The 230686-nt window shown below is 41.8% G+C and carries 191 protein-coding genes, 1 tRNA gene, 1 other RNA gene and 1 riboswitch (1 of these 194 cut by a window edge); of the genes, 96 read left to right on the top strand and 97 right to left on the bottom strand.

Annotated features, from left to right (window positions below):
- From ACFFGT_RS27260 to ACFFGT_RS27225, 8 genes are all read left to right on the top strand, one after another.
- Positions 1-370, top strand: the 3' portion of a protein-coding gene (locus tag ACFFGT_RS27260; protein WP_377025673.1) for a hypothetical protein. It extends 29 nt beyond the left edge of the window; 370 of the gene's 399 nt are visible here — the last part of the coding sequence; the start codon falls outside the window, past its left edge; it ends in the stop codon at positions 368-370.
- 161 nt (positions 371-531) lie between these two features.
- On the top strand, positions 532-3123 hold the full coding sequence (gene gyrA, locus ACFFGT_RS27255) for a DNA gyrase subunit A (RefSeq protein ID WP_377025672.1): 2592 nt from the start codon (positions 532-534) through the stop codon (positions 3121-3123).
- 5 nt (positions 3124-3128) lie between these two features.
- The gene (locus ACFFGT_RS27250) at positions 3129-4247 is read left to right on the top strand and encodes a tetratricopeptide repeat protein (protein ID WP_377025671.1); all 1119 of its coding nucleotides are present in this window, start codon (positions 3129-3131) and stop codon (positions 4245-4247) included.
- A gap of 5 nt (positions 4248-4252) precedes the next feature.
- Positions 4253-5515 carry a tetratricopeptide repeat protein gene (locus tag ACFFGT_RS27245; RefSeq protein ID WP_377025670.1) on the top strand — a complete coding sequence of 421 codons (1263 nt, stop codon included), beginning with the start codon at positions 4253-4255 and terminating at the stop codon, positions 5513-5515.
- A 513-nt stretch (positions 5516-6028) separates the two neighbouring features.
- Entirely contained in the window at positions 6029-6889 is an 861-nt protein-coding gene (locus ACFFGT_RS27240; protein WP_377025669.1) for a glycosyltransferase family 2 protein, read from the top strand.
- Between the two features lie 179 nt (positions 6890-7068).
- On the top strand, positions 7069-8157 hold the full coding sequence (locus ACFFGT_RS27235; protein WP_377025668.1) for a GNAT family N-acetyltransferase: 1089 nt from the start codon (positions 7069-7071) through the stop codon (positions 8155-8157).
- 7 nt (positions 8158-8164) lie between these two features.
- On the top strand, positions 8165-8968 hold the full coding sequence (locus ACFFGT_RS27230; RefSeq protein WP_377025667.1) for a phytanoyl-CoA dioxygenase family protein: 804 nt from the start codon (positions 8165-8167) through the stop codon (positions 8966-8968).
- A 109-nt stretch (positions 8969-9077) separates the two neighbouring features.
- Positions 9078-9872, top strand: coding sequence for an SDR family NAD(P)-dependent oxidoreductase (locus tag ACFFGT_RS27225; RefSeq protein WP_377025666.1), 795 nt, complete (start codon positions 9078-9080; stop codon positions 9870-9872).
- A gap of 75 nt (positions 9873-9947) precedes the next feature.
- On the opposite strand, the gene ACFFGT_RS27220 is transcribed toward ACFFGT_RS27225, so the two are convergent.
- A complete protein-coding gene (locus ACFFGT_RS27220; RefSeq protein WP_377025665.1) occupies positions 9948-10148 on the bottom strand; it encodes a hypothetical protein in 201 nt (66 codons plus the stop codon).
- Positions 10149-10323: 175 nt separating this feature from the next.
- Between ACFFGT_RS27220 and ACFFGT_RS27215 the strand changes: the two genes are divergently transcribed.
- Genes ACFFGT_RS27215 through ACFFGT_RS27200 form a run of 4 tightly spaced genes read left to right on the top strand, consistent with a single transcriptional unit; the run spans position 10324 to position 13350 of the window.
- Entirely contained in the window at positions 10324-10800 is a 477-nt protein-coding gene (locus ACFFGT_RS27215) for a DUF4442 domain-containing protein (protein ID WP_377025664.1), read from the top strand.
- A 9-nt stretch (positions 10801-10809) separates the two neighbouring features.
- The gene (locus ACFFGT_RS27210; RefSeq protein ID WP_377025663.1) at positions 10810-11268 is read left to right on the top strand and encodes a GNAT family N-acetyltransferase; all 459 of its coding nucleotides are present in this window, start codon (positions 10810-10812) and stop codon (positions 11266-11268) included.
- Between the two features lie 14 nt (positions 11269-11282).
- The gene (locus ACFFGT_RS27205) at positions 11283-11915 is read left to right on the top strand and encodes an AlbA family DNA-binding domain-containing protein (RefSeq protein WP_377025662.1); all 633 of its coding nucleotides are present in this window, start codon (positions 11283-11285) and stop codon (positions 11913-11915) included.
- A gap of 52 nt (positions 11916-11967) precedes the next feature.
- Positions 11968-13350: an MATE family efflux transporter gene (locus tag ACFFGT_RS27200; RefSeq protein ID WP_377025661.1), complete on the top strand. Its 1383-nt coding sequence runs from the start codon at positions 11968-11970 to the stop codon at positions 13348-13350.
- On the opposite strand, the gene ACFFGT_RS27195 is transcribed toward ACFFGT_RS27200, so the two are convergent.
- From ACFFGT_RS27195 to msrC, 6 genes are read right to left on the bottom strand one after another with little or no spacing between them, the layout of a single operon-like run.
- A complete protein-coding gene (locus ACFFGT_RS27195; protein WP_377025660.1) occupies positions 13347-14249 on the bottom strand; it encodes a histone deacetylase family protein in 903 nt (300 codons plus the stop codon). The genes ACFFGT_RS27200 and ACFFGT_RS27195 overlap by 4 nt on opposite strands.
- 4 nt (positions 14250-14253) lie before the next feature.
- Positions 14254-15108, bottom strand: coding sequence for a bestrophin family protein (locus tag ACFFGT_RS27190; RefSeq protein WP_377025659.1), 855 nt, complete (start codon positions 15106-15108; stop codon positions 14254-14256).
- A gap of 12 nt (positions 15109-15120) precedes the next feature.
- Positions 15121-16404 carry a kynureninase gene (gene kynU, locus ACFFGT_RS27185; protein WP_377025658.1) on the bottom strand — a complete coding sequence of 428 codons (1284 nt, stop codon included), beginning with the start codon at positions 16402-16404 and terminating at the stop codon, positions 15121-15123.
- A gap of 25 nt (positions 16405-16429) precedes the next feature.
- Positions 16430-17032 carry a DNA-3-methyladenine glycosylase gene (locus tag ACFFGT_RS27180; RefSeq protein WP_377025657.1) on the bottom strand — a complete coding sequence of 201 codons (603 nt, stop codon included), beginning with the start codon at positions 17030-17032 and terminating at the stop codon, positions 16430-16432.
- Positions 17029-17676 carry an alpha/beta hydrolase gene (locus ACFFGT_RS27175; protein WP_377025656.1) on the bottom strand — a complete coding sequence of 216 codons (648 nt, stop codon included), beginning with the start codon at positions 17674-17676 and terminating at the stop codon, positions 17029-17031. The genes ACFFGT_RS27180 and ACFFGT_RS27175 overlap by 4 nt, the downstream gene beginning before the upstream one ends.
- Entirely contained in the window at positions 17676-18152 is a 477-nt protein-coding gene (gene msrC / locus ACFFGT_RS27170; protein WP_377025655.1) for a free L-methionine (R)-S-oxide reductase MsrC, read from the bottom strand. Before msrC ends, ACFFGT_RS27175 begins: the two co-directional genes overlap by 1 nt.
- 74 nt (positions 18153-18226) lie before the next feature.
- On the opposite strand from msrC, the gene ACFFGT_RS27165 reads away from it, so the two are divergent.
- Together ACFFGT_RS27165 and ACFFGT_RS27160 are read left to right on the top strand one after the other, a co-directional pair.
- Positions 18227-18928, top strand: a complete 702-nt coding sequence (locus ACFFGT_RS27165) for a DUF3291 domain-containing protein (RefSeq protein WP_377025654.1) — start codon at positions 18227-18229, stop codon at positions 18926-18928.
- A 9-nt stretch (positions 18929-18937) separates the two neighbouring features.
- The gene (locus ACFFGT_RS27160; protein ID WP_377025653.1) at positions 18938-19186 is read left to right on the top strand and encodes a hypothetical protein; all 249 of its coding nucleotides are present in this window, start codon (positions 18938-18940) and stop codon (positions 19184-19186) included.
- Positions 19187-19412: 226 nt separating this feature from the next.
- On the opposite strand, the gene ACFFGT_RS27155 is transcribed toward ACFFGT_RS27160, so the two are convergent.
- From ACFFGT_RS27155 to ACFFGT_RS27135, 5 genes are all read right to left on the bottom strand, one after another.
- A complete protein-coding gene (locus ACFFGT_RS27155) occupies positions 19413-20126 on the bottom strand; it encodes a Dph6-related ATP pyrophosphatase (protein ID WP_377025652.1) in 714 nt (237 codons plus the stop codon).
- A gap of 39 nt (positions 20127-20165) precedes the next feature.
- Positions 20166-20852: an SIR2 family NAD-dependent protein deacylase gene (locus ACFFGT_RS27150; RefSeq protein ID WP_377025651.1), complete on the bottom strand. Its 687-nt coding sequence runs from the start codon at positions 20850-20852 to the stop codon at positions 20166-20168.
- Positions 20853-20939: 87 nt separating this feature from the next.
- Positions 20940-21512 carry a DUF6580 family putative transport protein gene (locus ACFFGT_RS27145; protein WP_377025650.1) on the bottom strand — a complete coding sequence of 191 codons (573 nt, stop codon included), beginning with the start codon at positions 21510-21512 and terminating at the stop codon, positions 20940-20942.
- A 54-nt stretch (positions 21513-21566) separates the two neighbouring features.
- Positions 21567-22634 (bottom strand): YncE family protein, encoded by a 1068-nt coding sequence (locus tag ACFFGT_RS27140; RefSeq protein WP_377025649.1) that lies wholly within the window; start codon positions 22632-22634, stop codon positions 21567-21569.
- 10 nt (positions 22635-22644) lie between these two features.
- On the bottom strand, positions 22645-24678 hold the full coding sequence (locus tag ACFFGT_RS27135) for a TonB-dependent receptor plug domain-containing protein (protein WP_377025648.1): 2034 nt from the start codon (positions 24676-24678) through the stop codon (positions 22645-22647).
- Positions 24679-24772: 94 nt separating this feature from the next.
- Positions 24773-24970, bottom strand: a riboswitch (cobalamin riboswitch).
- Between the two features lie 45 nt (positions 24971-25015).
- Here ACFFGT_RS27135 and ACFFGT_RS27130 point away from each other — a divergent pair.
- The 3 genes from ACFFGT_RS27130 (at position 25016) to ACFFGT_RS27120 (ending at position 29165) form a co-directional block, all read left to right on the top strand.
- Entirely contained in the window at positions 25016-26272 is a 1257-nt protein-coding gene (locus tag ACFFGT_RS27130; protein ID WP_377025647.1) for a serine hydrolase, read from the top strand.
- A gap of 65 nt (positions 26273-26337) precedes the next feature.
- On the top strand, positions 26338-27072 hold the full coding sequence (locus tag ACFFGT_RS27125) for an SRPBCC family protein (protein WP_377025646.1): 735 nt from the start codon (positions 26338-26340) through the stop codon (positions 27070-27072).
- 398 nt (positions 27073-27470) lie between these two features.
- Positions 27471-29165, top strand: a complete 1695-nt coding sequence (locus tag ACFFGT_RS27120; RefSeq protein WP_377025645.1) for a sensor histidine kinase — start codon at positions 27471-27473, stop codon at positions 29163-29165.
- A 23-nt stretch (positions 29166-29188) separates the two neighbouring features.
- On the opposite strand, the gene ACFFGT_RS27115 is transcribed toward ACFFGT_RS27120, so the two are convergent.
- The 3 genes from ACFFGT_RS27115 to ACFFGT_RS27105 all read right to left on the bottom strand — a co-directional run bounded on the left by ACFFGT_RS27115 (position 29189) and on the right by ACFFGT_RS27105 (position 33492).
- Positions 29189-30382 carry an MFS transporter gene (locus ACFFGT_RS27115; protein ID WP_377025644.1) on the bottom strand — a complete coding sequence of 398 codons (1194 nt, stop codon included), beginning with the start codon at positions 30380-30382 and terminating at the stop codon, positions 29189-29191.
- 104 nt (positions 30383-30486) lie between these two features.
- On the bottom strand, positions 30487-31233 hold the full coding sequence (locus ACFFGT_RS27110) for an HAD-IIB family hydrolase (RefSeq protein ID WP_377025643.1): 747 nt from the start codon (positions 31231-31233) through the stop codon (positions 30487-30489).
- Between the two features lie 63 nt (positions 31234-31296).
- Complete coding sequence (locus ACFFGT_RS27105) at positions 31297-33492, bottom strand: carbohydrate binding family 9 domain-containing protein (RefSeq protein ID WP_377025642.1); 2196 nt, start codon at positions 33490-33492, stop codon at positions 31297-31299.
- Between the two features lie 515 nt (positions 33493-34007).
- Between ACFFGT_RS27105 and ACFFGT_RS27100 the strand changes: the two genes are divergently transcribed.
- The 6 genes from ACFFGT_RS27100 (at position 34008) to ACFFGT_RS27075 (ending at position 43277) form a co-directional block, all read left to right on the top strand.
- The gene (locus ACFFGT_RS27100; protein ID WP_377025641.1) at positions 34008-37148 is read left to right on the top strand and encodes a SusC/RagA family TonB-linked outer membrane protein; all 3141 of its coding nucleotides are present in this window, start codon (positions 34008-34010) and stop codon (positions 37146-37148) included.
- A 12-nt stretch (positions 37149-37160) separates the two neighbouring features.
- Positions 37161-38978, top strand: a complete 1818-nt coding sequence (locus tag ACFFGT_RS27095; RefSeq protein ID WP_377025640.1) for a RagB/SusD family nutrient uptake outer membrane protein — start codon at positions 37161-37163, stop codon at positions 38976-38978.
- 19 nt (positions 38979-38997) lie between these two features.
- A complete protein-coding gene (locus ACFFGT_RS27090; protein WP_377025639.1) occupies positions 38998-39705 on the top strand; it encodes a DUF3823 domain-containing protein in 708 nt (235 codons plus the stop codon).
- A gap of 18 nt (positions 39706-39723) precedes the next feature.
- Positions 39724-40869: a hypothetical protein gene (locus ACFFGT_RS27085; protein WP_377025638.1), complete on the top strand. Its 1146-nt coding sequence runs from the start codon at positions 39724-39726 to the stop codon at positions 40867-40869.
- A gap of 78 nt (positions 40870-40947) precedes the next feature.
- On the top strand, positions 40948-41955 hold the full coding sequence (locus ACFFGT_RS27080; RefSeq protein WP_377025637.1) for a family 43 glycosylhydrolase: 1008 nt from the start codon (positions 40948-40950) through the stop codon (positions 41953-41955).
- A 35-nt stretch (positions 41956-41990) separates the two neighbouring features.
- Complete coding sequence (locus ACFFGT_RS27075) at positions 41991-43277, top strand: glycoside hydrolase family 99 protein (protein WP_377025636.1); 1287 nt, start codon at positions 41991-41993, stop codon at positions 43275-43277.
- 440 nt (positions 43278-43717) lie between these two features.
- Here the strand turns inward: ACFFGT_RS27075 and ACFFGT_RS27070 are convergent, their stop codons facing one another.
- Entirely contained in the window at positions 43718-44782 is a 1065-nt protein-coding gene (locus ACFFGT_RS27070; RefSeq protein WP_377025635.1) for a M20 family metallo-hydrolase, read from the bottom strand.
- 175 nt (positions 44783-44957) lie between these two features.
- Positions 44958-46262, bottom strand: coding sequence for an MFS transporter (locus ACFFGT_RS27065; protein WP_377025634.1), 1305 nt, complete (start codon positions 46260-46262; stop codon positions 44958-44960).
- Between the two features lie 139 nt (positions 46263-46401).
- Here ACFFGT_RS27065 and ACFFGT_RS27060 point away from each other — a divergent pair, with 139 nt between their 5' ends.
- Both ACFFGT_RS27060 and ACFFGT_RS27055 read left to right on the top strand, forming a co-directional pair.
- Entirely contained in the window at positions 46402-47688 is a 1287-nt protein-coding gene (locus ACFFGT_RS27060) for a DUF2851 family protein (protein WP_377025633.1), read from the top strand.
- Positions 47689-47692: 4 nt separating this feature from the next.
- Positions 47693-47914 (top strand): PspC domain-containing protein, encoded by a 222-nt coding sequence (locus ACFFGT_RS27055; RefSeq protein ID WP_091206176.1) that lies wholly within the window; start codon positions 47693-47695, stop codon positions 47912-47914.
- Between the two features lie 121 nt (positions 47915-48035).
- On the opposite strand, the gene ACFFGT_RS27050 is transcribed toward ACFFGT_RS27055, so the two are convergent.
- On the bottom strand, positions 48036-48395 hold the full coding sequence (locus ACFFGT_RS27050) for a DUF1493 family protein (protein WP_377025632.1): 360 nt from the start codon (positions 48393-48395) through the stop codon (positions 48036-48038).
- Positions 48396-48600: 205 nt separating this feature from the next.
- Between ACFFGT_RS27050 and ACFFGT_RS27045 the strand changes: the two genes are divergently transcribed.
- Positions 48601-49335: an HAD family hydrolase gene (locus ACFFGT_RS27045; RefSeq protein ID WP_377025631.1), complete on the top strand. Its 735-nt coding sequence runs from the start codon at positions 48601-48603 to the stop codon at positions 49333-49335.
- A gap of 75 nt (positions 49336-49410) precedes the next feature.
- Here the strand turns inward: ACFFGT_RS27045 and ACFFGT_RS27040 are convergent, their stop codons facing one another.
- The 3 genes from ACFFGT_RS27040 to ACFFGT_RS27030 all read right to left on the bottom strand — a co-directional run bounded on the left by ACFFGT_RS27040 (position 49411) and on the right by ACFFGT_RS27030 (position 51944).
- Positions 49411-49923 carry a GNAT family N-acetyltransferase gene (locus tag ACFFGT_RS27040; RefSeq protein WP_377025630.1) on the bottom strand — a complete coding sequence of 171 codons (513 nt, stop codon included), beginning with the start codon at positions 49921-49923 and terminating at the stop codon, positions 49411-49413.
- 58 nt (positions 49924-49981) lie between these two features.
- Positions 49982-51163 (bottom strand): GAF domain-containing sensor histidine kinase, encoded by a 1182-nt coding sequence (locus ACFFGT_RS27035; protein ID WP_377025629.1) that lies wholly within the window; start codon positions 51161-51163, stop codon positions 49982-49984.
- 169 nt (positions 51164-51332) lie between these two features.
- Positions 51333-51944 (bottom strand): hypothetical protein, encoded by a 612-nt coding sequence (locus ACFFGT_RS27030; RefSeq protein WP_377025628.1) that lies wholly within the window; start codon positions 51942-51944, stop codon positions 51333-51335.
- A gap of 144 nt (positions 51945-52088) precedes the next feature.
- On the opposite strand from ACFFGT_RS27030, the gene ACFFGT_RS27025 reads away from it, so the two are divergent.
- Together ACFFGT_RS27025 and ACFFGT_RS27020 are read left to right on the top strand one after the other, a co-directional pair.
- A complete protein-coding gene (locus tag ACFFGT_RS27025; protein WP_377025627.1) occupies positions 52089-53015 on the top strand; it encodes a DnaJ C-terminal domain-containing protein in 927 nt (308 codons plus the stop codon).
- A gap of 11 nt (positions 53016-53026) precedes the next feature.
- Positions 53027-53314 carry a chaperone modulator CbpM gene (locus tag ACFFGT_RS27020; RefSeq protein ID WP_377025626.1) on the top strand — a complete coding sequence of 96 codons (288 nt, stop codon included), beginning with the start codon at positions 53027-53029 and terminating at the stop codon, positions 53312-53314.
- 249 nt (positions 53315-53563) lie between these two features.
- On the opposite strand, the gene ACFFGT_RS27015 is transcribed toward ACFFGT_RS27020, so the two are convergent.
- Positions 53564-55147: a MutS-related protein gene (locus ACFFGT_RS27015; RefSeq protein WP_377025625.1), complete on the bottom strand. Its 1584-nt coding sequence runs from the start codon at positions 55145-55147 to the stop codon at positions 53564-53566.
- Positions 55148-55341: 194 nt separating this feature from the next.
- Here ACFFGT_RS27015 and ACFFGT_RS27010 point away from each other — a divergent pair, with 194 nt between their 5' ends.
- A complete protein-coding gene (locus ACFFGT_RS27010) occupies positions 55342-55602 on the top strand; it encodes a hypothetical protein (protein WP_377025624.1) in 261 nt (86 codons plus the stop codon).
- Between the two features lie 49 nt (positions 55603-55651).
- On the opposite strand, the gene ACFFGT_RS27005 is transcribed toward ACFFGT_RS27010, so the two are convergent.
- The 6 genes from ACFFGT_RS27005 to kaiC all read right to left on the bottom strand — a co-directional run bounded on the left by ACFFGT_RS27005 (position 55652) and on the right by kaiC (position 62688).
- Positions 55652-57619, bottom strand: coding sequence for a PAS domain S-box protein (locus ACFFGT_RS27005; RefSeq protein WP_377025623.1), 1968 nt, complete (start codon positions 57617-57619; stop codon positions 55652-55654).
- Between the two features lie 164 nt (positions 57620-57783).
- Positions 57784-58560: an enoyl-CoA hydratase/isomerase family protein gene (locus ACFFGT_RS27000; protein WP_377025622.1), complete on the bottom strand. Its 777-nt coding sequence runs from the start codon at positions 58558-58560 to the stop codon at positions 57784-57786.
- Positions 58561-58632: 72 nt separating this feature from the next.
- A complete protein-coding gene (locus tag ACFFGT_RS26995) occupies positions 58633-60300 on the bottom strand; it encodes a PAS domain-containing sensor histidine kinase (protein WP_377025621.1) in 1668 nt (555 codons plus the stop codon).
- A 2-nt stretch (positions 60301-60302) separates the two neighbouring features.
- Positions 60303-60638, bottom strand: a complete 336-nt coding sequence (locus ACFFGT_RS26990; RefSeq protein WP_377025620.1) for a circadian clock KaiB family protein — start codon at positions 60636-60638, stop codon at positions 60303-60305.
- A complete protein-coding gene (locus ACFFGT_RS26985) occupies positions 60638-60940 on the bottom strand; it encodes a circadian clock KaiB family protein (RefSeq protein WP_377025619.1) in 303 nt (100 codons plus the stop codon). Before ACFFGT_RS26985 ends, ACFFGT_RS26990 begins: the two co-directional genes overlap by 1 nt.
- Positions 60940-62688, bottom strand: a complete 1749-nt coding sequence (kaiC, locus tag ACFFGT_RS26980; RefSeq protein ID WP_377025618.1) for a circadian clock protein KaiC — start codon at positions 62686-62688, stop codon at positions 60940-60942. Before kaiC ends, ACFFGT_RS26985 begins: the two co-directional genes overlap by 1 nt.
- Before the next feature lie 426 nt (positions 62689-63114).
- On the opposite strand from kaiC, the gene ACFFGT_RS26975 reads away from it, so the two are divergent.
- From ACFFGT_RS26975 to ACFFGT_RS26960, 4 genes are all read left to right on the top strand, one after another.
- Positions 63115-66117: a PAS domain-containing sensor histidine kinase gene (locus ACFFGT_RS26975; protein WP_377025617.1), complete on the top strand. Its 3003-nt coding sequence runs from the start codon at positions 63115-63117 to the stop codon at positions 66115-66117.
- An 80-nt stretch (positions 66118-66197) separates the two neighbouring features.
- Complete coding sequence (locus ACFFGT_RS26970) at positions 66198-66578, top strand: response regulator (RefSeq protein WP_377025616.1); 381 nt, start codon at positions 66198-66200, stop codon at positions 66576-66578.
- A gap of 230 nt (positions 66579-66808) precedes the next feature.
- Positions 66809-67279, top strand: a complete 471-nt coding sequence (locus ACFFGT_RS26965; RefSeq protein WP_377025615.1) for a ferritin-like domain-containing protein — start codon at positions 66809-66811, stop codon at positions 67277-67279.
- A 22-nt stretch (positions 67280-67301) separates the two neighbouring features.
- Positions 67302-67580 (top strand): hypothetical protein, encoded by a 279-nt coding sequence (locus ACFFGT_RS26960; RefSeq protein WP_377025614.1) that lies wholly within the window; start codon positions 67302-67304, stop codon positions 67578-67580.
- Between the two features lie 25 nt (positions 67581-67605).
- Here ACFFGT_RS26960 and ACFFGT_RS26955 read toward each other — a convergent pair whose 3' ends face one another.
- Positions 67606-67995, bottom strand: a complete 390-nt coding sequence (locus ACFFGT_RS26955; protein ID WP_377025613.1) for a hypothetical protein — start codon at positions 67993-67995, stop codon at positions 67606-67608.
- 183 nt (positions 67996-68178) lie between these two features.
- Between ACFFGT_RS26955 and ACFFGT_RS26950 the strand changes: the two genes are divergently transcribed.
- Complete coding sequence (locus ACFFGT_RS26950) at positions 68179-69666, top strand: ATP-binding protein (RefSeq protein WP_377025612.1); 1488 nt, start codon at positions 68179-68181, stop codon at positions 69664-69666.
- Here the strand turns inward: ACFFGT_RS26950 and ACFFGT_RS26945 are convergent.
- From ACFFGT_RS26945 to ACFFGT_RS26915, 7 genes are all read right to left on the bottom strand, one after another.
- Complete coding sequence (locus tag ACFFGT_RS26945; RefSeq protein WP_377025611.1) at positions 69638-70432, bottom strand: DUF6438 domain-containing protein; 795 nt, start codon at positions 70430-70432, stop codon at positions 69638-69640. The two genes, ACFFGT_RS26950 and ACFFGT_RS26945, sit on opposite strands and share 29 nt — an antisense overlap.
- Before the next feature lie 11 nt (positions 70433-70443).
- Positions 70444-71076 (bottom strand): HAD family hydrolase, encoded by a 633-nt coding sequence (locus tag ACFFGT_RS26940; protein WP_377025610.1) that lies wholly within the window; start codon positions 71074-71076, stop codon positions 70444-70446.
- A 262-nt stretch (positions 71077-71338) separates the two neighbouring features.
- Entirely contained in the window at positions 71339-71998 is a 660-nt protein-coding gene (locus tag ACFFGT_RS26935) for an MBL fold metallo-hydrolase (protein WP_377025609.1), read from the bottom strand.
- A gap of 400 nt (positions 71999-72398) precedes the next feature.
- Entirely contained in the window at positions 72399-73742 is a 1344-nt protein-coding gene (locus tag ACFFGT_RS26930; RefSeq protein WP_377025608.1) for a PhoH family protein, read from the bottom strand.
- Between the two features lie 652 nt (positions 73743-74394).
- Positions 74395-75153: a TIGR03915 family putative DNA repair protein gene (locus ACFFGT_RS26925; RefSeq protein ID WP_377025607.1), complete on the bottom strand. Its 759-nt coding sequence runs from the start codon at positions 75151-75153 to the stop codon at positions 74395-74397.
- A 2-nt stretch (positions 75154-75155) separates the two neighbouring features.
- A complete protein-coding gene (locus tag ACFFGT_RS26920) occupies positions 75156-76412 on the bottom strand; it encodes a putative DNA modification/repair radical SAM protein (RefSeq protein ID WP_377025606.1) in 1257 nt (418 codons plus the stop codon).
- A 152-nt stretch (positions 76413-76564) separates the two neighbouring features.
- The gene (locus ACFFGT_RS26915) at positions 76565-77005 is read right to left on the bottom strand and encodes an Hsp20/alpha crystallin family protein (protein ID WP_377025605.1); all 441 of its coding nucleotides are present in this window, start codon (positions 77003-77005) and stop codon (positions 76565-76567) included.
- Positions 77006-77141: 136 nt separating this feature from the next.
- Between ACFFGT_RS26915 and ACFFGT_RS26910 the strand changes: the two genes are divergently transcribed.
- Entirely contained in the window at positions 77142-77588 is a 447-nt protein-coding gene (locus tag ACFFGT_RS26910; RefSeq protein WP_377025604.1) for an acyl-CoA thioesterase, read from the top strand.
- Positions 77589-77743: 155 nt separating this feature from the next.
- On the opposite strand, the gene ACFFGT_RS26905 is transcribed toward ACFFGT_RS26910, so the two are convergent.
- Both ACFFGT_RS26905 and folB read right to left on the bottom strand, forming a co-directional pair.
- Positions 77744-79141: an FAD-binding oxidoreductase gene (locus tag ACFFGT_RS26905; protein ID WP_377025603.1), complete on the bottom strand. Its 1398-nt coding sequence runs from the start codon at positions 79139-79141 to the stop codon at positions 77744-77746.
- A gap of 2 nt (positions 79142-79143) precedes the next feature.
- Entirely contained in the window at positions 79144-79503 is a 360-nt protein-coding gene (gene folB, locus ACFFGT_RS26900; protein WP_377025602.1) for a dihydroneopterin aldolase, read from the bottom strand.
- A 234-nt stretch (positions 79504-79737) separates the two neighbouring features.
- On the opposite strand from folB, the gene ACFFGT_RS26895 reads away from it, so the two are divergent.
- From ACFFGT_RS26895 to ACFFGT_RS26885, 3 genes are all read left to right on the top strand, one after another.
- The gene (locus ACFFGT_RS26895) at positions 79738-80919 is read left to right on the top strand and encodes an acyl-CoA dehydrogenase family protein (protein WP_377025601.1); all 1182 of its coding nucleotides are present in this window, start codon (positions 79738-79740) and stop codon (positions 80917-80919) included.
- Between the two features lie 167 nt (positions 80920-81086).
- Positions 81087-83120, top strand: a complete 2034-nt coding sequence (locus ACFFGT_RS26890) for an ATP-binding protein (protein WP_377025600.1) — start codon at positions 81087-81089, stop codon at positions 83118-83120.
- Positions 83121-83282: 162 nt separating this feature from the next.
- Entirely contained in the window at positions 83283-85364 is a 2082-nt protein-coding gene (locus tag ACFFGT_RS26885) for an ATP-binding protein (protein WP_377025599.1), read from the top strand.
- Positions 85365-85368: 4 nt separating this feature from the next.
- Here the strand turns inward: ACFFGT_RS26885 and ACFFGT_RS26880 are convergent, their stop codons facing one another.
- Complete coding sequence (locus tag ACFFGT_RS26880) at positions 85369-86727, bottom strand: GH1 family beta-glucosidase (protein ID WP_377025598.1); 1359 nt, start codon at positions 86725-86727, stop codon at positions 85369-85371.
- 292 nt (positions 86728-87019) lie between these two features.
- On the opposite strand from ACFFGT_RS26880, the gene ACFFGT_RS26875 reads away from it, so the two are divergent.
- From ACFFGT_RS26875 to ACFFGT_RS26840, 8 genes are all read left to right on the top strand, one after another.
- Positions 87020-87490, top strand: a complete 471-nt coding sequence (locus ACFFGT_RS26875) for a DinB family protein (protein ID WP_377025597.1) — start codon at positions 87020-87022, stop codon at positions 87488-87490.
- A gap of 43 nt (positions 87491-87533) precedes the next feature.
- Positions 87534-87944, top strand: a complete 411-nt coding sequence (locus ACFFGT_RS26870; protein WP_377025596.1) for a hypothetical protein — start codon at positions 87534-87536, stop codon at positions 87942-87944.
- The gene (locus ACFFGT_RS26865) at positions 87944-88591 is read left to right on the top strand and encodes an SCO family protein (protein ID WP_377025595.1); all 648 of its coding nucleotides are present in this window, start codon (positions 87944-87946) and stop codon (positions 88589-88591) included. The genes ACFFGT_RS26870 and ACFFGT_RS26865 overlap by 1 nt, the downstream gene beginning before the upstream one ends.
- Positions 88588-89004: a c-type cytochrome gene (locus tag ACFFGT_RS26860; RefSeq protein WP_377025594.1), complete on the top strand. Its 417-nt coding sequence runs from the start codon at positions 88588-88590 to the stop codon at positions 89002-89004. Before ACFFGT_RS26865 ends, ACFFGT_RS26860 begins: the two co-directional genes overlap by 4 nt.
- Positions 89005-89135: 131 nt before the next feature.
- Positions 89136-89523, top strand: an RNA gene (gene rnpB, locus ACFFGT_RS26855) — RNase P RNA component class A.
- 179 nt (positions 89524-89702) lie between these two features.
- Positions 89703-91085, top strand: coding sequence for a sigma-54-dependent transcriptional regulator (locus ACFFGT_RS26850; protein ID WP_377025593.1), 1383 nt, complete (start codon positions 89703-89705; stop codon positions 91083-91085).
- A gap of 97 nt (positions 91086-91182) precedes the next feature.
- Positions 91183-91650, top strand: coding sequence for a DUF4488 domain-containing protein (locus ACFFGT_RS26845; protein WP_377025592.1), 468 nt, complete (start codon positions 91183-91185; stop codon positions 91648-91650).
- Between the two features lie 348 nt (positions 91651-91998).
- Positions 91999-93459, top strand: coding sequence for a hypothetical protein (locus ACFFGT_RS26840; RefSeq protein WP_377025591.1), 1461 nt, complete (start codon positions 91999-92001; stop codon positions 93457-93459).
- Here the strand turns inward: ACFFGT_RS26840 and ACFFGT_RS26835 are convergent.
- Positions 93456-94331 carry a fructosamine kinase family protein gene (locus ACFFGT_RS26835; RefSeq protein WP_377025590.1) on the bottom strand — a complete coding sequence of 292 codons (876 nt, stop codon included), beginning with the start codon at positions 94329-94331 and terminating at the stop codon, positions 93456-93458. The two genes, ACFFGT_RS26840 and ACFFGT_RS26835, sit on opposite strands and share 4 nt — an antisense overlap.
- Before the next feature lie 114 nt (positions 94332-94445).
- Between ACFFGT_RS26835 and ACFFGT_RS26830 the strand changes: the two genes are divergently transcribed.
- From ACFFGT_RS26830 to ACFFGT_RS26815, 4 genes are all read left to right on the top strand, one after another.
- Complete coding sequence (locus tag ACFFGT_RS26830; RefSeq protein ID WP_377025589.1) at positions 94446-94988, top strand: zinc ribbon domain-containing protein; 543 nt, start codon at positions 94446-94448, stop codon at positions 94986-94988.
- Positions 94989-94993: 5 nt separating this feature from the next.
- A complete protein-coding gene (locus ACFFGT_RS26825) occupies positions 94994-95752 on the top strand; it encodes a CPBP family intramembrane glutamic endopeptidase (RefSeq protein ID WP_377025588.1) in 759 nt (252 codons plus the stop codon).
- Positions 95753-95826: 74 nt separating this feature from the next.
- The gene (lepA, locus tag ACFFGT_RS26820; protein WP_377025587.1) at positions 95827-97614 is read left to right on the top strand and encodes a translation elongation factor 4; all 1788 of its coding nucleotides are present in this window, start codon (positions 95827-95829) and stop codon (positions 97612-97614) included.
- A 383-nt stretch (positions 97615-97997) separates the two neighbouring features.
- Positions 97998-98879, top strand: a complete 882-nt coding sequence (locus ACFFGT_RS26815) for a bifunctional 5,10-methylenetetrahydrofolate dehydrogenase/5,10-methenyltetrahydrofolate cyclohydrolase (RefSeq protein ID WP_377025586.1) — start codon at positions 97998-98000, stop codon at positions 98877-98879.
- A 75-nt stretch (positions 98880-98954) separates the two neighbouring features.
- Here the strand turns inward: ACFFGT_RS26815 and ACFFGT_RS26810 are convergent, their stop codons facing one another.
- The 3 genes from ACFFGT_RS26810 to ACFFGT_RS26800 all read right to left on the bottom strand — a co-directional run bounded on the left by ACFFGT_RS26810 (position 98955) and on the right by ACFFGT_RS26800 (position 100853).
- Positions 98955-99287, bottom strand: coding sequence for a Rieske (2Fe-2S) protein (locus tag ACFFGT_RS26810; protein WP_377025585.1), 333 nt, complete (start codon positions 99285-99287; stop codon positions 98955-98957).
- Positions 99284-100009, bottom strand: coding sequence for a hypothetical protein (locus ACFFGT_RS26805; protein WP_377025584.1), 726 nt, complete (start codon positions 100007-100009; stop codon positions 99284-99286). The genes ACFFGT_RS26810 and ACFFGT_RS26805 overlap by 4 nt, the downstream gene beginning before the upstream one ends.
- A 79-nt stretch (positions 100010-100088) precedes the next feature.
- The gene (locus ACFFGT_RS26800) at positions 100089-100853 is read right to left on the bottom strand and encodes a hypothetical protein (protein WP_377025583.1); all 765 of its coding nucleotides are present in this window, start codon (positions 100851-100853) and stop codon (positions 100089-100091) included.
- Positions 100854-101139: 286 nt separating this feature from the next.
- Between ACFFGT_RS26800 and ACFFGT_RS26795 the strand changes: the two genes are divergently transcribed.
- From ACFFGT_RS26795 to ACFFGT_RS26785, 3 genes are all read left to right on the top strand, one after another.
- The gene (locus ACFFGT_RS26795; RefSeq protein ID WP_121225734.1) at positions 101140-101763 is read left to right on the top strand and encodes a 7-carboxy-7-deazaguanine synthase QueE; all 624 of its coding nucleotides are present in this window, start codon (positions 101140-101142) and stop codon (positions 101761-101763) included.
- Positions 101764-101802: 39 nt separating this feature from the next.
- The gene (locus ACFFGT_RS26790; protein WP_377025582.1) at positions 101803-103707 is read left to right on the top strand and encodes an OmpA family protein; all 1905 of its coding nucleotides are present in this window, start codon (positions 101803-101805) and stop codon (positions 103705-103707) included.
- Between the two features lie 65 nt (positions 103708-103772).
- Entirely contained in the window at positions 103773-104426 is a 654-nt protein-coding gene (locus tag ACFFGT_RS26785; RefSeq protein ID WP_377025581.1) for a carbohydrate-binding protein, read from the top strand.
- A gap of 54 nt (positions 104427-104480) precedes the next feature.
- Here the strand turns inward: ACFFGT_RS26785 and recQ are convergent, their stop codons facing one another.
- A complete protein-coding gene (recQ, locus tag ACFFGT_RS26780) occupies positions 104481-106673 on the bottom strand; it encodes a DNA helicase RecQ (RefSeq protein ID WP_377025681.1) in 2193 nt (730 codons plus the stop codon).
- A gap of 260 nt (positions 106674-106933) precedes the next feature.
- Between recQ and ACFFGT_RS26775 the strand changes: the two genes are divergently transcribed.
- Complete coding sequence (locus tag ACFFGT_RS26775; protein WP_377025580.1) at positions 106934-108019, top strand: mannose-1-phosphate guanylyltransferase; 1086 nt, start codon at positions 106934-106936, stop codon at positions 108017-108019.
- Positions 108020-108153: 134 nt separating this feature from the next.
- Here the strand turns inward: ACFFGT_RS26775 and rlmB are convergent, their stop codons facing one another.
- Positions 108154-108924: a 23S rRNA (guanosine(2251)-2'-O)-methyltransferase RlmB gene (gene rlmB, locus ACFFGT_RS26770; RefSeq protein ID WP_377025579.1), complete on the bottom strand. Its 771-nt coding sequence runs from the start codon at positions 108922-108924 to the stop codon at positions 108154-108156.
- A gap of 305 nt (positions 108925-109229) precedes the next feature.
- On the opposite strand from rlmB, the gene dnaB reads away from it, so the two are divergent.
- Positions 109230-110798: a replicative DNA helicase gene (gene dnaB, locus ACFFGT_RS26765; protein ID WP_377025578.1), complete on the top strand. Its 1569-nt coding sequence runs from the start codon at positions 109230-109232 to the stop codon at positions 110796-110798.
- 133 nt (positions 110799-110931) lie between these two features.
- Here dnaB and chrA read toward each other — a convergent pair whose 3' ends face one another.
- Both chrA and ACFFGT_RS26755 read right to left on the bottom strand, forming a co-directional pair.
- Positions 110932-112131: a chromate efflux transporter gene (chrA, locus tag ACFFGT_RS26760; RefSeq protein WP_377025577.1), complete on the bottom strand. Its 1200-nt coding sequence runs from the start codon at positions 112129-112131 to the stop codon at positions 110932-110934.
- A gap of 121 nt (positions 112132-112252) precedes the next feature.
- Entirely contained in the window at positions 112253-112597 is a 345-nt protein-coding gene (locus ACFFGT_RS26755; protein ID WP_377025576.1) for a tetratricopeptide repeat protein, read from the bottom strand.
- 45 nt (positions 112598-112642) lie between these two features.
- Here ACFFGT_RS26755 and ACFFGT_RS26750 point away from each other — a divergent pair, with 45 nt between their 5' ends.
- From ACFFGT_RS26750 to ACFFGT_RS26735, 4 genes are all read left to right on the top strand, one after another.
- Positions 112643-113380 (top strand): electron transfer flavoprotein subunit beta/FixA family protein, encoded by a 738-nt coding sequence (locus ACFFGT_RS26750; protein WP_377025575.1) that lies wholly within the window; start codon positions 112643-112645, stop codon positions 113378-113380.
- Positions 113381-113409: 29 nt separating this feature from the next.
- Positions 113410-114387 carry an electron transfer flavoprotein subunit alpha/FixB family protein gene (locus ACFFGT_RS26745; protein WP_377025574.1) on the top strand — a complete coding sequence of 326 codons (978 nt, stop codon included), beginning with the start codon at positions 113410-113412 and terminating at the stop codon, positions 114385-114387.
- Positions 114388-114410: 23 nt separating this feature from the next.
- Positions 114411-115010 carry a bifunctional nuclease family protein gene (locus ACFFGT_RS26740; RefSeq protein WP_377025573.1) on the top strand — a complete coding sequence of 200 codons (600 nt, stop codon included), beginning with the start codon at positions 114411-114413 and terminating at the stop codon, positions 115008-115010.
- 213 nt (positions 115011-115223) lie between these two features.
- Positions 115224-116483, top strand: coding sequence for a nucleoside permease (locus tag ACFFGT_RS26735; RefSeq protein ID WP_377025572.1), 1260 nt, complete (start codon positions 115224-115226; stop codon positions 116481-116483).
- Positions 116484-116793: 310 nt separating this feature from the next.
- Here the strand turns inward: ACFFGT_RS26735 and rplT are convergent, their stop codons facing one another.
- The 5 genes from rplT to ACFFGT_RS26710 all read right to left on the bottom strand — a co-directional run bounded on the left by rplT (position 116794) and on the right by ACFFGT_RS26710 (position 122831).
- Entirely contained in the window at positions 116794-117138 is a 345-nt protein-coding gene (gene rplT, locus ACFFGT_RS26730) for a 50S ribosomal protein L20 (protein WP_022829871.1), read from the bottom strand.
- Between the two features lie 81 nt (positions 117139-117219).
- Complete coding sequence (gene rpmI, locus ACFFGT_RS26725; RefSeq protein WP_090525627.1) at positions 117220-117420, bottom strand: 50S ribosomal protein L35; 201 nt, start codon at positions 117418-117420, stop codon at positions 117220-117222.
- A gap of 93 nt (positions 117421-117513) precedes the next feature.
- Positions 117514-118080: a translation initiation factor IF-3 gene (gene infC / locus ACFFGT_RS26720; protein WP_090525629.1), complete on the bottom strand. Its 567-nt coding sequence runs from the start codon at positions 118078-118080 to the stop codon at positions 117514-117516.
- A 1-nt stretch (position 118081) separates the two neighbouring features.
- Positions 118082-120007, bottom strand: coding sequence for a threonine--tRNA ligase (gene thrS / locus ACFFGT_RS26715; RefSeq protein WP_377025571.1), 1926 nt, complete (start codon positions 120005-120007; stop codon positions 118082-118084).
- 220 nt (positions 120008-120227) lie between these two features.
- Positions 120228-122831: a M1 family metallopeptidase gene (locus tag ACFFGT_RS26710; protein WP_377025570.1), complete on the bottom strand. Its 2604-nt coding sequence runs from the start codon at positions 122829-122831 to the stop codon at positions 120228-120230.
- 218 nt (positions 122832-123049) lie between these two features.
- On the opposite strand from ACFFGT_RS26710, the gene ACFFGT_RS26705 reads away from it, so the two are divergent.
- The 6 genes from ACFFGT_RS26705 to rseP all read left to right on the top strand — a co-directional run bounded on the left by ACFFGT_RS26705 (position 123050) and on the right by rseP (position 129916).
- Complete coding sequence (locus ACFFGT_RS26705) at positions 123050-124000, top strand: glycosyltransferase family 2 protein (protein ID WP_377025569.1); 951 nt, start codon at positions 123050-123052, stop codon at positions 123998-124000.
- Positions 124001-124116: 116 nt separating this feature from the next.
- On the top strand, positions 124117-125085 hold the full coding sequence (locus tag ACFFGT_RS26700; protein WP_377025568.1) for a glycosyltransferase family 2 protein: 969 nt from the start codon (positions 124117-124119) through the stop codon (positions 125083-125085).
- Between the two features lie 5 nt (positions 125086-125090).
- Positions 125091-125867, top strand: coding sequence for a glycerophosphoryl diester phosphodiesterase membrane domain-containing protein (locus ACFFGT_RS26695; protein ID WP_377025567.1), 777 nt, complete (start codon positions 125091-125093; stop codon positions 125865-125867).
- Between the two features lies 1 nt (position 125868).
- Positions 125869-127368, top strand: coding sequence for a GH3 auxin-responsive promoter family protein (locus ACFFGT_RS26690; protein ID WP_377025566.1), 1500 nt, complete (start codon positions 125869-125871; stop codon positions 127366-127368).
- 6 nt (positions 127369-127374) lie between these two features.
- Positions 127375-128562 (top strand): 1-deoxy-D-xylulose-5-phosphate reductoisomerase, encoded by a 1188-nt coding sequence (locus ACFFGT_RS26685; protein ID WP_377025565.1) that lies wholly within the window; start codon positions 127375-127377, stop codon positions 128560-128562.
- Positions 128563-128581: 19 nt separating this feature from the next.
- Complete coding sequence (gene rseP / locus ACFFGT_RS26680; RefSeq protein ID WP_377025564.1) at positions 128582-129916, top strand: RIP metalloprotease RseP; 1335 nt, start codon at positions 128582-128584, stop codon at positions 129914-129916.
- Between the two features lie 123 nt (positions 129917-130039).
- Here rseP and ACFFGT_RS26675 read toward each other — a convergent pair whose 3' ends face one another.
- The 5 genes from ACFFGT_RS26675 to ACFFGT_RS26655 all read right to left on the bottom strand — a co-directional run bounded on the left by ACFFGT_RS26675 (position 130040) and on the right by ACFFGT_RS26655 (position 135373).
- Positions 130040-130594 (bottom strand): DUF4199 domain-containing protein, encoded by a 555-nt coding sequence (locus ACFFGT_RS26675; protein WP_377025563.1) that lies wholly within the window; start codon positions 130592-130594, stop codon positions 130040-130042.
- A 152-nt stretch (positions 130595-130746) separates the two neighbouring features.
- Entirely contained in the window at positions 130747-131328 is a 582-nt protein-coding gene (locus ACFFGT_RS26670) for a DUF4199 domain-containing protein (RefSeq protein ID WP_377025562.1), read from the bottom strand.
- A 37-nt stretch (positions 131329-131365) separates the two neighbouring features.
- Positions 131366-132034 (bottom strand): hypothetical protein, encoded by a 669-nt coding sequence (locus ACFFGT_RS26665; protein ID WP_377025561.1) that lies wholly within the window; start codon positions 132032-132034, stop codon positions 131366-131368.
- Positions 132035-132041: 7 nt separating this feature from the next.
- Entirely contained in the window at positions 132042-133292 is a 1251-nt protein-coding gene (locus ACFFGT_RS26660; protein ID WP_377025560.1) for a dihydroorotase, read from the bottom strand.
- Between the two features lie 32 nt (positions 133293-133324).
- The gene (locus ACFFGT_RS26655; protein ID WP_377025559.1) at positions 133325-135373 is read right to left on the bottom strand and encodes a BatA domain-containing protein; all 2049 of its coding nucleotides are present in this window, start codon (positions 135371-135373) and stop codon (positions 133325-133327) included.
- A 168-nt stretch (positions 135374-135541) separates the two neighbouring features.
- Between ACFFGT_RS26655 and ACFFGT_RS26650 the strand changes: the two genes are divergently transcribed.
- The 6 genes from ACFFGT_RS26650 to ACFFGT_RS26625 all read left to right on the top strand — a co-directional run bounded on the left by ACFFGT_RS26650 (position 135542) and on the right by ACFFGT_RS26625 (position 142670).
- Complete coding sequence (locus ACFFGT_RS26650; protein ID WP_377025558.1) at positions 135542-136537, top strand: aldo/keto reductase; 996 nt, start codon at positions 135542-135544, stop codon at positions 136535-136537.
- Between the two features lie 59 nt (positions 136538-136596).
- A complete protein-coding gene (locus tag ACFFGT_RS26645; protein ID WP_377025557.1) occupies positions 136597-137052 on the top strand; it encodes a DUF3592 domain-containing protein in 456 nt (151 codons plus the stop codon).
- 74 nt (positions 137053-137126) lie between these two features.
- Positions 137127-138302: a dipeptidase gene (locus ACFFGT_RS26640; protein WP_377025556.1), complete on the top strand. Its 1176-nt coding sequence runs from the start codon at positions 137127-137129 to the stop codon at positions 138300-138302.
- 73 nt (positions 138303-138375) lie between these two features.
- Entirely contained in the window at positions 138376-139332 is a 957-nt protein-coding gene (gene trxB, locus ACFFGT_RS26635; RefSeq protein ID WP_377025555.1) for a thioredoxin-disulfide reductase, read from the top strand.
- Positions 139333-139600: 268 nt separating this feature from the next.
- A complete protein-coding gene (locus tag ACFFGT_RS26630; RefSeq protein ID WP_377025554.1) occupies positions 139601-141904 on the top strand; it encodes a family 20 glycosylhydrolase in 2304 nt (767 codons plus the stop codon).
- 19 nt (positions 141905-141923) lie between these two features.
- Positions 141924-142670 carry a hypothetical protein gene (locus tag ACFFGT_RS26625; protein WP_377025553.1) on the top strand — a complete coding sequence of 249 codons (747 nt, stop codon included), beginning with the start codon at positions 141924-141926 and terminating at the stop codon, positions 142668-142670.
- 244 nt (positions 142671-142914) lie between these two features.
- Here the strand turns inward: ACFFGT_RS26625 and ACFFGT_RS26620 are convergent, their stop codons facing one another.
- The 3 genes from ACFFGT_RS26620 to ACFFGT_RS26610 form a co-directional block, all read right to left on the bottom strand.
- A complete protein-coding gene (locus tag ACFFGT_RS26620; RefSeq protein WP_377025552.1) occupies positions 142915-144543 on the bottom strand; it encodes an acyl-CoA carboxylase subunit beta in 1629 nt (542 codons plus the stop codon).
- A 112-nt stretch (positions 144544-144655) separates the two neighbouring features.
- A complete protein-coding gene (locus ACFFGT_RS26615; protein ID WP_377025551.1) occupies positions 144656-145600 on the bottom strand; it encodes a hypothetical protein in 945 nt (314 codons plus the stop codon).
- Positions 145601-145695: 95 nt separating this feature from the next.
- The gene (locus ACFFGT_RS26610) at positions 145696-146280 is read right to left on the bottom strand and encodes an LOG family protein (RefSeq protein WP_377025550.1); all 585 of its coding nucleotides are present in this window, start codon (positions 146278-146280) and stop codon (positions 145696-145698) included.
- Between the two features lie 106 nt (positions 146281-146386).
- On the opposite strand from ACFFGT_RS26610, the gene ACFFGT_RS26605 reads away from it, so the two are divergent.
- Complete coding sequence (locus tag ACFFGT_RS26605; protein WP_377025549.1) at positions 146387-147148, top strand: hypothetical protein; 762 nt, start codon at positions 146387-146389, stop codon at positions 147146-147148.
- Between the two features lie 88 nt (positions 147149-147236).
- Here the strand turns inward: ACFFGT_RS26605 and guaB are convergent, their stop codons facing one another.
- The 3 genes from guaB to ACFFGT_RS26590 all read right to left on the bottom strand — a co-directional run bounded on the left by guaB (position 147237) and on the right by ACFFGT_RS26590 (position 151518).
- Positions 147237-148709, bottom strand: a complete 1473-nt coding sequence (gene guaB / locus ACFFGT_RS26600) for an IMP dehydrogenase (RefSeq protein WP_377025548.1) — start codon at positions 148707-148709, stop codon at positions 147237-147239.
- Positions 148710-148899: 190 nt separating this feature from the next.
- Complete coding sequence (locus ACFFGT_RS26595; RefSeq protein ID WP_377025547.1) at positions 148900-150177, bottom strand: M16 family metallopeptidase; 1278 nt, start codon at positions 150175-150177, stop codon at positions 148900-148902.
- 102 nt (positions 150178-150279) lie between these two features.
- On the bottom strand, positions 150280-151518 hold the full coding sequence (locus ACFFGT_RS26590; RefSeq protein ID WP_377025546.1) for a M16 family metallopeptidase: 1239 nt from the start codon (positions 151516-151518) through the stop codon (positions 150280-150282).
- 123 nt (positions 151519-151641) lie between these two features.
- Between ACFFGT_RS26590 and ACFFGT_RS26585 the strand changes: the two genes are divergently transcribed.
- Positions 151642-152223, top strand: coding sequence for a HEAT-like fold family protein (locus ACFFGT_RS26585; RefSeq protein ID WP_377025545.1), 582 nt, complete (start codon positions 151642-151644; stop codon positions 152221-152223).
- Positions 152224-152324: 101 nt separating this feature from the next.
- On the opposite strand, the gene ACFFGT_RS26580 is transcribed toward ACFFGT_RS26585, so the two are convergent.
- From ACFFGT_RS26580 to clpB, 3 genes are all read right to left on the bottom strand, one after another.
- A complete protein-coding gene (locus tag ACFFGT_RS26580; RefSeq protein WP_377025544.1) occupies positions 152325-152708 on the bottom strand; it encodes a phosphoribosylpyrophosphate synthetase in 384 nt (127 codons plus the stop codon).
- Between the two features lie 138 nt (positions 152709-152846).
- Positions 152847-154457: a hypothetical protein gene (locus ACFFGT_RS26575; protein WP_377025543.1), complete on the bottom strand. Its 1611-nt coding sequence runs from the start codon at positions 154455-154457 to the stop codon at positions 152847-152849.
- A 216-nt stretch (positions 154458-154673) separates the two neighbouring features.
- Positions 154674-157289: an ATP-dependent chaperone ClpB gene (gene clpB, locus ACFFGT_RS26570; protein ID WP_377025542.1), complete on the bottom strand. Its 2616-nt coding sequence runs from the start codon at positions 157287-157289 to the stop codon at positions 154674-154676.
- A gap of 150 nt (positions 157290-157439) precedes the next feature.
- Between clpB and ACFFGT_RS26565 the strand changes: the two genes are divergently transcribed.
- Positions 157440-158780, top strand: a complete 1341-nt coding sequence (locus tag ACFFGT_RS26565) for a sensor histidine kinase (protein WP_377025541.1) — start codon at positions 157440-157442, stop codon at positions 158778-158780.
- A 202-nt stretch (positions 158781-158982) separates the two neighbouring features.
- Here ACFFGT_RS26565 and ACFFGT_RS26560 read toward each other — a convergent pair whose 3' ends face one another.
- Positions 158983-159447, bottom strand: a complete 465-nt coding sequence (locus ACFFGT_RS26560) for a DUF5675 family protein (RefSeq protein ID WP_377025540.1) — start codon at positions 159445-159447, stop codon at positions 158983-158985.
- Between the two features lie 86 nt (positions 159448-159533).
- Entirely contained in the window at positions 159534-160955 is a 1422-nt protein-coding gene (locus tag ACFFGT_RS26555; protein WP_377025539.1) for an ATP-dependent DNA helicase, read from the bottom strand.
- Between the two features lie 57 nt (positions 160956-161012).
- Here ACFFGT_RS26555 and ACFFGT_RS26550 point away from each other — a divergent pair, with 57 nt between their 5' ends.
- On the top strand, positions 161013-161486 hold the full coding sequence (locus tag ACFFGT_RS26550; protein WP_377025538.1) for a hypothetical protein: 474 nt from the start codon (positions 161013-161015) through the stop codon (positions 161484-161486).
- 50 nt (positions 161487-161536) lie between these two features.
- On the opposite strand, the gene ACFFGT_RS26545 is transcribed toward ACFFGT_RS26550, so the two are convergent.
- Positions 161537-162445, bottom strand: a complete 909-nt coding sequence (locus ACFFGT_RS26545; protein WP_377025537.1) for a hypothetical protein — start codon at positions 162443-162445, stop codon at positions 161537-161539.
- A gap of 173 nt (positions 162446-162618) precedes the next feature.
- Here ACFFGT_RS26545 and ACFFGT_RS26540 point away from each other — a divergent pair, with 173 nt between their 5' ends.
- On the top strand, positions 162619-163431 hold the full coding sequence (locus tag ACFFGT_RS26540) for a DUF3822 family protein (RefSeq protein WP_377025536.1): 813 nt from the start codon (positions 162619-162621) through the stop codon (positions 163429-163431).
- Positions 163407-163943, top strand: coding sequence for a 16S rRNA (guanine(966)-N(2))-methyltransferase RsmD (rsmD, locus tag ACFFGT_RS26535; protein ID WP_377025535.1), 537 nt, complete (start codon positions 163407-163409; stop codon positions 163941-163943). The genes ACFFGT_RS26540 and rsmD overlap by 25 nt, the downstream gene beginning before the upstream one ends.
- Here the strand turns inward: rsmD and ACFFGT_RS26530 are convergent.
- Positions 163940-164692 (bottom strand): DeoR/GlpR family DNA-binding transcription regulator, encoded by a 753-nt coding sequence (locus ACFFGT_RS26530; RefSeq protein WP_377025534.1) that lies wholly within the window; start codon positions 164690-164692, stop codon positions 163940-163942. The two genes, rsmD and ACFFGT_RS26530, sit on opposite strands and share 4 nt — an antisense overlap.
- A 59-nt stretch (positions 164693-164751) precedes the next feature.
- Between ACFFGT_RS26530 and nudK the strand changes: the two genes are divergently transcribed.
- Together nudK and coaD are read left to right on the top strand one after the other, a co-directional pair.
- Positions 164752-165327 (top strand): GDP-mannose pyrophosphatase NudK, encoded by a 576-nt coding sequence (gene nudK, locus ACFFGT_RS26525; protein ID WP_377025533.1) that lies wholly within the window; start codon positions 164752-164754, stop codon positions 165325-165327.
- Between the two features lie 133 nt (positions 165328-165460).
- Positions 165461-165922, top strand: a complete 462-nt coding sequence (coaD, locus tag ACFFGT_RS26520; RefSeq protein WP_377025532.1) for a pantetheine-phosphate adenylyltransferase — start codon at positions 165461-165463, stop codon at positions 165920-165922.
- Here coaD and ACFFGT_RS26515 read toward each other — a convergent pair.
- Positions 165891-166529 carry an NUDIX hydrolase gene (locus ACFFGT_RS26515; RefSeq protein WP_377025531.1) on the bottom strand — a complete coding sequence of 213 codons (639 nt, stop codon included), beginning with the start codon at positions 166527-166529 and terminating at the stop codon, positions 165891-165893. The genes coaD and ACFFGT_RS26515 overlap by 32 nt on opposite strands.
- Here ACFFGT_RS26515 and pyrE point away from each other — a divergent pair.
- The 3 genes from pyrE to ACFFGT_RS26500 all read left to right on the top strand — a co-directional run bounded on the left by pyrE (position 166528) and on the right by ACFFGT_RS26500 (position 169683).
- Positions 166528-167187 carry an orotate phosphoribosyltransferase gene (pyrE, locus tag ACFFGT_RS26510; protein WP_377025530.1) on the top strand — a complete coding sequence of 220 codons (660 nt, stop codon included), beginning with the start codon at positions 166528-166530 and terminating at the stop codon, positions 167185-167187. The two genes, ACFFGT_RS26515 and pyrE, sit on opposite strands and share 2 nt — an antisense overlap.
- A 94-nt stretch (positions 167188-167281) precedes the next feature.
- Positions 167282-167677 (top strand): SRPBCC family protein, encoded by a 396-nt coding sequence (locus ACFFGT_RS26505; protein WP_377025529.1) that lies wholly within the window; start codon positions 167282-167284, stop codon positions 167675-167677.
- Positions 167678-168054: 377 nt separating this feature from the next.
- Positions 168055-169683: an ABC-F family ATP-binding cassette domain-containing protein gene (locus ACFFGT_RS26500; RefSeq protein ID WP_377025528.1), complete on the top strand. Its 1629-nt coding sequence runs from the start codon at positions 168055-168057 to the stop codon at positions 169681-169683.
- A 67-nt stretch (positions 169684-169750) separates the two neighbouring features.
- Here ACFFGT_RS26500 and ACFFGT_RS26495 read toward each other — a convergent pair whose 3' ends face one another.
- Positions 169751-169930 (bottom strand): hypothetical protein, encoded by a 180-nt coding sequence (locus ACFFGT_RS26495; RefSeq protein ID WP_377025527.1) that lies wholly within the window; start codon positions 169928-169930, stop codon positions 169751-169753.
- Positions 169931-170196: 266 nt separating this feature from the next.
- Between ACFFGT_RS26495 and ACFFGT_RS26490 the strand changes: the two genes are divergently transcribed.
- Positions 170197-170269, top strand: a tRNA-Lys gene (locus tag ACFFGT_RS26490).
- Positions 170270-170658: 389 nt separating this feature from the next.
- Here the strand turns inward: ACFFGT_RS26490 and ACFFGT_RS26485 are convergent.
- Positions 170659-171558, bottom strand: a complete 900-nt coding sequence (locus ACFFGT_RS26485) for a helix-turn-helix domain-containing protein (RefSeq protein ID WP_377025526.1) — start codon at positions 171556-171558, stop codon at positions 170659-170661.
- 319 nt (positions 171559-171877) lie between these two features.
- On the opposite strand from ACFFGT_RS26485, the gene ACFFGT_RS26480 reads away from it, so the two are divergent.
- The 3 genes from ACFFGT_RS26480 to ACFFGT_RS26470 all read left to right on the top strand — a co-directional run bounded on the left by ACFFGT_RS26480 (position 171878) and on the right by ACFFGT_RS26470 (position 174561).
- Positions 171878-172456 carry a Crp/Fnr family transcriptional regulator gene (locus ACFFGT_RS26480; protein WP_377025525.1) on the top strand — a complete coding sequence of 193 codons (579 nt, stop codon included), beginning with the start codon at positions 171878-171880 and terminating at the stop codon, positions 172454-172456.
- 170 nt (positions 172457-172626) lie between these two features.
- Positions 172627-173562 carry an NAD(P)-dependent alcohol dehydrogenase gene (locus ACFFGT_RS26475; RefSeq protein WP_377025524.1) on the top strand — a complete coding sequence of 312 codons (936 nt, stop codon included), beginning with the start codon at positions 172627-172629 and terminating at the stop codon, positions 173560-173562.
- 276 nt (positions 173563-173838) lie between these two features.
- Positions 173839-174561 carry an SDR family oxidoreductase gene (locus ACFFGT_RS26470; RefSeq protein WP_377025523.1) on the top strand — a complete coding sequence of 241 codons (723 nt, stop codon included), beginning with the start codon at positions 173839-173841 and terminating at the stop codon, positions 174559-174561.
- Between the two features lie 335 nt (positions 174562-174896).
- Here ACFFGT_RS26470 and ACFFGT_RS26465 read toward each other — a convergent pair whose 3' ends face one another.
- Positions 174897-175865 carry a hypothetical protein gene (locus ACFFGT_RS26465; protein ID WP_377025522.1) on the bottom strand — a complete coding sequence of 323 codons (969 nt, stop codon included), beginning with the start codon at positions 175863-175865 and terminating at the stop codon, positions 174897-174899.
- 234 nt (positions 175866-176099) lie between these two features.
- On the opposite strand from ACFFGT_RS26465, the gene ACFFGT_RS26460 reads away from it, so the two are divergent.
- Positions 176100-176828, top strand: coding sequence for a transporter substrate-binding domain-containing protein (locus ACFFGT_RS26460; RefSeq protein ID WP_377025521.1), 729 nt, complete (start codon positions 176100-176102; stop codon positions 176826-176828).
- A 129-nt stretch (positions 176829-176957) separates the two neighbouring features.
- Complete coding sequence (locus ACFFGT_RS26455; RefSeq protein WP_377025520.1) at positions 176958-177359, top strand: DUF5655 domain-containing protein; 402 nt, start codon at positions 176958-176960, stop codon at positions 177357-177359.
- On the opposite strand, the gene ACFFGT_RS26450 is transcribed toward ACFFGT_RS26455, so the two are convergent.
- Together ACFFGT_RS26450 and ACFFGT_RS26445 are read right to left on the bottom strand one after the other, a co-directional pair.
- Entirely contained in the window at positions 177351-177533 is a 183-nt protein-coding gene (locus ACFFGT_RS26450; RefSeq protein ID WP_377025519.1) for a hypothetical protein, read from the bottom strand. The genes ACFFGT_RS26455 and ACFFGT_RS26450 overlap by 9 nt on opposite strands.
- 218 nt (positions 177534-177751) lie before the next feature.
- Positions 177752-178615, bottom strand: a complete 864-nt coding sequence (locus tag ACFFGT_RS26445; RefSeq protein WP_377025518.1) for a LysR family transcriptional regulator — start codon at positions 178613-178615, stop codon at positions 177752-177754.
- Positions 178616-178687: 72 nt separating this feature from the next.
- Between ACFFGT_RS26445 and ACFFGT_RS26440 the strand changes: the two genes are divergently transcribed.
- From ACFFGT_RS26440 to ACFFGT_RS26425, 4 genes are all read left to right on the top strand, one after another.
- A complete protein-coding gene (locus ACFFGT_RS26440; RefSeq protein ID WP_377025517.1) occupies positions 178688-179212 on the top strand; it encodes a GNAT family N-acetyltransferase in 525 nt (174 codons plus the stop codon).
- 7 nt (positions 179213-179219) lie between these two features.
- Positions 179220-180104, top strand: coding sequence for a DMT family transporter (locus ACFFGT_RS26435; protein ID WP_377025516.1), 885 nt, complete (start codon positions 179220-179222; stop codon positions 180102-180104).
- 252 nt (positions 180105-180356) lie between these two features.
- Entirely contained in the window at positions 180357-183872 is a 3516-nt protein-coding gene (locus ACFFGT_RS26430) for an ABC transporter permease (protein WP_377025515.1), read from the top strand.
- A 246-nt stretch (positions 183873-184118) separates the two neighbouring features.
- The gene (locus tag ACFFGT_RS26425; RefSeq protein ID WP_377025514.1) at positions 184119-184895 is read left to right on the top strand and encodes an SDR family oxidoreductase; all 777 of its coding nucleotides are present in this window, start codon (positions 184119-184121) and stop codon (positions 184893-184895) included.
- Positions 184896-185143: 248 nt separating this feature from the next.
- Here the strand turns inward: ACFFGT_RS26425 and ACFFGT_RS26420 are convergent, their stop codons facing one another.
- From ACFFGT_RS26420 to ACFFGT_RS26395, 6 genes are all read right to left on the bottom strand, one after another.
- On the bottom strand, positions 185144-187591 hold the full coding sequence (locus ACFFGT_RS26420; RefSeq protein WP_377025513.1) for a bifunctional YncE family protein/alkaline phosphatase family protein: 2448 nt from the start codon (positions 187589-187591) through the stop codon (positions 185144-185146).
- Between the two features lie 269 nt (positions 187592-187860).
- Entirely contained in the window at positions 187861-188205 is a 345-nt protein-coding gene (locus ACFFGT_RS26415; protein WP_377025512.1) for a HopJ type III effector protein, read from the bottom strand.
- A 183-nt stretch (positions 188206-188388) separates the two neighbouring features.
- Positions 188389-191721 carry a FlgD immunoglobulin-like domain containing protein gene (locus ACFFGT_RS26410; protein WP_377025511.1) on the bottom strand — a complete coding sequence of 1111 codons (3333 nt, stop codon included), beginning with the start codon at positions 191719-191721 and terminating at the stop codon, positions 188389-188391.
- A 178-nt stretch (positions 191722-191899) separates the two neighbouring features.
- Entirely contained in the window at positions 191900-192985 is a 1086-nt protein-coding gene (locus ACFFGT_RS26405; RefSeq protein WP_377025510.1) for a hypothetical protein, read from the bottom strand.
- A 93-nt stretch (positions 192986-193078) separates the two neighbouring features.
- Complete coding sequence (locus ACFFGT_RS26400) at positions 193079-194095, bottom strand: hypothetical protein (protein WP_377025509.1); 1017 nt, start codon at positions 194093-194095, stop codon at positions 193079-193081.
- A gap of 100 nt (positions 194096-194195) precedes the next feature.
- On the bottom strand, positions 194196-194675 hold the full coding sequence (locus ACFFGT_RS26395; RefSeq protein ID WP_377025508.1) for a hypothetical protein: 480 nt from the start codon (positions 194673-194675) through the stop codon (positions 194196-194198).
- 537 nt (positions 194676-195212) lie between these two features.
- On the opposite strand from ACFFGT_RS26395, the gene ACFFGT_RS26390 reads away from it, so the two are divergent.
- The 3 genes from ACFFGT_RS26390 (at position 195213) to ACFFGT_RS26380 (ending at position 198547) form a co-directional block, all read left to right on the top strand.
- Positions 195213-195722, top strand: coding sequence for a peptide-methionine (S)-S-oxide reductase (locus ACFFGT_RS26390; protein ID WP_377025507.1), 510 nt, complete (start codon positions 195213-195215; stop codon positions 195720-195722).
- A 61-nt stretch (positions 195723-195783) separates the two neighbouring features.
- Complete coding sequence (locus ACFFGT_RS26385; protein WP_377025506.1) at positions 195784-197280, top strand: lipase maturation factor family protein; 1497 nt, start codon at positions 195784-195786, stop codon at positions 197278-197280.
- A gap of 211 nt (positions 197281-197491) precedes the next feature.
- Entirely contained in the window at positions 197492-198547 is a 1056-nt protein-coding gene (locus ACFFGT_RS26380) for an alpha/beta fold hydrolase (RefSeq protein WP_377025505.1), read from the top strand.
- Positions 198548-198616: 69 nt separating this feature from the next.
- On the opposite strand, the gene ACFFGT_RS26375 is transcribed toward ACFFGT_RS26380, so the two are convergent.
- Positions 198617-201115, bottom strand: coding sequence for a TonB-dependent receptor (locus ACFFGT_RS26375; RefSeq protein ID WP_377025504.1), 2499 nt, complete (start codon positions 201113-201115; stop codon positions 198617-198619).
- Between the two features lie 180 nt (positions 201116-201295).
- Here ACFFGT_RS26375 and ACFFGT_RS26370 point away from each other — a divergent pair, with 180 nt between their 5' ends.
- The gene (locus tag ACFFGT_RS26370; RefSeq protein ID WP_377025503.1) at positions 201296-202273 is read left to right on the top strand and encodes a 3-keto-disaccharide hydrolase; all 978 of its coding nucleotides are present in this window, start codon (positions 201296-201298) and stop codon (positions 202271-202273) included.
- 107 nt (positions 202274-202380) lie between these two features.
- Here ACFFGT_RS26370 and ACFFGT_RS26365 read toward each other — a convergent pair whose 3' ends face one another.
- The 14 genes from ACFFGT_RS26365 to ACFFGT_RS26300 all read right to left on the bottom strand — a co-directional run bounded on the left by ACFFGT_RS26365 (position 202381) and on the right by ACFFGT_RS26300 (position 230417).
- Positions 202381-203220 carry an SMP-30/gluconolactonase/LRE family protein gene (locus tag ACFFGT_RS26365; RefSeq protein WP_377025502.1) on the bottom strand — a complete coding sequence of 280 codons (840 nt, stop codon included), beginning with the start codon at positions 203218-203220 and terminating at the stop codon, positions 202381-202383.
- A 200-nt stretch (positions 203221-203420) separates the two neighbouring features.
- The gene (locus tag ACFFGT_RS26360; RefSeq protein ID WP_377025501.1) at positions 203421-203660 is read right to left on the bottom strand and encodes a hypothetical protein; all 240 of its coding nucleotides are present in this window, start codon (positions 203658-203660) and stop codon (positions 203421-203423) included.
- Positions 203661-203664: 4 nt separating this feature from the next.
- On the bottom strand, positions 203665-207114 hold the full coding sequence (locus ACFFGT_RS26355) for a T9SS type A sorting domain-containing protein (RefSeq protein WP_377025500.1): 3450 nt from the start codon (positions 207112-207114) through the stop codon (positions 203665-203667).
- 268 nt (positions 207115-207382) lie between these two features.
- Positions 207383-207970 (bottom strand): porin family protein, encoded by a 588-nt coding sequence (locus tag ACFFGT_RS26350; RefSeq protein ID WP_377025499.1) that lies wholly within the window; start codon positions 207968-207970, stop codon positions 207383-207385.
- 178 nt (positions 207971-208148) lie between these two features.
- Positions 208149-209474, bottom strand: coding sequence for a TolC family protein (locus tag ACFFGT_RS26345; RefSeq protein ID WP_377025498.1), 1326 nt, complete (start codon positions 209472-209474; stop codon positions 208149-208151).
- 13 nt (positions 209475-209487) lie between these two features.
- The gene (locus tag ACFFGT_RS26340) at positions 209488-210165 is read right to left on the bottom strand and encodes an ABC transporter ATP-binding protein (protein WP_112569202.1); all 678 of its coding nucleotides are present in this window, start codon (positions 210163-210165) and stop codon (positions 209488-209490) included.
- A 363-nt stretch (positions 210166-210528) separates the two neighbouring features.
- Positions 210529-212931 (bottom strand): ABC transporter permease, encoded by a 2403-nt coding sequence (locus tag ACFFGT_RS26335; RefSeq protein WP_377025497.1) that lies wholly within the window; start codon positions 212929-212931, stop codon positions 210529-210531.
- A gap of 116 nt (positions 212932-213047) precedes the next feature.
- Positions 213048-215444 (bottom strand): ABC transporter permease, encoded by a 2397-nt coding sequence (locus tag ACFFGT_RS26330; protein ID WP_377025496.1) that lies wholly within the window; start codon positions 215442-215444, stop codon positions 213048-213050.
- A gap of 127 nt (positions 215445-215571) precedes the next feature.
- Positions 215572-217953 (bottom strand): ABC transporter permease, encoded by a 2382-nt coding sequence (locus ACFFGT_RS26325; RefSeq protein ID WP_377025495.1) that lies wholly within the window; start codon positions 217951-217953, stop codon positions 215572-215574.
- A gap of 82 nt (positions 217954-218035) precedes the next feature.
- Positions 218036-220405 (bottom strand): ABC transporter permease, encoded by a 2370-nt coding sequence (locus tag ACFFGT_RS26320; protein ID WP_377025494.1) that lies wholly within the window; start codon positions 220403-220405, stop codon positions 218036-218038.
- Positions 220406-220495: 90 nt separating this feature from the next.
- Positions 220496-222874, bottom strand: a complete 2379-nt coding sequence (locus ACFFGT_RS26315; protein WP_377025493.1) for an ABC transporter permease — start codon at positions 222872-222874, stop codon at positions 220496-220498.
- 123 nt (positions 222875-222997) lie between these two features.
- On the bottom strand, positions 222998-225388 hold the full coding sequence (locus ACFFGT_RS26310) for an ABC transporter permease (RefSeq protein WP_377025492.1): 2391 nt from the start codon (positions 225386-225388) through the stop codon (positions 222998-223000).
- Positions 225389-225511: 123 nt separating this feature from the next.
- Positions 225512-227872 (bottom strand): ABC transporter permease, encoded by a 2361-nt coding sequence (locus ACFFGT_RS26305; protein WP_377025491.1) that lies wholly within the window; start codon positions 227870-227872, stop codon positions 225512-225514.
- A 127-nt stretch (positions 227873-227999) separates the two neighbouring features.
- Positions 228000-230417, bottom strand: coding sequence for an ABC transporter permease (locus ACFFGT_RS26300; protein WP_377025490.1), 2418 nt, complete (start codon positions 230415-230417; stop codon positions 228000-228002).
- Positions 230418-230686 lie beyond the last annotated feature (269 nt).

Here is a 230686-nt window from a genome sequence, read left to right as displayed (position 1 = left end):
CACATTATTGCTATGCGCTTTCCGCTTTGCCGATAGCCCGCTGAAAGGCAACTGGGAATATCGCGGCGGCATAATTAACGGAAAGCTTGATGCAGCCCCTACAGCCTATAAACTACAACGCATTTACGATGATGAGCATTATAAAGCTAAAGTAATAGAGGATGGGGAAAAAACCGTAATATATGAAAAAGGCGATTACCAGCTAAAAGACGATACCTGCTTTGAAACCCAGACCTATTGTATGCAGGAGTCAAAACTGCTTAATAAAACCATAAAATACAACTACACAATCAGTAACGATACGCTTAAACTGCTTTCGGTTTTGCCTAACGGCAACAAGGTTGAAGATTACTGGGTAAAAGTTAAATAAACCCTGATTAAAGTAACAAAATTGTTGTGTCCATGGCAATATGTGCCGCGCTTTCTTGTTACTAAGTTGGCGCAATACCAAGTATTTTTTTAACTTCGCAGGTCGTTGAAAAATCAATTTTAACACGCAATTATAAGAGAAGGTTCTACAAATAATTTAAAATGGCTGAAGGAACAGAAAACGATAATTCACACGCAGAAGACAGGATAATTTCGATAAATATTGATGAGGAAATGCGATCGGCGTACATTGACTATTCAATGTCGGTGATTGTTTCCAGGGCGCTGCCCGATGTCCGCGATGGACTGAAACCGGTACACAGGCGTGTGCTTTACGGTATGCTTGACCTGGGTTTAACAAATAACAAGCCCTATAAAAAATCTGCCCGTATTGTGGGTGAGGTAATGGGTAAGTATCACCCTCACGGTGATAAATCGGTATATGATACTATGGTACGTATGGCCCAGGAGTGGAGCTTACGCTACCTGCTGGTTGAGGGCCAGGGTAACTACGGTTCTGTTGATGGTGACGAGCCGGCGGCAATGCGTTATACAGAAGCACGCTTGCAAAAGCTTGCCGAGGAGATGCTTGCCGATATCAACAAAGACACCATTGATTTTCAATTAAACTTTGACGACTCGCTGCAGGAACCAACCGTACTGCCATCCAAATTCCCTAACCTGCTGGTTAACGGGGCTTCGGGTATTGCGGTAGGTATGGCTACCAATATGGCGCCGCACAATCTTTCGGAAGTGATTGACGCTACTATGGCATTAATTGATAACCGTCAGATAGAGGTTGGCGAGTTAATGAAATATGTAAAAGGCCCCGATTTCCCTACCGGCGGTATCATTTACGGTTATGATGGCCCGCGCGAAGCACTGGAAACAGGTCGCGGCAGGGTGGTGATCCGCGCCCGTGCCGAAATTGAAACATACAACGGCGAACGTGAACGCATCATTGTAAGTGAAATACCTTACCAGGTAAACAAAGCTTTGATGATTGAGCGTACTGCCGAACTGGTTAACGAAAAGAAACTGGAAGGTATCTCGGCCATTCGCGACGAATCGAGCCGTGAAGGGATCCGCGTAGTGTACGAAATCAAACGTGATGCTAATGCAGCTATCGTATTAAACAACCTGTTTAAATATACAGCACTTCAAACCTCATTTAGTGTAAACAACATCGCGCTGGTTAATGGCCGTCCAATGCTGCTTAACCTGAGGGATTTGATTCATCACTTTGTTGAGCACCGCCACGAAGTTGTTGTACGCCGTACCAAATTTGAGCTTAACGAAGCTGAAAAACGTGCGCACATTCTTGAGGGCTTATTGATAGCTTTGGATCATCTTGATGAGGTTATCCGCCTGATCCGTGCTTCACAAACCCCGGATGAAGCAAGAGAAGGCTTGATGACCAGCTTTGGTTTAACAGATATCCAGGCGCGTGCTATTCTTGACATGACCTTAAGGAGGTTAACAGGACTTGAACGTGATAAGATTAAAGACGAATATGCCGCTTTAATGCAACTCATTGAACATTTAAAAAGCATCCTGAGCGACGAAGGCTTAAGAATGCAGATCATCAAAGATGAGTTACTTGAAGTTAAGGAAAAATATGGTGATGAGCGCCGCACAGAAATGGTTCACTCATCTGCCGAAATGCAAACTGAGGACTTTATTGAGGACGAGGACGTAGTAATTACAATTTCACGCGAAGGCTATATCAAACGTACCCCGCTTACCGAATACCGCAGGCAGAGCAGGGGAGGTAAAGGTGCCATCGGCAGCAACAGCCGTGATGAGGATTTCATTGAGCACCTGCTTATTGCCTCAAATCACAACTACATGTTGTTCTTTACCGAATCGGGACAATGTTTCTGGCTCAGGGTATTTGAAATACCGGAAGGTACCCGTACCTCAAAAGGGCGTGCCATCCAGAATATCATTAATATCCCTAAAGAAGAAAACATCAAGGCTTATATTAAACTGATCTCGCTTAAAGATCAAAACTACCTTGAGAATAATTTTATCATTATGTGTACCAAAAAAGGTACCATCAAGAAAACCTCATTGGAGGCTTATTCACGTCCGCGTTCAAACGGTATCAATGCCATCAACATTAACGAAGGCGATTCATTACTTGAAGCAAGCTTAACCAGCGGCAGCAGCGAGATTGTGATGGCCCTTAAATCAGGTCGCGCTATCCGTTTCAATGAGTCAACAGTTAGGCCGATGGGACGTACCGCTACCGGTGTTCGTGGTATCACCCTCGACGATGAAAATGATGAGGTAGTTGGCATGATAGCTATTGATGATGCTGAAACAACCGTATTGGTAGTATCAGAAAAAGGATACGGTAAACGTACCGATATTGAAGACTATCGTGTCACAAACCGTGGTGGTAAAGGTGTAAAAACACTAAATATTACTGAAAAAACCGGAAACCTTGTTGCCATAAAAGGTGTTACAGATAAAGAAGACTTGATGATCATTAATAAATCAGGTATCATAATCCGTATTGCAATAAGTGAATTAAGGGTAATGGGCCGTGCTACACAAGGTGTAAGGCTTATCACACTTAAAAATAACGACGAAATTGCATCAGTAGCCAAAATTGAGCATGATGAGGATGCAGAAGTAAAAGAAGGAGATGAAAATGCCGAAGGCACTGAAACTACCACCGAAAATACAGGTGACAGTGATACAGCTGAAAATGGCGCAGAACCATCAACTGACGATACAACAGAATAATAAATATGCACTACCGCAAGATCATTTTATCGGTTTTAATTACAAGCTTTACTACAACCTTTGCCTTCGCACAAAAAGAAGCGCTTAAGGTTGTAGTAAATAACCTGGCTTTTTATAAACAGAAAAACGACCTGAAGTATTTGGCAGCAGCCAAAAAATCTGCAGATAGTTTAATTATTACAAAGTCGGATACGGCTGATATTGAAAAGAACCTATACAGGGCTATTGTAAACTCAAGTATCCTGTATATCGACTCTTTGAACAAACTTGGCATGCCTGCAGATATGCTCGACAAAACAACCAAACTGGTTGACAGGCTATCGGGCATGAGCAAAATTTTCAAATACCAGTCCGAATTGGATTATACCAAGCGCTGCCTGGCAAATGTGTATATCCGTAAGGGTTTTGAATCAGTAAATAATTCGGATTTCGCCAATGCCAAAACTTTTTTTGAAAGTGCGAAGAAGTATGCACCGGAGATGGGCCAGATCAATACTTATATTGCTTTCGCAAATAACAAAGCCGGTAACTTGCAGGATGCTGCCAGATATTACAGTACCATGCTCCAGGTTGACAGTGCCCGTACTGAATATATTGAAACAGCGTCAAATATCTACAAATCATTAGGGGATACTACCAGGGCTTTGCAGATCCTTCAAAAGGGGAGGAAGATTTTGCCTAATGACAGGTTTTTACTGCTTGATGAAGCCAATATCTACAACAACAAGAAAAATTATAAGGCCTTAGAGCCCTTAATTGGCCCCTTGCTTGATATTAATGCAAATAACGCCGATATTGCATTTGTTGCAGCTAATTGTTACGATCATTTAGATAAATTTGACCAGGCAGAATCTCTTTACTTACATGCCATTGAACTAAGCGGAACATATTTTGATCCGGTATTTAATTTAGGGCTATTATATTTAAAACAAAGTACAGCTGCAAAAGGGGAGAAGAGCACCCAGGACCTTGGAAGGGCTATACAATGGCTTGAAAAGGCCAATGAAATTTCACCAAACAATGTGAATAGCTTGCAGGCTTTACAGCTGGCATACGCAAAAACCAATAACCAGGATCAGTTAGACAGAATAAACAATAAACTAAAACAGTTAACCAATCAATAATAATCATGAAAATCAAACTTTTGATGGCGGGCCTGTTAGGCTTGGTTTCAGCAACAGCTTTTGCACAAAAAGGGGAGTTAAATACAGCAAAAGAAGAATATGAAAAATATTCAGGCTTAAGGGGACAGCCGGCAATGGCATCAATGGCGGGCAAAAGTCTTACTACTGCAAAAGAGTCGATAGACAAAGCTGCGGCCAATGAAAAAACTGCCGCTTTACCGCTTACCTACGCTGTAAAAGGTTCAATTTATTCAGCGTTAGCTGTTCAGGACACTGTACCTGCAACTTCGTTGCCATTGTTTACCACTGCCGATGAAGCTTTGAGAAAAGCTAAAGAAGTTGATACCAAAGGCGAAAACAAAAAAATGATTGATGAGGCATACTTAAACTTAGCCCAATATCAGTTAACTAAAGGCGTAAAAGAATATTCTGCCGGTAAATATGACCTGGCTTACAAATCATTTGATTTTTACCGCACCGTATTGCCTGAAGATACCAACGCTATTTATTACACAGGCCTTGCAGCTGCAAACGGAAAAAACTATCCGGCTGCAATATCTAACTACAGCAAACTGGTAACTACAAAATATTCAAAAAATGCTGGTGTTTACCTTGATCTTTCATCATTGTATCTTGCAAGCAAGGATACAGCAGGCGCGCTTAAAACCGTTTCTGAAGGTGTAACCAAATATCCTGCAAACAGTGAGTTACGCAAACGTGAAATAGAAATCAGCTTACAAACCGGAAAAGAAAAAGAAGTTAGCGATAAGATCCAGGCGGCCTTAGCCAATGATCCTAAAAACAAAACTTTATATTACTACGCTGGCTTAACTTATTCACAAACAGCAGATAATTACGCAAAAGAAGCTGGCGCTACTAAAGATGCCGCTGCAAAAGCAAAGTTACAGGCATCAAAAGCGGAAGCTTACGTGAAAGCCGGAGAAATGTATAAAAAAGCTTTAGAAATTGACCCTAACTATTTTGAAGCTAATTTAAATTACGGCTATGTAATTTTAAACCCAGCCATTGATGCTTACAATGCTGCTAATAAACTACCGGCCAACAAACAAAAAGAATATGATGCTGCTATAGCCAAAGCTAAGGCACAGTTTGAACAAGCTAAACCATACTTACTGAAAGCGGCAGAACTTCAACCAAAATCAATTGATGCGCTGCAAAACTTGAGGACTTACTATTTAGGTGTTAAAGATGATGCAAACGCTGCAAAATTAAAAGCTCAGATTGATGCTTTACCAGCAAACCAATAATCAATCAGATAAAAAATAAAAAAGAGGGGCCTTGAAAAAAGGCCTTTCTTTTAAATCCGTTATTTAACATAATGTTAATTATGAGAATTGTTTTGAGAAATAAATTTACGCTGTTGTTATTCAATTTTTAATTAAAATCCATAACTGATTGCACGGGTATACACCAAATATTTACAGGCATTCACATGTGTGTAAAGTATTTGAAAAGTACTTTACAATTTCAGAGCCAATAAAGTGGCGCTGGCTGCTATTGGATGCGAATTAAATATATTTGACATAGCAAAAATGCTGTATTATAGCCGACTCGTAATTATTGATTTTTTGATCGAAACCCAGTTGCATTAAAAGCTATTTGACACAATAGACTTTTCGATTAAATAGATAAAATGTGAGTCATATGGCGAAGCATTGTGCCGTATTCAATGTATTCCTGTAAGTATCCATATCACATTTGAATACAATCTGCATCAAGAAACCAATTTATAATAAGCCACAATAATTTTTAATTTTTTTATGATAACAGACCAGGATTTGATGGTTAGTGTTTGCTGCACTACTTACAACCATAAAGAATTTATCGGCCAGGCCATTGAGAGTTTTTTGATGCAGGAAACCAGTTTTCGATATGAAATTGTTATTGGTGATGATTGCTCAACCGATGGCACTACTGAAATATTGAGGTCATACAAAGAAAAATACCCTGATAAAATAAAATTGATTTTACCCGAAAAAAATCGTGGCGCCCACCTTAATACCATTAACACTTTAAACGCATGCGAAGGAAAATATATTGCCCTTTGCGATGGAGACGACTATTGGACAAATCCACAAAAGCTGCAGAAACAAGTCGATTTTTTGGAAAATAACCCGGAGTATATTATTTGCTGCCATTATACACGGGTAATTGACATCCATAACAATACCTTGAATATGGAGGCTAATCCGGTGCCTCTGGAGTATACCTACCATGACCTGTTAGTAGGCCGACAGGTAGAAACTAAAACAGCTACTCTTGTTTATCATAATATCCCTGAAGTGCATGAGCTGTTTCAAAAGTCTTGGTATCCAAACTGTTATGCAGCTGATAAGTTTTTTAAGCTTTTTGCTACATTCAACACCGGCCGAAAAATATACGTGATGCCTGAAGTGATGAGCTGTTATCGTAATCACGCAGGAGGTATTTGGAGCATGATAAGGAATGAAGCACGTATGGAAATGGTTATCAGCGATTTTAACCTGATCATCAGGCGGTTTACTTATCGCGGAATGCAAAAAAAAATGCTTTTGCTGTTATACATTAAAAGATATATCCTATTTGAATTGCGCAGGTCTCGGCTACGCAAAGCTTTTGATACTGTAAAATACCTGCTTTAATCAATTCATAGTTTAACTTTTCCGGTAAACAATCAATTTGCGCCCGATCTCAGCGCCGGAATAAACTTTTTCTTTTTTTAGCCCTAAACTGTCAGACACCCCTGGCTGCTTTGAACAAACCTGCCCTCCCCCAGGGTACTATAATTAATAACAATCACACACAATTAAAAATCTACCCCATGGACTACCAAAATCTCACCATTCGTAATAGAGAAGACTGGGACGAATATATAAGCCTGTCATATGCACACGAAGGATTTCACACCTGGTATTATCACTCCTTAAATACTGAAGGCGAACCGCTCCTGTTTGTTTATAAAGAAAAAGAAATCTTCGTAGCACTACCGGTGATCAAAAGAAAGATCGAAGGCTCAGAATATTTCGATATGACCTGTGTGTATGGTTATTCCGGGCCTGTATCCAATGTTAAACTCACCGATCTGCCAAACACAACAATCGCTCAATTTAAAGCTGCATTCAAAGCTTTCATGAAAGAAGAATCGTCCATTTGCATCTTTTCAAGATTGCATCCGTTTCTTGATCAGTATCATTTACTGGAAAACATTGGCGGTATTAAAGATAACGGAACAACATTGTATGTCGACCTCTCGATACCTGTAGATGATCAACGGAACAGGTATGATAAAAGACTTGGCCGCCAGATAAGAAGCCTGCGAAAAATGGGGTATGTTATCAAGGAGGCAGATTGCATTCAGGAAATTGAAGATTTCGCGGAAATGTATTATAAAAACATGGATCGGTTGAATGCTTCGCCCAACTATTATTTTGATGTTCAGCATTTCATCAATCTTCTTAATGAAGAGTACATGAAAAACAAACTCGTTTTAATTTACGACGGCCCTAAGCTTATGTGCGGAGCGCTCATTTTACTATCTGATGATATCGTCAGAAATCATCTTTCGGCTACATCGCCCGATTATCTGAATATCTCCCCAAGTAAATTATTAACAGACGAAATAAGCATAATTGGCAGAAGGTTAGGAAAAAAGATATTTCACCTTGGAGGGGGCGTTGGCGGAAAGGAAGATTCTCTTTTTAATTTCAAAAAACTCTTCTCAAACCTACAGGTAAAAGACAGGATCTGGTGTTATGTAAATGATGAACCCGCTTATAATGATCTTGTTTTAAGATCGGGCATAAAAACCGATGCGGAAGTTAAATTCTTTCCATTATACCGTCAGCCTCAAAAAAAAACGCAACCAACTACCTCTGAAACCGAAACCCCTGCAATCGCGAACCTTAATTAATTATAAAATGGAAAATAAATTTAACTATTCAGATGCTGACCTTGTACATTTTGACCAGGTAATGGACAAATATGGATGGATTATATATGAAGATGCCCTGGATGACGCCTTCATCGATGAAATAACAGATTCATTGGTACCTGCATACGATGTCAGGCGTAAAATCCAAATTGCCAATGGTATAGGCGACAACATGAACGGAACCTTACACCATCTTGTTGAGCGGGAATGGTTTTCATTAAAATTCCTTGAACGGAAATATTGCGCAGACCAGATAACGCATTTTTTAAAAGGGAATTACATTATAAATTCATTAGGGGCGGTCATTAATTTAAGAGACGAAAAACCTTATGTTCAGAATATACACAGGGATATAAGAAGCTTTACCGGTGATTTTAAAATAATGATCCAGATGATGATCGTATTAGATGATTTTACTGCCGAAAATGGATCAACTTATTTCTTGTCCGGATCGCATAAAGGCGATGAAAAACCCGAAAGCGATTTCTTTTACAAAAATGCAGATCGTGCCAATGCAAAAAGAGGCAGCATTATTTTGTTCGATTCCAATTTATGGCATGCAGCCGGTAAAAATTATACCGACGGAAAAAGACGAACATTAACCATGGCTTTTACCCGGCCTTTCTTCAAACAGCAACTTGATTATCCGAGATTTTTAGGTTACGAATTTGGCGAAGGATTAAGCGATGACCTAAGGCAGATTCTGGGATATAAATCCCGTGTACCTGAAAATTTAAATGAATATTATCAACCGGTTGAAAAAAGAATGTATCAGCCAGGTCAGGGTTAAATTCAAATCTCAGCATCAATTGTCAAGGTTGTTTAATCTTTTGATTTTAATATCTGCTAAAAGCTAACATCGGTGTTACACTTGTGTTATTAAAGCAAAAAATAAAATCATGGATCTTAAACTTAACGATAAAACAGCACTGGTAAGCGGATCAACAGCCGGTATTGGTTATGCAATTGCAAAATCATTAGCTAATGAAGGTGCTACAGTATATGTAAATGGCCGTAACCAAACCAAGGTTGACGAAGTTGTAAAAAAACTGATTGCAGAAACCGGTAATAATAAAATCAAAGGTATTGCTGCAGATTTTTCAGATATACAACAGATTGACGCATTGATTAACCAATTACCCGAAGTTGATATCCTGGTAAACAATGTTGGTATTTTTGAGCCCAAACCATTTGCTGCAATTACTGATGCCGACTGGATGAAATTTTTTGAAGTTAACGTTTTAAGCGGAGTGCGCTTATCGCGGGCTTATTTCGACAGGATGATCAGTAAAAACTGGGGCCGCATTATTTTTATTTCCAGCGAATCGGCTTATCAGATCCCTGAAGAAATGATCCATTACGGAACAACCAAAACTGCCCAAATCGCAGTTGCACGTGGTTTAGCTGAGCTTACTAAAAACACAGGCGTTACTGTTAATACCGTTTTACCAGGCCCAACTTTATCTGAAGGTGTTGGCGATTTTATAGAGGCTTTGGCAAAAGACCAGGGCTTAAGTAACGCTGAAATAGAAAAGGAATTTTTTACCAATATGCGTGGTACTTCATTAATAAAACGCTTTATTACAACAGATGAAATTGCCAATTTGGTTACCTATGTTGCAAGCCCATTATCGGCAGCAACAAATGGCGCCACTTTGCGGGCCGACGGCGGCGTTATAAAAACAGCGTTTTAAAACTTTAAAGAGAAATAAGCATAAAAAAACCCGACCGGTGAAATACCTGGCCGGGTTTTTTTATGCCTTACCAAATTACATTTTCTTGGTTGTGTCTTTTTTGGTAGTGTCGGTTTTAGTCGTGTCAGTAGCAGCAGGTGCCGGAGCACTTTGACTTGTTGAGTCCATTTTTGTACTGTCAGATCCGCCGCCGGCCTTTTTTTCCGAGCTGCAGCTTGTTGCAATTGCGCCGATCATTGCCGCGACAAGCGCGAAACTTAAAAATTGCTTTTTCATAGTTATTTGCTTTAGATTAAATTATCAATTTGTCTTGAACCATACTATAAACCCAGCTTTAAGCTTATTGTTTACAGCTTGCCTGGGGTTTTTCTATCTTTTTATTTTTAAACATAGGTTCATTTGATCCACATTTACTGCTCAGTATTTAATTTTTTTCTGATATTTAAGCGTTATGGTAGTATCCGAAGGATTATTAAAGTGGGTAATGCGCTTCTACCCTCCTCTCCTTTTCCAGCGTATCTGGGTAGTTAAGTTTAGCAAAGGCTATCGTGGTGTTGAAGTGAGGATCAGGAAAAGCTTCCTTAATAAAAACTATAATAACACAATTTTTGGCGGTACAATTTTTTCGGCTGCCGATCCTTTTTATCCCTTACTGTTTCATCAAATATTTAGTCACAAGGGCTATAAACTAATGGTGTGGTCAAAATCGGCAACTATACGATACACAAAACCGGCTGCAGTAAATTTATCATTTAGCATTGAGCTGACTGACAGCGATATAGCACAGGCGGAACATATTTTAAATACGGAAGGTAAATTTATTCGCTCCTTCCCTATTGACATTTACAATAAAGATGGCGAAATATGCGTATCCCTCATGAATGAGGTTTATGTACGAAACTTAAACTTTATTGAAACTACTATATAACTTATACTGATGACTGTAATTATGAATGACGAGGTTTTTGAGAAAAAAGGCTTCATGATCTCAAACGATAAAAACCTGCTTAATGTTGATGTTATTTATGATTATCTTAATAACGAATCGTACTGGGCAAAAGGTATTCCGCGGCAAAAACTGGCTAAGGCCATTGAAAATTCCATGTGTTTTGGTATTTATTTTAATAATGAACAGGCGGGCTTTGCGCGTGTGGTTACCGATAGTGCTACGTTTGCCTATATCTGCGATGTATTTGTTTTGCCTGCTTATCGCGGCAAAAGCCTTTCCAAATGGCTGGTACAAACTATCCTGAAACATCCCGATCTGAAAGGTTTAAGAAGATGGTCATTAGCTACAAAAGATGCCCATAACTTGTACAGTCAATTCGGTTTTTCACCAATCGCCCGCCCGGAAACATGGATGGAGATCTTTACACCATATATTAAGCCCCAATAATTAATAAAAAGGCTATGAATAAAACAAATGTTAAGAAGCTGATTTTTGAAGGAGAAAGTGTAACGGTCGATTTTAAAAAAACGATAACCAGCTGCGAAAAAATAGCCCGTACAATGGTATCATTTGCCAACAACAAAGGTGGTAAATTACTTATTGGCGTAACTGACGACGGCACGATAAAAGGTGTAAAATCTGAAGACGAGGAACGGTACATGATTACCAAAGCGGCTCATCTTTTTTCGCGCCCAGCCCTTGAGCCTACATTTGAGGAGATTTATTTTGATGATAAATTAGTGCTGGTTGTTGATACCCCGGCAAGCGAACTGAAGCCACACTATGCACTTGCTGAGGATGGAAAATGGTGGGCTTATGTACGCGTGAAAGATAAGAGCGTACTGGCCAGTAAAATTGTACTGGAGGTTTTAAAGCGCTCATCAAATAGTGAGGGCGTACTGATTGAGTACTCTGACAGCGAAAAAACATTGCTTGGCCATCTTGAAACTGCTGGGCGAATCACCATAAAAGAGTGCAGCGAACTGCTTAAAGTTGGGCGCCGCCGTGCTCAGAATGTACTTGTAGATTTGATTTTGTCAGGCCTGATCAAGATCAACACAACCGAAAAGGAAGAATATTATACAGCCTGCTGACTTTTGTGTGTACCCAAATGGTTACTTTTGCGCTCCTGCAGCCTAAGTAACTATGAGAGCCGTTTACCAAAAATACAAACCTTATTATCTTGAAAGCCTTAAACTGGCTATCCCGGTAATTATATCAAACGTTGGGCATACGGCTGTTCAAATGTCTGATACCATTATTGTGGGGCACTTTGCCGGTACTGTTTCTTTGGCTGCTGTATCAACAGTAAACAGTCTTTTTATGGTTCCGCTGGTTATTGGCATGGGCATCTCCTATGGTTTAACACCACTTATCGCTCAAAACAATGGCCGTAAAAATCACAAAGAATGCGGGCTGTTATTATCCAATAGTTTATTCCTGAATATGCTGAGCGGGATTATCCTGTTTTGCGGAATTTACTTTGGCACCATGTTACTTATCGGCCATCTTGACCAATCGCCCGAGGTTGTTAAGGAAGCCAAACCTTATTTATTCCTGCTTAGCTTATCTCTTATCCCGCTGTTAATTTTCAATACGTTCAAGCAATTTGCGGAAGGCCTGGGCTTTACCAAACAAGCCATGATGATATCCATATGGGGTAATATTATCAACATTTGCCTGGGGATCATTTTTGTTAAAGGGTTGTTTGGTGTTCATCCCATGGGCATAAAAGGTGTAGGCTACAGCACACTTATCGACCGCTGTTTGATGGCCACGGTAATGGGAATATATGTTTTCAAGTCGAAAAATTTCAAAACGTATTTAACTGATTTTGCCATTAAAAATATCGACAGGATCCGCGGTATTCAGATCATGAAAATTGGGGCACCGGTGGCAATGCAATACACTTTTGAGATCAGTGCTTTTGGCGGTGCTGCTTTGTTAGTTGGCACTATTGGTGTGGTAGCCCAGGCCGCACACCAGGTAACTATAACCATGGCATCTATGACCTATATGATGGCCAGTGGCATTGGTGCGGCTGCAGCTATTAAATCGGGAAACTATTTTGGTGTGAGCGATCATCGTAATTTAAGGCTTGCAGCTATTTCCAACTACCACATTGTATTGCTGTTCATGAGCTTTACCGCAGTAGTATTTGCTTTAGGCAGGCACCTTTTACCATGGATAATTACTTCGGATAAAGATGTAATAGTGATTGCATCACAGCTACTTATCATAGCAGCATTCTTTCAGTTGTTTGATGGAGCGCAGGTTGTCGGGCTTGGCATACTAAGGGGCATGGGCGATGTAAACATTCCAACCGTAATTACTTTTTTAGCTTACTGGGTAATTGGATTGCCTATTGGCTATCTGCTTGGCATTAAATTTAACCTGGGTGTTTATGGTGTTTGGTACGGCCTTGTACTTGGTTTGGCAACCGCATCGGTACTTTTATTTGTACGTTTTAACCTTCTCAGCAAAAGCCACAAGATAAAGCCTGCAATACCGATAATAGCAAAAGATTAAAAGTAGACGTCGATAGCTGCTTTGAAGGTATTGCAATGCGCCTCAACAATATCTTTTATTTGCGGCGAATAGCCTCCTCCCATGCTCACCTGTACAGGGATATGATGTTTAAAGCATTGCTCAAAAATAAACAGGTCGCGGGTTTTGCATGCTTCTTTGCTTAAGGCCAGTTTACCTAATTTATCAGTAGCCAAAACGTCCACGCCCGAAAGGTAAAAGATAAACCCTGGTTTATGCTGTTCAATCAATCCCGGCAGTGTTGATTGAAGGATTTCAAGAAACTCGTCATCGCTTACGCCATCCTGTAAGGGGATATCCAAATCAGATCGTTCCTTTCTGTAGGGGAAATTATTAGCCCCATGCATGGAAAATGTAAATACCCTCGGTTCGTTTTCAAAGATCTCGGCAGTGCCGTTGCCCTGGTGTACATCTAAATCAACTATTAAGATAGCTTTAGTTAATTCACTATCTAATAAATAATTAGCTGCAATTGCCTGATCATTTAATAAACAAAAACCTTCGCCCCAATTACTGCCAGCGTGATGGGTGCCGCCAGCAACATTGAACGCAACCCCGCTCTCAAAAGCATACCGGCAGCCATCAATTGTACCTTTTGCAATTCGAATTTCCCGCTCTACCAATCGTGCGGATAAAGGGAAGCCTGTTCGCCGTTGTTCTTTTGGTGATAATGTCAGGTCGCGCAGCTGATGCCAGTAATTTTTATCGTGGGTACGGAGGATAATATCTTCGTCTAACAAGCCAGGCGAAAACAGGTTATCCTTACCTATCACACCTTCATGCAGTAGCTGGGCAGGGATCAACTCATATTTTAGCATCGGAAAGCGGTGGCCTTCGGGCAGCGGATGGGCATATATCGGATCGTAAGCTATCTTGAGCATGCTTCTATCCTATCAACTCCCCTACGTGTTTTTGGATATTTTCGCAGATACTATCCAAGGGCAAATCATTAGCGTCGCGACCAAAGGGATCCTCAATTTCCTCGGCTAATAACTCAATACTTGCAAAAACAAAAAGCACAAAAGCAATCACCGGGATGATAAAATACTTCAGATCAAAAGCCCAGGTAAACGGCAGGGTCATAATGTAAGTGAAGATGAACTTCTTGATAAATACATTGTATGAAAACGGGATCGGCGTTTTCTTTATGCGTTCACAAGCACCGCAAATATCTGTAAAAGAAGTAATTTCGGCAGTTATGCTAAACAATTGCTCCGGGTTAATAACCCCCTCTTTATTGAGCCTGTAAATGTTTTTGATCATTTCAGATGCCACCTGGTTGGGTACATGTTTTTGGGAATCAATGCTGATAAAAGACTGATCTTCGGGAACATATTCATCACGCAAGTGGTCTCTAAGCGTCCTTGCATAGCGGGGAATGGCATAATTGAAAAAAGCCAGCTCATCCTCACCAATCAGGTGCTTTAATTTAATGGCGAGGTTACGGCTGTTATTAACCAGGCTTCCCCAGATCTTACGCCCTTCCCACCAGCGGTCATAAGCCGAATTAATACGGAATGCCAGCAGCAACGAAAACACAAAACCTATGGTTTGATGAATGAAGATCACCTTTTTGAGGATGCTTGTATCAGGCAGGTGCCAAAAGTCGATCAGGAAATAAGTTACCACACCGGCATATGCGCCAACCGCAATCATAAGCGGAAAAAGCTCACGAAGGGTTTCGGCCTTGTTTATTTTAAAGATAAATGAAAACCACTCTTTAGGATTGTAATAAACCATATCACTGAAAATTTAAACGGCTTTTAATGCATCAGCCATTAGTTTGGCTGTTTTGTAAACATCCTCAAACGTATTATAAAGCGGTACAGGGCTCAGGCGGATCACATCCGGTTCGCGCCAATCACCTATAACTCCATTCTGTGCCAGGTAATTAAAAATGGCACGTGCATTTTGTTTACAAACCACCGAAAGCTGGCAGCCGCGGGCATTCGGATCGGCGGGTGTTATGATCTTGTAAGCCTCTTCGCCCAGCTCCTGATTGATCGCCTGAATTAAAAACTCCAAATAGCCCGTTAAACGAATGCTTTTTTGCCGGAGGGTATCTAACCCGCCCGCATCATCAAAAATAGCCATAGAGGCTTTAAATAAAGCGAGGAGCGGGATTGGACTTGTGCTTACCTGCCAGCCGGCAGCACCCATTTCAGGATCGAAGCCCGGGGCCATCAGGAATTGCTTATCCCGCCGGTATCCCCACCAACCGGCAAACCTGTTCAGTTCTTTATCGGTAAAATGCTTTTCATGTACAAAAATGCCGCTTATACCACCAGGTCCCGAGTTCATGTATTTGTACGAGCACCAGCAGGCAAAATCAGCGCCCCAATTATGCAATTGCAGGGGTACGTTTCCGGCAGCATGGGCCAGGTCAAAACCTGCATATGCCCCTGCTTCATGGGCAGCATTAGCTATTGCTTTCAGATCGAAGAATTGCCCGGTGTAATAATTTATCCCTCCAAACAGCACTAAAGCAAGTTCATTTTTATTTTTATCGATGGCATCGATGATATCTCCGGTGCGTAAAGTAGCCTCTCCCTCCCGCGGGAAAATCTCAATGATTGTCTCTTTCGGGTCAAGGTCATGGAACCTTACCTGGCTTTCCATCGCATACTGATCTGAAGGGAAAGCCCCTCCTTCCATGATTATTTTAAATCGCTTACTGCTTGGTTTATAGAAGCTTACCATCAGTAAATGAAGATTTACTGTAAGTGAGTTCATTACAGCCACCTCATTTTCCTGTGCCCCTACAATGCGGGCAATTGAGCTCTGAATTTGTTTATGATAATCAAGCCAGGGATCATCGCCCTGGAACCAGCCTTCAACCGCAAGGTTTTGCCAGGTGTTTAATTGATCGGCCAGGTATTGCTGCGCTGAAACAGGTTGCAACCCGAGTGAGTTCCCACAAAGGTAAACCGCATCTTCACCCTTATGCCGGGGGATTAAAAAACGGCTCCGGAAATTTTTTAACGGGTCCTGCTCATCCTGCTGCCGGGCAAATGTCAGATCATTTTGATAGTTCATTCGCCAATAATACAAAATTGACGGCTTATTTATTTGGCTTGCTTACGTAAATGTTCCCTTTTACGTAGAAGCGGTAAGGCAGCAAGGCATCTTCGGCTGCATAGGCCACACCTATCCGCGGACCGGCTTTTATCTCGTCATCTGAAAAGCGCAACCCTCGATCTTCAAGCCAGATACTATCACTTTGCAGGCTGAAAGCATTGATATTACGCGAAATTCCCAAAGCTTTAGCTACCGACCCAGGCCCTGAGGTAATATTGGGCTTAAGCACAGGCATATTGCGCCGCACTTGCATAGCCTCAATACCTTCGGTAGGTTGAATTGCCCTGATTAGGATAGCCTGCGGATGCCCTTCAACTGAAGTAACGATATTGAACATTTCATGAATGCCATAGCACAGGTAAACATAAGCAATACCGCCCTGCATAAACATGGTTTTAGTACGGGGCGTAATGCGGTTACCGAAAGCATGTGAAGCTTTATCTATAACGCCATTATAAGCCTCTGTTTCAACAATATAACCACCTGTAGTTATACCATCAATGCAGGTAAATAAATACTTGCCTAACAGGTCTTTACTGATACTTACAACGTCATTGCCCAGGTAATAGCTTTCAGGTAATTTCATTTTTTCAGGATCCCCTTCAATAATTTGTTGATTTCTTTTGCCTTGTCAAAGATCATAATATGTGTGCCGCCTTCAACAATGGTAGCACCTTTTATTCTTTTGTAATCAAACACAAGGTCTTTATCGCCGGTGATGTGGTAAAGGTTCGGCGGGATGATTTCGTTCTTCCAATGCAGGATGGCATACATAGCCCATTTCATAAATACAGGGGATGATTTTTTGAGCATATCACCAAATAACCATGCATCCTCCTGGCTCATGTGGCCAAACAGAGGCTTGACCATCGATCCCATCGAATTAAACACTTTACCGGGGATAAGTTTGTAAACAGGCAGCGCGCGGAAGAATTTAAAATATCCCGGTGCCTCATCGCTGGTTTTGATACTGGAGATCAGGATAACTTTTTCAACCGGGATAAACTTTGCCATTTCAACTGCAATGATCCCGCCTAAAGAATTACCAATAAGTACCGAATTTTGTTTGATATTGTATTGATCAATAAGCCTTTGTGCATAAGTAACTAAAGTGTCATTTGAATTGGGTTCAATCCAGTCGACAGTAATTACTTCATGTTCATTAAGGCTAATATTATTGTATACGCGGGTGTCGGCGCCAAGGCCGGCAATCAGATAAATCCTGCTCATTAAAAATTAATAAGCTTTACAATTTGCTCCAGATATTGTGCATCTGTTTCATTGAACTGATCAAGCAATTCGCTATCTACATCAAGTACGGCTACCACTTTGTCATCTTTAAACACAGGCACTACTATCTCCGACCGCGAAAGTGAGCTACAGGCAATATGGCCGGGAAATGCATCAACATCGGGTACAACTAATGTTTTAGCCTGTTGCCACGCGGCCCCGCAAACGCCTTTACCCAAGCCGATACGGGTACAGGCTACAGGGCCTTGAAATGGCCCTAAAACCAGTTCGTTTTCCTTCACGAGGTAAAACCCTACCCAAAACCATTTAAACTGCTCTTTTAAAGCCGCTGCTACATTGGCCATGTTGGCCACCAGGTCGGGTTCGCCGTAAAGTAAAGCTTCAATTTGGGGAATAAGCGTGGTATACTGTTCGGTTTTATCGGTTGATGCGGTAATTGTTAAATCCTCTGCCATGGTACAAAAGTAACAATGTGGTGTTGAAAGTAAATAAGACAAATATCATATTTAATCTTTTATTTAGCATTTGCATGATTGTTAGTCTCACTATAATCCGTTATCGAAAGCTGTTTATTCCTTTTGCTCTGCTGGCTATGGCCATCCATCGTCTGCCCCTGCTTGTGCAAAAAGGATGCAGCTTTTACAAGCTTCTCGGTTCGGGCAAAAACGGAACTTTTGATCTTGAACCCGACTGGCAGCAGTGGGGACTGCTTGCCTGCTGGGATACCCATGATGATTTTAACGCATTTTACAATCGGTCATTTGTATCCTCCTGGTGGAAGATCTTAGGTACTGAAAACTGGACTATACTTTGCCAGCCTCTGCAAAGCCACGGAAGCTGGGATGGCAAGGAGCCTTTCGGTAAGCCGGACGCAAGCGATATTAACGGCCCGGTTGTTGTACTTACCCGTGCCACTATCCGGTTTAGCAGGTTAAAGAATTTTTGGGCTAATGTTGATACCGTTGCGCATCTGATGGCATCCGCCCCAGGGTATATAAATTCCTTTGGCATTGGCGAAGCGCCGGTTTACAGGCAGGCAACGTTTTCTGTTTGGGAAAGCCTCGGCCATGTGAAAGACTTTGCATATAAAAGCCCCGAACATGCCGAAGTAATAAAAAAGACAAGAAGTGAGGGTTGGTATAGTGAAGAGCTCTTTGCCCGGTTTAAACCGGTTGCCAGCTTTGGTACAATCAATGGAAAAGACCCGTTAGATGGTTTATTGAATAAATAAAAAAAAGACATGAGAATTGTTGCAGAACTCCCGCACCCGGATTTTAAAATCTCTATCCTGAATATGAATAATAAATTCATTGTAAAGATGGAGCAGGGCTCCCTTGAGCAAAGTTTCAAGATCCCTGAAATGGATTTAACAGATGGCGTTAACAGTGTTTTTGAATTGCTTGATGAAGAATTTTTAAAGAAAGCAGCAGCCCGGTTTAATGACATGCGCACAGATTATAAAGACGCATATTTTAGATATAATTATTAAGGCAAGTGTTGTAAATGTATTGAAAATAAGGTAGTTGTATTTAAATAAAATCTTAAACAGAATTTAATTTGGTTATTAATTGATTGAAAGTACAATTCACGCCTTCTTTTTTAATATATCTAAATTTAAAGTTGAACTAATTTGATTTAATTTATTGATAATTAGTGTATTTATATTTTATAACAAAATTTAATTCTGCGCTTGATTTGGCAAAATAAATGGGCACTTAAGCCAATACAAGGTCGCAATACCAAAAACCGGAGGGTTTTAAGTCGGCAGCAGAAACGCAGGAATCATCGGCATTTTTTGGCGCGGCATATTCTTTATAAATCTTAACGCCGGTTTTATATTTTATTGGATGGGTAAATATTGGCCCCTTAAAAGTGAAGGTATGAAACTCCCCGTTTTCGCCGCATACATCAACATCATCGGGCAAAGCGTCAATCAGTTCCCGGCTGATTTCCTTACCCACTATCCGCTCTAATCGTTGCTGTGTACAGGCTATTACTGTCCCGAAACCGAGGTTTAAAAACTCATTGATCAGTTCGGTTGTGTCCCTTTTCCATAAAGGGTAAATACCTTTAAGTCCTACTTCGCTTAACCGCATGTCGCGGTAATCTTTAAGGTCCTGTAAAAATATATCGCCAAAAATTGAATGGGTTATGCCTTCATTTTTGAATTTGGTTAGGTGATAGCTCATCACATCATCATATTCTTTCATGCCAGGCATTTCGGGCAGGCGGATCTGGTACAAAGGAATGCCGATAGCTTCTGCCTGTTTGATCAGGAGCTCCGTTCTTACACCGTGCATCGAAATTCTGTCGGCCGCATCATTAATGGTGGTTACAAGATAAACGATCTCCAAATCCGGATTTTGCAGACAATGATATAGGGCGAGAGCACTATCTTTACCACCGCTCCAGTTGAAAATGCATTTCATAGTTAATTATTGAATTAGAGAATTAATGAATTATTGATTTCAATCTTTCAATAATTCATTTACCAAAGCAGGTACACCAACGGTAGCTTTTTCCTGGATTTTAATTACGGTTCCTTTTACATTCACTGAAGGAATGTTGGGATCTATAATATACTTCGGCACTTCGCGGTCAACATAGCCGATCAACCCGGCTGCCGGGTAAACTGCCAGTGACGAACCAATGAGTATAAACATATCGGCTCCTGCACAGATCATCGCTGCCGTTTCTATCATCGGCACAGCTTCGCCAAACCAAACCACATGGGCACGCAATTGTGAGCCTAATTCGCATTTCTCACCCATCTTAATTTCCCAGCCATCAATAGGATAAGTAAGCTCCGGTTTGATACTTGATTGCGACCGGGTGATGATCCCGTGCAAATGCACTACATTGGTTGAACCTGCCCTTTCATGCAGGTCATCGATGTTTTGGGTGATGATGGTCACTTTATATCTTTCTTCGAGCGCAGCGAGCGCATAATGGGCTGCATTGGGTTTAGCTTCCAATACAGATTTACGGCGCTCGTTATAAAATTGCTGCACCATAACCGGGTTATGTTCCCAGGCTTCGGGTGTGGCTACATCCTCAATATTATAGCCCTCCCACAAGCCGTCGCTGTCCCTGAATGTTTTCAAGCCGCTTTCGGCGCTGATACCTGCCCCGGTTAGTATTACTATATTCTTCATATTGGTTTAAGTAGATGATGATTAGTCAGGTCACAAAAAAAGCGGATTGCCTTTCAACAATCCGCTTTAAATTTAAATGCTTTTATATTATAAAGCCAATTGCTTTTTATCCCGCAGAAAAGTGTACTTGTTTTTAGCCAATTCAAAGCCGCCAAAAAGTATCGCACTAAACACCAAAGTCCCTATTGCCATATTGCGCTCAAAAGGGATAGCTTTAACTAACGATTCGCCATAACCCGCCAGTGTATGCGGATAAAGCGTACCATACAACCATGGCAAATCGGTAATTAACCAGTGGATTAAAACGGCTGCAATTGATGCTAAAAGCACATTAACAACATTTACCTTTTCAAGTAAATTACCCACCAGCACCATTAAAGCAAAGCATAAATATACCCATTCGGCACCGCTGTACCATAAAGTTAGCTTTGAGGTATATAAATAATTAATTACGATATCAGTAGTAAACAGTGTAAGCAATACCGTTAAGTAGCCTTTCCACTTTGATGTAAAATAAGCACCGCCAAATAATGCAATAGCACCTACAGGGTTGAAATTACTCAATTCTTTATACTTAAATGCTAAAAGCCTGAATGCGGCAGCAACCACGATCATCAGGATCAGGAACAGGTTGCGGTTGGTATTATCTTTTGCGGTCATGATTTTATATGTGGGGTAAAATTACTGATAATCTGTAAATAAAAACAGGCAATATTACTTGTTTACGAAAACAACGCTGCCAGGGTTAATACCGGTAGTAAGGCTGTATTCCTTTTTTCCGTTCTTATCAAAAGCATATATTAATCCGTTCGAATTAAAATCCTTTGCGTCAGTAACAAAAACTTCGCCGGTTAATATATCAGCTACTACGGCATAAGCATTGGTAAAGGTTGTCCCGTCGGTAATAAAATTTGCCCCGGAAGCTTTCAGGTTCTTAACATCGTAAGTTTTAATTGTACCGTCTGATGCTATATAATAAGCAACGTCGCCATTAATTGTAAACGGCCCGCCGGCAAAGTCGGTCTTAGATTTAACCACATCGGTTTTACTATCGATAATAGTCAGCTCCGGATTGGCAGGGTATAAATTGTAAGAGTGTACAAAAACATCGCCATAGCGATCAACACTTACGGCATATGGATTAACGCCCACTTGCAGGGTTTTGGTAACTGTTAAAGTTGTCAAATCGATGATCGATACAGTTTTATCAACGTCTGGGTAGCTTAAGCCACCACCGTTAACTACGTACAATTTACCGTTGCTAACAGCCAGCTGCTCCGGGTTGCGACCAACCGGGATGTATTTGCTTACGGTAAGGGTTGCTGTATCTAAAACCGCTACATTATTATCATATAACGTAACATAAGCATTGCCTTTGTAAAAAGCTATTGAACGCGGCTCGCGCGACGATTTATCTGCATTTTGGAAAAGTACCTGCTTAATTGATTTTGCCGTTTTAGGATTAACTACTTCAACAGTACCCGATTTATCAACTACGATATACATTTTCGCCCCGTAAACCTTAAGGTCATTAGCAGTATTTCCCAAACCTTTACCATTGGCCGAGAGAAAGATATCGGCAGTTAAGTTTTTTGAGGTGTAATCATAATAAGTTAAGGCGCTGTTAGGCGAACCAAGATTACCCTGATCTAAAACATATAAACCAGCCCTTTCTGCAGTAGGTTTATCATCAGGCACTATCTTTTTATCCTTATGACATGATGCTAAGGTAACAGCAACAGTGCATGCTATAAATAAATGTTGGAGTTTCAGTGTTTTCATATATTTTATACTAAATGGTTATTTGAAATGTAAGCCGGTATGACCTGCCGGGCATAGGATAGCTGCTTATTACAGCATAGTTTTTATTAAACAGGTTGTTTACCTCAAACGATGCAGCTACAGGCTTTGCCCCTGCCAGGAAATTATACACAAATGAAGCGTCACTTACCGAATACGCGGGTAGATAATATTCGGGAACGTTATTGCTGTTTTGGTATCTTGATGACGAAAAGATCTCATTGTAATAAACACCAAACTGTTTATGTGTGAAACCTGCATTTAATGCCAGCGTATGTTTGGGCGTATATGGAATTTGCTCAAGATAATACAGGTCAGTTGGATTGGTCACATCCAGTGCCTGCTGATAGGTGTAGCTAACGCTTAATAAACCCTTCCAATTATAAAATGGTTTAAAGCCGCTTTTTAAAACAACGTCAAGCCCTTTTATATCAACTTTTCCTAAATTAATTACGGAAGGCGTTTCGGGCGAACGGGTTGGGATATAAGAGATCTTGTCTTTTACATGGTTATAATAAGCATCGGCGCTGATATTGATATAATCAAAAATACCGGCAAAGCTTTTGGTGTATGCGGCCCCAATGTTATACTGGTCAGCATATTCAGGTTTTAAAGGCCGGGGCACAATGGCGTAATAATACTGTTCTGCAAAAGTAGTATTGCGGAATGTGCTTTTGTAATAAGCCCGAAGAAGCAGGTTTTGACTGGCGAAAGGCTTAAATGTAGCAATTACCGCAGGTGTAAATGCTGATCTTGAAGCTGCTGCCGGACCGCTTTTAACCTCATCATGTATATAAGTGTTTAATAAATTGGCTTGCAGGCGCCATTGACCTATACTGAAATCGGTGGCTATAACATTGAACAAGCTTGTACGCGTTGGGAATGCATATTTATAAACGTCAGATTGCAAATTGCTGATATCAGCATCCGAAGCATATGATATTTTCCAATTAGGCGTGAACTTGTATGCCAATGCTCCTGATATATAGAAGTCGTTTTGCCGGTAATGTTCATCAATTACCCCGTTGCTGTTGTAAACACCTGTATCAAGGTATCGAACATAACTATGTGCATACTTGGCATTAATTAATAATTGAAGCCCATTAACCGCTTTATGCTGATAGCCGGATTGAACAAAAAAGTCCCTGTTTTGCAGCCTTTGATTAGTAGGTGCGGCATAGTAAACAACAGGCCCGGGCAATCCCCTTTTTGAGTTGTAAAAATTAAACTGGAGATTGAATTTATCACTATCCGATTTTGTCCAGTATAGCCCGCCATCTGCCTGTTGAACATGAACATCCCCATTTTTACGCACTGCGAGGGTATCGGAGCCGTCTTTGGCTTCATGATATTTATATCTTCCATTTGCCTCCTGAACGGAGCTATTGATCACAAACGACCAATATTTACTGACCTTTTGCTGCCATTGTAAATAAGGGTTTACTAACCCAAACGAGCCGCCCTTAATTCCAACAATGATATTGTAAGGCTTCCGGGAATCTAATACCGGGTGAATTGTTTTAATGGCAAGTACATTAGCCGAAGCATATGCCCTGGCTGTTTGTAAAATATCAGTTGGTTGGGCGTTGTACAAAACAATTTCCTCAACATTGTTCAAGTTAAATTTACTAAGATCAATTTGCCCGTTCTGTGCATCATTAAGCTGCACGCCGTTGTACAAAACAGCAGTATTATCTGCACCCAGGCTCCGTACTGATACCGTTTTTAAACCACCAATGCCGCCATAATCTTTAATATTAACCCCTGCAAAATTCCTGATAGCATCAGCTACGTTAAACGATGCAGTTCGTTTAAAATCAGTTGCAGATGTTGATTGTACCGGCGCCGGGTTTTGAATTTGAGGTATAGCCGAAGAAGAAACTTTAACCTCATTGATTTTTTTGGTAGTATCTGATTGTGCCGAGGCCTTAGTGCCTAATGCTACCTGCGCCATAAACAGCAATAAGCTATAGCCTTTTATTGGCGATAATTGCCTGCAAAAAATTATAGGTAAGCGTTTCTTCATATCCGCAACAAAACTCAATTTTGGAAGATTTTGAAATGAAAACACACCAATAGAAGAGCATTCACATTCAAGCTTCAATCCCCGAAAGCTATGAATAATATATAGTGCCTTGGCAGGTCTTCTGACTTACTCCCCTTTTGCCTGGTCTTCCCTCCTGTTTACCGGAAGTGACTTTATAGATTTGGCAATGGTTACGGAGCTTACAGCTGCGGGACAGTTACGGACTTACACCGTATTCCCTTTTAATTCATTAAATAATAATTTAATGAAACCTAAAGCGCTGTAAAAGTACAATAAGTATCTGTCAACCTCAAACTACATAGTTATATTTAGCGGGATGAAACATTTCTGTATTTTATTACTGATGATGACGGCATTTGGCAGCTTTGCCCAACAGCCTGATACCGTTTTTCTGAAAGGCATATTACATGGGCATCCGGAATTATTTTCAGGCATTTTGAACCATCCCACTCAAAACGAAGTACAAATCCTATACACCAGGATAGACAGGGATAAAAACAATATTCCCCACTTTAGTTCATATAGTTACCGCCTAAATGCGCGGCATTATTTTTACCCGGCAAGCACAGTAAAATTACCAACAGCAATATTTGCGCTTGAAAAATTGAACGAGTTAAAAGTAAAAGGTTTCAGCCGAAAATCGGTTATGATCATCGATAGTTCATTTGCCGGCCAGACTAAAGTCAGTGCAGATACATCATCTGCAACAGGCCTGCCCAGTATAGAAAACTATATCAAAAAGATTTTACTGGTAAGCGATAACGATGCTTTTAACCGGTTATACGAATTTGTAGGCCGTGCGGAGATCAACCAAAAGCTTAAGAAATACCATCTTGACAATACCCGTATTGTAGGCAGGTTAGCTATCGGCGATGCTGGTGAAAGCACAAGGCATACCAATCCCATGAATTTTTACAATGATAATAAGCTAATTTATCATAAACCGGGGCTATATGATGAATCAAATTATCCTATGCATCTGGAAAATATGCTGCAGGGCAAAGCTTATTTAGACAGCAGCGACCGGCTGGTTAATAAACCTCTTGATTTTTCGGAAAAGAATGTCTATTCTCTTGCCGACCAGCAAATGGTGCTTAAACGATTGCTGTTTCCTGAAACTTTCCCGAAAGCACAGCGCTTTAACTTATCAGCGGATGATTATCAGCTCATTTATCGCTACATGAGTACCTTCCCAACGGAAAACACAAAACCTACTTATAACCGGCCTGAATATTTCCCGGCCTATTGCAAGTTTTTGTTTTACGGAGGAGATAGCACAGCTTTAATTAATCCTGATATCAGGATTTTTAATAAAGTTGGTGATAGTTATGGCTACGATATTGACAATGCCTATATCGTTGATTTTAAAAATAAGGTGGAGTTTATGCTCAGCGCTGTTGTGCAATCAAATGAAGATGGCATACTGAACGATAATAAATACGAATACGCAACCGTGTGCCTCCCTTTCCTGAAAAATCTTGGCCAGGTGATTTATCAGTATGAATTAAAGTGCCCTAAAAAGCATCTGCCCGATTTAACTAAATTTAAATTTACTTATAGCAAAAGGAAATAAAATTCACTTTAAGCAAACTTAGTAGTACCAATGGTGTTTTAAAAACGACAACTATTTAAAAACCTATGACAACTACAATAGTAAAATATACTGACAACTACCCTGTACTTTACGGCGACGATCGTATAAACCTAAACTGGCCGGAGCGTTTTACCTCCATTGCAGGTGGCATGAAGCTCGGTTTCTCGGGCTTTAAAAACATTTTTAAAAACCCGATTGCAAGTATTGTGAAAATAGGTGCCGGTGGCTACCTGTTAAACCGTGGTATTACCGGCCATTGTGAAATTTATAAACGTATTGGCAAGCTCTCAACTAATCCCATAAATGTAAATATCCGTTCGTCATTTATAGTAAACAAGCCACGGCAAAAGGTTTATGAATTTTGGCGCAAGCTGGATAACCTTCCCCTGTTTATGAAGCACCTGGAAAGTGTGGAAGTCATCGACTCAAAATATTCACATTGGGTGCTCAAACTGCCTAAAAATGTAGCCACCGTTAGCTGGCATGCCGAAATTGTGCATGACGAACCTAACGAAATGATCGGCTGGAGCTCGTTATCCGATTCCATGATCAATAATGCCGGTAAGGTACGTTTCCAGGATACCATTGACGGTCAGGGCACCATTGTAGATGTGGTGATCAGCTACCAGCCTCCCGCAGGCGGTGTGGGTGCAGGGATAGCCAAAATATTGAATCCGGTATTCAAAAATATGGTTGATAAGGATATTCAGAATTTTAAGCAGTATATGGATATCAATAACGACCCTGACGAATTTGTGAATGTTATCGTTATCGAATAACTTATTACTGATTTACGTCCCCTACTTTTTTTCTCCCACTAAACAACCTGCCGATAACTTTTTAACAGATTCAAAGGCCGGGACAAAGAAAGTTAAAAGCTAATTTAAAAAAAAGGCCTGGTGAATTGAAATTCATCGGACTTTTCTGTTTTATAACCGATGGTTAAAATAGATGGTTTCTTTTTATTATAATATCTATAGTATTTAACATATACGAAAATCAGCAAATAAATTATTGGTTAAATATTTGGTCAGCCAGTGAAAGGTACTGATGTTCAATCGTAATAATCACTGATTGATTCTATTATTTTTATCATTATCATTGTTCCTCAAAACCATTAGCAAATGACAATACCAATTTAAAATTGATACTGTCCGGCACTGATGAAAATAACTATATGAACGTTTTATCAAGGAAGATACTGCTTGCTTTTTTAGCCTTTACCATAATTTTAGTTATTGTTGCCCTTTTTGTAAGGGATAAGATCACCGAAAGACTGGCTCATACAGCCCAGGTTTCGCACCTTATGGACCTTAACAATTCCCGGCCACAGCAAGCCCTGTTATTGCTTCACCAGGCCGAAGATTTGTTTCAATCGTCGCTTGTTGACGCCGATGCCGCTAAAGCCCGTGGCTACCAGGCTAAGCTATCATTGGCTTTTGCCGAAATTGATACGCTCCTTAATATGCGGCATGATACTACCAAACTGAATGCAGAGCAGCGTACACAACTCCATGAATGGCACAATCAAAAGATAAAACTCTCTGCCGACCTTTTCTCTGCCCGGCGCGACTTTGATTCCCTGCTCACAACTTATGCTGATCTTAACATTGCTGCGACTCAGAATAAACTGGCTGTTAAAAGCAGCCGTACTGTCCAAAACAGCAGCGACACCTTAAACCAGCCAGGCAAGCTTAAAAGAAAGGGCTTTTTTGCAAGGATTAAGGAGGCGATAAAAAATAAAAATGCTTATGCTACCGGCGGCGCAGGCGGCGTAGTCATTAATCACCGCACACGTGTTTATATTGATTCGGTTACACAAAAGCTCAGGACTAAGGATAAATCTACCTATCTTAATAAGCTGAAACAACTACAACAAAGTAACTTAAAATTACAGGAAACGCAGCGGCAGCTCATAGCCCTAAACATGCGGATTACCCATAAAATGGAGGAATTAATTGCAGCCATTAAAGACATCAACTATAACATGACCGATGCTTTTAAGGGTATGGCTTTTAACAGCTACCTGGAAACAACAAGCTTACTGAACAGACTTTACCTGAGTGCCCTTTTACTACTTTTAGCTTTTGCAGTATTATTGATTGTGTTTGTTATTAAACTGGGGCAATCCGAAGAACTTTTACTTAAGGAAAATGAGCGTGCCGTAATGATAGCGCGGCAAAAAATGGATCTCTTGCTGCATATGAGCCATGAAATCCGCAACCCGCTTACCTCAATAAATGGGTTCCTCTACATTTTCAGCAGAACAACACTTACACCAAAACAATCAGAAATGTTGGGTACGGTAAGGGCATCATCCGATTTGCTTTTGCAAACTCTCAATGATACCCTTGATGCTGCAAAAATGGAAAGCAGCGAACTGAAGATCCATCATGATCCTTTTTGCCCGGATAAAACTTTGAAAGAGGTAATTGACAGTATGACATTCAGCGCTGATAAAAAGCAACTGGAATTAAGTTATCATTTTGAAGGCGACCAGGAAGCTGAAGTTTTGGGCGACAGCTTCAGGCTCAAGCAGATCATCGTAAACCTTGTTAGCAATGCTATTAAATATACTGATACCGGTAATGTAAAAATCAAAGCGACGCTGAAATTAGCCGATGCTAAAGGGGGATTGAGTGTTGATATAACGGATACGGGAGCTGGTATCAGCCAGGAACAGCAGGTTAGTCTGTTCTCCAAATATTACCAAACCAATTCGGCAAAAGGTAATACCGGTACCGGCCTTGGTTTGTATATCTGCAAGCAATTGATCGAGCTGCAAAAAGGAAGTATCAGCGTAAAAAGCGATGCGGGCAAAGGAAGCACGTTTAGCTTTGAGATCCCTTACGAAAAATATGAATTGGATTAACTACCGGGACGTACTTCAAAAGCTTAGAAACTTTTTATCCTCCAGCCAATTGCCAGGCATAAAATAAAGCCTAAAAGCACCATGCCCATACTAAATGGAAAGAGATATAACATTCCAAAATGGCTTGCCACACCGCCAATCAAAGGCCCGGTAAGCCCGAGTGAAATATCCATAAACAAGCCGTAAGCTCCCAACGCAGCCCCCTTATTTGATCCGGGCACCAGCTTAACTGCTTCCACCCCAAGCGCAGGGAATACAAGTGAAAATCCAAGCCCGGTTATTCCGGCACCAATAAGCGCTATTTCGGGCATATGGGCAAACCAAAGGATCATCAACCCTACCGATTCCACAGCCAGGCACGTGATACCGGTTTTAAGCCCTCCGTAATTGTCAATAGCCCCGGCAAATATAAGCCGGCCTAAAATAAAAAACACGCTAAAAACCGACAGGCATAATACGGCATTTGTCCAGTTTAAGTAAGCATAATATAATGTGATGAAGGTTGAGATAGCGCCAAAACCTAATCCTCCAAGCATGAGACCAATTCCATATGGCGCTACAGTTTTTAGGACAGATAAAAAAGACTTTCCGGGCTCAGTGCTTTCATTTCGCAGCCCCTCTTTTCTTTTGGCATATAAGTATCCGATAAGCCCGATTATAAATACTACAACCCCCATACCGGCAAGTCCGTAACTGTTATCAAGCAATATCCCAATTGGTGCACCAACAGCAAGTGCACCGTAACTTGCTACGCCATTATACGATATGGCTTTTGCCGTATTTTCCTCACCAACCGCATTAATGGCCCAATTAATCGGGCTTGCACCAATCAGTCCCTCGCCAAAGCCGGTGATAAGGCGCGTTAATGCCAGTAGCAGCAAACAAATTTCCCGGTGTTCTTTAAGTAAAAAGGCGGCACATAAAAACAATCCGCTAAGGGTAAAGCCTATCATACCGGTGATCACGGCTGGTTTTGGCCCTTTTTTATCGATGATATTTCCGGCATATCCGCGGAATAAGAAAGTGCTCAAATACTGCAGGCTGATCACAACACCGGCAACCATAGCGCTGTACCCTAACTGGTTATGAATAAAAACCGGAAGTACCCCAAGGCTTAAACCAATAGTAAAATAACCCATAAAGGTAAATTTCACAAACCCGGCTATGGTCAACACTACACTTGAAGAAGTGCTTTTTATACTTGAACCTGCTTCCATGCCGCAAAGATAGGCAGTTTCAACATTCGCTTAAGTGTAAATTATACACTTTACTTTTAATTAACATTTCAGGGCAATGCAAGCGAACTAATGCAGGAGCATTCCTATTTCAGACAAAGGATTATTCCCTCAACAACCCGTTTGGTTTCTTCAGGGTCGCGCACCTGGATACAATCGGCGCCGGTTGTGCGGGCCGGGTGGTCGTTGCCGCCTTCAAACAGGGCATCACCAATGAATATCATCTGTTTGATCCGGATCTCTAAAGTATGCTGCAGTTTATGGATGCCATAAGCCTTATCAATACCCAACTTAGTGATATCAATGGAAGTGACCCCACCTATTTGTGCCGAAAAACCGGTAAGTGATTTATCAAGCAAAGCTTTAATCTTTTTTCGTTTAGTGTATTTAGGGTCCCACTTCTTCTTTTCATCAAGGGGGGCATGCTGACCCAGAGCTGAAAAGGTGATCTGGCTGCCGCGGTCTTCTATTTGATCGCCCCAGGTTTTCTTAGCTTTAACACCGGATGCTTCGACAGCCTCATTCAGCTTACTAACGATCTCCTGCCTTTCGACATCAGTAAAATCTTCGGAATACAGCTTTTTCCAGCCCGATTTTTTATACTGATAATATTTAGTGCCACAGGTGGGCAGTATAGATAAGTTTTTAAGCGATTGTTTGTCGAGCAGGTTTGACAATACCTGTTTTTCAAACTGTGGCCAATCTCCACCGGATATGATGGCCACTTTCGCAACTTTCATCAAATCGGTTAAAAGCGCAGCCATTTCCTTATCAAGGGCAGCCTTGCTTTCGGCAAGGGTGCCATCCAAATCAAATATGATCAGTTTTTTCATTACGGGGAGATATCAAACTAATACTCCAACAGTAATCAACTGCACTTGTTTTATAACAGGCCGCTATAAGTTACACCAGTAAGTCCACTTTAAAGTAAGCTGCCTGTTTTTTACCGTATAAGGTGATGGTGTGGTATTATCACCGTAAACAATAAACAAATCGGATGCCGGTTTGTAACGCCATTGCAGGCGGGTGTTAATATTGATATTATCTATTTGCTGGTTGTATTGTACATAAGTTGTAAAGTACAGGGTATTGGTGAAGGTAACATCAATTTTAGGCCCTACCAGCCAGAAAGTATTATGCCCAAAAGGCTGTGGCAGCCTCAGATCATTGAACGAAGTATTGATGGCGATGTTTACATAAGGCTGAAAACGGTAGCCTATCAAACTTGTAATACTGTTACGTACACCATTATCATAATAACCCCCGTGAGATGCCTCCAGTAAATAGGTGAACACATTTTGCGGCTTGGATACAAACTGAACATCAATAGTATTCCAGTTATGTTCTGACCCGGTTGGTAATAAACCTTTACCGATATTGGTGGGGTCATAAGGCTTCAACAACCGAACATAATCATTAATACCGGATACTGATAATGTTGCACGGTTGCGGAAAGTAATCAGGTATGACAGGATACTTTCATTATCGGTGCGGCGAAACGACTCATCAAAAAAGTAATTGGATGTAAGCTGAACGCCATGGCTCAGGATATTACCCTCTTTAGGGAAAAAATTGCGGAGCAACAGCGGACTTAGCTTTACATAACCAACGCGGGGCACATACCCTACCTCGGCATTATAGTTTTTGCCTACATATTCTTCCTGCATATACAGCGTCCAATACTTGCTCAGGTATTGAAAATGATCAGACACTACATAATCATGCCCGCTTACACCTGGTGTAAATGATTTAAGGGCAAGCACCTTGCCTGTCCAGATATTGCTGCGCGATGCAAGGTTAAACTCGGCCCCTATATTTCGGTTATAAGCAGTAGAGCCTGTATTGGTACCAGGGATATTAGCGGTTGCATCCTTATTTATAAACAGGAATGCAATGTTTGAACGATCAAGTACCCGCCGTTGCAGGGTAATGATGCCATAATTTTCCGGAGCCTGTGGTACGCTGCCCGAACCACCTGTTTGAATATCCATAGCGCCGATGCGCCAGTCCTTATCCAGCTTACCGGTAAGTCTTGCTCCAAAATCAATGGGAACATTCAATCCTATTCGTCTCGAAAAAAATGGCCGGATATCCGAATAACCAAAATTGGCAAACAAATCGCCGTTCTCTAAAAAGAACTGCCGCTTTTCGGGGAAGAACAGTTCATAACGATTAAGGTTGATCACCTGCTGGTCAACATCCACCTGCGAAAAATCCGGGTTGACAGTTAAGTCGAGGTTTAGGGAAGGTGTTACGGAGATTTTAGCATCACCGCCAATTTCGTGTTTATATTCGGTTTTGGTATTGTGCTGATAATCTTTGGATAAACCGGTAAGGGCATATGGGATAATGGATACGTTGCTGCTGGCCGTTGGTGGGGCTTCGTCCCAAACCAGGGTACCGGTATACGCCAGTGAAGCTGTAGGGAACTGCCGCGGGATAGGTGTCCAGCTCGATTTTTCGGCAGTTTTAAGGTCGTTACGACTAAAGTTGATCCCCCACTCCTTAATTCCTTTTTTATAACGGATACTTTTAAATGGAATGGATGCTTCCCAAACCCATTTATCGGGATAGTTTTTTACAGCCGAATACCAGCGGTTATCCCAGCTCAGGTCAACCTTGCCGCCTTCATACATACTCCCATCCCATTGCCCTCCGGCTGCGTTAGCCCCAAAGCTAAAGCCATCGGTACGGGCATCAAAAGGATCCATGAAAATCAGAAAGTTATCATTTTTTACAAAATTGAAATCCCGTTTCAGCGACTCAACCATGTACGGCCCGGGCACCGAGTTATAATTGATGGCTATGATGTACAGGTTTTTATCGTCATATGTCATCCGCACTTCAGTTTTAACGGTGGCCTTGCTGGTATCCATCGGCAGCACCATAAAAAAATCGCCCGCCGAATCAGCCTGCATCCAGGCCTGCTCATTCATCACCCCATCAACAGTAATGGCCGATGTAGCCCTGCGGATATGGTACTTATACCCCGCGTTCTTTTTTTGTGCCGATGCATAAAAGCAGGTTACAGAGCATAAGATAATAAGCAACAACGTTTTTGCAGGAAGCTGGCAGGAGCGTTTAAGGGGCATTAAGATAAGGGTATATGAGTTTATTGGTTCACGAATTTTAAAACTACATTTTTTATGCAAAAAACAGTGTCTCGTATCATATAATTTACGGTTTCACTTCGTTTCTTCGTGCCAATAATTATATACCTGCTAATCTGTATCACCTTTTGTTAAAAATGCATCAACCTATCACCCACTTCATTAAAAATCAAATTATTTCCCGGCAGATCACTTTTTTTCGCAATCGATTGCAAAAAAGTTCATAAAACCGCGTTTTTGGGCATTAATACGGACTTTATTAATGTATTATTTATTTTTTATTAATGCCTGCCTGTTGTTTTGTACTTGAAATTATAAACCAGCTACAGTGTTTTTTATCGCTTAACAGCAACAAAGCACTGCTTTAACCAACTCTTTTAAACCATGTATTACTACGACCCCAACCCGCCGTAAGGCTTGCTGCCGCATGCGCTATTTAGTACCCTAACCAGGGTAACGATCAATTTAACCTTAAACAATCAACAAAGAGAGACGATATGAAAAAATATAAATACTTACTTATACTTTTCTTCCTTTTCCCGCTTAGTTTGTTAGCCCAGCAAACTACCATTAACGGGAAAGTAATAGACTTAACCGATGGGTCGACACTTCCGGGGGTAAGTGTAAAAATCAAGGGCACAAATACAGGTGCCATTACAGATGTAGCCGGAAAGTTCCAGCTACCGGTGCCCGGCCCAAACGCCATCCTGCAGGTATCATACATAGGTTATGTAACCCAGGAAATAGTCGTTAAGGATATCAAGGACGGTACCATCGCCTTAAAAACAACCAATAAAAGCCTTGAAGAGGTTGTAGTTGTAGGTTACGGTGTGCAAAAAAGGGCAACCATTACGGGTTCAATCTCTACACTGCAAAGCAAGGAGATTACCACAACCAAAAACGAGAGTGTTATCAATATGCTTACCGGTAAAATACCCGGTGTGCGGATTGTTCAGACCACGGCCGAGCCTGGTTCATACGCCAATAATCTGAACATCAGGGGGTACCAAAGCGCCCCGCTTATTGTTATCGACGGTATTATCGGCGGTGACCAGTCAACCGTAGGCCGTATGGACCCGAATGAAATTGAAAGCATTTCGGTACTGAAAGATGCAGCGGCTTCTATTTACGGTATGCGTGCAGCGGGTGGTGCTATAATAATCACTACCAAAAAAGGTGGTAAAAACGGCAAGATCAACATCAACTATTCGGTTAACAACGCCATCCAAACATTTTTGGGCATGCCTGAAGGTGTTGGCGCTGTTGATTATATGTTGCTTACCAACGAAAAAGTTAAGCGTGATTTCGCTAACAACTTTGTACATAATGTTACCCCGCAGTTTTCATATGCCGATATTAAGCCCTGGCTTGATGGTACTTACAAATCGGCCGACTGGATTGACCTGGTTTTCAAAAAAACAGCCAACCAAATTCAGCACAATTTGAATATTGATGGCGGTAATGAAAAGATCAGCTACTTCTTCAACTTTGGTTATCAAAAGCAGGACGGTGTTTTCAAAACCGGGAGCCTGAATTATAATAAATACAATTTCCGTTCAAACGTTACGGCATCTATTACCAAAGGCCTAAAGGCACAGATATTAACATCGGCCTGGATGGACGAAAAAAACCTGCCTTATACTGACGAATGGACCATTTATAAATACACCTGGAACCAGATCCCTACCCACCAGATCTACGCTAATGACAATCCTCTTTATCCGGCAGTAATAGATGATAACATGAACCCATCTATCATTACCGATGCAAATAAAGTAGGCTCAAAACGTTACAGAAATAAGAATATCACCAGCCAGTTAAACTTAACTTATGATATCCCGGGTGTAACCGGCTTAACTGCCAAAGCTTTGTTCAATATCGATTATGGTACTGCCGATAACAATACCATCAAAAGATCATTTTCATTATATACCTACAAGGCTGATGATGACAGCTACATACCAAGCTTAGTAAACTCGCCTGCCGGTATTACCCGGTCTTATTATACACACTTTAACACCTTAAGCCAGTTAACGTTAAATTACGCGCATACATTCTTCAAAGATCATAACGTAACCGCCATGGCTACTTATGAGCAGAGCCATGAAACTGCTGATAACTTCAATGCTTACCGCGATATCGAGATCCCGGTTGATTACTTGTTTGGTGGTTTGCAAAACTCCAACATGTCGGGCGGTATGGATGCAGGTGCTTTACAAGACCGTGCGCATAGAAGTATAATCGGTCGTTTTAATTACGATTATAAAGGCAAATACCTTGCGGAGTTCAGCTTTCGCCGGGATGGTAATAACCTTTACAAACCAGGATCAGATCAATGGGGCTTTTTCCCGGGCGGATCAATTGGCTGGGTTTTAACCAGGGAAAATTTTTTCCGCAGCCTGGTATCTGACAACATTCTTACCAACTTAAAGATCAGGGCTTCATACGGTCAAACCGGTGACGAAGCAAACGCCCCTGCATTTAACTATGTAAACGGTTACACCTACCCGGTAAACAGCTACATCTTCGGTTCAAGCGCGGTAAATGGTTCAGCGCCAAAACTGGGTAATGCAGGCTTAACCTGGTCTGTAAACACTATCAAGAACATCGCGGTTGATTTTGGCCTGTTTGGCGGCAAGATTGATGGCACCATTGAGGTTTTCAGAAACGACAGGACAGGTTTGCCAGCCCAGCCTTCGGTAGCATTGCCTGGAACGGTTGGTGCAGCTGTGCCGCAGATCAACTATAACAGCGACAGGGTTCAGGGTTTGGATTTTAACATGTCATATCGTAATACCTTTGGCCAGGTTGGTTTAAACGTTACCGGTAACATTGGTACCACCCGCTTAAAAGCATTAAAAGTATTACGCGGCCAATCGGGTAATGAATACCAAAACTGGAAAGAGAATCAAACCAACAGGTACCAAAACGTTTGGTGGGGCCCTGAATATGCAGGTCAGTTTACTAATTATAACCAGATCTATAACTATGGTGTAAATACAGGCGGCGGTAATAATAATACCATTCCTGGTGATTATTACTACAAAGACTGGAACAATGACGGTGTTATCGACGATAAAGACAGTCACCCTATTGCTACTACCGATATCCCGCTGTATAACTACGGGCTTACCATTGGTGTAAGCTACAAGGGCTTTGATATGAATATGCTTTTACAAGGCGCTGCAGGTGTTTACGTACAATATGGTGAGCAATTTGCATCACCGCTAATGTACAACAGAAGTGCCTTAACCCGCTTCCTTGATAGCTGGCACACAGCAGATCCTTCAGCAAACGTATTCGATCCGAACACCCAATGGGTACCGGGCTTTTATCCTGCCATGGGTTCGCCAGATGCACAAGGTACAAAGGCTATCCAAAACGCCAGTTATCTGCGTGTAAAAACGCTTGAGTTTGGTTACACCCTTTCCCCGGCAGTATTGAAGGCTATTGGGGTTAGGAAATTCAGAGTTTATGTAAACAGTTATAACCTGTTAACATTTACCGGCCTGAAAAACTACGATCCTGAACATCAAGGCCCTAATCCAAGAGACAATAATGATTTCAGCAAAGCCCTTGGAGGATACACCTATCCAATGAACAGAACCTTTAACCTGGGTGCTAACGTTTCATTTTAAATCATTTAACACATGAAAAAAATACATAAACTCATTATAGCAATTTCTGTCAGCGTAGGTGCCTCGGTAACCTCCTGCCAAAAATTAGATATCCCACCTACTAATATTTTTACGCCTAACATTATTTATGATAGCGAGGCAGGTGTTAAATCATTTTTAGCAACCATATATCAAAACCTCCCTATTGAGGATTTTAAATACAGGCCCGACCAGGGATTTAAAACCGGCAGTAACGATTGGGAAAATTTTTATAATTCAGCATCAGTTACCGGCGAAGAAGTTGGCCCGTATGGTGGTGTAGACATTGCCGGCGGCTTTGGTTACTGGCCTTATGGCGATATCAGGAATGTAAACACCCTGATAGACGAACTTCCAAAGCATACAGCGTCCTTAACTCAAAACACTGTAAACGCGTTATTGGGCGAAGCTCACTTCTTAAGAGCGTACTATTATTTTGGCCTGGCAAAACGTTACGGCGGTGTGCCGATCATTAAAGTTGCACAGAATCCGGCTGCTCCCCTGTCTGAGTTGCAGGTACACCGTGATAAAGAAGAAGCTACCTGGGATTTTATTGGTGCAGAACTTGACCTCGGTTACCAAATGATGCCAGAAACCAGCGATGCAGGCAGGGCAAACAAATACGCTGCTGCTGCTTTAAAATCAAGGGCAATGTTATACGCGGCATGTGTAGCTAAATATGGTTCAACCAATTTTGTTGACGGCCCCGCCCGCGCTCAGGGTTTGGTAGGTATCCCGGGAAGCAAGGCTAATACCTATTTCCAGGCCGCTTATGATGCTGCCAAATTATTGGAAGGTCATTATTCGCTTTATAGCGCCAATTCGGATAAGGTACAAAACTATGTTGATCTGTTCCTGAAAAGTGGCAGCCCTGAGAATATTTTCATTAAGCAATATTCCATCGCCAATCATACAGCACATAGCTGGGATGATACCATGTCTCCGCGTTACTTTACTGCCAACGCGCTTTCACGCTCATACCCTACGCTTGACCTGGTACAACTTTGGGGCAACCTGAGCGTAACAAATGATGACGGCACTCCTAAACGTTTTAATAGCCGTGCCGAGTTGATGCAAGGCCTTGAGCCAAGATTGCTGGCTACCATATACTTCCCGGGCGCTACGTTAAGAGGTTTAATGTTTGATATGCAGCGCGGTATCTATCCATCGTTCAGCGGTACTGCTGCTGCCGAAGTGGCCAAGCAACCAAACTCACGCTCATACATACTTGCCGGCGATACCAAAACTCTTTACCAGGGCAAGCAGGTTATCGGCTTTACCGGCCCGTGGACAGGCGGTGATGAGCTTACCCGTACAGGTTTCTATGTGCGTAAATATGTTGACTACAATAAGCCACAGGCTTCAGTCGATTTGAACAGAAGTGAGCAACCCTGGATTGACCTGCGCTACGGCGAAGTATTACTGAACCGTGCCGAGGCAGCTGTTGAATTAGGTAACAATGGGGATGCATTAACTTCCATCAACCTGCTCAGAAGCCGCGCCGGTGCAACGCCTTATGGTTCTATTGATTTGGACAAAGTACGCAAAGAGCGCCGTATGGAGCTTGCCTTTGAAAACCAATACTACTGGGACCTGAAAAGGTGGCGTACAGCTGATGTGGTACTTGACCGTGCACATTTTAAAGGGCTGATGCCATATTATGTATTGAATGAAAATAAATACATTTTCCTGGCCGAGCCGGAGCTGTTTAACCGCGAGTACACCTTCCAGAAACAATTTTATTACGAAGGCATTCCGGGCGGTGAAATTGGCAAAAACCCTAACCTGCTTCCTAACAACCCTAATTATTAAGAATTTAAAAGTTAAAGATATGAAAAATCTGATTGGTAGAATTTTGGTGGGCATAGCTATACTGACAAGTTCTGCATGTACAAAAACAGATAACTATGATGGTCCCAACGCTTCATTGCAAGGCAATATATTATCATCCGAAGGCGGCAACCTCCTTACATCTGGCGGCAGCACAACCATCAAACTGCAGCAAATAGGCTGGACAACCCCGCAAACTATCCCAAGTAAATTTGATGGTACTTATGAGGATTCAAAGTTGTTTAAAGGCGGGTACAAAATTGTACCTACCGGCGGCGCTTTCTGGCCCGTTACTGATACGGTAACGGTTAATATTCAAAGTGGCACCAAGCATGACTTTACCGTTACACCGTATATCGTGATCAAAAACTTCACACATACGTTAACCGGTACCACACTTACGCTCACATTTGATATCGATGCGCCTGTTATTGCCGGCTTGCCAACCATTAAAGATGTGCAGCCATATGTAAATACAACCAAATTGGTAGGTACCGGCGCTTCAATCCGTGATTTTTCGGATGTGAACGCCAAAACTATCAACAAGGCATTTATTGATATGAGCGCTGCCGAAAAATCGATGACGCTTACTGTACCCAATCTTATTCCGGGCCGTACCTTTTTTGTGCGTGTAGGCGTTCGCCTGAGCGATAGCTTTAACAGCTCAAATTTTTCGGAGATAGTACAAATAGATATTCCTAAAAGTTAACCTAAAACCAAAAAGGAAATGAAATTCATTAAAACAATGATGGCTTGTTCCATCCTCATGATAGGCCTGATAGTTGCAGGCTGCAAAAAAGAAAAATACATTTCACGCGATACCTCATACCTGAAACCGCCACCGCCGGATACCACGGCGCCACCGGCAGTAGACCCTACATTGATCTCGTTTGACAATGCGGATAAGGCTGATGGCTGGCAAACTGTTGGTACGCCTTCAATAGCTACAACCGGCCAAAAGGAAGGTGCCGGCTATTTGAAAAATACCATTGCTAACGGCAGCGACTTTATGCAGTTTATTAAAGATCTGGCTACCCCGCTTGATACCAAATTAACCGGCAATAACGGCCAGTTTAAATTCTGGTGGTATGTATCGGATGTATCCTTGCTGAAAGCTGATGGTTCTATTGAGATCACCAGCTCAGGTAAATCCGACGATCATGAATCAGCCTGGGATGTGGCGCCTTTGATCCCTACGCTTAAAAATGGCTGGAACGAGATCGCCCTTAATTTTAGCAAGGCAATTAAAACCGGTGATGGTGGTGCTGATTATTCGGCCATCAACCACTTCAGGATCTTCTTTTTTACAACAAGTAAAGATCATGGCGATTTGGTAACCGGGGTTGATGACCTTGTATTCAGGGCCGCACCTGCACCGCCGCCGGTAGTATTTGACAGTGCTGATAAAGCTGATGGCTGGCAAACTGTAGGCACACCGGCCATAGCAACAACCGGGCAAAAAGAAGGCACAGGCTATTTAAAGAATACCATTGCCAACGGCAGCGATTTCATGCAGTTCATCAAGGATGTTGATCCGCCCATTAATACTTCCTTCGGCTCTGCCGATGGTAGGTTCACCTTCTGGTGGTATGTTTCGGATGTGTCATTGCTGAAAGCCGATGGTTCTATTGAGATCACCAGTTCGGGCAAATCAGATGATCATGAATCGGCCTGGGATGTGGCGCCGCTAATACCAACGCTTAAAAACGGATGGAACCAGATAACGCTGGATTTTGACAAGTCCATCAAAACCGGCGATGGTGGTGCCGATTATACGGCTATTAACCACTTCAGGATCTTCTTCTTCACCCAAACCAAAGATCATGGCGATCTGGTTACCGGTGTTGATGACCTGAAGTTTATCTCAAAATAATTATTCCCAATAATAATTAATACTAAATCCGGCCGCAGGGTTAACCCGTGGCCGGATTTAACAACACGTAATATCGTAATGAATTTAACCACTTTATTAAAACCCCTGGCAATAAAAGCTTTGCCTGCTGCACTGGCTATGACTTTTGTGTTTGCAGGAAGCAGTTGTACCAAGGCACAGGAAAAGCCAAAACAACAGGAAAAAATCACTGCCGATACAACTGCCGGTAACCCTTTTATCAGGAGTATGTATACCGCCGACCCATCGGCTCACGTTTGGAAAGATGGCCGCCTTTACGTTTATGCTTCGCACGATATTTTCCCGGCGAGGGGCTGTGACCTGATGGATCAGTACCATGTTTTCTCGACAGATGATATGGTTCATTGGAAAGATCACGGAGAGATTCTCCGGGCATCACAGGTATCATGGGGCCGCAAGGAAGGCGGTTTTATGTGGGCGCCTGATTGCGCTTATAAAAACGGCACCTACTATTTTTATTTCCCCCACCCAAGCGATACCAAATGGAACGACAGTTGGAAAATTGGCGTGGCAACCAGCAAAAGCCCTGCAAGCGGTTTTACTTCACAAGGTTATATCAAAGGGCTGGAATCGATGATTGATCCCTGTGTTTTTGTTGACGACGATGGACAGGTTTATTTTTATTACGGCGGTGGCGGTACTTGCAAAGGCGGTAAGTTAAAAGATAATATGATGGAAATTGACGGTGAAATGAAACCGATGGAAGGCCTTAAAGATTTTCACGAGGCAAGCTGGGTACATAAGCGTAATGGTATTTACTACCTGTCGTACTCTGATAACCATGACGTTAATGGCAAACACAACCGCATGAACTACGCTACAAGTAAAAGCCCGCTTGGCCCGTGGACCTATGGCGGCATTTATATGGAACCTACCGATAGCTACACCAATCACGGTTCTATAGTGGAGTTCAAAGGTCAATGGTATTCCTTTTATCATACCAGCGCATTATCACATGATGACTGGTTAAGGTCCATCTGTGTAGATAAGCTTTATTACAATGCCGATGGCTCTATCAAAATGGTTGAGCCTACATCTTCAAAGTAGTTAATTGCATACATAATCCTATTAATCAATGAACTATGGAAAATATTAAAAGTAAATATCCAACAGCCATATGCTTTGTTGCAATGGTGGCGTTGGCTTTTAGCTGCTCAAAGAAAGGCGGCGGCGGCGGTGGCGATGTTACACCGGTAGTGAAGCCAAAAGATACAATAGACCTTACCCCCTCGCCCATTGGCGATGTTGTAGGCAAAGTGGTTGTCGGTTACCAGGGCTGGTTTGCAGCGATTGGCGACGGATCGCCGATTGACAGGTACTGGCATTGGGCACAAACGTGGGAACAGCAACCCTCACCAACCAATACGGCCATTAAGTCATGGCCCGATGTACGCGATTACACCAAAACCTTCCCAACCAAATATGCTAACCTGAACAATGGACAACCAGCTAATGTATTTTCGTCCTTTTCAGACCAAACTATCGATATCCAGTTTAAGTGGATGAAGCAGTATGGTATTGACGGGGCAGCCCTGCAACGCTTCAACCCAAGCGGACTGGAAGGGCCGGTACGCGATGCAATGGCAGCAAAAACCAAAATAGCAGCCGAAGCAAACGGCGTTAAGTTTTACATCATGTATGATGTAAGCGGCTGGAAAGACATGCAATCGGAATTAAAGACCGATTGGACCAACAAAATGTCTGTTTATACCTCATCCCCGGCCTATGCCAAGCAAAATGGCAAACCTGTAGTATGTATCTGGGGTTTTGGCTTTAGCGATGACAACCATCCCTTTACCGCCGCCCAGTGCCTGGATGTGATCAAATGGTTTAAAAGCAAAGGGTGCTACGTTATTGGCGGTGTGCCTACCCACTGGCGCACAGAAGACAGTGATTCCCGCCCGGCATTTCTTTCGGCTTACAGCGCTCTGGATATGATATCGCCATGGATGGTTGGCAGGATAGGTAATAAAAGCGAGTCGGATAGTTTTTACGGCTCCGTTAACCGCCCGGATGTTGCTTATTGCAAATCCCATGGTATCGATTACCAGCCATGTATCCTCCCCGGCGACTTGCAGGGCCATCAGCGTGCCCACGGCGATTTTATGTGGCGTCAGTTCTTCAACATGCAAAGCGTTGGTGCCAATGGCCTTTATATTTCCATGTTTGATGAATATAATGAAGGCAACCAGATAGCCAAAACAGCCGAAAGCCAGGATTTTGTACCGGCAGGCTCATCATTTGTAACCCTTGATGAGGATGGTACAGCTTGTTCGGCCGACTATTACCTGAGGCTTACTGGCGATGGGGCTAAGATGTTTAAGGGCTTGATTCCGCTTACTCCTACAAGGCCTACGCCTGTTAAATAGGCTTAATCTACTTTCCCCTTATTAATATAAAACCCCTTTAGCCGATTGGTTAAAGGGGTTATTGTTTTATCAAATAAACTTCTTTGTCATCCTGAGGAACGAAGGATCTTCTTCGATATGCAAGGCCCACCGCTGTCCGAAGCCTCTGACTTCGGATTTACTATGCCTGTAGTTTCCAACTACAGGATTGTTTAAGCTAAAACTTATGTTTGAGCGAGCCTGGAGTTACAAACTCCAGACATATTAGTTCGAAGTCAGAGGCTTCGAACAGCGGAAGCTTTTCAAAGCCAGAGTCTTTGAAAAGCAAGAGAATCTCATCTCTACCACGTCATTGCGGAGTACGAAGCAATCCCAAACTGTACAGAGCAAATTGCAAAGTGTCTCTGCCTGTCGGGGATTGCTTCGTGCCTCGCAATGACGCTTTTGGTATAATATTCAGTTTAATTAATACTCTCCAGCATCTTAATATACAGTTCGATACCCTCCCTGATCTCATCTACATAAACAAACTCATCGGCAGTATGTGAACGTGCAGAATCGCCAGGGCCAACTTTTATTGATGGGATATCCAGCAATGACTGGTCGGATGTTGTTGGTGAGCCATAGGTGATACGGCCAAGCGCTATCCCGGCCTGAACTATAGGGTGTTCTTTGGGGATAGATGAAGGTTTTAACCTGATGGAACGTGGTTTCACATCGCTTACTACATGTTCACGGATAATCTCCAATACTTCCTCGTTACGGTAAGCATCGGTAACACGCACATCAACAGTATAAACACAGCTGGCTGGCACTACGTTATGTTGTGAGCCTGCATTGATAATAGTAACCGACATTTTTATCGGCCCGAAAACTTCCGATTCTTTAGGGAATTTAAATGAGCGGAACCACTCGATATCTGTTAAAGCTTTATAAATTGCGTTCTCCCCTTCTTCGCGGGCAGCATGGCCGGCACGGCCATGTGCGGTGCAATCCAATACCATTAAACCACGTTCGGCAATTGCCAGCTGCATTAACGTTGGCTCGCCTACAATACCAAAAGATAGCTGGCCCAGTTCTGGAATGATGAGCTCCAGGCCATTTACGCCGGAAATTTCTTCTTCGGCGGTGGTAGCTAAGCAAAAATTATATTTCAGGTTTTCCTTATCATGAAAGTACAGGAATACCGCTATAAGCGAAACAAGACAGCCTCCGGCATCATTACTGCCAAGACCATATAATTTGCCATCCTCAATTTTTGCATCATAAGGATCACGCGTATAGCCCGAATTGGGTTTAACAGTGTCATGATGCGAATTAAGCAGGATAGTTTCTTTATTGGGATCGAAATGTTTGTTCCAGGCCCAGATGTTATTGAGCTTACGATGAGTGGTTACCCCGTGCGATTGCAACAATTCGTTGATCAGATCGGCAGTGCGGTCTTCCTCTTTACTAAACGATGGAATGGATATCAGTTGTTGCAGTAATGTTACTGCCAGTTGAAATAAATTACTTGTTTCAGTCATAAATTTAAGGGTTATCCCCTGCGATGAACGGGCAAAATTAATACTTTTTATTCATGTGGATGAAATACATTTCCTGAACATTAAGCCTCTTTAATGGATTTACCATTAAATTAACACCCAAATAACACAGGCGTTACATGCCATTTGCACATCTGTAATTTGCACATTTTAAAATCTATTCCTCTTCCATTTTTGAATGCTTACGCGTATCGTTCATGGTGATGTACAAGATCAATGACAGCGCGATACAAACAGTTACATACCAGTAAAACCATTGGGCATGATGTTCATTTTTAAACCATAAGGCAATATATTCGGCAGTGCCCCCAAACAGGGATACTGCTATAGCATAAGGAAAGCCTACGCCCAGCGCACGCACATTGGCCGGAAACAGTTCGGCCTTTACAACGGCATTTATGGAAGTGTAACCACTTACAATGATCAGTGCGCAAAGGATCAGCGCGAATGCAACCCATACGTCTTTGGTATGACTTAGCAGCGTCATAATAGGGATTGTGCAAAGCGTGCCCAGTACGCCAAAACCAATAAGCAAGGGTTTACGGCCAATTTTATCTGATAGTAAACCGAATAAGGGTTGGATCACCATAAATACTGCCAATGTTAAAGTTGAGATCAGTGTGGCGGCGCTTTTACTAAAGCCGGATGTATTCACCAAAAACTTTTGCATATAGGTAGTGAATGTATAAAACGCCAGCGTGCCGCCAATGGTTAAACCAATCACCGTAAAAACCGCTTTGGGATGTTGTGTTAAAGCTTTTATGGTACCATTCAGGGCATTGGGTTTGGCTCCCTCCTTTTCAAACGATGCCGATTCCTGTAAGCTCCTCCTTAAATACATCGTGGTAACGGCCAGTATTGCCCCTATACCAAAGGGGATGCGCCAACCCCAGTCGTGCAGCTGATGCTCGGTTAAAAACACTCTTTGCAGCAAAACCAAAACACCCAAAGCAAGCAATTGGCCCATAATAAGCGTTACATATTGAAAGCTTGAATAAAAACCACGGTGCTTTTTAGTAGCCATCTCGCTCAGGTAAGTGGCGCTGGTTCCGTATTCGCCGCCTACACTCAGCCCCTGGATAATACGGGCTAAAACAAGTAATACCGGTGCAGCTACTCCAATGGATTTATAGCCTGGTGTGATGGCAATGATGAGCGAACCAACACTCATCAACAATACAGAAAAGGTAAGTGCTGTTTTACGTCCTCGTTTATCGGCAAAAGTTCCCATCACCCAGCCGCCTATAGGGCGCATTAAAAAACCGATGGCAAATATCCCTGCAGTGTTTAAAAGCTGTACTGTTTGATTATCCGATGGAAAAAAAGCATCTGAAAAATAAAGAGAAAAGGCGGTATAAGCATACCAGTCATACCATTCAACCAAATTACCCAGCGATCCCCCAATGATGGATTTGATGCGCCCACCCGTGGTTTGAGGTAATGGTGATTTTATTTCATTCATAGGCTTGGCAGATATTGTTGGTTTCCGTAATATTAGGGATTTTAAAATAGAGGTACAATACCAATATAATAACCGGCATATTTAACTTTAATAAAAAACTTAATCAACCCAATCTAACCTTATCAACCACTCACCGAACATGTTATTCACCGAAGATTTTTTGCATTACATCTGGAAATTCAGGCTTTTTGAACGCGAGAACCTGCAAACTGTGGACAGTGAAGAGTTGGAGATATTTTCGGCCGGGTTGCATAATTCAGATTCGGGCCCTGATTTTCATAATGCAAGGATCCGCATTGGCGAAACGGTTTGGGCCGGGAATGTAGAAGTGCACCTTTCTGCCTCCGACTGGCAAAAGCATGGCCACACCCATGATGGCGCTTATGATAATGTGATCCTGCACGTGGTTTACCGCGATGATGTGCCGCTGTTTTTACCAAACGGGCGCAAAGTCCCGACACTTGAGTTGCAAAACCGCATTAGTGAAGAGTTGTATAACAAATACCATAAACTGGTTTTCGGTAATCAAACTTTTATACCCTGCGAAGCTGGTATTGCAACTGTTGATGGCATCACCATGCAAAACTGGCTTACCCGTGTACTGGTTGAGCGAATGGAAAAACGATCGGCCAATGTGGCGACAGCTCTTGCACTTAACAAAGGCGATTGGGAGGAAACTTTTTACCAGTTCCTGGCGGCAAACTTTGGCTTTAAAGTAAACGCATTGCCGTTTGAGCTGATGGCTAAATCGCTGCCTCAGCTTACCCTTGCCAAAAATAAAAATAACCCTATGCAGATAGAGGCGCTGATATTTGGGCAGGCCGGCTTTTTGGAAGGTGAGTTTAAAGATGAGTACCCTTTGAAACTTCAAAAAGAATACGATTATCTCCGCAAAAAATACAATCTTAAACCGATAGAGAGCCACTTGTGGAAGTTTATGCGGTTAAGGCCCCAAAACTTTCCAACCATCAGGCTGGCCCAATTTGCGGCTCTTATTGTACAATCAAACCACCTGCTATCCAAAATACTGGAGATTAAAGAAATGAAAGCCCTACGCGCTTTATTTACCGAGATTAAAGTAAACGATTACTGGGAAGATCATTACCGGTTTGATGTTCAATCCAAACCGTCATCAAAAAATATGGGTGATGGATCTGTTGATATTTTGCTGCTCAATACGGTGGCCTTGTTCCTGTTCAGTTATGGTAAGCAACACCAGCAGCAATATTATATTAGCCGTAGTCTTAAATTATTAGAAAATTTACCAGCCGAAAAGAACAATATTATCGCCGATTTTGTTAACTTAGGACTGAAAATAGATACTGCGTTTGAATCACAGGCATTACTTGAGTTAAAAAATAATTACTGCAACTATAAGAAATGCCTGCAATGCGGCGTTGGTAATAAGATACTAAAACTGGCCTGACACCATGCTACAGCGAATACTTACTTTTTTTGAACGGTACTCTTTTGGTGTATGCACCTATCTCGGCGAACGTTTTAACATTTCGATCTCCAAAATCCGGCTATTCTTTATTTACTCCTCGTTCCTGGCGGTAGGCTTTCCGTTAATATTTTACTTTTTTGCAGGTATTGTGCTTGATATCAGGAATTTTATCAAACGTAAGCATACAGGGGTAGCTGATCTTTAACTGCTGATCTTTAACTGCTGATTTTTTTGATTGCGTTGATTTCGCTGATTTTTATTGGGGGGATTTCACCGGTTATCTTTTGATTTCACCGATTCTGGATTAGTGAAACCTATATCATTCATTAAACCAGTTTACCTGTTTTAACGGCATCCTGCAGATTACGTACCTTAAATTTGGGTGTGTAGCAATACTGAGCTAATTGCTTAACCCATGTAGTATTGTAACCAAACATTAGCTTAATAACTTTTACCCGGGTTGAGCCTTTGGGGTAACCGTATTTGTACCAACTGAATTTAGACGGATCGACATTGAATTGTTCGGCAAAATCGGCAAGGAAAAGGTCTATCTCAATATCAAAAATATCCAGATCAAGGTCGATACTGGTATCAAGGCTAAGGCTGTGCGGATCAATCTTATGAATCTTATACCTGTTGCAATAATCAACAATAAATTCTTTTAAGGGTGGCAGTATCTCTTCCATTTAAACGAATATTAGTTTGACCATTTAAGTTATGAGACGTAGCTTTTGAAATAAGGTTGCATACAAATTTACTTTATTTTTAAATGGCTTAAATTGAGCTCAATAGTTAATAAATGTTAAATTTTTATTGCTGCGTAACGGCTCTTTATGCTACTAAAATCAACCTGATGTATTATTATTGCACCAGGTAAACCAGATACTTCAAATGAACCTAAAAGTAATTGCCTTTGATGCCGATGATACCCTTTGGGTAAATGAACCTTACTTTCAGAGTACCGAAGAAAGATTTTGCAGTCTGCTCGAAAATTTTTCGCCTCAGCATACCATTTCCAAAGAGCTTTTTAAGGTTGAGGTTGATAACCTGCCGCTTTACGGTTATGGAATAAAAGGATATATCCTCAGCATGATAGAGGCTGCGCTAAACATATCAGAAAAAAGCATCAGCGTTGATGTAGTGGAAACCATACTACAGTATGGAAAAGATATGCTTAACCAACCGATAGAGATCCTGAACGACGTAGAGCATGTGCTATCTTCGTTAAAAGATCATTACAGGCTGGTGGTTGCCACCAAAGGCGACCTGCTTGACCAGGAACGCAAACTCAAAAAATCGGGATTGGCGCATTACTTTCACCATATTGAGATCATGAGCGATAAAAAGGAAGATGACTATATTAAACTCATCAAGCACCTTGATATCAACCCCGAAGAATTTATGATGATAGGCAATTCCCTGAAATCAGATGTAATGCCGGTAATTAATATTGGCGGGCATGCAGTGCATGTACCATTTCACACTACCTGGGCCCATGAGCATGTAGAGACTGTTTTAACCCACGAAAACTTTAAGCAGGCAGATAAGATCAGCGAGGTGTTGGGATTTGTTTTGGAGGCTGGGAAGCCGTCAGGAAGTCCGCAAGTCGGGAAGTCCGGAAGTTAGCTTTGCAGACTTATACAATTAATCTTCCTGACTTTCCCCTAACTTTATATCTTTCGGACATCCGACTTTTCCGACTTAAATACTCTTTTCCATCACAATCAGCTCGATATGTTGCTTAGCCTCTCCAAAACGACCATGGGCATGAAAGGGCTGAATCTCACCTGTTGGCTTGTAGCCACGGCGCTCATACCAGCTTATCAGCTCAAAGCGGGTGCTGATCACTGTCATGGTTAAGGTATCGCAATTGTATTTGCGTGCATAAACTTCAGCTTCTTCAATCAGGGCGCGGCCTACACCTTTATTTTGCAGTAATGGCGATACACTGAACATACCAACGTATAATTTAGGGTGCCTTACCTCAAGGTATACCGTACCTGTTATATAACCATCTTCGTCCGTATGCTTCAGGATGATCACATTTTCGTCGTGCATGTAACCGGTCAGTATTTCTTCATCCACGCGGGGGCCTCCTACCATATCGGCTTCGGATGTCCAGCCTTGTTTGGAAGTTTCGCCACGGTAGGCACTGTTTATTAAAACATTAAGTTCGGGCACATCAGTAAGGGAAGCTTGGGTAATAGCAGGCATAAAATTGAAAAATTTAAGGATGGCAAATGTAGTATTTGCTAATTTTAAATTAAAGGCTTTAAATCATAATTTTAAAGCTTGTACCAACTCCGATCTCACTTCTTACCGTTATAGTGCCGTTCAGCCTGTCAATAAATTCCCTTACCAGCAATAATCCTAATCCGCTGCCTTTTTCGTTATTGGTACCAGGAGTTGATTTATGATCTGCCTTTGCAGCACTCAGGAGCCTTTCGGCCCTTTCGGGTAGCATGCCCACACCTGTATCGGTTACTTCAATCATCATATGTTTATCAACATAGGTCATGTTCACTGTTATAAAACCATTTTGAGTATATTTATTGGCGTTACTCACCAGGTTTCGTAACACAAACTCAACCGCCTGCATATCTGAATTTACCAGCGTTTCAATAAATACATTATTTACCAAAGTGTTACTTTTTGCATGTGCGTTTAACAACTCAGATGTAAAAACACTTTCTACAAGCTCGTGAAGGTTAAAATCGGTATAACTAAAACGTGCAAACTTCATTTGCAATTCGCCCCAGCGTACCACGTTATCAACCATACTAATAGTGTTATCAAGCTGGTCTGATACCATCTCAATCATTTCGGCTGCATCATCGGCGTCAAGAATATCAGTCTGCTTAAACTCAATTATTGATTTAATTGATGCCAGCGGATTGCGAACGTCATGTGCTAAAATAGAAATAACCGTTTTTTGTGTTTCGGATAAATAATGCAGGCGTTTATTTTTAATCCGGAGCTCGGCTATTTTAATAATGTTATCGGCCAGTACCTTAAGGCCAAACTTCTGCTCATCTGTTAATATACGTGGTGTGTTGTCAATTACGCAAAGGGTGCCCAGCCTGCTGCCATTTCCGGTAACCAATGGCATCCCCGCGTAAAACCTTATAGCCGGAAAATCGGTAACCAGCGGATTATCATGAAAACGATGATCTTGTGAAGCGTCAGGGATCTCAAAAAGCTGATCCTGCAATATGGCGTGACTGCAAAAGGAAATTTCCCGGTCTGTTTGCGGCGCTTCCAAACCAACCCTTGCTTTAAACCATTGCCGGTTTGAATCAACAAGGCTGATAAGGGAGATAGGCATATTACATAAGGAAGAGGCAAATTTAACGATATCATTAAACTCATCTTCCTGGGGCGAATCAAGTAATCCGGTACGGTACAGGTCCTGCAACCTGGCCTCCTCATTTTCGGGGAACCGCGCTTCTAACATTAATTAATGGCATTATATCAACTAATAAATTAACAGGCGGATGCTTGGTAAAGATGCAAAAAAAATCAAGTATTCAAATAAAATCTACCCACTTTCGGGTAGATTTATTACAGCTAATTACTTTATTTTAAAAGCTTTAAATAATAGTTAAGCGTTGTGCCTGGAAAGATTAATCCTTCTTGATTTTTGCATTAATAACCTCCTTGGTTTTAATAAAACGTATACCAATGATGAGCAAAGGAATAAGTAATAAAACATCAGCGAGGTGGGCGATCAGGGCGATTCGGGGAATCCGGCTTGCAGGAAAGGCTATGGCTGCCAGACAAATCAACGCACCAAGCCAAACCGGCACTGCTTTTTTACGGATGAGATTGACAGAAAGCACCAATAAACTTAATGGAAAAAGAGGGCCTGACCAAAAAAGCAACAAACCCGAAGTTATTGGATACTGCTGCAGGATTACAAGGTAGCTATGATGTGAAATTTTAAATATAGCAGATAGATACCCCAACATACCAAATCCCATCCCTCCCATACAGCATCCATAAATTGCTATTAGCAAACCTATTGCTGCATAATATGGCATGCTATATTTGAGCAAACCAAACAACGCATAAAAAGCAGGGATCCAAAATACTATTGACAGGCAGATGAGTGTAGCGGCTGTTATCCCGTATTGACCGTCTATCCAGAAAAACGTAGATATTAAAAACAACAGCGGAGCAATAATGAGGCAAAAGCCCTGTAATTTTAGATGCAGGAGGTCTGTTTCGGTTTTCATAATTTAATTGGTTTACCCGGATATGACGGCAACGAACTGCCCCAGGTTACACCGTCATCAAATGACAATAAAAAAAGCCATTCGTTTAAAACCAAGCTGTATATTTAATAGTTAATAACACATCTGTTTATATTAAACCCCGCCATGGCTTTTATAGATTATTACAAAGTATTAGAGCTTGATAAAAATGCATCCGAAAAGGATATTAAAAATGCTTACCGCAAACTGGCCCGCAAATATCACCCCGATCTTAATCCTAATGATGAAGAGGCTAACAAAAAGTTTCAACAGCTAAACGAGGCTAATGAAGTATTAAGTGACCCTGAAAAGCGAAAGAAATACGATAAATACGGTGAGAACTGGCAGCATGGTGAAGCCTACGAGCAACAGGCGCGTCAGCAGGCCAATAGTCAGGGCGGTGGCTTTGGCGGCTATGGCGATTTTGGCGGAGCAGAGGGATTTGGCAGCACTGAAGGTTTTGGAAGTGAAGATTTTTCAGATTTCTTTCAGTCGATGTTTGGAGGTACCGGAGGCGCACGTGGCGGCAGGCAGGCAAAATACCGGGGGCAGGATTATAATGCATCGTTAAGCTTAAATCTTCGTGATGTGCTTGAAACCCACAAGCAAACACTTACTGTTAACGGTAAAAATATCCGTATAACAATACCGGCAGGTGTAGAGAACGGGCAAACCATTAAAATAGCAGGACATGGCGCCCCGGGTGTAAACGGCGGTCCTGCCGGCGACCTATATATTCAGTTTAACGTTGCCCCTGATCCGGGCTTTAAACGCGATGGCAATAACTTATATACTACATTGAAACTCGATCTGTATACAGCCGTTTTAGGTGGAGAGGTAACAGCAGATACCTTAAACGGTAAAGTAAAAGTTAAAGTAAAGCCCGAAACCCCGAATGGCACCAAAGTAAAACTCAAGGGCAAAGGCATGCCTGTTTACAAAAAGGAAAATGAATTTGGCGACCTGTACCTGACCTACGAGATCCAAACCCCTACCAACCTTACCGAAAAACAAAAGCAATTGTTTGAAGAACTTGCAAAATCCTCAACCTAAATTAAAACATTATGAAAACAGCAGAATTAATAGCAGCAAACGATTTTTGTGTATATCATAATGTTGAGTATACGTTTATAACTTCGTTGCATGAAGCGGGCCTGGTTGAGGTTACTATCATTAATGAAACCACCTTCATCCCCCAAACCGAGCTTCAAAAGCTGGAAAAACTGATAAGCCTGCATGAGCTGGATATCAATATAGCAGGCATAGAAGCTATCTCCCACCTGCTTAAACGAGTTGAAAAACTACAGGAAGATATGCGGTATTTGAAAAACAGGTTGAGTTTGTATGAATAAGTATTCTGCTCTTTAGGAGAGATTTAGAGAGGCTTACACCATAAGTGTTCGAAAGATGATTATCTCTTAAAAAAAGTATGTCATTGCGTAGCGCGGCAATCTTGTAGTCACTGCATGTCCGATCTGTGTAGCTACGAGATTGCTTCGTTCCCGAAATAAATTCGGGACAGGCAGTGCCTCCTCGCAATGACTTACTTTTTAAACCAACATTTTTCAATTGATCTGCATCTTCCGAACACCAGTGGGGGCTTACACCAAATACTTATTCATCATCCGCTCGCTTATAATATTGGCTTCATCAATAACCGGTTCGGGATATCCCATTGATTTGAGTATGGCTATGCCGTTGGTGCTTTTTAGCAGTCCTTGTTTCAGGAGATAGTCGAACACAAGTACCCGCCCATCTTTTGATTCGGAAAAGGAGTATACAACAAAGTCCTCGTCCAGCAGTTCGGCCAGTTCGAGATCATGGGTTGATACAAATACAAAATTCTGTTTAGCGGTGATGTATGAAAGTACCGATTTTGCTGCCGCGATACGTTCAATGGTATTAGTGCCCCTGAAAATTTCATCAATGATCACCAGGCTTTTTATTTCTTCCGTTTGAGAACTGTTATCGATGATATTTAAAATTGCCGAGGCCTGGGCCTGGAAATAACTCTTATGTTCGTCAATATTGTCGCTTGTTTTAATACTGGTTTGTATTTTCAGTAAGGGAGCTTTATAAGTTTTTGAACAACTTGTAAATATAGTTTGCGACAATAACGTATTTAAAGCCAGCGCTTTAATAAATGTAGTTTTACCCGACATGTTTGATCCTGTGATCAAGGCTCCCCTATCGGCATCAGTTGTGTAAAGTGAGTTGGCAACGCAATTAGCTACAAGCGGGTGAAAAAGCTCAGTAACCTCTATTTTACCATCGGCACCAGTAAATTCCGGCTTCGAGTTGACAGGCATGCCGTCACGGATCGATTGGATAGCTATCAGCGTATCGGCCAGGCCAATAAATTTATACACCTCTTTAATATCATCGCGGTATTTAGCAATCTGTTTCAATGATGAAGTGTATGTATTAGGCTCAATTACAAAAAGCAATTTAAACAGCTGAAAAGCTGCATAACTAATATCTGTGGTACTGTTCACGAAACTGCTTTCGATATTTACAAACTTAAGCGCTCGTTTTAACCCGGTTAGATTTGTCAGGTGTTGCTTTATTTCAGTCGCCACGCCAAATTTCCCGCTTTTTACCAACGCCACTGCAACCTTATACATAACCAGCACTTGAGGTAAGGATTTGGTATAGGCTGAGATGGCTTTACGGCTGGTGAAGTGAATAACAATATTGTAAGCAAACAATAAAGCTAAAAAGATAAAGCTAAAGATATTAGGAACAACGACGAGTGATACTAAAGCAGCGAGGATCAGAAACGGCGAAACCCTTATGTAAAAGTTCATTACCGGCGCAAATACAGGTTCGGATGTTTTAAGAAATAGATCGGCTATAAAATAAGCATCAGAACTATTCAGCTTTGATAGTTCAACCTCCAGTAGTTCCCGGCCGGGTATATCCATGTTAAGGTCCTCAACACTGTTGTCAAGATCATGTAAAGCATCGATATCCGTTGTGGGATGGTGCAATAGATTGAAGAGGTATTGTTTACCTGGTTTGCTGTTTGTTCTGTCGAGATAATTGAAAACGCTGATCAGATCCAGATCATCAGCTGTTTGGGCCGAAAGCTTATTTTTGCCATCTGTCGAATCTAAATAGATCCTGATCAGATCAAAGTTGCGGCGGGCATTAACAGGTTTGCCCCATTTACCCTTAATTTTCACCAGTCTCTTTTTTGCCCAGCGTAATTTATCATAATACGACTTAATATAAAGCCCCCCGACTATGATAAGGACAACTATCGCAAAAAAGACAATATAATACATGCCTAAAAATATAAAATTTTAATTAAACCAACCCATCCATTGGTAGTCATATTTATGTATTACAATTTAGGTATCAAATAAAATTTACAACCATGAAATTGATCCGATTTTCAATAATAGCTTTGGTAATGGTGTTTTCATTCCAATTTGCAAAAGCTCAAACTATCAGTGTAAATGCACATTTTGGCCGTCCTTATCATAGGGTGGTTTACACAAGAGGATATTATGGAAGGCCTGTTTACTATGGCCGCGAGGCTTATTATGGCCATCCTCATTATTACGCATCAGGATACTATGCACCTGCTTATTATCACAGGTACTACCGGGTTCATCCTTACTACAGGCACTGGTAAAATCAAATACTTACAATAAAAAAGCCTCCGCCAGCCGGGGGCTTTTTATTTAATCATGACTGGCAGCATCGCTCGCCATTTCAACAATTACGGTATCAAGACGTTCCAATTCAGCCATCATGTAATCAAGCGTTTCGGCATCCGTGGGGTTATCCTTTAATAATTCTGCAAGGCCTTTCAAATTGGCTACCGGGCTGCGTATATAGTGCGATTGTTTCCAGGCCATATTTTTTATCCGGTTGATGTGATTGTGGATCCGCTCATAAGCAACTTTCAGGTTGTTTTCAGTATTCTTCCTTTCGGTTACATCATAAAGTGCCATCATCAACCCTAATATGTTTTCCTGGTTATCCTTTATCGGGAACAGGCGAACATAAAACCAGGATTTTGAACCATCAGCCTGTAGGTAATCCACCTCATAACTTACATTTTGACCATTTAAAACCTGTTCGGTAAATTCAACAAATTGTGAAAACCTTTCACTTGAAAGTAATTCGGCAAGCTTATCTCCTTTTTGTGGGTCATGATCAAACTGGTGCCTTACAAACTCCTCCGTTTTATGATTGAATGCCAAAACATTAAGTTCTTTATCAAACAGGGCATAAGAAGTATCAGTTGTGTTTAAAATGGATTGCAGGTTAGCTTCTGATTTTTGAAGCAACTCTTCCGACCGGAGTTTTTCGGTAATATCAATGGCTATTGAAAGCCGCACTAAACGGCCCCCATATATGATATCCTGTCCAAAAATCTGTACGTTGATTATCGAGCCATCTTTTTTGCGGTGGCGAGTGGTTATAGTATTGCCCCACACAGGTGCTTGCTCGGCGTAACTCTTATACATTTCATCCCATTCTTCAGGCGGCCTTATATCTTTGATGGTTAAGCTCAGGAATTCTTCGGCAGTATAGCCATAGTGTTTGGTAGCTGCATGGTTTACGGCAATGATTGACAGGTCGCTTTTGGCTATCATCCACATGGGTAATGGATTGCTGTCAAACAGAAGCTTATATTTTTGTTCAGATAACCGAAGCTCTTCTTCAATCTTTTTTCGCTCGGTTATATCTATCATTGAACCGATGATAGTTGGCTCATCATCAATCTGTGTTCTTGTACCGTAAAACTCGACCCAATTATTTGAACCGTCCTTACGGACACCCATAACCTCATAATTTACACTTTCTATCTCACCGGAAAGTCTTGCCCTAACATGTTCAAGAGTGATGGCTTTAAACTGTTCACTAATAATTACATCAACCGATGAAACACCGATCAGTTCATTGGGCTCATAACCAAAAACCTGCGCAAACCTCGGGTTAACATATATAAACGTTCCCTTTTGAACAATATAAACCCCTACCATTGATTTTTCGGCCAGCGTGCGGAATTTAAGCTCCGCTTCCCTAAGCCCGGCCTGCATAACTTTACGATTGGTAATATCCCGTGCTATAACCAGCACACTATCTTTAGTAAATCTTTTTACATTGATCTCCACATCAAATACCTGCCCGTTTTTCTTTATAAAACGACGTTCTTTCATTACCGCCGTATGCAAATCATCCGGACCAAGCAGTACCGGTTCGGCTTTTAAATTTTCGGGATCAATAACTTGTTCAATCTTAAGCTGCAGCAATTCTTCACGGTTGTAACCGGTCATCCTGCACATGCTGGCATTCACTTCGGTGAAACATCCTTCAAAATCAATTACATATATGGCATCAGAGGCATGTTCAATCAATGAACGATATTTTTCTTCGCTAACTTCAAGCTTAACAACAGTATTGATAAGCTCAGAAGCATGATGATGCATCCTTTCGGTAAGGGCATTATTAAGATCAATAATCTTATTTTCACTTTTAACCCTCTTTTTTTCAATGTAGTTAAGCAGCATCAGGGCTATACCGGCTATCACTATATATGCTATTGTGTTTAGCAGCCAGCCTGTTAATAGCCAACTAAAAACAAGCATGATAAGCAGGCTTATAATAACAACAATCTTGTTTTTCTGCGGATAGTTCATTTAAATAATTAATAAGCAATAATGCTGTGCAAAACGACTATCTAATTGGTTAACAAAACCGATTTAGGTATGCAATGTTAAATTACAACTAATCTATTTAAAATGGGAAACATCAGTGAAATTATATGAAAAACCGGTCAACATTACTCACCATGCTACTATTGTTACCTGGCTTTATCCTTAAAAAAAGAATGTAAAGCCTGCTGTGTAAATGCCGATAACACCAACTCACCGCTTATGGCAGCCCGTTGCTTGAGCAAATCATCCCAATCAGCAGTACCTTCCCAAAGTATGTGTTTTAAAGAGCTAAGCGCTTCCGGATTATAGGAAGCCAGCCTTTGGGCAAGTTCGGATACAGCTGCATCAAGAGATGGAAGATCTTCATAAACCTCGTTATACAAACCATTTTGTTTTGTCCATTGTGCAGTTTGAAAATCAGTAGCCTTGATGGTAAGTTGAGAAAATGCAGATAATCCCATTTTACGGATCACCGCCGGTGCTATCACAAATGGGCCAATACCTATGGTGAGCTCACTTAATTTTATTGATGCCGCTTCGCTGGCCAAACAATAATCAGCAGCTGCAGCAAGGCCAACACCACCACCAACTGCTTTACCCTGCACCCTTGCAATAACTATTTTAGGGCATTTTCGGCAGGCACTGATCACATTTGAAAAACCTTCAAAAAATAACGCACCGGCTTCCTTATCCTTAATTTTTAATAGCTCATCAAAGCTTGCGCCTGCACAAAAAGTACGGTCTCCCCCGCTTTTTAAAACAACTACATTTGTTTGAAGATCATTACCTGCATTAAGAATAGCATCGGCAAGTTGTTTTAAAAGACCTGAGGGCAATGAATTTTGTGCCGGATGATAAAAGCTGATAGTTGTTACTCCACCAGGCTCATTTACTATGGATATATTTCCGTTTTCGGCAGACATATATTAGGTTTTTGCAGGCAATATCAGAAGTATTTATGTTAACTGCAATTTTGAGCCGAAATAAACCGGCTCTTACTTTTCAAGCAGGGGCAGCTCAAAATAAAAGGTGGCACCCTTATCAAGCTCACTTTCAACTCCGATATTCCCTTTATGGTTGCTAATGATTTCGGCCGAGATGTAAAGTCCCATACCAAGGCCGCTGGCCATGAATTTTTTATCCTCAACCCGGTAAAACCGTTCAAAAATATGATCGATTTGCCCGGCAGATAACCCTATACCAAAGTCTGTTACCGATACACGCGCTTTTCCGTCTCTTCTCTCGGTTTTAATAATGATCCTTTTATCATCGGTAGAATATTTTACGGAGTTGTTAATGAAATTTACAAGTACCTGTTCCAGGCGCCCGGCATTTCCCTCTATAAAAAACTCATTTTCTGATTTATTGATAAAATCAAATTCAGGGTAAAGGTGAACAGCACTTTCTAAGGTCTGGCTTATCAATTCACGAAGGTTTACTTCGGCCATGGAGTATTCAAGTCTGCCTGCATGGATCTTGCTCACATCAAGCAAATCGTTAACCAAACGCTGAAGCTTATTTAAAGCAATGCCGGCCTTTTCAATATATTGTTTTACGGTCGGGGGCACTTCTTCACGTTTATAAACAGAAATAAGCTGCAGGTAGCCCTTCAGGCTGGTTAAAGGCGTTTTAAGCTCATGACTGGCAACACCAATAAATTCATCCTTTAAATCCAATTGTTTTTTCTGTTCCTCAATATCGGTAGCAGTACCTACCCAAAAAAGGATCTCTCCTGTATCATCTCTTAACGGCACGGCACGGTTAAGGTGCCAGTGGTAGGTATTATCCCAACGGCGGTACCTGTTTTCCAGTTCAAAAACGGTCCCGCTTTCCAGAGATGCGAGGTAAGCGTCCATTGTTTTTTGCAGGTCATCCGGGTGCACAATTTGTTGCCATCCCCAGCCTGCTGTTTCACCATAGCGCCTGCCTGTATAATCAAACCAGCGCTGGTTATAAAAATTAACTTCGCCCCCGGGCAGGTTTGTCCATGTCATTTGAGGGATGTTGTTGGCCAGCAATTTAAAATGCTCCCGGCTAATCAGCAGGTCGCTGGTGCGCTCCCTTACGGTATCCTCAAGATCGTTATTCAGCCGTTCGGCAATATTCTGGGCTTCTTCCAGCTGGTCATTTTTAATTTTTAGTTCCCATTCGGTTTCTTTTTGAGCAGTCAGGTCGGTTAAGATCAAACTTAATGCCGTCCCCTCATCAAGGTCGAGCGTAGTGCATGATAATAAACAGGGGGCTAACATACCCTCCTGGCCCGATAATAAAATCTCACCTTTACAGTCATTGTTCCAGCCATCCCTTATTATTTCCCTATATTTTGCTACCGAAACTTCCGCGATAAAAGCATCAAAATAAATACCGATCACTTTTTCGAGCGGCTCATTAACCATTGCCGCGAAGCGCGAATTACTATACAGGATAATGCCTTCCCGGTTCAGGGTGACCGCACCTTCGTTCATTTTTTCAATAAATACACGATAGGTTTGGTCGGCCGTTTTCAGGGTATAAAGCTGGTGCCCTTCATCGCCCTTAACAACAAGTGCATCAACCTGGCCGCTGCGAATAGCATCAATGGTATCATTGGCCTCTTCCAACCTAAAACGAAGTTCATCGTTTTCGGCCTGCAACTGCTCATATGTATATTTAAATGACTCCATAATTAACTTTCTGAATATATACCAAGCCCTTTCAAAACTTTGGCTGTATTTGACATATCTCCTATCAGTTTTCGTTCAATACCCGGAGACTTTTTGATAAGCAGCGGTAATGCTACAATCTGTTCAGCTTCGGCTATAAGTGGTTGCTGGTAAACATCAATTATCTCCAGCTCGTAATTATGTTCAATATATTGGTCGCAAATAGTTTTTAAGTTAGTTATGGCCCTGATGGAATTAGGCGATGCCCCAATCACAAATAAACGCAATCGAAAAACCTGGCTTTCCCCCTCACTTAAATTATCATCGGCATTTAAAGGCAATTGGTTTTGCTCCGTCATTATATATTTTTTACAGGCCTGATATTTAATCCAACTAAAACTTTTTCCTCGTTACTTAAATCGCCTATTATTTTGCGAATAGGTTCAGGTACTTTCCTTACCAGCGTGGGAACAGCAAAGATCTGATCACCCTCAGCCAGTTGCGGCTGCTGCAGTAAGTCAATCACTTCTATAACATACTGACCTTTTAAATGTTCTTCACAATATCTTTTAAGGTTTGAAAGTGCGGCAACAGATTTTGCTGTTTTGCCAGCTACATATAACCTTAACTCATATTTTATAGCTTCTTCTTCCAGTTCCATTACTTTTTATTTTTTGATTTACTTTTAAGATCATCTATATCTCCCCGGCGGATCTTAGTTATCTCCTGCCGGTTGTTTTCAATGATCTCCTGTTTTAACTCATCCTCAAGGTACATCTTATTGAGTTCCTCCTCTGCCGATTCAAATTCGGCCTGCAAGCTTGCAATCTTCGATTCAAGCATCATGCGCCTGCGCAAAATTTCCTTGTCCTTACGGGATACTGCAAAGTCCCTGAGTGCAACACCAGTTTTTTCCTTTAATTTTTGTGCTTCACGTGCCGAGCCGGTAAGTACCCCTTCAGGGCCCAGGTAAACATCAACTAAGTTCAAACCCCGGTCGGTTATGGTAAACTCCCGCACCTGGTTTGAGTGGCTCATCCCCCTCGATTTCATAATATACAAGCCACGGTTGCGTTCCCCGTTCGATTCAATATCCCTTACAAGCAGCCAGGCATCAACTAATGAAGACACGCCTTCATCGGTTTGTTCGCTAACAATCGTATTTAAACTAAGCGCGGTGAACATAACTGTAATTTGCTCCTCCTGTAAAAAATCAATCAGCCTGATCAGCATTGATTTTACTTCACTCACTGAGCCCACAGTAATAAGGTTGGTTATAGGGTCAAGAATTACAGCTGAAGGTTGAAATCTTTTAATAATCTTATAAATAGCCACAAGGTGCATTTCAAGCCCGTAAAGCGTAGGGCGTGAAGCATGAAATTCAAGCAAGCCACTATCAACATGCTTTTGCAGATCGATATTAATTGATCTCATGTTACGCAGGATCTGTTTTGGTGACTCTTCGAAAGCGAAATAAAGGCACTTTTTTTTATTACGGCAAATTTCATTGGCAAAGCTGGCCGCAATGCTTGTTTTACCTGTACCGGCGGTTCCTGAAACCAGGATGCTGCTACCCTGGAAAAAGCCTTTTCCGCCAAACATACTATCAAGCGATGGGATACCCGATGAAATTCGTTTTGAGGATACTTCCTTTTCAAGCTTTAAAGAAGTAACCGGCAATACAGAAATACCATCTTCGTCAATTAAAAAAGGATACTCATTGGTACCGTGCTGTGAGCCTCGGTATTTTACCACGCGCAAACGACGGGTTGAAATCTGGTTGATAACCCTGTGGTCAAGCAATATTACACAATCCGAAACATACTCTTCAAGGCCCTGCCGCGTTAATGAAGGGCCTTCTCCCTTCTCACCGGTTATAACGGCAGTTACTCCCTTATCTTTTAAGAAACTAAAAAGCCTCCGTAATTCGGCACGCAGTATAACCTGGTTTGATAAGCCGGAAAAAAGATTTTCCAGTGTATCCAAAACCACCCTTTTAGCCCCTATACTATCAATGGCATAGCCTAAACGGATAAACAAGCCCTCTAAATCATACTCCCCCGTTTCCTCAATCTCGCTCCGGTCAATATGCACATGGTCGAGCCTCAATTTTTTATCATCCTGAAGTTTACGTAAATCGAAGCCAAGCGATGCAACGTTCGCGGCCAGTTCATCTGCTTTTTCTTCGAAAGCCATGAATACACCAGGCTCATTAAACTCGGTGGCACCCCTCACTATAAATTCAAGCGACATTAAAGTTTTACCGCAGCCGGCTTCGCCGCATATTAATGACGGCCTTCCCTTAGGTAAGCCACCACCTGTTATTTCATCTAAACCGGTAATGCCCGTAGGGGTTTTGGGCAATTGTTCAAATGCTGTAAGCTGTTGTTTTTTATGCAATTTGGTCATATAAAATCCAATCTGTTTTAAGCTGCCTGCACACTATAAATATCAAGCATACAGGATTTAGTTTTTATTGGTATGGTAATAGTAATACGGGCTAAATTGTTTTGGGTATTTGATTTTCTGACAGTAAAAAGTTGAAAATAATACTGAACTCCCGAAGCTAATAATACGAATAAATAAATCCTGATTTAGTACAGGTCATTAAAAAAACATACAACTAATATCTATAAAAACAGGCTTAAACATTTATGCAGGTCCCCTGTTATCCTAAAAGGCATTTATAACCCGGTATCCTGTGTTGGTACTTAATTGAAGCCCCCATATAACTGTATTGTTTATGGTGATTTAACTCAAAAATGCTGCGTGTCACTGTTTGCACTTTCGCCTTTTAATTATTATGGACTATATTTATACGTTTTATCTGTGCAAATGAATAACCCCGGCTACCTTCATCAACAATTAAACGAAGATATTTTTCGCATTCTGATAAAGGAGTCCCCTTCTCCGGTAGCGTTGTACATGGGCGAAGCAATGGAGATCATGATAGCCAATAAAGCTATTATTGATATTTGGGGCAAGGGCGATGATGTTGTTGGCCGAACCTATTTTAACCTGCTGCCCGAACTTGAAGAGCAGGGTTTTCACGAAACATTATTAACCGTTTATAAAAGTGGTATAGCCTACGAGGGAAAAGAGCAAAAAGTTAATCTTGTGGTTAACAACAAACTCGAGGAGTTTTACTTCAACTTTACTTTTAAACCCTTATGTAACGATCAGGGACAGGTTTGGGGGGTATTGAATACCGCGGCCGACGTTACTGAACTGGTTACAACACGCCAGAAATTAACCGAAAGCGAAGAGCGGACGCAGTTTGCCTTACAAGCTGCTGAACTTGGTACATGGGATTTGAACCCCAAATTACAAACTGTGATATGGGACGACAGGTGCAAGGAACTTTGCGGGTTTCAAAAAACTGATGAGATAAGATATGCCGATCTCCTGAAATTTTTACATCCGGAAGATGCAGACCGATTGCGAACAGCAGTAACCCAGGCATATAACCCTGTTGGCGGCGGTAATTATGATGTGATTGTACGTACTGTTGACGGTGCAGGGCATTTAAAATACTGGATCCATCTAAAAGGAAAGGCTTACTTTAACGATAACAATGAGCCTGTTCGTTTTGCCGGTACTGTACAGGATATAACCCGTGAGATATTGGACAAGCAGGAACAACAAAAGCTGCTTGCGCTGATTGATAATACAGCAGATATGGTTGCAGTAGGCAGCATGGATGGCGCTGTAACTTATATTAATAAAACAACCTATGCCACGTTGGGTATTGAGAGTACCAAAGAGGCTTTAAAACCTGGTGTTGAATATTTTGAATACAGCGAAGCAGATAAAGTAAATAACGAGATAACCCCTGCCGTACAACAACAGGGCAAATGGGAAGGTGAAATGCATTACCGGCATTTTAAAACGGGAGAAAATATTCCGGTTTACGTTAGCTGTTTCAGAATTGATGATCCATTAAATGGCCTGCCAATTGGTATGGCCTCTGTAACCCGTGACCTGCGCCCGGAAAAAGCAGCAAGGAACGAGCAGTATAAATTATTATCACTCATAAACCATAGTTCCGATTTTGTAAGCCTCTCAGATCTGGACGGTAATGTTACCTATGTAAATACTGCAGGCCGCAAAATGCTTGGTATCACAGGCATTGATGAGCACCGCAGGCATAACAGCGAGTATATTATGCCCGATGAGCTTATTAAGCTGAAAGATAAGGTAAACGCAATTTTAATGAAGCATGGCAAATGGAGCGGTGAGATACTTTACCGTCATTTTCAAACTGGCGAAGCCATACCTGTATATGGTACTACTATGCTGGTATATGATTCTGTAACAGGTGAGTCGCAGGGTCGCGCTTCGATAGCCCGGGACATGCGTCGTGAAATTGCTGCAAAAAAAGCCCTTACTGATAGCGAACAATTACTTAAAAATATTACCAATGCTTCGCCAACGGCATTGTGGATGGCCGATAACGCGTCGAACATAATTTATGTAAATCAAACCTGGATTGATTGGACAGGCATTAGTTATGAGGATAATATGGGTGACGGGTGGACAAATGCTATTTTAGAGGAAGACCGCGCCCGCGCAACCAAAACGTTTTTATCCGATTTAAGCGCACATCGCTTTTATGAGGTCGACTTCAGGATATTGCGCGCAGACGGTGAAATAAGGTGGTGTATAGCTACAGGAAACCCACAATATAATGCACAGGGAGAATTTGCCGGTTACGTGGGTGCCTGCATGGATGTTACCGATAAAACCCTTGCCGAACGTGAAGTAAAATTACGCAACAGGGAGCTAAATGACCAGATCAGGCAATTTGAGTTTGTTACCGATTTTATGCCGGTACAGCTTTGGACTGCACGCACCGACGGTGAGTTAGACTATGTAAACCAACGTGCAGTAGATTATTTTGGCATTCCAGCAAATGAAATAGCCGGGCCCAACTGGCTCAATGGCATTCATCCCGATGACAGGGATGGCTGTATTGAAGCATGGAATAATGCATTAAGCACCGGAAACGTTTACCAATATGAATTCAGATTAAAAGATAAAGACGAAAATTATAAATGGCACCTGGCCAGGGCTTTACCTTTTATCATTGACGGGCAGATCATTAAATGGTTTGGCACCAATACAGATATTGACGAGCAGAAACAACTTCAGCGCCAAAAAGATGATTTTTTAGGTATTGCCAGTCACGAGTTAAAAACCCCGGTTACCAGTATAAAAGCATATGCCCAGGTACTTGGCGCTATGCTTACCAAAGAAGGCGAACATAAAAAGGCAGAAATGGTACTTAGGATGGATGCCCAGGTTAACCGCCTTACTAATCTTATTGGCGATTTGCTTGATGTAACCAAAATCAACTCAGGCAGGTTACAGTTCAATAAAACCTGGTTCGATTTTAACGAAGCAGTGCAGGAAACTACAGAAGACCTGCAGCATACCACTCAAAAACACAAACTCATCCAAAATTTTTCCCAAACAGGCAGGATTTATTCTGATAAAGACCGGATAAGCCAGGTTATTACCAACCTCATTACCAATGCTATCAAGTATTCGCCACATACCGATACCATCATCATCAATACCCGCCGCGAAAACAATGAAGCAATTGTTTGTGTGCAGGATTTTGGTATCGGCATACCCGAAGACAAGAAGGACCGGGTGTTTGAGCAATTTTACCGGGTAAGTGGGAATAAGCAGCATACTTTCCCCGGTTTGGGGTTGGGATTGTACATCTCTTCAGAAATTATTAAGCGCGAAGGCGGCAGAATGTGGGTAAACAGCGTTGAAGGCAAAGGGTCTACTTTTTGCTTTGCTTTACCTGTAGATGATACTGACAGTTAATTTTTTGTCAAATCATTTACATGTTAGGTTAGTTTATCATAAATAATTTCAGAGGGTTTAACCAAGCCCTTACGCCTACGATGGACACAAAGAACAAAAAAATCATGATTGCAGATGATGATCCCGGTATTGTTGACGCCGTGGAAATGCTGCTTGAATTTGAAGGCTACGAGGTAATATCAACCGTTGACGGCACTACCGTGCTTGAAATGAAAGAAGATCTCCCCGACCTGCTGCTGCTGGATATCTGGATGAGCGGCGAAGATGGGCGCGATATCTGCAGAAAACTGAAAGAAGATGAATTAACCAGGGACATTCCTGTTATCATGATATCGGCAAGCCGCGACGTACGCGACTCTGCCATTGCAGCTGGTGCCGACGATTTTTTGGCTAAGCCTTTTGAAATGGATGAACTATTGAAAAAAATAGTACGGTTTACCCAAAAACAGGGGGTTGCATAATAACAAGCTCAACACATCAACTAAATAAATTTTACCCCTCTTCGGGTTGAGCCCTGACGGCGGCCGTCTCACCCGGCCGCCGACTCTTCCCGTTGTCTGGAGATATTTTTAGAATTGATCTGATCATCCAAATAGTTATGATCCATTATCTCATAAATGTACATCTAATTAAAATGTAAAAACATTAACCCATAAGCTATGTTATTTATTATAACAAAACAACAACAGCCATGGGAGTTTTACAGCACGTTCAGCACCAGATCTCAGCATTGAATGATCTGATTAAAATAAATAACGACAGGATAGCCGGTTATCAGAAAGCCAGCGAAGCTACCGACGAAAATGGTTTGAAATTACTTTTTAATGAGTATATAGATCAAAGCAAAAGTTACGTTAGTGAAATACGCGAATACATTCACGTATTAGGTGGCGATCCTGCAGATGGCACTACCCTTTCGGGCAAGTTTTACCATACCTGGATGGATGTAAAGGCGGTTTTTATGAATAAAGACAGGCACGGAATACTTGCAGATTGCGAATACGGCGAGGATATAGCCAAAAAAGCTTACCGTGCCGCGCTTGATGACAAGGAATTAATATGGGAAGATGAGCAGGTAGTATCCTTGCTTAATAACCATTTGGAAAGTTTAAAGAAAGCGCATGACACCGTTAAATCCTTAAGGGATACGGTTAATGCCTGATTAATTTTGCAGTATAAAACAAATGAACAACTCAAATCAATCATTTTTTTCGGCATGCCGTGTACCTGATCAATACGCTGAAGTAGCGTGTACACAGGATAAAGTAATTTACACGCTTTCGCAATTGAAGCAGGCAACAGTGGCCGATATTGCCCTGAAATTGAGGGAATACGAACCATCGGTAAATACATTTACCCACGAAAAAAATACGGCCGAAGTACTTGAATACCTGTTTGCCCGCGGCATGGTAAAAATTACCAAACTAAACGGCGAATTAAACTACAACCTGGTTAACGCTTAAGCAGGTTGTAGTTTAATATATTCTGTTACATCCCCGGCGCAAGCGGTTTGGCCGAAACCACGCTATCAACCACAAATACGCTTACCCCTCTCCATGGCAACGCGTGCAGATATTCTTTATAATGAAGTTCTAAAAACGAACCGGCATTACTGCTCAGTTGCTTAGCCACCTTTTCATCTGTTACTGAAAACATAAATTCATTTGAGCTAATTGTGCCTCCGGTTACCTGGCTGCGGATACCGCTTTGAATTAACCGGCCCTCGTAAGTTTTAAAAACATAGCCCTTCTTCACAAAATAATTCATGGTGCCGGCCTTGGTCCCCTCGCCAAAAACAAAATAATAGCGGTAGTAAAAAAAGCCAACTATAATTAGCAGTAGTATAAGGGTGATAATAAGCTTTGTTTTTGTTTTCATCAGAGATTTTATTTGCAAACTAAGCTACAAAAACTTAACAGCTAAGCAAATATTTTGTGAGGTGCAAAAGTGTTGTTATAAGAGCGAGGCTTTCGTTTCAATTAAAAAATATCAAAACTTTTAATAAAAAGGAATAGTATTTTAAACTAAATTTACTTACCGGCTAACATCACAATACTGCTAATGACACGGGAACAACAGCATGCATTACCCGATGAAATTTTCAAGATCATATTTGAAAAATCACCTGGCTCGTTATTGGTTGGGGCTGATGCCCCCAGGTTTACCATTATGGCCGCAAGTGACGACTATCTTAAAATCACTTCATCCATTCGTGAAGATATTTTAGGTAAAGGTTTCTTCGAGGTTTTTCCGGATGATGCCAGTGATCCGGATGATTTAACAACGGCCCGTCATGTGTTTACTAAAGTTGCCGAAACTGGCCTTAAGGTTGATGTTCCCTGCTACCAGTGTGATGTTTATAATGCCGATACCAAAGCTTACGAAGTTCATTTTTGGTCATGCAGTAATATTCCGTTTTCATGTGGCAATAAGGTAGCCTATATCCTGAACACAGTGGTTGATATCACAGCTGAAGTAAAAGCCCGGCAGGCTGCTACCGAAAGCGAAAACCGCCTGCGCCTTGCTGCCGAAGCTACCGGCTTTGCCACTTTTGACTGGGACCTGAAAGATGAAAAAAACTATTGCTCCCCGCAGCTTGTTGAACTGTTCGGGTACCCGGCAGATGCTGTTTTAACCTCTACCGATGTATTTAATATGGTGCATCCGGACGATAAAGAAATAGTGATAAATGCCTTTAACGAAGCATACAAAACCGGTGTTTACCATTACGAAGTGCGGATTATATGGCCCGACGGATCTTTACACTGGATAAGCACCAGGGGCAAGCAAATATCAGACGAAGAAAAAACCAACACACGCATTTTGGGAACTGTACTTGATATTACAGAAAGTAAAAGCGATGAGATCAGGAAGAATGATTTTATAGCCATGGCCAGCCATGAGCTTAAAACTCCGCTTACATCAATCAAATCTTATATCCAGATCTTAGCCAAAAAGCTGGTTAACACTGAGGATAATTTTGTAATAAATGCACTAAGTAAAGCCAATTTTCAGGTTAATAAAATGACCGATCTGATCCACAGCTTTCTCGACCTGTCTAAACTGGAATCGGGCAAGCTGCAACTTAAACGGGACCAATTTGATATTAATGAGTTAATAAGCGATACGATAACAGAATTCATTCAGGCATCAAACACTCATAATATAGAGTTTGAACCTCATGGCATATTAGAGGTTGATGCCGACAGGGATAAGATAGGACAGGTAATAAGCAATTTTTTAAGCAACGCTATTAAATATTCCCCGCGCGGCAGTACGATTACTATAACAAGCAAAACAACTGATTGCGGCCCCACTGTTTCGGTAACTGATTTGGGAGTGGGTATTAAGCCTAAAGATCAGAAGCGGTTGTTCCAGCGCTTTTACAGGGTAGATAGTGATAAAACAATGACCGTATCAGGCTTTGGTATTGGTCTTTACCTGGCCGGCGAGATCATTCAATGCCATAAAGGCAAAATAGGCGTTGAAAGTGCAGAAGGCGAAGGTTCTACGTTTTATTTTAGTTTGCCTGTTTTTCCCCCTCTTTAATTTTTGTAAGGTTTACTTTTTTGAATGATTCCACTAAAAAATTCACTAAACCGGTTAGGTTGAAAGGCGGATCATTGCTGGTTAGTGTAAGTTTATCTTTATTATTTTCAAAATCAATATCCAGGTAGTAATTAGGTGCATCTGTAACCTGGCTCGCCTGTTTCCAATCGTACATTTTTTTCAATTCGCTACGTTTCAGCCAATAGTTCAGGCTGTCAAGCTGCTGCCTGGTAAGCTTCCCTGCATAATCTCCTTTATAAGGATCTGCATATTCGCCCCCTTTTAACCGATAGGTGCCATCGGCCCAAATGTTGATGAGTAATTGCGGACAGCCACTATAACAGGTTGAGGACAGGAAACGGAGCTTTGAAAATTTAATACCGTTATCAAAACTGGCTTTATAATTTTTAAACTGCAAAGGAGGCCGCCCTGCTAATTTTATAGCATTTTCATTAATAGCCTTGATAGTTAACTTTTTGCCGTCGAAATAATTGATGATAAATTTAGAAACATCAATATGCTGCTGTTTGAAATTATCGGCGCTGGTAGTGTAAGCATCGATTATTTTAAGCGTATCATGCTCTATTTTGTATTTGTTTTCGTGTTTCTTATACCCATCGAAATTAAAATAAGCTTTACCGCCATTAAAATAAAGGTAGCCAAGATCTTCAGTGAGCCACTGTTCCGACTCGACGGTAGCATGCTGGCCAAATGCCGGGCCACAAAGGATGGTAATAAATAAAAGAAGCAGTGATACGCTTTTCATGTAAACTAAACTTACAAACTCAAATAATATTGGGTAAGCGATTCAAAATCGTCAAACTTATTATCGTAATCATCAGTATTTCCAAAACCGTAGCTAACAAACACAAAGGGAATTCCGGCAAGGCGTGTTTGTTCTGCATCGCCGTTGGTATCACCTACGTAAACAGGGCTTTGCAAATTGTGTTTATTCATGAGCAAATGCATATTATGGTTTTTAGGCATCTGGTTAGTACCGTAAGCCATACTATCGGTAATAACTTCATTGATACCTGCCCACGTTAAAAATAATGGAATAATACCCACAGCACAATTACTTAATACAAACAGCTTGTATTTAGCAGCCAATTGTTTCAACCCTTCTGTAACACCTTTGTACATAATACCGCCACTTGTGGGTAATATTTCCCGCCTTACCTGGTTTACGGCATTATAGATTTCCATTCCTTTTTCTTCATCAAATTCTGGCAGCAAAACACGGGTAAGTTTTTTGCCATCCATACCTATCACGTGCAGTAGCTCGTCCCGTTTAATAGTTCGTTGGATATCAAGCTTTTGAAATATCAGGTTCCATGATTCGGCATAAGTGTCAACGGCATCCCAAAGGGTGCCATCCATATCAAAAATTAGGCTGTCGGGTTTCTGCATCAGGTAAAATTATGAATTGCGCTAAGATGAAAAATTAACAGCAATTAATGTTCATGTTTTCTTCATTATTAATCCTCACCTTAGCAGTGTGATAAGGTTAACGCGGGTCGGCTTAGCAGGAGGCTGAGCCCGCAAAGAACCCCCGCCTCTCGGCGGGGGTTTCTTTTTTTACAGGGGATAATTTCACTGTAGAGACGCATCAAATGCCTCTCCCTTTGGCTTTACAACTTGATAGACGCATGTGATGCGTCTCTACAAAAATTTAAATACTAATCCCGTCCCCTACTTTATAAATTTCATGAAACTTGATGCCTTGTTTATCGAAATGCTTTGTGTAAGCGGCATAGCGCTGAGCGATAAAAAAATCCTTAGCGTAACCATCATGTACCGGGAAGATCTGTTTAGGGCGCAGTTCATCAGCAAAGGCCGAAATTGTTGGCTCATTTGCAAATGGCGCCATGGTAACCATGAGCAGTAATTCGATCCCTTTAAAATTCAATAGTTTATCTTCCATCGAATCAACAGGGTGAAGCACTTTATTATTGATCAGGAAGCCGGTCATCTGCGGCAGCGGGTTATCCATGATCAGTTCATGTTTAACCGGGAAGGCCTGCAGTTTAAACGGCCCTGCGCGGTGGGTACCCTCTTCAAGAAGTATATATTTAAAATTGATCTTATCCAACTCCTTCCCCACCTGCGAATTTGTAATAACCGCCGCTCCGCTTAACTCAACAATGCTTTTTAAAATATCGATATCGAAATGATCGGGGTGGATATGTGTAATTACAATACTTTTTACATCGCTAAACATATGCGGTGTAACCAAACCCTCGGCAAAAGAAAACTTCCCCGGATCAAATAATAATTGATAACCATCCAATTCAAAAAGCAGGCACGAATGCAGGTATTTTGATATTTTCATAAGCACATAGGAGTTTATTTCCTAAAGATACACAGGAAAGGCTTAGGAAGTTTTAAAAAGTTAACCGTCAGCGGAAAGAAAAACGGATGTTATACTGAGCTTTATAATCCGACGGACTATGAAGGTACAATGACATCAATGCTATAAGACTTTGTTATCCCGAGCGATAGCGAAAGATCTTCTTCGATAGGCAAAGCCGCTATACAGAGCGAAGAAGATGCTTCGTGCCTCAGCATGACAAAAGTGCGGTTGAAGACTTACGAAGTTTTTAAAACTTCGTAAGTCTGGATTCTACAACTTATCATGGGTAGATAAGAAGTAAACTATCTGCCAATCGGGGATTGCTTTCCCGAAACAAGTTCGGGACAGGCTGTACCAGCAATGACGTGGTTAATAAGCCTTACAACAACTCCGTAGCCAAATTAGCCAGCTCGCTCCTCTCCCCTTTTTGCAGGGTGATGTGTGCGTAAAGCGGGTGCCCTTTGGCTTTATCTATCAAGTATGACAGTCCGTTACTTTCAGCATCGAGGTATGGGGTATCTATCTGGTAAATATCACCGGTAAACACAAACTTGCTGTTTTCACCTGCACGGGATATAATAGTTTTCACTTCGTGCGGGGTAAGGTTTTGCGCTTCATCAACAATAAAAAAGATTTTGCTGAGCGTACGCCCGCGGATAAAGGCCAGCGGCGCTATCGAGATTTTATCGTTATTAACCAGTTCATCAATTTTGGCCTGCATTTTTTCGTCATCGCCAAACTGATCTTTAATAAATTTTAGGTTATCCCATATCGGGGCCATGTATGGATCAATCTTTGATTTGATATCTCCGGGTAAAAAGCCAATGTCTTTGTTACTTAAAGGCACTATGGGGCGGGTAACAAAAATCTGCCGGTAGTATTTACGCTGTTCAAGGGCGCTGGCAAGGGCTAATAATGTTTTACCCGTACCTGCATTGCCCTGTATAGTTACCAGCTTAATATCGGGGTGCAATAAGGCATGAATAGCAAATGACTGTTCTATATTACGGGGAAAGATATTAAGCACAGGTTGTTCGGTAACTTTTTCAAGCTGTTTACTTTGCGAATTGTAAAAACCTACTGTATCGCTCTTTTTACCCTTTAGTACATAAAAGTGATTGTTGGTATATGAGGCGATCTTTAAGTTTTCGGCCGGTACGTTTTCGTTTTTATTAAGTGTGGTAATGAGCTTTTCTGTAACCTTATCTACATCCGTTTTACCGGTATAAAGCTCGTCCAGGTTTTTGATCTTACCTGTTTCATAATCCTCGGCGTGCAGGTTAAGAGCTTTGGCTTTGAGGCGAAGGCAGATATCTTTTGATACCAGGACGACTTTTTTGCCGGGGTTTTCTTCCTGTAAACCAAGGGCCGCGTTCAGAATGCGGTGGTCTGTTTTATCTGATCCAAAAACCTGTTCGGCATCCAGGCCTGTAGTTTTTGCATCCATGGCAACTTTAAAGCTCCCCTTGGTTTTACCATTAAGCGGGATCCATTCGTTGATCAGCCCATTGTGCGATAATTCATCCATGAGCCTGATAAAGCTCCGGGCCTCAAAGTTGCGGGTATCATTACCATTCTTTTTATTATCAAGCTCCTCCAATACCTGGATAGGTATGGCTACATCATGCTCCTGGAAATTTTGAAATGCATTATGATCGTACAGGATCACGGAGGTATCTAAAACAAATATTTTTTTCTTCTGGTTTCGCTGACCGTCCTTCATATCCGCCTAAAATAACGATTTTAAGGTTTGAAGAAAAATTTCCTCTCAAACAAAAAACCTGTAAAAGCGAAAACGGGAGTCATCTCTTTCGATTTGAACTCCCGTTTCCAAACTGCCTCTTAACCGTAGTTGCCTGACAGCATCAAGTTTTGTGTATCTCTGACCGACATGATCGTTGTCTGTTGCCCTCACGAGCGGTCGACTATTTTCAATGCCACCGGTTTCTGTTGTTTCCCTCCGTGGAGTTCTTCTTCTTAATTCCGGCACCTCCTTTAACCACGATCTTTTTTCCAAAGACTTTCGTATTTTTCATTTTTTCACATGGCTCAGGGACTTCCTTTGATCTTTAGTTCCCCCGAAGGTTCACCCGATTCAATTTCTGTATTCCTGAAAGGCTGTCAAAGTACGTCGTTCTTGATGATTTCAATATCGGGACATTATGATGATTTGGCAAATTTTTTTGATTGTTTTTATTAACAGGTTATTAACAGCAATTCGACACTTATTAACAGCGGAATTTAAACCAGTTCAAGTATAAATAACACTAATTCACTGAATTACAATCCGCTTTATTAACATTATACTTTATCCACAAGCAGTATAAAAACCAACTCTTATTTGCTGGTAAAAAATGCGCAAAATCACAAAAACATTAAATTTTCTCTGTTAAATGCCGCCAGTATCGCTTGGGAATATGACGTACATGGAGCCTGGTATTTTTACGCGAAGCGATGTTTACGCTGGTAAAATAGTTTTTCCAGAGATTTTGATAAATGTCTTCATCTTCGCTGTATGCGGCAATCACATTAACCGGATTATTTAATTCGGTAAAATCCATTTCAATGAATTGCGTATCATGGAGATCATAATACAAACCATATCCTCTTTTAATATCATAGATCATCCATTTCTGATCGGCGTACCGGCTCTTAAAATGTTTGATCAATAAGGGTAACACGTTAAAATCAGGCTCAATAGCTGCATAAAAAGTGCCGTCGTTCAATTTTTGAAAACGAACAAAGGCCTCCATCCTGTGCTTTTCGCGCCGCACCATTTTTAAAATCTCCGACAGGCGCATCACATATTTATTGCCGTAATCTTCCTCAATGTTTTGGTCGCTTTCAAAAACATGGCGAATGAAACCAAGTACATTGCAATCTTCGCCTGCTATTTCGGCCATATGGCTAATGTAAAGACGCTGCACCCCGGCTGCTGATAGCTTTTTACGCAATCCCCTTAGCACCCGGTTGGCCCGTGCTTCGTCGGTAACAATGGGAATTACCTCTTCAAACAAGGCGCTGTTACGCCACTCCCCTTTTAATAACTTTACAGGGTACAATTTACGCTCGTAAATCTCAAACACAGCAGTAAGCAGCCCTTCAAACGTTCCATCGTAAACCAGTGTATTCATTGTCAAAACAGGTTAAGTTGGGTTTGTGTATTTTTAATGTATTTGCTTTGCGATTGGGCCATAATAAATTGCTTGATGTTTTGCCCTGTTAAATCGCGTCGTTCAAATTCATTGCTTTTGCAGGTAATAAAGTACCGCGCCCGGCTAACAGCTACTCCTATTTTTTTAAGCTGCTCCCAGCCCAGCTTGGCGAATTTGCGTGCGGCCACTATTTTTTGTGCCGATAATAAACCGATACCCGGCACACGGAGAATCAATTGCAAGTCGGCTTTATTAATATCGATCGGAAATGCCTGCATGTTCCTGATAGCCCAGCTTAGTTTTGGATCAATGTCAAGATCAAGCAGCGGGTTTTGGTTATTGACAATCTCGTTTACATGAAAACCGTAAAACCGCATGAGCCAGTCGGCCTGGTAAAGGCGGTTCTCTCGCACCAGCGGCACCGCGGTATTCAAGGCAGGCAGACGCTGATCGGCCAGCACAGGCACATAACCCGAATAGTATACCCGCTTTAAATTGAAATTTTTATAAAAATAATTAGCCGATTGCAGTACCTGCTGATCACTCTCGGGTGTGGCGCCAACAATTACCTGTGTACTTTGCCCGGCAGGTGCAAATATGGGCGCGTTTTTAAAAAGCTTTTTCTCTTCTATATTTTGGATGATCTCTTTATTTAGAAAATGCATTGGGTCGATCATGTCCTGCCGGTTTTTATCCGGCGCCAGCAGCTTTAGCCCGGCTTCGGTGGGCATTTCTAAATTCACACTTAGCCTGTCTGCATACAAACCAGCTTTCCGCATCAGATCTTCACTTGCCCCTGGAATAGACTTCAGGTGAATGTAGCCGTTAAAATTATGTTCAGTACGCAGCTTTTTAGCTACGCGCACCAGGCGCTCCATAGTATAGTCGGCGTTCTTAAAAATACCGGAGCTCAAAAACAAACCCTCGATATAATTGCGGCGATAAAAGTTAATGGTAAGATCAACCACTTCCTGCACCGTAAAGGCTGCCCGCTTAATGTCATTATTTTTGCGCGATACACAATAGGCGCAATCAAAAATGCAATGATTGGTAAGCAGGATCTTCAACAGCGAAACACATCGCCCATCTTCCGTATAGCTATGGCAGATACCATTACTGGCATTCCCCAAACCTTTGTTCTTATTTTTTCTATCGCTGCCGCTCGATGCGCATGATACATCGTATTTAGCCGCATCGGCCAAAATATTGAGCTTTTCTGTTATCCTGTCCACATTCATATCAAATCAAAAATACTAATATTTTTAGTATTAATTAAAATGCAAACAGATTTATTTTACAACCATAGCTTGGTTAAATGCATAAAAAAAGACCGCCCTATAACAGGGCGGCCTTCAAACCAAACTAACTACTTTATGAAAACAGTCTTTAATTATTTTACAGCTATTTCTCTTGATTGAAATTTAGCTTCTTCTTTTTTTGCTATAGTAAGTTTCAAAATACCATCAGCATAATCGGCATCAATTTTTGATTGATCGGCACTTTCAGGTAATGTGAATGACCTTACAAATGAGTTGTAACTATATTCACGTTTGCTGAATTTTTTACCTTCCTCAACATTTTCGGCTTTCTTCTCGGCAGATACGCTTAGTACGTTTTTGTCAAGATTGATCTTGAAATCTTCTTTCTTTAAACCTGGTACGGCCAGTTCAACATGAAATTCATTTTCGGTTTCTGCAATATTAACCGCAGGAACACGGGCAATTAATTTATCGCTTAAAAAAGAATCATTGATCAATGAATCAAACACATCGCTAAAGAATGGGTTAGCTGAAGTATTTTTAAGGCCGTTGTTAAATTTTACTAATGTCATTTTTATATCCTCCTAAAGTTTTGTTTTTTGTTAACTTCGTAACCTATTGATCAACTGCTGTACCAACGGCAAAAAAGCCCGAAACGCAAGACAAAAAGTCATTAATAAATGTTTTAGGCCGACAAAATGACCGAAAATGACTGAAAAACTTACCGATTACAAATATAAAACCGCTATTCCTATCCGTTTTTCGGATATCGATTCATTCGGACACGTAAACAACGCTGTATATCTTACTTATTTTGAAATAGCCCGGATTGGCTACTGGAAAGAAATCATTAACTGGGATTGGAGCAACACAGGCATTATCCTGGGCCGCTCAGAGATCAATTACCTGAAACCCATAACCGTTCAGGACAATATTGCCTGCTATGTACGTACCATCCGCATTGGCAACAGCAGTTTTGATATGATGCATGTATTGGTGAGGATAACCCCACATGGCGAAGAAGTTGTAACAACAGGTAAAACGGTTTGCATCAGCTATGATTATTCGGCAAATAAATCCGTACCTATCCCATCGCCCGAAAGGCATAGGATGATTAATTATGATGAGCCAAGGCTGATTTTGAATACGAATTGATTTTGTAGATGTGCAGATGAATAATAGATGTGCAGATGTGCAAATTTCAGATGTGCAGATGAATTGACGATATTATAAATGAAAATAATCTAAGTATTCAAAATTATAACCTTCAATTTGCACATTTGAAATCTGCACATTCGCACATCGAAAATCTAAAATATCTTCCCCGGATTCAAAATCCCTTTAGGATCAAACACCTGTTTTATGCCTTTCCACAATGCAAAATGCACATCTGAAAATTTTATCGGCATAAATTCTTTTTGCACCAGGCCGATGCCATGCTCGCCTGATAAAGTGCCCCCAAGAGATACGGTTAATTCAAATATTTCCTGGATGCCGAATTTTAGTTTGTCATTCCAATCATCGTCGCTCATATTGGCTTTAATGATATTTACATGCAGGTTTCCATCACCGGCATGGCCATAACACACTGATTCAAAGCCATATTTAGCGCCGGTTTCTTTAATTCCTTTAATTAGCTGAGGCAAAGCAGCGCGTGGTACAACGGTATCTTCCTCTTTATATACCGAGTTTGATTTTACCGATACCGCCATGGTGCGCCTTAAACGCCAAAGCTCTTCTTTTTGGGCTGCCGAATCGGCAAACAGCACGTCGCGGCAATCAAATTCTTCAAGTACGGCATTTATCTTTTCGCAATCGGTAAAAATCACATCCTGATTTGTACCGTCTACCTCTATCAGCAGAAAAGCTTCAATACCATCCCGCAGGTCAAAGGCAATATCGTCATGTTCTTTTACCCACTCTACCCCTCTCCGCTCCATAAACTCCAGTGCAGACGGAATGATCCCGGCCCTGAATATGGCCGAAACCGCCCCGCAAGCGGCCTCATTGGTTGGAAACGATGCCAGCAGCAAGGCATCCAGTGTAGGCGCAGGAATAAGCTTCACTACTATTTTGGTAACAATACCCAGCGTCCCTTCCGAGCCTATCATTAACTGGGTCAGGTTATAGCCCGATGCATATTTCAATGTATTGGCCCCTGTCCAGATGATCTCGCCCGAAGTTAAAACCACCTGCAGGTTCAGCACATACTCCCGGATGGTGCCATATTTAACAACCCGAGGACCGCCCGAACCGTGCGATACATTGCCGCCAATAAAGCAGCTACCTTTACTGGCCGGATCAACGGGGTATAGCAAGCCTTTTGCTGTAACCTCGTTCATAAACTCTTCTGTTACAACGCCGGGCTCCACAGTGGCCTGCAGGTTTTGCTCATCTATTTCAAGTATTTTATTGAAGCGCTCCATGGCTATCAGCAAGCCCCCCTTAACAGGTAAGGCGCCACCACTTAAACCTGTACCGGCGCCCCGCGGCGTTACAGGGATCAGGTTTTCATTGCAAATCTTTAATAATGCCGAAACCTCTTCAGGCGTTCGGGGGCGCGCTACAACTTCGGGGTAATAAACCAGGTCCTCGGTTTCGTCATGGCTGTATTTTTCAAGGCTTTCATGGCTGGTTAAAACATTATCTGCACCAACAGCCGCAATAATTGCTTCTAATATTTGAGCCGATATTTTATTGAATTCCATGATCAGGATTTCTTATAATTTATAATAACAGCCGAATGGGCTACTTTACCGCTCAATGGCGGCGTAAGTTTTTTAATAGTAACCTCAATGCTTTCCACAAAGGGATACTTCTTTTTGATACGATCAATAATTGACTGACCAACGGTTTCTATCAGTTTGCGCGGATGCTTCATCTCTTCACATGCTATAATATACACACGTTCATAATCAACTGTTTTACTGAGGTTGTCTTCCAGCAAATCGCCGGGAGGCACAAAACCTACATTTACATCAACTAAAAAGCGGCAACCTATTTTTTGTTCTTCGGGATAAAATCCGTGGTACGCGAAAAACTCCGCACCTTGCAAGGCTATATTGATCATGTTCAAAAGTAACAAAAGCCATATCTAAATCTCATCCCGAAGGAAAAGACTTTTCAAAATATTTTTCATGATCCAGATTTTCAGTCCATAAAATATTTTTTTTCTTAAAAACATGCTTTAAACCGTTTAAACCTGCTTTTTGCAATAAAGCGGCCTCACATATCAAAAAACAGCGTTTTTGGCTTGCTTTTACCGGTAATAAATGCTTTATATTTGCCCACCAACTATAATGTTATGGCCAAAACAGATCTGTACGAAGCCCCTGATTATTACCTGTTAGATGAGTTACTAACCGACGAACATAAACTGATCCGCGCATCGGTACGTGACTGGGTAAAAAAGGAATTAAGTCCCATTATTGAGGATTACGCCCAACAAGCCGAGTTCCCTTCGCAGCTGCTGAAAGGCCTTGCCGAAATTGGCGCATTTGGCCCCACCATACCGGCTGAATATGGGGGCGCAGGTTTGGATTATACCTCGTACGGCATCATCATGCAGGAGCTGGAGCGCGGCGATTCGGGCATCCGTTCTACTGCATCAGTGCAGGGCTCATTGGTGATGTATCCCATTTATGCTTATGGCAGTGAAGAACAGCGTAAGAAATACCTTCCTAAACTGGCCAGCGGTGAGCTAATGGGTTGCTTTGGCCTCACCGAGCCTGATCATGGATCAAACCCCGGCGGCATGACCACCAATATTAAAGATGCCGGCGATCATTATATCCTCAACGGTGCTAAAATGTGGATCTCCAATTCGCCTTTTGCTGATATTGCAGTTGTTTGGGCAAAGGATGAGGAAGGTAAAATTCGCGGGCTGATAGTTGAACGCGGCATGGAAGGTTTCACTACACCAACTACCCATAACAAATGGTCGTTAAGGGCATCGGCCACCGGCGAACTTGTTTTTGATAATGTTAAGATCCCTAAAGAAAACCTGTTGCCTAACGTAGCCGGTATAAAAGGGCCGCTGGGTTGTTTAAACCAGGCCCGTTACGGTATTGCCTGGGGGGCCTTGGGCGCTGCTATGGACTGTTACGATACGGCCCTCCGCTACACCAAAGAGCGGGAGCAGTTTGGCCGGCCGATAGCAGGTTTTCAGCTTCAGCAAAAAAAACTGGCCGAAATGATCACCGAAATTACCAAAGGACAGCTGTTAGTTTGGCGCTTAGGCACACTTAAAGACGAAAACAGGGCCACTCCTGCTCAAATATCAATGGCCAAGCGAAATAGTGTTGAAACAGCTATTACTATAGCGCGCGAAGCAAGGCAAATGCTTGGAGGAATGGGAATTACGGGCGAATACCCTATTATGAGACATATGATGAACCTGGAATCGGTGATAACCTACGAGGGCACACATGACATTCACCTGCTTATTACCGGCATGGACATTACCGGGCTCGATGCATTTAAATAGCAGATAATCAATACGCTTTAACTTTAAGTAACATGAGTGTTATTCGAACGCAAAAATATTGTTCGTTATAATTATGAACATTATATTTGTTGCGTAAACACCTAATGTTGGCGTCCCCTGATAGTCCTGTTAGTTTAAACAAACTGCTGTTCAACCATTCAATTTGGTTGGCTATCATATTCTTATTGTCTTTTAATTCCTGCATAAATAACATTAATGATACCGGAGATTATTCTAAGCAGTTTAAACCGGTTTTTGATACTGTAAGCCTGTATAACGGTGAAAGGTCTCAACCTCAAAGAGGTCTCGAATATCTTGATTCGGCTTATAAAACTATAAAAAGCCCCTTTGTAAGCGATAGGTTTCGTTTTTACGCCTTGCATTTTCTTTACAACTTAAAAGCATTGCATGACGCGAAAAGGGCTATGCCTTATGCTGATACCATGCAGGCTGTAGCAGCCGAAAGCGTTACTCCCGGCCAGCGCATTGCATTAACAGCCGAAGCAGATTTCGCTACCGGAGATGCCTATTCAGACATGGTAAAGTATGATCAGGCTTACCGGTATTTTTACAAGGGCTATTCCATCGGCAAAAATGCTATTGATGATGCCATACTGGCCGAATACACTTACCGCATGGGCATGATCATGTTTAAGCAGGGGCATTTTAGAGAAGCTGCCAATTATTTTAAGATCAGTCACCGGCAAAGCTACGCCTACCCTGATGGTTTTCGTGCTTTTTACCAACGGCAGGAGCTTTTGGATAATATTGGCGAGAGTTATAAAAACAGCGGCGATATTGACAGTTCAACGCTTTATTTAAACAAAGCGCTTGCTTACATTAATGAGAATAGTACAAGATTTGCCGAACGGGCAAACCTGCTTGAAGTTGCCAGGGGTGTTGTGTACGGCAATCAGGGCGATTTGGCTTTGCTCACCCATGACTATACCCAGGCAGGCGAATTGCTGAAGAAAAGCATTGCTATTAATTCAAAGCCGGGTAATGACAACCGCGACGCCGAATTAACCGAAATAAAACTTGCCCGGTTATATTTAAATACCAACAGGCCAAATGATCTTTTTGAATTACTGAAAAACCTGCGTGCCCAGCTTGATATCATCAAAAATGATGATGCTGAAGCCAACTGGAATAATTTAATGAGCATTTATTATCTGCAAAATAAAGATTACCAAAACAGCCTGCTTTATTTAAAAAACTATTCGGCTTTAAAAGACTCGGCTTTAAAAAGGACATCCTCGTTAAAACGCACAGATGTTAACCAGCAACAGGCTAATTTTGACAAGGAAAATCAGATAGAAAATCTTAAAGGCCATAATAAACTGCAATTTATCTACATCTGTCTTGCCGTACTTTTTTCGGTGATGGCAGTGATCATTATCTTCCTTGTTTTTCGTAACCTGAAAAGATCAAAACGGGATATAGTAGCAATAAAAAAGCTGAACGACCAGATTAAATTGCAAAAAGCCGAATTAGAAAATACCCTTGAGGGAGTAAACCGGAGTAGCCGTGAAAAAGACCGGATCCTGCGGGCTGTTGCACATGACCTCCGTAATCCGCTTGGCGGCATAGCGTCATTATCAGCAGCAATGGTTGATGATGCTATGGATGAGGAGCAAACAGATCTGATCAATCTCATTAAGGAAACCTCATACCATTCGCTCGAACTTATTAATGAAATTTTGGAGGCGGCAAACACTGCAAATGTAACCTTCAATAAAGAATGGGCTGAAATTAACAGCCTGATTAATAACAGTGTTGACCTGCTGCGTTTTAAGGCGGCAGAAAAAGACCAGGATATTATGCTTAGTTTATTGGATACCCCTACTGAGCTATTGATAAACAGGGAGAAGATATGGAGGGTTATCAGCAACCTGATCAGTAATGCTATTAAATTCAGTCCTAAAGGCGCTGTTATTTATGTAATTGTGAACCAAAAACACCAGGGGGTTGAAATATGTGTTAAAGATTATGGCATTGGCATTCCTGATAAATTACAGCAGCAGGTGTTTAATATGTTCACCGAAGCCAAACGACCCGGTACCGACGGTGAAAAATCATTTGGTCTCGGGCTTTCCATCTGCAGGCAAATAGTTGAAAAACATAGCGGCAGGATCTGGTTAAAGAGCGATCCGGATAATGGATCAAGCTTTTACGTTTATCTTCCGGCCGAAGTGGCATAACTTATAATTGATCAAATAAGCGCATCTCTACCTGTAATTTAATTAAATAATTTTCATTTTAAGTAACTGGTTAGCAATAATCATAAAATAGCATAGTTATTTTTAGAAAATTTCATAGTTTAAACCCTGTTTTACAATCAACGCTAAACCTGGCATAATTTGATGTTTATATATAAAGGCTTTAGGCAAATATGGCTATCCGGTAATATACGGGAGTGTTTGTTTTTTGCTTATTTTTTGCTGCTGATCAGTTCCTGCCAGCAACAACCAAAGGGTTTTCTTTCATCCTCGGCATACAATAAAGCGGTTGATACAGCAACCACGATGTATGATAATGGTCATCATAAAGCAGCAGCAGATTATCTCGATTCGGCCTTTCACCATTCAAACAACCTTGGCTTTAAACAGGTATACAATTATTATTTTTTTATTTACACCTACGCTTCTCATATAAAAAACGATCGTAAAATGGCTTTGCTATATGCCGATAGCATGCTCAATATTTTCGATACGCCCGAAAAGAAACTGAAATTTACCAGCGAATATGGCCAGGCGCATTTTTCTAAAGGAGATGTATTGTTTGATGAACGGCGCTACAATGAGGCTTACGGCTATTTTTATGAGGGGAAAGTAATTGCCAACAACAACCTTGACGATTGTACAATGGGCGATTATAGCTACCGCATGGGTATGATCCTTTACAAACAGGAACATTATGGCAGGGCGGCCACGTTTTTCAAAAAAAGCTTTGAAGAAACAAGGTCATGCGAAGGGAACTTCAATTATTTTTATCGCCGGCAGGAATTGTTGAATAATATTGGCTTGAGCTACAGCAAGATGATGATGAATGATAGCGCCATGTATTTTTACAATAAAGCCCTCGATTATATTAATACTAATGCGGCAAGGTTTAAAGACCGCCCCCAAATGGGTGAAGTATCAAAAGGTGTTGTGTATGGTAATATGGCTGATATCAGTATCAGGCAAAAGGATTACGATAAAGCCATTAACCTGCTCAAAAAAAGCATAACAATTAATCTGCGTAAGGGAAACGATAATAATGATGCCCAATACTCCGAACTAAAGCTGGCATCGGTGTATGACAGGCAAAACGCTAATGATTCGTTATTAAATCTCCTCAATGTTATCAGGCTCCAGTTTGATAGTGTTAAAAGCCCCGAAGCGATACAGGACTGGCATTTATTGATGTCAAACTATTTTGAGAAGCAAAACGACCATCAGCAGGCTATGAGGCATTATAAGCAATATGATGAGCTTAAGGATACTATCGCCGATGAAAACAAAAAGCTGAAAGAAGCTGATGTGGCTGAACAGGTAAAAAGCCTTGAAAAAGATAATGAGTTTGACAACCTTAAGAAAAACAACGAATTGCAGCACGTTTATCTTAGGGTAACCATTGTTTTTGCCCTGATGCTCATCATTATCATTTCCCTTGTATTTTTAAACTGGCAAAAATCAAAAAAGAACATTAAAACACTGGGAAGCCTTAACAACCAGATAAACCATCAAAATCACCATCTTGAAAACGCCCTCAGTGATTTAAAGCTTAATAACCAGGAAAAAGACCGCATTTTACGTACTGTAGCACATGACCTGCGTAACCCTATAGGCGGAATAGCTTCCCTTACCAGCATAATGACTGAGGAAAATTACAGCGACGAACAGAAAGAGCTTTTAAACATTATCAGGGAAACTTCATTTAACTCCATTGAACTGATTAATGAAATATTGGAAGCCACTGAATCCGCTTCGGCTGTATTGAATAAGGAAGCAGTTGAAGTTAACTCCTTATTAAGCAACAGCGTTGAGCTGATGCGCTTTAAGGCAGCCGAAAAACAACAGGTTATCAACCTTGCCCTGTTAAGTTCGCCACTTGAGCTCTGTATCAGTCGTGAAAAAATATGGCGCGTAATCAGTAACCTCATTAGCAATGCCATTAAATTCAGCCCGGAAGGATCAGGTATTTTGGTTATGGCTGTTGAACTGGAGAAAGAGGTTCAAATTTCAGTTAAGGATAATGGCATCGGCATCCCCGATAAGCTTAAAAGCCAGGTATTCAATATGTTTACCGATGCCAAACGCCCTGGAACCTCGGGCGAAAAATCATTCGGCCTTGGCCTTTCCATCTGCAGGCAAATTATTGAGGACCATAACGGCCGCATCTGGTTTGAAAGCGATACCGAAAATGGCACATCATTCAATTTTACCCTGCCTAAAAATTAACAGCTTATTTTAAAAACTCAGCATACCATCTGCCTGAGGCTTTAACCGTTCGTTGCTGGGTTGTATGATCAACATGGATCAATCCAAAACGCGGGTGATACCCCTCGGCCCATTCAAAATTATCTGTGAGGGTCCAAACAAAATAGCCGTTAATTTTACAACCTTCATTTTTTGCCTTCAACACCTGGGCAATATGATCCTGAAGATATTTCAATCTTTTTGGGTCATTTACTTCACCATCAATAACCTCGTCAGGAAAAGCCGATCCGTTTTCTGTAACAATGATCTTTCTTACATTAGGATAGGCATCATATTTTTTGATCATATGATAAATAGAAGGCGGATAAACTTCCCAGCGCATGGCCGTAAGATCAACGCCCCTGTTTTCGGCCTTAACCATACTTGCATTGATATAAGGCGTAAAAAAAGAATATTTTACAATTTCGCGGGTATAGTTTTGAATGCCGATAAAATCAAAGTCAAAACTTAGCTTATCCTCATCACCGGGATAAAAATACTTTTTGAGATCTTTAAGCGCGGGGAGGTCTTTTATCGGGTATCCCATCCCCAGCAAAGGTTCAATATATAAACGGTTGATCAGCGCATCAGCACGAATGGCGGCAGCTACATCTCTTGGTTTATTACTAAAAGGCTCAATTTGCGAGCATGAAAATGTTGTACCTATCTTCGCCGTCGGCGGCAGCAGTTTTCGCAGGATCCTGCCACCTTCGGCAATGCTCATGGTAACATGATGTATAGCTGGTGTAAAGTTTTTCATACCGCTGCGGCCCGGCGCATGAATGCCGAAAAAATAACCCGCACCTGTAAAAACTACAGGTTCGTTCATCACCATCCAATGCTTCACCCTATCGCCAAAGTTTTGGGCGCAAATAGTAATAAACTCACTAAACCAGTATATTGATTCGCGATTTGTCCAGCCACCTTTAACCTCAAGCACATGGGGCAGGTCCCAATGGTAAACGGTTAACCAGGGTTCAACACCTTGTTTAAGGCAATAGTTAATTACCCGGTTGTAATAATCAATGCCAGCCTGGTTTATTTTCCCGGTGCCTTCGGGCAATATGCGGGTCCACGAAATAGAAAAGCGGAAATTTGGGATATTAAGCTCTTTGATGAGGTCGATATCGCGCTCATACAAATTATAAAAATCACATGCAGTTTGTGCATGATCGCCATTCAGGATCTTTCCTTTTTTAGTGGTAAAGGTATCCCACACCGATAATCCTTTTCCATCAGCGTCATGAGCACCTTCTATTTGAAAAGCAGCTGTCGAAACGCCCCATTCAAAGTCGTTGCCAAAAAGATCTTTGCTTAAATGTATTTCCCGGTCAGTAAGTTTCATTAATTTGAGCTACAAAAGCCCAAAAGTGCGATTATATTTATAAATGAAAAATTATAAGTGATAACTTAATGTATGAACGATGAGCGCATACTTTTAAGCATCATCCACTGACGGAAATTAATGAGCAGTTTTGAGATATTGATAATAAATTTCATAACCCTTATGTTTTAGCTATAGAATAAAGGTAACAAGCAGATGTTTGCTGAATATGACAACTATGTTATTTAATTGTTAACCAGCATCTTTTACTAAGATACCAAATTGCATTAATACTTTGTTATTATTTTTACGCATGATGAAAACTTACTTTATAAAAATGTTTGGTTATAACCGTTTTGCTAATCAGCATCTGATACAGGCTATGGAAACAGGCGGTTTGCCGGCTATAACCCTGAAGCTGATGGGGCACCTGCTTGCAGTTGAGCAGGTCTGGCTTGAAAGATGCAGGCTTGCCCCTTCTTCCATGCCAAACTCATGGCCCGAAAATGTTACAATTGAGCAATGCAAACAACAGGTATCTGAACGTTATGAAACATGGGTAATGTTTTTAAACGGAATAAATGACGAGGATATAGATAAGATAATCCCCTATCATAGCTTTACCGGCGACTATTTTGAAAACCAGCTTGGCGATATTGTGACACAGGTGCTTAACCATGGTACACATACCCGGGCGCAAATTGGGCAGCAATTGAAGTTTGCCGGCACAAAAACTTTACCCATTACAGACTATAGTTACTATTTAAGAGTGTTAAACAGCTAAACATTTAGCATATTTGCCAAGGTTTATTACGCTATCAAAAACCATGAAAAAACACCTATTCGCAGCCATTGGCACAGCTTTATTATTAGGTTGTACCGACACCAAAAAACAGGAAAAAGATCTTTTAAATCAGGTAATTGCCGTACATGATAAAGTAATGGCAAGCGACGAGCAATTGATGAAAAACAAGATGCTGCTTGATAGCCTGGTAAAACATAGTGCTCCCAACATCAATAAGGACACAGCACAGGCATATTTAAAACTGGTTGACGATGCTGATAACGCCATGAGCGACTGGATGCATAAGTTTGATGCCGAAACTAAAGGCAAATCACATCAGGAGATCATGGATTACTTTGAAGCCCAGAAAAAGCTTATCAGTAAAATAGATACGCAAATTAATGTAGCTGTTACAGGCTCAACTAAGTACATAACCCAAATACCGGCAAAATAATGAGGAAACTATGGATAGGCATTATCATATTAACGCTTTTTAATGCCTGCAAATCAAATACTAACACCGCCCTGCCTATATTGGGGTATAAAACACCGGTAACTAAAACTGTTAATGGTAAAACAGTAACAGATACTGAATATGCTACTATTCCCCCTTTTAAGTTTGTAAACCAGTACGCTGATACAATTACACAGAAAAACCTGGAGGGCAAAATTTATGTGGCCGACTTTTTTTTCACTACCTGCCCTTCCATTTGCCCGGTGATGCACCGGAACATGCTTAATGTTTACAAGGAGTTTAAAGACGATGATAATTTCAGGATCATATCGCACACCATCGATCCTAAATATGATACCGTACCGGTATTAAAACGCTATGCCGATAAATTAGGCATTGCAGGTAATACCTGGTGGTTGCTGCATGGTGAAAAGGGCGATACTTATAAAATTGCTAAAAGCTACCTGCAAAGCGTATCCGAAAAAAATCCTAAAGGCGAATACATTCACGATGGTTTTTTTATCCTGATAGATAAACAAAAACGCCTTCGGGGCACTTACGAAGGAACAGATCCGGCAGAAGTAACCAAATTGATAGCCGATATTAAAACGCTAAAAGCCGAACCGGATCAAATTGCTGCTAAATGAAGATAAAAGTGATAGGCGCTATAGCTATTCTGTTAGTTGTAATTGGTGCATCATGCCAAAGCGACGAGCAGATTGAGTTTAACCGTTATTACTCGGGCGGGAGCCTTGTTTATCAACAGCACTGTCAAAACTGCCATGGCGATAAAGGACAGGGACTGCAATCACTCGTCCCCCCGTTAACCGATTCAACTTATCTGAAAAACAACAAAGCGACATTGGCCTGCTTTATTAAAAACGGGCTTAAGGGCAAAATAATGGTAGCCGGCCGCACATTTGATGATGAAATGCAGGCTGACGAAATTGCTCCGCTTGAGATTGCCAAAGTACTTACCTATGTTACCAATTCCTTCGGTAATAAAATGGGCACAGTTACATTGCAACAGGTTCAGGAGGATTTGAGAAATTGTAAATAGACTTTGGTTCGTAGATCATAGTTGATGGTTCATAGCAAAAAATAGTGCTCGGCTGTCGTTTCATCATGATCTGTTTTACTATGATCTATGAACCATCAACCACGAACTAAACTAATTTCCCTATCTTTACAAACGCAAAACGTTCTATCGCTGCCAACTTGTTTGGCGGAGGAAAGTCCGGGCAACACAGAGCATCCTGCTTCCTAACGGGAAGGCGCCGGCAGCCGGCGACAGCAAAGTGCCACAGAAAAAATACCGCCCGCTTAGGCGGGTAAGGGTGAAAACGTGAGGTAAGAGCTCACGGCATAACCGGGCGACCGGCTATGACGGTAAACCTCAGGAGTTGAAAAACCAAATAGGTCCTGAAAGCGGAGTTGCTCGCTCCCGTATCTGCCGCAAGGCGGATCGTTAGGATGGGTAGGTTGTTTAAACCTGTTAGTGATAACAGGGCCAGATAAATGATAGAAGTTGCCCTTTAACAAGGCAAAACAGAACCCGGCTTATAGGTTTGCTGCTGTATAACCCCTTACTGTAAAGTGAGGGGTTTTTTATTAGCATCAATTATTTCCAATAAATTTCATAATGTTGCAAACATTTAACTTTCTTAAACCTTTATATGCACATTAAAAGTGTTTGTTTTTCTATACAAACACATATATTAGCAAATAACAATTACTACGGGTACATAACTATAAAACATGGCTAAAATTTTAATAATTGATGATGAGCGCTCGATACGTAATACGCTTCGCGAGATTTTGGAGTATGAAGATTATGAGGTTGAAGATGTAGACAATGGGGTTGACGGCCTTCAGTTAATTGAAAAAAAAGACTATGACCTGGTACTGTGCGATATTAAAATGAACCGCATGGATGGTATGGAGGTACTTACCGAAGGCCTCGCCATTAAACCCGATCTTCCGTTTATCATGATATCAGGCCATGGCACGGTTGAAACTGCTGTGGAAGCCAGCAAAAAAGGGGCGTTTGATTTTATTTCAAAACCGCCAGATCTGAACCGCCTGCTCATCACTGTTCGTAACGCACTTGACAGAGGAAGCCTTGTTGTGGAAGCCAAGGTGCTTAAACGTAAAGTATCAAAGGTGCGCGCCATTTTAGGCGAATCGCAGGCCATTATCAAGATCAAAGAAACTATCGACCGTGTTGCCCCTACCGATGCCCGTGTATTGGTTACCGGTGCCAACGGCAGTGGTAAAGAACTGGTTGCACGCTGGCTGCACGAAAAATCAAACCGCTCAAATGCACCTATCATTGAGGTTAACTGTGCTGCTATCCCTTCAGAATTGATTGAAAGTGAATTATTTGGTCACGAAAAGGGCTCATTTACTTCGGCCATAAAACAACGTATTGGCAAATTTGAATCGGCAAACGGCGGAACATTGTTTCTGGATGAGATTGGCGATATGAGCCAATCGGCCCAGGCCAAGGTTTTGCGTGCTTTACAGGAAAATAAAATAACCCGCGTGGGCGGCGAAAAGGAAATTGATGTTGATGTGCGCGTTGTAGCGGCAACCAACAAAGATCTGCTTAAAGAAATTGAAGCCGGTAATTTTCGTATGGACTTGTACCACCGCTTAAGTGTAATATTGATCCATGTACCGCCGCTTATTGAACGTAAGGACGATATTGCACTGTTAACCCAAAGCTTTTTGGATGAGATCTGCAACGAATACGGCATGCCGGTTAAAAAGATCTCCGATGCGGCACTTGAGGCACTTAAGGCCCTCCCATGGACAGGTAATATCCGCGAGCTCCGTAACATGGTTGAGCGTTTGATCATCCTGAGCGATAAAGTTATTACCGATAACGATGTACGGGCATTTGCAAACCCTTCGGCCCCAGCTACCGTTACAGCAGGAGCTGCCGCCCCTGCCCCGCAGACTGATTTTGATCAGTTCAATAATTTCCAGGAATATAAAGACTTTGCCGAGCGTGAGTATATCAAATTCAAGCTGGAAAAAAATAACTGGAACGTTTCAAAAACAGCAGATGATATCGATATTCAACGCAGCCACTTATACAGCAAGATTGAAAAATTTGGCCTGAAACGCGGCGAGTAGCATAAACTTTTGAAATTATTTTAAAAAGCATCGGCAAATATGACAGCCGATGCTTTTTTTATGCTATTATTGTATATCAATAACCTTTATTAACACCATGAAAACCTATTACTTAGCATCTTTTTTATTGCTTGCCCTATCCTCATGCAGCAATCCACCAAAAGAAAATACCGAAACAACTCAACCTGCCAATAAACTTGACGGAACCTGGCACCTGGTATCAAGCAAAAGCATTGCAAAGGGAGATACTACAGTAACCACTCCTCCTAAAGACCAGGAAATGTTTAAGATGTTTAACGGCACCAACTTTGCTTTTTTTACACACGATCTTGTGCATGGCAAAACCGCCAAGCCTGTATTTGATTCAGGTGCCGGTACTTATACCCTATCTGGCGATGATTACACCGAACATCTTGCTTACTGCAACTATCGCGATTGGGAAAACAGGGATTTTAAATTTAAGCTCACTATCAAAAATGATACTCTTGTTCAAAAGGGAATTGAGAAGATAGACAGCCTTAAAGTTGATCATGAGATCATTGAAACTTATGTAAAGGTGAAATAACAGTTATATCAACTTATCATATCCAAAAGCCCGGCAATACCGGGCTTTTGGAGCTTTTGCCTCATCGGCTATGTCGGAATCAGCATCTGTACTTTCGGTTCTTGCAGCTCCTCCGTATGGATGGAATAGTTTTTTATAAATGTTAATTATGTTGTAGCTTATGAGTTCAAATCAAAAGGTGGCATGAATATTTTATCGCATTATAAAATACTGATAACCTTATCATTATTTACATTATCATTTAATCGTTGCCACTCTGATAAAACAAACAACTTCAAAAAAAGCTCCGAAACAGTAACAAAAAGCAACTCCAATACCCTCCCACAGTCAAATATCCCACTCAAAAACATGTTCGGGATAAATGCTTATGAATGGAATTTTTTACAGGATCCTGCCAATCCCAACTTTAAAAGCATCATTTATGAGAAAAACATGAACCTTATCAGGTCATTCAGCGCAGTAAGGCATTATTTAGGATGGGCCAGAATGGAAAGCACTAAAGGCCGTTATACCTTTAACCCCACTCATGAAGGCAGTTGGAACTATGATCTCATTTACACGCGTTGTAAACAGGATGGCATATTGGTATTGGCAGATATAAAGAATTGTCCCCCATGGTTAGTTGATACCTATCCTGAAAATATAAAGGACATTGAAAACGCGCCCCTTCTTTACGGCTTAAGCAAAGCAGATCCGGCAAGTTATATTGACCAGGCGCATATGGGCTTTCAGTTTGCAGCGCGCTATGGTTATAATGCCAGGATCGACAGAATATTGGTAAAGGTTGACTCAAGCACACGATGGACTAACGATCCGCCAAATAAGGTGAAGATAGGTATGGGGCTTATTACTTACATAGAATGTGATAATGAGCGCGATAAATGGTGGAAGGGGCTTGCAGCACAGCAAACAGCCGAAGAATACGCAGCTAACATGTCGGCCTTTTATGATGGTAACAAAGGGAAATTGGGTAAAAATGCAGGTGTAAAAAACGCAGACCCCAACATGAAAGTTGTAATGGGCGGATTAGCTACAGCCGATGTGAATTTTGTAAAGAAAATGGTAGCGTGGTGCCGTACCAACCGCGGTTATCGGGCCGATGGTAGCATTGATCTATGCTTTGATATTATCAACTATCATTATTATAACAATAATGGCAATATTTTAACACACCAATCAGCCACCTCCGGTCTTCCTCCTGAGCTTTCTATGGCAGGTCAAATTGCCGATTCATTTGTTCAATATTCAAATTCTCTGGCTAAACCTATACCTGTTTGGGTAACAGAGTCGGGCTATGATATTAACCAGGGGAGTTATCAAAAAGCGCAGTATGTTGGCGATAAATTACCGATGGATACCCAGGGCGACTGGATTTTAAGAACATCATTGCTTTACATTAGGCATGGCATTCAGCGTGTGTTTTATTATCAGTTATTTGATGACACTCCAAATGCCGGTGTCCAATACGCCACATCCGGATTAGCAGAGAACGGCAAACGCAGGCCTGCTGCTGACTATATTCTGCAAGCCAGTAAAATAATGGGCAATTATAATTATGTATCGACAATAAACGCCGACCCTTTGGTTGATAAATATATTTCTGGAACGAAACTCATGTATGTATTGACCATTCCCGATCAGCAAGGCCGCACAGGGACTTATACTTTAAACCTGGGCACACCCAAAGCCAGTATCTACACTTTAAAAAAAGGCACAGATGATGCCGCAACAACCCAGGTTAATACCGTGAATGGTAAGCTAACTGTAAATGTATCTGAAACGCCAACTTTTGTACAAGGCACAAACTAAACAAATACCGAAAGATTTTCCCTCACCTGTTTGGTATACATACTGCCAAACAGGTTTACATGAACCAGCAGTGGGTACAGGTTCCAGAGTTTGAGCCGTTGTTGCCAGCCGGGTAACAACGGGGACTCTGTATTATATGCTTCGTAAAAAGCCCGGTCAAAACCACCGAAAAGCGTGGTCATTGCGATATCAAATTCGCGGTTACCATAGCTAACTGCCGGATCGATCAGGTATGGTTTGCCTTCGGTATTAACCAGGTAGTTACCGGCCCAAAGATCGCCGTGTATTAATGCAGAAGGTTCTTCGGTAAACAAATCAGGGAGCTTTTTATAGAGCTCATCAAACCGGTAAATGTCGGTTTGGTTAAGCTCTTTTTTATCTACAGCCATTTTAACCATGGGCTGTAACCGCTGTTCAATAAAAAAATCGCTCCATGTGTTATACCAGTTATTACTTTGAATTAAGGAACCCATGTAATTATTGGTATAAAAGCCAAACTGTGCGTTGCTGCTTTTGTGCATCCGGGCAAGTTGCACACCTAATTCAGAGGATGAAGCAGTATTGATGGAGCCGACATTAATCCATTGCATTATTAAATAACTATCGCTATCATACTCATCCTGTAAAACAACATCCGGAACGGCTATGGTATTGGTTTTCCTGATAGCAGATAGTCCCTCCTTCTCCATTGCCAACATGCCGGGGTAATTATGCCTGTCATTTACCTTTAAAAGGTAGCTATTATCCTCGCATTGCAAATGATATACATCGTTTATATCGCCGCCGCTTACTGTGCTGATATTGGTAATAATTGCATTAAGCCTGCTTTGAATATGATTTAGCAGGCCATTGGAAATATGATTTTGGAACATACTGGACTAATAAAAATCGGCTGATCCCACTAAACTAAATTATATGTTTTATCCCGCAATTAAATTTCAATAATTATATTCGTGTAATATTTAAGTCCTTATCACAAAAATTAAATGGAAAATCAAATTCCTGTAGCCGTTCAATTAACGGAAAAATGCGCACACTGCAATACCGATGTTAAACCCGAGGATACCTTTTGCACCCAATGCGGGTACCCGGTAAAGGGAACCGAAGCAGAACAAAACAAATTTATTTCAGAACGCCAGGTTGAAGAAATAGATATGTTTACCTATAATAAAACACTTAAACAGGCAGGCACATCATTATATTACCTGGCAGGCGTTTTCATAATCAGCGGCCTGATATACTTTTTCATGCACAAGGATGAGGCCGAGGTTGTGGCTGTAGTTATAACCAATTTAATAATGGCGGCTATATTTTTGGTTTTGGGCGCCTATAGCAAAAAGAAACCATTGGCCTGTATCATATCGGGCTTATCCCTGTACGTGATTGTGCAGGTATTAAACGCCATAATTGACCCCATATCTATTGCTCAGGGTATCATTATAAAAATAGTGATCATTGGTTATATGATCCGGGGTATCAAATCGGCCATGGAAATAGAAAAAATCAAGAAAGAAAATCATATCGCTTAATCCTTTTGCTTTCCGACGAACATGAAACAACCGAAATAAGGTACTGCATACAATGCGGTGCTGCTAATGCTGTGAACGTAAAGTTTTGCAGCAGCTGCGGTCACCGCCAAACCGGGGCAGCTACAAGTCAAACCGCCTATAACTGGCAATTGCTTCAACAAGCTGCGTTGTTTTACGGCATTTATATCCTGGTATGTGCGTTATCATCGTTTATTGATTATTTTAAAACGATTGGCTGGTTCCTGATCATTGAAATTATCATAGCCGGAACAGCCGTGTTGTTTTTTGCATATAACTGGAACGATTGTAAAAAGCTGCTTCGCTGGCCTTCGTTTTCATTGCAAAAATTAGCCGCCTACGGTGCAATAGCGATGACCGGAGGCTTACTGATCCATTACATTGGCAATTGGATCAACATAACCATTTTCTCTCGCGATTATTACTATTATTCCATTTTTTCCGGTTCTCCGGGGGCTGTTTATCTTATCATATTTTTTACGGCAATAACCCCGGCCCTATTTGAAGAACTTGGTTTCCGGGGATATTTGTTACAATCACTACTAAACATTGCCGATACTGGTCAGGCGGTTTTCATTTCAGCTTTTCTCTTCGCTATCATTCATCTCAGCTTCATTTCCCTTTTCTGGTTAATCCCATTCGCCTTGTTTTTGGGTTATGTCCGGGTCAAAGAAAACACCATCTGGTATGGCGTATTCTTTCATTTTTGCTTTAATTTAACCGCTTGTTTATTTGAATTGCCGTAGTGTTAACGAAATAAAAAGCCAATTAAAAAACTCAATACCAAATTATCATCCTAAAAAGCTATTTTTGCGGTTCAATGGAGCACATTCGTAATTTTTGTATCATAGCACATATCGACCACGGCAAAAGCACACTTGCCGATAGGTTATTAGAATATACCAACACTATAACCCAGCGCGAATCGCAGGCACAATTGCTTGACGATATGGATTTAGAACGCGAGCGCGGTATTACCATTAAAAGCCACGCCATACAAATGGACTATGAGCTTGATGGCCAGAAATACGTGCTCAACCTGATCGACACTCCAGGCCACGTGGATTTTTCGTACGAAGTGTCCCGTTCTATTGCAGCCTGTGAAGGCGCTTTGCTTATAGTTGATGCGGCGCAGGGCATCCAGGCGCAGACCATATCAAACCTGTACCTTGCTTTAGAGAACGACCTGGAGATCATCCCTATCCTGAATAAAATGGACCTTCCAGGCGCTATGCCCGAGGAAGTAAAAGACCAGATTGTTGACCTTATTGGCTGTAAACGTGAAGAGATCCTTGCTGCATCAGGCAAAACAGGCATGGGGGTGCATGATATTCTTCGTGCTATTGTTGAGCGTGTACCTGCCCCGGTAGGTGATCCTAAAGCTCCGCTACAGGCGCTGATCTTCGATTCGGTTTTTAACTCGTTCCGCGGTATCATCGCTTACTTTAAGGTTGTTAACGGCGAGATCCGCAAAGGCGAAAAGGTAAAATTCGTAGCTACCGAAAAACAATATCTTGCTGATGAGGTTGGCACGCTTAAACTGCGTCCAACTGCTAAGGATGTGATCAAAACCGGCGACGTAGGTTATATTATATCAGGTATAAAAGAAGCAAAAGAGGTTAAAGTTGGTGATACTATTACCCACGTTGATCGTCCTTGCGAAGTTGGGATCCAGGGCTTTGAAGAGGTAAAACCAATGGTATTTGCCGGCATTTACCCTGTTGATACCGAGGATTACGAAGAACTGCGTGAGTCGATGGCCAAACTGCAGTTAAATGATGCGTCACTGGTATTTGAGCCGGAATCATCAGCAGCTTTGGGCTTTGGTTTCCGTTGCGGTTTCCTGGGCATGCTTCACATGGAGATTATCCAGGAGCGTTTGGAGCGTGAGTTTAACATGACGGTGATCACCACTGTACCCAACGTATCATACGTGGCACACACTACCAAAGGCGATGAGTTTATTGTAAACAACCCGTCCGACCTGCCCGATCCATCAAAAATTGATTTTGTGGAAGAGCCATATATTAAAGCTACCATCATTACCAAATCTGAATTTGTGGGTCCGGTAATGTCGCTTTGTATTCAAAAACGCGGTACTATTACCAACCAATCATACCTTACATCCGAGCGTGTTGAATTGATATTTGAAATGCCGATGGGTGAGATTGTGTTTGATTTTTACGATAAACTGAAAACCATTTCAAAAGGTTATGCTTCGTTTGATTATCACCAGATAGGTTACCGCCAATCAGATTTGGTAAAACTGGATATCCGTTTAAATGCTGAACCTGTTGATGCCCTCTCATCACTGATCTTCCGTGGTAACTCATACGATTTTGGCAAAAAGATCTGTGAAAAATTAAAAGAACTTTTGCCACGCCAGCAGTTTGAGATCATTATTCAGGCTTCTATCGGTGCCAAGATCATTGCCCGCGAAACGGTGAAAGCTTTACGTAAAGACGTTACCGCCAAATGTTACGGTGGTGATATTTCCCGTAAACGTAAACTGTTGGAAAAACAGAAACAAGGTAAAAAACGCATGCGCCAGGTAGGTAACGTTGAGATACCACAATCGGCGTTTATGGCTGTTTTGAAATTGGATTAAGCCGGCCTCTAAGAGCGAAGCCAGGGCTATATAAAATTATATATTCTGTATAGGTTAGTTACATATTTTACAATAACGGGGCTTGTTAAATACATTCATTTAGGAGACTTTGTTTACGGCAAATGGGTTGTATATGACAACAACGAACCGAAATATTACGTTGATGCTTTCAACAAAGATGCTACCTCAAATAGCATTATCTTCGAGTTACTTTTGAATAACAAAAAGGAAACTATTGAAAGTATTATAAGCAAGATAAATAATAATCACAAACTAAAATTATCCCTGAATAACAGGCCTTTTATAAAAATACGATTGAAATCAAAACCGGTAAATTTAAATTTACCTCCGTTACCTGATTACCTCGTTAAAAATATTTAAGAATGCAGCTTTTAGACGGAAAATACGTATCAGAAAAACTCAAGGTTGAAATAGCTGAAGAAGCAGCTAAAATATTAGAGAAGACAGGCCGCAAGCCGCATTTGGTTGCGGTATTGGTTGGTCATGATGGCGGCAGCGAAACTTACGTTGCCAGCAAAATGAAAAACTGTGAAAAGGTTGGCTTTAAATCATCGTTAGTACGTTATGAAGATGATGTTACTGAAGAAGAACTGCTGAAAAAAGTTGAAGAGTTAAATGCTGATCCTGATATTGACGGCATTATTGTACAACTTCCGTTACCAAAACACATCGATCCTGAAAAAGTAACCGAGCGTATTGACCACCGTAAAGATGTTGACGGCTTTCACCCGGTTAATTTGGGCCGGATGCAGCGCAACCTGCCATCATTTATCCCGGCTACGCCTTACGGCATTACTTTAATGCTTAAAGAATACGGTATTGAAACAGCCGGCAAGCATTGCGTGGTTGTAGGCCGCAGCAATATTGTTGGTTCGCCAATGAGCATCCTGATGGCACGCAACACCACTCCGGGCAACTGTACGGTAACCATTTGCCACAGCCGCACACCAGATATCAAAAAATTTACACTTGATGCAGACATCCTTATTGTAGCCATTGGTAAAAAGAATTTCATTACTGCCGATATGGTAAAGGATGGCGTTGTAGTAGTTGACGTAGGTATGAACCGTGAAACATCAACCACAACAAAATCAGGCTTTAAACTTTATGGCGATGTTGATTTTGAAAACGTAGCACCAAAATCATCATGGATCACCCCGGTACCGGGTGGCGTTGGTTTGATGACTATTGTTGGTTTGCTTAAAAATACTTTGGCTTCGGCTAATAAAGAGGTTTATAAATAGTGAGTGGTTTATTAGGTTGATTAAGTGAATGGTTTTTATTTTCAATAACCATTCACTTAATCAACCGCTCACTACTTACCTCCCTATCAACTTATCCCAAACAGAGTTTACACCAATGTAAACGCCGTCTTCCCTCGTTTCAACCGGGTAAGTTTCAATAAAATCATGCTGCCCCTCGCCCCCCTTACCTGTTTCCAGATCATAGGTATACCGGTGGTATGGACAAACAATCAGTTTTCTGACGCACAAGCCTTCACTCAAATCAGCACCGGCATGCGGGCATTTGGCCGATACGGCGTAAAGCTTACCCTCAAAACCTACCAGGCAAATAGTTTTGCGGCCAGCCTTAACCTTTTTTATAAATGGTTTTTCAATGTTGATTATGCCCGAAGCTTTATACCATTTCATTTATAAAATATATCAACAGAGGAAGTCAGATCGTGATGGCCCAGGCCAAAGTTGAATTTTTCATAAGCAATGCGTGATAATAAAACCTTTACCGGGAGGGCTTCTTTAAACCCCCTCATATCATAACGAAAAATTAATTGCTTTCCGTCCGTATCCCAGCTAAAACCAAGCTTTTCTAATGGATGAAGATGCACTTCGTCGTCATCGTCATCATCAATGTCTCTAATGTATTCATAACTGTCAAACATAGGATCTGGCCGATAGGATATTTTTAGAAAATCATTACTCATTTCAAAATCAAGATAAAACCCATCTTCTTTGCTTAAGCATAACCTAAATCTGCTTATTCTTCCTTCATATAAATCGAACAGAGCTTCGTCAATTACCTGGCTGTCATTAAAATATTTATAAACCTGATCTTTGTTTAGTTTTTCAAGTTCTTGTTTTTTCTCCGCTATATCATCTTTATATAAAGATTCAAGATCATTATTTTCAAGACGGCTCATCCATCTGATCCACCTTTCAATGTCTTGCTTTTTATTAAAAAGGGGATCTTTGAAATATTTTAACGTATCAAGATGGTTATTTAAACGCCAAAGGCCCTCCTGCTGATAATGAGCATATAAGTAATCATATTCGGCCAGGTTCCTTTTAATCGATAATTCAAGTGATTGTTTTTCACTTTCAAGATATTCAATAATTTGATCAAGGTCAGATTTCATAAGTACAAGATATGTACCGCAAATTTTATAATCCAATATTACTTCAACATTTCTATATCTTAATGTGAGTTAATAGATTTTAAAAATCTATCTTCAAATTCATCACATTCGGGTTTTTGATTACCTCGTCCATACTGGTAACCAGGGTAACTTCCCTCCTGTCGGCCGAGAGCATGGCCTTTGAATTATTGATCTTTTTTACCGGGTGGGCAAACCTCAGGATTACTTTATAGGGCATATCAATAAGCATGGCCTTGGCCATCATAAAGGTGGCCTGGGTTTTCTTTAAAAAAGCGTTGAATTTAACTTTATCAATTATCCGGCAAAATCTGTGAGGGGTAATATCGTACGAGTAATAGTCCTGCCCTGCAACCATTTGCCGGGCGTCAAATGGTTTATTTGCCTTGTCGTTAGTTGTTATAGCGCTGATCTGGCTGTTCAAAGCAATCTTTGATACGTTTTGCAGATAGTATTGTAAATCCGCTGCGTTTTTAGCAGTGTGGTTAAGTGTTACTTTCATAACACTTTTTTTAAGGTTCATGTTAACAGTTAGTTCACTGCTCTTGGCCATTTCAATTTCTTCGGCTTTTAGCTTTCGTTGAGCACTGTCTGGTAACGCGGTGTAAAAATTAAGTGTAGTATCCTTAACCAAACTAAATTGCGGAGTTTGTTTAACTGAATCAGACATGAGGTTAACCAGCACCGATACCGCCCTGCCCATATCAAAGGCATAAGCAACCTTGCAGGTTCCGTCACTCCTGAAATCGTAATGCTCTTCAATATCCACACATGAACTAAAACAAAGCACTACCATTAAAATTAAAGGAAAGTAAAGTTTTTTCATCTCCGGATATAAATTAAGCGTTACCGATACAGTTATAACATTTTACGAAATTGAGGTTAATTGGTTATCTTAAAATTAAAAGTAATAATAACAATTATTAATGAAAACAAGAAAGGTAAAAGGATAAAGGTGAAAGGCAAAAGGTATTTGAACGCGCTGCTTATATATAATTGATGGTAATGATAAAACCTTTCGTCTACAAGTTACTTCCATATTAGTGTAACCTTTTACCTTTCGCCTTTCAGCTTTCGCCTATCTTTAAGTACCTTTGCACCCTTAAATAACTATGGCACATCAAATACCAGACGACGGCACGCTGCTTCCTTTAATGGAAGAGTTTTATACGATACAGGGCGAAGGATACAATACAGGTAAAGCCGCGTATTTCATTCGCCTTGGCGGCTGTGATGTAGGTTGCCATTGGTGCGATGTTAAGGAAAGCTGGGATGCCGAGCTGCACCCGCTCACTGCAGCCGATACTATTGTAAGCAACGCGGCCCTTCATCCGGCAAAAGCTGTTGTGGTAACAGGCGGCGAGCCACTGATCTACAACCTTGATTATTTAACCCATCACCTGCATGAAAAGGGAATAAAAACTTTTATTGAAACTTCCGGTGCATATCCGCTTTCGGGCGATTGGGACTGGATCTGTCTTTCACCCAAAAAATTCAAGGCACCTACACCAAATGTGGCCGAAAGCGCCCATGAACTAAAGGTGATCGTGTTCAATAAATCTGATTTTGAATGGGCCGAATATCATGCCAAAATGGTATCGCCAGATTGTAAGCTTTACCTGCAGCCCGAATGGTCAAAGTCAAAAGAAATGACCCCGCTTATTGTTGATTATGTAAAGGAAAACCCGCAATGGGAAATTTCACTGCAAACACATAAATATCTGAATATTCCATAATCTTTGTATCTTACGATATTAATTATCGTATTGAAACAAATGAAAATTGCAGTGTTATTGGTGCTTGCATTGTGTTTACCTGCTTTGCTTTGTGCCCAGCAGCAATCACAATACTCAACCTCCAATAAGGAAGCAATACAGCTCTTTCTTGATGCTAATCAAAACCTCGATGAACATCTGTATGATGAAGCCATTGAAAACTGTCTGAAAGCTATCAGTGACGACTCGAAATTCACAGAGGCCCATGCGTTACTTGCCGACTTATACCGGATGAAACGCCTTTACAAACAGGCAATTGAACAATACGTTAAAGTTATTTCACTCAGTCCTGAATTTAACAGGAGCATATATCTGAAAACAGCTGAAATGGAAATTCATGATGCACGCTATGCCCAGGCCCAGCAGCATCTTGAAAAATACCTTACCTACCCTAACATCAGTCCCGAAAACAATACTTATGCAAAAAAACTGCTTGCTGATGCTAAATTCAGTATCCAGGCTATAGCGCATCCGGTGCCCTTTAAACCGATAAATATCGGAGCGGAAATAAACACCGCTAACGACGAATACCTGCCCGTTGCTACAGCCGACGAAAGCACATTGATATTTACCCGAAAGATCAATAACAACGAAGATTTTTATAAAAGCGATATGGTAAACGGCAAATGGAATACCGCCACTTATCTAAGTAACCAGATCAATACGGAAAAATATAACGAAGGTGCACAGTCTATTTCCCAGGATGGTAAATACCTGTTTTTCACCGGATGCAACCGCCCTGATGGCTTAGGCCGCTGTGACATTTACATAGCTCAAAAAAAAGGCAATGACTGGGGAAAACCTGTTGACTTGAACCCACCGGTAAATACATCGGGCTGGGAATCACAGCCCTCAATAAATGCCGACGGCCGCACACTTTACTTTGTAAGTAACCGTAAAGGGGGCTATGGGGGTTACGATATCTGGAAAAGTACACTGGGCGAACAAGGCTGGGGCGAACCTGAAAATCTTGGCCCAAACGTTAACACGCCCTATAACGAGCAATCGCCTTTTATTCACCCTGATGATAGTACGCTTTACTTTAGCAGCGATGGCTGGCCTGGTTTAGGCAGCAAGGATCTGTTTGTTAGTCGCTTAGGTAAAGATGGTAAGTGGCAAAAACCTGAAAATCTGGGATATCCCATTAACACTAATGGCGATGAAGGCGGCTTGTCGTTAACCGCAAACGGGGATTATGCTTTTTTTTCATCAAATAATTTAAACGGATTTGGTGGCTATGATATTTATAAGTTTGAGCTTCCTGTAAGCGTGCGGCCACGTTTGGTGACCTACGTTAAAGGCTTTGTAAAGGATGTTAAGACTAAACAGCCACTTGAAGCCGCAGTGGAGATCATTGATCTGGAAAGCAACTTACCCGTTTACCAGGATTTCAGCGACGAAGACCTGGGCGATTTTTTAGCCACGCTAACATCGGGCAAAAACTATGGACTTAATATTTCAAAAAGCGGATACCTGTTTTACTCCGAAAATTTTTCGCTGAAAAATTATAAAGCAAAAAATCCGTTTAATATCGTGGCTTTATTATCCCCTATTGAAATTGGTAATAAGGTGATATTGAAAAATATCTTTTTCGATACCAATAAATTCGACCTTGAAAGCGAATCAAAAGCCGAGCTCCTTAAACTTATAGAGTTTTTAGGTGTAAATCCAACAGTACGCATTGAGATCTCGGGTCATACTGATAACGTTGGTAATCACCAAACAAACCAGGTATTATCAGAAAACAGGGCGAAATCCGTTTTTCAATATCTTGTATCGCACGGCGTTGCCCCTGCCCGGCTTGTTTACAAAGGATACGCTGAAACACAACCTTTAGCACCCAATACTACTGAAGAAGACAGGGCTAAGAACAGGCGCACGGAGTTTATGATCATAACTAAATAAGTTTTTGTGTCATTTATACATCGTATTTTTCTTTATCTTGGTTTAACTCCAACTGTAAGCCTTAAATGAGAAAAATCCTGTTAACCATAACCGCTGCTGCGTTAATTTCATATGCTTTTATTTATACAAACACGGGAAAACCATGGCAAGGTAAAATGCAGCAGATCCCGGGAAGATTGGAATGTGAGTATTATGATGAAGGCGGCGAAGGGGTAGCTTATCACGATACCGATAGCATAAACAATGGCAGCGGAAAACTTAATCCGGCTAACGGCACATTTTTAAATGAATTCAGGATGAAGGAAGGTGTTGACATTTCCTATACCAAAACAGGCAATATCGATAACAACCCGTACAACAAAGTTCCGCGCGATCTTAATAAATTTTATGTTGGCTGGACACAGCCCGGCGAATGGATCAATTACACTGTTAAGGTAAATAAAGCAGGCACCTACCCTATTGGCGTATTATATACTGCCAATGGCGATGGAACAATTTCACTTGATATTGATGGTAAAGATGCTACAGGTCCTTTAAAGATAACTTCAACCCATGATGACCGCGATACTGTACAATGGCGGCAATGGCATCACTGGAATGCATCCGGCTCTGTAGGTTCAATAGCTTTGAAAAAAGGAATTCATGTACTTACCCTGCACATCGTAACTAATGGCAACATGAACCTTGATTATCTCAATTTTGGAAAGACTGAAAAATAAAAAAGCCTTCAGAGTTTAATCTAAAGGCTATCTATGTTATAAAGTTTTGAAAAGTTAGTTTCCTAACTCCGACATGAACTTAATGCGCATTAATTGTACTTCTTCACGCGTGTAATCATCGCTACCCAGCTCAGCTAAAGCTTCATCAATTGAGTCGGCTTCGGCGGTACGGAAATAATCAAATACTTCTTCCTGCTTGTCCTCGTCAATTACTTCATCAATATAGTAGTTAAGGTTAAGCTTAGTCCCTGAGTTAACAATGGTTTCAACCTCTTTCAGGATCTCCTCATAAGTAAGGCCTTTTGAAGCCGCAATATCATCAAGGTTTAAATGCCTGTCGATATTTTGAATAATGAACACCTTAAGTGCCGATTTATTAGCAGCACTCTTGATCACCATATCAATTGGCCGGTCAATATCGTTATCCTCTACATATTTCTGGATCAAATCGGTAAATGGTTTTCCAAACTTTAATGCCTTACCTGCACCAACACCCGAAATTTGTTTAAGCTCCTCAGTATTGATCGGATAATGGGTACACATCTCTTCTAACGACGGATCCTGGAATATCACAAACGGTGGCAGGCCTTTTTGCTTGGCCAGCTTTTTACGCAGTTCTTTAAGCATCTGCAGCAACTGGGTGTCAAGTGCACCGCCGTTTTGTTTTGGCCCGTCATCATCACTATCATCATCAGTAGCTTCCATAGGCTTGTTTAAAACAAAACGGATGCTATGCGGATTTTCAATAAAGCCATTACCGCTTTTAGTAAGCCTTAAAAGCCCGTATTGATCAATGTCTTTTGAAATATAGTTATTGAGCAAAGCTTGCCTTAAAAGCGAATTCCAAAGGTTTTTACCCTGTTCTTTACCCGCGCCGTAATAATCAAGCTGGTCATGCTCATAATTTTTGATCTGTGCATTTTCCTCGCCCATTAAAATGCTGATGATGTGATGGTCATCAAACTTCTCGCCGATATGCTTAATGAGGCTTAGTGCCCTGTGCAGGTGCTCCTCTGCATCAAAATGTTCCTTATGGGTGCAGCAGTTATCGCACATGTTGTTACAGCCTGCCTCATTAAAGTTTTCGCCAAAATAATGCAGCAACTGTTTGCGACGGCAAACCGACGATTCGCAGTAATCAATAACTTCCTTAAGTATCTGGGTGCCTATTTCGCGTTCTGAAACAGGCTTATCCTTCATGAATTTTTGAAGCTTGTCAATATCCTTTTCCGAATAAAAAGCAACGCAAACACCTTCCCCGCCGTCACGTCCGGCCCTTCCTGTTTCCTGGTAATACCCTTCCATGCTTTTTGGCACATCATGGTGTATTACATAGCGTACATCGGGTTTATCGATCCCCATGCCGAATGCAATAGTGGCAACAATAACGTCAACATCTTCCATCAGGAATTTGTCCTGCGTATCGGCACGCACTTTAGGATCAAGCCCGGCATGATACGGCAATGCCTTTACCCCGTTAAGGGTAAGCACCTCAGCTACCTCCTCCACTTTTTTACGGCTAAGACAGTATACAATCCCTGATTTGCCCTGGTTTTGCTTTACAAATTTTACAATCTCCTTTATAACATTACGCTTGGCCCTTACTTCGTAAAAAAGGTTACCGCGGTTAAATGACGATTTAAATACGATTGCATTATTCATTTGCAGGTTTTTTTGAATATCCTGCTGAACTTTAGGGGTAGCTGTAGCTGTTAAAGCAATGATAGGTATGTTTTCGCCAATGTTACTGATCACCTGGCGTATTTTGCGGTATTCGGGCCTGAAATCATGCCCCCATTCCGAAATACAGTGTGCTTCATCAACGGCAACAAATGATACGTGGTTTAAGCGTAAAAAATCAATATTTTCCTGCTTGGTTAACGATTCAGGTGCTACATACAGCAACTTGGTTTTTCCTGCTAACACATCTTCCTTAACCTTGCCTATCTCTGATTTTGTAAGTGATGAGTTTAAAAAGTGGGCTATACTATCTGATCCTCCAAACGCCCTGAGCTGATCGACCTGGTTTTTCATCAGGGCTATCAGTGGTGAAATTACGATTGCCGTGCCATCGCTCATCAAAGCTGGTAACTGATAACACATCGATTTGCCGCCACCGGTAGGCATAATAACAAATGTATCATTGCCGGCCAGGATGTTGGTTATTATCGCTTCCTGCTCTCCCTTAAAATTATCAAACCCGAAAAAATTCTGGAGATTGTCAAATAGCGATTTCTTTGTTTCTATCATTATTTTAACAAATTCTTAAATTGTATTTAAAAGTTTAAAGTAACAAAATTTTCTAAATAAACGATGGATTTACTTTTAAATTTTATGTAAAAATGATGATCAGATGAAAAACAATTTCTTTAATTGGCTATTTAAATAACCAGATAAATTTGCTCTTACGGGTGCTGTTAAATTATTTAGCTACACTTAATGGATAATTAACAAATTAATACACATTTTTACGGTCGATATACCAAATTAAAATTCTTTACTTTCTCATGAATAAAAACTATTATGCGATAATTATGGCTGGAGGGATTGGAAGCCGCTTTTGGCCGATAAGCCGTACATCGCACCCCAAACAGTTTATCGATATACTTGGTACCGGTAAAACTTTAATACAAAACACCTACGAACGATTCCTGAAAGTATGCCCCAAAGAAAATATTTACGTTGTTACTAACGAAAATTACACCAAGCTTGTAAAACAACAACTCCCCGATATGGAGGATCAACAGATCCTTACCGAGCCCGTTATGCGTAATACAGCGCCCTGCGTTGCTTACGGCTGTTTTAAAATTGAAAGCCTTAACCCTGATGCTGCAATTGTTGTGGCGCCTTCCGATCAGCAGATCCTGGATGAAGATGCCTTTGTTACTGCTATTGAAAAATCACTGCAAACCGCTGCTTCAAATGATTACCTGATAACCCTTGGCATAAAGCCATCAAGGCCTGATACCGGCTACGGCTATATCCAATACACTGATAACGTTATCAACGACGAGTTTCATAAAGTAAAAACCTTTACTGAAAAGCCTACATTGGAGATAGCTAAAACCTTTATCCAAAGCGGCGACTTTTTATGGAACGCAGGCATTTTTGTTTGGTCGGCCAGGACCATTGTTAAAGCCTTTGGTCAGTACCTGCCCGAAATGCATGAAATATTTGCCGATGCAAGGCCGGTTTATAATTCGGACGATGAAAAGCCTTATGTTCATAAGGCATACCAGCAATGCATTAACATCTCTATAGATTACGGCATTATGGAAAAAGCCGATAACGTATATGTATTGCCATCAGATTTTGGATGGAGCGATCTTGGAACCTGGGCATCGATATATGACCTGGCCGAAAAGGATTATGTAGGCAATGCCGTTATCCCTGCCGAAAAAGTGATCATGTATGATTCATCAAACTGTATGGTAAACGTACCGGGCGAAAAGCTGGTGATATTACAGGGCCTGCATGATTTTATTGTGGTAGAATCAAACAACTCCCTGCTTATTTGCCCCCGCGACCAGGAACAAAACATTAAACAGGTTGTAGCCGACGTGAAGAGTAAGTTTGGGGCGAAATATATTTAGATAATGGTGAATGGTTGATTAGGTGAGTTGAGAGTAGTTGCTTTTCATTCATCTAATCAACAACATGCCAATCACAAATCAGATGGCATTGAAATAATTATTTAGCATTGCAACCACTCACCTAATCAACCTTATCAACTGTTAACCGCGAAGCGTTGCCTCACCGCCTCGTACAAAATCACCCCGGTTGAAACCGATACATTTAACGATTCAATTTCCCCAAACATAGGGATCTTGGCCAGGTGGTCGGAGATCCGGATAATTTCATTACGGATGCCATCCTCTTCCGATCCCATAACGATAGCTGTAGGTACGGTATAATCTGGCGTATAAATATTGTCTTGTGTTTTTTCGGTACAGCAAACCAGCTGCAGACCCGATTCCTGAAGGAAGCGTACAGTTTGCATAAAATTATCATGCCTGCAAACAGGTATTTTGTACAGTGCACCTGCCGATGTCTTAATAGCATCGGGATTGATCTGCGCCGAACCTTTGGCCGGGATCACAATTGCGTGTACACCGGCACATTCGGCTGTACGGGCAATAGCGCCCATGTTCCGCACGTCAGTAATACTGTCTAAAACCAAAATTAACGGTGTTTCCCCTTTCTCAAACACTTCGGGGATAATGTTCTCTATTTTTTGATAAACAATAGGCGATATTACAGCAATAACTCCCTGGTGATTTTTCTGTGTTATGCGGTTTAGTTTTTCAACGGGAACCTGTTGGGCGGTTAGCTGGTACTCGTTCATGAGCTCTTTAAGCTCCAGTATCAAGCCGCCGCTTATGCCCCTTTGTATAAATAATGCCTCGATCTCTTTACCCGAACGAATAGCTTCCACTACCGCCCTGATACCAAAAACCATCTGATTGCTTTCGCGCTGAGGCCTCGAATTAAATGCCATTTTATGATTTGAATTTTGGCAAAAGTAGCTATATTAATTGATTAAGCCGTTATTGAACTGATAACCCTTTTCGGTTTAGCTCAATTTGCACCCTTATGCTATCAACAGTGCAAAACTTTATTAACATTGGTTCAAATACTTGAAAATCAACCTTTCCAAATTTCATTAAAAAGTTATCAACACCCGGGTGTGGATTAAAAAGCTTTAAATTATCACCCTGTGTATGATTATTTTAAAATGCCGATACACTATGTTAGGTGTTTCCTTTGCCGTTCGAACCATTTTTTGTATATTTTTGTACCCTTATGAGTTTTGATAATAACAACCAGTATAACAAGCCGAACACTTTTGAACGCCGAAGCCGGATTACCAATCCTACTCCTTTCATTGCAGGTGGCAAATTGCAGCCGCAGGCCACGGATTTGGAAGAAGCCGTTTTAGGTGCCCTTATGCTGGAGAAGGATGCTCTTTCGTCAGTTATTGATGTTTTAAAACCCGAAGTTTTTTACCAAACCAATCACCAGAAGATCTTTTCGGCTATAAAATTGTTGTTTGAAAAAACACAGCCTGTAGATATCCTTACAGTAACTGCAGAATTACGCAGGTTAGGCGACCTTGAAATGGTTGGCGGTGCTTATTACATCACTGAACTTACCAGCCGCGTTGCATCGGCCGCTAATATTGAGTTCCACTCACGTATCATCATTCAGAAATTTATTCAGCGGGAGCTGATCCGTATCTCTACCGAAGTGATCAACAGCGCTTATGAAGATACCAGTGACGTATTCGACCTGCTGGATATGGCCGAAAAAAACCTGTTTGAGATAGCACAAAGCAATTTACGCCGGGATGCCCGTAACATGGACGATCTTGTTCACGAGGCCCTGCGGGATATTGAAGCCCTGAAGGATAAAAAAGACGGCTTAACAGGTGTGGCCTCGGGCTTCACCAATCTTGACCGGATGACCTCGGGCTGGCAAAAATCAGATTTGGTAATTATCGCCGCACGTCCGGCGATGGGTAAAACAGCTTTCGTGTTAACCTGTGCCCGTAACGCCGCGGTTGATTTTGACAAGCCTGTTGTGGTGTTTTCACTGGAGATGTCGTCTGTACAGTTAGTTAACCGTTTAATAGCCGGCGAAGCAGAAATTGAGCAGGAAAAAATACGTAAGGGCACGCTTGAAGAATGGGAATGGCAACAGGTACACTCCAAAATTGGCAGGCTTGAAAAAGCCACATTCATTATTGATGATACCCCTGCCTTAAATATCTTTGAGTTCAGGGCAAAATGCCGCCGCCTTAAATCGCAATATGATATCCAGTTAATCATCATTGACTACCTGCAGCTGATGCATGGTAAATCCGACGCTAAAGGCGGTGGCGGTGGTAACCGCGAGCAGGAGATCAGTAGTATTTCACGTGCTTTAAAATCAGTTGCAAAAGAACTCAGCGTACCGGTTATTGCGCTTTCGCAGTTAAGCCGCGCGGTTGAGAGCAGGCCGGGTAACTCAAAAAGGCCAATGCTTTCGGATTTACGTGAATCGGGCGCTATTGAGCAGGATGCCGACATGGTACTGTTCCTATACCGTCCTGAATATTATGGTTTAACTGAAGATGAGGACGGCAACCCGACACAGGGCGTAGGCGAGGTAATTATAGCTAAACACCGTAACGGTGAAACAGGTACCGTACGACTGAAATTTGTGGGTAAATACGTTAAATTCACCAATCTTGAAGAAGATATGAATGGCTTCCCTCCTGCTGCAGGCAACGCTTTTGCAGGCCTTGCACCTTCACAGGATTTTGAAAAACAAAGCAACTTCATCATCCGTCCTTCAAGAATGGACGATATGGATGACGAGGCACCATTTTAGCCCCCCGGCCCCCTAAAGGGGGAGTTTCAGATATGATATTAAAAGAAGAAAAGGTTTGCCATGGCAAACCTTTTCTTCTTTTGCAGCGAACGAGCCGCCGTAAGTAAGCTCCCCCTTTAGGGGGCTGGGGGGCTTAAAATACCATTCCCAAAACCACACCAATAATAATCACTATCGGTGTTTTTATTTTGGTAAAATGCAGCACCAGGAAGGTACTGATCATTAATAAGTAAGCTATCCAGTTTAAACCGAATGGTCTAACCAGCAGGATCAACGCTGTTGCCATAAAGCCTACGGCTACTGCGTTGATACCGCTCAGAGAGTTTTTTATCCGGGTGATTTTTTTTAAGTCTTCCCAGAAGGGTACTATAAACAATATCAATATCAAACCGGGGGTATTAATACCTATAACCGCAACGATACTGCCAATCACCTGTCCCCAAATGCTGTAACCTTTATTGCCAAGCGTTATTCCACCCAAAAATGATGTAAAGGAAAAAGTAGGGCCTGGCAAGGCCTGCTGCAAAGCATAGCCCGACAAAAATTCCGACCTGCCTAAATAATGTTTTACCTCAACAAATTCGGTGTACATCAACGGTACAAGTACCTGGCCCCCACCAAAAATAAGGATGCCGTTACGATAAAAATTCTCGAAAAGGCGGATGGGCAAACTAAAAGGCGACGTTTGATTGATAATAGCACCCAAGGCAGCAAAAAACAATAATATGCCAATAAAATAGGCTACCTTATTGGGATTCACATTTGCGTAAAGCTTAACCCTCAGTTCATTTTCCTGCTGTTGGGTTTCCATTGCCGATGAAATGATGCCGCCAAGCAATATCAATATCGGGAAGGCATAGGCGTTTTGCAGTATCAGTGTAACAATCAATGAGCCTATTGCAAGCATGGTACTTATTTTTGTTTTCAAAAACTTGCTGGCAAACGTGTAAGTGGCATAAGCAACTATCCCCACCGCTATAGGCTGTACATAACTGATAACGTGGCTAAATTTGGCCTTATTAGCAAACATATTATAACTGATAGCAGCCATACACATGATAGCCGCTGATGGCAAAATCCAGATCAGGAAAGTAATGATGGCTAACCGCAACCCTCCAACCTTCCAGGCTACTCCTACCAATGTTTGGGTTGACGAAGGGCCCGGTAAAACCTGCGATAAGGCATTGAGCTCCATTAGCTCATCTTCGGTAACATATCTACGCTTTTCAACAAACTCGCGCAGCAAAACCGCTATGTGGGCCTGAGGGCCACCAAAAGCGGTAAAAGTATAGATCAGCACATCCCGGAGGAATAAAAGTTGCCGTTTTCTCATTTAGGTGATGTAGGAATGTTCAAGGCCAATAGTTCATTGATCATAGTCGAAATGTAATTTTTAGCTCAATATCCAACAAAAAACACTATGAACTATGAACCATTATCTATGAACTATAAAACTAATAATCGTCGTCATCGTCCTCTTCAAAGCCCATCGCCTGCCTGTAAACGGCTTGCAGTTCTGAAAAAGCATGATTATCGCGCTTTTCTTTGGTCACTTTCATGCCGTTTTCATAAGTTTTAATAGCATCATCCTTACGGTTCAGTGCTTCGTAAAGCTTACCTAAATGATAATAGGTACCCACATAACCGGGGTGGTTATTCACCAGATCTTCGTAATATGAAAGTGCCTTATCTGTCTCATTCAGACGCAGATATTCTGTTGCCAGGGCATATTTCAGAAACTCATCCTCCGGTTCATTTTTTATAAATTCCAACAGCTTATTCAATCTGCTCAACTCCATTTTAAACTCTATCTTTTTTAACTAAATTTGCAAAAACCTATTGATATGAAGATTCTGGTATGTGTAAGTAATGTTCCTGATACCACCACAAAAATAACTTTTACTGATAACAACACGCAATTTAATACAAACGGGGTTCAGTTTATACTTAACCCTTACGATGAAATAGCACTTGCACGCGCCATTGAACTAACCGATGGCGGCAAAGGTACAGTAACTGTAATTAATGTTGGTGAGGCAAATACAGAAGCCACCATTCGCAAAGCTTTGGCAATTGGCGCTACCGATGCGGTACGCATAAACGCTAAACCGCACGATGCCTGGTATGTAGCGTATCAGATTGCGCAATATGTAAAGGCAAATCCCTTTGATCTGATCCTGACCGGTCGAGAATCAATTGATTATAACGGATCGAAAGTTGCCGGTATGCTTGGCGAATTGCTTGATATGCCATCCGTATCTATCATCAAAAAATTAGATGGCGCTGACACTGAAGCAACCGTTGAACGTGAAATTGAGGGAGGTAAGGAAGTATTAACTATTCCCTATCCTTTTGTAGCCGGTACTGCCGAAGGTGTGGCTGAACCCAAAATACCTAATATGCGCGGCATCATGTCGGCCCGTACCAAACCGCTTGCTGTTATTGAGCCCGTTGAAGTTAAAACCTTTTCGGAAATTATTAGTTATGAAACACCTGCCCCACGCGGCCAGGTAAAACTCGTACCTGCCGATGACACCGCCAAATTGGTTGAACTGCTGCATGCCGAAGCGCGTGTTATATAAATTATGATCTAAATCACTAACAGATAACTATGTCAGTTTTAATATATGCGGAAAATGCCGGGGGCAAATTCAAAAAATCAATTTTTGAAGCCGTTTCTTATGCCCGCGCCATTGCCGATCAAAATAACACTACCCTCACTGCTGTTTCAATAGGCAACGTTGATGCCACCGAATTGGCTTTATTAGGTAAATATGGAGCCGATAAGGTGCTTAATGTATCTGGCGATAAATTGAAGGATTTTGTAAACCAGGCGTACGCCTCTGTTATAGCCGAAGCAGCTAAAAAAGAAGGTTCGGGCATTGTTGTATTATCCAACACCTTTTCGGGCCGTGGCTTAGCGCCAAGGATTGGCGTAAAACTGGAAGCCGGGGTGGCCGATGGGGCCGTTGCAATGCCGGTTCAGGATGGCGGTTCGTTTAAGGTTAAAAAGACAGCCTTCTCAGGTAAAGCTTTTGCAATTGTCGAGCTTACTTCGGCCATTAAAGTTATTGCGCTTGTGCCCAACTCTTATAAAGTTGTTGAAACAGGCGGCACCGCCCAGGTTGAGGATTTTAGCGTTGAAACCAAATCATCCGACTTTAAGGCCATGATCAAAGAGATAGTTCGTTCAAGCGATAAGGTTTCCCTTCCGGATGCTGAGATCGTTGTTTCGGGTGGCCGTGGCTTAAAAGGCCCTGAAAACTGGGGCATGATAGAAGAGCTCGCAGCACTTTTAGGCGCTGCCACCGCGTGCTCAAAACCAGTATCGGATGCGGGCTGGAGACCCCATAGCGAACACGTTGGACAAACCGGTATAGCTGTCAGTCCAAATTTGTATATTGCAGTCGGAATTTCAGGTGCTATTCAGCATCTGGCCGGGGTAAGTTCATCAAAAGTTATTGTAGTAATAAACAAAGATCCTGAAGCGCCGTTTTTTAAGGTAGCCGATTACGGGATCGTTGGCGATGCATTTGAAGTACTCCCTAAATTAATAGCAGCCGTTAAAGAATATAAAGCTTCAGCATAAATACAGGTGTGATGGGGAATAACATGAAAAAAATAAAGCTTGATATTGTCGGCTTATCATACAGTCAAACCCAATCGGGCGCATATGCTCTTGTTTTGGGCGAAGTAAGCGGTCGCCGCCGTTTGCCTATTATCATCGGAAGCTTTGAAGCCCAGGCTATAGCTATCGAAATAGAAAAGATGACCCCAAGCCGCCCGCTCACGCACGACTTGTTCAAAAGCTTTGCCCAGGCCTACCAGATTGAAGTTCAGGAAGTGATCATCTACAATTTGGTTGATGGTATATTTTATGCTAAACTGATTTGTAATGATGGGAAACGTTCTGTTGAGATAGATGCCCGCACCTCTGACGCAATCGCCGTAGCAGTGCGCTTTGACTGTCCTATCTTCACTTATGAATTCATATTGTCAACCGCCGGTATTGTCATAGAGGGCAACGATTTTGTTTACCTGGAAAATATCAACGAAACGCCTGAAGAAAAATCGGTTAGCACATCGGTGAGTGGCTATGCCTCCATCAGTACAGAGGAGCTCAAGACCAAATTACAGGAGGCCCTTGCCGAAGAATCATACGAAAAAGCCGCCAAGATCCGGGATGAGCTTAATAAGCGAAAAGCCTCCTGATTTCGGATTTGAGAATTTCGATTTCGGATTTATCTGGGTGCAGTTTTTAAAACATAATATTATCTCATCAATAACATATAACAGAAACTCAATCCCGGGTTTCTGTTTAACAAGCGTAATTTCTGTAATAGTAGCTTCCTGATTTACATTTATTTCACTACTTTCCGCTTTTAATTTAAATACTGATCAAAATTTTTTAAACCTGGTACCCATATGAATATTAAGTTGCGCTTAATACTGATGAATTTTATGCAGTTTTTTATCTGGGGGGCGTGGTTGCTTACTGTAGGCGCCTACTGGTTTCAAAATAAAGGATGGTCGGGTGCACAATTCGGCGCAATTTTTTCAACCATGGGTATTTCGTCCATATTTATGCCTGCAATTGCAGGTATAATATCCGACAAATGGATAAATGCCGAAAAGCTATATGCTACGTTCCATATTTTGGGGGCAATAGTACTCTTTTGTGTGCCAATGGTAACAAATCCAACCGTATTTTTTTGGGTTATATTGCTAAACATGTTGTTTTATATGCCAACGTTATCTTTATCTATAAAAGTTGCCTATTCGGCTTTAAAGAATGAAGGTAAAGACGTGGTTAAGGTTTATCCTCCCATACGCGTGTGGGGAACAGTTGGTTTTATTGCCGCTTTATTAGTAGTAGATGCAACAAAAAGCGAAACCAGCGCCAATCAATTTTACATTGCTTCTGCGGTGGCTTTAGCGCTGGGTCTATTTTCATTCACACTGCCTAAATGCCCTCCGTTGCTGGGCAAAACCGGTACAAAAACACTGCGGGATGCTCTTGGTTTAAATGCGTTCGAGTTATTTAAAACTCCTAAATTTGCTATTTTCTTCGCCTTTTCATTACTTTTAGGTGCAGCCCTGCAGCTAACCAATGCATATGGCACTACCTATATTTTAGACTTTGCAAAAGTGCCTGCCTATAAAGGCCTGTTTGCAGTAAAACATTCGGGCGCAATCATTTCTATTTCTCAGGTATCCGAAACACTTTTCATTTTAGCTATCCCTTTCTTTTTGCGCAAATTTGGCATTAAGAACGTGATGCTGTTTAGTATGCTTGCCTGGGTATTAAGGTTCGGTCTTTTCGCCTTCGGCGATCCGGCTGGTGGATTATGGATGATCGTTCTATCATGCATTGTTTATGGTATGGCGTTTGATTTCTTTAACATATCAGGCTCGCTATTTGTAGAAACTCAAACAACTCCCGAAATACGAGGCAGCGCACAAGGTTTATTTATGATGATGGTAAATGGCTTTGGTGCTTTTTTTGGAAGTATTGCAAGCGGTTTTATTATTGATAAGTTTTTTATTCATGCCGATGGAAGTAAAGATTGGCATGGTATCTGGCTTACCTTTGCCTGCTATGCTTTGGTAATAGCTATTGCGTTTCCGTTTATCTTTAAGTATAAACACAACAAAGCGCTTGTCGAAGCAATAAAACATGCATAGGTTATAAGAAAATCCAACTCTTGGAAACTGTTTAAAAATGCAAAATATTCATTGCCGTTGGTTTTAACCAACGGTAAAAAAGTTAAAAGTCCTGGCTTTAGCCTAATTATGCAAGCGGATTTGGGCTGAAGCACTCTCATTGCTGCTTATTATTCCGTTGGTTTTAACCAACGGCAATGAAGTCTTATCTACCTGTAAACTATATCCATCAATTTCAAACAGCTTGTTAGAGAGTCTTCTAAATTTGAAAAGTATACAAAACAAAAAAGGCCGCAATTTGCGGCCTTTTTCATGCATTTATAATGCGATATTATTTTACTGCATCAACAACTGCTTTGAAAGCGTCTGGGTTGTTCATCGCTAAATCAGCTAATACCTTACGGTTTAAGCCAATTTCTTTAGCGGCTAATTTACCCATTAACTGAGAGTAAGAAATTCCGTGCTGACGGGCACCAGCGTTAATACGTTGGATCCATAAAGCTCTGAACTCTCTCTTTTTGGTTTTACGGTCGCGGTAAGCGTACTGTAAACCTTTTTCAACTGTGTTTTTTGCAATGGTGTAAACCTTGCTACGTGAACCCCAATAACCTTTGGCGAGGTTCATGATCCTTTTCCTGCGTCTTCTCGACGCTACTGCGTTAACTGAACGTGGCATCTTGTTTGATTTTTGGTAGTGAGTGCCTGCAACTCGTGTGCCGGACTTAAAACTCTAATACCTGGTTTTAAAATTTGTGAATTACTTTCCGATACAAAGCATACGTTTTACGTTACCCATGTCGGCATCAGATACTAAGCTGGTTTGACCAAGGGCACGCTTACGTTTTGTCGACATCTTGGTTAAGATGTGGCTTTTGTATGCGTTTTTTCTTGCGATTTTACCGGTTCCAGTAAGCTTAAAGCGCTTTTTAGCACTGGAATTGGTTTTCATTTTTGGCATAACTCTATTTATTTGTGTTAGATATTAACGTTTCTCAACGTTTTATTTTTAAGCATCTGCACATCTATAATTTGCACATCTGCACATCTATGATTATTTTTTAGCGGCTTTCGGTGCAAGGGTTAAAAACATCCTTTTTCCTTCAAGCTTAGGCAATTGCTCTACTTTACCAACTTCTTCTAATGCCTGGGCAAAGCGAAGCAGTAAAATCTCGCCTTGTTCTTTGTAAACAATGGCGCGGCCTTTAAAGTGAACATAAGCTCTTACCTTTTCGCCAGCTTCTAAAAACTTAATAGCATGCTTCAATTTAAATTCAAAGTCATGATCATCAGTATTCGGTCCGAAACGAATTTCCTTAATAACCGTTTGCTTGGCATTGCTTTTTATCTCTTTAAGCTTTTTCTTTTGCTCGTAAATGAACTTGTTATAGTCAGTTACTTTACAAACCGGTGGTACGGCGTTCGGAGATATTTCAACCAGATCCAATTCCTGCTCCTGCGCTATTGCAAGGGCATCTCTTAACGAGTAAACTCCCTGCTCAACGTTATCACCTACAAGGCGAACTTCCTGAGCCCTAATGAATTGGTTTATGTTATGTTCGGCTTCTTTTTTCTTAAAAGGAAGCCTTGGTCCTCTATTGAAAGGTTTGTTTAATGCCAAGTTATACTGTTATTTCTTTAGTTATTTGTTCTTTAAAATCTTCAATGCTCATACTTCCCAAATCACCTGTACCGTGTTTACGTACAGAAACCAACCCTTCGGCAGCTTCTTTTTCGCCCACAACCAACATGTAAGGGATTTTTTTGACTTCAGCGTCACGGATCTTCCGCCCAATCTTTTCGTCTCTGAAATCAATCAGCCCGCAAATATCGGAATCTTTTAATATATCAGAAACTTTTTTTGCATATTCTTCATATTTTTCTGATATAGGAAGTATAATGAACTGTTCGGGCGATAACCACAGCGGAAAATTACCTGCACAATGCTCAATTAATACCGCTATAAAGCGCTCCATCGAACCAAACGGCGCCCTGTGGATCATTACCGGGCGATGTTTTTGATTGTCGCTGCCTGTATATTCCAATTCAAAACGCTCAGGAAGGTTATAATCAACCTGGATGGTACCCAATTGCCATTTACGGCCAAGAGCATCCTTCACCATAAAATCAAGCTTAGGTCCGTAAAACGCAGCCTCGCCTAATTCTACAACAGTAGTCAATCCTTTTTCGGCAGCAGCCTCAATGATTGCATTTTCGGCTAAAGCCCAGTTTTCATCTGTACCGATGTATTTAGCCCTGTTTTCAGGGTCACGTAATGATATCTGTGCAGTATAGTTTTCAAACCCTAAAGCCTTAAATACATATAGTACAAGGTCAATTACTTTCTTAAACTCATCCTTCACCTGGTCTGGGCGGCAAAATAAGTGGGCGTCATCCTGTGTAAAGCCACGCACACGAGTTAAACCATGCAACTCGCCGCTTTGCTCATAACGGTACACTGTACCAAACTCGGCAAAACGAACCGGCAAATCTTTATATGAACGTGGTTTAGTTTTATAGATTTCGCAATGGTGAGGGCAGTTCATTGGTTTCAGGAAAAACTCCTCTCCTTCCTGCGGTGTTTTTATCGGCTGGAACGAATCAGCACCATATTTTTCATAGTGGCCTGAAGTTACATACAGGTTTTTATGACCGATATGCGGTGTGATCACCTGCTCGTAACCTGCTTTTACCTGTGCTTTTTGTAAAAAATTCACCAAACGCTCGCGCAAGGCAGTTCCTTTAGGCAACCACAAAGGCAGGCCCATGCCTACTTTTTCAGAAAAAGCAAACAGTTCGAGTTCCTTACCTAATTTGCGGTGATCGCGCTTTTTAGCTTCTTCGATCATGTGCAGGTACTCAGTAAGTTCGCTGGCTTTAGGGAAAGTAACACCGTATATGCGGGTTAGCTGCTTGCGTGTTTCATCACCGCGCCAGTAGGCACCTGCAAGGCTCATAAGCTTAACCGCTTTTATAAAGCCTGTGTTAGGGATGTGAGGCCCGCGGCACAAGTCAGTAAAGTTACCTTGCGAATAAAAAGTAATAGCGCCATCGGGCAGATCCTTAATCAGGTCAAGCTTATACTCATCTCCTTTTTCGGTAAAGTACTCAATAGCATCAGCTTTGCTAACCGGTTTACGGATATACTCTTCTTTGGTTTTAGCAAGCTCAATCATCTTATCCTCTATCTGCTTAAACTCGTCAGAAGATAAAACTTTGTCACCAAAATCAACATCGTAATAAAAACCGGTTTCAATTGCCGGCCCGATACCAAATTTAGTTCCCGGGTAAAGCGCTTCTAAAGCCTCGGCCATTAAGTGGGCCGATGAATGCCAAAAAGTTGATTTGCCATCGGCATCGTTCCAGGTTAATAATTTAACGTGGGCATCCTGCTCAATGGGGCGGCTTGCGTCCCAAACCTGGCCGTCAACTTCGGCTGCTAATACGTTACGGGCTAATCCTTCAGAAATCGACTGTGCGATTTGCATGGAAGAGATCCCTTTGTCATACTGACGAACGGATCCATCAGGAAGTGTAATGTTAATCATCTACAACTATGATTTAAAGTTTAATAAAATTACGTTTAAACGGTCACCTACAAAGTGACCCTCATTTTGTGGGTACAAAAATAGAATTTTAAATAGCATTTAGCATCAAAGCAGTTTCATAATTTTAATTGGGATTGATTTAATGAAAATAAAACAGGCATCTTTATTTCTAAGCAAATAGAAAATAAAGATGCCTGTCGCTGCTTTATCGTAAATAGACTTATTTAAAAGCCTCGTTTGAAGGATTTGAGTTAACAGATGTTTCCTTAACCTTAAATTCAATTGGCTGCCCAACCATGATAGTTTTTATGGAGAACGGAATTTTAATGCCTCCATTAATGCCCTCATAATTACCAAACTCCACCGACAGGTCATTCGCCCCCTCAATAGTTTGCTTAAGCTTTAATCCCGTTTTCTGGCTGTAATAATTATGGACATGAATTTCGGTACCTATGTTGATATCAACCTCGTAGGCAAGTTCGCCATTTACAACCCGTAATATAGGCTGCAGGCTGATGTTTTGATTTATCCGTTCATAATCAAGCTCAGGAAACGGGCGGCTTTTAAGTTTAATCATTTTTTTAGCCACATCATCAAGCTGCAGGTCCCTGTTAACCTGTTTTGCTTTTATACTATCACCATTGAGTGTTACATGTGATACAACGAGATTATTATAGGAAGGTACCATTGCTTCCTGAAAATACTTATCAGGCATTTTGTAACGGGTCACCAATTGCACTTCGGCACCTTGAATACTACCGGTTGCAGATGTTTGCAGGTCACGAACATTCTTTAGCTTATCAGCACCACCAATAGCATCTAAATACGCCTTGATAACACTGCCCGCAGTTGTACCCTGTGGTATTGGCAGCCCGCTGTATGAGTTATTTTCGGGGTTAATATCAGGCAGGGTATGATCAGGATCGATAGTTGCATATGCGATTTTTGAAGTCGACTTATACGGGAACGTCCAGGTATCGCCCCGCTGCCAGATCTCGGCCGGAAGTTTTACAGTTCCAGTCTTTCCGTTTTCTTCCTTTATAGATATGGTAACCGGCAGGGCCATTTCTTCCAGGTTTTCAATAGTGATCATGGCGCCTTTTGAAGCATCGTTATCAGGGTAGGTAATATCTTTTATCCCTTGATCCAATTTCCAGGTGGTGAAAAACCATTCGTTCCAAAACCAGCTCAGGTCTTCACCCGCAGCATTATCCATGGTATGGAAAAAGTCCCAGGGTGTTGGGTGTTTAAAAGCCCAGCGCTTGATATAGGTTTTAAATGCGTAATCAAAACGCTCCTCGCCTAATACTTGTTCGCGTAAAATAGTCAAAGCTAATGCAGGTTTTTCGTAGGCGGCAACTGCCAAAAAATCTTCCTGTATCACATCGGGCACATTCATAATGGCTTCAGCTCCAGGGCTGAATAAATAGCCTGCACTTTTTTGCTGGTCGGGCTTTTCATAATATTCGCCTTTGTTAAATACTTTAGTATCAACATTATTAATAAAGGTATTAAAGCCTTCATCCATCCAGGCATATTTGCGCTCATTTGAGCCAACAATCATCGGGAACCAGTTGTGGCCAAACTCATGGTTGGTAACTTCCCATAAGCCTCCGTTTTGATTATTAGAACCGCAAAATACAATACCCGGGTATTCCATGCCTCCTACTAAACCGGCCACATTGGTTGCAACGGGATATGTATATTCAAACCATTTATCGCTGTATAGTTCAATGGCAGCTTTCACATATTCGGTTGAGCGACCGTATGAATCATTGCCTTTAGCTTCAACCGGGTAAACAGATTGTGCAAGCGCTTTTTTACCGCTTGGCAAATTAATCCGTGCAGCATCCCAAATAAATGCTTTTGAAGCTGCCCAGGCTACATCACGCGCATTTTTACATAGAAAATGCCAGGTAAGCGTAGGCTTTTTCGGGTAATCGTTATTATGCAAAATATCTGTGGAATCTTTAATCGTAACTGTTTGATCGCTTTTACGAGCCTCGGCCAGGCGATTAATTGAGGTTGGCGATAATACTTCGGCAGGGTTAAGCAATTCGCCTGATCCCGCTACAACCAAACTTGCAGGTGCGGTAATGGTATAATCAAAATTACCGTACTCAAGGTAAAACTCGCTTGCGCCAAGATAAGGTATGGTGTTCCATCCGGTTACATCATCATAAACCTCCACCCGAGGGTACCACTGGGCAATTTCATAGATCCAGCCATTTTTGGTGTGCTGACGGCCCATCCTGTCGGTGCCATATTCAGGCACATCAAAGCCATATTCAATCTTGATCTGCAGTTTGCTTCCGGCTGCACGTAATGAGTCCTTCAGCTTTATCTGCATGCGGGTATCAGTAATCAGGTAATCGGCTTTCAGCGTTTTTCCTTTATTGATGATATAAACCGATTTTATTTCGGCACCCTTTGTGTATGATTTATTTGCAAACCTGCCGCCTGATACATTGCTTGTTGCTTCGGCACGTGAATCTTCCTTGTATATATTCTGATCAACCTGGAGCCATAAAAAACCAAGTGCATCCGGACTATTATTGGTATAAGTAATTAATGTACTGCCTTCTATGCGGTGTTTAGCAGTGTCAAGCGTAACATCAAGCTTGTAATCGGCCCGGTTTTGCCAGTATTTTGAGCCGGGCGCACCACTGGCCGACCTGAACTCACCTCCCCTTTCGGGATAAAACATAGGGTTAAATACTTTATGCTGATCATACTTAGGGGCTGGCTGATCTGCATTTTGCGCTTTTACTTCACAGGCATAAAAGCCTAAAACCAATAACAACGCGGCTTTGTAGAATTTCATTAATTGTGTTTTAATTGTGAGGGAAAGATATTAAAATATATTTGAGTTGAAACGTAATTGCTTGGTTACGTAGTATCAGCCGCGTTTTTTATAGTAAAAATGAATAAACTATTTGGCTAAAAACACCGTTGATACATTGTTGCAAATCAATCCCTATTTTTTATATTTTTGCGGATGATTTACGGCATATATACAGCCCGTTGATCGCAGCCCTATAAATGGATATATCAGTTGTAGTACCTCTTTACGATGAAGTAGAATCGTTACCCGAATTAACCTCATGGATTAGCCGGGTAATGGACGAAAACCGTTTTACTTACGAGATAATTTTGGTTGACGATGGCAGCAAAGATGGATCATGGGAAATGATCAGGAAGCTTCAGCTGGGCAATCCTTTTATCAAAGGCATTAAATTCAGGCGTAATTATGGCAAATCTGCAGCCCTGAATACAGGCTTTATTGCGGCCAAAGGCAATGTGGTAATTACCATGGATGCCGACCTGCAGGATAGCCCGGATGAGATCCCTGAGCTTTACCGTCGTATAACTGAAGAAAAATATGACCTTGTATCCGGATGGAAGGCGAAAAGGCACGATCCGCTGAGCAAAACAATCCCAACCAAACTATTCAATGCTGCTACCCGCAAAATGAGCGGAATAAACAACCTGCATGATTTTAATTGCGGTTTAAAGGCCTATCGCGGTGTAGTGGTTAAAAACATAGAGATTTATGGTGAAATGCACCGTTATATTCCGGTGTTGGCCAAGTGGGCCGGTTTTACCAAAATTGGCGAACAGGTTGTTGAACACCGCCCCCGTAAATACGGTAAAACCAAGTTTGGTTTAAGCAGGTTTATCAACGGCTTTCTGGATCTGCTTTCGATATTCTTTGTAGGTAAATTTGGCAAGCGACCTATGCACTTTTTTGGCCTGCTGGGCACATTGAGCTTTTTTGCAGGCTTTTTTATAACCATTTGGATCATCGGCGAAAAACTGTACAATCTGGCACATGGCCTAACTGTACGGCAACCAACTGATAACCCATTGTTTTACATAGCATTGGTAGCTATTATATTAGGTTCTCAGTTGTTTTTAACCGGCTTTGTTGCCGAACTTGTATCGCGCAGCGCAAGCGAACGCAACCATTACCAAATTGAGGAAACAATTTAATTGAATGTGCAGGTATGCAGATTTCAGATGTGCAGATGAAATAATAAAAATCATCTGGCTCAACTAAAACAATCTGCACATTTGCACATTTGAAATTTGCACATCTATCTAAAAACATGTTTTTTTCCATCATCATTCCTTTGTATAACCGCCCGCAGGAGATTAAAGAACTGCTGGAAACCCTCACCTTGCAAACCTATAGCAATTTTGAGGTTTTGGTTATTGAAGATGGATCTGTAAATGATGCTGAAGCCATAGTAAATACATTTACAGATAAGCTCAATCTGCGTTATTTTAAAAAGCAGAACGAAGGCCAGGGCTTTACACGCAATTTTGGTTTTGAGCGTGCCAAAGGTGATTATTTTGTGATTTTTGATTCGGATTGTTTGATCCCTCCTGCTTACCTGCAAATTGTTAATGAGTCATTGACTGCAAATTACCTTGATGCTTACGGAGGTCCTGATGGCGCGCATGATTCTTTTACACCTACGCAAAAAGCCATTAGTTATTCCATGACCTCCCCTTTTACTACCGGCGGTATCCGTGGCAATAAAAAGGGCATAGGCCAGTTTCATCCGCGCAGCTTTAATATGGGGGTTTCAAGGCAGGCCTGGGAAAAAGCAGGCGGCTTTATTATTACCCGCCTTGGCGAGGACATTGAATACAGCATCCGCATTCATTCACTGGGTTTTAAAATCGGGCTCATCCCCGATGCAATTGTGTACCATAAACGGCGTACCAACTTTTACCAGTTTTATAAGCAGCTGCACTTTTTTGGAAGGGCGCGTATCAACATCTCCACGTTTTTTCCGCAGGAGCTTAAGCTGGTTCATTTTTTCCCGGCGGCTTTTACATTGGGCGTTATGCTAACTATTATTTTAAACATATTTAGCTCTGTATTAGCACCTATAGGTAATTTTATACTGTTGATTTTCACTTTGTTAATATTTTTCCATGCCTGGTGGAAAAATAAATCGTTAAAAATCGCATTTTTGAGCATTGTAGCTGCCTTCACACAACTTATTGCCTACGGGTTAGGATTTATACAGGATTTTTGGAAGCGGAAAGTTTTAAGTAGATCATAAGCAATATGTACCACCCCTTTTCTGTAGCGGAGACTATTAAAACCGCATGGAATATTTTAAAGAAGAATTTTGTGCCGCTGGTGGTTTATTCAGTAATCTCATTATTTATAAATGAGTTTGTTGAGTTTTTGAAAGCGTTTATTGTGCTTGATGACAGCATGGTCACTCAAATGGTGTTTATCTTCATCCAGCTCATCGTTCAGTGCTTCATTGGGCTCAGCTTTTATAAACTGATCCTAACCCTTATGGATAAGGCGTATTACGAGTTTGAGTTTAAAGATATATTACCGTCATTTAAGATGACATTTAACTTTGTTGTTATTGGTATTTTAACAGGCATATTCGTTGCAATCCTCGTGTTCTTTTACGTACTCGGTAAACGGAATTTGGGATATGACCGGCTTTTTGAAATTATTGAACTGATACTGGTTCTTTATATCAGTCTCCGTAGTATTTTTTGCATATGTTTTATTGTAGATGATGATTCATCTCCTATCGAATCTCTGCGACAAAGTTTTGAGATAACTAAGGATAATTTCTTTAAAACGTTAGGAGTATTTGCTATCATAATTTTGATACTTGTTATGGTTCTGATCCCGGTAATAGCAATTATAGGTTTGCTGGGTTTTGACGAGGATAACGGCGGCTTTGTTTTCCGTTTAGCATTTTATTGCTGGTTTATTTTAACCTTTCCTTTTATACAGGTGATAATCATGGTTACTTATCGGAAACTGGTTTACAGCCATCAGGATGTGGATGATGACTTATCAGAAACCAATTAAAATGGGACTTAAATCTGCATTAAGCAAGCTATTTGCCGCCCTGATTAACCGGGAGCTAAATAAAGTACGTAAAAACGCTGTTTCGCTCCAGCAAAAAACATTTACAGATCTGGTAGATGCGGCAAAAAACACCGGTTTCGGTAAAGACCATCAGTTTGAGCAGATCAACAACTACGAGGATTTTAAACGGCTGGTGCCTGTACATGACTATGAAGATCTTCGTCCTTATATTGACCGTGTAGTTAACGGCGAGGAAAATGTACTTTGGCCAGGCAAGCCAGCTTACCTGGCTAAAACATCGGGTACAACATCCGGGGTAAAATATATTCCTATCTCCAAAGAAAGCATGCCGGAGCATATCAAAGCTGCCCGTAACGCATTGCTTAGCTATATTCATGAAACCGGCAAGGCTGATTTTGTTGATGGCAAAATGATCTTCCTGCAGGGCAGCCCGATCTTGGCCGAAAAGCATGGCGTATCAACCGGCAGACTTTCAGGTATAGTCGCCCACCACGTTCCAGCCTATCTGCAAAAAAATCGCTTGCCAAGCTACCAAACCAATTGCATAGAAGATTGGGAGCAAAAGGTTGATGCCATTGTAGAGGAAACTTTTAATGAAGATATGCGCCTCATCAGTGGGATCCCACCATGGTGTCAGATGTATTTCGACAGGCTTTCGGCCAAAGCCGGCGGCAAAAAGGTGAAAGACATTTTCCCGAACTTTAAGCTGTATGTTTATGGCGGGGTTAATTATGAGCCCTACCGTGCCCGTATGGAAGAAAGTATCGGTTTTAAGATCGATTCGATCGAGACTTACCCGGCATCCGAAGGCTTTATTGCCTTCCAGGATTCTCAAACAGAGAAAGGGCTTTTGTTACTGGTGGATTCGGGGATTTTTTACGAGTTTATCCCATCCGAAGAGTATTTTAACGAGAACCCAATCCGCATCAACATTAAAGATGTGGAGCTGGATAAAAACTATGCCCTTATCATGAATACAAGCGCGGGTTTATGGGGATATAGTTTGGGCGATACCATTAAATTTGTTTCCAAAAATCCGTACCGCATCATTGTTACAGGTCGCATCAAGCATTATATCTCAGCTTTTGGCGAGCACGTAATAGGCGAAGAAGTGGAGCATGCATTGATGAGCGTAGCCAAAGAAGAAGGGGTTGATGTGATTGAATTTACGGTTGCCCCGCAGGTTAACCCGGAAGCTGGTCAATTGCCTTACCACGAATGGTTTATTGAGTTTGGTTCGGCCCCGGCCGATCTTCAGGCTTTTGCCATAAAAGTGGATAAGGCGCTTCAGAATAAAAATATTTACTATTTTGACCTGATTGAAGGTAACATTTTGCAACCTTTGGTGATCCAAAGCCTGCAAAAAGATGCATTTATCAATTACATGAGATCGGAAGGCAAACTTGGCGGTCAAAACAAAGTACCGAGGCTATCAAACGACAGGAAGATAGCCGATGGATTAAAGGGTTTTATAAAATAAAGATAATTGAGTAACCAGGTAAAAAACATTGCCATTCTTGGCTCAACAGGCAGCATCGGTACACAAACACTTGATGTAATAAGGTGGAACAGCAATTTATTCAGGGCATTTTTGCTCACCGCACATTCCAATGCCGATTTGCTCATTAGCCAGGCTATTGAGTTTGTGCCGGAGTATGCCATTATCTGTGATCAAAGCAAATACCAGGAAGTTAAACAGGCTTTAGCACATTTGCCAATACAGGTGCTGGCTGGTCACCAGGCTATTATTGATACAGTAACGCACCCGGAAATTACAGTTGTATTGACGGCCATGGTTGGCTTTGCCGGCTTGGAGCCTACCATTGCGGCTATTAAAGCCGGTAAAGATATTGCCCTGGCCAATAAAGAAACACTTGTTGTTGCCGGAGATATAGTAACGGCATTAGCTAAACAGCATGAAGTTAAAATATCACCCGTTGATTCGGAGCATTCGGCTATTTTCCAGTGCCTGGTTGGGGAGGATAATAACCCGATAGAAAAACTAATTATTACTGCTTCTGGCGGACCGTTTCGCGGCCGTAGTCTCGATTTTTTAGCCAACGTTACCCGCGAAGATGCCCTTAAACACCCCAACTGGGTAATGGGTGCCAAAATCACCATCGACTCGGCATCATTGATGAACAAAGGGCTTGAGGTTATTGAAGCTAAATGGCTGTTTGATGTTGAGGCCGATCAAATTGAGGTGATAGTTCATCCGCAATCTATTGTTCATTCGTTGTTGCAGTTCAGAGATGGATCAATCAAAGCGCAGTTAGGCCTGCCCGATATGAAGCTGCCGATCCAGTATGCCCTCACCTACCCCGAACGGATCCCAACCAATTTTAAACGATTCAGCTTTACCGACTATCCTAATCTCACATTTGAAAAACCGGACCTGGAAACTTTCCGTAATCTAAGCTTAGCGTATACTGCTTTAAAACAGGGAGGTAATATGCCCTGCATCATTAATGCGGCAAATGAAATAGCCGTTGCAGGATTTCTTGATCGTAAAATTGGCTTTTTAACTATGAGCAGCATCATTGAAGAGTGTATGCAGAAAATAAATTTCATTGCAAACCCTACCTTAACCGACTATTTGAATACTGATAAAGAAACACGCATCTTTGCGCAAAATTATATACAGCAATTGCCCTCAAAAGCATTACAATTTTAATATTACATAAATATAGATAATGAGTATAGTGATCATGGTGGGCCAGCTTATACTGGGCCTTTCAATTTTAATAATCCTGCATGAACTGGGGCATTTCCTGGCGGCACGGGCCTTTGGCATTAAGGTAGAAAAATTCTACCTGTTTTTTGATGCCTGGAACGTGAGCCTGTTTAAATTTACATATAAAGGTGTTGAGTACGGTATTGGCTGGCTGCCGCTGGGTGGCTATGTTAAAATAGCCGGTATGATTGATGAGTCGATGGATACTGAGCAAATGGCAGGCCCGCCGCAGCCCTGGGAGTTCCGCTCAAAACCAGCCTGGCAGCGCCTGATTGTAATGCTTGGCGGTGTTACGGTAAACGTTATATTGGGTATTTTAATATTCTGGGTGTTAACCATGCGTTTTGGCGATAGCTATATCCCTAATTCGGCTGCTAAATATGGCATTGTACCTGGCGAGGTTGGTAAAAAGATAGGTCTTCAAATTGGTGATAAAGTGGTTGCTATTAATGGTAAGCCGTTTGAACGCTTTGATGACCTTACAAGTCCGCAGGTGTTACTGGATAATACCGTGTTTACCATACAACGCGGTACGCAAATTTTACAGATCAACATTCCGCGCACGATTTTAAACGATCTGAATGATCATGACATAGAAGGCTTTATGAGCCGTCTGCCCCGTGCCAAATTTATTGTAGATTCTTTAGAGCCGGGCAGCAATGCTGTGAAAGCAGGTTTAAAAAAGGGTGATAGCATTGTAATGGCTAATAATCATCCAATTGTGTTTTATGATGAATTACAAGCTCAGCTGGTTGCCAATAAAGGCAAACAGGTTGAATTGGGCATAAAACGTAATCATGAACTGGTTACCCTGAAGGCACAAGTTACACCTGAAGGTAAACTGGGCTTTTACCGTGCAAAAACCGATTTTCCCGAAATCAAAACAATAAAATATGGCTTTTTTGAAGCCTTCCCTAAAGGAGCGGAAAAGGCATGGGAAACATTCAGGGATAATGCCAAAGGTATTGGTAAAATTTTCAGGGGTGATGTTAACCCGGGTAAAGCTGTAAGCGGGCCGGTAGCAATAGCAAGCCTGTTTGGCGGCACTGTAGACTGGGTTCACTTTTGGACATTGGTAGGCTTCCTTTCGATGGTATTGGCGCTCATGAACCTCTTGCCTATCCCGGCACTTGACGGAGGGCACGCGGTGTTCCTGATCATTGAAATGATCAAAGGCAAGCCATTGAGCGATAAGTTCCTTGAACGTGCACAAATTGTAGGCTTTGTGATATTGGTGACCCTGATGGTATTTGTTTTTGGTAACGATATTGTGAAGCTGATAATGAAGAAGTAGATTGTCGGAGATTATTGGTTGGCGGTTAGAGATTAGTTGCCTTCCAAAATCAAAAAATACAGAAATAAAACAGGCCTGTTAGTTGACAGGCCTGCTTTATTTAAAATTACTTTATTATCGTTTTTATACCGCCGGATCAAGAGGTTCAGGATTATTCGAAATATCAAATGGTGAACGCTCGTTCTTAAACACAGCCGCGGAAATCAGGCTTACAATGGCTCCGAAAATTGCATACATTACAACAACACCTACCACAGCAAATACAGCAAAAAATTTACGGGTCATATTTAAAGCTGTATCAATTTGATCCTGGCTTAGTTTACCATCTTCGGTCATCTTTTTCTGCGATGCCTCAATAATCTTATCAACCATTTCGGGACTCAAAATTGTGTAGTAAACGTATGTAAATATGGCTATGAACACCCCGGTGAAAATAGCATATAAAAAGCCTGACAAGAAGCCTTCTCCATAAGTGAGGTAACCTCCAAGCTGATCTTTGTATTCCTTTTGAGCAAGAAACAGGAGCGCCAGGAAAGGAAGAAAACTCAGGTATTTAAGGGATGAATTTGGATCGACATTCAGGAACTGAAACGCATAAGTTATAACTATTGAAGTTATCAGGTTAATTAATGCCCACTTCAGGGCTGGTTGTGATGGACTCGCTTTTTTTACTTCCATGATATAGGTGTTTAGTGTTTGGTTAAAATTAACCAATTATTTATTAATTATATCACGTGCATTTTTATTTTCAAATCGGATGACCTTATATAACAAAGCCGGCCTTTCAAGTTTGAAAGGCCGGCTTTGATCATATGGTTTAGCTTTTATTATCAGGAAACGACTCCAGCTGGCTCCCTCTTAAAAAAGGATGCAAAAATTATTGATAAAACAAACAAAAGTATAATGCTTATACCGAAGGACTGAATTTGCTGCCCGATGGTAACTGATCTTTCAGCATTAATGGCTTTTTTCATTTCCAATATTTTAGCATCAGCTTCTTTTTTCTCCTCCGGTTTTGTGGTTTCATCCTTCAGTTTGTTAAGTGCATTAACCATGGCCGTTTCGGTTTTCTGAACCATATTGGGTTCAATTACTTTTGCAAAAACCTGGTCTTTAATAATAAAAGCCATTAAGTACGAAATAAAAAACATGATAAATATTCCGGTAGCGGCCTGCCGCATTGTCCATATCCCTCCTATTTTGGCCCGCAGGTTCAGTGAAAATAACACTGCAACACCTAAAGGCAGCAGGTATGAAAACACCATTGAACCTAAACTAATAGCAAGCGCCGATTTAGCAACCTCAACCATAAAGTAAAAGTAAATAATGCTTATGGCTGATATTACCAACCCTAAGAATACTCCTTTGATCAATCCCTGTTTCTTTATCTTTTTATCTGTTTCTTCACTCATATAGTGACTTATATTTACTTAATAAACGCTGTATGTATTATTGAAAACTAACCAGAATTTCTAAAACGGCCATATCAAATTCTTTATTGACGGCATTATCAGCAATCTCCTTTTTCTCTTCATCTGATGGATCGATATTTTGGAAAAAGCACATCATCGGGTAAAATAATTCCGCAAGTTCTGAATCTTCAGGAAGTGTTGAAGCTACTTTACTGATCTCTGATACGGGGCTTTCAATAAGGATCTGATTTGCGATAACGGGCTCATAAATCCTGTATTCATCCTGGAATTCGTCCTCATCAACCAATAAAAACTCTTTCAGGTAATCTTCAAGTTCCGGCTCAATTTCCTCGTCTTCGCACTCGTTAAGGTATAGCAGCATGTTAAGCAATTCGGTACCACGGTCAAGCGTTTCTTCTTCAATGCTTTCCCATTCCGGAGTATCAAGATAATCTTCTTCCAGTTTTTTAACGTCGGCGCTAAAAAAGTTGATCATCAACAGGTCGAAGAAGATCTCGCGAAGACCTTCCACTTCCGGGTTTTCATCAAAAACTGCGTCCAGTTCATCTACTTTAGATAAAAAATCTTCGTCGGATGCAAATACGTCGGCAAACTCATCTGTCAGCTGAGTTGCATCAAAGCTGTTGTATTTTGAGAAGGCCTCAAGCGCTGCTACAAAGGCGATTTCTATTTTTGGATCGATCATAGGTATATTATTTAAAGATTTGTTGATTGTTGTAAGTTAACAATACTTTACCTTTTAAACCCTGCCCGATATAAGGCGAGTTTGCAGATTTAGATTTGTTATTGGCCACGGTATATTCCCATTCGGCATCAGCATCAAAAACTACAAGGTTAGCCTTTTCATCTTCGGCGATAACAGGCAATTCAACACCAAGTATTTCGCGTGGATTGACAGATAGCTTTTCGACGATCAATTCAACCGGCAACCCGGCTTTTAGAGCCAGGGGAAGTGCGGTTTGCAAACCAACCATGCCGTATTCGGCAACCTCGAACTCCACATCTTTAAATTCAATTTCATGTGGGGTATGCTGTGATACAATGGCATCAATAGTACCGTCTTTCAGGCCTTTTATCAATGCAGCAACATCATCGGCGGTACGTAGCGGCGGTTTAACTTTATATAAACTGTCGAAGCCTAAAAGGGCTTCATCGGTTAGTACCAGGTGGTGTGCGGCAACATCGCAGGTAACTTCAATGCCTTTACGTTTAGCCTCACGGATCAAATCAACCGAACGGGCAGTTGATATCGTAGTAAAGTGAATGCGCGATACGGTATATTCGGCAAGATAGAGGTCACGGGCAACCATCAGTTCTTCGGCCAGTGAGGGGATGCCCTTCATACCCAGCAGCGTACTGATCTCACCTTCATTAACCTTCGCTTTTCCTGCTATCGCGGTATCTTCAGGATATGAAAAAACCAATGCATCAAAGCCTTGCGCATATAACAAAGCCCTTTCCATTAAACCGGCATCCTGTACCGGGCGGTTTCCATCTGTAAAGGCTTTAGCGCCGCTTTGGTACATATCATACATTTCGGCAAGATCTTTTCCTTCACGTTTTTGAGATATGGTACCCAATGGATAAACATCAACCAAATTACCTTTTGAACGGTTAAGCAGATACTCTACCTCTGATTTGGAATGTACCGGCGGCTGGCTGTTTGGCATCAGTGCTACGCCTGTAAAACCACCGGCGGCGGCGGCGGCGGTACCGGAACGCAGGTCTTCTTTGGTTTCCAGGCCTAACTCGCCTATATTACAGTTAAGATCGAAAAAGCCGGGCGAAACATACTTCCCTTCGGCGTCAAACAGTTCGGCATCGGCATCAATATCGTCGGCTATGCGGGTGATAACACCATTTTCAATTAAAATATCGGCAACTTGTTGATGAAAGGATGATCCGGGATCAAGAATAGTGGCTGATTTGATAAGCAAATTCATTAGCACTGCTTTATGTGTGGATTTGTATCGAACTATCCCGCTTGAATAACACCCTGTTGATGAGGTTTATAAAACCTGATCAACAATATTTCTGCAAGCAGGAAGATCAACGCCAAAATTATACAAAGTTTCCATAATTGCGTGCCAAAATTTGATTCGGCAATAACGCTTTTTAATGAGCCGTTTCCTGCTGTTAATAAGGGTTTTGCATTTGGGAGTAATTTTTCAAGATCGGTTGGTGTAAAATAACTCATGTCCGATTCGGCCCTGTTGTCATTAAAAGCAAGCGTAGCCAGCGTGCTGTCTTGCTTCCGGAGCGAATAAATTCCTGGCTCACGCAACTGATCCGAAACATATAACAAGGTGCTGCCCTCCTGCTGTTTTACATCGGGAATAATACTTTGATCGCCCTTAGTAAGTTTGAGTAATTGTTTTTCGGTGATTTGCACAGGCGGAACCTCAAAATTATCATCAGTACCAAGGGTATAAAATAAAGGCTGGTCATGCCCGCTTAACAGCGCCATCCTGAAAAGCACTGGTACAAACAATGCATGCCTTGGCAAATTGCTAAAGTCTTCGTTAAGCGGTACGGTACATATATATACATTACCTCTTCCGCTACTATAGCCCTCCCAAAAAGGCTCGCCGGTAGCAAGGTTCATCAGGCTTTCCTGTTTAGTACTGCTTTTACTTAGCTGATAGTACTTTTTAACCAATGGCAGGTCGGGGCTTTGAGGGAAACTTTCAAACACATTTTTAAATACCTGGCTCTGCCTGTTGATGGAAGCTACTTTTACATCCTGGGTTACCAGCTTTTCAGGGTATCCTGTATTTAAGGCTAATAAAAAGGCCTTATAATTTGCAAGATCGGCCTCACCCGATGGAAATACAACCAGCGTCCCTCCTTTTGTAACATACGTTCTTAGCTGCTGTGCCAGGCCGGTAGCAATAGTTTTAATATCACTGATAATAATTATCGGATAAGTATTCAGTGCCGCATAATCAACATTACCATCAGCAACCCTTGTTGCGGCAAAGAAAGCATCAGATGCGAAAACTGCTTTTAAATAAGGATTTGGTGTACCTCCGTCTATCAGTAAAACGGGCATTTGCTGCTTTACATTAAAGCTGAAATAAAACTCGTTATCAAATGTAACCGGGTTGTCCTGCAACTGGATCTCGCCGCGTTGCCATCCGGCTTTTAAACCCGAAAACGACAAGGTATCGTTTTGAACTTCCCGGGCGTTGATGCTGAAACTGCCAAGCGCTTTCTGCTGGCCATTGATCAATATTTTGAGCGGGATTTTTTCTGCCTTTTCTGCAGCATAATTATGCAGGCGCACAACCAGCTTCTCACTTTCGCCAGGGCGATGTACGGCGCTAAGCAACCAAACCGAATCAACCGCTACATTAGGCAGGCTGCCCGCTTTGAGCTGAACAAGGTTAATGCTTATACTACTATCAGCTTTTACAGGTTTATCATTTTTGTTTTTCTGGAAATCGGAAATAATGAATATCGATTTTACGGCCTCCGGCTGGCTTTCCAATAAGTTTTCCTGCCTGCTGATGACTTGCTGCAGGTTCCGGCTTTGCGGACTGGCCATAACCGCATCAACAGCATCGTTAAACTCATCGCGGCTAAGCAACCGTTGATGCTTACCCTCAAAATCCTGTGTGAGTAATTGAAAACGGTCATTGATGTTATATGCGGAAGCAATCTCTTTGGCACGGCGTTTAGCTTCATCAAGCAATGAACCTTCGCGGTTAAGGGTTTGCATGGAGTAGGAATTATCTACAAAAACACTGATCACCTGTTGTTTACCTGCGTTGGCATTTTGAGCACCGGGGATATACGGACGGGCAAATGCCAGTACCAAAAACAGCAAAGCAAGTAAGCGCGAAGCCAGGATCAGCCGTTCCTTTAAATTGCGGCGTGAGGCCTGTTGCTCCTGTACTTCTTTCAAAAACTGTACGTTGCTGAAATAAACCTTTTTGTATTTACGAAAATTGAAGAGATGGATCACAACCGGAATGGCCAGGCTCAGCAACGCGAATAAAAAAGCGGGATATAAAAAATACATATTTTATATAGGTGGTTGTGCTATTTACAAATGTGCTAATTAAATTTATAAATATGCAGATGTGCAAATTTCAAATGTGCAGATGCTATTGGTATTGCCAGTTAGATGATAGCCCTTTCAAATAATGTTTAATTAAATATATTTGACGCATACATCAATCTACTTAAAATGGAATACAGAAAATTAGGCGAAAGTAAACTAAGCGTATCGGCAATAACTTTTGGGGCATGGGCGGCTGGCGGCTGGATGTGGGGCGGCAACGATGATCAGGAAGCTATTGACGCTATGCGCGCGGCTTATGATCTCGGGATAACATCAATTGACACAGCTCCGGTTTACGGTCAGGGTAAAAGCGAAGAGCTGGTTGGCCTGGCCATAAAAGAGTTGCCCCGCGATAAAGTGCAGATCCTGACCAAATATGGCCTGCGCTGGGATTTGGCAAAAGGCGAGTTCTTTTTTAAAAGTAAGGACAACAGCGGAAAAGACATTGACGTTTACCGCTATGCCGGTAGGGAAAGTATCATTGCTGAGTGTGAAAGCAGCCTTAAACGCCTTGGTACAGATTATATCGACCTGTACCAGATCCACTGGTCGGACAAAACCACACCTATTGACGAAACCATGGAGGCTATTTTGCGCTTGCAGGAACAAGGCAAGATCCGTGAAGCCGGTGTTTGCAATTATGATGTAAACCAGATGCAAATAGCTGCCAAAACAATTAAACTGGCGGCAAACCAGGTTCCGTTTAGCATGGTTAACCGTGCTATTGAGGATGAACTGATCCCCTATTGTATTGAGAACAGGAAAGCAATATTGGCCTACAGCCCGCTTGAACGCGGTTTGCTGACCGGTAAAATGAAACCCGGCCAAAACTTTGGCGAAGGTGACCACCGCGCCGGCGTTAAATACTTTACCGATCAAAATATCGAACGTACAAACGCCTTCCTTGCCAAAATAAAACCTTTGGCCGATGAAAAGGGCGCTACCCTGGGGCAATTGGTTATCCGCTGGACGATCAATCACCCCGGTATAACCATTGCATTGGTCGGTGCCCGTAATGCAGAGCAGTCTATCCAAAACGCAAAGGCCATCAACATTCATATCAACGGAGAAGAAATGGAATTTATCAATAACCAGTTGAATGATCTGGTTATTGTTGGGTAAAAAACTATTATCTTGCGAAGAGCTGTCAGGCTCTTCGCACAACCAGATAAACCTGAATCATGATTATTGATATTTTACTTTATAGTAACCATTCTACTTCAAGTAGCAACCCCACAATAACTGCTTTAGTATTGGGCGTCATAGGAGCAGTCCTTACCCTGGTAGGTGCAATAATGTATGATCGCCGCAAGAAACTCATGAAAACGGGCATACAAGTTGAAGGCATTGTATTTAGTATTGAACATGAAGTTAGCAGCAATGATTCAATGGGCCTGTATTATCCTGTTATCCGTTATTTAACATTACAAAACGAGTGGATAACAAAAAAATACGATATCGGTATCAGTGGCAGCTCTGCATACAAAGAGGGGGATTCGGTAGTAGTAATATATGACCCCAATGAAAATTCTGTATTTACCCTGAATGACACCACTTCCAAAATAATACCTCTCGTCTTTCTTTTAATTGGTGGAGCGATGCTTGTCGGAGCGATTGTTGTCTATGCAGTAAAATAAGACAGCGTAAGCAAAAATCAGCGAAATCAAAAAAAATCATTCCAATCAGCGGTCAATTTGCTTATCTTCCAATTATGAAAAAATCGCTGTTACTATTTTCTTTATTATTCGCGCTGAAATTATCTGCTCAAAACGCACAGCAGATCCACCAAAAGGCTATTTTAATTGATACGCATAACGATGTTATTTCAAGTGAACTGATAACCAAAGCTGATTTGGGTAAGCGGCAAAGCGAGGGGAATTTCGACCTTGTTCGTGCTAAGGAAGGCGGACTTGATGCCCAGATCTTTTCCATCTGGTGCGGCGAAAGTTATGGTAAGGGGACTGCCTTTGCTTTCGCGAACCGGGAAATTGATTCTTTATATGCACTTATCAAGCGCAATCCTGATAAAATTACCTTAGTACATAATAGTAAAGAACTAAAAAAAGCTGTTGCCGATAAAAAGCTGGCAGCGCTGATAGGTGTTGAAGGTGGGCATATGGTTGAGGACAGGATAGATTACATTGATAGCCTGGCTAAACGAGGCATGCGTTATCTTACCTTAACATGGAATAACAGCACTTCGTGGGCAACATCGGCACGTGACGAGGTGACAAAAAAAGACAGCCTGAAACATTTGGGCCTTACCGATTATGGTAAGCAGATCGTGAAGCACCTCAATGAGCTGGGCGTTATGGTTGATGTATCGCACGTAGGCGAACGCACCTTCTACGATGTGCTGGCTACAACCACTAAACCGGTTATTGCATCACATAGCTGTGCTTACAGTATTGACCCCAACCGCCGTAATTTAAAGGACGAACAATTAAAGGCACTTGCCAAAAATGGCGGCGTAGTGTGCCTTAACTTTTACAGTGGCTTTGTTGATAGCACATACACACCAAAAGTTATTCAGTTTCTGCACCTGCACAAGGCCGAACTCGATTCACTGATCGGAGTTTATCATGATGTTGACCTGGCCAATATCAGGGTAAATGCCATGTATAAAACCGAATCGGATAAAATAAGGCCGCCACTTGAGCTGCTGATCAAACATCTCGACTATATTGTTAAATTGATAGGTGTTGATTATGTAGGTATCGGTTCGGATTTTGATGGCGCCGAATCGTATCCGCTTGGTATGGATAGCGTGATTGATTATCCTAAGATAACTGAAGAATTGTTGAAACTTGGCTATGGTCAAAAGGACATAGATAAAATATTAGGGGGGAATGTGATGCGGGTATTGGCGGCCAATACAGGCAAATGATGTCACTTTGTTGACGATATGCCCTTTGCCTTATGCGCTTAAAATCGTAAATTCGCAACTCATTTATAATAAAATGTCTCAAGAAACTGAACACGTAAAATGCCTGATCATTGGATCAGGGCCTGCAGGTTACACTGCTGCTATATATGCTTCCCGTGCTGATCTTAAGCCTGTTATGTACACTGGTTTACTGGCAGGTGGTCAGCTTACACAAACTACCGAGGTTGAAAACTTCCCGGGCTATCCGCAGGGTATTATGGGACCCGAACTGATGGAAGATTTCCGCAAACAAGCTGAACGTTTGGGTACTGAAATTCGCTTTGGATATGTAAGCTCTGTTGATTTTTCAAGTTTGCCACATAAAGTTGTGGTTGATGAGGTAAAAACTATCACTGCCGATACCGTAATTATTTCAACCGGTGCTTCGGCTAAATGGCTTGGCCTCGAGTCGGAACAAAAATACAGTGGCTTTGGTGTTTCTGCCTGTGCTGTTTGCGATGGCTTCTTTTTCAAAGGCCAGGATGTAGCTATTGTTGGTGCAGGTGACACTGCCGCCGAAGAAGCTACCTACTTAGCCAAACTGGCACGCAAGGTTTACATGATCGTTCGCAGGGACGAGTTCCGTGCTTCAAAAGCAATGGTTCACCGCGTACTGAACACCCCCAACATCGAAATTTTATACAATACCGAAACCAAAGAAATTTTAGGCGACGGCCAAAGTGTTACCGGTGTTAAGGTGATTAACAACCAAACCAACGCAGAAACTGACCTTGACGTTACCGGATTTTTCGTAGCGATAGGTCACCATCCTAATACCGATATTTTTAAAGGCTGGTTACATATGGATGAAACCGGTTATATCATAACCCGCCCAGGCTCAACCGAAACTAATGTTGAAGGCGTATTTTGCGCAGGCGATGCCCAGGATCACATTTATCGCCAGGCCGTAACAGCAGCCGGTACCGGCTGTATGGCCGCTATAGACGCTGAGCGCTACCTTGCTGCCCAAGAGCATATAGTAACAGCTTAAGGTTAGTGATTAGAGATTGGAGGTTAGAGATTAGTTATCTTAGCCTCAAAAAAGCGACAATTAATACCTGTCGCTTTTTTTATTTGGAATAAATTACTAAAATTATTCCAATGTTCGCATTATAAGGGGCGACTAATTCGGCTTCAGACAAGTACCAATGAACTACTGAACCAGTGAACAAATACACTAACATTTTACATACTAAAACTTTTTATATTTTTTTAAAAAGTTTTATATTACGGGCTCATACTAACCTGATTAATAAATTATGTACAAAAATGCTTTTTTGATACTGCTTGCCGCGCTTGCAGTGTGTACCACCACCGTGAACGCGCAGGATACCAACCCAAACCTGGGCATTATCCCCGCTCCTGTTTCGTTGAAAAAAAATCCCGGTCAATTTATTTTGAGCCAGGCAACCACCATTCAGGCGGATACACCTTCGAATAAAGCTGTAGTATTTTTTAAAGATTACCTGGCTAACAACCAGGCCTATAATAAACCCGTTGTTACCAAAAGCGGTGCAAGCACAAACGTTATAACCCTTACAGCCACCGGTACAGAGGGTTTACCTGCCGAAGGCTACCGTTTAACCATTACCCCCCAACAGGTTATTGTTGCAGGTAAAGGGGCCGGATTGTTTTACGGTGTACAAACACTGCTTCAACTGATGCCTGCCGAACATGCTGCTACCATTAAGCTGCCATGCGTACAGGTTGAAGATTATCCGCGTTTTGGTTACAGGGGTGCTATGCTTGATGTTGGCCGCCACTTTTTTGGGGTAGAAATGGTTAAGAAATACATCGACCTGCTGGCTGCTTATAAGCTGAATACCTTTCACTGGCACCTTACTGAAGATCAGGGCTGGCGTATTGAGATAAAGAAGTACCCCAAATTAACCCAAATCAGCAGCATGCGTGCGCAAACGCTGATCGGCGGCTACCGCGACCGTACCCCGCAACAGTTTGACGGCACTCCTTACGGCGGCTTTTATACACAGGATCAGATCCGCGAGGTTGTAAAATATGCATCAGACAGGTTCGTTAACATTGTACCCGAAATTGAAATGCCGGGCCACTCGCAGGCTGCGCTCGCTGCATATCCTGAATTAAGCTGCGATCCGTCAAAAACTTATAAACCAGCCGAAACCTGGGGAGTATTCAATGATATTTACTGCCCTAACGAAAAAACGTTTGCCTTTTTGCAGGATGTTTTAACCGAAGTGATGGAACTTTTCCCAAGTAAATATATCCATATTGGCGGCGATGAAGCTCCTAAAGATGCCTGGAAAAATTCGGCTTTTTGCCAGCAGCTGATTAAAAAGCTGAAGCTAAAAGACGAGCACGCGTTGCAAAGCTATTTTATACAACGCATTGAAAAATTTGTAAACTCAAAAGGCCGCAGCATCATAGGCTGGGACGAGATTTTGGAAGGTGGCCTTGCCCCTAATGCTACTGTAATGAGCTGGAGAGGTGAAGAAGGTGGGATTGCTGCGGCACAACAAAAACATGATGTGATCATGACCCCCGGGAGCCATGGTTTGTATATCGATCACGGGCAGGGTAAACCGAGCCAGGAACCTTTGAGCATTGGAGGTAACGAACCATTGTCAAAAATTTACAGTTATGACCCTACTCCATCAGCATTATCGCCCGAAGAACAGAAGTACATTAAAGGCGTACAGGCCAACTTATGGACGGAATATATCCCTACCGATGCTAAAGTTGAATTTATGCTGCTGCCAAGGCTTTTAGCCCTTTCGGAAGTGGCATGGTCACCGTTGGCTAATAAAAACTATACTGATTTTGCCGATACCCGTTTGCCAGGCCATTTAGCGTGGTTGGATAAAAATGGTTTTGATTACCATGTGCCAACCGCTATCGGTGCAAAAGACACTGTAATGATAGGCAGTATGCTGACAGCCGTATTGAAACCATCAGTTGAAGGTGCTAAAGTTCATTACACTATTGACGGTTATACTCCGCGCGAAACAGACCTGATTTACACTATTCCATTGAATTTAGATGTGCCTGCTGACCAATACCGGGAGTTACAAACCATTGTAATCACCCCATCGGGCAAGCGGAGCAACGTAACCCGTACCTTAATTTATAATAAAGCACCAATGGCTGCCGTTAATTATACAGGTACAGCAACCGGCCTTAAATACCAGGTTTATCCGGGACTTTATACCAGTACAAACCAGCTTGGCGTAATGCCTGCCGACAGCGGCGTGACCAAAACCTTCAATACGGCCGATCTGCGAAAAAATAAAGGCAAATACGGTGTAATTTATGCAGGATTTATTAATATTGATGCCGATGGTGTTTATGGCTTCGCAACGTCATCTGCAGGTGGTTCAGTATTGTTGATTGACGATCAGCCGGTGGTTGATAATGACGGAAAACACACTATGAACGAGCAGATGGGTGCTGCACCTTTATTAAAAGGCTACCATAAAGTAACCGTAAAATATTTTGACCAGGGAACCGGTCCTGCAGCGTTAAAGGTATTTATTACTGCGCCTGGTAAAGCAAAAGCCGAGCTAACACCGGATACATTATATAACTAAGCAGAATTATATAACATATATGACTAACAGGTTTTACCTTTTTGCGTTTGCGATGGGCGCATTAATGGCAGGATGCGGCAGGCCGGAAACAAAAACGCCTGCCGCTCCTACGGCACCTAAAAAGCCGGAATTGATGGCGCCTTTCAGGTTTCACAAACTAATAGAGGTATCGCCGGGGCAAAGCTATGACGTTTTAAGTTGGGGCCGCGGTGCTGAAGAAGCCGGGGCCTTCATGATATTACACTCGGATTCGTCGGCTATAAAATATACCACAACAACCGGTGATCTTGATGGCGCTATCATTGATGTTTACAATTCGGATATGGATGTGGATGGTAACCCGGAGATCCTGATCCAGGCAAAATCAAAGGATACAGCCAATTATACATCCATCTACGCCTTTGAGTTTAACGATAATAACAGCAAAGCCAATAAGCTCGATTTTCCAAAGCTGACCAGTTCACAACGCAAAGGTTACCGCGGTAATGATAACTTTTATATCAGGGATGGTAAGTTGATGCGGGAGTTTCCAATCTTCAACGGCACAGGTAAAGAGGTAAAACCTTCGGGCGCTAAACGCCAGCTGGAATATGGCTTACGCGGCAATGAATTTACCGTAAAGCAGCTGAGCAAGGATTCTACAGATGTAAGCAATAAAGCTTCTAATAATCAACCTGCTAAAGCTGATGAGAAAAAATCATCGGATAAACAAAGCACTTCTTCTTCAAAATCATCGAAGAAAAAGCATAAGAGGCATAGGGAATAGTTTAGTTTGCGTTACAATCGCAAACCCAGATTAAGCGCTCGTTACAAACGAGCGCAAGATGAAAATAAAATCTCACAACCGTCATTGCGAGGCACGAAGCAATCCCCAACAGGCAGGTCCGCCCTGTAAAGTTCGCAATTGCTTCGTGCCTCGCAATGACGGTTTATCTATATATTATCTCTAAACACTTTGTGCATCGGGCTTTTTTACTAACCTCTTATCTCCAACCTCTAATCACTAAAAGCTACGTCTGTATCACACCTACATTAAAGGCCTTTTCAATTGGCGCATGATTAGCCGCCTCAATACCCATTGATATTACCTTGCGGGTTTCGAGCGGATCGATGATCCCATCAACCCAAAGCCGGGCTGCGGCATAGTAAGGGGTTGTTTGGGCGTTATACCTGTCTGTTATCTGTTTTAGCAATTCGGCTTCTTTTACAGCATCTACTTCTTCGCCTTTGGCTTTGAGACCTGCCGCCTGGATCTGTAACAGGGTTTTAGCTGCTTGTCCGCCTCCCATTACCGCGATCTTAGCCGATGGCCATGCGTAGATCAATCGCGGATCGTAGGCTTTGCCGCACATGGCGTAGTTACCGGCCCCGTAGCTGTTTCCCACAACAATGGTAAATTTGGGTACTACTGAATTTGCTACCGCATTCACCATTTTAGCGCCGTCTTTTATAATCCCGCCCTGCTCTGAGCGGCTGCCTACCATAAAGCCGGTAACATCCTGCAAAAACACCAGCGGGATCTTTTTTTGATTACAATTCATGATAAAACGGGTTGCTTTATCGGCCGAATCAGAATAGATCACCCCGCCAAACTGCATCTCCCCCTTTTTTGATTTAATTACCTTACGCTGATTAGCCACAATCCCTACGGCCCAGCCATCAATACGGCCCAGGCCGCAAATAATAGATTGCCCATAACCTTCTTTATAAGGTTCAAATTCGGAGTTATCCAGCAGGCGGAGGATGATCTCCATCATATCATAAGCTTTCTCCCGGTTATCGGGCAATATGCCATAGATTTCTTTTTCGCTGAGCTTCGGAGCTGATGGCTGGATCCGGTCGAAACCAGCTTTGGTATAATCGCCGGTCATGCTCATGATGTTGCGGATAGAATCAAGCGCGGCTTTGTCGTTAGGCTGCTTATAATCGGTAACGCCGGAGATTTCGCAATGGGTGGTTGCACCGCCGAGAGTTTCGTTATCCACATCCTCGCCAATGGCCGATTTTACAAGGTATGATCCTGCCAGGAAAACAGAGCCCGTACCTTCTACTATCATAGCCTCATCACTCATGATAGGCAGGTAGGCGCCTCCTGCTACACAGGAACCCATAATGGCCGAAATCTGGATGATCCCCATACTGCTCATGATAGCATTATTACGAAAAATACGGCCAAAATGCTCCTTATCCGGAAAGATCTCATCCTGCAAAGGCAGATAAACCCCTGCCGAATCGACCAGGTAAATGATGGGTAATTTGTTTTCAATAGCTATTTCCTGGGCACGCAGGTTTTTTTTAGCCGTTATCGGAAACCAGGCCCCGGCCTTTACTGTAGCATCATTAGCTACAACTACACATTGCCGCCCTGATACATATCCAATACCACAAACAACGCCTCCGGATGGGCAGCCACCATGCTCGGCGTACATACCATCGGCAACAAAAGCGCCAATCTCCAGCCATGGTTTATCTTTATCAATCAGGTAAGCCACCCTTTCGCGGGCAAGCATTTTTCCTTTCTCTTTTTGTTTGGCTGCTGCCTTTTCGCCGCCGCCCTGGTGTACTTTGTTAAGCCGGGTGTTTAGCTCATAAACAAGCTGCTTATTAATATCTTCATTTCTATTGAATTCGATATTCATAATTGGTTTTTAGATGGGACCGGTAATTTAGGAAGAATTACCTAATAAAGCTACGGCCCTATGGATTCTGACCGTCACATTACCTGATGCCGAATAGGCAGCTATATTAATATTATTTTAGTTTTAATGGTCTCATCCCCATTATTTCATAGTTCTCGTCGATAGTAATACTAAGTATTTCCGTTGGCGGTTGTGCTTTATCGTCGGTACGCCGATATCGTAAATTACCCCATATGGTATTACCCAACGTTAACTGAACACCTGTAGTACTCAATTCCCACTTATCATCTTTTACTTCCTTCTGCAATGCAGTCAACTGCTCGTTTGTTACCTGGCTTGCTATTTGTTTGGCTATGTATTTCCTTGCCTCATCAAAATTACCGGCTGCTAATGCGGTTAAAAACAGCTTAACTTTTTTATCCGCTTCAATTACCTTCTGTTTGTCAAGCTTAGGAGAGCCTTCATTTGTATTACTGTTTTTAACATAAAGCCTTATCCTCTGAGTTGGGGTTATTGTAACATTTCCCTGTTTTAAATATTTATTTGATAACGTTACATACATTTCAACTTCCACGCTATCCCTGCTAAAATTATCCTTCCGATCAAACTTACCACTATCTGTTTGTGCCAGGTCATTCAAACTGCCTGTAGTTGTTCCTTCGCCAAATTGTTTTTTTACCAACGCAAGCAGCTCCTGGTATTTTTTAATAAACGATTGAAGGCTATCAACTGAATGTTTAGAAGCCTGGTGAGTAAAATTCGTTTCGTCCCATTCATAAAGTACCTCGTAAATGGATGAATCTGTTTTTAACGGAAAATAATACACTAATAAATCCGGCAGCTTCCTATCCTTTTCTTTACGGCGGTAAACTATGGGTTGTGCTACATTACGGCCAATAAGGTATTGCGTTTCAATTTTAAATGGAATGCTCTTATTTGCTGTTTCCAGCTTTACAAGCTCGTTAACCTTTTTATGTTTGATATCAAGCGTTATCTGGGCAAAAATGGCAACAGGGCAAATGAGCAGGAGTATAAAAACAACAATAGCTTTTTTCATGTGACTTAACTTTAGGCTAAAAACAAATTTAACAAAGTAAATCAATATGCCAGTTTTTACTTTTAAGTATGAAGTTATCTGTTGTAAAGTAAAGGCTAAGTCAGGTTCCTGTTTTTGAACCAAACTTCTTCCGGCCTGGCGTTAAAACTATCCATCAGGTTTACCAATTCGATAGCATCGGCCGAGGTTATGATCAGGTCGCGGTTGGCCGGTTTCAGGAAACGTTGTTCAACCATTAAATCCAATTGCTTTAGCAGCAGATCGTAAAAACCACCTACATTAAGCAAGCCCACCGGCGATGAATGTAAGCCTAATTGCAGCCAGGTTAGTACTTCAAAAAATTCTTCAAGTGTGCCTAAACCACCCGGCAGGGTTATAATCCCATCGCACAGGTCATTCATCATTTTTTTGCGCTGGTGCATATTTTTAACAATATGCAGTTCGGTTAAGCCTGTATGCCCAACTTCTTTATCCATTAAAAATTGCGGAATAACGCCTATTGCCTTTCCTCCCCTGCTTAGCACAGCATCGGCTATTAAACCCATAACACCAACCTTGCCGCCGCCGTACACCAGGGAAATATCACGGCTCACCATTACTTCGGCCAGTTGATCAATGGCTTGTTTTAACATAGGGTCGCCATTAAAATTAGCGCCACAGAATACACAGATAGCTTTCATGCTCAATTATAATAAAATTTGTTTAATGCCCTGTTAAGGTTTTGTTATCTGCAAATTGCATCATAGCGACATCAATATTTATTTATATTTAGAAAAAAGATATCCAATGAAAAAAACCTTAACACTTATCGTTTTATTACTGATTACAGGTTCAGCCTTTTCCCAAAACATTGTAAGTCCTCAGGTAGATCAGGCTGATGATGCCAACGCTAAAATCGCCAAAATAGAAACTGATGGGCAGTTTACCATTGTAACTTTTGATTATATTGCTAACGCTGATAATGCATGGGTACAGCTCAATAAAGAGATCTACATACAAACAGATCAGGGCAATGAACACTATAATTATGTCAAATCAGAAAACATAGCTATAGTGCCTGCTAAACACGTATTTACAAAGGCAGGAGAACGGCTTTCTTTTAAAGTATATTTTAAAAAGATACCTGCTGATACAAAGTCTATCGATATTATTGAGAGAGCAGGATATAAAAAAGACGGAATTACTTTCCTTAACTTTTATGATGTAAGCCTGGTAAAACAAAGAGCATACATTACAGATGTTAAAATAACCGGTCCGAATGGAGGTTCTCCTTATCTGGCTTCGGGAGCTGATGAACAGCCTGATGTTAAAGATGGAATGATGGGAGCAATGAATGCGATGGGCCCGATGTACGCATCCATGGCAAAATCAGTACTTGATGCTCAGCTTGCCTACTATAAGCAACCCGGTAAAATAGCCGAAATAGCCAAATTAAATAAAGAATATTTTGATGCGCTTGTTAAAGTAGGTTTCAATTACGACCAGGCCTTAAAAATTATCACATCCAACAGCTTAATTTCAAAGTCATCATCTATTCCCGGCCAGTAAAGCAATTAAAACAAAAGAGCCTGAAAATACGGTAAACTTACGTTTGATGTATTTTCAGGCTCTTTATTTATGCAGTTTATATTAAGAATTACCTGCTCGTATAGTTAGGTGCTTCTTTAGTGATTGTAATATCGTGCGGATGGCTTTCACGCATACCGGCAGCAGTTATACGTACAAATTTGGCGCGTTGCAGGTCTTCTATATTAGCAGCACCGCAATAGTGCATACCTGCACGTAAACCGCCGATGTACTGGAATATTACTTCGGCCATGCTGCCTTTAAATGGTACGCGGCCAACAATGCCTTCAGGCACCAGTTTGGTTACAACGTCGGTTTCATCCTGGAAATAACGGTCTTTTGAACCTTTAGCCATAGCTTCAACCGAACCCATACCGCGGTATGATTTAAATTTACGGCCTTCGTATATGATAGTTTCGCCGGGTGATTCTTCAACACCTGCAAACAATGAACCGGCCATGATAGAGCTTGCGCCGGCAGCAATAGCTTTAACAATATCACCGGTTTGTTTAATACCTCCATCGGCAATAACCGGGATGCCACGGCCCTCAAGGGCTTTGGCACACTCATATACCGCGTATAACTGTGGTACACCTACCCCGGCAATGATACGGGTAGTACAAATAGAGCCGGGGCCAATACCTACTTTAACAGCGTCGGCACCGGCATCTGCAAGGGCGATAGCTGCATCGCCGGTGGCAATGTTACCGGCTATTACCTGCAGGTTAGGATAAAGCTTTTTAACTGCCTTAACCATATCAATAACTCCTTTTGAATGGCCGTGAGCGGTATCAACAGTAACTACATCCACACCGGCGTTAACCAGGGCTGTTACACGGTCAATATTATCGGCAGCTACACCAACGGCAGCACCTACGCGTAAACGGCCGTATTCGTCTTTACAGGCGTTAGGGAAGTTTTTAACTTTTTGAATGTCTTTATAAGTGATCAGGCCTACCAGTTTCCCATCTTTATTAACAACAGGCAGTTTCTCAATTTTATTACTTTGCAATATGTTGGCAGCATCACCCAGGGTAGTACCCTCAGGGGCAGTAATCAGGTTTGTTTTGGTCATTACCTGGCTCACAGGAACGCTCATGTCTTTTTGGAAACGAAGGTCGCGGTTAGTGATAATACCTTTCAGGTTATGATCTGCATCAATAACCGGGATACCACCAATGCTAAATTCCCTCATGATCTGGAAAGCATCTGCAAGCAGTGCGTCTTCCAATAATGTAACAGGATCCTGGATCATGCCGCTCTCTGAGCGTTTCACCTTGCGCACTTCGTCGGCCTGAGCCTGGATGGTCATGTTTTTGTGCAAGATCCCTATACCACCTGCCTGTGCAAGGGCAATAGCCAGATCAGCCTCGGTAACAGTATCCATAGCGGCCGAAAGAATAGGAATGTTTAACCGGATGTTTTTAGTTAAGTAAGTACTGGTATTTACTTCGCGCGGTAAAACTTCTGAATAAGCCGGGAGTAATAAAACGTCGTCGTAAGTTAATCCTTCGGCAACAAATTTTGATGGGTCTAACTGCATAGCAAATAATTATTTTGGAGTTATTATTTGCCGGGCAAAGGTAATAAAATATTTCGGATTTCGGAATTTCGATTTCGGATTTATTTAAAATTGCCTTGGGATGATAATTGGTAGCCCCCTCTAAATCTCCCCCGGTTGGGGAGACTTTTTATCTTTTAGCCCTCCCCATCCGGGGAGGGTTGGGTGGGGCTTAATACTTACCTACTATGACTTTATAAAACTGATCGAAATTAAAATAGGTATTAGCCAGTTGGATCAGCTTATCTGAAGTTATGTTTTTTACAGTAGCCGCGTACCTGTCGTAATAATCATAATCCAGACCTGCAAAATAGATAGTTTTAAACTTGTCGGCATGTGAAAATACATTTTCCAGGCTACCCAGTAATGAGCCAAGCATGTAATTACGTACTAATGATAGTTCTGCTTCTGGTACCAGTTCAGTTTTCAGCAGGTTTATTTCTTTTTCAATTTCGGTAACGGCAAGTTTGCAAACGTCTGCCCCAACCTCGGTTGCTATAAAAAATGAGCCGCCTTGTTTAAATGAGGCCAGCCCTGAGCCTATGCCGTAGGTATATCCTTTATCCTCGCGGATATTAGCCATTAACCTTGAGCCGAAATAGCCACCGAATACCGTATTTAAAACCTGTAAGGGCTGAAAGTCCTCGTGCGAGCGATTGATGATGGGTGTGCCTATCCTGATTGCCGATTGCAATGCTTCCGGTTTTTCTGTAAAATAAAACAGATCGGTTGCGGCTTTAATATCCGGCTGGGTTATAATAGCATTACCTGATGTATTTTCCCAGCTTTTATCAAATGTATCAGTAAGTAGTGTTAGCGTTTCAGGTTCAACTTTACCGGCTATAATGATAGTGCAATTTGATGGCTGGTACATATTTTTGTAATGCGCCAGTATATCATCATACTGCAGGGTTTGGTAGTCGGCCATCTCCGCAGCATAACCAAAAATGGTATCTCCATAAACTGCCCTGTTAAACAGGCGGCGCGCCACTACATCATTTTTTTGCAGGCTAACCTGTAGTTTTTGTTGTTGGTTGCGTTTAAAAGTCTCCAGTTCTTTTTCGGGGAAGATGGAATTGTTCAGGATATCAGCAATAACCGGCAATGTGTGGTGCAGGTGCTTGTTTAAGCTATACAATGTAACCTGCGAGTTTTCGTAACCATAATCAACCTGCAGGAAAGCGCCATAAAAATCAATTTTATCGGCAATCTGTGCAGCGGTTAAAGTTGTGGTACCATCTGTAAGCATGGAGTTTACAGCCATATTAAGCAAGGGCTTTGCCGGATCAAAGCTAAGGTTACCAAAAATCCACTCTATACGTACCAATTCCTGGTCGCCCGAGTTAAAGCAAAAAATGTTGGCGCCATTGCCAAGCTGCTGATGCTCCGGCTTAATCAGGCTAATATTATCGATAGCCCTGAATTCTGGAGCTAATTTTCTGTTGATCATGTGAATAATGTTTGGCCTTGATTTGCATGATTTAAAGATTTCATGATCCGAATAAATTCAACAGATCAGGCTAATCCCAAAATCCAATAAATCAAGTTTCTGTTACTTCTCTGCTAAATAAATAAGCGTTGATGAATTATCTTTTCTGAACAGTTTATTGGCTTGTTCTTTTACCTGTACAGCACTTACAGCAAGATATCTCGCTGTTTCATGATTGATCAGGTCGGCATCGCCAAGCAGTTCAAATGAGGCCAGGTTCATCGCCTTATCTAATAATGACATTTCTGAAAATATCATTGTTGATTCGGTTTTGTTCTGAACTTTGGTAAGTTCATCTGCGGGGATCTCTTCTGCTTTTATTTTCTCCAGCTCTTCCCATAAAGCAGCTTCTGCCTGTTCAACGCTGATGCCTTCAAGCGGTTTACCTTCCAATACAAATATGCCTTTATCCAAACTGCCGGTAATGTAGGCATGCACTTCGCTGAAGATCTGTTTTTCCTTGATCAATGATTTGTACAGCCGTGATGAATTGCCCCGTGAAAGGACATCAGAAAGCAGTTCAACTATATAATAATCATCATCCGTACGGGTGCCCATCTGAAAAGCTATGTACACATCATTGAGCGGTACTTTGGCAGTCACAGTTTCGCGGCGGGCTTCCTGTTGTTCCGGTTCCTGCGGCAGGTTGCGGTGATATTTTTCACCTGCAGGAATAGGGCCAAACCATTTCTCTGAAAGCTCTTTTACCTGCTGGGTTGTTATATTGCCGCCTACTACCATGATGGCGTTTTGCGGATTGTAATGTTTCTTGAAAAAGGCTTTTACATCTTCAATCCGGGCATCCTCAATATGTTTAATGGTTTTGCCGATGGTTGCCCAGCGGTAAGGATGCTTTTTATAAACCAGCGGACGAAGCTTTAACCAAACATCGCCATAAGGCTGGTTCAGGTAGCGTTGTTTAAACTCCTCTATAACCACGTTACGCTGCACTTCAAGGCTTTTTTCGCTAAAAGCAAGGCTTAGCATGCGGTCACTCTCCAGCCAAAACGCAGTTTCCAGGTTAGCCGATGGCAGGGTGATATAATAGTTGGTGATATCGTTGCTGGTAAAGGCGTTATTTTCGCCACCTACCCTTTGCAATGGCTCGTCATAAACAGGAATATTTACTGACCCGCCGAACATCAGGTGTTCAAACAAGTGGGCGAAACCGGTTTGTTCAGGATCTTCATCGCGTGCGCCAACATCATACAGAATGTTGAGCACGGCCATTGGTGTAGTATTATCTTCATGTACAATAACCCTGAGGCCATTGTCAAGTGTAAATCGGTTGAATTTAACCATGTATCTATTAAATTGTTAATACGGATAGCAAATGTATAACTTTTGACGACATTGAAAGTGAATGCCAAAAACGAACAAGTGTTTTAGGTTAGGCATCAGTATTTTTTTACTTTTAGGCTACCAATGACCCGCGACGAACTTACCCAAAAAATAGCGAATACCATAGGCAAACTTAAGGTGCTTGAGTTGAGCCGCATTTTAACGGAACAGCGGTTTGATTTGCGCGATTTGATTGACATTACCTTTTACCCCGATAAGCCTCTCGCCTTCCGTGCGGCATGGCTCCTGGAAAATATGTTTTTGAAAGACCCTGAGGTTTTTACCAATAACCTTGAATATTTTATTCAACGTTTACCAAAGGTTACCAATCCCGGCTGCCAAAGGCATTATGCCAAAATACTGATGCACGCAACTGAAGAAAAAGAGCAATCGCCCGTCAAACAAAAGCTGAACAGCCTTGAGCTTGAGCCTGCTGTTGAACAGCTTTTTGACTGGATGATAAATCCAAAAGTAAAAATAGCAGTGAAAGTATTTGCCGGATGGGCTTTGCTCAATTTGCGATACCGGTATCCCTGGGTGGCCGATGAACTGCCTGCACAGCTTGAATTTTTAATGCGTAATGGTACAGCAGCTATCCAATCGGCAGGGAGGAAAATGATGAAGGAGTTAAGCCCCTCTAAATCTCCCCTGAAGGGGAGACTTTGAAAAGGCTTGTTTTTTTAAAAGCCAAAAGCCAGCAACAAATATCCCGCTGTCCCTACAGAAATATTTGTTACCGACTTTTAACTTAAGATTTTCGACTTGACTTAGGCCGTAGGCCTGTCTTCGCCATGCAGATTGTGGCTTACCTGGCCGTGGTGCAGCTTGGCAGCCAAAGCCGATGAGCTGTCATCGGCATAAGCCCCATAGGCATTTACCAGTACGCCTTTTAAATTATATTTTGATGATGATACCGCATATACTATCGACATATCCGAGGGGTTGCTTGCCCCTTCAAAGCGATAAAACTCGTCGATCTCAAAATCATCTGCGGTCATGCGGATATCTTTTTCTTTATCATCAATCGTATCGCCATCAAGGCTCAGGTTGGCTGTATATCCTCTCTTCAGGAGGTCGTTAGTGGCATCCACTAAGGTTTCATAATTTTTCATGGTGATGTTTTTGTACAGGTAAACAGATGATGACCTCATTGTCACCTTTTATTATCATAACTACAAAAGCAACAAACTTGTTTGAAGCAGGGATATAAAAAAGTCCCGTTGCCACCGGCAACAGGACTTAAACTAACAAATTGAAATTCTCCCTTTCGGGGAAAGGTCTGTTTATATTTACTGGGCTTTAGCCAGCCATAATGAAGCGTTCAGGTGAAATGCAGGGTGTGATGTAAAGCCCGACGGTGAATCGCCCGACCAGCCGTTAAACAAGCTGTCGCCGGTATCGCCGGTGCCGTCATCAGCATCTGAACTATCGCCAATCCAAACTACACGACCGCTTCCATAGGTTGCCAATAATGCCATGGCATTGGCATTGCCGCCATTGGTAGCGCTGTTGCGCCAGAATAATCCCTGTACGCTTGAGTTATTGGCCGGGAACAAAGTTGCTGTTGAACCATCGTAAAAAGCCATTTTTGAAGCCGTACCGGCCGCACCGTTCAATACTTTTTGGGCATCAGCATTGGAGCCGGTGTAAACGTTGGTAGACGGGCTTTCGTTAATATCAACGTAGTTAATGTTAAAGCCGAATGGGTTATTGTTATTGATACCGTTATTGGTCATCAAATCATTCCATACCCTTGGCGAATCATAGCCATCGCCGTCACGATCTGATGGGTTATAACCATTAGCATCAGTACCTGCAGTTGTTGCTGCAGTATGATCTGCTACCATGAATAAGCCGCCGCCATTTGCCACAAAGTTCATAAGGGCTGTTTTTTCGGCAGCAGTGAATAAACGGTTAGGTTCACAAACGATAAATACGTCATAGTTGCTCAAATCCTGGGCTCCGCCGCCACCATAGGTAATTGCTGTGCCTACAGGCAGTGTTTCAACAAGCTCACCACGTTTTACCAGTTCTATAGCCCATGATGAAAGGGCGCCCTTCCAATAAGTTTCGGCAGTGGTTGAAGTAATACCTGTGTATGATGGCGTTGGGATACGTTGTGCTTTGGTTTCGGTAGTTGTACCGCCGGTATAAATTGGCACAGCTTCGGTACCGTCGGCGTCTATCTGCCAGTCGGCGCTACCTGCATTTTCAAGATGGCTTGCATCAAACAGGAATTTTTTGCCTGTAAGTACTGTGCCGCCACCACCCGTACCACCACCTGCGTTATCATTGATGGTGATATCATCGATATTGATGCGGTTTGTGCCACCGGTAAGTTTACGGATCTCTAAACGTACATTGCCGGTTTGTGTAACTGTAAAGGTTGAAACTGTTAATGTTGCTGTAGTGGTAATTGCAGAACCCGACTGAGCCCATGACGAACCGCCGTTAATTGAGTAGAACAATCCCCATGTGCTTGGGCTGTCGCCGTTATAAGTGGCGCTTTTTATGGTAACTGTGCTGATACCGGTAGTAACATCAAACAGCATGGTGATTTTACCTGTGTTGCGTACGCGGGCGCTCCATGAACCAGCTCTTTGGTCGGCAGCAAGGTTGCCGATCAGGGCATCGTACATATTCCATGAATTGCCTGATAAGGTAACATTGTCGCCGCTTGATGAACCGCTTGGCGATACATCATAAGCGGTTTTAGGACTGGTTGAGCCAACCTCAAAACCTTGTGTTAAGGACACGGCTAAGGTTTTGATTGTTTTTGTGCTTGTAGCAGTTTGATCAGCATCTTTTAATGCAGGCATCTGGCCATTTTTTTGACAGCTTGCCAACATGCAGGTTGCGGCAGCGGCACATACCCACATGCGTAGATTAAGTTTTAACATAATGATTTTTTAGGTTTTAATGTATAAGTTAATAATATTAAATTATACGGTAAAACTGTATAAAAGTTAATTCGTAGGCATTTCTATTTCGTTAACATATCATTAAATAAATGTGTTTAAACTTATAGATGGGTTATGGTTTTCAGGAATGCATAAAAAAAGAGCGCCCCGTAGAACGCTCTTTTCATTATATATAGAGTTATTAATTGTTGATTTTTACTTAGCTGCTTCGGCAACCTTCGGTGTATTCAGGAACACAAAATTGTTATCAAACATATCAATTTTAATAGTGCTGTCTTTATCTACCGTCCCTGCCAGGATCTGTTTACTCAGCTCGTTCAAAAGCTTTTTCTGGATCACACGTTTTAACGGACGTGCACCAAATTGCGGATCATAACCTAACTGGGCCAGCCAATCCAAAGCTTCATCGGTAGCATCAATGGTAACACCCATTTCTGCAAGGGTTTGCTGTACCTGCTTAAACTGAAGCTTAACAATGTCATGAATCTCTTCGCGGTTAAGCGGTGTAAACATGATAATCTCATCTATCCTGTTCAAAAACTCCGGACGAATAGTTGCCCTTAACAAGTTAAACAGCTCGTTTTTGGTTTTTGCTATCAGTTCATCCCTGTTTTCATCTTCCAGGTTCTGGAAGTTTTCCTGGATAATGTTTGAACCGATGTTAGATGTCATGATGATGATGGTGTTTTTGAAATTTACCACGCGGCCTTTGTTATCGGTTAAGCGGCCATCATCCAAAACCTGCAGCAGGATGTTAAATACATCGGGGTGGGCTTTTTCAATTTCATCAAGCAGCACCACACTGTAAGGCTTGCGGCGTACGGCCTCGGTTAACTGCCCGCCTTCATCATACCCAACATAGCCCGGAGGCGCTCCTATTAACCTTGACACAGCATGCCGTTCCTGGTATTCACTCATATCTATCCGTACCAACGCGGCTTCGTCATTAAACAGGTACTCGGCCAAAGCCTTTGCCAGCTCGGTTTTACCTACACCGGTTGTACCCAAAAATATGAACGAGCCAATTGGCCTGCGCTTATCCTGCAAACCTGCACGGCTGCGGCGGATAGCGTCACTTATTGCCTCAATAGCTTCCTCTTGCCCGGCCACGCGTTTATGCAACTCGGCTTCAAGGTTAAGCAGCTTTTCACGTTCGCTCTGGATCATTTTGCTTACAGGGATGCCTGTCCAGCGGCTTACCACACCGGCAATATCATCGGCAGTAACCTCCTCTTTCAACATCCGGCTGTCGCTCTGATTTTCGAGCAGGGCGGCTTTAAGCTTTTCAACTTCGGCCTGGGCTTCTACTATAGTGCCGTAGCGTAATTCGGCCACTTTGCCATAATCACCGGCGCGTTCGGCTTGTTCGGCTTCCAGTTTATAATTTTCAATCAGCTCAACTTTGGTGTTGATACCGTCAACCAAGTCTTTTTCACCTTTCCATTTGGCACGTAACGAATCGCGCTGCTGCGACAGGTTGGCAATCTCTTCGCTTAGTTCGGCAACCTTACGGTCGTCTTTTTCACGTTTGATAGCTTCACGCTCAATTTCAAGCTGCATGATGCGACGCTCCAATTCATCAACCACTTCCGGTACCGAATCCATTTCTAAACGAAGCTTTGAAGCAGCTTCATCCATCAGGTCGATAGCCTTATCAGGTAAAAACCTGTCGGAAATATAGCGTTGTGACATTTCGACAGAGGCGATGATCGCTTCGTCTTTAATCCTCACTTTGTGGTGGGTTTCATAGCGTTCTTTCAGCCCGCGTAAAATAGATATGGCATCAGCCGTATCCGGTTCTTCAACCATAACCTTTTGGAAACGGCGTTCTAAGGCTTTATCTTTTTCCAGGTATTTCTGGTACTCGTTAAGTGTGGTTGCACCAATTGAGCGAAGCTCGCCACGTGCCAGGGCCGGTTTTAAGATATTGGCCGCATCCATAGCGCCTTCTCCCCCGCCAGCACCTACCAGCGTATGGATCTCATCAATAAACAGGATGATCTCCCCATCGCTTTGAGTAACTTCTTTTATAACGGCTTTTAATCGTTCTTCAAACTCACCCTTGTATTTGGCACCCGCAATCAGCGCACCCATATCCAATGAATACACTACCTTGGTTTTCAAGCTCTCAGGCACATCGCCTTTAATGATCCTGAAGGCAATACCTTCGGCAATGGCTGTTTTACCAACACCTGGCTCACCAACCAATATCGGGTTGTTTTTGGTACGGCGCGAAAGGATCTGGATAACCCGGCGAATTTCATCGTCGCGGCCAATAACAGGGTCCAGCTTGCCCGAGCCTGCGTATTCATTAAGGTTACGGGCATATTTGTTAAGGGCATTGTAAGTAGCTTCGGCGTTTTGATCAGTTACTTTGCTATCGCCACGTAATTCTACGATGGCTTTTTTCAGGTCTTTTTCATTAACGCCCGAATCTTTCAAAATAGTGCTCACCGCACCACCGGCTGCCAAAATGCCTAACAGCAAATGCTCAACCGATACAAATTCATCCTTAAATTCTTTTAAATATCCGGAAGCTTTTTGCAAAGCCGAGTTTGCTTCAGACGAAAGATATACATTGCTCCCGCTTACTTTGGGGAACGATGCGATCTGTGCATCTAAAGTATCATTTAACCTGTTCAGGTTAACATTTAGTTTCTTTAATAAATAGGTAATTACGTTTTCATCAACCAGCAATAAGCCTTTAAGCAGATGTGCGGTCTCAATTGCTTGCTGTTGGTTACCAACAGCAATTTCAGATGCCTTTTGAACGGCTTCCTGAGCTTTTATGGTAAAGTTGTTAAAATTCATAGTGATTAGCTGTGATCAATTTACCTGCCATTTAACCTATAGTGAAAAAATGTCATTCAATTACAAAACCGAATGGCACTTTGTCATATTTATGTTACATTAAAGAAAAATAATTTCATAGTTTTGCTATAATCTATACCGTAAAAGCAGGTGAATACCCATTTCTTTTTTAACAGTCTTCCAATAAAATACAGATCGCAATACCGCGATCATTATACTTACCAAAACCTGGTAGCTATCAGGGGGGCAAGTATGATATTCTTGCTGCTTAACGTAATTATCCGCATCCTTTACCTTGTATTCCCGGTTAGTTTAACCAAAGCACAAAACTTTCCCGAATTTAACTCCAGCAACTGGGTTTTCATTGTTATCACCCCGGTTTTTTTAATAGCCAGTAACCTTTTTATAGTTGGTTTTAAAAGGCATAAAAAAGCTACAACAGGCATGTCGCTGCTTGTGTTTTTGTTTGCGCTTTATATAATTGTGTGTGGTATGTATTCAAGCTTTATCGCCACATCCGATCCAAGCAATGCACTTACCTTGTATCTTGTAGCGCTAAGCCTCATCAGCGTGATTGTTGTTTTTGAATACTATGAAACCGTATTGCTGCTTGTAGCCGTTGAGCTTTTTTTTACTTCCCTGCTATTTTACAGCCAAACGCCGGCTACTGATATGCTGTATAACCAGTTGATCTCGGCTATCCTGATATCCGGCTTTTATTTTATCTCCAGGTATTTTTTTACCTATAAAGCTAACTACTATCTGCAGGTAATCGAGATCCGCGAAAAAAACACCGAAATAGAGAAAGCAAGTGAGTTTAAAAACCAGGTATTAGGTATGGTTGCCCACGACCTGCGTAACCCGATAGCTGCGGTTGAATCAATTGCTATGATGATGGAACTTGATGATATTGATGAAGAAACACAGGATAACATTAATATGATGAAGGCATCATGCGTAAAAGCCCGCAGCATTATTGGCGATTTGCTTGAGGCTGCCCGAAACGAGAATATTGCGGTTTTTGAAACCCAGGATATTGAGCTTAACCAATGGCTCAATAACATTGTAAACGAATGGAACCTGCAACAAAGAAACAATGTCAATATACTGTTGATCAGCTCGGTAAGCGCGGTTAATGTGCGCATCAACCACGAAAAATTTCACCGGGTTATTGATAACCTGATCAGTAACGCTGTGAAATTTTCAAAAGACCGGGATCGGGTGGATATTCGCTTATCCCAACAAAGTAATGTAGTAACTATAGAGGTGCAGGATTATGGCATGGGCATCCCGGCCGCCATGCTGCCGGAGATCTTCAACCGGTTTTCAAAAGCAGGCCGAACCGGTTTACGGGGCGAAAAGTCGACCGGGCTTGGTTTGAGCATAGTGCGCCAGATTATTGAAAAGCATAAAGGCATCATCAATGTTACCAGCACCGAGGGACAGGGATCAACATTCAGCATCACGCTGCCGGCAACCAATCATTTTTGAGAAGTTGGTGAGACTGTCATTTGACATAATTACTTAACCTTTCATCAAGGTCATCTACGAGACCTGTCATGTCTGCACCATGTAAGTTCGGCGTTCTAAATATCCCAATAGATGTTTAATGCAGTGAACCTCAGGGCCCTGTGTGATAGTCCCTGTGAGGACAGGAATACGATGCATTTTTGATACTTTTTACTTCATTTAATTAAGTTGTTTCAATCGTTTCAATGATTGAAACAACTTCGATAACTACTACCTTACCTTCCTGAAGCGCTTTGAAAATTTTTTCCTTTAATATTTCAGTAGCTTCTATGCTATGTAGCACCTCATCAGCGCCTTTGTCTTTACCCGGAAGCAAACAACCATCTGTATCCTTTGGATAGTTGCCTACATGAATCTCAATACCGGTGAAGCCCGGCACATTTTCCAATAATGGCAAGTATTTTTGGTGCTTTGGACTAAAGTATTTAACTATATTATAAGTTCCTGCAGGGATAGCGGTTTTGTGCGGAACCTTAATCGATTGGATTTGAGCAAGCGTCATTTTGCTGTTCAGTCCCCTGTCGACATCCTCCAGTATGAAACATTCAAATAAACCATTTATTGATAATTCGCCAATAGTTGATTGTTGGGTTTTGATTTTGCGTTCAAGCTTTAAGTTTAGGTTCATAATGCTGTTTTTAATTGTATAATAATAGCAATTAAAACACTAATTGTCAATTATTTAAAAATAAAAAATGCAAGAGTCTTTATTAATTACTCTTCCTTTAACTTATAAAACCTGTTATCAAAGTTAACTAAAAACAGTTCGGTAGTGGCGCGAGTAAGCGCTGTATAAAACCAGCGCAAAAAATCCATGTTGATCATTTCGTCGGTTACGTAGCCCTGGTCAACAAAAACGGCATCCCATTGCCCACCCTGGGCTTTATGGCAGGTAATAGCATAGGCAAATTTTATTTGTAGTGCGTTATAATATGGATTAAGCTTCAGTTCGTTGTGCATAGCCCTTTTATTGGGTAAATGCTCATAATCCTTCATTACTTCCTGGTAAAACCGTTTCTGATCGTCCTGGCTCAACGCAGGCGAATCGGCATAAAGGGTATCGAGCAGAACCTTGCAATCAAGGGTGGGATCTTCGGCATAATCAATAAATTCCAATTGCACATCGGCAAAACGAAAACCGTACATATCCTCGGTACGGCGCACTTTTACTATCCGGGCAATATCGCCATTGGCTATAAATGCTGTACTGTTCTCATCCTTATCCTGCAGCCAAAAGTAATTGTTCTTTACAATCATGATCTGATCGCCGCCGGTAAGCTCCTCTTCGCGGTACAAAATACGGTTGCGGATTTGCCCGTTATACAGGTTGGCGTTTTTGTTTGAGCGGCAAATGATAAGCGTACGATCATAACCATATTTGCGGTAAGCGTACTCCAATCCTTCAGGCAATCGCTCACCCGTCATCCTGAAAACATCTTTAAAGCCTTTGGTAACAATTTTAGGCGGCTCAATGGTTTCCGTCCGGATCAGGTCGCGGATATTGGTGGCGTTAAACAATATGCCCGAATCTTTTTGCTGACGCAGCACCTCAGTAAGCTCATATTTAAATATGGTGATGCCAAACTTGCCGTTCATCACCTGCTCATCAAGCGCGGGGCTGTTATCGGCACCTACAGGTGGTAGCTGGGCCGTGTCACCTACCAATATCAGCTTACAGTTTTTATCGTTATAAACGTATCTGAGCAAATCAAATAATAATGAAACGTGGTTGCTGCCCATGGCTTCATCCGAGATCATGGAAGCCTCATCAACAATAAAAAGCGTATCGCTGGCCAGGTTATCGGCAAGGGCAAAGCCATCATCAATAGTTAAAGCCGATTTTTTACGGTAGATGCGTTTATGGATAGTAAAAGCCTTGCGCCCCGAGTAATTGGTAATAACCTTAGCCGCCCGGCCTGTCGGCGCCAACAGCACCGCTTTATAGTTATAATACCTGAGCGCTTTTACCAATGCCCCTACTATGGTTGTTTTTCCGGTGCCTGCATAGCCCTTCAGAATAAAGCATTCATCGCCTTCGGTGCTTTTTAAAAAAGCATGCAGCTTGCTAAAAAGTTCCGTTTGCTGGCTTGTTGGCTCGTGCGGAAATGACTGACGGATATGATCGGGACTTGACACCCTGCAAAAATGATGATAAGTAATTTAATTCAGTAAGATTAGTTTTACATTTGAGCCATGGAATTTGACGAAAACAAAGAGGAAAGCTATAAAGAAGACGATTACGTAGATATATATTCAAAGCGTGCTATATTTTGGTTTTCGCTGTTCAATTTTATATTTGGCGGCGTATTGCTTATCATTAATTTATACAGCGCAGGTTACAAAAGGGCTATCCCGCCGGTAATAGCTTTTATGGCTGTATTTTTTTATGGATCAAATCTTGCGGTCGCCTACTCGGGTATTAATCTGAAGTTTGTTGTAGATGCTTTAAACATAGCTTCAAAAGGAGGTCAGCCAACCCCGGAGCAACTTAAAGCCATATTGTTATTGGCCGGCTTGAACATAGTAATAGGCATTATAGGAGCATTGATACTTACCCAGTATTTCTTTAAAAAATCATTCCCGGATGATGATTATTATCCAAAGCCTGTTCTACAGCCAATATTGATCATGATATTGCTTTATTTTTTGCTCCGCGTGGCTATGTAGCGGATATAGGCTAAATGCTTGATTGGTTTAGGGGAATACCGGTTTCGGAATCAAATCTTGTTCCTTACTTCAGGGCGTGGTAAAATTTTAGGCTCGAAATGTTTTCTTGCCTTAAACTCTTTACCCTCACTCTCAACAGCTTTTTTATCAGCTTCGGCCAGTTGCTTTTTTAAAAGCATATCCTGCGGCCGTTGTAATTTATAATACCAGCCAGCTGTGCCTATTATAAATAATATAATGCCTAAAAATAACAAAGCGTAAAAATATCGTGTAAATTCATTGTACCTGTCCGCAAACTGTGTTATCCTATCGTTAGTGGCCTCTTTATCCTTCGTGTTCCAATCCGAAATTATAGTAAAAAGAGCATTTGATTCATTGAAATACTCCCTGTCTGATTTTTCATAAAAATGCTCAAAGAAGCTTTTTAAGGTGCTTTTAATTTTAGTTTGATCGGGCTCTTTAGCAATATCGTCAAAAAGCTGTTTAACCTCAGGCTTCTTTTTTGTGTAAGCCGATAGTAGTTTCAGGAGTTGATCTTTAAATTCATGATTAGATGTATTTGGCGCTAATACAAAAGTTCTAAGCTCCTTTATCAGCGGCTGATTTTCCGATTCGGGGAAATTTAGGATCTGGCTGAATTTCGATTTAATCACTACGTTAGTAGTATCATAATGCCATTCTGTTCTGAAATTCTTAAACCACACTTTACTGTCCGAAACTGTAAAAAACTCTTTCTCCTTAAAAGTTTCGTAATATTTATAATTGTACAGGTTATCGCTTTTTGACGAATCAATTATAACGTTCCGTGCCTTCAGGGAGTCTAATTTCTGGTAGGTTTGCTTTTTATCATATTTATCTAAGTGGCTATCGCTGTAGTAAAATGAATAAACTATCAATACAAGCCCGAACATAAATGCGAATTTGTAAAGACTGTCCGTGGGGAAAGGTAGGTTGAACATAATGTAAGGGATTGTATATAAGTCAAATATAACTTAAAACGAATAACAACCTGCCTTAATTACAATGTATTTATCAGCTCCGGATAATACCTCCGGCAGTTTAATTTTTATCTTATTATAACAATACCTAACGGACATAGAAATTAAAAAAATGCTACTTTTGTTAAACAGGCATGAACGAACACAATTATACCTACCACGACGATAACTTTAGTTTAGATAAAACTGAAGACTATGTTTTATTAATTCAGGTTGAAAACAATTCGTTTTCATACGCCATTTGTGAAAACGGCAAATTAATTGCATGGGCCGAAAATTATCCCTTTGATGAGCTAAGCGATCCGCAGGAATTATTGGATCTCTTGTCTGCCAAATACAAGCAAATGATTGTAGGTTTACCAGCTCACAGCTTCACGCTTGTACCTGCCGAACTGTTTACAGCTGAGCGCCTGCCAAACCTGGCCCGTTTCCTGGATGTGAAGCCTAACAGCAAAGTTGTTGCTCAAACATTAGATAAGGAAAATATTATTATATACAACACCAGCGAAACAATTGTAAATGCGGCTGAAGAATTTGGCATCCGCAATACAGTTTTTACATCAAAGGGCTGGTTAAGCGCTATTGCTCAAAATAGCCCGGGCAATAATAACCTCTACCTCAATGTTGAAAAGGATAAGGTTGAGATAGCTCATTTTTCATTAGACAAACTACGTTTTTACAACTCATTTGATTTTAATAGCGATGATGAGCTGGCTTACTTTGCTGTGCTGGTTGCCAATGAGCTTAACCTCGATGCTAAGTATACCAGCCTGTTTGTTAGCGGCAATATTGAAGCCGGCAGTAAAAGCCTAAGCCGCCTGGCCGAGTTTTTCAGGAGGGCCGAAGTCAATAATTTACAGGTATTAGAATTGCCTGCTGAGGTTGTAGCACACCGGGTATTATCAATAGCGGCTCTATCATTATGCGCATTATCGGAGGCAGTTTAAAAGGCTTAAGGCTTAACCCACCTAAAGATCTTCCCGTTCGCCCTACAACCGACCTGGCAAAAGAGGCTTTATTTAATATCCTGCTCAATCAAATAGAGTTTGAAGATATTAAAGTGCTTGACCTGTTTAGCGGTACCGGCAACATTTCGCTTGAGTTTGCTTCACGCGGTGCATCGGAAGTTATATCTGTTGACAGGAGTATCCATTGTGTTAACTATCTTAAAGACACCTCGCGCCAGCATAAGCTTACCCAAATAAAAACTTACCGCGAAGATGTATTCAAATACCTGAATATAGAAACCGAACAATACGACCTGATATTTGCCGATCCGCCATATGATCTGAACCGGATCCCTGATCTGCCAAAAGTTATTTTTGAGAAAAAGCTGCTTAAACCTGATGGGGTGTTAATAGTTGAGCACCAATCACTACAAAATTTGAGCAATCATCCTGCTTTTGTAGAACAGAGAAAGTACGGGCATTCGTCTTTTTCATTTTTCAGACCAGTTTAACGATCCGCCTCTAAAACTACTATCCCTTTTTCTTTAAAACCCTTTAATCGTTCGGCGCCAGCATCTGTAATAATTGCATTAATTAAATCTAAGCCGGCAAAATGGAGATAGGTTTCTTTTCCTATTTTGCCAGAATCGCACAGGATATAGGTATACGCACTGTTTACGGCAAAGGCTGTTGTTATTGACGCCTCATGTTCACTATTGGCAAATAACCCTGCTTCCGAAATGCCGTCAATACCTAAAAAAGCTTTGGTTGCCCGGTATTTTTTAATATGTTCAATAGCCATAGTGCCGTGTACGGCCTGCCGCTCTTTATCCAGTTCCCCTCCTATTATGTTGACACTTACTGCGCAATCCTGCAGCTCATATATCACAGGCAGCGAATTAGTTATCACTTTTATCCTTTTGTTTTTAATGAACTGGCAAAGTCTGAAAACAGTGCTCCCGCAATCCATAAAAATAACATCCCCGTCATTAATTTGTGATGCCGCCTTACGGCAAATGGCATCTTTAACAGCTGCGTTTTGAGCACTTTTATTTACAAAGCTATACGGCTTTTCAAGCGGATTAACCTTGGTTGCACCTCCGTGAGTACGGTAAAGCAATCCATCTGCTGCTAACTGGTTCAAGTCGCGCCGGATGGTGATTTCGGAAATATTCAGTTCGGCAGCTAATTCCTTTATATCTACCTCTCCGCTTTGATTGAGCCGCTCAATTATTTTTTGTTTTCTTTTAGGAAAGTTCATTTTATTAATCTTATTTTCGTTCAAAAATAATCATTATCAATCAAAAACGATCAATAAAAATGAATCAGATCAAGATCCTTAACACAGATATTTTATCAGATAACTGGTACGTACTTAAAAAAGTGACTTATGAGGTAACCGAAAACGATGGAAATACCTCAGTGCAGAGTCGTGAAGCTTATGACCGTGGCAATGGTGCAACCATTTTACTTTATAATAAAGCACAGGCATCGGTAATATTAACCAGGCAATTCAGGCTGCCAACCTATATCAACGGAAACCCCGACGGAATGCTGATTGAATGCTGTGCGGGCCTGCTTGATAAGGACAATCCGGAAGACTGTATCCGTAAAGAAACCGAAGAAGAAACCGGCTATAAAATAACTGAGGTTAAGAAAGTTTTTGAAGCTTATATGTCACCAGGTTCAGTTACCGAAATTCTTTACTTTTTTGTTGCCGAATATGCCAAAGAAATGAAAGTTAGCAATGGCGGCGGCCTTGCTCACGAAAATGAAAATATTGAAGTTTTGGAGTTAACGTTCAGCGAAGCCCTGCAAATGGTACAAACCGGAGAAATAAAAGATGCCAAAACAATTATGCTTTTGCAATATGCACAATTAGCTTCGCTGGTTTAGTGTTGATTTAGTTAATCAGGTGAATGGTTCGCGCCTTTTAGATATGCTGTGGTTTTGCTAAATAATGCCAATAAAAGGCAAAAAAATAAATTTCACTTAAGCAACCCAATCAACTATTCACTAATTTTACTGCATGAAGATAGCCCTTTTTCCAGGTTCCTTTGATCCAATTACAAAGGCACATGTTGATATTGTAAAGCGATCGGTTGAGCTGTTTGATAAACTTTATATAGGCATAGGGGTAAACAGCAGCAAGAAAGGACTTTTAACAATTGAGCAGCGCGAACAAATGATCAGGGCTGTTTTTGCACATGATGAACGGATCCACGTAATAGCCTACGAAGGGCTTACTGTTGATTTTTGTAAGAGCATAGGCGCTGCCTACATGATCAGGGGCATCCGTACAGTATCTGACTTTGAATACGAAAAAGCAATAGCCCAGATGAACCACTCACTGGCGCCCGATATCGAAAGCATATTTATTGTAAGTAAACCGGGCTACTCATCCATAAGCTCAACCATTGTACGCGAAATTATCAGGTATAATGGCGATGTGAGCCAGTTTATTCCGAAAGAGGCATTACCTTATTTGTAACCAGCTTTTCTTTATGCAGTACATCCATTATGGATGGAAAAGTATTTTCAACTATCGGTTCAATATGTTCATGCTCAAACCAGCGCACATCGGTAATTCCTTCTTCTTTTTGAGGTTTTAGCTTTTCTTTGCCTTTGCTTTTCATGGCAAACCAATGCGTTTTCTTAAGCACTACTTCACCGCGGTTCACATATACGTGGTAGGTTTTGCAAATTTTTTCTCCCAGTTCGCTAACTTTTATACCGCACTCCTCCTCTACCTCACGCACTGCTGCTTCTTTTACCTTTTCGTCTTTTTCTATTTTGCCTTTGGGCAGGTCCCACTTATTATTACGATAAATGAATAAATATTGCCCCTTAGTGTTCATAACCAGGCCACCTGCCGCTTCAATAAGTGTAATATTTTTTTTAACCGTTTTAAAATATACCCTGGCATTAGCAGTTTTTATGTAAAACAACTTATTGGGGTTGGCAAGGATCCAGGTGTATATAATTTTCAAGTCAAAGGTCTCTGCATCAAGCCTTTCAAAATTATCTGCATGCTTTGGTTCAGATTCTGTGAGCAGGATAACCTTTTCGTTAATATAAATTCTGTATTTTTGAGCCATGTTTACTAATAATGAGATCGAACAACAAGTAGCCGAATTCCTGCTGCAAATTAAAGCAATTAAATTACAACCCAATAATCCTTTTACATGGGCATCGGGCTGGAAATCTCCAATTTACTGCGATAACCGCGTTACACTTTCTCATCCAACCATCCGCACCTATATCAGGCAGCAGTTAGTTGCCGCCATACAGGAAAAATTTGGCTCGGTAGGCTGTATTGCGGGAGTTGCTACAGCAGGTATTCCGCAGGGAGCTTTGGTAGCCCAGGAATTAGGCCTTCCTTTCATTTATGTACGTTCAAAACCCAAAGAGCATGGCACAGGCAGCATGATTGAAGGTGATGCCCCTACTACATCTGGCAAACGTGTTGTAGTAATTGAAGATTTGCTTTCAACTGGTAAAAGCAGCCTGCAGGCTGTTGAAGCCTTACGTGCCGCAGGTTATGACGTTGCAGGCCTTGCAGCCATATTTACCTATGGTTTTGACATTGCCGAAGAAAATTTCAAACAGGCTAATTGCCCTTATGTAACCCTGTCAAATTATAACGCACTTATTAAATATGCTGAGGAGCATCAGTTCATTAATGAAAAAGATGTAAACCTGCTTAAACAATGGCGCGAAAACCCATCAACCTGGGGCGAAATAGCTGCAAATTAAGACCGCTGATTTTTTTTGATTTAGATGATTACGCTGATGATAAATGGGCAGCGTAATTTTCTCAAATCAAACGCCTTATATCTCATATCTATCCATGAATACATTCACCAGTACAATAAGCATTAACAAGCCTTTAACAGAGGTTTACAACTTCCTGGCCGATTTTAATAATCACCAGCAACTGATGCCCGAAAATATCCAGGAATGGACATCTACCCGGGATGAAGCACGCTTTAGTATCCAGAATATGGCCAAGCTTGCTTTAAAAATTGAGGAGCGTACTCCCGATCAGCTGGTAAGGATCATCCCGGCCGAGAAGCCTCCGTTTAATCTTGAACTAAAATGGTCGTTATCTTTCAATAACGACCATACAGATATTTTATTCACCATTAGCGCAGAGCTTAGCATGATGATGAAAATGCTGGCATCAGGTCCGCTTCAAAAACTGGCCGACCATGAAACACAAAGCTTGTTTAATATCTTAAACTAAACCTGCAGCATTGTTGCAAAGTTTATATCAGTATACTTTGCGTTTTTGTGTATTGTTGATGGCTATTACCACATTGATGATAATTAAGCCTATAATTAATGCTCCCATGACCATTGTTAAATAATTTTAATAAATTGTTGTACTAAATGTTAGTCAAAGGCTGTACCATGATGCTATAATTGGTAAAATGTTACCTTAAAACGCATTAAATACATTTTTAGTTTACATTCAATTATCATTTCTGTGTAATTGTGTGCCCACGAATTAAATTTGTGGGGAAAATTGCTGGTTCAAAAAATCCCCATCCATAATATCGGCACGGATTATCGTTAAAATGAAGATTTTACCGTATTTTTGCGCCAAATTATAGGTGCAGCATGATCACGGTATCCAATCTTTCTTTACGTTATGGTAAGCGTACTTTATTTGAAGACGTTAACCTTAAATTTTCACAGGGCAATTGCTATGGTATTATCGGCGCCAATGGGGCGGGTAAATCAACATTCCTGAAGATTCTTTCGGGCGATATTGATCCAACCAGCGGTTCGGTGAGTTTTACTCCTGGCGAACGCATGGCTGTTTTAAGCCAAAACCACTATGCTTTTGACGAATTTACAGTTCTTGAAACCGTAATGATGGGACACAAGGAAATGTATGCCGTCATGAAAGAAAAAGACGCCATTTATCTTAAAGAAGATTTTAGCGATGCCGACGGCGAACGTGCCGGTGAACTGGAAAACCTTTTTGCTGAAATGGATGGCTGGAATGCCGAAAGCAATGCCGCTACCCTATTGAGCAACCTTGGCATTAAAGAAGAATTTCACTACCAACTGGTTAAAGATCTTGACAACACACAAAAAGTACGCGTGCTATTGGCACAGGCACTTTTTGGTAAACCTGATATCCTGTTACTGGATGAGCCTACCAACGATTTGGACATCCATACCGTAAGCTGGCTGGAAGATTTCCTGGCATCGTATGAAGCTATTGTATTGGTAGTATCGCACGACAGGCACTTCCTGGATACGGTTTGTACACATGTGGTAGATATTGATTTTGCTAAAATGACCATTTACACAGGTAACTATACCTTCTGGTACGAATCGAGCCAGTTAGCTTTAAAACAGCGCTCAGATCAGAATAAAAAGACTGAAGAACGGGTTAAGGAGCTACAGGAATTCATCCGCAGGTTTAGTGCCAACGCATCCAAATCAAAACAGGCAACCAGCCGTAAAAAAGCGTTGGACAAAATCAACATTGACGAGATCCAGCCTTCTAACCGAAAATATCCTGGAATTATATTCAACAACTTAGGCCGCGAGGCTGGTGACCAGATTTTGCAGGTTGAAAATCTTCAAAAATCCCTTAACGGCGAAGTGTTGTTTGGCAACATTAGCTTCACTGTTAATAAAGGCGATAAAATTTCCATCATATCTCAAAATAGTTTAGCTACAACTGCCTTATACAATATTTTAACAGGCAGGGATACTGACTTCAAAGGAACTTTTAAATGGGGTGTTACCATTAACGCGGCGGATATCCCTATTGATAATGCCGAGTATTTTAAAGGAAAAAATGACAATCTTATCGACTGGTTACGTGAATATTCGCCAGGTGAAAAAGATGACCAGTTTATCCGTGGTTTTTTAGGCCGCATGTTATTTTCAGGTGAGGAAGTATTGAAAAAAAGCAACGTACTTTCGGGTGGCGAAAAAATGCGCTGTATGTTTAGCCGCATGATGCTGCAACAAGCTAACCTTTTAATGTTTGATGAGCCGACCAACCACCTTGACCTTGAATCGATCACAGCACTTAATAATGGGATGAAAGACTTCCGCGGTACCATCCTGTTCACCTCGCGAGATCATGAACTGGTTGAAACCGTGGCCAATCGTATCATTGAGTTAACACCGGGCGGTTATATTGATAAACTCATGACTTATGATGAATATATTAACAGCCCTGTAGTACAGAAACAACAGGAAGACCTTTACGCTGCAGTATAATAATCATCGAAGAATTAAAGAGGGCCGATAGTATAAATACTACCGGCCCTTTATATTTTATAACTTATCACAAGCTAAACCTGATGGCCTGCGTTTCGAGCTGATTAATAGTAGATTCGTCGCTAAACAGGTAAAAATGATCTTTAGTATACGAATATTGAACATTTAAGCCGTTTTGGGCAATAAAGTCTTTAACAACGCTTTCGTACTGCAGCTTGTTAATTTTGAGTAATTTTCTTTTTTTCATGAGGAATAGATATTAAGTTTTACAATTTAAGCAGCTTTTGTTAAAATTCCAACAAAAAAATCATTATTTTGTTATGAAGTTGTTACTAAATCTTTTTAGCTAAACCCGGAATCAAAATAAATATGAAAGCTGATCTAAAAAAGGCTATCACCCCAGGATTATAATTTTACAATGAGCAGATTAAAATAATTGATAACAAAGCATATTTATCACAAGCAGGAAGAAAAATAATTTGCATATTTGCAACCCGGCAAAATTAGCCACATGACTCCGTAGCTCAGCTGGTAGAGCAAATGACTCTTAATCATTGGGTCGAGAGTTCGAATCTCTCCGGGGTCACAGGAAAAGTTCAGGTACTACCTAAATTTATTGTAAAATTTAAAGCCCTCTTTACGATGATGTATAGAGGGTTTTTTGCTTCTTCAGTTTTCGGTTCAATTCAACCCCGCCGAAAGCAAAACCTAAGCGATTACTGACCTTTATCTAATCCATTCTATAAATCCTTGCTTTTAAATCTTGAATTATAGGTTCTATAAGCCGTAAAAGGCTTTCTAAATGTTGAAAGTATTTCCGCTCAGGAATTCGGAAAAAAGTTAGGTAGTACCTTACTTTACTGTAAAACTTAAAATAAACTCTTACCATTACCCTGAGCATTTTTCTATTTCCTGATATACTAATTTAAAGAGCAATTAGAAATTTCAGATAATAAATATTCAGTCACTTACCTATCAATTAAATGAATTCCGGTATTCATTGGGTGAATGCCCAACGTGCTGTTTAAAGAAACGGGTGAAATGTGAGGGATACTTAAAGCCAAGCCCATAAGCGACCTCGCTTACTGATTTGCGGGTATCAAGTATCAGTTCTTTCGCAGCATCGATCAGTTTGAGCTGTATGTACTCCTGAGCTGATTTTCCCGTTTCTTTTTTTACCAGGTCTCCAAAATATTTTGGAGACAGGTTGAGTTGCGCTGCACAATACGAAACAGATGGCAATCCCAGGTTTTGCAGCTTTTCCGACTGGAAGTAATCGTTCAGTAATCCCTCAAATCCAGTCAATAAATCTTTATGAATATGTTCTCTTGTGAGAAATTGCCGGTCATAAAACCGAACGGAATAATTAAGGAACATTTCGATGTTACTTACGATCAATGTCCTGCTGTGCTTATCAATTGGGTGAGCTAATTCATATCGGATCTTATTAAAACACTCCAGCACTATTTCTCTTTCTGCATCCGAAACGTGAAGCGCTTCATTAACATCGTAAGAGAAAAAGCTGTATTCGTTAATGCATTTACCAAGATGGGTCCCGCGGATCAAATCAGGATGAAAGAACAATCCCCAGCCTGTCGGCTGTATCGTATTTTCACTTTCATCAAAACCAAATACTTGCCCGGGTGCAATGAAAAGCAGTTTTCTCTCTTCGTAATCATAATGACTGCGGCCATATTTTACCTCCCCGCACTTCTCGTCTTTTAAAAAGATCATGTACACGTCCGAAATATAACGTGCCTCTTTTACGGGCTTCGATAGTGACTGGTCAAGAACACTAACTAACGGATGCAGGGTCTTTTGCCCCCGGTCGTTATTGATCTGAGTCACACTTTCAATTCTGAAGGGATTTCCCATGACTTCGGTTATTTGAAGTGAAATTAGATTAAGTATTGCAAACAACCTTACAAAGATACTCCTGAACAGAAATAATGGTAAGAGAAACAGGAATCTGTATAACTATCTGATGCAAAAGTATGGAGAACTTCGCCGCTTAGAATGATCTATCGAATCATTTGAAATAGTTCTGCAAATAAAGTCACCGGCAAAAGTCTGACGGCAACAATAAAAACGCAACTTCTTCAGATCTGAGTTCATTATCATTTTTAAATACTAAATTGCTGTAAAATGTGATGCAACAGTCCTCTTCTAATGCAATAGCTATTTTTCAACTAAAATGAACACCGATATACTTTATACCCATATCCGCTCTTACGTTCAAGTATCCCGGGATGAATTTGAGCTCTTTTTTAACCTGTTTAAAACGGTTTATTTAAAAAAGGGTGAGTTCCATTACGTAGCCGGTAAAGTTCCCAAGTATTGGTCGTTTACTTTAAAAGGCTGCTTACGTGAATATAGTATTGATAACCAGGGCGATGAGAAGATTTTTCAATTTTATGAAGAAAATGCATGGGTTGGCCAGGTTGAAAGTATGATGACTCAAAAGCCGACGAACATGAACCTGCAGGCATTGGAGGATTGCGAGTTGTTATCTATAACAGGCGATGATATGTGCAGCACCGCAAAGATACCCTGGATACAGCACTTCATAATTCAGAAGAGCTTTGCTGATAATGCCGCTATAGCGGAAAACTCCAACCGAATTAAATCGGCATCACCAGAAGAGTTGTATTTGGAAATTCTTAAGAAAAGACCATCCTTATTGCTTCGTGTTCCACAGCACTATATTGCAAACTTTCTTGGCATGCGCAAAGAAACGCTAAGCAGGGTTAGAAGAAGAGTTGCCCACCTGTAGTTTGTTGATCCAAGTCATCGACATTCAATTTCCATCCCGGTAATTTTACATCGAAAAACGATCACCTCCATGTTATCGATGTTTTTGCGCTTTATAAGTACGACTTTATAAATCATTGAGTGACTGACCGTTTTTTTGAATGACAAATTTTTAAGAAAGAAATTAAATCAATGAAAAAAATAATCTATAACCAATACGGCGGTGTCGATGTCTTACATTCCGTAGAGGTAAATAAACCAATTCCGGACACGCAACAAATTTTGGTTAAGGTAAAAGCAGTTTCTATTAATCCTATTGACTGGAAGATTTTAATGGGTGAGGTTAAACTGATGTCGGGCAAGAAATTCCCAAAATCTATTGGCTGCGACTTCTCCGGAACAATAGAAAGCACAGGTACGGGTATCCAAAAATTTAAAGCTGGGGATGACGTGTTTGGCGTAACAAATCCTTTTAAAGATGGGGTACTGGCAGAATACATCGTGGTGAATGAGAAAGAAATTGCTAAGAAGCCTGCGGATCTGTCATTTGAGCAAGCTGCTGCAATACCAACAGTTGGACAAACAGCATTACAGATGCTCACTAATAGCCTAAAAGGGAAGGAAATTTTGATAAATGGCGCGTCAGCCGGAGTGGGTATGTTTGCTATTCAGATTGCTAAAAGTCAGGGAGCGATTGTAACGGCTGTTTCAAGCGGAAAAGGTCAGCACTTGTTAAAAAAATGGGGTAGTGATTATGTGATTGACTACAACAAAGAAAAAGTGACGGATTTAAAGAAAAAGTTTGATGTTATCATTGAACTTTCTGCAAAATTACCTTTCAGCCAGGCTAAAAAATTAATGAAGCCAGAATCAACATATTTTACCGTAACTCCATCGCTATGGAATTTTGCGCATTCATTTTTAAATAATATCGTATCTAAAAAGAAACACGAAGTTATTTTAATGAAATCAGATACAGAAAAGTTGAATCGCCTGGCAAACGATACGTTAAACGGTTTTGATATCCACATTAGCAAAACCTATCCCATGTCAGATTATAAGGAAGCGTATAAGACTGTCATCAAAGAGGGTGCTTTAGGTAAAGTAGTTTTTAATATCCCATCTTAAAATGCCCGTTTTAGCAACTATATTTTGACGGGCACAGGCCTTAATGAAACAAGTTCATAAGGCCTTATTTATTGGGGCAAACGTATTGCAAACAATCTTGCAGAAACACTCCTGAGCAGAAATAATGGTAAGAGAAACAGGAATCTGTATAACAGTCGTGAGCGAAAGTATCAAGAGCTTTGTTCCTCAATACGAATAATCATTCATTGCAGCTGTCAAAGGCTCATTAAGTAAAATAAAAGTCCTTAAGAAACATCGAATAACAACGAAAAACCAATGAAATTATCAAATAACAAAATATTAATAACCGGCGGAGCTACCGGCATAGGTCTGGGATTGACTGAAAGATTTATTCAGGAAAATAACCAGGTAATTATATGTGGCAGAAGGAAAGAAACGCTGAAAGAAGTATCAGATAAATTCCCGTCAGTAATAACAAAAGTTTGCGACTTATCGGAGGAATCCGGACGTACGGAACTTTATCACTGGATTACTGAACACCACAGTGATCTGAACGTATTGGTAAACAATGCAGGTATTCAAAACTGGATGGATATTTCAGATAAGAGTTTTTATGGTAAAGCGAAAAACGAAATTGAAATAAATGTTATAGCTCCCTTACATTTAACTTCACTCTTCACAGAACTCAAATCATTGGACACTGTCATAAATGTAACTTCTGGATTGGCATTTGTCCCCCTTACAAAAGTACCCGTTTATTGCGCCACAAAATCTTTTTTTCACTCGTTAACCATATCACTAAGGCATTTGCTAAAATCAAAAAACATAGAGGTCATCGAATTGATCCCACCGGCCCTCAACACTGACCTGGGCGGCAAAGGATTGCACAGCGAACACCCTTCTGTTGGTGATTTTATTAATGCAGTGTTTCAACAACTAAAAGAAGGCAAAGATGAACTAACTTTTGGATATAGCGAAATGCTATCGAAAGCAACACCTGTTGAACTACAAGGTATGTTTAAAAGGATGAACCCATAAGAAGACCCTAATTAAAACACTTAAAAACAGGTATCTGAATAATAACAGAGGCTGATCAATTTATTTTGGTACAGCCTCTGTTAATTTAATTCTAAAGTTTTTTTCAATGCCCCTGGACTTTCCGAGCTATTTCGCAGTCTCTGTTCAGGATTACATACAGGCAGCGCCAAGTTGGATTTTAACCTATTTTCTTGACGTTACTTGTCGTTTTATGTTTCAATTATTTCATTAATTCATAAACCGGGCTTATCAGCGTCGGTTCCGGCTTTTTCGATACCGAGACTTTCATTAACATGCGTACTTTTGGTGTCACAAAAGCACAGTAATATTCAATATTACTGTGCTTTTTTTGTATTAAATAATTTACCGATAGTTTTGATGGCCTTTTCAGTGAAGGTAAGTTGGGGTTTAACAGTATCAAAAAAATCTTCACTGAATTTTATATCCTTGTCTTCCTGTAATAGCCTTTCTGCCATTTCAACAGGATCGAAACTTTCGGAACGCTTAACCAGATCTTCAAATGCAATTTTGATCTTTTCAGTAGTCATGATCAATGGGACAACGTTAATATTGGCAAGTTTTAAGACCCCAATGTAACCGAAATCTCCCATTTTAAAACTATATCCGTCCCATCTATTTTGACACTGTTCCCACAACCCGAATTCACTGTTGTCAATTATTATCGCCTTATGTACCAAATCTATTATCAAGGCTGCAAAAGCTTTGTCTTCTTCTTCGGTTGGTAGCGGATGCTCTTTTTTATTTAATAAAATATCCACAACACCTTCGCCATAGTTTAAGATGCCTGCTAAAGAAACGTCTCCTAATTGAGTTATATGTGTTCTAATTGGAGTTTTTATAATTATTACGGTGTTACCAAATTCACTAACCTCATCGTTAATAATCTCATCTGCTGTGTTTATTGGTAATGGAAATTGCTCTTGTAGTGAAATATAATTAATATTTAAGATCTGTTCGATATCATACATTTTGTTGTAAACTAAATTTAAAGACCAGTTTTTCCATTTGCCTCGAAGTTCTTTTAAATAAAACTCAGTTGCTGATGTTGTACCGAATTCTAAACTCCAAAAGTAGAGTGATTTTTTATCGATATTAATAATTACACATCCCTCAATCCAAACTTCATCCAGTAAAACATTCACCAACTTACATGATCTTACAAAATCTATAAAACGCTTCTCTCCAAGATAAAGATCGGAGGTTATGCAATTAGCTCTCCAGTGATTATAATGAATAGCTTGCTGAAAATTTTCAATAAGTATATAATTTGCTCTTTGCCCCATCTAAATTATTACAGTTTGCTTAAAGCTACAATTTTCTTGCATACATCTATAAGCTATCAGTATTAACATTATTTCCCAATCTGTTATGCTTTAATTTTCGAAATCTGCATCTGTTATCTCTTTATTTATACTTATAACTTTGTAAAGTCAATTCACATGGAATACGGTTAAGTAGTTCGCGGTCATTGTGAGAGACGCTTTATAAATACAACAAGCATACCAAGGAATAAAAACATGAAAGTACGAATCGCATATATCGAAGAACCGCCATTCTATTGGACTGACGAAAACCATCTTGTAAAAGGTGCGGATATCGAATTGGCCGAAGTAGTACTGCGGGCAATTGGCGTAATGTCTATCGAATATCAGCTTACCACGTTCGAGGAGCTTTTACCAGGTGTCCAAGCCAACCGGTGGGATATGAACGTGCCTATTTTCGTTACGTCTGAACGGGCAAGGAACGTGGCTTTCAGCGTGCCGGTTTGGTCACTTGGCGACGGATTCCTCGTGCACCAGGGCAATCCGAGGGCTCTGACAAGTTATGAAACGGTGGCAATGAGCGGCGATACTCTGCTTGGGCTTATTCCAGGTCAGGTACAGTTCGATGCTGCAAAGTTGGCGGGTGTGAGAGACAGCCAGATCGTGATGTTCAATAGCCAACCAGAAGCAGCTGCCGCATTACTGGCCGGAAAGATTGATGCATTCGCAGCCACAGCGGTTGGGAACCAAGTTACAGCCAATGCCAACCCGAGACTGGAAGCAGTCCCTTTCAAGAATAGCAAAGATGGAAAAGTACCTGTCGGCGCTTTCTCATTTAGCAAGGGGAATCATGGTCTTCTGGAGGCAGTGAATGCACAACTCCGGGAGTACCTGGGCTCGGCCGACCACCGTACACGAATGGCGAAATATGGAATCACCCGAACCGAGATTGACAGTGTTGTGGCGAATAAGGGCACGAAATAACAGATCGATTAAGAAAATCCGGAATATAAAATCAAACTTAATACAGCCAATTTCAACCCTGACCTTGCCCACTGATAAGCACAAAGGATAATCAATTCATTTTCCCTAAATTTGGTCAATAAATTATCAATGAGCTGGACTTGTCCGAAATGTGAGCGGGAGTTGCCCAAGCCGGAGCAGCGGCATTATTGCGCCCGGGTCGGCCTGGACACTTTATTCAAAGGCCGTCCTGCGGAGCTGGTGCTGGTATTCGATAAGATCTTAGCCGAGGTGGCGGATTGGGAAGGTGTACTGGTAGGCACTACGCCGAACTGCATTGTTTTCACCCGACGATTGACCTTCCTGGTGATCCGGCCAATGAAAAAGGAGCTGGACATTAAGTTCTATTCCAAAGTGCCCCAGCCCGAAAAACCAATATTTAAAAGTATAGCCGTCGGTAATAAGTTCGAAAACCACATCCGTATTTCCTTGCTGGATGAACTGCGGCCCGCTTTGTTTAACTACCTGCGGGAATCCTATCAGCTATTGTGATACCTCACTCCCACCTGTTACTTCTACAGGTTCAAATCTTAGTGTTTTAAGTTTTGCCCTAACCTCGGCCAGGTTGCGTTTATATTCAAGAAGCCTCTTGGTTAAACTTTCAACCTCATCTGTTAGCAGCTGCTCTTCTTTTAACAATAAATCAAATTCCAACTGTTCTGTCATAAGTAAGATTTAATAAAACTTCAAAATATAACCCCTCAATAATGCTCATGAATGACACTTATTTTCTTTTTCCCGGGAGGTCTTAACACCCTACGGTGCTTACCAGGCCGATATATTTGCCTGAAAGCTTCGCTGGTATTTCCTTTTACGAAATAAAACAACTATAGGTTGTATAAGTTTTCCTTTTCGGCAATTTTTATTCGTGTCTTTGAAGGCTATTATGTCAATATCAGTTTTAATATATTCAACAGCACCGGATTGTGATCATCTTTCCTCCAGTTTACATACAGATCAGTTTGGAACGGAAGCCGGATAAACCTTAAACCCGGACTTTCGTGATACATATAAGAATCTGGTAATATGGCTACGCCGAGGCCTTTTCTTACCATAGCAATGATGGTTGAACCAAATTCAGAGTGCATAAAAACATCGGGGACAAAATCAAAAGATTGAAACAACTGCTGGATAATATCGCTATAACTGCTGCCCTCATCTTTGACAGGCAATATAAATTTTTGCCTGGCAAGCGTTTCTTTTGACAGATCGCCGGCAATTTGGTACGGATGGCCCTCCGGAACCACGATAGACAAATGATCTGTATGGATTTTTTGGGACCTGATCCCCGGCGCGTTGTTATTGTCCCTGGTGATGATGAGGTCTATTTTATAGTTTCTGAGAAACTCCTGCTGGTTTTCATACATTAACTGCACCAGCTCTATCTGGAGTTTGGGTAACGCTTCAGCTATCCTGGCCATAATGTCGGGCATGAGCGAGCCGGATATGGAATCCGGATGAGCGATCCTTATAGTTCCGCTCTCGCCTAAATGGATTTGCCGTGCAAACTGATGCATGAATTCAAGTTTATTCAACTCTACCTCCCATTTTTCTTTCAGGAAGCTGCCTGCCGGAGTTAGTTTCACATTTCGCTTATTACGCTCAAATAACTGCAAACCCAGTTCCCTTTCCAGCGCCTGGATATGACGGCTTAGCGCAGATTGTGTAATATTCATCTTTCCGGCTGTATTCCAAAAATGCAATTCCTTTGCAAGCGCTAAGAAATATTTGATCTGCTGTAAATCCATTAATGTAATATATGCATTAATAGATGATAAAATAGCATTTTATTGCATTTAATTGCAGGATATATTTGCCCTATGGAAACTCTTAAGATCGATCAGCTGACGGTGGCAGACGTAGCTGTACTTCAACAAATTGGCAGACAAACTTTTTGCGAGACCTTTTCAGCGGTTAATACCGGGGAAAACATGAATAGCTACCTTAATGAAAGTTTCTCTCCCGGTAAACTAAAGGCTGAACTCAGTAACGAATCATCCCTGTTTTACGTTGCCCTTGCGGGTACCGAGGTACTTGGTTACCTGAAGCTAAACCTTGGGCAAGCTCAAACAGAGATCAGGGATAACCAGGCGCTGGAGATTGAGCGGATTTATGTATTGCAGGCCTATCATGGAAAAAAAGTGGGGCAGCTACTGTACAATAAGGCTATCCAGGTTGCCGAACAGATTAACGCCGCCTATGTATGGCTTGGGGTATGGGAACATAACCACCGGGCAATCAGCTTTTATAAGAAAAACGGCTTCGTAGAATTTGACAGGCATATCTTCAGGTTAGGAACCGATGAGCAAATAGACCTGATGATGAAAAAGAACCTCGTAAACTAATCAAACTATGGACAAAAAAAACAGTTTGCTTTTCCTGCTGATATTAGGAACTGCTTTTTGGGGCATATCATTTTCTGTAACCAAACTGGCTATCGGGCAGGCTTCTTCGTCTACTTTTTTGTGCTATCGTTTTTTAGCCGCTACCGCAATACTTTCGGTGATATTCTGGAAACACGTCAGAACGATCAACTGGGATGCTGTAAAGACAGGAATATCCCTTGCCATTCCGCTCACTGCCGGTATTTGTTTGCAAACATTGGGCATTAAACACAGTAACGCTTCGCAATGTGCCTTTGTTGCAGGTATGTGTGTGGTCATTATTCCGCTGCTGAAAATCATCTTATACAGGGCAGTCGCCCCCGTTAAGATCTGGATCGCCGCTTCAATTGCCATGATCGGTTTATTCATTATTTCGGTCAAAAGCGACCTCTCCATCGGCATCGGTGACTTGTATACTATTGCCGGCGCTGTTGCTTTTGCCGTTTACCTAATCCAAGTAGAGAAGCATTCCAAATCCCGGAATATTGTAAGCACCATTGTACCTATGTTTGCAACCTGTACGGTTATTACCTGTTGCCTTGCATTAACAGACACCAATGCCGGCTGGCTACCGGAAAGCAGGTCATTCTGGACAGGTATCGTATTCTGTGCACTGTTTTCCACGGCATATATGTACACTATATCCAATATCGCCCAACGCTATATCAGCGCCGAAAGGGTATCTATCATTTATCTTTTCGAACCTGTTTTCGGTGCAATAGCAGCCTTCTTTATTTTAGGTGAAGAGCTATCATGGCGGTTGCTATTGGGCGGCTGCCTGATCCTGGCAGCTACATTGATCGCCGAACTTAACATTTCCGGATGGGCGGTTTTGCTCAGACGTAACCGTTAATAATTTCGTTATAATTCAACCATTGGTCAGTATCTGTATAACTATTTCAGGACTAACTAAAACCGACCAATTCATGTTCGGTTTTATTACAGTCGCTATTTTTCAATAATATACAATCATTTATATTTCAACTAATTATAAATTTGGAATGTGTATTGAGCCAGATTAGGCAGTTTGAAGAATTATCTGTTCCATATTAATATTTATGACCTTCTCCTTGGGGGATTTATCTTCGTCGGCCTGTTTTTTGCGATGTTGCTCTGGTTTGTCAAAGGTCAGTCCCGAAATGCAAACCGTTTTCTTAGCCTTATCCTGATCATTGTTGCCTCGTGGATGCTTTGGCTATTATGCACAGACATCCGGCTGGAAACTTACTTCCCTCATTGGAACAGACTGCCCCTTCAATTTTCGTTGGCATTCGGTCCGCTGATTTTCTTTTATGTACGTAAAATAACCCGGCCCGATCATAAATTTATCTACAAGGATCTGTTGCATTTTAGTCCGTTGCTGCTTGAACTGGGTGCCCATGCATCAGAGGTTAATGAAACTTTAAAGATGGCGGCTGCACTGCATTTGGGCCCCATTTTAGCATTACTGGCATTTATTTCGGTTACAATCTACCTGTATGCTTCCCACAGGCTGATAGAGAGTTTTTACCAGCGATTAAAATTCATTGGAGGCGACCGGCACCGGATGGAATTGCGGTGGCTGCATAATTTATTGACAGTTTTTACGATATTTTGGCTCTTGTGGATCCCCCTTGCAGCCGCGGATTATCTTTACTATCATCAATTGAACTTGCATGTTTATTATCCTTTGTACCTGCTTTTAGCGGCATTGATTATCCAATTGGCGGTCGTGGCGTTTTTGAGGCCGCAGGCTTTTGTGGCGGCCGAGATACCATCATATCCAAAACCATCACAACCTGCCGAACTAAGGCAAAAAGGGATCTGGCTGAAGAAAGCCATGACATCAGGTTTGTATTACCTGGATCCCGAACTCAATTTACGTTCGCTGGCCGGGAAGCTTGGGCTTCACCCCAATGAATTATCCCGGATCATAAACGAGGCGCTCAAAAAAAGCTTTAACGACTTCATTAATGAATATCGTGTGGCGGAGGTAACACGAAAAATGCAGGATCCGGCAAATGATAGAATAACACTTTTGGGTATCGCATATGATTCCGGTTTCAACTCTAAAAGTACTTTCCACCGCATTTTTAAAGAGTTAACCGGTAAAAGCCCGGCAGAATATAAAACCGCCCTGAAAAAAGAACTCCCAGGTTATAATTTGAGACCTTATTCCGCAACAGTAGCGATAACTTCGGGTCACAATGCCATTCCGGTATGGTCTCGTGATAAATTAAATCGCAATTATATGTTTCGTAATTATTTGAAGATAGCCTGGCGCAACACGTTGCAAAACAAGGTTTACAGCACACTGAATATTGTTGGTTTGGCAGCCGGCATGGCGGTAGCGCTCCTGATCGGTTTATGGGTATTCGATCAGTATTCCTATGATCGCTTTCTGCCCAATTATACACAATTATACCAGGTTGAAATGAACCTGACCTCACAGCACAACGGTACATCTACCCAAACGTCGATAGCACTGCCGCTGGCTGATGTTTTGCGAAAAGAGATCCCCGGAATAAAATATGTAGCCGAATCTGACAACATAGGCCGGATGAACCATAATCTTTTGATTGGCGATAAAAAACTCTACCTGGGCGGAGGCGCGGCATCTCCGGAATTTTTTAAGATATTTCAATATCCCTTTGTAAAAGGCGATGCCAATTTAGCTTTAAAGGACATCTATTCTATTGTTTTGACAGAATCAACCGCTAAAGCTTTATTTGGTAATGCGGATCCGATGGGGAAATATATACGGTTTGATAATGTACAGAACTTCCGGGTAACAGGGGTTATTAAGGATATCCCTAACAACGCAACAATGCAATTTAGTTATATCATTCCTTTTGCTTACATGGAAGCCACACAGGATTGGATAAAGGTTGCACGCACCAAATGGACCTACAATTCATTTTCGGCCTATGTAGCGCTGGAACCAGGCGTGACTTATGAGCAAATTGCTCTGAAAATACGGGACATCGTTTCTAAAAGAAGCCCGGAGATGCGGGTATCAAAGGCTGAGGTTTTTATGTACCCTTTAAAAGACTGGCATTTAATTACCGATTTTAAGAACGGCAAGCCTGTGGGCGGTTTTGTGGAATATGTAAATCTGTTTAGCATCATAGGCTTGCTGGTATTGGCGATAGCCTGTATCAATTTCATGAACCTTTCAACAGCAAGGTCTGAGAAACGGGCAAGAGAAGTTGGTGTTCGCAAAGCAATCGGCTCAACGCGTATCGACCTTGTTTACCAGTTTTTAACAGAATCTGTCCTGATCACATCCTTATCATTCCTGCTGTGTTTGCTTTTTGTTCAGCTGGCTTTGCCATCGTTCAACGCGTTAACAGGCTCCTTGATCCATATTCCGTATGGAAGCGTTAGCTTTTGGGGCTTCATGATCGCTTTTGTACTGGTAACCGGTTTAATAGCCGGAAGCAAGCCGGCGTTTTACCTGTCCTCATTCAGCCCGGTTAAAGTGCTGAAAGGGACTATCCAGATTGGCAAATGGGCCTCACTACCAAGAAAAGTGTTGGTAGTGGTACAATTTACCTGTTCTATTGCATTGATCATAAGTACAGTGGTTGTTTATCAGCAGATACAATACGTTAAAAACCGGCCAACTGGCTACAGTGCCGACAGGCTGATGATGACAGATATGAACGGCGATCTTTACCAGCATTATGATGCCTTAAGAAATGACCTGCTATCATCCGGACTTGTAGAAAGCGTGGCATCATCCACCTCGCCGGCAACGCAGGTGTATAGTCATTTTTCATTGCAGAAATGGCCGGGTAAAAATGCCGGGGACGAAGAGGTGAATATTGGTGCTATATGGATATCAAAGGAATATTTCCAAACCCTGGGGATGACTATGGCAGCCGGGCGCAATTTTTCGGGTGACTTCAGAAATGATTCGCTGAATGTGATTATTAATGAAGCCACCGTCAGGCGTATTGGTTTAAAAAATCCGGTCAATCAAATGATAACCTGGAATGGAAGCGACAAACCGGTACGGATCATTGGTGTGGTAAAGGATGCTTTAATGGAATCGCCTTACAGCCCGGTAGCACCCGCTATTTTTGGTCATAATCCAAGCGGGTTTGTGATCACTTATCGCCTGCCTAAAAATGCGGACATCCATACTTCGATAGAAAAGATCGGGAAGGTATTTGAAAAATATAACCCAAACTTTCCTTACCTGTACAAGTTTGTAAATGACGAATATGAGCACAAATTTAACCTGGAAGTATTGATAGGCAAACTGGCAGGTGTATTTGCCGGCCTGGCCATATTTATATCCTGCCTGGGCCTGTTCGGGCTTGCTGCTTACATTGCTGAACAGCGTACTAAAGAAATAGGCATCCGTAAGGTATTAGGCGCATCCATAGCCCAGGTGTGGATGATGTTATCGCGTGATTTTGTGCTGCTGGTTATAATCAGCTGTGCCATCGCTTCGCCGCTTGCGCTCTATTTCCTGGTACAATGGCTCAATAAATATGAATATCGTATCAACCTTGGTCCGGGGGTATTTATTGCGTCGGGTATAGCGGCTGTTATTATCACCCTGGTCACCATCAGCTTCCAGGCAATAAAAGCGGCGCTGGCAAATCCGGTAAAGAGTTTAAGGAGCGAATGATCAGTTTCGCTGCTGATTAGGGAGCCGGATTATAACCCGATGGATTTTTTTGCTCCAATTACAGAAACAGTAAAGCAGCAGTTTAGATTATAACCATACCTAACAGGGATGCGCTAATTAAAGCAGATTTTTTAAGTACAAAGAGGCAGAAATCTGCCAAATTGATATAACTTGCCATTATAATCATAATGAACAAACAGATCAGGTATCTGAAGGTTCAGGAGATTTATTTTTAAACATTTGCTTATGAACCTGGGATTAGATCAAAAGGTAGCCGTTGTGTTAGCGGCAAGTAAAGGGCTTGGAAAAGCTTCAGCACTGGCTTTATCTGCAGAGGGCGCAATTGTTATCATTGGCTCCCGTAACCTGTCTGAATTAAATTCAGCCGCAGACGATATCCGGTTGCAAACCGGAAACGAAGTGGTTTGCTACCAGGTAGATGTTACTGACAGTGAACAATTAGCTTCATTTATCAACCAGGCAGGAAGCATATACGGCCGGATTGATATATTGGTCAATAACGCCGGCGGGCCTCCGTTCGGGAAATTTGAAAGCTTTGACGATACGCAGTGGCAGCAGGCTTATGAGCAAAACATGCTTAGTTTTGCCCGGACATCCCGATTGGTGTTACCTTTTATGAAAGCGACAGGCGGTGGTCGTATTATCAATATTGTTAGTGGTTCGGTCAAATCTGTATTGACAAATTCAGTGCTGTCTACCGCAATGCGCATGGCAGTGGTTGGCATGGCAAAAATGCTGGCCGACGAATTAGGCCCTTATAATATAACGGTTAACAATATTGCACCGGGCCTGATCATGACAGACCGGATCAAACACACCCTGCCTCAAAACATAGATCCGGAGGAGGCTATTAAAGAAAAAACTAAAAGCATCCCGCTTGGACGTATTGGTAAGCCGGAAGAATTTGCTGCGTTGGTTGCATTTCTTTCATCAGCCCAGGCTGCCTATATCAGCGGGACAACCATACAGATTGATGGAGGCGCTAATCGTGCTATTTTTTAAACAAAGTTTTAAAAATTAGCTTTACCTATTGCACAGATCAATTAGCGATTGCAGATCTTAGATGAAATTATCAGGAACCGGAGCTATCAGGCTTGTGATTTTTTTTCCGTACAGGGAAAATCATACGATACATAAATGCCTTCAGGATACATTCCGAAGGCATTTATGTTTGGCAGCAGGCCGTTGGCCCTCCTTGTAATACTGTTACTCGCCCAGCTCCAGGCAATCAACGGCTCTCTTTTCCACCACTAATCGTCATCATCAGCTTTTTGAACGGCCTTTACAAAGGCTGCGCGCACCGGTGTAGGTACAGGTGTATGCTCCCCTTTAATGGCTTTCCAGATCATAGTGTTCATGATCTCATCGGGCACACGGTCAACTACCGAAAAATCAAGCCCTTTGGCCATAGCAGCAAGCTTTGTTCCTTTAGGGTTAAGCTCATTGAGGTTGATGTTGGACGGAAAGCTTTTAAACGGCGTGCTGTTGGATGTTTTATCAAAACAACGCCACATTGCGGCGGCCGAAGCATCATACTGGGTCATGGGTGGCAAGCCAAGGATCAGCTCTATAGTACGCAACACAGACGAGGTGGAGTACATAGTATGATCTACAAAGTTACGCTTTACAAAGCCCCCTGCAATATAAGCGGGCGAGCGATGAGCATCCACATGATCGGGGCCATTCTGGGCATCATCTTCCACTATAAATATTACGCTGTTTTCCCATATCGGGCTTTTGCTAATGTGCTCTACCAATTTACCTACTGCAAGGTCATTATCCGCGACATGTGCAAAGGGTGTGGGCCTGCCTGCAGTGGTACCTTCAGTATGATCAGAAAGCATACGTATGGTATTTAGCCGTGGCAGTGCATTGTTCCGCATCAGCGAGTCAAAATCATGCTCCCATGCCTGGTAACGCAGGGTGTCAGGATCTCGCAGATCGCGGGTAGGATACGCCTTTGCATAGTGATCTTTCAGTATAGGTATTTGCGGTGTATTATCGGCGTTAATAAACTCCCCGTAAGTGCGGAAAGTTACATTAGAACGGTTGGCCTGGTCCCAGATGTACAGCTTGTTTTTGGCAGTTAAACCAACAGCGCCCGGGCCGCGGCTGCCATAGCTGGTAGGCCAGTTCTTTTCCATATAATCTGTAGCATAGGCGCCCAGGCTCCAGTTATGGCCATCTGCACTTACCTCGCCATCTACATAAAAATTATCCAGTAGCACAAAATTTTCGGCCAATGCATGGTGGTTTGGTGTAATACGTTTGCCAAATAGCAGCAGACTGGTATCTCCGTTACCTTTGGGCATGTCGGACAATACCTGGTCATACGTCCGGTTTTCCTGAATGATATAAAAAACATATTTAATTGGTGACGCAGCGCCCACTTTAGCCGGAACGGGATTACCCGCTTCGCTATAAGCGCCTGTTTCCTGCTCCCGATGATAAGGCGTATTGTGAACTACTGCCTGTGAGTAAACAGGCAGTTCTTTTTCGGTTGGCACAGGGATGATACTCAGGGTACCCATCAACAACCCTCCGCCAATGTATTCGGTTCGCGCTGGCCTAAAGGGGTCGCCGCCATGCAATACAACGGTTTGGTTTTTGGCCACAGGATTAGGCCCGTGCGGATTAGGAAGCGATGAAAAGCCTTTGGCATTGGCCACGTACAGTTTATTATCTATAACGCGCACAACGCTGGGATACCAGCCTGTTGGCACAAACCCAAGCGACTGGCTGGAACCTGGCTTTGTTACATCAAACACTGCCAGGCAGTTATTATCGGCATTAGCGATATATAGGGTTTTGCCGTCCTTGCTCAAGGCCACCGAGTTACTGGTGGTTCCGCTAAGCGGCGTGGGTGATACCGCCGTGTTCAGGGTTTCCAGCACTTTAGCCTTGCGCACGTCAATTACCGATACAGTATTATCATTTGCATTGGCTACATACAGATATTTCCCGTTCCGGGAGATGCACAGGTCATTCGGGTTATCGCCTACAGTAATAGCGTCGAGCAGCTTGTTTTCTTTAGTGTCAAATATGGCCACTTTATCGCCGCCCCAAAGGCTGATGTATAGTTTTGACATATCGGGCGACAGCAGGCAGGTATAAGCTTCGGTGCCCAGTTTGATTTGCCGAAGGACAGTTTTTGTTTTAAGATCAATGAGGTACAGGCTGTTATCCAGCTTGGTAACAACATACAAAATACTCCGTTTGTCATCAAGTGCCAGGCCGGTAGGCGAAATTGATGCCGCATTGCTTTTTTTGCCCCATGCTTCACCCAGCTTGATGGTATCGGCTGCCACCAACTTATCGTTAGTAATAGCATAACGGATAATCCAGTTGTTATCGCCGCCTGATGCGTAAAGCGACTGCTCATCTGCACTGAAAACAAGGCCACCCCAGGCTTTACTGATCAACACTTTATCCAGTTCACGGTCTGTACGGGCGTCCAGCAGTTGAATGGTTTGAACGCTTTGACCGTTGTTGGTAACCGCAGCGTAATGCAGGCTCTTGCTTACGGCAATATTTAAAGGAAGATCACCCAGGGGCAGGCTTTTACCAACGGGCGTTAACGACCACCCGTTGGGTAGTTTCACCCTTTTATTTTCAACAGTGGCAAGATTTTGCGCCTTCACAAACCTGCTGCAGGTAAGTAACAGGATGGCCAGGCAAAGAATTTTGTTACGTGACATAGTCATGGAAATTAAATTTTATCAATTGCCGGCCGTTTGGTAAATATGAGGCCTATTGCTGTTCGATTAAGCTTTATAAAAATGCTGTACAGGTTAATACAGCTCACAAAACTCAACAACATAAGACAATTGATGTCGCGGTAAAAGTAGACCACCAATATTAATATATTATTAAATCGGGGAAGCAGATGCTTCCTGTATTGTAACAAAATCAATGGAATCTTTTAGCCAGATGTCCCCCATATCATGTAACTGAGCGTTCCGGTCTGTTAAGACTTCAGGGCCAGGGCCTCCCCTTCAAACACGATCCCCGGCCATCCATGAGCCATGAACTGCCGGATATTCTGATGATCTGTACCATCGGGATTTGCCAGTACAGCCCTGTAATGTTCTGCAAATAAGTAAAGCGTGTCTGCAGCATTCAGGTTGTTGATTTGAGCAAAAGTAAAAACCTTAGCACTGCCCTGGTTTTGTGTGGCTTCATTATATACATCACCATTTTTAAACGCGGCAGGCTGATGCATGTAGTAGGTTTCTATAAACCCGATAACTTCAGTAAATGTAACAGTGCCTTCTTTTAAGGCGATAAGTAAGTCAGATAATTGTTTTTTCATTCTGAGAATATTTTTGCGAAAATAAAATTCGCAACTGAGATTTCATTAATAATCTCAGTTGGCTTTTTCTCTTCAAGAAAGCAGAGCGTTTTTATTTGTTTGCTAATGATGTTGAGAGGATAAACACTATTTGCAGATATATTTTGCATTTTATTTTCCGGGGCGCGAAATAGCCCCATCACATTATTTCTTCTCAAATTTCCATGCATTCAACCCCAAAGTATAACCGCCTTTTTTATTGAGCGATGAGCAAACTAACCTTATAGATGCCGGGCTTTTGATATCTGCTTTGCTATCCTGGCTTTGAACTTCAAGCAGTTTGTTATTGCTGTAAGCAGCCTGCAACCGGCCGTTAACCATTTTTATGGTAATAAGTTGCCAGCGATCTTCCAACGGCATTAAACTATCATATTTAGCCTTGTAAATACTTGTTCCGTTTACTAATAAACTTACATCGCCACGATAATAGGCTGATAGTAAAAACACTTTTGCTATTACTTTTTGTGCTTTATCCAATATCTCCAGGTAAACACCGTTCTTTTCATCAAAGCCATTACCGGTTCCTATATTAACACAATTCTGTGTAAAATTAACAATGCCCGATAATGTCCAGGAATTGAGGTTAGCTTGCTGACCAAAATCCCGGCTTAAAACGGCCTGCTTATTTTCCTGCCGGTAATCGATATAAATATCGGGGAAGGTTTTGCGGTATGTTTTAATATTGGTGTGCACATTCCACCATTGCACATACCTGTTCGTGCTGTCATCCATCGCCGGCGTCCTTTTCCAGCCATAGCGGTTATTCTCGAGCGTGCTGTTAAATGGGAGGTCGTCCATAAGTTGAATAGTTGATGGAGCAACGGATGGCTTTAAACTATAAAATCGATCGTCAGGAATTACCTGTTCATGTTGGCTGGTACTCGTCCAATAAAGTTGTACACCCTTTTTTAAAGTTACCCCTGCCGGGCATTCCAAACGTACAGCATAGCGTGTCCCTTTATTTAACCCGATGCCTGAAGCTCCTTTTTGAGGATCTATTGATTTCCCGTCCACCCATAACCGGCAATCAGCAATGCCATCGCCTTTTAAAAAGAATTCGTATTGCTCTGAATATAAGGGTTCCACAAAACCGTTATAACTAAGTGAGGCCCCCGAAGCTGTCATGATGCTTTTGGTTGATAAGCCATGGGTGTTAACAGCTAAATTGATGGGGACAACCTGCTCCTTGATGGTTGATAACCCACTGATCTTCCAGCGATGCAAGCCTCCATGGATACTTTCGTCGTTATGATACAGATAAGTATCGCCATTGGGCAATTTTACTACAGATGCGGCAAAGCTGTTACCTGCCATTTCGGCTGCTGCTTCACCTTTCCCGGCTTCGGAGCCGGCAACACCAAACTGGCCTATAAATAAACCATCGTCATAAACCTGTGTCCATTTGTTTACTTCGCTGTTTTTCCAAAACTCACCATGATAGCCCCAAAAAATACTGCGCCCGCTTGCTATGGCAACGCAGCCGGGATAATTGGTATGATTACCAATATCAAAAGCCCCATCCGCAGGGAATGGGCCGCTATATTCCTTTGTAGTGCTCATGGCAGTTCGCCAAAGCAATTTATCGCTTCCAGCTTTTATTCCTCCCAGGTGCCAGCAATTGGCGATGGTGCCATCAAATAATGCAATAACACCTGAAGAGGTGATCTCGCCCGATCTCAATAATGTATTATTGCCATGGTAGCCCGGGTCTGTCGGTTCGGCCGGCTGGGTTTGCGCTATAGTATTTTCAGGTCCCCATATAGGGTCGTTATCCGGGGTAAATTTCAAAAGTTCTCTTTTTGTAAAAACAGTTGGTACTCCTACCCTGAATGTCGAAACCCTGCGGAGCGAACCATCCGGATATAGCTGCGAATTATTCATAGGGATATCAACGCCGGTTATTCGCAGCGGCCCTGTTTTTGGCAATTCAACCAGTTTCCACCTAAACAATGAATTGATCCTATAATCCAGCAAAGCATATGTTTTACCATTACTTAAGGTTGAAACCCCTCGAAGCCTGTTGTATTTATCGTCATATTCGGGCGGTATATTGTGCCCCCAGTTACGCACCAGCTGCCACGAACCGTTATTGGCTGCCAACGGCTTGCTGTAATCTACCTTAAATTCAAGAAAATCAGAGAACACGCGCGACGGATCATTACCATCAACAAACGAACTGTAGGATGTTTGCAGGTACATGATCCGGTTAATAAACTTCCGGTCGGCTGTGAAATGTTGTGCTCTTAAGTTGCCCGCATCTTCCACCCAAAAACTCCCATCGGGTTGAAAGGCAATAAAAGTACCGGGGCCTTTAGCTTCGTTGAAATAAAATTTATCATTACGCACATTCGGATCTGTTGCATAACCGCCGGCAATGCCATACGTCCATAATGGGGAGCCGTTATCAACCTGGAATGCTTTTAATTGCTGGCTTTCCCCCCCATCGGCAACAACCAAGGTTTTGCCATCGGGATTTACTGCCGATGCTATGGGATATAGCAGTCCGGCCGGTGCAACGTGTAGTGAAATTAGCTTTCCGTTGGCATCGACAGTGAATTTTTCGATGATCCGTTTACCATTTTTAGCGTAGATGAGCCAAACATGATTATCATCATCCGCAGTTATATTTAACGGAGTATCAAATGATTCTTTTTGCACAAGAGTGCCCGTTGTTTTATCGAGCACATGCAGCTCATTCAGGTTTTTATGCGCTATAAAAAGATACCTGCCACGTTTCTGGACAGCAAGGCCGGAGATTTCGGATTTATCATTACTTACAACATCTATAGCGCTTTTATACTTTCGGCCATATTTTGTGGCCTGGGGCTGGCCTTGGGCAAAGCTGATTTCCGAATCGCCGGTTACTTTGGTACCAAATACCATCCAGTTGTTGATGATCCCGGCATCGTTACCAGCCCAATAAACATTTAAACCATCTGTGGCAACATACTTTACGGATAACCCTTTGCCCAGTATCATCGATTTTTTTTGAGGGCTATGGATATTAAACTTGAAGGTACTGCCGTCCTGTTCATTGTACCCAACCGCAAAATATGCATTGTTACCACTGATAACCATTCCATACATCCGCTCAATAGCATGGTAAACCGATGGCCCGGTAAATGAATCAGATGTATTGCCGATTACTCCTTCCCATTTATAATTTACACTGTTTGACAGCACTTTAACCATATAGCTGCCATTTGCAGCAAGGCGGCCATCGTCATCTAAACCGTCCCAGCTATATTGATGGGTACCTGCATTATAGGTTATGCCACTCCAAAGCGTGCGAACCAGGGTTCCGTCCTTTAAATATACGCCGGCACTTGTTTTTGCTTTACCATCAAGTTTAAAAACAAAAATGTTTCCGGTTTGTGCAAGTGCATGCTGTGTAAGCAGAAAACAAATTCCGGCAAATAAAGCAATGACACTAAAACAGGTTTGGGCCTTTTTTATAAACTTATTGGTTACCATCATTAAACAGCTCTGTAATAATACCATGTGTACTACAAAGCTATCTCAATATCGTTTGTGGAAGTGTACTTTATTAGTGACATTGTATTGTTTTTGTTGATGTAGTCATAAACAGGGCCGCCTTAAAGCTGAATTACTGACCAGAAGTCCCTCTCCATTCTATCAGAATTTTTAAGATGAATTATATTTTCAATTCTATAGGCGGCTGTATATGAGCATAATCTTCCAGAAAAAAGCCTTTAATACCGCCGTCGTCGTTAAAGGGGATTTGGTCTACATTAAGTTCATCACCACCAAAATTTAGTTTATAAAGCCGTGTTGTGTTTCCATCTCTGTTATCCCAAACAGTTAAGGTAGGCGCTACCCCATCATCTTCATAACCTATTGCCAATACCTGGTGGTCGCCAAGGGGCGAAACACTGTCGCTAAATAATAATCCTATAGGGCAGGCAGCTTCGTTATCCAATCTGTTTTTAATTTTCCCCCATTCGTCTTTAGTACGATCTAAAATGACCTTTTTGCCCCCAAAATCAAATATGCCGATTTGTGAACCCAATAAACCGCCAAAAGCTGCACCAATCGGTCCTTCCAAACTTCCAACAGCAAGCCCTAATGCAACGTTTCCTGCGACAGAAGCAATAGGTAGCACATGCAGCGTAACCGACCAATCTAACCATGCCATCGCATTCATGCCTATTGAATCAAGCAACCTGTTGAATATATAATCGCCTAAGACGCCGGTAGAGGGTGGCGTTTTTATTGAGGAATTTATTTGCCAATTGGAAAGATAGAAATCATAACCGGCAAAAGCCATTCCTCCGCATCTTCCAAATGTACCGGCGCTCCCTACAATGTTATCAAATACAAGCTTTCCGGCTATTTCTTTCAAAACAAAATCAATTGCAGCTTCTGGTAAACCAACTGTTATAGAAGGGCCTAAATCAAGGGGGCCTATATTTACCGGGTCGAGATCAACACTTAAATCATTTAATGCATCTTTAAATGGTTTTAAAACCGAGTCAAAAACAGAACTCCATGCCCCTTGTAAACGTTCCCGGATCTGAGCTGCATTTTCTACAGTCATTTGAAAGCTGTTTGCAAAAACAAATGCATCCGTAGAAGCTTTAAAGGGCCCCATTTTAATACGAAGATCTGTAAGCGAACGAACCGGCAGTTGAACAAAGGGCTGATTTAAATTATTAATAATACATGGCTTTCCAATCTTCCTGTAATTTAATCCATCGTTGATACTTGACGTCTTTGGCATAATGAAAAATGTTTAAACTATTTTTACAGATTAACTATTTATTAATGTTGATTATCAGTAATTTAGCTAAACTTTAATTAAGCATTTATACAGCTAATGCAACACAACCAACATTGGTATTAACCCCTTACCCCGGCTTAAGGGGGCCAATGCTTTTCCTATTATTGCCCCAAAAGATTTAAGGGGATCAATGGCCTTCATTGCACAACCCGGGATGTCTGATGTAGTGAGCATGTCGCCGGTTTCTATTGGAGCTATATCTGCATCAACTTTACAGTATACCTTACCCATCATTGCAACAGGCTTTCTGTTTATACTGTTGCTTTGTTTGTCAAGTATAATTCCGGGTTTGTAATTGCCTGCGCCGGATAACACACCAACTACCTTCTTATCATATGCCTGAGTACTTGGTGCCAGCATACCTGTTGGCGTTAATACCATTACCTCACCGGGTACTGTGTCTTCCGCAACATCAAAATCTTCTGCAAAGTCGGCATGGCCGCAAACTATATCATTGTGAGCTGTTAATGTACCGGTAATTGTTACGTCGCCTTCAAAAAAACCGGCAAGTTGCCCGCCTTTTCCATGAACACCAATACCGCTTGCACTTAACCCGACTACCCCCGTTCCTTTACCGTTACAGGTTGAGAGAATACCATGAGAATTAATTGAATTACTTTCAATACCCGGTGACTCCACAGAACTTGTACGCAATCCGGCAAATGTTCTGCTGGAGCATCGCAAACCATAGTTTGTATCGCTTTCGGCTTCCATGCCACGCCCGGTAGTACCCTGGCCGCGAACCCCGGGGCCGCCTGTTCCATTAACACCTAATACGCCCGCCTCGGTTTTGCTGTGGCTTTCGCCTTTTACACCAATATTTTGCTGACTTAAACCGGCTACTCCCAAGCCCACCTCGCCTGTTCCAAAAACCCCAACAAATGATTTACTAATTCCAATAACTCCTTTGGATGTTACACTCTCGCCTACTACACCTGCCCCGCTATCGCATATGCCAAGAACGCCAAAACCACCGGGTCCTTTATTCTCACCTTTAACGGCAGGTATGCCTGCGTCTAAAGATTCTACGTTTAAACTATTCTCTGCCATTTTTATTTTTTTAATATTTTGTAATCCTTTTGCTTTAAAAGGGAAACGATAAATCACTGTTAATTAAGCATTCTATCCGATGATGTTTGAAGTAACGATCTTAATACTTTTCATGAACACGGGTAGTTTGCTTCATCAAAGACATACCTATATCGTGCAGGGTTTCAGATGTATTTTCTACAGAAATAGTCTCAGCCAGCATAGTTAAAAGTGCGCCATAATATGATTGTTCATGCGGGGGCAGAGGCTGAGGATTGAGCATCACTTCATCACCACCCATATCAAAAAATAATGACCCGGGCAGTGGAACATAATTAGGCTTTGGGTGCAAAGGCCAAAATTCATCATCATAATCAAAAGACTGTATGCCAGCCTTAAAAAGGCTTTTACCTGAAGTGTTTAATTCTTTAGCAACATGCGGGTCTTTTACTTTCTGAGCTATAGCTTTAACTACCGAAGCGGCAAAAACATTGCGGGAGCTTTCTGAAATTAATGGAACATGAGGCTTTAATGCATCAATTGCTTCAGGGCGCAAGTGTGCTAAAAATACGAGCTCTACTGTTTGAGATAATAAATTCATGATTGACTATTTAAGTTTAAATTTTTGTTTTGTTTTTTTGTTTATTGAGGAAACGGTACCAAGCAAAACACCGGGATTAATAATATGGGTATCAAAACCTTCTGCAGTCCAGATACAGAAGTTAATCCGCACACTAATGACTATCCGGTAATTTAAAATTGAGTAAAGAATAGTATTAATAATCGTATATTATCTCCAATATATTTTACGGAGACAATAGCCATTTAAATTGTTAAAATCCGGTAAGCATTAAATAAGATAACTCTACCTTATTGGCCGGTTCTTCTGTGAATAACCTTTTCAGCTTGTTGAGTAGTAGCAGTAGTATAGATAGCAGGAAACAGGGCGAAAAGAACAGGAGCTTCTGTGTTTTAAAGATAGGTAGTGATTATTTGTGCGGTTGCAGTATTAATACGCGATTATTTACGTATTAATACTGTAATGATTTTCTACGTGACTATTTTACAAATACTGCTCTCTCCTCATACCTGATAAACACCCGGATCAGTTTTATTTTGAATTACCTAATTTTACATCATGCAAAAAATTGGTTTGGGCGGCTCGTGCCACTGGTGCACCGAAGCAATCTTCCGCTCGCTGAAAGGCGTTGGCAGTGTTGAGCAAGGCTGGATTGCATCCGATGGAGAAAACACAGCACCGTCCGAAGCCGTCATCGTTCATTTTGATCCGGCCGAAATCAACCTGGAAACTTTGATCTCCATTCATTTGCATACCCATAGCTGTACTGCAGAACATGCAATGCGCAGTAAATATCGTTCGGCGGTTTATACTTTTAATGAAGAGCAGGCCAAGGTAGGAAAACAAGCCATTAAAAACTTACAGGCAGATTTTGAACAACCAATCATTACTATAGTATTACCCTTTCAAACTTTCAAACTCAACGAAGAACATTATTTGGATTATTATTATAAAGATCCATCCAAACCCTTTTGTCAAAACATCGTTAGCCCAAAATTGAAAGACCTATTAAGCCGCTTCAGAAACCAGGTTGATGAGGCCAAACAAGCCCACCTGCAAAACTTGTGAATTGTAATTTAAAAAACCATTACGCCATGTAATATGTTTTAAAATCACCAATCAACACCCCATGCCTCCCACCTACTGGTTAACCCGTTTCATGATTCTCCGGCTGCTCGGTATCATTTATGCAGTAGCCTTTTTGGTGACTATTAATCAGATCATCCCCCTGATAGGCTCAAACGGATTACTGCCTCTCGATCTTTACTTTAACCACGTAAGCGCTGCACTTGGTTCAAGCGGTGCAGGCTTTGTTCGTTTGCCTTCTGTTTTTTGGCTGGCCCATTCAGATACAGTTTTATTGTGGGCTGCATGGGCTGGTCTGCTGCTTTCGCTTGTGGTAGTAGTCGGCTACGCCAATGCGCCGATGCTCGCTGTGCTCTGGTTCCTGTATTTATCCTTTATCCATGCAGGGCAGGATTGGTACGGGTACGGCTGGGAGATTCAATTGGCGGAGACAGGGTTCCTGGCAATTTTCCTGTGTCCCTTGTGGGAAATGCGGCCATTTCCTAAATATGCCCCGCCCCTGCTTATTATTGTACTTTTCAGGTGGCTCATTTTTCGCATTATGCTGGGTGCCGGTCTCATCAAATACCGGGGTGATGCTGTGTGGCGTAATGGTACAGCACTCCATTATTACTTTGAAACACAGCCTATTCCCGGCCCGCTCAGTCGCTGGTTTCATTTTTTACCCCATACCCTTTTAAAAACTGGCCTATGGTTCAACTGGCTGGCCGAACTTATCTCGCCCTGGTTTACTTTCGGTCCACAGGTGGCCCGGCACATCGCAGGCGTGGTGATCATTTTATTCCAGCTGGCGATCGCTGTAAGCGGTAACTTGTCCTTTTTAAACTGGCTCACCATAATCCCTGCATTAGCTTGTTTTGACGATAATTTCTGGCGAAAGATACTTCCGCGCACGCTCGTTATTAAAGCTGAGGCTGCAATAGCCGGTGCACAGGAATCAAGGCCGATGGTTACAACTTCATGGATTGTTGCGGGGGGAGTCGCATTATTAAGCATCCAGCCTGTGCTTAACCTACTCTCTCCATCCCAGGTTATGAATACCTCCTTTGATCCACTGGAACTGGTTAATACTTACGGTGCATTCGGCTCGGTAGGCCAGGAACGCTTTAATGTAGTATTTGAAGGAACGGCAGATGAAAATCCAGATGATAACGCTAACTGGAAGCCTTATATTTATCAGGGCTTGCCGGTTTTGCCCAATCAGCGGCCACCACAAATTGCGCCTTACCAACTACGCCTCGACTGGCAAATGTGGTTTGCCTCAATGTCATCAGCAGACCAGTATCCATGGACCTATAACCTGGCCTGGAAACTGCTTCATAACGATCCCGGCGCGGTAAGCTTGTTTGCAGGCAACCCCTTTCCAAACAAACCGCCGCGTTACATTAGGGCTGTGCGTTATAAGTATACCTTCGCCAATCCGGGTAATCCACAAGGCTTTTTCTGGAACCGCCAAAAAACAGATCTTTGGCTCCCGGTAATGTCTGCAAATGATCCTCAACTGATCGCATTCCTTAAAAGTGCAGGCTGGGTCCCGTAAAAATTACGGGATCATTGTTTCAGCATCGCACTGAGTGGTTTTGTACGGCAAAAAAAATCCCGAAAATTAATCTATCCGTAAAAATGTCTAACTGAAATCCCTATCTGTCCGGTTCGGGCCATCTGCCATTTTTCCAGTGTGTGTGTTGATGTACTTTTGTTATGTCCAACGATCAGTAAAACATCGGAGGAAAACTTACAAAACAATTATCATGGAAAACATAACAAATTTTAGTCGTCGCCGCTTTCTTAGCATCACCGCCCTAACCGTTGCAGCAGCAGAATTTGGCGGCAGTGGATTATTAAAAGCAGCAACCAGGAATGCCGATCAATCAGCTCCGCGGAAAAACTTTTTTTCCAATGCTACTTTTGATAACATCAAACAGGTAAAAACCAGTTTGCTTGACATTGGCTATGCAGAAAGTGGTCCGGCAAACGGACAGCCTGTAATACTTCTTCACGGATGGCCTTATGATATTCATAGCTACGTTGAAGTATCGGCCATACTTGCAAAATCAGGCTACAGGGTAATAGTACCCCATTTACGCGGGCATGGTACAACGCAATTCCTTTCGGCGCAAACATTCAGAAACGGGCAGCAAGCGGCATTAGCTACAGATGTTATTGCACTAATGGACGCGCTGAAAATAGACAGTGCCATAATAGGTGGATTTGACTGGGGAGCTCGTACTGCCAATATCGTGGCTGCATTATGGCCCGAACGCTGTAAAGCCATGGTATCTGTAAGCGGCTACCTGATAGGCAGCCAGGAAGCAAACAAAAAACCATTGCCACCAAAAGCAGAGCTATCATGGTGGTACCAGTTTTATTTTAGTACCGAGCGCGGCCGCATAGGCTACGAAGCCAACAGGCGCGACTTTAACAGGCTGATCTGGGAAACAGCTTCACCTAAGTGGAAATTTGATGATGCTGAGTTTGAGCAATCAGTTCCATCTTTTGATAACCCTGATCATGTTGCCATCGTGATCCATAATTACCGCTGGCGCCTCGGCCTTGCCGAAGGTGAAGCCAAATACGACGAACTTGAAAAAAAGCTGGCAACAATGCCCCCAATCATTGTCCCTACCGTAACCCTTGAAGGCGATGCCAACGGCGCCCCGCATCCTCAGCCTGCTGATTATGCCGCCAGGTTTAAAGGTAAATATGCACACCACACCATTAACGGAGGCATTGGGCACAACCTGCCGCAGGAAGCCCCACAAGCTTTTGCCGATGCGATAATGGAAGCTGAAAGTTTTTCTAAATAAATTATAGATAATAAAAGTAAACCGGCTGCAATTGTACCTTTTGAAAAGATACAATTGCAGCCGGTTTGTTTATTTATCGTTATTACTGCTTCCGCTGTCTTTAAGGTCATCGTTATTGATGGTCTTTTTAGGCTTTTTAGGTTTGGCCTGGGTAAGGCCGCCTATGCGGTAGCTAAACCTGATCTCAAAACTCCGTATCTGTGTTATGCTAACAGCTTGCTGGCTGATATTGCCGGAGTTAACCACTGTAGGTACGTGGAAGCCATTGGTGAGGAAGTTATCGAGCCCTATACCTATACTGCCCTTCTTTTTTGCGAAATACCTGTTAAAGCTAACGTTGTACACGCCGAAACCTCCCTGGTAGCCTTGCAATTGTATCTGGCGTGACCGGCGGAATGTAAAGGCCTGGATTGAATATTTATCCGACAGATCATAACTGCCGAATAAACGGTAATTGGCTACCCAGCCTTGATTGCTGGCATGAAACAGCGGATCAGGATCCTGATTATCCAGGCTGAGGTGGTACAGATCGACACCTCCATTGATGCTTAGCTTGTTAATTGGCGACAGGTTGAATGAAAGGCTTAATCCGTAAGCATCCTGCTTGCCCAGGTTTTGGTACGAAGTCCTTACCGTATCGCCACTGGTGGTTCTGATAGTTTGAATAGCATCATTAGTACTGCGCATAAAAGCAGATAGATTGACGCTATTATTTTTGATATGGGTACTGTAGCCCAGTTCAAAGTTATTGGTATATTCGGGCGAAAGTGCAGGGTTACCAACAGTAATATTAAGCGGGTTTGATGCCTGGATATTAGGATTTAAAAATTCAAGCGATGGCCGCTGGATGCGGCGGGTAAAACCGAATTTGATCATATCCCCATTATCAAACTTGCGGGCCAGGTTTACACTTGGCACCAACACCCCGTAGTTAGGAATACTTACGGACGAACCGCTGTTAAAATCGGCCGTAATATTGGTGTACTCGTAACGGGCACCTGCTTTGAGTGTATAATTTTTAATAGGTGACAGCGTATAAGACAGATAACCGGCCGCTACATTTTGCTTATAGCTGAAAGCGTTTGACAAATTAGCTGATGAGATAGGCTGATAGTTAAGCGAACCATCGGCAGCCGAAAAATAAGTGTAATCACTGCTTACTGTTCTGATAATGTCTTTAGCGCCAAACTCAAGCAGTTGATTTTTGAATGTAGGCGTTTGGTAATCGGCCTCAAAAGTGAGCTCTTTATTTACACTGTTATTGTTGTTTTTGAGGCCACCTGTTACAGAGCCATTGCTTTGGTCGAGGTAAATATTCTCGAAATTGTTATTCCGGGTATTCTGGCTGTATTCGGTAAGGATACTGAACTCCCGCTCAGGTTTCTTGCCGGTAAGCGTATAAGTAAGTGTGGCATCCACCTGGTTGGAGTTATTGGTGATCTTATTTTGCTGCAGCATGGAACTGGTAAGCTCGTCATTAAGATAACTCTGCGTCAGGAAATTATTCTGGGTAGAAGGCCGGTTGTTTGCGCCGATCACTACACCCAAACTAAGCGAGTTGTGCTCGCTGATATCATAGTCCATACCCAGGTTATACCTGCCGAACAATGATTTATTTTTAGTTGTGGCGCTTTGCGTAGTCAGATAGGTATCGTTTGAAGTAAGACTGCTTACCGTTTGACTGTTGGTAAAAGAACCGGGGGAATTGTAGCTACCGCGGCCAAAGCCACCTACCGAAAAGTTAAACTTACCCACTTTATAACCACCATTGAGACCAAGGCCCGATCCACGGGTACCGGCTGTACTGTTAATATTAAGCGTAAGCCCTTGGAGCGTATTTTGTTTCAATACAATATTGATGATCCCTCCGGAACCTTCGGCATCATATTTGGCCGATGGCGAGGTGATCACTTCCACACTCTTGATCAGGTCGGCCGGAATTTGTTTCAGGGCATCCGCAACGCTGGCCGACATCATGGCCGATGGCTTACCATTGATAAGCACCTTGATGTTTTGACTCCCCCTTAGGCTTACATTGCCATCCATATCTACCGAAACCATCGGTACACGCTTCATAACGTCAGAAGCATCTCCCCCACGTGCGGTAAGGTCATTTTCGGCATTATAAACTGTACGGTCAATCTTTTCTTCAACCAAAGCCTTCTTTGCCGTTACCTGAACTTCATTTAGCACTTTAGCATTAGGACTCAATAAGATGCGGCCCAGTTTTTTTGTTTCACCTTCAGCCAGGTTAACACTTGATATCGTTTTATCAGCATAGCTCAAAAAACTGATCTTGATGCGGTAGGTGCCGGTATTTAATTTCCCTATTGAAAATTTACCATCGGTAGCTGTAAGCGAACCAGATACAATTTTGCCGCTAACCTGGTCAATAATAGTTACAGTAGCATAATCAACCGGCTTGCCACTTACCGAATCAAGTACGATACCTGAGATACCGGAAGAGAATTCGGCATTGTTAAGTGCTATTTTGTTTTTTGTACGAATGCTGGCTGAGGCAGTCAAAAACGACATGAAGAGCAATATAAAGAGAGATAATTTTTTCATTACAGGTTTTTATTCTGAGCAAAAGAACCCAAAATGAAAAACTTCATAAACTGTAATAGACCGCGGGCAAAAACTAATCGACGTACACGTAATAGTGATCGAAGTTTGTGTCGCATTGACACATCAAAAAATCGATCGTTTAATTAAAATATTGAATGTTAGTTTGTAGATTTAAACATTATGAGAAACCAAACTACCACCAACCAAAGCAAAACCTATAGACTTATCCGCTTGCAAATTATTGCGGCATTACTGCTTCTGATAATTTCCGGGGCCAAAGCTCAACAAACAAAAGATCCGGTAGTGATAGGCCGATGGGATATCAGTTTAGAAAAAGGCGGCAAAAGCTTGCCTTCATGGCTGGAAGTTCAAAAATCAGGTACCCACACCCTGATCGGCCGTTTTACATATGCCTTCGGGAGCGCGCGCCCCATATCAGAGGTTAAGCCACATGATGGAAAATACAGTTTTTCTATCCCTCCTCAATGGGAAGAAGGGAACCGCAACATGGATTTTGAATTTGAGGTTAAAGGCAATGAATTAACCGGAACAATGGTATATACCGATGGGGTTACCTATCACTTTACCGGTGTTCGGGCACCGTTAATGACAAGGACTAAGGCGCCGGTATGGGGCAAACCTGTTAAACTATTCAATGGTAAAGATACCAAAGGCTGGCATACTGATGGAAAGAACCAATGGACAGTTGAATCCGGCATTTTGAGAAGCCTGCACTCTGGCGCAAACCTCATTACCGATCAAAAATTCGGCGATTTTAAATTACATATTGAGTTTCGTTACCAAAAAGGCAGTAACAGCGGCGTTTACCTGAGGGGCAGGTACGAGGTACAGGTAATTGACACCAAAACCGGCGAACCGGAACCCATCAATAATCAGTTCAGCGCTATTTATGGCTTTCTGTCGCCCAACAAAATGATGGCAAAAAATGCCGGCGAATGGCAATCATATGATATTACCCTGGTAGGGCGCTTAGTTACTATTGCAGCAAACGGTACCACGGTGATATGCCAGCAGGAGATTCCGGGTATTACCGGCGGCGCTATCGACAGCAAAGAAGGCGAACCAGGCCCGCTGCTAATCCAGGGGGATCACGGCCCTATAGATTACAGGAACATCATTATTACTCCGGCTAAATAAAATTACTTGGGCCATTTAAAAACAGAACTTTATAGCAAACTCTGCCAATTGTTTTAAGATAGTTGGCAGGGTTTGCTTTTAGCCCGGATACAGGCTTAAATTGTATATTAACGGGTAACAAGTTTATAAGCTACTACTTTTTTAGCAAAAAATGTGGGCACATATAAAATGCGATTAATGGTATCATAACCCAGATCGGCAGTGTTTAACTTTTGCGCTTCCGAATCAAGCAAAGTTTCTACTTTGCCATCGGCTGTTACATAAAATATATGGCCTGCCCAGCAGGTAATTAAAAAATCACCATTACCAACAGGTTCAAGACCATCGCCGCCGCAGCTAATTGTGGCTATTGGTGTTAAATTGCCTTTACTGTCTGCTTTTATAAACTTCGGCCCGCTCATGATATAAAGATCGTTACCTATGGCTTTTAGCCCGTTTACGCCAGTTACCTGCGTTAAAAAAGTTGTTACTTTGCCCTTTTCAATCCTGTGTATTTTTAAGGTTTTACTGTCGGATACATAAATTATCCCTTTTGCATCTACTGTAACGTCATTTAAAACTTTAGCACTGTCAACAGGTATTTTGTTGATCACCTTGCCTGTCTTAATATCAACAACCACAACTTCCGAAAGATCGGCCACATACAATTGGTTGCCAAACCTTCCCAAACCCTTGGGTGAATTTAAACCGGTGGTAAAATTAAGATCCATGATCTTTCCATCCAGCCCTATTTTGGCAATTCCTCCCTTGCCATCAGCCGCGCTGGGGTTCCCCTCAATTTGTGATACATACAGGATCTCTTTTTTAAAATCAGGCAAAACCGATTCAGGGATCCGTACAACGGTATCAGTTTCCCAAAGCTTTTCTAACTGGTGCGTTTGCGCAATAGCGCCCTGTACCATAAATGCCAGTAAAGCAGGCAGTGTGCATTTAAATAAAGGTTTCATTGCAAATTGGTTTTTATTGATCAAGATACAGATTTATAACACAACAGATGTTATACAAATATTATCTAATACTGTATTTAATTGATTGTTTACCAGCCTGTAAAAGAAGATGAAGCACTCAAATTTGAAAGGTTATTGAGTTTCGGCTCTGGTTAATTTAACAATGCAGCTAACCTGCATTCCTTGTGCAATTAAACAGGTTATTCCTGGCCTGAGCTTAATTTAGCTTTTGGGCTTAAGTGCCGTACAGTAAATATCGCAGCCACCAAAATCAATGCCCATACCCAGGTATCCAGCGGGCATCCATCAGGGCCGCCATCATTACCATCGCAAAGACCATCTCCCGGATCGGCAAAACTCCAGGATACCGCCAGTAAATTGATTATTATAATAGCTAATATGGTTTTCCATTTTGATACAATCATAGCTAATACATACATACTGTTATTGTTTAAAAAACATTCCACTCCCAATTCTGTCCCCTGTGCTTTCATTAACTGCAACTACTATGTAAAGTCCCCGGCTTAAGCCGGCAACATTTTCCTGGATGGTATTTGTGCCTGTTGCCGACAGCTTTTTGACAATTACCCCCGAGGGGTTAACTATACTGATCCTTACCGGACTGGCAGATGTTTGTTGTAATTTTATATTTACTGTATTGACCGAAACCACGGTTGGATATACCAGGAATTTATTTACACCGGTACCCGGCTGGATCTCAAACTTCAGGTTATCAGAAAGTTTATTTTCGCCGGTTACCAGGTTTTGGCTAAGCCGGTAAATGATCTGCCCACTGCCAGGTGTTGGGTCGGTATAGGAATATTTGCCTGCACCCGTCGACCGCAGGCTGTCGATAGTTAAAAAGGTTTTACCTCCGTCAGCACTCTTTTGAACACTAAAACCAGTAAAATTACTTTCATTATTGGTTTCCCAATTTAATGTTATTCCCTCAATAACTTTTTTTCCGGTAAAGGTTAGCAAGCGATAATCATGACCGGGAACTATACCGATGCTAAGATAAAACCTGTCATGAGCATAACTGGCAGGATTCGACTCTACCTTAAACGCATACTCCGCGTTATGCACAACGTCGAGGGAATCATTGGTGTATTTATCCTTCAGATAGATGGAGTATCTTGCGTCAATATTTTTTTTTATTGGCGATGTAAGCTTGTATACGCCGTAGTTAGAGAACGTAACGATAAGATTTACACGCTTTAATTTTTCGAGGTTACCCGTGTAGTTAGCAAAACATCCTACCGAATCGCTGCTAAGCGAATAAAACAAATCGCCCTGTCCTGATGGCTGATAATATGGCGCATCTTCGCCATGGACAAATTTTGCCGAAGCATTTTCATCAAAATTGATATCGGTAGAGTTGTGGACTACGGTGTCCTGCACTAATTCCATGGTAAGGCGGGGTAATATGTCTCCAACGTCATTACTTCCGGCGCTCGCAGCATATGAAGCCGCAATGTTTTTACCGGGATTACCCACCACATTAAACACAGGGGGAGTTGGGGGACTGTAGTTTGAATAAGCCACCTTCATGGATTCATCAAACTTAATAGCCGATGCAGAAGTTGCTAAAGTAAAAAATCCCTGACCGGATAAGGCATAACGGCTTGCCCCTGTCCCGGCGGAGCCGGTAGCGCCGTTGCTTGCATCATACATGGCGAACTTGGTTGATGAACTGTTGGTTCCGGTACTGGCATCTTTTATCAACATATAATAAAACTTATTGGTAGTATTTGCCAGGTAAAGTGCATGCAGGTCGATTACCGACGCATAAGGATTACCAATAAGATTAAGTCCCTTTTTTATTGCCGGGGTGCTTGCACTGAATGACAAAGTAGCCGGCGCACTCACCACCGCGGCCGTATAGTATAGAGGTGGTGAGGCCTGGAAATTGACAATATTGGCCGAGAACTGAGCGTTTGCACCAACCGCGCCTTTAATAACTGTACCGAAAAAGTTTAAAGTAGCATTATCTGTTGCCGGAAAAGGCCTTACAAAAGGATTTGATACACTTCTGCTCCCCCTGAAATAGTATAAAAAACCGTTAGCAGCAGGCAAGCCTTCGCTTGTTGAATTAAAAGGCTTGTATTCATTATTTAAAACCAGGTTTACGTTGGAGGAAGCAGGGGCATTTTCATCATAAACAAAAACAGAAGGGCTGTTACCTGTAGCTGTAGCATCATCAAAACCATTTGTTGAACCTGACGGGCCTGTTATGTAAGTTGTAGCTTTAAGCGGTACAAGATTATAGGTAGGAAGCGAACCGGTTGTAAAAAATGTAGATGTACTGTTAATCACCGGCGATGACATTAGCATATACCGTCGCAATGTACCTTTCACATAACGCTGAACGTTTATACTGCCCGTAATTGTACCCGCAGCAAGGGTACCTATACTGGCATCTCCGGCACTGGTAGATAATATAGTTAGCGCCGTTGTAGTTGATGTGGCATTTCCCACTGCAAGAGTTGATGCTGAATTGACATTTAAAGTATAGGGTGCCGCTACAGTAAATTTACTACCTGAAGCCATTGATTTTGTACCGCCACCAGTAAAAGTCACATTATAAAAATTTGTGCCTGTAGCAGTAGCATCCGTAAGGGTTTGGGTTGTGCCGTCAAACGATATCAGCGCTGACGCATTCGGGGTGAATGTACCCGTATTGGTGTAATTGCGGGCAATAGTTACTGCGCCCGTTCCCATAGTCATCGTACCAGAATTAGTCAAATCACGATTAATATCCGTTGTACCAGCACCACCGGTAATAGCGGCACTATTAGTCCAATCAGTGCCGACAGTGATAGCTGTACTGTATGTGGCAAACGTTACATTACTTGTGGTTGTAAATGCTGAATCGATCACTAAAGTGCTGGGATTAGTTGCACCAGAGGTACCGATTGTAGCAGTACCTGTACCTTCTATAACAAGATTATCATAGGTTGGCCCGGCATTATAAAACCCGCCACCAGACCCAAAGCCAACAAAAGAAGAGGTATAAATTGTAGGGTTCGACCCTGTATAATGAATGGTAGTTCTGCCACCCGCCGTACCTCCCTGCCTGTTACCATCAAAATTTACAGAACCATAAGGAGGAGATATTGAAGCGATGGCATTAGCGTTAGTAAGATATAAACTTGGATTACTTTTGGGTGAACTTATATTATAAGTACCATTTACAGTGAAATATACCAGGTTACTACCAGAAGTATACCCGTTGGGGTTTGTAATGTTTATTTGACCGTCAATTTTCATAATTCCATCCTCTAACCTAAAACCACTGCCATTGCCTAAATTTGTGCTTGGAATGAGATTTACATTATTAGTTACATATAAGTTAGCTACATGAGAAAAAAGAAAGCTATTCTGGCCGCCTGTGGTACCAGAAGTACCAACTCTTATATTGGCACATTGAACTGAGGCCGTGCCATTTATGAAATTATTGACCGTAGTAGTAATACCATTGGTAGTGTTAGGGGTTTGAACTATATCGCCCGTTACAATTAATTTTCCTGTAGAGCCATTTACCGTTAAAGTGGTTCCCGTAATAGAAGAAGAAATGCTATATTCTCTTGGGCCAAATGTAATTGATGCTACAGTTAATGTTTGGTTAGCTGTTAATGTTAAAGTTGGTTGATTAAGATATATAGATAACGCAGTTACACCAAATTGAACAACATCAGTATTTCTGTTCTGACCCGGATATTCGGTTGCAATAAACCCTCCCACAGTCCAATTTGATTTGTCGGTCCAAACTGCCGAAGTAAGTCCATTCCAATCAAAAGTGGCTGCAAAGGCATGGCTTGCGCAAAAAAAGAGATTTATCCAAAGCAGCAATATTTTTTTATTCTGTATATGCAAGATAGATCTCAGGCGCATTGGATATCCTTTATTTATTAACAGTTACTTTTTACGAAAAAGTATCAAAAAAGGTTTCTCCCGAAAATATAAATTAACCAATAATTAACAACCTGAGGCTCTGAAATAAGCCCTGACATCATCATAAATTCATCTGCTTTACACAAATGGCTTCCAAAATACAAACCACTAACCCGGGTTAATTAACAATAAAGTTTACACTCTCGTATAAAGCAAAAAAAACCTGCCGTTACCGGCAGGTTTCTTGATATTTTTGCAAGTTTGAAAACTACAAGGAGAACAATTTATAAGCTACAGCAAGGCTGAATAAGCTTACACGTGTATGGGAATTTCCATCTCCATAAGCTATTTTATTTAAGCCACCTTCATAGCGAAGATCAATTGAAAGGCTGCTGATATCAACACCTGCACCTACTTGCAGCGCATAATTGGCATCTTTGTATTTTAAAGCTGTTGCATCTTTTAAAGCGTTGTCTCTACTCGTAGTAAATGAAAGCACAGGGCCACCGTAAAACCTTCCGCCTAAGCCTAATGCACCAACTTTCGCACCCACTAACAAAGGAACATCAAAACTCTTAAAACTTTGTTTATTTGAAGCACCTGCATCGCTTACGGTTACACTTTTATTAGTATAATAAAGCTCGGGTTGAAAAATTAAGCCTAAGCCACCGATCCTTGCCCAGGCACCGGCCTGGTAACCGGCTTTATTATCGTTGTTAAAAACGCCGTTTGAGGGAAAAGTTGAATAGTTTAAGCCGCCTTTCAAACCGAAAGAAAAGCTCGGAATTACCTGCGCTTTTGATACGCCGATTGACAGTAAAAAAATAGATAACGAGAGTAAAATTAATTTTTTCATACTTATTAGGTGTTTGGATGATGTAAAAAGTTTTTGCAAGCCATATTATTTGCAAAACGTCGCTAAAATAGAAATATCCGGCTAAACCCAACCGATAAGTTCGGTAAAAGTTTAACCAGATATTTAACTGATAATCTGAGATAAAAGTATAGGCTTCTGTTAATCTTAAAAAACCTGGTTAAAGTGCTAAGTTTCCCTGGTAATAATCAAGGATTTTGGTACGGATGAAATAATCATACCGGGCGTTGATCAGGTTGGTGTTAGCCTGGTCAAAGTTTGATTTGGCTATCACAAAATCAACCGAAGTAATAGCACCCGAATTAAATTTAACTTCGGCGATGCGGTATGATTCGCCATAGGCATCAACCTGGTCCCTTAGCAAATGATAACGTTCAAGGGCTGATGACATATTGATATAAGCCTGATCAATATTTTGCTTTAACTGGATCTTCGTAAAATCGTTATTGTATTTTGCGGTTTGCAGGTCGATGCGAGCCAGGGCTACCTTATTACGGCTTTGAAAATAATTAAGGAAAGGTATACTTAGCCCAACCCCAAAGCCCGAACTGTAATTGTTTTTTAACTGCGAATAATAACCTGTATTACCGGTACTTGAGTAGTTGGTTGCCAGCGATCCAAATGCTGTGAGAGTAGGCCATAATGCCCCCTTGGCAGATTTTACTTCCTTTTCGGCACTTTTTAACCGCAAATCATACGCTTTAACCAATGCCAGGTCATTAAGTGCTTTGGTATAGATCTCATCAGGATTTTTATCATAAGTTCCAGGTAATTGATCAGCAGACAGCCGCGCAAGTTTAAGGTCCTTATCCAAAGGCACATTCATAATCTGCAACAGGTTGATTTTTGAGATACCCATTGCTGCTTTGGTATTAACCGCACCAATTTTACTGGTAGCCAGTGTCCCTTTTAAATCATATAATGTTGCAGGTGGTGTGGCTCCATCTTTATTCAGTACCACCAGCCTGTCTACCTGTTTCTGGGCCTGCTCAACCTGTATAACGGTTGCCTTTAGCAGATCTTCATTATCAAGCACTTGCAGATAAGCGGTAATAACATTTAAAGTAACCAGGTCTTTGGCCTGTTGAAAATCCATTTTACCTGCCTGGTAAGCCAATGAGTAACGCTTGATATTGTTGAGCAGGCTCATGCCGTTAAACAATGTCAGGTTACTGTTCAGGTTGTACTGAGCATACGTAATTTGCTGTGTTACGTAGTTATAATTTGTAGGGTCCTGGCTACGGCCATTGCTGATATTGTGGCTTACATTGCCGTTAATTGAAGGCAGCAGGTTTTCGCGGGCCTGGTTATAGGCAATTTCCTGTGTCTGCATTTGCAATTCGCTCTTTTTTACATCGAGGTTGTTTTTAATTGCAAGATCAATACATTGCTGCAAAGTAAGCACAGAATCTGCCGGGGCCTGGCTGTAAGCCTTTAAATTTCCAAATACAACAAGACCGAGAAATAGTAATTTATAGTATCGCATTTTATTATTGAGTTCAGAGTTTTCTTGATGAATCGATCCTGCCATCCAGCAGATCGATAATGCGCGAACCGTATTCGGCATTTTTTTCGGAGTGGGTAACCTGTATAATAGTTACACCATCTTCCTTATTCAGCTTACGGAACAGTTCCATGATCTCCTCCCCTTGTTTTGAGTTGAGGTTACCGGTAGGTTCATCGGCCAATAACAATTTTGGTTTGGCAATCAATGCACGGGCAATACCCACCAGCTGCTGCTGCCCGCCTGATAACTGTGCCGGGAAAAGGTCTTTTTTACCAACGATGCTAAAGCGGTCAAGCATGTCGGCAACCATAGCTTTACGTTCGGCACTTTTAAAGTCCTGGTAAATAAGCGGGGTTTCAATGTTTTCGTAAACGGTAAGCTCGTCAATTAAATGATACGCCTGAAAAACGAAACCGATGTATTGTTTATACAAAGCCGAGCGCTGTTTTTCTTTAAGCTGATGCACCGCATGGCCCTCAAAGTAATGGTAACCGTCTGATGGTTCATCAAGCATACCAATGATATTAAGCAATGTTGATTTGCCCGAACCTGAAGGGCCCATGATCGAAATAAATTCACCCTCGTCAACCTCAAGACTAAGATCATTCAGGATGATGTTTCTGTTGCCCCCTACCTGGAAATACTTTGAAATATGCTGCAGTGATAACATTTTTAATTATTGAATTAGTTTGTTAGTAAATAAATGAGTTAAACAATAATACTCATCATTTTGCGATTAACATATCAATAACATACCAAAGTTATATCTAACTAATTATCAACATATTAAATCATTCTATCAAAACCTTACTGTACGCTTATGTAACAGGGTGCGTACGGTTATGATACAGTGATTTTTAGTGATTGGTGGTTGGAGATTAGGGAGGGCTCTTAAAAAAACGTCATTGCGAGGTACGAAGCAATCCCAAACTATACAGGGCGGATTCGCATAGCCGCTCTATCAATCGGGGATTGCTTCGTACCTCGCAATGACGCCTTTAATATACTTATATTTCCAACTAACCTCCAACCACTAATCACTGGACCTCAAACTCTTAACCGGATTAGCAAGCGCGGCTTTGAGCGATTGAACACTTACGGTAACAAATGCAATAGTTATCGCCACAGCACCGGCTGCAATAAACACCCATAGCTGAATGCTGATCTTATAAGCAAAATCCTGCAGCCATCTGTGCATAGCGTACCAGGCTATCGGCGATGCAATAATAACCGATATGATCACCAGTTTCAGAAAATCGCCGGAAACCAATTTTACGATACTGAAAACACTTGCACCCAACACTTTGCGTACACCTACCTCCTTTACTCTTTGTTTGGTAGAGAATACGGCCAGTCCGAATAAACCAAGGCAGGATATGAATATGGTAACCAACGTAAAGGCTGTCAGTATTGAACCTGTGCGCTGTTCTGATTTATACATATCATCAAATTCCTGGTCCAGAAAGTGATATTCAAACGGTGTGGCGGGGTTAAAGGCAGTCCATTTTGCTTTTATTGCCGATATGGTTTGAGCAATATTATTTCCCGAAGTTTTGATGAGCACCTTACCAAAATAATCATCAGTAAACATTACAATAGGCGTAATTTCCTGGTGCAGGGATGCAAAGTTGAAGTTTTGTACAACGCCTCTTACCTCACCGGTACGCCCGTTAAGGCCAATGTGTTTACCTATAGCTTCGCTGGTTTTCCAGCCCAGTGCATTAGCAGCCTTCTCATTGATGATAAAGCCGTATGTGCGCTGGTTTTGATCGGCAAGGGTAGCGCTCTGCTCATCGGCATTCGTAAAATCAATACCTTGTACCAGTTTAATACCAAGCGTTTTTAAAAAGTTTCGCTCAACAGGTAACGCTGTTACCGAAAGATTGTAATCGCTGTTTTTACCATCTGCCTTATTAATGCTGTACCCACCATGCACATCTACCGGCGAATCATATGAGGCAGTTGCATTCATTACGCCGGGCAGTTGTGTTACCTCATTATTAAAGGACTTTATATCTTTTAATGATTTACCACCAATATCGATCACCATTACCTGCGATCTGTCGATGCCGATATTCAAATGCTGAATGTATTGTAGCTGACTGCCCGCAATAACCGTACAAATCATAAAAAACACCGATACCACAAACTGAAATATCACCAACGACCTGCGTAAAGCCTTACCGCCCGAAGTATTGGTTAGCTTTCCCTTTAAAGTAACGATAGGATTAAATGACGACAGGTATAATGAGGGATAAGTGCCCGCTAAAAAAGTAACAGATATAAACAGGACAACAAGGGCCATGGCCAGCCATGATATATTCCAGGTTTGGAAACCAAGCTGCTGTCCTGAAAAATCACTGAACCATTTAAAACTCGCATTGGCCAAAAGCAATCCGCCAAGCAACGATACCAAAGTGATCATAGCCGACTCGGTGATAAACTGCGTAAAAAGCTGGGTACGGGCCGCTCCCATCACCTTCCTTACCCCTATTTCATGGCCGCGCTCTATAGCTTTGGCAGTTACCAGGTTCAGGAAATTTACACAGGCCAGTAATAGCAATATAACTGCTACCGCACCTAAAATGTAAATGTATTTGATGTTGCCCGATGGCGTAAGCGGATATGTAGCTGCCGATTTCAGGTGAACATCGGTGAGCGGTTCAAGCGTGAACCACATTTTATGGCCTTGCTTAAAATCGTCTTTAAACATATCGGCCACATAGGCATTCATCTTTTGCTGAACGGAAGCCATATTAACACCCGGCTTTAACAGCAGGTATGAATAGTCGTTGGCCGAATCCCATCTGCGCGTTTTGGAATGCTCGGTCATAGCGTACGAGCCTATCATGTCAAACTTGATCTGCGAGTACTCCGGCACATCTTCCACTACGCCGGTAACCATCATGTTTTGCTTGTTGTTAACCTTCAAAACCTTGCCTATGGGGTTATCATTGCCAAAATATTTTTTTGCCGTAGAGGCAGTGATCACTACAGAAGCTGGATCATTAAGCGCCGTAGCCGCATTCCCCTGCAAAAATTTAAAGCTAAAAATCCTGAAAAAGGGTTCATCGGCTAATAAAAACCGTTTTTCATTAAATAGCTTATCCTGGTATTGCACCGGGTTATTATTCCAGTAAATCCGCACACCATTCTCAATTTCCTGTAATTGTTGTTTAAATACAGGTACCGGTGCAGTTGGCGTTACCGATACTGATTTAGCCTCAGCATCATCCGACGATTTATAGTTATAAACCACACGCACAATACGATTGGCATTAACATGAAACCTATCATACCGTAACTCATTTAACAAATAGGTAGCCAATAATATGAAGCAGCCTATCCCAACCGCCAAACCTGCAATACTTATTAATGAAGTAACCTTATTCACAATTAGGTTACGCCATGCTGTTTTTATATAGTTTTTAATCATTCTTTTAGTTCATTTGTTCAATGGTTCATTAGTTCATTGGTATTTGAATCTTTGCAAAAGCTTTACACCTGTTCCGCGTTCACAAATGAACTAATGAACAAGTGAACCAATGAACATCACTCGGATCGTAAACTCTTCACTGGGTTAGCAACCGCTGCCTTAATAGCCTGAAAGCTTACCGTTGCAAATGCAATAACCAGCGAGGTGAACCCGGCTATGCCAAATACCCACCAGCTGATATCAATACGATAGGCAAAATCCTGCAGCCACTTGCTCATGGCGTAAAACGCTATAGGCCAGGCTATGACATTGGCAATGAGCACCAGTTTTACAAAATGGCCCGAAAGCAGCAGCACAATATTTTGTACCGATGCCCCAAGTACCTTGCGTACCCCTATTTCTTTGATCCGTTTCTCGGCTGAATACGATGCAAGACCGAACAAGCCCAAACAGGATATGATGATGATCAGTCCTGCTAAAATACTAACCACGGTGCTTACCTGGTTATCAACGCTGTAAACTTCTTTAAAATGATCATCAAGAAACTGGTATTCAAAAGGGATACCCGGAAACTGCTTCATCCAGGTTGATTGGATGAACGCCACAGCATCCTTAGCCCTGCCGCCATTGATCTTAACTGACATTTGGTTGAACCCTTTTCCGTTTACCAAAAACAAAGTTTCAATTTTGTAATGCAGGGAGTTGAAATTGAAATCCTTGGCTATACCAGTTATCACTCCAAGAGAATCAAAACCAAACCTTTGGCCTAATAATGATTCCATATTTTTTCCTTTATGATCTTTCAACAACTCTTTAGCAAGCGCTTCGTTGATGATATATTGCTTCCAAACTGCCGAGGTATCAGTAGAAAAGTTTTTACCCATCGACAGCTTGATCTTATACAGATCAAGATAATTATTATCAACAACCAGTAAGGTTGAAGTAAGCTGACGCAATGGCGAATCGCCCAGTTTGAATGAAATCCCGGTTTGATCGAGGTGGCTGCCCAAAATATCCTGCGATGCAGTAACACCCTGAACCAGCGTGTTAGAAAGCAGTTCCTGCTTGAAAATATCGTATTTATTTTGCGGGATAAGGCCTAAAGGAACGTTAACAATCTGATCGCGGTTAAAACCGGGGTCCTTTTGCTGCATAAACTTGAGCTGTTTGATAACCAGTACCGTAGCGATCATTAAAATTACAGCGCTGGTAAACTGGCCTACAACCAAAATATTGCGCAATGGGATCTTGTTTCCTCCAGCCGAAGCAAAAGCTCCCTTCAACACCTTAACCGGTTGAAATGATGACAGGAAAAGCGCTGGATATATGCCGGATATAATCCCCACAAGCACTGTGCTTATCAACACCACTCCTATAAGCATCTTGTTGTCATGCAATGGCAAACTGATATCCCGCTGACTTAAATTATTGATAAAAGGAATAGCGACACTTGCCAAAATACAGGCAAAAACCAAGGCTATCAGGGAGAGCAGTACCGTTTCACCCAAAAACTGCATGGCCAGCTGAAAACGCCCGGCTCCAATAGATTTACGAACGCCAACCTCCTTGGCCCGCTCTGACGACCGCGCGGTTGAAAGGTTGATAAAATTGATACAGGCTATCACCAAAACAATGATACCGATAACCGTAAACAGGTTGGTAATATGCTTATCAAACTTTTGATAGTTTATATAATCCAACCCTATATCGGCCGAGTTGGCGTGAACGTCTTTAAGGGATAACAGGAATAGTTCATAACCTTTAGAACCACCTTTCCCCCTGTATTTTTCAAGATAAGCCGGAAATTTCTTTTCAAGCGCGGCTATGTTGGTACCGGGTGCCAGTTCGAGATAGGTATTTAACCAGTTACCGCCCCAGTTGGTGAACATCCAGGGTTTATAAATACTGCTGAACGAAAACAGGCAATCGAATTGTAATTGCGAGTTTTTTGGCACATTGGCCAGGATCCCGGTAACAGAATAAAGTACGGTATCCTCTCCGTAGCCGGTAACGGTTTTACCCATCGGGTCGTCATTGCCAAACATGCGTTTAGCGGCATCCTCGGTTAATAAAACGCTGCGCGGTTTTAGCAGCGCGGTTTCCCTGTCGCCCCTGAGCAGTTTAAAATCAAACATTTTCAAAAAAACCGAGTCCACAAAAAACACCTGCGGCATATACACTCGCTTCAGTCCGTAGTTAAGCGGATATTTTTGCTGCCAGCGAATCCGTGTAAAGTTTTTAATCTCCGGAAAATCAGCCTTAAGGCTTGGCCCCATCGGAAACATGGATAAGGCCACCTTTTGCGATGCCCCCATGCCCTCAAACTTTTGCACCTCGTTTAAGCGGTAGATGTTTTTGGTATGCAGGTTATCAAAGCTTTTTTCATAATAAACAAACAGCAGGATCACAATACATGCCGCCATACCTACAGCCAGTCCAAAAATGTTAATAGCCGAAAAAACCTTGCTTTTCCAGATATTCCGCCAGGCGGTTTTGAAATAGTTTTTTATCATGATTTAGTTCATTGGTTCACTTGTTCATCAGTTCATTGGTACTCATAATTATATATTTTATTATCTGCTTTTAACACCTGCACCGCGTTCACTAATGAACCGATGAACAAGTGAACCAATGAACCCTTTATTCGCTTCTTAAACTTTTAACCGGGTTACTCAATGCTGCCTTTATCGCCTGGAAACTGATGGTAGCCACTGCCACCAAAATGGCCAGAATGCCGGCCAGCATAAATACCCACCATTGAATATCAATACGATAAGCAAAATCCTTGAGCCATTGGTGCATAAAATACCAGCCTACTGGCATGGCAATAACACAGGATATCAGTATCAGCTTTAAAAAATCTAAGGATAGCAGGTTCACGATACCTGGGACAGATGCGCCAAGTACTTTGCGGATCCCTATTTCGCGGGTACGCTGCAAGGTGCTGTACGAAGCCAGGCCAAGCAAGCCTAAACACGAAATAAATATAGCCAATATGGCAAAATTGAAAAATAGCTTACCAAAGCGTTGCTCTGCACGATATTGCCTGTCGAAAAACTCATCCAAAAAGTAATAGGTGTATGGCCTGTTAGGGATAAGCTGTTTCCATTTGCCTTCTATCTGCGCCAACGTAGCGTTTAAGTTTTGGGGAGATACTTTTACAGTGATCAAATCAAGGCTATGCAATTCGATGCGCATGGTTAGTGGTTTGATCACTTCCTGTAATGAGCAGAAGTGAAAATCCTTCATTACACCTACAATCTTACCCTCACGTCCCCATTGTTTAAACCGGCGACCGATAGCATCTTTAGGCGAACTATAACCAAACAGTTTAACAGCAGCCTCATTAATGAGCATGGCCTGAGCCGTATCCGTACCAAACTCACGTGAAAATGCACGACCGGCAACCATTTTGATTTTAAACTGGTTCACGTAATCATAATCAACAAAATACAGGTCGAGATTGGCTATTTGAAGATCGCCTTTTTTATTCTCAATTTGGGAGTAGGCACCGTTATTACCTCCACCCGGGATACTTGAAGCAGAAGCTGTTGAAACCACTCCCGGGATTGAGCTAATAGCAGTTTTCAAGGCATCTTTAGCCGGATCGCCATTGGTATTAATTACTACCATTTGCTCTTTATTAAAACCAAGATCGCGGTTTTGCATAAAGCTCATCTGGTTATAAACCACTATGGTACCTATAATAAGCGCAATAGAGATACTAAACTGGGCAATTACAAGCGTTTTGCGTAAAACCCCGCCCTTTTTACTCCCCGAAAAACGGCCTTTTAAAACCATTACCGGTTTAAAAGATGACAATACCAAAGCCGGGTATAAACCAGCAAGTAAACCGATACATAGAGATGTTAAAAATAATATTAGAATATAGTACCAGTTTGAAAATATACTGGTGCTGATGGTTTTACCTGCCAGTTGGTTGAACATAGGCAACAGCAGGGCAGCGATACCGAGGGTAAGTAAAAAAGCGATAATACACAACACAACCGATTCGCCGATAAACTGGCCCGCAAGCTGACTTTTTTCGGCACCTACAACCTTGCGGATGCCAACTTCTTTGGCTCGCTCAACCGAACGTGCCGTGGTAAGATTAACAAAATTGATACAGGCTATAAGCAAAATAAAAATAGCCACAATACTGAATATGTACACATTGCTGATACTACCAACTTCCTGTCCGCCCCTTTTTGAATACAGGTAAGTAGATTTTAAAGGCTCCAATGTAAGGGTATAAAACATCTGGCTTTTCTTCATCCCATCACCATCGCGGTTTTGCAAAAAGGCCGGCATTTTGGCTTCAAAAGCTTTTTGACTGGTGCCCGGTTTTAATAAAAGATAAGTTGTAGCACCGAAATTGCCCCATTGGCCATCTATCCCTTTATTAAACTTTTGGGTTAGCGAGGTCATAGAGATCAGCATATCAGCCTTGATCTGTGAGTTGCCGGGAAAATCTTTCATAACACCGGTTACTGTGGCCGGGATTGCATCACCTGTAACCAGTACGGTTTTACCGATCGGATCTGCAGTACCAAAATACTTTTTGGCGGTCGATTCGGTAAAAACTATTGTAGCCGGCGCGTTAAGCGCAGTTTTAGGATCACCCTTAACTAATTTAAAATCAAAAACCTTAAAAAAGGTTGAATCGGCAAACATGGAGTTTTCCTCCTGGAACTTCACATCTCCCCTGCGTACCAGAAAGCTGCCGCCACTGGTACGTACGTAGGCTTCCACTTCAGGTAGGTCGGCCTTAATGTTGGGGGCAAACGCCCATGAGGTGATACTGGTATTGATGGTTTCGCTTGGCGTTTTAATATCGGTAACCAAACGATAGATCCTATCGGCCTTTGTATGAAATTTATCATAGCTCAGCTCAAAAACTACATACATAAAAATGAAAAAACAGGCCGTTATTCCTATAGATAAGCCTGTAATATTTATAAAGGAAAAACCCCGGTGCCGCCAAAGGTTCCGAAGGGCTATTTTGATGTAGTTTCTGATCATATCTTTTTATTTCATTAAGTCATTGGGTCATTAAGTCATTTTTTTGCTTTGCTCCTTTATCTATGACTCAATAACCAATTAATTATTCAGAACGTAAACTTTTAACCGGGTTGGCAATTGCAGCCTTAATGGCCTGGAAACTAATGGTTACCAGCGTGATAACAATAGCTGCTATTGCCGATATTATGAACACTCCCGGACCAACGGTTACCCTGTAATCGTACTTTTGTAGCCAACCCTGCAAAAAGTAAAATGCCAATGGTGATGCTATTACACAGCTAATAAGCACCAGCAGCACAAAATCTTTCGACAGTAAAAACCATAACTGGCTTACCGTTGCACCCAACACCTTACGTACACCTATCTCTTTGGTGCGCTGCTCGGCAATATAAGCCGCCAAGCCAAACAAGCCAAGGCATGAAATAAAAATTGCCAGACCAGCAAATATGCCCGACAGCTTGCCTACCAATACTTCCTGGCCAAACTTGCGGTTGTAATCATCATCAACAAAACGATAGGTATACGGGTAAGCCGGGCTGTATTTTGAAAACACTTCTCCTATTTTATCAATAGCATTATGCGGGTTCATTTTGGCCGACAAACGGTAGATCATATTATCATGCGGATAGTTGTTGTACACAAACATGGTTGGGTCGGCCTGTGCAAACGGCGATAACATCAGTGCGTTTTTAACTACACCAATTACTTTGACTGGTTTTCCGCCGTAAATAATTACCTGGCTTATCGGATCTCCTTTAAGGCGTAGCCGCTTAACAGCCGCCTCATTAAAAATAATGTTTGAGGTATCGGACGCTACGCCTCTAAAATCCCGACCGGCGAGCATTTTCATGCTGGCTGTTTTAAAATAATCGTCGGCGATAGCGATCACGCCCATTTCAACCGTTTCGCCAGCCAGTTTACCCGGCCATTGGTCAAGGTCATTGTGCATGTTAATATCTGTAACTGCGCTTGATGCCGTAGAAATACTTTCTATCACACCGCTTTGCAGCAGTTCGTTTTTAAATGCCGGAAAATGTTTGCCGAGGTCTTCGTTATTATTTGTAGCTATCAGCCTGTTGACATCATACCCGCTGGGGCGGTTTTTGGCATACTGAATTTGTCTGTAAATAACTACCGTACTAATAATGAGTGCTATGGAACAGCTAAACTGCATTACCACCAATATTTTGCGCGAATAGGATGCAGAGCGGCCAACCTGGATAGTGCCTTTTAAAACCTTAACCGGATTAAATGATGACAGGTAAAACGCCGGCCTGCTCCCCGCAACTAAGGCCGTAAGCATTACACAGCCAATGGCTATCAGCCAAAAAGTTATATTGTTAAATGGTATGGCGATGGCAGTACCAGTAAGCGCGTTGAATGGCCCAAGGGCTATCTGCACAAAAAGTATCGAACAAATAAACGATATAAAAGTGATTAGCGCTGATTCGGTGAGGAACTGGAAAATAAGATGCTTGCGTTGTGAGCCGATTGCCTTGCGAATTCCGACTTCACGTGCACGTTTTTCAGACCGGGCGGTGGTGAGGTTGATAAAATTAACGCAGGCTATCAGCAATACAAGCACGCCTACAATGCTAAACGTTCGTACATAATCAATAAAACCCGCACTGGCTACGCCATTTTTATAATCGGAATACAAATGCCAGTCGGCCATGGGTTGCATGATCACTTCCGAATTTTCGGCATTGACGTTTTTCTCACCTTTTTCAATAATTTTAAGCTTGGGGGCAAGCTGGGCATAAGTTACGCCTGGTTTTAGTTTAGCAAAAAGTTCAAAGCCATTATTGCCGAAACTTCCATGCGCACCCTTCATATAAGGTTGGGTTTGCTCTAAAAGGCTGAACGGTATGATATATTTAAACTGAAGTGATGAATTTAACGGTACATCCTGCATTACGCCGGTAACTTTTAAGTTGTGGGCATTATCAACCTTCACTACTTTATTAATCACATTTTCGGTACCGAACAAAGCAATAGCTGTAGCCCTTGTTAATACAATTGAATAAGGATCGTTCAAAGCAGCTGAACGGCTTCCCTGTAACAGCTTGTATTCAAACATCTTTAAAAAATCACTTCCGGCTTGTAAACCATCAATCGATAGCTTTTTATCACCAACCATCAGGCCGTGAGTACCACCCCAATCTGTTGGTGCAACATATTCAACTTCGGGCAGGGTACGCAGTACATCCGCCAGCTTTAACGAGGTTGAGCTGAAAGTAAGCGTTTCGCCGTTACTGTTAAAGTTGCGGCGTACCTGGTACACCCTATCTGCATTGGGCAAAAACTTATCATACGAGTACTCATTGGCAACCCACAGGGCTATCATCAAAGCAACCGCCATTCCGGCAGCCAGTCCTAAAACATTGATCGCAGTGTACGCCTTGTTGTTAACGATGTTTCGCCAGGCGATTTTGATGTAGTTTCTAAGCATCTTTTTGGTTCATTAGTTCAATGGTTCATTATTTCGTTGGTGCTTGTCTGTCTCCGGATTACAGACTAACCTCCAATCTCTAACCTCTAATCACTCCGATCTTAAACTTTTAACAGGGTTGGCCAACGCGGCCATAGTAGCCCTGTAACCTACCGTTATCCATGCTATTATAAAGGTGGATAGTATCGACATTACAAATATTTCGGGGCCGATGCTGATCCGGTATTGAAAATCTTTCAAATAATTATGCATCGCCCACCAGGCCAGCGGCGCGGCTATAACGAAGGCAATAAGCAACAATATGCTAAACTCTTTACCAAACAGCCACAAAATGCTGCTGATGTTGGCACCCAATACTTTGCGTACGCCAATCTCTTTGGTTTTACGTACCGCCATGAATGATACCAGCCCGTACAAACCAAGGCAGCCGATGATAATGGCAATACCGGCGAAAGCTTCTATCAGGTTTAAAAAGATATTATCCAGTTCGTAAAAACGCTTTATGCTATCATCTAAAAACTGGTATGAATAAAATTCTTCTGGGAAGGTCTGGTTCCAGATCTTATCGAGCGCCGCTAACGTGGGCTTGGCATTACGCATATCAATTTTCACTGCCACGTTTGAATAGCTCTGGTAATTAGGCATTACACATATAGGCGCAATTTCGGTGTGGAAGGAATAATTGTAAAAGTCTTTCATTACCCCAACAATAGTACCTTTATAGGAACGGCCGTTAATCGCCATCTGTTTTCCAATTACATCCTGTGGTTTGAGGCTCAGCTTTTTTACAAAGGTTTCGTTCACCAGGAGTTCTTTGACCGAATCGCCTTTGAAGAAATTCCGGCCTGCAATCAGTTTAATACCAAAAGTAGCAAGGTAATTTTCATCCGCTTCTTTGGTATTAATGCTCCAGTGTTCATCTTCGGGACGGTTATTAAATTGAATACCTGTATTGCTGTTTGAGCGGGAAGCCGGAGGGTTATAACAATAGGTTACATTCTCTACCCCCTTAATTTCGCTGATCTGGTTACGCATGGTGCTCATTTTTACCTTATCGTTTTGAGGGAGCGGCATCACCACTACGGCGTTTTTGTTAAAGCCGAGATCGGCATTTTGTGAATAGTGCAACTGTGATATCACGATGATGGTACCGATGATCAGCACCTGCGATATGGTAAATTGAGTAACTACCAATACCCTGCGCAATGAAAACCCGCCAACATCCTTTTGGGTTAATTTACTTTTTAAGGCCTGAATAGGCTGAAACCTTGCCAGCACTAAACCCGGATAAGAACCTGATAAAAACACCACCACTACAGCTATCAGCACTATAAACGCAATTAACTGCGACCAGTTAAATACCATTTGCGAGTGAAACAAATTATTAAGCGGGGTAAGCGTTAATTCGGCCAACCCGAGTGCTACTCCTACAGCTATAATGCTGATAATAGCCGTTTCGGCAATAAACTGCCAAAACAGCTGGCCTGGCAAGCTGCCTAACACCTTGCGTACACCAACTTCTTTTGAGCGGTTGAGCGCCTGGGCTGTAGCCAGGTTTACAAAGTTTACGCAAGCAGTTATGATCAGGAATAAACCAATGAAAAACAATGCCCACAGGTATTTTTTATCAGCATAACCGCCGAGTTCCCTGTCAAAATGCATCTCGGCAATGGGTTGAAGCTTAAAGCGCCATACCTGTAAATCGCGACCGGTATAATTTTTTTTGATCAGCTGCATCATACCCTTTTCAGCCTGAGCTTGTTTAATGCCCGGTTTTAATAAGGTATAGGCCTGGCTTCCGCTATATACGCCTCCCCAGTTACTTTCACGATCTTTGCCTGCATACTCTTCCATACTGCTGTATGAAACATAGATCTCCGACCGGCGATCGGTATTGTTGGGGAGATCTTTTAATACGCCCGTTACGGTAAAGTTCACTTTATTGTCCAAACGGAAAACCTTACCTATAGGGTTATCATTGCCAAAATACTTATGGGCCATTTTGTCAGTAATAACCGCTTCGTTGGGATGGGCCAGTATGGTTTTGCTATCCCCTTTCTGCAAAGGAAAATTGAGGATGCTGAAATAATCAGATTCCGCGAAAGAAACACCGTTATCTTCTTGAAATTTCTTAACATCGTTTCCTTTGGTTATAGTGATCAGCGTACGGTTAAAATCAATAACACGCGCTGTTTTTTCACTATAGGCTAAGTCACTACGATAACCCTTGGCCATAGGTTGCGGCACCGCGCCTACCCGGCTTACTTCTTCGTCATGAAACTCGGTGTAAAAGCGATAGATCCTGTCGGGATTTTTATGAAAAGTATCAAAGCTCAGGTGATAAGTAATGAGCGTGAAAATCAATATGCCGCAGGCAATACCCAGGGCCAAACCGATAACGCTAATACTTGCATAAGCCTTGTTGCGAACCAAATTTCGCCAGGCAATTTTTATATAGTTTTTGATCATAGTATAATGTTCATTAGTTCAATTGTTCATTAGTTCATTGGTACTTGCAATCTGTATCGCGTAAACTCTTAGCTGCACCTGTTCCGCGTTCACTAATGAACTAATGAACAAGTGAACCAATGATTACTCCGACCTTAAACTTTTTACAGGATTTGTCAACGCCGCTTTTATGGCCTGGAAACTTATGGTAACCAGGGTGATAATTATCGCTGCCACTGCCGAAAGCACAAACACACCCGGACCTATAGTTATGCGATAATCATATTTTTGGAGCCAGTCCTTCAAAAAGTAAAAGGCCACCGGTGTTGCTATCAAACAACTTAGTACTACCAGTAAAATAAATTCTTTTGACAGCAGCAGCCATACCTGAGCTATTGACGCACCCAATACTTTGCGAATGCCTATTTCTTTGGTGCGTTGTTCGGCTACATAAGCGGCTAAGCCAAACAAACCGAGGCATGATATAAAAATAGCCAATCCGGCAAAAACACCGGCCAGTTTGCCAACTAATGCTTCCAGGCTAAACTTGCGGTTATACTCTTCATCAACAAACTGATATATGTAAGGATACGCCGGGTTGTAAGTATCGAAGATCTTCCCGATCTTTTTAATTGCATCCTGCATATTTACGTTGGTAGCAAGCCGGTACATGATATTGTTCCCGCCACGACCGTGGTTAAATACAGCGGGCTGCACAGGCGTAAAAGGCGATTCCATTAAAGCATCTTTAACCACGCCTATAATGCGCACAGGCTTATTGCCGCCCCCATAACTAATTAATTGATTTATTGGGTTTTTAAGCCCCATCCTTCTTATAGCCGCTTCATTTACTATCACATTCAAAGTATCCGAAACCCAATCGTTTGAAAAATCCCTACCTTCCTTCAGGCTCATACCTAATGTTTTAAAATAATTGGGAGATACCGAGATAGAACCAACATTTATACCGGTTTCACCTCCAGCCTTTCCCGGCCAGTTATCGATACCTGTATGACTGTAGATATTGGTAATGGGACTTGATGCAGAGGCAACACTCTCCACAGCTCCGCTTGCCAGCAAATCATTTTTAAGGGCGCTGTAGTTTTTTTCAAGATCGCCGCTCATGTCCGTCATCATCAAACGGGTTGCGCTATAGCCAGTAGGCCTGTTCTTGGCGTATTGAATTTGCTGGTAAACAATGATTGTACTTATGATCAGGGCTACCGAACAGCTAAACTGCATCACCACCAAAACCTTGCGTGGTAACGAAGCTGACCTGCCAACCTTGATAGCACCTTTCAAAACCTGTACCGGGTTAAACGACGACAGGTAGAAAGCAGGCCTGCTCCCGGCCAATAAACCGGTGATCAGCACATAGGCTATCATCATAGCCCAAAACAAAACATTGGTATAAGGTATGCTGATAGCACTGCCTACAATAGCGTTAAATGATGGAACAGCCAGCTGCACCATCACTATCGACAGTAAAAACGAAATAAAGGTGATCATTACCGATTCGGCCAGGAACTGCGCTATCAAGTCACTGCGTTGTGAACCTATGGCTTTACGCACCCCTACCTCGCGGGCCCGCTTTTCAGACCGGGCGGTTGAAAGGTTCATAAAGTTAATACAGGCTATCAGCAGCACCAAAATGCCTATCACGCTAAACATACGTACGTAATCAATAAAACCGCCAACAGCTTTACCATTCTTGAAATCATTATACAGATGCCATTTTTTTAACGGATGGATGATTACTTCAGGCTTACCCGGGCGCATTTGTTCACTATGATCATATACAATGTTTTTAATTTTAGGTGCTATCTGCTCCATAGTTACACCGGGCTGCAACTCCAGGAACATGTTGAACGAGTTGTTTGTCCACATGGTGCGGGCACCCTTCATCCAACCCTCGGTTGCTTCCTTAAAGCTGAAGGGCGTTAAAAAGCTAAATTGTATCGTAGCATTTTTGGGAATGTCTTTGATAATACCGGTAACCTTTAAATTTTGGCTATTATCATAACGGACAACTTTATTAATGGGATCAGCATTGCCAAAAAGAGCTGTAGCAGTCGATTCATTCAGAATGATGGAATTTGGCTGGGTAAATACGTCTTTGGCATTACCTTTTACAAAAGTATATTTAAAGATCTGTAAAAAATCGGGGTTAGCTGCGCCCCCGGCAAGGTAAAGCTTTTTATTACCCACCAGCAGGTCATGCCATTGCATACCTACCCAATCGGTTTCGGCTACGCGCTTTATTCCGGGAATCTCTTTGCGTAATACATCGGCTAATGGTAATGAAACCGCCGTTTGTGTATGCTCGCCGTCGTGCTGAGTAGTAAAATGCTGTTCAACCTGGTACAACTGCTCATAATTGGGCAAAAACCTGTCATATGAATACTCGTTTGCTACCCAAAGACCGATCATCAGTGCAACCGCCATCCCCGCGGCAAGCCCCAGTATATTAATAGCGCTGTAAACCTTATTATTAAGGATGTTGCGCCATGCGATTGTCAAATAATTTCTAAGCATCTCTTATATCATTAAATCATTCACTTCGTGTCATTAGCTCCGCGTCATTGGATCATTAAGTCATTCTTTGCTTTACGCCTTATCAATGAATAATGACGCACAGCAAATGACTTAATGACTAACTTATTCCGAACGAAGGCTTTTAACCGGGTTACTCAGCGCTGCTTTAACAGCCTGGAAACTTACGGTAGCCAGTGCTATAACAATTGCGGCAATCCCGGCCGCGGCAAATACCCACCATTGTACGGTTACCCGGTACTGGTAATTTTGCAACCAGTTATTGGTGGCATACCATGCAACCGGAAAGGCTATCAGGCATGACACAGCAACCAGCTTTAAAAAATCGCGAGATAACAAACCTGTTAAACCAGCTACCGAAGCCCCAAGTACCTTACGGATCCCGATTTCTTTGATCCTTCTTTCGGCAGTATAAGCGGCTAAGCCAAATAAGCCGAGACAGGATATTACAATTGCCAATGATGCAAACACCCCTGCAAGCTTACCTGTAAGGGTTTCGGTTTTAAACAGCTCATCAAAATCGGCATCAACAAATTTGTATTCGAACGGATAACCGGGGTTAACGCGCTTATAAACCTCGCCGGTTTTGGCCAGCGCTTCGGTTAAATTAACGCCCGGTTTAAAGCGGATGGTTAAATAGTTATTGTTTTGCGGATGGCTGAACAACATGAGCGGCGCACCTGCAACGTACATATCGTTGTACAGAAAATCTTTAATAATTCCTGCTATTTGGTATGGCTTAGTTCCGCCATCCCTGATAATACCGCCTACGTGGCCCGCTTTGCCCATTTGTTTGGCAAAGGCTTCGTTAATGATCACATTGTTACTATCGGTTTTGGCATTGGCATAGAAATCCCTGCCGGCAACCAGTTTCATGTTCATGGTTGATACAAATTGCGGGCTCACATTTTCAATGGTGATAAGCGGATTTTTTGATGCATCCTTGCCATCCCATGAAAAGTTATCAGTATTGCTCCAGATCTGTAATACAGGATATTCACTCAATGAGGCATCGGCCACAACGCCGGTTTGCTTCAACTCGTTATTTACTGCTGCAAAATGATCGCTCAGCTTACCTTTGGTGTCGATGTAAACAAGGTTATCTTTTTCATAACCAAGTTCCCTGTTTTTTACATGCTGAATTTGCTGGTATATAATTACCGTACCTATAATGAGTATGATAGATACCGAAAACTGGATCACCACCAAACTTTGCCTGATAAAACCGGCACCCGCTGCCGATGGTAATTTGATATTCTTTAATACCGCTATCGGGTTAAATGACGACAGATAGAACGCCGGATAACTCCCGGCAAGCAACCCGGTAATCAACCCTATCGACAGCAAATAAAACAAATGTAATGGCTGCAACAAATCAATACTCAACTCCTTTTGAACCATGTTATTGAACGATGGCAGGGCCGCATAAACTAAAAGCACGGCTATAATTACCGCTATAAAGGCCATAATCACAGCCTCACCTATAAATTGGGTTATAAGTTTGCCCTTGCCAGCCCCCATCACTTTACGAACGCCAACCTCCTTAGCCCGTTTTTCGGAACGGGCTGTTGATAGGTTCATAAAATTGATACAGGCTATGATGAGGATAATGAACGCGATTGCCGAAAACAAACGGACATATTCGATCCTTCCGCCATCCATTTTGCCATCGGTAAATTTATCGCGCAGGTTCCAGTCATTCATGCCGAAAAGGAATGAGAAGGTAGTATTTCCGTTTTTCTTGGTGCCGATGTAGTTAGCCAGTTTTTTGTTCACTGCATTAACATCTGCCGATGGTTCCAGCTCCACATAAGTGCGAGCCCAGTTGGCTCCCCAATCCTGCATCCAGGGCTGCACATGATCAATGTTTTTTAAGGGGGCAAACCATTGCATCTGGAAAGTTGAGTTTTTTGGCAGATCGGTAAATACACCAGTAACTGTAAAATCCTGCTCGTTGTTCATCTTTAATGTTTTGCCCATGGGGTTAGCATCACCAAAAAACTTTTTGGCCATGGTAGTGCTGATCACTACCGAACGCAACTCATGAAAAACATTGTTTTCATCACCCTGCACGAAAGCCAGTTTCAGCATCGGGAAAATCTCCGCATCGGTATATGAACCATCCTCGTTAATGGCTTTATCGCCAAGCGCGAATACGATATTATCAGAACCACCCATACGAGCGGCATTTTTAATACCCGGAATTTCGGCTTTCAGCGCCGCAGCCATAGGGCCCGGTGTAGCACGAAATGTTGAGGTTTTACCATCATAGGTTTGATTTTCACGAACCGTGTACAGGTTATCCCGCTTCACAAAATTGTGGTTAAAGGTAAGCTCGTCCTGCACCCACAAAAATATCATAGATGCACAGGCCACGCCGATAGCCAAACCGGCAATGTTCAAAAAGCTATAAGCCCGGTTTTTCATCAGGCCGCGTACAGTGGTTTTAATGTAATTTCCTATCATGGCTTAAATGTTCATTAGTTCACTGGTTCATTTGTTTATTGGTACTTGTTCTGGAACAGAAGTTCTTTCTGCGGTATTACCCGCATTTACTAATGAACCAGTGAGCAAATGAACCAATGAACATAAATTATTCGCTTCGCAAGCTTTTAACCGGATTAGCCAATGCTGCTTTAACAGCTTTGTAGCCTACCGTTACCCATGCTATTATCAGCGATGATACTATAGCCAGTAAAAAGATCCAGGCACTCATTGAAATGCGGTACACAAAGTTTTGCAGCCAGCCGTTCATGATATACCAGGCGGCAGGCATGGCTATCAGGAATGAGATGCCGATAAGTACCATAAACTCTTTTGAAAACAGGAATACTATACTGCTTACTGATGCGCCCAGTACTTTACGGATCCCTACCTCTTTGGTGCGCTGAACCGCCATAAACGATACCAGACCGTATAAACCAAGGCATGATATAAATATGGCTATCCCGGCAAATACCTTGTAAACCAAGGCCATTTTATTTTCCTGCTCATAAAATTTGGCGATATTATCATCCAGGAAATAGCCGTTGTACGCGTACTCGGGATAAGTATTCTCCCACATTTTTTGTAGCTGGGAAACGGTTTTGCTCAGGTCGGAGGTTTGAATTTTGATACCTATCTGTCCTTCAAATTTCTTTGCAGGTGATATTACTATAGGTTTTATTGCTTCACGAAGGGAGTTGGTTTTAAAATCTTTAACAACCCCAACTATTTGCAGCCATTTGCCGCCACCTAAACGCAAGGTTTTACCAATAGCGTCATTAGCTTTTTGGATGCCTAATTTATGGATAAAGGTTTCGTTAACCACATACTGTTTCGCGGTATCGCTTACGTCATAACCTTTGCCGGCAGCAAACTGTAATCCATATGTTTTGAAGTAATCAGCATCGCCAAACTTCAGATAGGTGTTGAAGCCAACATCTTTGGTTGAGTTATTGAAATCAAAATTAGTGCCCCAGTTATTTTCTGACGATGGTACGTCTGAAGAAAAAGTAACGGCTTTAACATTGGGGTTTTGCAGTACCAGCTGCTTAAACGATTCCATTTTACGGAGGCTTAAGCTATCGGTATAACCAGGAATAATGAGTAATGCATTTTTGTTAAAACCGAGATCGGCCTTGTTAACAAAGTCCATTTGGTTTACAGCCACTATGGTACCGATAATAAGCAACTGCGATATGGCAAACTGAGCAATAACCAATCCGCGACGAAGCGGGATACCACCGATTGAGGCCGCAGTTATTTTATTTTTAAGTGCAAGTACCGGTTTAAAGCCCGACACCACCAATGCAGGATAAATTCCTGATAATAAAACTATTGCGATTGTACTTGCAACTAAGAACAACAAGCTGCCGGTAGTAAACAAACTGATACTATCAGGTACATTAGCTATATTTTTCAACTGAGGCATGGCCAGCCAGGCAACTGCCAAAGCAATTAAAGCCGAGGCGATAACAATGATAGTAGTTTCACCAATTACCTGGAAGATCAATTGCGGACGGGTACTACCCAGTACTTTACGGATGCCAACTTCTTTTGACCTGCCTACAGATTGCGCTGTTGATAGATTGATGAAGTTGATAGAGGCCATAATAATGATCAGCAGCGCGATGAACGACAAGGTACGTAAAGTGGCCCTGCTGGTGCTATGATCACCAAGCGGGTTACCTATCCGGGTATCAAAATGCATATCGGCAAGCGGCTGCGGCAAAAGTGTAGTTTGTGACGATCCTTTTTTAAAGTGTTTGGCCGAAAATGCTTTTAACTGGGCATCGATACTGCTTTTTGACATACTGGCCGGGAACAGCATAAACACCTCGTGGCTGCTGCTGGTTGATCCCCATTCGGCATTGTAGTTATAATCTTTAGGGTGTTGCTTCCAGGTAACAAAGGATACCATTATTTTAAACGGAAAATCGCTGTTTACCGGGACATCCTCAACAATGCCCGATACCTTTAGCGTCAAAACATTATCCATTTTAAGGGTTTTGCCCACAGCATTCGTCCAGTCACCAAAATACTTAATGGCTGAGCTTTTGTCCAAAACAACCATATCCGGATTAGCTAATACCGACGGGCTACCTGCCAGCCATTTATAGCTAAAAATATCAAAGAACTGGGGTTGGATAAATAATACGCCGATATTTTCAGTAAACTTTTTATCGCCGGTATTGCTACCTGCATTTTCAAGCACGGTGATCTGGCTGCCATAGCTGCTGTTCAGGGCGGCCACTTTAGCCTGCGGAATATCCAGGCGTAAAGCATCGGTTGCAGGAACCGCTACGCCAGGGTTAGTTGTAGTTTCCGACTCGTGCTTTTCCTGTGTAACTACACGATAGATATTTTTATAATTAGGATTGAAGGTATCAAAACTAAGCTCAAACTGAATGATAACGAAAATGAGCAAGCAGGCAGCTAAGCCAACAGTTAAACCTGCAACATTTATAGCAGAATAGCCTTTATGACGAACGATATTACGCCAGGCTATTTTGAAGTAATTTTTAAGCATATCGTACAGTTTTTTTTGATATCAATGTAAAACATATACCAAAATTAAAATCACCTGAATATCAATTACTTAAATCATTTTAAAATCATCAACTGTACGTAAGTGTAACACCTTGTGTACGGTATTGATACAGTAGTTTTTAGATTGACCCGTCCTGAAAAAGCTATACAGATTTGTGAGTAAATCCTGTAAATACTATACAAGCTATTCTGTTAGTCCTAAGATGAACTATACAGGTCTTTTTTTTAAAGATAAGGATTAAATAACTT

The organism is Mucilaginibacter angelicae, assembly GCF_042434235.1.
GTDB classification, from domain to species: Bacteria; Bacteroidota; Bacteroidia; order Sphingobacteriales; family Sphingobacteriaceae; genus Mucilaginibacter; species Mucilaginibacter angelicae.
This window is presented reverse-complemented; position numbering and strand designations above follow the sequence as displayed.

Coding starts and splice junctions, on each gene's coding strand:
- gyrA (WP_377025672.1), top strand. CDS start 532: ATGGCTGAAGGAACAGAAAACGATAATTCACACGCAGAAGACAGGATA.
- ACFFGT_RS27250 (WP_377025671.1), top strand. CDS start 3,129: ATGCACTACCGCAAGATCATTTTATCGGTTTTAATTACAAGCTTTACT.
- ACFFGT_RS27245 (WP_377025670.1), top strand. CDS start 4,253: ATGAAAATCAAACTTTTGATGGCGGGCCTGTTAGGCTTGGTTTCAGCA.
- ACFFGT_RS27240 (WP_377025669.1), top strand. CDS start 6,029: ATGATAACAGACCAGGATTTGATGGTTAGTGTTTGCTGCACTACTTAC.
- ACFFGT_RS27235 (WP_377025668.1), top strand. CDS start 7,069: ATGGACTACCAAAATCTCACCATTCGTAATAGAGAAGACTGGGACGAA.
- ACFFGT_RS27230 (WP_377025667.1), top strand. CDS start 8,165: ATGGAAAATAAATTTAACTATTCAGATGCTGACCTTGTACATTTTGAC.
- ACFFGT_RS27225 (WP_377025666.1), top strand. CDS start 9,078: ATGGATCTTAAACTTAACGATAAAACAGCACTGGTAAGCGGATCAACA.
- ACFFGT_RS27220 (WP_377025665.1), bottom strand. CDS start 10,148: ATGAAAAAGCAATTTTTAAGTTTCGCGCTTGTCGCGGCAATGATCGGC.
- ACFFGT_RS27215 (WP_377025664.1), top strand. CDS start 10,324: ATGGTAGTATCCGAAGGATTATTAAAGTGGGTAATGCGCTTCTACCCT.
- ACFFGT_RS27210 (WP_377025663.1), top strand. CDS start 10,810: ATGACTGTAATTATGAATGACGAGGTTTTTGAGAAAAAAGGCTTCATG.
- ACFFGT_RS27205 (WP_377025662.1), top strand. CDS start 11,283: ATGAATAAAACAAATGTTAAGAAGCTGATTTTTGAAGGAGAAAGTGTA.
- ACFFGT_RS27200 (WP_377025661.1), top strand. CDS start 11,968: ATGAGAGCCGTTTACCAAAAATACAAACCTTATTATCTTGAAAGCCTT.
- ACFFGT_RS27195 (WP_377025660.1), bottom strand. CDS start 14,249: ATGCTCAAGATAGCTTACGATCCGATATATGCCCATCCGCTGCCCGAA.
- ACFFGT_RS27190 (WP_377025659.1), bottom strand. CDS start 15,108: ATGGTTTATTACAATCCTAAAGAGTGGTTTTCATTTATCTTTAAAATA.
- kynU (WP_377025658.1), bottom strand. CDS start 16,404: ATGAACTATCAAAATGATCTGACATTTGCCCGGCAGCAGGATGAGCAG.
- ACFFGT_RS27180 (WP_377025657.1), bottom strand. CDS start 17,032: ATGAAATTACCTGAAAGCTATTACCTGGGCAATGACGTTGTAAGTATC.
- ACFFGT_RS27175 (WP_377025656.1), bottom strand. CDS start 17,676: ATGAGCAGGATTTATCTGATTGCCGGCCTTGGCGCCGACACCCGCGTA.
- msrC (WP_377025655.1), bottom strand. CDS start 18,152: ATGGCAGAGGATTTAACAATTACCGCATCAACCGATAAAACCGAACAG.
- ACFFGT_RS27165 (WP_377025654.1), top strand. CDS start 18,227: ATGATTGTTAGTCTCACTATAATCCGTTATCGAAAGCTGTTTATTCCT.
- ACFFGT_RS27160 (WP_377025653.1), top strand. CDS start 18,938: ATGAGAATTGTTGCAGAACTCCCGCACCCGGATTTTAAAATCTCTATC.
- ACFFGT_RS27155 (WP_377025652.1), bottom strand. CDS start 20,126: ATGAAATGCATTTTCAACTGGAGCGGTGGTAAAGATAGTGCTCTCGCC.
- ACFFGT_RS27150 (WP_377025651.1), bottom strand. CDS start 20,852: ATGAAGAATATAGTAATACTAACCGGGGCAGGTATCAGCGCCGAAAGC.
- ACFFGT_RS27145 (WP_377025650.1), bottom strand. CDS start 21,512: ATGACCGCAAAAGATAATACCAACCGCAACCTGTTCCTGATCCTGATG.
- ACFFGT_RS27140 (WP_377025649.1), bottom strand. CDS start 22,634: ATGAAAACACTGAAACTCCAACATTTATTTATAGCATGCACTGTTGCT.
- ACFFGT_RS27135 (WP_377025648.1), bottom strand. CDS start 24,678: ATGAAGAAACGCTTACCTATAATTTTTTGCAGGCAATTATCGCCAATA.
- ACFFGT_RS27130 (WP_377025647.1), top strand. CDS start 25,016: ATGAAACATTTCTGTATTTTATTACTGATGATGACGGCATTTGGCAGC.
- ACFFGT_RS27125 (WP_377025646.1), top strand. CDS start 26,338: ATGACAACTACAATAGTAAAATATACTGACAACTACCCTGTACTTTAC.
- ACFFGT_RS27120 (WP_377025645.1), top strand. CDS start 27,471: ATGAACGTTTTATCAAGGAAGATACTGCTTGCTTTTTTAGCCTTTACC.
- ACFFGT_RS27115 (WP_377025644.1), bottom strand. CDS start 30,382: ATGGAAGCAGGTTCAAGTATAAAAAGCACTTCTTCAAGTGTAGTGTTG.
- ACFFGT_RS27110 (WP_377025643.1), bottom strand. CDS start 31,233: ATGAAAAAACTGATCATATTTGATTTGGATGGCACCCTTGCCGAAAGC.
- ACFFGT_RS27105 (WP_377025642.1), bottom strand. CDS start 33,492: ATGCCCCTTAAACGCTCCTGCCAGCTTCCTGCAAAAACGTTGTTGCTT.
- ACFFGT_RS27100 (WP_377025641.1), top strand. CDS start 34,008: ATGAAAAAATATAAATACTTACTTATACTTTTCTTCCTTTTCCCGCTT.
- ACFFGT_RS27095 (WP_377025640.1), top strand. CDS start 37,161: ATGAAAAAAATACATAAACTCATTATAGCAATTTCTGTCAGCGTAGGT.
- ACFFGT_RS27090 (WP_377025639.1), top strand. CDS start 38,998: ATGAAAAATCTGATTGGTAGAATTTTGGTGGGCATAGCTATACTGACA.
- ACFFGT_RS27085 (WP_377025638.1), top strand. CDS start 39,724: ATGAAATTCATTAAAACAATGATGGCTTGTTCCATCCTCATGATAGGC.
- ACFFGT_RS27080 (WP_377025637.1), top strand. CDS start 40,948: ATGAATTTAACCACTTTATTAAAACCCCTGGCAATAAAAGCTTTGCCT.
- ACFFGT_RS27075 (WP_377025636.1), top strand. CDS start 41,991: ATGGAAAATATTAAAAGTAAATATCCAACAGCCATATGCTTTGTTGCA.
- ACFFGT_RS27070 (WP_377025635.1), bottom strand. CDS start 44,782: ATGACTGAAACAAGTAATTTATTTCAACTGGCAGTAACATTACTGCAA.
- ACFFGT_RS27065 (WP_377025634.1), bottom strand. CDS start 46,262: ATGAATGAAATAAAATCACCATTACCTCAAACCACGGGTGGGCGCATC.
- ACFFGT_RS27060 (WP_377025633.1), top strand. CDS start 46,402: ATGTTATTCACCGAAGATTTTTTGCATTACATCTGGAAATTCAGGCTT.
- ACFFGT_RS27055 (WP_091206176.1), top strand. CDS start 47,693: ATGCTACAGCGAATACTTACTTTTTTTGAACGGTACTCTTTTGGTGTA.
- ACFFGT_RS27050 (WP_377025632.1), bottom strand. CDS start 48,395: ATGGAAGAGATACTGCCACCCTTAAAAGAATTTATTGTTGATTATTGC.
- ACFFGT_RS27045 (WP_377025631.1), top strand. CDS start 48,601: ATGAACCTAAAAGTAATTGCCTTTGATGCCGATGATACCCTTTGGGTA.
- ACFFGT_RS27040 (WP_377025630.1), bottom strand. CDS start 49,923: ATGCCTGCTATTACCCAAGCTTCCCTTACTGATGTGCCCGAACTTAAT.
- ACFFGT_RS27035 (WP_377025629.1), bottom strand. CDS start 51,163: ATGTTAGAAGCGCGGTTCCCCGAAAATGAGGAGGCCAGGTTGCAGGAC.
- ACFFGT_RS27030 (WP_377025628.1), bottom strand. CDS start 51,944: ATGAAAACCGAAACAGACCTCCTGCATCTAAAATTACAGGGCTTTTGC.
- ACFFGT_RS27025 (WP_377025627.1), top strand. CDS start 52,089: ATGGCTTTTATAGATTATTACAAAGTATTAGAGCTTGATAAAAATGCA.
- ACFFGT_RS27020 (WP_377025626.1), top strand. CDS start 53,027: ATGAAAACAGCAGAATTAATAGCAGCAAACGATTTTTGTGTATATCAT.
- ACFFGT_RS27010 (WP_377025624.1), top strand. CDS start 55,342: ATGAAATTGATCCGATTTTCAATAATAGCTTTGGTAATGGTGTTTTCA.
- ACFFGT_RS27005 (WP_377025623.1), bottom strand. CDS start 57,619: ATGAACTATCCGCAGAAAAACAAGATTGTTGTTATTATAAGCCTGCTT.
- ACFFGT_RS27000 (WP_377025622.1), bottom strand. CDS start 58,560: ATGTCTGCCGAAAACGGAAATATATCCATAGTAAATGAGCCTGGTGGA.
- ACFFGT_RS26995 (WP_377025621.1), bottom strand. CDS start 60,300: ATGGAGTCATTTAAATATACATATGAGCAGTTGCAGGCCGAAAACGAT.
- ACFFGT_RS26990 (WP_377025620.1), bottom strand. CDS start 60,638: ATGACGGAGCAAAACCAATTGCCTTTAAATGCCGATGATAATTTAAGT.
- ACFFGT_RS26985 (WP_377025619.1), bottom strand. CDS start 60,940: ATGGAACTGGAAGAAGAAGCTATAAAATATGAGTTAAGGTTATATGTA.
- kaiC (WP_377025618.1), bottom strand. CDS start 62,688: ATGACCAAATTGCATAAAAAACAACAGCTTACAGCATTTGAACAATTG.
- ACFFGT_RS26975 (WP_377025617.1), top strand. CDS start 63,115: ATGAATAACCCCGGCTACCTTCATCAACAATTAAACGAAGATATTTTT.
- ACFFGT_RS26970 (WP_377025616.1), top strand. CDS start 66,198: ATGGACACAAAGAACAAAAAAATCATGATTGCAGATGATGATCCCGGT.
- ACFFGT_RS26965 (WP_377025615.1), top strand. CDS start 66,809: ATGGGAGTTTTACAGCACGTTCAGCACCAGATCTCAGCATTGAATGAT.
- ACFFGT_RS26960 (WP_377025614.1), top strand. CDS start 67,302: ATGAACAACTCAAATCAATCATTTTTTTCGGCATGCCGTGTACCTGAT.
- ACFFGT_RS26955 (WP_377025613.1), bottom strand. CDS start 67,995: ATGAAAACAAAAACAAAGCTTATTATCACCCTTATACTACTGCTAATT.
- ACFFGT_RS26950 (WP_377025612.1), top strand. CDS start 68,179: ATGACACGGGAACAACAGCATGCATTACCCGATGAAATTTTCAAGATC.
- ACFFGT_RS26945 (WP_377025611.1), bottom strand. CDS start 70,432: ATGAAAAGCGTATCACTGCTTCTTTTATTTATTACCATCCTTTGTGGC.
- ACFFGT_RS26940 (WP_377025610.1), bottom strand. CDS start 71,076: ATGCAGAAACCCGACAGCCTAATTTTTGATATGGATGGCACCCTTTGG.
- ACFFGT_RS26935 (WP_377025609.1), bottom strand. CDS start 71,998: ATGAAAATATCAAAATACCTGCATTCGTGCCTGCTTTTTGAATTGGAT.
- ACFFGT_RS26930 (WP_377025608.1), bottom strand. CDS start 73,742: ATGAAGGACGGTCAGCGAAACCAGAAGAAAAAAATATTTGTTTTAGAT.
- ACFFGT_RS26925 (WP_377025607.1), bottom strand. CDS start 75,153: ATGAATACACTGGTTTACGATGGAACGTTTGAAGGGCTGCTTACTGCT.
- ACFFGT_RS26920 (WP_377025606.1), bottom strand. CDS start 76,412: ATGAATGTGGACAGGATAACAGAAAAGCTCAATATTTTGGCCGATGCG.
- ACFFGT_RS26915 (WP_377025605.1), bottom strand. CDS start 77,005: ATGACATTAGTAAAATTTAACAACGGCCTTAAAAATACTTCAGCTAAC.
- ACFFGT_RS26910 (WP_377025604.1), top strand. CDS start 77,142: ATGACTGAAAAACTTACCGATTACAAATATAAAACCGCTATTCCTATC.
- ACFFGT_RS26905 (WP_377025603.1), bottom strand. CDS start 79,141: ATGGAATTCAATAAAATATCGGCTCAAATATTAGAAGCAATTATTGCG.
- folB (WP_377025602.1), bottom strand. CDS start 79,503: ATGATCAATATAGCCTTGCAAGGTGCGGAGTTTTTCGCGTACCACGGA.
- ACFFGT_RS26895 (WP_377025601.1), top strand. CDS start 79,738: ATGGCCAAAACAGATCTGTACGAAGCCCCTGATTATTACCTGTTAGAT.
- ACFFGT_RS26885 (WP_377025599.1), top strand. CDS start 83,283: ATGTTTATATATAAAGGCTTTAGGCAAATATGGCTATCCGGTAATATA.
- ACFFGT_RS26880 (WP_377025598.1), bottom strand. CDS start 86,727: ATGAAACTTACTGACCGGGAAATACATTTAAGCAAAGATCTTTTTGGC.
- ACFFGT_RS26875 (WP_377025597.1), top strand. CDS start 87,020: ATGATGAAAACTTACTTTATAAAAATGTTTGGTTATAACCGTTTTGCT.
- ACFFGT_RS26870 (WP_377025596.1), top strand. CDS start 87,534: ATGAAAAAACACCTATTCGCAGCCATTGGCACAGCTTTATTATTAGGT.
- ACFFGT_RS26865 (WP_377025595.1), top strand. CDS start 87,944: ATGAGGAAACTATGGATAGGCATTATCATATTAACGCTTTTTAATGCC.
- ACFFGT_RS26860 (WP_377025594.1), top strand. CDS start 88,588: ATGAAGATAAAAGTGATAGGCGCTATAGCTATTCTGTTAGTTGTAATT.
- ACFFGT_RS26850 (WP_377025593.1), top strand. CDS start 89,703: ATGGCTAAAATTTTAATAATTGATGATGAGCGCTCGATACGTAATACG.
- ACFFGT_RS26845 (WP_377025592.1), top strand. CDS start 91,183: ATGAAAACCTATTACTTAGCATCTTTTTTATTGCTTGCCCTATCCTCA.
- ACFFGT_RS26840 (WP_377025591.1), top strand. CDS start 91,999: ATGTTCGGGATAAATGCTTATGAATGGAATTTTTTACAGGATCCTGCC.
- ACFFGT_RS26835 (WP_377025590.1), bottom strand. CDS start 94,331: ATGTTCCAAAATCATATTTCCAATGGCCTGCTAAATCATATTCAAAGC.
- ACFFGT_RS26830 (WP_377025589.1), top strand. CDS start 94,446: ATGGAAAATCAAATTCCTGTAGCCGTTCAATTAACGGAAAAATGCGCA.
- lepA (WP_377025587.1), top strand. CDS start 95,827: ATGGAGCACATTCGTAATTTTTGTATCATAGCACATATCGACCACGGC.
- ACFFGT_RS26815 (WP_377025586.1), top strand. CDS start 97,998: ATGCAGCTTTTAGACGGAAAATACGTATCAGAAAAACTCAAGGTTGAA.
- ACFFGT_RS26810 (WP_377025585.1), bottom strand. CDS start 99,287: ATGAAATGGTATAAAGCTTCGGGCATAATCAACATTGAAAAACCATTT.
- ACFFGT_RS26805 (WP_377025584.1), bottom strand. CDS start 100,009: ATGAAATCTGACCTTGATCAAATTATTGAATATCTTGAAAGTGAAAAA.
- ACFFGT_RS26800 (WP_377025583.1), bottom strand. CDS start 100,853: ATGAAAAAACTTTACTTTCCTTTAATTTTAATGGTAGTGCTTTGTTTT.
- ACFFGT_RS26795 (WP_121225734.1), top strand. CDS start 101,140: ATGGCACATCAAATACCAGACGACGGCACGCTGCTTCCTTTAATGGAA.
- ACFFGT_RS26790 (WP_377025582.1), top strand. CDS start 101,803: ATGAAAATTGCAGTGTTATTGGTGCTTGCATTGTGTTTACCTGCTTTG.
- ACFFGT_RS26785 (WP_377025581.1), top strand. CDS start 103,773: ATGAGAAAAATCCTGTTAACCATAACCGCTGCTGCGTTAATTTCATAT.
- ACFFGT_RS26775 (WP_377025580.1), top strand. CDS start 106,934: ATGAATAAAAACTATTATGCGATAATTATGGCTGGAGGGATTGGAAGC.
- rlmB (WP_377025579.1), bottom strand. CDS start 108,924: ATGGCATTTAATTCGAGGCCTCAGCGCGAAAGCAATCAGATGGTTTTT.
- dnaB (WP_377025578.1), top strand. CDS start 109,230: ATGAGTTTTGATAATAACAACCAGTATAACAAGCCGAACACTTTTGAA.
- chrA (WP_377025577.1), bottom strand. CDS start 112,131: ATGAGAAAACGGCAACTTTTATTCCTCCGGGATGTGCTGATCTATACT.
- ACFFGT_RS26755 (WP_377025576.1), bottom strand. CDS start 112,597: ATGGAGTTGAGCAGATTGAATAAGCTGTTGGAATTTATAAAAAATGAA.
- ACFFGT_RS26750 (WP_377025575.1), top strand. CDS start 112,643: ATGAAGATTCTGGTATGTGTAAGTAATGTTCCTGATACCACCACAAAA.
- ACFFGT_RS26745 (WP_377025574.1), top strand. CDS start 113,410: ATGTCAGTTTTAATATATGCGGAAAATGCCGGGGGCAAATTCAAAAAA.
- ACFFGT_RS26740 (WP_377025573.1), top strand. CDS start 114,411: ATGAAAAAAATAAAGCTTGATATTGTCGGCTTATCATACAGTCAAACC.
- ACFFGT_RS26735 (WP_377025572.1), top strand. CDS start 115,224: ATGAATATTAAGTTGCGCTTAATACTGATGAATTTTATGCAGTTTTTT.
- rplT (WP_022829871.1), bottom strand. CDS start 117,138: ATGCCACGTTCAGTTAACGCAGTAGCGTCGAGAAGACGCAGGAAAAGG.
- rpmI (WP_090525627.1), bottom strand. CDS start 117,420: ATGCCAAAAATGAAAACCAATTCCAGTGCTAAAAAGCGCTTTAAGCTT.
- thrS (WP_377025571.1), bottom strand. CDS start 120,007: ATGATTAACATTACACTTCCTGATGGATCCGTTCGTCAGTATGACAAA.
- ACFFGT_RS26710 (WP_377025570.1), bottom strand. CDS start 122,831: ATGAAATTCTACAAAGCCGCGTTGTTATTGGTTTTAGGCTTTTATGCC.
- ACFFGT_RS26705 (WP_377025569.1), top strand. CDS start 123,050: ATGGATATATCAGTTGTAGTACCTCTTTACGATGAAGTAGAATCGTTA.
- ACFFGT_RS26700 (WP_377025568.1), top strand. CDS start 124,117: ATGTTTTTTTCCATCATCATTCCTTTGTATAACCGCCCGCAGGAGATT.
- ACFFGT_RS26695 (WP_377025567.1), top strand. CDS start 125,091: ATGTACCACCCCTTTTCTGTAGCGGAGACTATTAAAACCGCATGGAAT.
- ACFFGT_RS26690 (WP_377025566.1), top strand. CDS start 125,869: ATGGGACTTAAATCTGCATTAAGCAAGCTATTTGCCGCCCTGATTAAC.
- rseP (WP_377025564.1), top strand. CDS start 128,582: ATGAGTATAGTGATCATGGTGGGCCAGCTTATACTGGGCCTTTCAATT.
- ACFFGT_RS26675 (WP_377025563.1), bottom strand. CDS start 130,594: ATGGAAGTAAAAAAAGCGAGTCCATCACAACCAGCCCTGAAGTGGGCA.
- ACFFGT_RS26670 (WP_377025562.1), bottom strand. CDS start 131,328: ATGAGTGAAGAAACAGATAAAAAGATAAAGAAACAGGGATTGATCAAA.
- ACFFGT_RS26665 (WP_377025561.1), bottom strand. CDS start 132,034: ATGATCGATCCAAAAATAGAAATCGCCTTTGTAGCAGCGCTTGAGGCC.
- ACFFGT_RS26660 (WP_377025560.1), bottom strand. CDS start 133,292: ATGAATTTGCTTATCAAATCAGCCACTATTCTTGATCCCGGATCATCC.
- ACFFGT_RS26655 (WP_377025559.1), bottom strand. CDS start 135,373: ATGTATTTTTTATATCCCGCTTTTTTATTCGCGTTGCTGAGCCTGGCC.
- ACFFGT_RS26650 (WP_377025558.1), top strand. CDS start 135,542: ATGGAATACAGAAAATTAGGCGAAAGTAAACTAAGCGTATCGGCAATA.
- ACFFGT_RS26645 (WP_377025557.1), top strand. CDS start 136,597: ATGATTATTGATATTTTACTTTATAGTAACCATTCTACTTCAAGTAGC.
- ACFFGT_RS26640 (WP_377025556.1), top strand. CDS start 137,127: ATGAAAAAATCGCTGTTACTATTTTCTTTATTATTCGCGCTGAAATTA.
- trxB (WP_377025555.1), top strand. CDS start 138,376: ATGTCTCAAGAAACTGAACACGTAAAATGCCTGATCATTGGATCAGGG.
- ACFFGT_RS26630 (WP_377025554.1), top strand. CDS start 139,601: ATGTACAAAAATGCTTTTTTGATACTGCTTGCCGCGCTTGCAGTGTGT.
- ACFFGT_RS26625 (WP_377025553.1), top strand. CDS start 141,924: ATGACTAACAGGTTTTACCTTTTTGCGTTTGCGATGGGCGCATTAATG.
- ACFFGT_RS26620 (WP_377025552.1), bottom strand. CDS start 144,543: ATGAATATCGAATTCAATAGAAATGAAGATATTAATAAGCAGCTTGTT.
- ACFFGT_RS26615 (WP_377025551.1), bottom strand. CDS start 145,600: ATGAAAAAAGCTATTGTTGTTTTTATACTCCTGCTCATTTGCCCTGTT.
- ACFFGT_RS26610 (WP_377025550.1), bottom strand. CDS start 146,280: ATGAAAGCTATCTGTGTATTCTGTGGCGCTAATTTTAATGGCGACCCT.
- ACFFGT_RS26605 (WP_377025549.1), top strand. CDS start 146,387: ATGAAAAAAACCTTAACACTTATCGTTTTATTACTGATTACAGGTTCA.
- guaB (WP_377025548.1), bottom strand. CDS start 148,709: ATGCAGTTAGACCCATCAAAATTTGTTGCCGAAGGATTAACTTACGAC.
- ACFFGT_RS26595 (WP_377025547.1), bottom strand. CDS start 150,177: ATGATCAACAGAAAATTAGCTCCAGAATTCAGGGCTATCGATAATATT.
- ACFFGT_RS26590 (WP_377025546.1), bottom strand. CDS start 151,518: ATGGTTAAATTCAACCGATTTACACTTGACAATGGCCTCAGGGTTATT.
- ACFFGT_RS26585 (WP_377025545.1), top strand. CDS start 151,642: ATGACCCGCGACGAACTTACCCAAAAAATAGCGAATACCATAGGCAAA.
- ACFFGT_RS26580 (WP_377025544.1), bottom strand. CDS start 152,708: ATGAGGTCATCATCTGTTTACCTGTACAAAAACATCACCATGAAAAAT.
- ACFFGT_RS26575 (WP_377025543.1), bottom strand. CDS start 154,457: ATGTTAAAACTTAATCTACGCATGTGGGTATGTGCCGCTGCCGCAACC.
- clpB (WP_377025542.1), bottom strand. CDS start 157,289: ATGAATTTTAACAACTTTACCATAAAAGCTCAGGAAGCCGTTCAAAAG.
- ACFFGT_RS26560 (WP_377025540.1), bottom strand. CDS start 159,447: ATGAACCTAAACTTAAAGCTTGAACGCAAAATCAAAACCCAACAATCA.
- ACFFGT_RS26550 (WP_377025538.1), top strand. CDS start 161,013: ATGGAATTTGACGAAAACAAAGAGGAAAGCTATAAAGAAGACGATTAC.
- ACFFGT_RS26545 (WP_377025537.1), bottom strand. CDS start 162,445: ATGTTCAACCTACCTTTCCCCACGGACAGTCTTTACAAATTCGCATTT.
- ACFFGT_RS26540 (WP_377025536.1), top strand. CDS start 162,619: ATGAACGAACACAATTATACCTACCACGACGATAACTTTAGTTTAGAT.
- rsmD (WP_377025535.1), top strand. CDS start 163,407: ATGCGCATTATCGGAGGCAGTTTAAAAGGCTTAAGGCTTAACCCACCT.
- ACFFGT_RS26530 (WP_377025534.1), bottom strand. CDS start 164,692: ATGAACTTTCCTAAAAGAAAACAAAAAATAATTGAGCGGCTCAATCAA.
- nudK (WP_377025533.1), top strand. CDS start 164,752: ATGAATCAGATCAAGATCCTTAACACAGATATTTTATCAGATAACTGG.
- coaD (WP_377025532.1), top strand. CDS start 165,461: ATGAAGATAGCCCTTTTTCCAGGTTCCTTTGATCCAATTACAAAGGCA.
- pyrE (WP_377025530.1), top strand. CDS start 166,528: ATGTTTACTAATAATGAGATCGAACAACAAGTAGCCGAATTCCTGCTG.
- ACFFGT_RS26515 (WP_377025531.1), bottom strand. CDS start 166,529: ATGGCTCAAAAATACAGAATTTATATTAACGAAAAGGTTATCCTGCTC.
- ACFFGT_RS26505 (WP_377025529.1), top strand. CDS start 167,282: ATGAATACATTCACCAGTACAATAAGCATTAACAAGCCTTTAACAGAG.
- ACFFGT_RS26500 (WP_377025528.1), top strand. CDS start 168,055: ATGATCACGGTATCCAATCTTTCTTTACGTTATGGTAAGCGTACTTTA.
- ACFFGT_RS26495 (WP_377025527.1), bottom strand. CDS start 169,930: ATGAAAAAAAGAAAATTACTCAAAATTAACAAGCTGCAGTACGAAAGC.
- ACFFGT_RS26485 (WP_377025526.1), bottom strand. CDS start 171,558: ATGGGAAATCCCTTCAGAATTGAAAGTGTGACTCAGATCAATAACGAC.
- ACFFGT_RS26480 (WP_377025525.1), top strand. CDS start 171,878: ATGAACACCGATATACTTTATACCCATATCCGCTCTTACGTTCAAGTA.
- ACFFGT_RS26475 (WP_377025524.1), top strand. CDS start 172,627: ATGAAAAAAATAATCTATAACCAATACGGCGGTGTCGATGTCTTACAT.
- ACFFGT_RS26470 (WP_377025523.1), top strand. CDS start 173,839: ATGAAATTATCAAATAACAAAATATTAATAACCGGCGGAGCTACCGGC.
- ACFFGT_RS26465 (WP_377025522.1), bottom strand. CDS start 175,865: ATGGGGCAAAGAGCAAATTATATACTTATTGAAAATTTTCAGCAAGCT.
- ACFFGT_RS26460 (WP_377025521.1), top strand. CDS start 176,100: ATGAAAGTACGAATCGCATATATCGAAGAACCGCCATTCTATTGGACT.
- ACFFGT_RS26455 (WP_377025520.1), top strand. CDS start 176,958: ATGAGCTGGACTTGTCCGAAATGTGAGCGGGAGTTGCCCAAGCCGGAG.
- ACFFGT_RS26450 (WP_377025519.1), bottom strand. CDS start 177,533: ATGACAGAACAGTTGGAATTTGATTTATTGTTAAAAGAAGAGCAGCTG.
- ACFFGT_RS26445 (WP_377025518.1), bottom strand. CDS start 178,615: ATGGATTTACAGCAGATCAAATATTTCTTAGCGCTTGCAAAGGAATTG.
- ACFFGT_RS26440 (WP_377025517.1), top strand. CDS start 178,688: ATGGAAACTCTTAAGATCGATCAGCTGACGGTGGCAGACGTAGCTGTA.
- ACFFGT_RS26435 (WP_377025516.1), top strand. CDS start 179,220: ATGGACAAAAAAAACAGTTTGCTTTTCCTGCTGATATTAGGAACTGCT.
- ACFFGT_RS26430 (WP_377025515.1), top strand. CDS start 180,357: ATGTTGCTCTGGTTTGTCAAAGGTCAGTCCCGAAATGCAAACCGTTTT.
- ACFFGT_RS26425 (WP_377025514.1), top strand. CDS start 184,119: ATGAACCTGGGATTAGATCAAAAGGTAGCCGTTGTGTTAGCGGCAAGT.
- ACFFGT_RS26420 (WP_377025513.1), bottom strand. CDS start 187,591: ATGTCACGTAACAAAATTCTTTGCCTGGCCATCCTGTTACTTACCTGC.
- ACFFGT_RS26415 (WP_377025512.1), bottom strand. CDS start 188,205: ATGAAAAAACAATTATCTGACTTACTTATCGCCTTAAAAGAAGGCACT.
- ACFFGT_RS26410 (WP_377025511.1), bottom strand. CDS start 191,721: ATGATGGTAACCAATAAGTTTATAAAAAAGGCCCAAACCTGTTTTAGT.
- ACFFGT_RS26405 (WP_377025510.1), bottom strand. CDS start 192,985: ATGCCAAAGACGTCAAGTATCAACGATGGATTAAATTACAGGAAGATT.
- ACFFGT_RS26400 (WP_377025509.1), bottom strand. CDS start 194,095: ATGGCAGAGAATAGTTTAAACGTAGAATCTTTAGACGCAGGCATACCT.
- ACFFGT_RS26395 (WP_377025508.1), bottom strand. CDS start 194,675: ATGAATTTATTATCTCAAACAGTAGAGCTCGTATTTTTAGCACACTTG.
- ACFFGT_RS26390 (WP_377025507.1), top strand. CDS start 195,213: ATGCAAAAAATTGGTTTGGGCGGCTCGTGCCACTGGTGCACCGAAGCA.
- ACFFGT_RS26385 (WP_377025506.1), top strand. CDS start 195,784: ATGCCTCCCACCTACTGGTTAACCCGTTTCATGATTCTCCGGCTGCTC.
- ACFFGT_RS26380 (WP_377025505.1), top strand. CDS start 197,492: ATGGAAAACATAACAAATTTTAGTCGTCGCCGCTTTCTTAGCATCACC.
- ACFFGT_RS26375 (WP_377025504.1), bottom strand. CDS start 201,115: ATGAAAAAATTATCTCTCTTTATATTGCTCTTCATGTCGTTTTTGACT.
- ACFFGT_RS26370 (WP_377025503.1), top strand. CDS start 201,296: ATGAGAAACCAAACTACCACCAACCAAAGCAAAACCTATAGACTTATC.
- ACFFGT_RS26365 (WP_377025502.1), bottom strand. CDS start 203,220: ATGAAACCTTTATTTAAATGCACACTGCCTGCTTTACTGGCATTTATG.
- ACFFGT_RS26360 (WP_377025501.1), bottom strand. CDS start 203,660: ATGTATGTATTAGCTATGATTGTATCAAAATGGAAAACCATATTAGCT.
- ACFFGT_RS26355 (WP_377025500.1), bottom strand. CDS start 207,114: ATGCGCCTGAGATCTATCTTGCATATACAGAATAAAAAAATATTGCTG.
- ACFFGT_RS26350 (WP_377025499.1), bottom strand. CDS start 207,970: ATGAAAAAATTAATTTTACTCTCGTTATCTATTTTTTTACTGTCAATC.
- ACFFGT_RS26345 (WP_377025498.1), bottom strand. CDS start 209,474: ATGCGATACTATAAATTACTATTTCTCGGTCTTGTTGTATTTGGAAAT.
- ACFFGT_RS26340 (WP_112569202.1), bottom strand. CDS start 210,165: ATGTTATCACTGCAGCATATTTCAAAGTATTTCCAGGTAGGGGGCAAC.
- ACFFGT_RS26335 (WP_377025497.1), bottom strand. CDS start 212,931: ATGATTAAAAACTATATAAAAACAGCATGGCGTAACCTAATTGTGAAT.
- ACFFGT_RS26330 (WP_377025496.1), bottom strand. CDS start 215,444: ATGATAAAAAACTATTTCAAAACCGCCTGGCGGAATATCTGGAAAAGC.
- ACFFGT_RS26325 (WP_377025495.1), bottom strand. CDS start 217,953: ATGATCAGAAACTACATCAAAATAGCCCTTCGGAACCTTTGGCGGCAC.
- ACFFGT_RS26320 (WP_377025494.1), bottom strand. CDS start 220,405: ATGCTTAGAAACTACATCAAAATCGCCTGGCGAAACATCGTTAACAAC.
- ACFFGT_RS26315 (WP_377025493.1), bottom strand. CDS start 222,874: ATGATCAAAAACTATATAAAAATTGCCTGGCGAAATTTGGTTCGCAAC.
- ACFFGT_RS26310 (WP_377025492.1), bottom strand. CDS start 225,388: ATGCTTAGAAATTATTTGACAATCGCATGGCGCAACATCCTTAATAAT.
- ACFFGT_RS26305 (WP_377025491.1), bottom strand. CDS start 227,872: ATGATAGGAAATTACATTAAAACCACTGTACGCGGCCTGATGAAAAAC.
- ACFFGT_RS26300 (WP_377025490.1), bottom strand. CDS start 230,417: ATGCTTAAAAATTACTTCAAAATAGCCTGGCGTAATATCGTTCGTCAT.